This window comes from Rania fehmarnensis, assembly GCF_056494185.1.
The window spans coordinates 1,095,760-1,326,445 of the sequence record NZ_CM151398.1 but is presented as its reverse complement, the minus strand read 5'-3'; the positions used below and the strand labels follow the sequence as shown (position 1 = coordinate 1,326,445).

Below are 230,686 nucleotides of genomic sequence, written 5' to 3'. Positions count from 1 at the left end.
GACTAAGACATTGTCAACCAATACGGGTTGAGCACCCCGTACAAAGACGGCCGACGCGTCGTTGGTGCCACGGCCTCCACGATCAGAAGTGCTGCCACTGGAATTACCCGAGGCGTTCAGTTCCAAACGCGTGTTCGACAAACGCAAATCAGCTTGCTGGGCTTCCAAGGCCGAGAACTCAGCAAAACCACCTTCGATGCGAGTCGTACCGCCACCGTAAGCGACTACCGCGTGATCAAAACTAGCTGTCGAGGTTGGAGCCAGATAGATACCGCCCCAGTTGCCTTTGGCTGCTGCCTGGCTGGAGGTCGAGGTAGCAAACGTTCCACCCGCACCGTAGCGGGTATCGCTGGTCGAGGTGAAGATGACTTTGCGATCCGTTGATCCTTCTGCAATCAACTGCGCGCCGAATTGCACTTCGATGCGTGAGCCTTGCAGTTTGACAACCGTGCCACCATCAATGGCCAAACGTCCATCGAGTCGCGAACGCACGGAGACGGTCTTCTCAACCAGTGGCGAACCGAGGCTGGTACCGGTGTCCACAATGGTCGTGCTGCTGGCGTTTAGTTCTCGCACGAGCACATAGTTGCCAGTGCCCGTTGCATCGCTGCGATACAAGCGGCGAGCGACGAACGAGGTTCCCGAGCGAACTGGTGGCAGGTTCTGCAAAACGATCGAGGAACCGGCAGCGACCGTCAGCGAACTGGTGGCCATCGAGGCCACGCTCTCGTTGCCACTGGAATCGACATAAGTGATGCGGTAGTTGAATGTGCCGGCGGGCAAAGTCCCACCGGTTTGCTGGGTCAACGTGACGATGGTCGTCGGTGGTGCATTGGAGTCAGACAGATAGCCGCCAGGGGTCCCGGCGATTGTCAAGTTCTCAGGAATGATGTGCACGATATCGGCATCATCGAAGCGGCCCGCGACGGTCATCGTTTCCAGAGTGCTACCGGTGGTGCGCACCCGGACTTGTAGACCATTCAGCGAATTGCCGGTGAGCGTGTTGCCGTGAATCTCGGGACCCACGCGGCTATAGTCAGCCGCAAAGACACCGGCCCGCTGTTCATCTGGCGTATGGAAATTGGATTCCAGGAAACTGTTGGGCGTAGCACTCATCGCCGCATCAGCGCTGGAGGTGATCGTGCTGTATACAACCGACGGACGTGAGTCGACCATCTGAATCGGTGTGATCGATTGCGAAACACCATCGACGACTACTTGACCACCCCCGTAGCGAACGTCGGCATGGCTAACCCAGTTGACAAACTGACCGAGCTTCTCGAAGTTCTTGCGAGTCTCGTCTTGCGAATCGATACGATTGCGGAAATCAATGCCACCCCAATCACCGGCCAGCGGCGCATTGCCGTTGCCAGTGTTAGTACCCAACGTAGCATCGGCGATCGACGTGAAGTACACGCTGCCCGAAGAGGCCAGCCCGGTCGCATCCTTCAGGACGGCCCCGTTGGCATCGACCAACACTGGTGTACCCAGAACCATCAAGCTACCACCGCTGCGATCGACGCTAGCCGACGTGCTACCGACTCCCACACGTGCGCGGCGCATCTTCAGAATGGCACCAGCATCGATAAAGACGCTGACATTTTTGGGCACTTCGAAAGTCGTGCCGTCCGGCAGCGGTGCTCCTAAAGCTGTGAAACCGATTTCATACGCCAGGTTATCGGCCACGGTGTTTAGTTTGCCGTCGGTTCCACCGTTGCCCACGATGCGAACCACATCGCCGGCTACGGCGGCATTCAGAGCATCTTTAATGAATTTATAAGGCGCTGCCAAGGTTCCGTTACCGCCGGCAGCTGCTTGCTTGTCAACAAACTTAGTACTGGACGCATTGCTGGGGCGGAACCAGTAGTCAAATACTCCACCGGGTGCGCCATCGGCATCACCGTCAAGAGCTACACCCGGTCGATTCAGGGTGCTCACTTCATTCAACACTTTGTCAGGCTCGAGGCTCGCACGGAAGTCCATGCGCAGCTGATAACTGCCTTCCGATCTGCCGCCCAAACCAGTATCAGCGATCGTCGGATCGTATTGATTGTTGCCGCTAGCACTCACGCCTACGATGTAGATGCCAGCGCCTAACTCCAGTTCGACAAAGGAGTCGCTGCTGTAGTAGTCATCGTTGGCCGCGATCTCTTCCCACTTGCCACTATCGAGTTGTCGATACAAGCGGATCTGCGTGTCCAGCAAACTGGCCGAACTCATGCGCTCGGCAAAGGCTTCGATCGAAATGCGACCGGAGGTCGGCAAACGGAATTGATAGAGATCGATATCCTTGCTGTCCGGACGGAACAAGTACTGACCATGAACGATTTCCGCGTCACCGGGGATAACAATTTCGGTACCTACTCCGGGAGCGAGAACGCTATCGAAGGCTTGCGTCGTGAAACCTTCTAGATCATCGGTGCCTCCCAAGCCCAGTAGATTGCCAATGCCTTGAGCCACTGCGCGACTAAAGGCACCGCCAAAGCTGCTATCAGTAGAACCAGAGAAGTCCTGGGAATCCAGAACCGTCGCCAATTGACCGGTGGTGGCCAGAATCCCAGACTCCAAGTACTCCGCGCCCACAGAGTTGAGCGTAATAACGCCCGAAGAAGCGGAGAGGCTAGTCTCAGGGAAAGGTCGCACTGCCCGCGTATCGCCCACAGCGATGGTCATACCCAGGTTTTCCGTCTCGACAAAACGGACACCCAGATAGCGTTCGTACAGCGACAATACTTCGCGTGCTCGTTGCTTCTGCTGATCGGTTATCGAGTTGAGCAGCGTCGTACCACTGAAACTTCCAAGCTGAGTCTGGAAGTTGTAAAGCACGGTGGTTGTACCATCGGTCGAATCTGCCGCTGCCAAATCGCCAATCGTAAAGACTTGTCCGTTCTCAAATCCCCAGCGGCGACGGAAGTGATCCTGCATACGGTTGTAGCGACCACCCACTTCATCACTGCCGCCAGCAAAATCCAAAACGTAGGGTGTGGCGTTATTGATTTCCGAATTGATGAGCACTGACTGCGAACCGCTGGACAATGGCCACAAACTGGTCAATTTATCTGCACCCGCAAAGGTGTCAGATGCGTCGGCCCCCGGCGTGTAGCTCACCGGCGGCAATGGCTTGGGATCATTGGTGCCAATGCGCAAGCGCAGCTCACCCAACGACAGAGGATTATTGTTCGACGGATCAACCAGCTCGCTCAGGTTACGTGAGAAATTCAGCATCGCCCGATCGGCATCGGGGTAGTAGCGAATAGACGACGGCAAAATGGGTGGGGAATCGTCGGTATTGGTCAGCGTACCGGCGAGATGATACAGCTGGTAGAACTGAGGACTCAGAACGTCCGGGCTGATGGGTTCACCACTCTGCAACACGATGACGTCACTGTTTTGGAAGAACAAAGCCGGACGCTGCACCCGCAATTGATCGATGGTCAAACCGTTGACCGTTCGGATCGCGCCTGGATTAATCAAATCGTCATTATTGAAATACACATCGATACGGTTGGATGCTTGGGTCAATTGACCTTGCGCGTTACGCTCAACCGGCTGCGGCACAATCGACTGGATCTGTGCACCCAGGTCCAATTCAAAGGCCACCGACTTGTCGATGCCATCGTTGAACGCTTCGCCGTTTAGATTCAACAGAGCTCGCGAACCACGGCCGAGAATTTCGATGCGATAGCGGTCGTCCGGCAGCGCCGAAGCGAAACGCATGATGACTTCGCGGCTGGTATCGCCTAGCCCAACATAACCAGGAATAATCTCTACGTCGCTAACACCGCTGAGCACCAGTGGCGAATAGGCAGTTGAAAGGGTGCCCAAACGAGTTGCACCAATTCCACTGATCAACGTCGCTTCCACTAGCGCACCCGAAGCGGAATTACCATTGAGGGCCGCGATAAAATCATTCACTGTCGACGCATTGCGAGAATTGCTGTTCAGCTCGACCGTAATTTTCTTGCCAGCCACGGTGACGATCGGCGATCCTGGACCGCCAAAGTCACGCGACTTCACTTCGACTTCGATTCCGATCCCATCCGCACCGCTGTTCTTGGCATTGAGCCGCACTTGCAAGTTGGCGCCAGTACCAAAATCCGTGGTTACCTTGGCCGCATTGGCACCACCCAGCACCACTGGCGTGGTTGTATTGACGGTGCGCCCGATGGCGAAGGTCGTCGAACCCCGCAGACGCAGAGCATAAACCAGATTGGTAACCGAGTTGCTGGCGATCGATTGATCAAAGGCGCGCACCAAATCGTCAACGCGCGTTTCCAACAGCGGGTTGCTGTTAACTTCCACCGACACATTGCGACCATTGACACGCACGACCGGCGCACGACTGTCGCTGCGATTGACCTGCGTGAACGAAATCTGAATTCCATTGCCAACCTGACCGGGCTCGGCAGCGTAAAACTCCACCAACACCTGTCCGCCCGAGCCCAAATCGGTAGCCATGCTCGCGCGTTCGAATTCCCCGTCTTCGCCGCTACGAATAATTCGAATTCCATCGAGCGAATTCGGATCCAGACCGGCGCGGTCGTCAAAACGAAACACCAGTTCGTTGGGCGCAATCTGGCGCACTTGACCATCGACCAACAGGCTGCCCTGGTTGGGCTGAATGCCCAGTAACTGCGGACCGACAGCCATCAGCTGCCGTCCTTCAAGCGCCTCGAGCAGCATGCGCCGAGCAGCAAGCTGCTTGTGTAACCGCTTGCGGATCAACGTTTTACGGTTAGAAATAGCTACTTGAGCGGAACCGCCAATGGCCATGAATCAACCTCTCGCAGGAGCGCTGGAAGCACAGCGAACCGAATAGTCCGAATAGGAAACCACCCGCTCGCCAGTCGCCTTCAAATCGCGAACTAGGGCAAATGGGGTAAATAGGCAAAATGAGAGCCTCACGTTGGATTTTAATTGGGGGCGGGTAGTTTGCAATGAAACCCCCAGCTGCTGACGCGCTCGAGATGAGCACTGCTCGAAAAACTGCCCCTACAACCGGACCAGCCTGCCGGTCACCAGGACGGCCCACCGAGCCTCCCAAACCCTACCACCCGAAAAACCCATACGTGAAAGCTGACAGAGCCCTTGGAGTCCCCAACAGCGGGAAAAGTTCCATCTACAAACCACTCTGTGATAAGCTAGGAAAGTCGCCAAGCTGTCCTCAAATTAGCCGCCACCCAAAAGAACTACATTGAGAAGCACGAAGCCTGTCCCCGAACCCAAATCGGTCGCCAACCCCTCACGCGGGGAGCCAGACGGGCGCATTCTGGCGGTCGGCGATATCCACGGCTGCCTTAAACCATTGGAAGCGCTGCTGGAGGCCACCCATCTGACTGCCGATGACACACTGGTAGTCCTGGGAGATTTTGTGAATCGGGGGCCAGCAACTTGCGGCGTGATCACCCGACTCATTGAGTTGCGGACCGAGATCCATCTCATCACGATCCTGGGCAACCACGAAGAGCAAATGTTGGATGCCCGAAATGACCCCAGTGCTCTGACCGGCTGGCTGGCCATGGGTGGCCATGAAACGCTGCGTTCGTACGCCACGGCAGAAACTGAATCTCCCACCCTGGCTGATATCCCAAGCGAACATTGGAGCTTTCTCGAGGCGGCGTTACCCTACTGGGAATGTCGAGAATTTATTTTTGCGCACGCCGGCTATGAACCGCAATTGCCGATGGAACACCAGGCCTCGATGGCTTTGCGTTGGCTCAGCCTGCATGAGCGCACGCCGCTGCCGCACTGCTCAGGCAAGACAGCCATCGTCGGCCACACGCCCAATCTGCACGGCAGAATTGTGGACTTCGGGTTTCTGCGCTGCTTGGATACCGGTTGCGGTCTGGGCGGACTGCTCAGCCTGATGGACGTGCGTACCGGGCAACTCTGGCAATGCCCAGAGAACAGCGAAAAAGTTATCTGGGGATAGGGCGGTGAATTCTATCGAAAACCTGACGGCTTCCGCTACAGCTGCGGATCTATTCGAAAGCCTTGACGGCTTCCGCTACAGGCTACTACGTGGCGATCAACTTTTGGGCCAGCGGGCTGTCGCGGTCGCTGCCGAGCTTGAATAAATGGCTGCAGCCAGCCAGATAGGGAGCTCGCCATTTGGGGCTTAGCAGTTGGTAATCCTCTAGCGCGACTGAGCTGAACTTGTAGTCGTGTGCGTCGGTCCCTTTCAGGAAGATCAACTCTCGAGCCGACTGCACTAGTTCGCGGGCCACGCCCGGGTCCTGAGCCAAACTCAAAATGGCTTGCGCGTTCTTTTGTCGATCGCTGGATTGCGCCAGTAAACGGGCCGGGTCAGCGTCCACTTTCTCGATCGATAGCTGATCGATCTGCCCTTCGGCCAGGTTGCCGCGAGCTTCCGCTGCCGCGGTAAAGTGGGCGAGGAACGAAACGTTTTGCAGGAGCAACCACTTCTTTAATTCTTGATCACCCACGCTCGACATCAAATACGTCAGGGCATTGGTGGTGGTGACCGCGTGCAAAGGCACGATCGCCGGCTGACGCATGACCAGTTCGGCCGAAGCCAACATGACCGCATCGCTGATCGACTGCGGATGGGCACTGGTGCCGACAATCTCCAGGGCGGCTTGGGCAGCCGGCACCGGTTGGCTGGAACGGAGCGTTTTGAGCAACTCCAGGGTGGCCGTTTCGCTGGGTCGACCAGCCTCCCAGGGGGTGGTCCACTGCTTTACGAGTTGCCAGTTGGCGCGGCCAGCTTGATCGACTGCATACTCATGTTGAGACGGATTCTCGTCGCCTTGATGGTTGAGAATTGCATAGGCGAGCGAGCGGATGATCGGTTCGGCATGCTGCCAGCCAATCACATCCAGAGCGCGAAACGCGGCGGCTACGTAGATCGACTTGTGGCCAATCGAGCGAAAATCGCGGCTGGCGTAACGAGCCAGCACATCGAGCAACTGACTGCGCGACGCCGTGCGAGCGGCCGCCGCTGCGGCATGATCCGCAGCTTCGACATCCCAGTTCTCAAGGGCTTTACTCAAAGCATCAAGTGATTTCTCCGGCGCTGGCAGGTTGGCCTCATCGACTTTGGCCATGGTCCAGTTACCTTCGCGCACATCGGTCGCCTGCGCACCTTTGAAGTTATCGATGGCCCACAACAACGGTAACCAGCGATATTGATCGGCCGCAGCCAGACTGGCTTGGTGCGTCGCATAGACCACTAACACGCAATGAAATTTAAAGCCGACCGCTGGGCGCGGCTGCACATTTCGAATGCCGGCCAAGAACAGCGCAGCCAAGAGATCACTATAAGTGCGTCCGGATTTGATGTTGTCCAACACCTTGTCGATGACGCTCTCGCGCGGAGTCTCTTCGATCAAACGCACCAGCGGCTCGATCTCAGGGCGAAAGCGAACCATATCCGACTCGACGTGCAGTTGGTCGTCACCCAGAGCTGGCATAGTCGTTAAGCGCGATGAGGCCAGTGACAGACTGGCAGCCATGGCCGAACTGCCTAGCACAAATTTTCTACGATCCGCCTTAACCATGACCTTAGCTCCACAAATGAGATCCGACACTCGTTGGCAAGCTCCGAGTCGTTAGAATGAACTCGACGTGGTCCTGGTCAGTTTGTCAGAGCTTTGCCCGCCACAGCCCAATGTCCTTTGTACTACTAATTCGCCATGACTGCCACCAATTCGGATAATAATACGCGCACGACAGCCTGCGGTCCTTCGGGCGACGACTCCCGGCAGGCGCTGCCTAACGTGATCCAACTGTCACGTCGCGTGCTCACACTCAGTCTGATCGCAGTCACTTTGATACCAGTCACGTTAGCAACAACGGTGTGGCTGGCGATTCCCTCCACGCCGGAACCGCTATTGCCCGCCGAGCTAACCTTGGAACCGGTGCCTTGGCCGCCGACAGGAGATGATGTCAAACTGATGCCGGGCGTGCACGTGCACAATCCTACTGAGCAGGCCTGGACCAATGTATCGATGGCGATCAACAAGCAGTTTTATTTCTACAGTCCAGATCCCATCCCCGCTGGCGGCGACTTGCGAGTGCCCTTGGCTTTCTTCAAAACCTCAGGCAATCAACCCTATCGCCCCACCGTCGTGCCGATGCGAATCATGACCGTCTATGCCCAGCAACCCAGCGGTCAACGAGCCATCTTGGATGTCAAGTATTGATTAGTTCTGTGCCCTAAGCACGTCGACAAACTGCGCAGCCTGTTAACACCGCGGCCGCGAACTACATTCTGCTATAAGACTACACTTAGTGTGTAGTTCAGATCGCTACCCGCGATTCCTGTTTGTGCCCTGTTGCCGAATTGGAAGTGTCGACGGGCTGAGCACCGTTGGTACCACCAGCCCCACTTTTACGGCGATCATCCGAGAGAACTTGAGCGTACTCGGCGCCAAAGAAGATGATCGATACACCCCAGTAACACCACAGCAACAATGCGATGAAGGAACCGATGGCGCCATAAGCGGTCGTGTAGCGGACTCCGATCAATACTGCGCCGAGCAACTGGCGGCCAACTTCCCAAACAATAGCGGCCAGCAATCCGCCGCGGAATGCATCGGACCAGAATATGCGCCGCTTGGGCAGCCACTTGTACAGCAAGCCGAAGACGGCTGCGTTGAGCAACAACGTCAAACAAGCATCCAGGCCGCTGAGCAAACTACTGCCCGGCATATGCCACTGCGTCATCCAACCTTGAACCAAACCAACGGCCACGTTGACCAGCAGGATCATGGCGATGGCCAAGCCAACACTGCCCAACAAGCAGAAGGCAGAAAAACGCTGCTTCAAAATGCGGCCCGCAGCTGACCACCAATTGGCATCTTCCTTGGGTTTGCAGCGCCAAATGCGATCAAAGGCTCGCTCGAATTGATAGAACACTCCGATGGCAGCCAGGATCGCAGTGATCAGTCCAAACGGACCGCCGACGACCGATTGCTCGCGCAGTTGCGACAAGACTTCACGAACTTGCTGCTCAAGCGTTGCCGAACAGTGCTCGCCCACCACCGCCAGAATCTGCAGTTCGGCATCATGGCCCACGCTAGTGAAACGAAAGACTAAGCCTAATCCGGCTGTCAGCAGCAGCAGCATTGGAAAGAGCGACAGCGCGAGATAGTAGGCGACGCCCGCAGCCATCGCGCCCGCATCATCCGCTTGCCACTTTTTGGCCGCAGCGATCACACCCCAGAAGACCTGCTTGCCATAGCCGACCGAATAATCGGTTACGGCTTGCACCGGCGCGTCGGGCATGACGATTCGCAACTGCGGCAAATTGCCGAAATGAACTTTGCGCGTTCTGGCCGGTTGCGGACGCGCGGTGCTATGCGTATTGCTGTCCGCAGTGCGATGCGTAGTGCCGTCCGCCTCGGCCGACTTGCGGTCGCTTTGGGCGTTATCCCAATTGGCGAAGTAATTCTGCGGCATAAACGTCCGTGTCGGGAGTGCGACTGGTGGCATAGGTTGGCATGGCTGTGCCGAGGGTGGGCACTCCATGCTTACGCTATACCAAAATGCAACGCCGTAAGCCTATGCCAGTATGCGCCAGCCCATGTCGATATATCGATGGTAGTCATGCGGCCAAAGTCTGGCGACTTCGGCTACTGTTTGCTAGCTTTCAGCTCGGCTTTTAATTCGTCGACTTGTTTCTTGAGCTGGTCGATTTGTTCGCGGAGCAGCTTTATCTCTTCAGGGATCCCCATAAAGGCATGCTCTTTCCCCGCGCCTGCTTCGGCCCACTTCATCGCCATTTCGCCCATTTCGGGGCGAATGACAATGACGCCATTCATTTCGCCCAGTTTCTTTAGTTGCTCTGGCAGTGCGCTGACATCGATTTGCACTCCTGCGTTCCCCAAGCGTTTGATCGCCTTCTCGACCTGCTCATTAACATCCTTGAGCACTTTTTCGTTCAGGTCAGCCTGGTCAACTTCGTGTCCCTGTTCGACGTGCAAACCGGGTTTGTGCTGATGCTTGAGCGCCCGTTCGACGGCCGATCGCAACTTCTCGGGCAACTCCTTTAATTGGGACTGGTCAATCGTGCGTTGCCCTTTGTCGTCGGTGATAACAATCTGGGCCTCGCCGTCACCCGTGCGATCTATTTGAACTTGGACGTTGCCTTTTTCATCTTTCATGACGATCACCGACTTGTTGATCGTATTGACATTGGGTTCGCCGAAGTAGAAGAAACTGGCACCGTCCTTTAGTTGTCCGACTGGTTGAGCCGTCACGCTCAAAGATTGGGGTCGCGATCCAGGTGTTAGTTCGATTTCCACTTCTTTCTCGTGGCGTTTAATGGTTAACGTCACCGCTGGATATTTGGTCTCGGAGGTCGATTCTTTATCGTCTTCGTCCTGGGACTCGTTGTCTTTGGACTCTTTGTCTTCGGAATCACTGTCTGGCTTTTGCGAATCTGCTTCTTCGCCGATCTTTCGCAGTGCGCTTACCAGGTCCATCGGACCGCCCAGTTTTTCACCATTGATGGCGATGACGATATCGCCTTTTTGCAACTTGGCCGCAGCGGCGGGGCTATCTGGAAAGACCTCATCAACAAATACTCCGGCAGTACTATCGAGATAGGTGGCCAGGTCGCCTTCTACTTCTTTCAAGCCGATGCCCAACCAAATTTTCGGAGGAGCATCTACTGTAAAGCTGAGCGTAACATCTTCGGATCCTTCATCCGTCTTTTCTTCAGCCTGCGCGACCGACAGTCGCTTCCGCAACTGTAACTTCAGCGAGTTCTTTTCGCCTTTCTTGGATTCCTTCTTGGCGTCCTGTTCATTGGCTTGATCGGCGTTGGGCTCATCGGAACGTTCGGCCGTTACAGAGATTTTGATATTGGGTTCTTGAGGTCGAGCCTGCGCCTGGCTCGAGAGGGTACACAGCGCATAAACGCCGGTGAGAACGAACGAAAACCATTTCATGAGTGAGCTCCTAATTCGAACTAGTTTGTTTCTTGGTGTAGTTTCAATTGGGTGCTTAGTAAGCATTGATGTATTGCGGTGGTCGGACGTTGACTTGTTCAAAAGGCACAAAGGCGGGCCGCCCGTCGGGTAAAATGACCGGCACAAGGCCGCTCTTGGTCCGCACGTCGTAGCCTTCTCTTCGCAATTCGTTGGTGCGTCGCTCCAGTTCCGGATCGGTTCGAGCTTGAATGACATTGGCAAAATTCTGGGAATTGAGGTTTTCAATTTGGTCGCGGGCCAACAAGGTTTCATGCGGTTTAACTGCAACAAATTGCGTATCGCTTTCACGCGGCTTTCCCGTCTCGGGCGGTGCGGCCGCCACGCTGTTGTCACTATCAAACGCAGCCGCACCATCTTCGACCGCCGTCAGTCCCCAGCGCTGCGAGGCCTGCCAACCGATCATGAAGGCCACGGCCACCGAGGCCACCAGGGCCAGGCTATTTAGCCAACTGGAGTGACCATGCCGCTGGGTTATGGCTGGAGCTGGATTGTGAAATTGACCAACGGGAGGTGCGGAAGCGATTGAGCGAGAGGTTAGTGCTGGCACGCAATCGCCCGCATCACTCCCCAGTGGGCTATGTTTGAGGGTCCGCATTTCCTGCTGCAAAACTTGCTCTTCTAGTAGCGTCAATGCGCAGCGTTTCCACAACTGTGGCTCGCGCTCGCAAGCCGCCACCAGTGTGCGCAAGGTTCCAGCATCCAACTGGCCATCGGCCAGTCGTAGCCAGGTTTCATCATCATTCCAATCTTGCTTTGATTCGATCATGGTTGAGTTAACTGATTTTCTGACGGGCGATGCTTCTTTAGGGAACTGGCAGAGGCGAAAGGCCTAGGCCACATGGTCGATGACTTGGGCTTGCAGCAGGTGGTCACGCAGAATCTTGCGGGCGCGATGTAGTCGCGATTGAACCGAACTAGCCGTCACACCCAACGTCTGGCTAATCTGCTCATACGATAATCCTTCGACATACTTCAGCATCAGTAGCTGTCGGTCGCGGTCGCTCATCAACCTCATGACTTCGCGGACCCGCTGACTTCGTTCCTGGCTGAGCATCCAATCCAGTGGTGAAGGCGATTTGTTACATTCGTCGGTCACGTGCGTGCGCGTGACCACGTTGGCCATCAATCGCCTCCGCCGCCCCTGTCGACGCTTCAGCAACAGCACTTGCCGGAGCGCCACGCGATACAGCCACGGTCCCACCCGCTGGACCGGTTCCTGTCGAGCCGACTGGTTGGCGGCCGCTAGCGCGATCTCTTGCAACACTTCGTCAGCTTCTTCGCAATTTCCCAGTCGAGACAATAAGACAGTACGCAGCCACCCTTGATGGCTGGCAAACTCCTCGGCAGGGTTGCAAGCAAGTTGTGAAGCGTCGATCACTCGGACCATCATCTCATGTGGCATAGGCTTCCAGCCTGTTTTGATTGTGTGGCATGGGCTTCCAGCCTGTGTGGATTGTGTGGCATAGGCTTCCAGCCTGTGTCCTTCTCCCAAAACTCTAAGGGAGAGTCCCCAAGCTGGAAGCGTATGCCGCAGTCCAAACACAGGCTGGAAGCCTATGCCACACTCTTAGTTACCGCCTGTTCGGCTTTGTTGCTCGCTAGCACTTGCAGCCAGCACGCTTCCGAGTTAAACCAGAAGCACTACCTGCATTTGTATTAGCACCCCCTTCGAGCGGTAACGAGGGATTCATTATGTCACTGACAAAATCTCTGGGGAATTTCTATTCAGTCTTGATACTCGGCTGCCTGGCCGCTATCACTCCGAACACGTTTGCCCCTATTTTTGCCCAGGAAAAAGCTTCCATGAAGATTGAAACCAGCGATTTCGGTACAACTCCCGACGGCCAGAAGGTCTCTCTATATACTCTGACCAATTCAGCCGGCAACCTGGTCCAGCTGACCAATTACGGTGCAATCATCACCAAAGTTGAAGTTCCCGACCGATCGGGCCAGCGAGCCAATGTCATGTTGTCCTTTCCGACCTTGGAAGGCTATCTGGAACGTCACCCCTACTTCGGCGCTACTGTCGGGCGATACGCCAACCGCATCGCGGGCGGTAAGTTTCAGATCGATGGCAAGACTTATACGCTGGTGACCAACAACGGCCCCAACCATTTGCACGGCGGCACGGTTGGTTTTGACAAGAAAGTCTGGCAAGCCGAAACCAGTCAGACCGATGACGCCCTGATTGTGACCTTCAAGACCGTTAGCCCCGATGGCGAGGAAGGTTATCCGGGAACCTTGAACATCACCGCTCAGTACACCTGGAACAACGCCAACGAACTGACCTTTGCTTTCACAGCTACCACTGACAAGCCTACGGTTCTCAACTTGACCAATCACGGTTACTGGAACTTGGCAGGCGCAGGTAGCGGCAACATCTTGGGTACCGAACTTCAACTGTTTTGCGATCGTTTTTTGTCGGTCGATGACACGCTGATCCCCACCGGCCCGCTGACCAGTGTGGAAGGTACTCCGTTGGACTTCCGCACTCCGCGCCTCATCGGACAGCGCATCGAGATGTTACCTCAGACTAAAGGCTACGATCACTGTTTTGTGGTCAATGGCACTCCAGGTACGATGCGACCAGCCGCACGCGCCGTTGAAACGGTCAGTGGTCGAGTGATGGAGGTGTTCACCACGCAGCCCGGCATGCAGCTGTACACGGGCAATCACCTCAGCGGCTCAGCCAGCAACGGCGGCTTTAAACAGCACGAAGGCTTCTGCTTGGAGACGCAACACTTTCCTGATTCGCCCAACAAGCCGGAGTTTCCCACTTCGCTCCTCAAGCCTGGTGAAACGTACCACGAAGCCACCATGCACAAGTTCTCGGTCAAGTAACCGCTGTTTCTAAGCACCCTCTCACGGCGGACCGATATGGCCCTGCGCCTTTAGAGTGTCGTGCCGGGGCAGCGGGGCACAGCTTTGCTTCTATAGCCCCGCCACCATAAGCTCAGCCAATCAGCAGGTCGTCGGCAAATCACCCGTGGTCTGTCCACAATTTGATTTGCTAGCAAATCAGCGCGGGGTCTGTCCGGGCTGTCCCCTGTGTTTGCAGTCCAAAGTCTGGCGACTTCGGCTACGGAGATGGGAGACGGAGCGGGGCGGGCAACTTACAGGCGGCGGACTTCGGTGGCATCGACGACTTCTGCACGAACTGGTCCAGGGGTCCAGCCATAGTGAAACCACGGGGTCTGCTGCGCCATGGCTCGACGCCGAGCTTCGAACAGTTCGCCAGTACCGGCCAGCAGGACAAACAGGCCGACCAGCACCAGGCTGAACGAGTAGAAGATCCCCAAGATGATAAAACCGACGGCCATCCAACGCCCAACCCGAACAGCGATTTCGGTGGCCCGCAAGTGACTGGTCTTCATCGCAATCAAACTGCGCAAAACCCGACCGCCATCCATCGGAAACGCGGGTAGCAGATTGAACAGCACCAGCACCACATTGGCGACCAATAAATTTTCAAACAGATTGTCTCCCAACACCAAGATTGGATTGCTACTGAGTTCCATCAATTTGTGCAGGGGCAAGAAACACATCAGCCCAATTGCGATCACGACATTCACCGCTGGCCCGGCCAAAGCGATCACCAACTCTTGCACCGGATTCTCAGGCATACGAGCCAATCTGGCCAAGCCCCCCACCGGCAACAACGTAATGTCATGCGTCGGAATTCCATAAGCCCGCGCTGCAAACGCATGCCCAAACTCGTGAGCCAGAACGCACAAGAACACAAGGCCGAAGGTCAGTCCCACCATCAATCCCGTCAGCGGACCACTGGAGAGCGTAGTCGTCAGCACGTAAAAGAGCATCAGCACCCAAAATGTCCAGTGAATTCGGACATCGATGCCGCCAATTTTGCCGACTTCTGTACTGCGAAACATTGTCTTCTTCTCTTTAGACGTTCGGTCGATCGCCACTACCCAAGACTGCCAAAGCGACATGCTGGCCAAGTGATCTAACCGTTGGCGGTATCATTATGCAAACACCATACCGTGACCTAAATCGTCTCCTTTCGCTCCCGCGAAAGGAACTTGCCTTTCGCGGGAGCGAAAGGAGACACTCCATTAGGTGTGATGTTCGGCGGTGTCTATTTCAACTTCGTCTTCGACTTCAGAATCTTCGTTGATCTTGGGTTCAAATCCACCCAAGTCTCCAAGCGCCCGCTCAAGGGTGACTTCGGTCGCTACTACAGTTCTAGCTTTGGCCGCCCCCGAACTCGGCAGGCAGCGCGCCGCTACGACAGTAATGTTGTCTTGACCACCACGAAAGTTAGCCAACTCAATCAACGATCGACAAGCTTCGCCCAGCTCTAATTCGCGCAGCAAGATATCGCTCAGTTCGTTCTCCTTGACATGACGGTACAGCCCGTCGGTGCACAGTACGACCACATCGCCGACACTCAACTTTTCCTTGTGGACTTCAACTGTAACCTCCATGCCTCCAGCACCCAAGGCGTTGACCAGGACGTGACTCCATTTGGCATACTGCGATTCACTCACACCCTTGCCGACTTTTTCGGCCATGTGAGATGAAAGCGTGTGGTCACGTGTCAGCTGGCGAACCGATTCCTCACGAATCAAATAGCAGCGGCTATCTCCCACGTGCACCACGTACATCCACGGCCAAATGATGTAACTCATCGTCAACGTGGTTCCCATGCCTTTCAGATTGGCATGAGCATCGGCTTCGCGCACGATCAATTTGTGCGCAGTTTCAAAGAGCTGCTTCAGATCAGTTACAAACCGAGTTTCCTCTTCAGCAGTGACTTGAATTGGCCAGCGCATGCCTCCAACCAACTGGTTGATCAGCAAGTCCACGGCCAGCAAACTAGCGCGACTACCGGCTTGATGGCCACCCATGCCGTCGGCCACCATCAGCAAGCGGCCAAACGACTTTCCATACAGCCGCGCCTGGCAATCTAACCGCAAACTGCTGTCTTCAATCAACATCGATTTGTGCAAATCAGCGATCAGAAATTGATCCTGATTCGATTCACGGTGCTTGCCAACGTCGGTGCGTCCGGCGCTCAATATGCGAGCCTGCATAGCTTTTCTCTCCAGCTGGACAGGCCAGCGTTCAATCCCTTTGGTTGCTTGTGCCTTTTTAGTTGCCGGTGGAGGCTACGTTGTCGTGGCGGCTAGCCAAAACTCGCGGGCTCCCTGGTGCAAGCGAGCACCGACTTGAGTAATCACCTTCATACATAGGTAGTTCGCGCCTTTGGCGGCGACGTCTGGTTGCAAACCGTGAGTAATGCCATACAGGAACGCACCGGCAAACATATCACCAGCCCCAGTCAAATCTTTGGGCTGACAAGCGTAAGCGGGCACATGAGATTCATGACCAGCAAAGCGAATATGCGCGCCATGCGGGCCATCGGTAACCACTGCGTTGGGCACTAAGTCTTTCAAACTGGCAAAGGCCGCAACAGTATCCTGCTGACCTGTCACCGCTTGAGCTTCGACCGCGTTGCAAAACAACAAATCGCTCTGCACCAGAGCTGCCCGGAATGGCTCACCAAATACTTCGGGGATGAAGGCGTCGGAGCAAGTCAGAGCGACTTTTGTACCGTGTTCTTTGGCGATACCAATGGCCTCTCGAATCGCGTGTTGCCCCGTATCCGGATTGGCAAATACATAGCCTTCGATGAACAACCATTCTGAGTGTGCAATAGCATCCGCATTGACGTGCCGCGCTGCCAACTGACTGGACACTGCCAAACAAGTTCGCATCGTGCGCTCGGCATCCGGAGTAATGATGGCCAGGCAAGTCCCCGTCGTCTCACCCACCAAGACGTTGTTACCGAAGTCGATATTCAGTTGTTCAAACTCTTCTGCGTAGTGCAATCCGTAGCGATCATCACCGACGCAGCCAATAAACGCAGAGCGTCCGCCCAGTTGCGTCAGCCCAATTACCGAATTGGCTACCGACCCTCCGCTGACCAGTCGCAGATCGTGTTGCGAATCATGAAAGCGTGCAAACAACTGCTGCTGTTCGTCTTTTTCCACCAACCGCATCGTGCCGCGTTGAAAGCCCAAACTCTCGAATTCCTGATCACTCATCTCCAAAAAGATGTCGACCATGGCATTACCCAAACCGCAAACATGATATCGGCGCATGCGTATCTTTCTCTGATTGCTTTCGTCGCCGGACTGGACACGTACCAGCCCATAGCTCGTTTACTTCTCTAAGGAGATTTTGAGTTTATCTAAAACTGTCATCACTGGCAGCATGGCGTGGTACGGATTACCGTCATCCAAGGGCGTTTCCAAAAACTTAATGTAGCTGCAGTCGGCCAGTTGACCAGTGCTGGCATCCAGTCCTAGCCAGCGATCGCCGATCCAGGCTTCGGTCCACATATGGTAAGCAAAAAATTGTTGGGTATCGGAAGTCTGCAGCCGAATACCGCTGGCCAAACGCGAGGGAATTTCCCGGCTGCGGAGCAGGGCGGCCAGCAAGATCGCGTAGTCGCTCGTATCGCCCATGTTGGCCTGCAAGACGTCCGATGCCCGATGAACCATAACATTGAACTTCTGAGGCTTGATGCGTTGGAACAAGCCTGTATTCAATTTAATAGCCACCTTGCCCGGCACACGTTCATCGGCCGCCAGCAACTGGGCGGTCTGACTAACGTGTGAATCATCGGAGTTGATGTATTTCGACGGCTGACTGCACTCTGGGCCAGGCGCAGGCTGTTTGACGCCCAACGGCATGTTACCATCAATTTGCGAGCGTCCGACGGCCACCTTCGCTTCGTATGCAGTGGCGCTTCTGGATGTCTGATTGCCTTGCGATGAAAAGAGCAGATAGGGGTCGGGTTGACTGGAACCGATGCTGTAGACAACTTTCTCGAGTTGGGCGACTGGCCGCATATCTTCGGCTACATCTACCCGCACATTGACAAACGTCTTGGCTTCATTCTCGTCGACCATTCTTTGGCCGTCGGCTCCTGACACGCGAAAACTGCTGAAGTTCAAGCCTTCTGGCCAAATCGTCTTCTGGATCTGGCCTTGACGGTCGACCCACATGCGGACGCGAATGCCTTCCTTATCCAGCCGCATCGTAACCTCGATTGGAATGACATCTTCCAGCAATCCGTCCGGGCAGGTAGTCGATTCCGGTGCACCGGCACTGAGCGTCACCTCTGCGACTTGATGGGTTTGTGCCAGAAACACTCGAGCGGCCCGCTCATCATGAGGTTTCATAGGCTTGCGCATAAGCAATTGATGGATGCCCATCGGTCCCCAGACGCCTGCTTGCATCTCGATTTGCTTATTGACATTGCTAGCCGAATTCTTACTAACCAGTCGTAAATTGCGATTGATGACCGAGCCATACAGATGTGTTTCGCTAGGCCCGACTTTGACCGTTTCAGAAAAACTCTCAATCAAACCGTTGGGTTGTTCGACGGTCTCAACTTGGACCATCCGTTTGATCGGATTGGTGACGCCACTCATCGTCATATGTGTGGTCATAATCAAGCGAACCCGACTCTTATCCGCCATTTCAATTTTGTATTGGGTAACGCCAATACGCTGAGCATTGCCATAGATGGCTTCCCAATATTCAAACGGCAATTGCAACCGCGCAGGCAACCACGAATCCCCCCCAGTTTCATCGCGAACCAGCTCGCGTGGGCGAGAAGGCTGGTTGGTGCGGTTCGCTTCACTGGCAGTCGGGTTAGCCTGTGATGGAGCCAGCGATTTCGCTAGTGAACCGGGTGTTGAGTCCGACAGGGTCGCAGTTGGGTCTGCTGATTCGGTTGGTGAACCGCTGGCCGATAGAACGTCAGCGGTGGGTCGTTCCACAGGCGGTATCGGTTTAGCAGCAGGTTGGCAACCGCTGACAACTAACATCATTGAGGCCAGCCACGTGAACAACTGATGGCGTCTGGTCTGTCGCTGGATCATTGTCAAAAGAAACCATCCTCACACGAATACATTATTTGGGTGGAGTTGCAGGGTTGCAGTATATCATAGTCGCAACTGCTACCGTTTCTTTAGGGCAGTCCACAGCCCGCCCTATTAGGTTGACTTCTGCCCCGCAACCGACGGTTGCTGTTCCGTTGATAACGATTGCGCCTACCAGGTTCAGCACGTTACGATTCTAAAGCGTGCTAAGCCCCATTTCTCTGAGCGCCTGCGCACCGGGATGACCTAGTTTTTGTTGTCAGTTCGGCAGACGGTCTATGCCCCCGAACTTGCGTCTTCCCCCCCGAGACAGTTGAAGAGAAAAAGCAAATGGGCTCCAAGCCAAGCTCTCAATCCGGTGCCGCCCAAACTAGCGCCACCGCACGTACAGTAAATCCAAACGTCACTAAGTTCCAGCAGATAACTGAGGACCAGTTAGATGCACACATGGAAGTGTTCCGCTATGGAACGTTTGACTTAACCGAAGCCATCCGCCCCTCGATCGAGTTATCGATCCTGCCGCGCCAAGGTTTCCGCCATGACACCTATATCGATCCGACGTCCAAGAACAAAGTGCCAGTCATCATGGCCGCGGCTAGCCGCGAACGATTGTTCGACCTCTTCATCGATATGATCAGTACACTCGGACCGGTCGTCGACGTAGTGCTGGAAACCAGCCACTATCGCAATAACGGTCATGACGACTTCTACCGCGAACATATCGACATGCCCGTCCTCAAGAGCATCCTCTACGACTATGAGGCCATGCTACTGAACGATGGATGCACCGGTATCGCCGTGCTCAATCCACAACGTCAACAAGAAGTCCAGTTTGACGAACACAAGATGATCATCGCTTACGGCTCACCGCTGGAAAGCTACGAACGCGTCTTGATCAGCCATGATGTCTACTGCGAAGACGACTTGCGTTTCCTCACCGAAGCCGAACACGTCCACAGCAGCTCCGACTCGCTTTACGATCAATTCCAATCGCTCTGTGCCCGCTTGGGTATGGATAGCGAAAACGAAGAAGACGACGCCGAGTTCGCCTAATCACCTTAGCCATAGGTGTTAGCCTCACTAAACCGCAGGCGTTAGCCTCGGTTGCATCGCCTACGATCAGGAACCGGGGCTAACGCCCTCGGTTTAGTAGGAACCGGGGCTAACGCCGCTAACGCCCTCGGGTTATAGAAAACTGTCGCCGGGTTTCACTCTACGATGGCTAATCTTCAGTTGCTCGGCCAGCCAGGCAGCAACTGCTTCCGCTTCTGCAGAGCCTTCCAGCGTGCTTAGTATCTTTAGCGAAGCACCCTCTTGGCCAGTCAAGTGAATCGACCATTGCTCTTTGTTGTTGACGCGATGGTCGAGCTTGCAAACCAGCTTGGTTTGCCGATCCGCTGGCACACTCAATGACTTGCGCAACCCCAAAATGCCTGCGCTGGCGTTAATCACACCTGTGGACACAGCAGCCGTTGCCGTGGGCTGCGTGCGGAGTTCATCCACAAAGTCTATCGGCGCGGGACTACCGCTTCGCACTTCAATGCGGCATCGCCAAAAGAGCATGTAGATGATGCCATAAGCGAACATCAGCAGAAAAATCCCTGGGAACACGCTGACAAACAGAAACGTTTCAAGTTTCAAAATCCAATACCACAGGCCGACTTCGACAGCGGCCAGCATTATTGACATCACGATCAACGTCACAAATATGCTCGTATTGAATTCATGAAATTCGAAGACGCGTCGCTGTCCGGCCACGTCACGTTTCATGTTATAGCGATCGAGCACTCTCACTGGATCGATGCGCTGCAAGTACTGATCGACCAGCTGGGTATCTGGCTGATAGTTACGATCGCTTTGTGCAGTTTTAAAGACCGGCACTTCAAAGCTTGCGCCGCCCATGTTGACCTCGGCTTTCTCCGATACCGTCAACAGCCAGTGCACCGGCGCTTCGCCACCGTCCATACTTGTGGGTAGCGCATCATATGGGATCGCAAAGCTGATGGGTACACAAGTTGTACGAGGCTCGCTACCAGTGAGTGTCTTCTGAATAAACTGAGTAGTAGTCCAGCGATCTACCGACTCTGTTCGACGATTCTTACGTGTGCCGCGCGTTACTGATTGAACGCAACGCAAGTTCACATCGAAAATTGTCTTGTCATCGAAAACATGATGAATGATGGCTACACCCGAGAAAGGGCCACCAATTACGCCGGGCAAAGTTGCCAGCCGCAACTCTGCATTGCTCCACTTGCGCCCCAACCACAACAAGCGCAGAAACACCAGCAAGATCAATCCCAGCACCGCCCAAAAGATTACGAAAGGGCGTTTCTCACTGGCGATGGCCAAAGGCAACAAGACCAGGATATATAGTCCGAAGAAGATCGATAGCGTCCAAACCAGGGCGCGATTGTTGAGCCGAATGTGCTGCTGGGCCCACATCGGGTTGGCTAGCCACGGCTCAGTAGGATGCGCGGCCAGCGCTTTGGCTTTTTGAGTCTGCGAATAAATGACCCACTGGATGATTCCAACCACGTTCGCAGCCAGAAACACTGGCCCCGTTACCGCCACGATACGCAGGCACAGCGTTGGCCAAGTCCACTGGGCGCGTTGCCCAACATCGCCCAGTACTCGCACCAACTCCGGAACCTGCTGCAGTCCCAGCCAAAGGCCAAGCAATCCTACAACTTGAACAACGCGCAAAATAATTACTGCAGCTATCGGCATGCCGGCCCAACCGAATTAGAAGACGGATCGCAAACTGGCTCACACCAGAATCGCATTCTATCAAGCAGGTGAGTGTACAGGCATGCCAACGTGCTCAGGGTTATGGATCAATCATCCAAGCCGGCAGTCCGCCGGGCCGACAGCAGTCGCAACCGCGGACGCGGGGCAGAGCTGTCCCTGTTTCTTGATGACCATTCTGGAAGAAGAACTTGGGCGAGGGCGCCTCTTGGCCACCGCTTTCCTGCATGCTCATCGCCTCGAACAATCGACCATTGGCCATGACCATGGCGATCTGCTGCGAATCGCGAATATCTTGCGATGGATCGTGACCGCGATCAATAATAATCAAGTCGGCCAGCTTGCCTGGTTCGATCGATCCGAGGTCTTTGTCCAGGCCTAAATACTTCGCACCCAAGATGGTTCCGCAGCGCAGCGCATCGATGTTCTTCATGCCACCTTGCACCAGGCTCCACAATTCCCAGTGTGTATCGATACCGACCAGTTGACCGTGTCCACCGGTTTGTGCCAGTCCACCCTGTTCTACAACTTGCTTGGCAATCTCGGCTACGCGGATGTGATTGTAGTCCTCCAAGGGCGCCTTCTCGCGTCGACGTGAGCGTGGATGCAAAACGAACTTGGGCATAAAGGCATTCAACCTCGGATGTGTCCACAGGTCATCATGCTGATACCAATAACGCTCGCCCGAGATACCGCCATAGGCCACACATAGAGTTGGCGTGTAACCTACATTGGTGTTGCGCCACAGATCCATAACGTCGTCGTAGGCAGTTTGTACGCTTAGCGTGTGTTCGATTCCCGTATGGCCATCAACGATCATCGTCATGTTGTGCATGAAGGTCGAACCGCCTTCGGGCACGACCATCATGCCCAGTTCACGGGCTGCGGCAATCACTTGTTGGCGTTGATCGCGGCGCGGCTGATTGTAACTCTTGACGCTAATCGCCCCGACGGCTTTCATCCGCGACAAATGAAAACGTGCGTCCTCGAGACTGTCGATTTCAGCTTTGTAGCTGCCGGCGGCACCATACAGGATTGTGCCCGTGGAAAAGATACGCGGGCCCAGCGTAGCGCCGGCTTTGATCATCTCGCTGGCCGCGAAGATGCCTTGTGTATCATTGGACGGATCATGAATGGTAGTTACGCCAAAGGCCAGGCGCACATAGTTGATCCAGTTGGCCTGCGGCGTGATACCGTCCGACTCCATTGGACCGTGCGCATGCGCATCGATCAGCCCCGGCATGATCACCATACCAGGCACTTTAACAACGCGTGCATCCTCAGGGATCTCAACGTCCTGGCTCGCGCCAACCGCTACGATGCGATTGCCTTCGACGATGATGCGACCATTTTCGATGATACCTTGCTCACTCATGGTGAGTAACTTGGCGCCGATGAAAGCGACCTTGCCTTCAGGCTTGGCGTATGGCTCATCAAATGCCAGGCTGATCGTGGTGGGCTTGGGTTTGTCCGCTTTGCCATCGCCCTTGGTAGCGGTTGCTACTGAGTCGGCGTCGGGCTTTAGAAACGGAAAGGCTTCGTCCAAGCGCTGCGTGTAGAGCGTGGGGCCAACTGACCAATGCAGACTTTGACTATCGGCCGAGAAGTGGATGAAGTCGCCGGACTCTTGGCTCATCTTGGCGGTGGGCAGCGCACTGTTGCCGGGCCCAACTTCCAGTGTGCTACCGGTGGCCAGCAATGGCACCAGGTAAACATTAAAACGTTCGATGAAGGCCAGCCACTGACCATCGGGCGAGACGCGATAATCGGTTCCCCATCGACTATTGGCATGTTGCCGCAGATCTTTGCCATCCAGGCCGATCGAATGCAGGCCCAGATTGTCCGCGTCTTTGGATGAACTGCGATCGACGAAGAATACGCGATCGCTGCTGCTGGTGAACTGAGGATTAGAACCGCTGCTATGAATCTTGACAGCGTCACCACCTTTGGCTGGAGCGCGATACAGTCCTGGTTCGCGCGAGTAAAGTGGTGAGCGCAGGTAGCCATCGGACGATTTTCGATAAACAACGGTTTCACCATCGGGCGAAAAAGTTGGTTCCAGGTAATGACCGGGTTGGTTGGTTACCTTCCATGATTCCGCCTCGGTGGGATCAGCCGCAGCCACGCGGACCGTACCCAGCTTTTCGTCGTTCCAAGTGGTGTAAACGATGTGTTTACCATCGCGCGAGTAACTTGGATAAAATTCAAAGTGCTCAGTTTGGTTGGTCAAACGTTGAGGTGCACCATCGGGCAAATCTCGAACGTACAGATAGCCCATGCTCTGGAAGACGACTTGATTTCCCGTGGGCGATACTTGAACCCAGCGCAGCATCTTGACTGGAAAATTGTCGGGGGCGACTTCGACAGCAAAGCGAACAGACGGTCGGATTTCACGTTTGTCTTGGATGCGAAACGGAATGACCTGGGCGGCGCCATCGGCAATCGAGATCTTGCGAATCTTGCCTTTCGCATAAGCAATGATGCTTTGACCATCGGGCATCCAGGCATAAGCCGGATAGACGCCATGGATTGCCCAAGCCTCTTGCATGTCGCGTTCCAGTTCGTCATAGACTAAACGCACCGCGCCAGACTGAAGGTCGAGAATATGCAGCCCAGTCTTAGCTCCTACTCGGCGCACAAAGGCAATCGATTGGTCGTCAGGGGAGGGCACCGGTCGACAAGCGCCACCTGCACCAGTGATGTAGTTCTCCGTAGTGCCGGACTGCAGATCGAGACGTTTGACGACATAGATTTGTTTGTTGGAGTCCTTGTCGTATTCGAATGAGTCACCCGGAGTTGCGTCTTGTGAATAGTAGAGATATCGACCGTCGCGCGAAAAAATGGGCTCGTTGACATCTTTCTGATCGTTGGGACGTTTGGTCAATTGAACGCCACTAGCGGCGCCCGACTGCATGGCTGTGCGATGGTACATCCACATCTCGCCGGATCCCAACGAACGCCTACCAGTGAAGTGTTTGCGCGCGACGATGTAGTTGCCATCGGGAGACCAGGTGGGACCATTGAGCAGTTGGAAGGTCTCGTTGGTTACTTGAGTCGCTTGGGAGCCGTCGCGGCGCATGATCCAGATGTTGTCGCCGGCGCGTTCGCTCTTGCCTGTGCGATCGCTGGTGAAGGCGATCGATTGTCCATCAGGACTGAATCGCGGTTGCATGTCCCAGCTGACACCGCTGGTTAACTTGGTGGGATAATTGTTGTCAGTCCCATCGGCACCTTCGATGGGCATACTGTAAATATCACCCAGCAGGTCGAACACGATCTGGGAACCATCGGGGCTGACATCCAGGCTGATCCAGGTACCCTCATCAACGTCAATGCTCTGCTGGACCGTTTCGCCGGGTGGGTGTTCGATATCCCACTTGCCGTCGCCCCCTGGGGCTGGCTTATCATCTGCCCATCCCTGACGGGCGGAGAGAACCAGGACCAGAGCTAGCCAACCCATCCCCAAGAGAACGCTATTGAGCGCGTGTCGCATAAATAACTCACCATAATGAAAGCAGACCAATACTGCTCCCGATTATAGTTGCGACTGCGGCGCACATCGCGCCGGGCCGGCGAATTCCAAGATCCTAAGCCGAGGGCATTAGCCCCGGTTCCTTAAACCGTGGGCATTAGCCCCGGTTCCCTGCGTAAACATCGGCCGCAATTGAACGACGCAGGCGGAGCCTGCCAGGCAGTGGGTTACCTGGCAGAGCCTGGTAACCAGACCGGCCTGGTAACCTACGGCCGAACGACGGTTTACTTTAGTTCGACCAGCTCGTCGGCGGCGGCCATTTTGCGGATGTCTTCGGTGATGCGCATTGAGCAATACTTGGGTCCGCACATGCTGCAGAAGTGAGCCGACTTGAAAGTTTCCTGCGGCAGTGTCTCGTCGTGATATGCCTGCGCGGTCTCAGGGTCCAACGAGAGTCGAAATTGCTCTTTCCAATCAAAGGCAAAACGAGCTCGCGATAGAGCATCGTCGCGCTCCTGGGCTCCCGGCCGCTGGCGAGCCAGGTCGGCTGCGTGCGCCGAAATCTTGTAGGCAATCACACCTTGCTTGACATCTTCGCGATTAGGTAACCCCAAGTGCTCTTTGGGCGTTACGTAGCACAGCATGGCAGCACCACTCCAACCTGCTAGGGCCGCCCCAATGGCGCTGGTGATGTGATCGTATCCGGGAGCAATGTCTGTAACCAACGGCCCCAGAACATAGAACGGAGCTCCACCACAAATCTCGATTTGCTTCTTGATGTTCATTTCGATCTGATGCATGGGAATGTGGCCTGGCCCTTCGACCATGCACTGCGTGCCCTTTTCGAGAGAGCGTTTTACCAATCGTCCCAATACTTCCAGTTCAGCAAACTGGGCTTCGTCACTAGCATCGGCGATCGAGCCCGGGCGCAGGCCATCGCCGAGACTCCACGTAACGTCGTACTGACGCATGATGTCGCACAAGTCATCAAAGTGCTCGTACAGTGGATTCTGTTTGCGATGAGCCATCATCCATTTGGCAATCAGCGATCCGCCGCGACTGACGATACCCGTCACACGATTCACGGTCATGTGCAGGTGCTCCATCAATACGCCGCAGTGCACCGTCATATAATCTACGCCCTGCTGGGCCTGATGTTCGACCATGTCCAGGAAATGCTGTGCGCGCATGTCTTCAATGTTGCCGCCCAATTGCTCCAGCATTTGATAGATGGGCACGGTTCCAATCGGTACGGGCGATCGTTCAATGATCGTACGCCTGATGTGGTCAATGTCTTTGCCAGTAGACAAATCCATCACTGTATCGGCCCCGTAATGCACGGCCGTATGCAGTTTCTCGAGCTCTTCATCCAAATTGCTGGTGACGGCGCTGTTGCCGATGTTGGCGTTGATCTTGCAAGTGGCGGCAATTCCAATGCACATCGGTTCTAATCGTCCAGCCAAGTGGACCTTGTTAGCCGGAATGACCATTCGACCCGCAGCCACCTCTTCGCGAATTGTCTCTTCGCTCAAACGCTCCTTGTCAGCCACAATGCGCATTTCGGGAGTTACTTCGCCACGACGGGCCGCCAACAGTTGAGTGGTCATCAGCTTTCCTTGAACCCTTTTGCATTGAGTACGTTGCAAAAATCGCAACGCACGAAGAACAACAGCCTCAATTATTCAGCAAGCAAGCCGTTCGGTGAACCCGTACCAGCGAGAAGTCGGCTCGAATTTTTGCTTCGGTTACCATATTCCTAAAGTCGCCAGCTGCGCCGAAGCAGTGCCTGCCCAGTCGCGATTGGCCGCCGGCGAAGCCGGACTAGGGTGAAGTATTTTGCCAATCTGCACCCCTGTGGGCACAACGCGCCGCGCACAGCTCTCTGCCCAAGCTCCTACGCCAACGACCCATTCGGGCTCCAGTGCTTCAACTAGCGCTCGCAAATGCCGATCGCAAATTTCTTCCAGTGGAGCCCTTAAACTAGCCGGCAATTTGTCGGGCGTCACGTTCCTGGCCGACTCTTCCATAAAGACCAAGGGACAGTAATTAGCCACAAAGTGTTGTTTGAAAAAACTCTCTGGCGTCGTGAATCGAGCCTTGAACAACCCCCACAGCCTCTCGCCAGAGACCTCCGAACGCTTGCACGCCAAGCCGTCGATGGGACGCAGTCGATGCTCACGGGGCGGTTTGCCTATCGGCGCATCGATGCTCAGCCAATCGCGCACCGCCGCGACTTGTCCGAAGGGGACTCCAGTCTGGGCCATGCCCCAAGGACCGGGATTCATGCCCACAAATAACACTTCGCACGAATCGATCGCGTAACGTTCAATATACTGTCGATGCGCTTCCCAAGCATACTGCAAGGGGTTATAGACCCACGGAATGGTCGAACTGAAGTCGAGCTCTGTAGCCGCTTGGCGCAATTTCTTGGCCGCCGCCAAAACTGGCTTGACCGCCCCGGAGACTTTCGTAGTCATCAACTTTACTCCATACCAACCCAGACTGATATTGAATCTACGTCTTCGATTCCGGTTCGCTCGCTGCAGTCGTGGCCGCAGTCGCGGTGTTTGATAACACATCGCTGCGCAACCGCTTGAGCCAGTTCTTCAAATCGGGCGGCAGGGCCATTTGAAAACTCAACTTCTCACTCGTGATGGGGTGCACAAACGTTAAACGCTCCGCATGCAAGACTTGTCGCGGAGCCTGCGATTGATCGACCAACGTCAACCCACTGGGCAACCGCACATACATTTTCTCGCCGCACAGCGGGTGCCCAAGTTCCGATAAGTGAATGCGAATTTGATGCGTGCGCCCCGTTTCCAATCGGCAGCGAATAATGCTGTACTCGCCAATCGATTCAACAAACTCGACATGCGTGATAGCTTCTTGAGCTTCTTGTGTGTCTTGTATGTCTGGTGTGCCTTGGGCTTCGGGCGCAGGGGTCGATGACTGACTGGCGCTAGATGCAGTCTCCACAGGAGTGTCCGTTGACACCGCGGCTGCGGCCGGGCTGCCTCGCAATCCATCACCCCGATCGCGCACCAGCATACTTCGAATCGTTTGCGAGTCGACCTGACCGTGCGCTACGGCCCAGTATTGGCGCTCAACTAAATGATCTCGAAACATGCCGATCAGTTTTTGTTCAGCCATGCGGGTGCGAGCGAAGATCATCAGGCCACTGGTGTCGCGATCCAGCCGATGCACCGGATAGATTGGCCAGCGATTGGCTGGTGCATTGCGATGACGCAGCCCTTTGTTGACCGGCCGCTTTCCAGGACCGCGCCCGGCACTTCCGCCCGGGGCGCTTTCACGTTTGGCGCGACCGGTAAACGGCAGCCCCAGCTCTTTACCGAGGGCATCGCTGAGCAACTGTTCCAAAGTCGGTTGCAGATGCCGACGTTTGTCCGGCATCTGTCGTTCTTCCCGGTGCCACACCGAGGTGATGCCGGCCGGTTTCTCGACGACCACCAGGTGCTCATCGATGTAGGGCAGACGCAGTTGTTCGGCCGTAATTGGCTTGGCCAACGGTTCGCGCCACAGCTTTACCACATCGCGCTCGGTCACCCGTCGCGCCGGGTCGCAGCACAAGTTACCGTTGACTTGCACGTAACGTTGACGCACCCAATTCTGGACTTGCCCCCAACTGGCACCGGGCAACAGCTCCTTGATGACACCCGAGAGCGTCTGTCCCGCATGTTGTGGCGCCAGGTGATATACCGTAAATTGCTCGTTCGATGAAGAATTATTTCGCTTGGCCATAGCTGAATAGTATCGCATACCTGGCAGATCTTGTTCAGCCCCGCCTTTAGCGAATCTGCTGTCCCTCCATCCATCCCTTAAATTAGATGACTGCCGATCATGCGCCTCACCCTCACTAGAAGTCTGCGAAACTCCCTCGTTGGCCTGACCTTAATGTTGGCTGCTTGCCTAGCCAGCGGCTGCAATCAATATGATCCCACCCGGCTAAGCGAAAAAGAGATGGCCGACGAGCTCGTTCAGACGTGGAAATCTGATGGCGCCCAGTCGGCTGAGGTCAAGAAAGTCGCCGACGGCTACGAAGGCACGGTCAAGCTCAGCGGAGGCGAAACTCTGGCGGTCAAAATCACCAGCGATCCAGCCAACAAGACAGCCAAGATCGTGGGCACTGGCGACCGCGGTACCAACCTCGAATATACGCTCAAGGCTGAAACGAAGTCTCGATTCTGATCCACCGCCTTTCAGAGGCGGTGACAGATTTGTTTTGGCCTGGCCCTATCAGCGAAAGAGATCGTCCAGCTTACCTGTAGCCGAAGCCGCCAGACTTTGGATGCGTCACCGATCGATTTCCAATCTCTGGCGAGATCGGCTACCCCCACGGCGAAGAGATCGTCCAGCTATTTAGTCGTCCATTTGTATGGCGTTAAGGGGTCTGGGTGGCACTGGCAATGCTGCGCATAGCCAGTGCCACCCTAAGGCCTATGTAGTTCGATAGTTGATAGCTGGACGATCTCGAGAGCGAGAGGTGTTACGTATTGGCCGATTGATTGACCCGTCGGCTCAGCTGCGTCAGCATCTTATCTGTCTTTTCTTCCTCAGCCAGGTTTTGGCCGAGCGCGTCCTTGGCATTTTCATATCCAAGCAGCTTGGCCCATGTGCACAACGTGCCATAAGTAGCGATCTCGTAGTGCTCTACCTTCTGCGCGCATGCGATCAGCACTGCGTCCATGACTTCGGGGTCTGCATCTTCTTCCATCATCGACGAAGCCTCTTCGATCAGGCCTGCCATGGCTTCGCACTTCTTCGCCTTGGCTGTTTTGCCGGTATCTTCAAAGGCTTTCTCCACGCGCTCGATCTGAGTTTGAGTTTCTTCCAAATGCTTTTCAAAGGCAGCCTTCAGTTCTTCCGATGTGGCTTTCTTGGCCATTTTGGGAAGCGCCTTGGTAAGCTGCTTCTCCGCACTCAGCACGTCACGGAGTTCATCATAAAAGGCATCAGCTAAGGTCTTTAGAGCCACTTGGTGGATCCTTATAAACGTGGGTTCAATGAAATAAAACAACAGCCATCAGGCGATGGCTAACGTTTATGTTGCTCTTTGTCGAGCAACTCTTGAGCGCGATCCCAGGCATCGCGAATTGGGCGCTGGGCGTCTTCCCAGGTACCGGGCATTTTTTCGGCTTGATCGAGTTCCCACTGCCGACGAATATCGGCTTCGGCTTCATCCCAGGTACGATTGCGATAGCGGGCTCGCGATTGCCAACCGTGGCGATAAGCTGGCTCGATCGTTTCGTATTCGATACCAGGTTGGTAGTAATCGCGGCGTGGATATTCATCTCGCCAATAGGCGTTCTCAACGGTTGGATCGATGGCCTCGGCCATGTTGTGTCCGGCAAAGGCACCTGCGATCCCACCGACCACCGCGCCAACAGCGGCACCGACTGGGCCAGCTGCGGCGCCCATGCCAATACCGGCTACCGCTCCACCGGCAGCAGCCCCCAGGCCTGTGCCAACCGGGTGCGATCCATGTTCGCCGGTTATGGGGTCGGCGTTGTGATTACCGACCTTGGTTTCGCCATGTTCGTCAACAACCGTGTCCGGATAGATTGGGTCGTTGGCGTCTCGAAGATCGTTGACATCGGCATCGGGGGTTGGTTTGCGAGTAGTCATCGGAAGTTTCCTTGTGCGTTTGAGTTGCCAAGGAATGAAAGCAAACGCGATGCCGCTTGCAGATGCTGGGCAAAAAACGCCCGGATCGTTAAACGAAAAAAGTCCAGAGGCTGGGACCTCTGGACTCTTGTAGGTGCAGATCAACGGTGAAGTCGAGCTAAGCTTAAGCGCTCTTCTTTTCTGGGCTGCCGACTTTAAAGTGAGTCAGCTTGCCATCGGCTTCGTTTTGGTCGATGGTAAAGATTGTGCCTTCCGTTTGATCAGGCAGGTCGAACATAATGTCCAGCATGACCGATTCGATGATGCCTCGCAGACCGCGAGCGCCTACGCCCTTGTCTTGAGCGCGACGGGCAATGCTCTTCAGGGCCGCTTCGGTGAATCGCAGTTCACAATTCTCCATACCAAACAGAGCTTGATACTGCTTGACTAGCGAATTGCGAGGTTCGGTCAGCACACTGACCAGAGCTTGTTCGTCCAGCGGTGTGAGCGCCGATATGACTGGCAAACGTCCGACAAACTCAGGGATCATACCGAAGTGCAGCACATCGTCGGAAGTGATTTGCGGCAACAGCTGGGCTGGCGTCGAGTCATCTTTGGTCGAACTGGCTTGTCCGAAGCCGAGAGTTTTCTTGCCCAGCCGTTTGCGAATGATGTCTTCTACACCTACAAAGGTACCGCCGCAGATGAACAGGATGTTCGACGTATCCATTTGGATGTATTGCTGTTCTGGATGCTTGCGACCGCCTTGAGGTGGTACGTTAGCAACGGTGCCTTCGAGCATCTTGAGGAGGGCTTGCTGTACACCTTCGCCCGATACGTCACGAGTGATGGAGACGTTATGGCTCGTTTTGCCAATCTTGTCGATTTCGTCGATGTACAGAATGCCGCGTTGGGCAGCTTCGACATCGAAGTCGGCTGCGTGCAGTAGTTTCAGCAACAGGTTTTCAACGTCTTCACCCACGTAACCGGCTTCGGTCAAAGTGGTGGCATCACCGATGGCGAATGGAACGTTGAGCATCTTGGCCAACGTGCGTGCCAATAGCGTTTTGCCGCTGCCGGTTGGGCCTACGAGCAGGATGTTGCTCTTTTCGATCTCGACATCCGAGCCCGACCAATCGCTGCTGAGTCGCTTGTAGTGATTGTGGACCGCCACTGCCAGGACGCGTTTGGCGTTACCTTGACCGATGACGTATTGGTCGAGATGTTCGACGATCTCGCGAGGAGAGGGGATCTCCGAGAACAGTTTGTTGTTGGTCGGACCGCGGCGTTTTTGTTCTTGATCGAGGATCGACTGGCACAGTTCGATACACTCGCCGCAGATATAAACATCGCCTGGTCCTTCGACCAGCGGTCCAACGTCACGGTAACTTTTGCGACAGAAGGAACAGAAGGCGTTCTTCTTATTCACTCCGTTGTTACCATTGCGACGACCAGATACGACATCCTTACCGGAAGGCATACTCGACTCCTTAGCTCGTTATAAAGCTGAGTACTTTCGACTGGCACACTGAGCCGAGCTCATCGACCAATAGTCTAAGCACTGCAGCGGAAGGCTTACACGTTGTTCGCTCGAGGCCCTTGTGACTGCGGTGGGTGCGAATCGTACGCACTACCGTAATACAAGGCCGGGCTTCCGTGTCCGCGGATTCGAGCCAAAAAGGGAAACACCTACTCTAATCGGGTGTCAGTCAGACCAGCCTCCCAGACTGGTAGAAGTCGCATACGCACACGCGGGGCGAGGACCACATGGTTAGTGGCATCTCTACGTGGTGTTCGTCCCGTAATCAAACGGTCCATTAAGCTAGCTTCATTCCCAAGCACCGAGGGTAATGTTCGGAATTTTCACCGGCTTAATGTAAGCATCACGGTCGAATTCTGAAGAATTCCCCAGTGCAGGTACGGCGCAAGTGTCGTCTTTGTTGGTCGCACGGCCCACGCGAACTGGATGAGCTGCGATCAAATCGACCGCAACCGATACAGCTGTTAGACTCGCCTGCCACACACGATTGTTGCACGCCCTCATCCTACGTCATGTCCACCCTGAAAGTCCAGCGAACTTCGTGGGATTTTGTGGCAGAAGTGTAGTCTCTTGGGGCACACTTACACAAGCGGCTTGAGGAGCCGCTATTTGAACGCGGGCACTGGCGGCAAAGAACGCAGCGGCAACCTTGGCAGACTGATCGCGATGCGGGCCAGCGTTTCCAAGGTCATGCGCATGCGATAGGTGGGCGCGGCAGGTTCACGCCACAGACGAATCAGATGTTTCAGGGCGGTTCGCGGAGCATAGCCTCGAGCTGCCATCCGCGCCCATTTGCCTGGGCCACCCGGACTGCGCACCACCGTCGGAGCCAAGTGCAAATGATCGGGCATTACTTGACCGCGAGCTTTATATGCTTCAGCTAGAACATGGTTCATGTGTTGTCGCTGAGCGGAGGCTCGCTGCCAACATGCGCTGCCTGGATGCAATCGGTAGCACAAGACGACATCGCTCAGATTGGCCAGCTTGCCATACTGCGCCAATCTCAGCCAGAGGTCATGGTCCTCAACGGCCAGATGCTGCGGGCGGTAGCCACCGACGGCCTTCACGGCCGAGAGTCGATACAGCACCGTAGGATGGAACAAACCTGTGCGACGCTCTAGCAGAGCGGCTTCGATATCATCGTGCTCCCGAGGTAATCGATCGACACCCAATCGATCATTATCAGTATCGATCTTCAGAATCGCTCCGCCGACGGCGACATGTTGCGGGTTCTGCTCGAGAAACTGGAGCTGTTTGGCCAGGCGATCGGGCATGGCAATATCATCGGCGTCCATCCGCGCCACCAGCGGGCCCCGGGCCAGGGACAGACCCCGGTTCAGCGTCGGCGTTACGCCCTGATTTTCTTGGTGATACACGCGGAGGCGAGGTTCGCGGCTGGCCAAGTCGTTCAGCAGGCTGCCTGTGGAATCACGACTGCCATCGTTGATGCAAATCATTTCCCAGTCCTCAAATGACTGGGCGATCAGGCTGCCAAGGGCCGCACTCAGGTAGCGTTCAGCGTTGTAGACGGGGACAACGATCGATATCAATGGCTGAGTCATTGGGCGAACTACTTTTTAGGAGACTGGATAATCCATCAGGAGTTGGTTTCAGGCGGCGGCCGCTTGAGTTTGAGGATCATCCACGAGCGTCCAACCGGGACAGGCTAGAAATCGATCGTTGAGCGTTCCTGGGTAAAACCATTTGCGAGGCGCGTAGATGCATGGCTCGGGCCGATTCGATAACCAAGCGGCCCACCAACTGAACGTGCTGTTGGCAATCACGATGGCTTCGGCGGCAGACATGAGCACGAGTTCCTCATGAGGACCACTGCTGGTAGTAACATAATGGGTGGGGCAGGGGAGGTTCAGCTCCCGCTGGCACCATGGGATATCGTTGGAAAACACGGTGACTTCCACACCGGTTCGCTCCGTCAGACGCGCCAGCACGGCTCGGCGGTAGTAGTCGAGGCTCAAGTTGCGATAGATGGCTGAGGCCTGCGGATTACTCAGATAATCACCACGTCGAATGTGCAGTGCCAGGCTGGGCGTACTCTGCAAACGTTCCAGTGTAGCTAAGCTGTCACTGCTGAGAGCCTCGACCAATTTATACTGCTGGCGGACTGTTTCGGTGACGTCGGGAAAGAAGCGATCGCTCTGCCAATAGCCAACCAGATAAACGTGATTGCCGGTCCGCAAGTATCGCTCGGCGAAGCCAAACGGTTTCTCTTTGACGCGTTTTAGTGACTGACTGTTGAACCAATCTTGCCAGAGGGGACCAGGCTTGGACTGATAACGCCTGGGTAGAATCTGTCGTTCATCGCTGGTCAGCCGGCGCGCGGCAATATCGAACCGGTTCAGCATCAGTCCATGTGCGGGCATACCCTCGTAGGCAGCCAGATCCAGCACCAGTTCTGAGTTGTGTGTGTGGGCCAGCTGCAAACCAAACGCATACTGAAACATTTGGTTGCCCAAACCGCCATCGATTCGTACGACAATCATCTTGGCCGACTCCCTTCAGCCTTACGTTCCGTTTCCCAATCGCCGAGCGAGTATACGGAATCCCACGTCCCACGCCAACATCGCAATTTGCAAAGCTAGCAAACCCCTCTCTATCGCGCGTGAGTTTACAGAGCCCAGCACAGCCCTTCGATCAATTGCTAGCATCATCGTTCACACTGGGACATACCCCCGAATCTCTCGTGGCCGGGACAAGCCGACTCCCCCTGCAATGCAAGTAAATCCGCACTTGGTCAGCAAATCCGCGCGGGGTCAGCAAATCCGCACGTGGTCTGTCCCCAGTCGCGCGCCCGGGGACAGACACAATACCGTTCGGCCCTCGAATTGCCTTGCTGTCGAGTGTGGAAATGCTAGCGTTTTTTCAGGGTGAATCGAATTGCTAGCGTTCACAGATAGAGTGTGCAGTTGTTGCGTTTTCTGGATCGGCGCGCACCGGTAGCCCAGTTGAGTGCTAGCATTAGAGACTAGTTGGCTTGGGCTTGGGACTTAGGGAGGTCGCTCCTTCAGGCGTTCGAGATGCCGCTCCACTTCCTCCAGACTGGCCCAGCCATTGATGTAGTGGCAAAGCATCTCGAAAGTGCGTTTGGTCGGAGTGCGTCCGGTGTAAATCAGGATCAACATGCAGGCTATCAACGCACAGTAGACCTGGATCTCAACGCCCTCTTGCTTGTGGCTCAGCAAGTGACGACAGCCCAACAACTGCTTGAGCATTCTAAAAAATAGCTCAATACTCCACCTGAGCATATATAAATAAGCGATCAACTCAGCCGGCAGATCAAGCATGTCGGTGACGATTCGTAGGACGCCATCGCTGCTGGGACCAGTGCTGGAGAAGTTTCTCCCCCGAGTTCGACCGCGACTGGTGTGAGGCGAACATCCATTTGCACTTTCACTTAAAAGCAGATTTGGGTTGTATCCTAAGTGGTGCTTACTTTCAGTACTGCGAGGCTTAAATGACTTGGGTTGAATTGCACGAAGTCCCTGCATTTTCATTATCCGACGGGCTTTGCGCCGACCGCATTTCATGCCTTTCTCAGTGAGCTCAGTTGCAATTCGACGGCTACCATATCGACGACGATGATGCCTGAATGCTTCGCGCACTTTAGGCGAGAGAATACGATCCTCCTCATCGCGCTGTGTGTCGTCAGAATTAAGCCACGAGTAGTACGCACTACGGGTCAGCTCTAGCACTTCACAGATCTGGGTGATCGGTGCCACTTCCGTCTGTTCAATGGCCTGAGCGACTGCGTAAAGCTCAGCTATTCGTTCCGGCCTAAAATACCCAAAGCTTTTTTTAAAATGTCTCGCTCACGCTCCACGCGGTGAAGCTCCGCTTGCAGCTGCTTTAGCTTGGCATCCATTGCGTCAGCGACTGGGCCTGCGTCTGTCACCAATTCTTGCTTCCATTTGTACAGCAAGTTCCTTCTGGGGATCCCAAGCCGTTCACAAATCGACGAAGCTGAATGCCCATCAAGGTGCATTTGTACAGCTTCTTGCTTCAGGTCTTCCGGATAAACTCTTCGTGAATTCTTTAGCTTCTTTTGAGGCTTCATGCCGTCTCCTTAGATTGCTCATTCTAAGAGACTGGACTGTCCGGAAAAGCGGTACCACCTCAGTCTGTCCCCCAGCGTTCCAGATCAAATGCGGGGACAGACTACTGGTTGTTGTGCTAGCATGATGGTGGAAAGAACTATCAGCAAATCCGCGTGGGTCTGTCCCTAGGTGCGCGCCCGGGGCCAGACTGGGCGGACTAGCGGCGCCAACGCTCGAGCAACACTCGAGTCAGTCGAGAAATGTGCGAGTCGACGGGCAACGATGCGCAGTAGTTGATGGAACCAGCCGAAAAGACGCCGCCCCCACTGGCCGTTTCATAATAGATCATCTCCGCGCCGCCATCGGCTGGGTTCAAGCCGCGGGCTAAAACCGTCACATCGGCTGGAGTACTGGCAGATCGTTTGTCTGTCTCGTGTCCAGAAGCTCCACCCGGGCAGCGCTTATGCAAACTCTCTGTCCCAAACACGTCACCCTGGGCTAAACCCGATCCAGCAAACAACCAGTGCGAACCATCCATCACTTGATACGGCGCACCAGTCATCGCCCCACTGGGCGTAAAGACCACGCCCAGCAACGATGCCTCCGACTCAACTCGCATGGCGAATCGACTATCCCGGCCCTGCATTCCAGATGGCCATAGACTTTGGATGTTCCCGTTGTGACAAACCATCGCCCCCTGCTGGTCGATCTCCACCTCGCAGTTCAACCCGTTTCCACCTAAGTACACTAACTTGCCGCCCCGATTCAAAACCCAATCTTTCAATCGGACATACATGCCTCGCGTCCAATATTCCGGATGCACAGCGATGATCAGGACTTCGTAAGCATCCAAGTCCAGCGTTCCATCATCGAACTGCGTCTCAGCATAGTAGTCGTACTCAAAACCCTCGCGCTGCAACCAGCCGACCAGTCGCCATTCTGCCGGCGCCAAATGACACGCTTGACGACCCTCGATCGGGTCGGCTATCGATTCGGAAAAGGCAATATGATTGAAGGGCTCAGGTCGTTCAAACGACAGTTTCGCATATGCTTCGTAACCCCATGTGCCATGATCAGGGTCTTGATAGCGCGCCAACTCGTATCGCGAATTGACCGTCGGCCTGGCCGGTAACTGATTCGCATGGATATAGTTGCTGCGGCCACCGAAGGCGTTATAAGCATTCCAAGTTATGTTCGAGGCCAGCACCGCCATCTTCGACTGGGGCTCTCGCGGTGCAACAATCCACGGAAACGAGAACTGGACGCCCGACGCCGTACTGGCGCGAAAGTAATAGAGACCGCTGGGCTGCGGCGCGGTCACGTACTGGCGATGCGTTTCACTGGCATAGCCCACCTTGTTCCACTGAACTCCGCTCTGAGTGTAGTCACCATCGGGTGTGATCTGCATCATCGCGCGCGGCCCATGTTCGTCGTGCCAGCCCAAACTCCGCACCAGTTCAGGCCGCCATCCATAACGCCACAGCTCAAGCTGAAACGGCTCCACCGAGTGCACGCGAAACTCCGACTGCTCGCCACTACGTACCCACTTAGGCCACGCATACCCCAGCAGTTGATCGGCCAATAGTCGAAATTGAATAGGCTCGCTCCCAGGTAACTCGACCTGCGAGAACTTGGCTCCGAATCCCGCCTTCTGCAGTACGACTCGATACGTGCCGGCTGGCAACTCTAGATGCACCGATCCACTAGCACGCGAACGGGTGGCATACGATTGGCCATCCTGCGCAATAAACTCCAAACTGACATCCGCTAGAGCCACATAGCGTTCGTCGCTGACGTAACCAATCAATGGTGCAGGTGCTTGATTCACGAGGCTGGTATCTCACTAAAGTACTGTAACGCGTAACACATGGCTTGATCGCGACACATTGTCTCCCATGCAATCTAGCTTCGCAACGAGCAGCCACTTGTCCGCCGGCCAAAAAACAATCACCATACACACCTCAGCCTTCGCCTCCCTTCCACCAGCCATAACCGTCTACCCACCAGCCACTCCATGACGCGAACACAACGTATTACCGCTTGCCTGAGCTATCTACTGATCGCTTTCAATTTCGCCCATGCCGAGGACAGTCTGCAATGGCGAGGCACCGACGGTCAGGGACATTCCTCGGCCAAGAACTTGCCGATCACTTGGAGTGAAGATAGCAACGTCGCTTGGAAAGCAGAAATACCTGGACGCGGTTGGTCGACACCCGTCATCCAAAACAATCAAATTTGGATGACCACCGCTATCGAAACACCGGCCAAGCCCGAAGTGGCCGAAGAACGACTGAAGACCAACACGGGTGATCAACCACTCACTCTCTTAGATCAAGTCGAACTGCGCGCCATCTGCGTCGACCGAACGACCGGTAAGACCTTGCACGATATCGAGCTGATCAAGAAGCAATCGCCACAATGGGTGCACAAGCTAAATAGCTACGCTTCGCCCACTCCCGTCCTAGAAGGCGAGCGCCTGTTCTGCAGTTTCGGCGCCTACGGATCAGCCTGCGTCAACATCACTAGCGGACAAGTCGTATGGACTAACTCTGATCTGGATGTGATGCATGAAAACGGTCCAGGCGGTTCACCAATTCTGGTCGATGATGTGCTGGTCATTCACATGGATGGCAGCGATCAACAGTTCATTGCGGCCCTGGACAAGTACACGGGCAAGCTGCGTTGGAAAACGCCGCGCTCCGGCGAGATGAATGCCAATCCACAACTCCGCAAATCTTATGGCACTCCGTTAGTAATGCAAATCAACGGGCAGACGCAAATCGTTTCGCCAGCTTCCGATTGGCTGTATGGTTACGATCCACAAACCGGCAAAGAGCTGTGGAAACTTCCTTACGGTGAACTGGGATTCTCGCTAACGCCGCGGCCAGTGGTCGCGAAGGGACGTCTCTTTATGGCCACCGGTTTTGGACGTTCGCAAATGTTGGCCATCGATCTAAAAAATGGCCAACCCGAAATCGCCTGGCGTTACAAGCAAGGCATACCCACGATGCCTTCACCACTGGTTATCGATCAGGAACTCTATTTTGTCAGCGATTCAAGCGGCATCTTGACCTGCCTCGATACAGCCACCGGGAAAGAGATCTATCGCCAGCGCCTCGGTGGCAATTACAGTTCCTCACTCATGGCGGCTGAAGGCCGAATCTACTTGGGCAATCGCGAAGGCAGCCTATTCGTTATCCAGGCCGGCCGCGAGTACAAACTGCTTGCCGAAAACAAGTTGCCCGGCGCCATCTACGCCACACCGGTAGCTGTCGACAATCAGTTGTTTCTGCGCACCGATCAGGCGCTGTACTGCTTGGTCAAAAAAGACGCGGACTAAATGGCCGCGCAGTAGCGGAAGCCGTCAAGGCTTTCGAAATGCTTGACGCATGCCGCTACGTGCCCAACTAGGCGTTGGACGAGAGCACGCTAATGATTCGTTGCAACTCTGCGCGAGCGTCATGCCACCAATCTTTACCGAGAACGCGAATCACTCGCCAACCAAACTCCTCCAGCAATCGTGGTCGCATGATGTCGCGTTCCCACGGGTCGGCCGACTGATAGGCTTCAGCCGTATCCACCAAGATACCCAGGCGATAATGCGCATCGCCAGCCTGGTAAACGGCCGCATGGATGCGAAACAGAGATTGACCAACCAGGTTATCGACCAGGTAACCTTCACCTCGCAAGGCTTCGGAAATCTGCCGCGTTACAACATCCAACTCCTGGGATTCTACCAAGCTAGAAACGCGATAACGTCCAAGCTGGGCCAGCGCCAACTGGGCTCCCGCAACATCCTGCTTGTCCAAACACTCGGCGTAGCGCAAATACTGCTTAAGGCATGCCGGGCCAAAATTGTAGTCGTTGGTAATCTGTCCCCAGCGCATCGAACTAACAACTGCCATGTGTCGCTTCGCTCGGGAGAAGGCTACGTTCAATCGCTTCTCGCCACCATCGCGATTGATCGGCCCGAAGTTCATCGATAACTTGCGGGCGGCACTGGGACCATAACAAACACTCAAGATGATCAAATCGCGTTCGTCACCTTGGATGTTCTCCAGGTTCTTCACGAGCAACCCAGTAAACTGCCCGTCGTCTTCACGGGTGAGTTCCTGCTCGTACAGAATTGCAAAGTCACGGTCCTCTCGGGCTCGATCTTCTAACGCACGCTCAATTTCGGTCTGCTGTGCTTCGGAGAATGCGATCACGCCGATGGTTCGTCCGGTGCCATCCGCCAGACATTCAGCCACCAACTGTGCCACCCTCTCGGCTTCGCGACGATTGCGACGATCTTCATAAACGCCGTCGCTGATGAAGTGAAATGAAATCGGACGACCGAGCCAACTATCTGAAGTGCGAGTTGTCCGCTCACCAGGTTGAATGTCAACGTTGGAGTCTACTGAGTACGTCGGACTATGCTCATGAACGGAAGTTGTCAGCGCAATTTCATTTGTCGCAGGCGATTCCGGCGTACCCGCGCGGCGAGCTACATCAGGCACGGTCAATAACTGACCGTTGTAAAATGCCCAGTTCGAGAAACTAATCAGCGACTCGCTGCGACTGCGATAGTGCCAACCGAGCATCGTTGATGGCAAACGCTTGCCCGCATGACGGAGCAAGCTATCGGAGCTTAAGTCAACGTCGATCGCCAGGTCACCGTCCTCTTCCAGGTCGACATCACTCTCCGCAACGTCGCTTGCTTTTTGAGCAAAGAAGTTCGTGGGTGGCAACTGCATCGTATCGCCCACGATTATTGTTTGTACGCCACGAAACAATGTCGGCACCGCATCCTCTAGTCGCACCTGGCTGGCTTCGTCAAAGATGACCACATCCACAAACTGCGAGGCCAGTGGCAGAGTGTCGGACACACTCAGCGGACTCATCAGCCAGATCGGCTTCAAATCTCGAACTAGCAGTCCACTGTCTCCATCTACCAGGTCCCGTATAGGGCGATAGCGCATCGTCTTGCCAAACTCATGCTCGAGAATCTTGCGACCTTGTTGATAACGTTTCGATAACGCGGGATTGGCAGGGGCCGGCACCGAGTTCTGTACGAAGCGCTCACGTGCGTGTTGGCAGACTTCAGCTGCATTAACTCCGAGCCACTGCGGTAACAATTGGGTCACCTGCTCGACGTGAGTTGCTTGTTCGCCTGCATGAAACCGCTCGATGTCAGGTTGCGATTTCAGCCACTTGAACCAAGTGGCATGTTCTACGCAAGCTTCCATCTGCTCAAAGGTCAGATACTGACTGCGCAGAAAGTGTGATACCGATTCAGGTAACGAATCGACCAATTGAAGGACGTCGGCGATTGCGGGCAGTTGGTGTATGTTCTCTAAAACAGATACCAGCGACTGACGTAACTGGTCGGCAGAGTTACCGTCCCACAGGCAAACTAGCTGACCGCACGTTTCCGCAAGTGCCTGCATCGCGGGCGAGATTCGCAGCATGTCCGTGATGGCGTCATTAGGTACGCTGGATGTCAGCAATCGAGCGTGCGCCTCACGCAACCATTGAGGCTGCTTAGGCAAGTCGAGCTCCAAATCTTTAATGAATTGGCTAGCTTCCGGCAGCGGTAACTGCAACGACAACTCACGTTGCAGCGACTGACCTAACTGCAGCAACTTGGCCCGGACATTATGTTCTGCTTGCAAATCCTCGAGCACTTGAGTCCAAGTTGGACGAAGCTCATGCTTACTAAAATCGTAATGGCTTTTTATCAACTTGCGCAGCCGCCAGTAGGCCGGCACAAACCAGCGAAACATGCTAGCCTGAAACTGCTTGGCCAGTCCCAAGGCCGTGCGAGTCTCATCGGCCGGCAGTTTGGTTTGCCAGTTCTTGGTGCGCTGCCGGGCTACGGCGATTTCAGCTTCGATCTCCGCCAAACGCGACAAACCCATCCGCAATTCCGAGAAGCGGACCGATTTGGGGTCAAGCAATGTTAGGTTGGAGTCGTTAGCCAACACCTGCAGTCGATCGACGTGCTTCAACCACTCGAACAACTGTTTAAGCGACCATGAAGGATTTATGCTAAAGCTACACTGTTGCCAGTATGCGGCTACCTGGTCGACTTGCTCCACCGCGCGGGCCGTCAACTCGGCAATACGGTTGGCACCATTGTCCTGGCCGACCAGTTCACTTCGCAAAACATGCAGCGGATGAGCACGAAAGATTTTGGCCGCGTTCAAATGTTCCAGTCGCACTCGCAAGATATCCAGCTTGTCGCCAGCGGACCACCATTGCGCTAACGTTGGAGGATCGCTACTGGGATCTAACTTGATCGCTGCATGATCAAACTGAATCACTCGATCGAGTAAACGTCTCATGGAGATCGTGCGCGATTGATCAGCTGACGAAATGGATGTTTGCATCGCTTCTTCGTATCGCGTCAGCCCTTGAACAGCTCGATCCAGTTGGTGAATCAATTGGGAACGGCGATCCGCACTGTCCGATTCCCTTTTTGCGGTGAAAGCCTTGTACGTGGCGTGCAGGTCTTGAATGAACTCCTTCTTGTCACTCTGCGAGTCATGCACCAGCGAACACAGTTCACCCAGTCCACATTGGCTGAGCCGCGAATACACCACATCGATGGCAGCTCGTTTTTCGCAGACAAACAGGACACGTTTTCCACGCGCTACAAAGTCGGCAATCAGGTTGGTAATGGTTTGAGACTTACCGGTACCGGGTGGTCCCTGGATAATGTAACTCTGTCCCGTGCGCGATTGAGCTATAGCGCGAGATTGTGTCGGATCGCTTGTAACGACTTCGAAACGTTCGGGAAGTGGTATGGCTGTGTCCGGAGCACTTTGCAGTTTGCTGGACTCGTCATTGGCCGCCGAATATTGAAACGCAGCTTCAAAAGCCGGATTGACCAGCCCTTGATCGGCAATGGCTTCGTAGTCGCGCACCAACGACATCCGCCGGTAATGAAGATTGACTAGCGTCAAATTGCACAAATCAAACGACCAGTGGTACGGATTATCGCTAGAGGAATCGCGAATAACGGCAATGTCTCTCTCAACAGTCAGTGTTTGACTGTCGGCGCTGGCGGGCGGAGGAGTATCCTTCGGCATCGAGGTGGTAGGTGGTGAGTCCAAAGTTGGTTGACTCTCACCTACCGATTCATTGGGCACTGCATAGTGACGTGCGGGACGACCAGAATGCATCAAACGCTGAAGATGAAACTCGGGTTGCTTAACGCGTTGCGTAAACAGGCGTACGCCCAGTGGATGATAGTTAAGGGCATCGTACGAATAATCAATTTCTTCAAAACGCGAAACGCCGCGCCCAGCCACCCGGGACGAACGGCGGTACTGATCCAGACGACGTTTGGCTCTTTCATGAATGAGTTCGATGCGCGGGCGATCAATCTTGGTGAGCGAAATAGCGGGCTCGTTGGCGATGATTTGAGTTTTGAGCAATTCAAACAATTGCTCCACGGCCTGGTCTTCCAGCTCGATAGCTTCTGGCAGCGCGATGTTGTATAGATTCCGGAAAAGGTGCCGAATGACCGGGTTGATTTCTGCAACCGTCGCTTGAGCTTCAAACGTAAACGTATCGCGAATACCTTTTTGCTTGTTAATTTGTACCGGCAACAGTATTAGGGGCGAGATGTACTGCTGAATGGGCGATTCCTTCAGATTCGCCCAAGCCAGAAAGGCGATGACCAGGCGCAACTGCGAGCAGCCAAATTCATTTCGATCGCGTCGCGCGTCGGCCATCAACCGTTCGAGCACGCTGCTGGTGTAAACGGCTTCGTTAAAGTTAATACGTTGGTTCAAGCGAACTGCTTGTCCCTTTGAAAGCGTCGACTGCAATTCAGGGTTCCAGATCATCAGCTGGTCGGCGCTGAAATTCTTGATATTGATGGTGATCGGCATCGACGCCTGCGTTAGATTTAATGCCTGCGCCGTGCTGCGAAAACTCAGCAGTGGGTTGCGACGCGACAGATCGAACAGTCGGTCACGCAATTGAAATAGCAGACGCTGCGTCGGCGAACGCTGAGCAGCGGTGTTTTGGATTTGGTCTAATGCCAGTTGAGTCTCAAGGCTGACAGTTTGATCCCGATAATTTTCGAGAGTCAGCAGCATGGTGCCCAGGTCAGAGACGCGCTGGTCGCGATTGAGCTCAGTCGCCTGACGAATGACCTGCGCTAGCACCGGGTGAAGTGTGGGTTTGAGGCGAAACAGGTTGTCGCGGTGAGTGACAAACGTTTGCAGCTCGTCATACTGTGAGAAGTCCAACTGCAGGGCTAGCGATGCGAAGATCATTCCCAGGCTGAAGATATCGGTCAACGGATCATGATGACCAATTTTGTATTCCCAGCAATCGTAACCGGTGATGTACTTGATCACCGCTTCCGAGTCATCGGAACCATTCGGTCGATCGAGATCTTGGTCGGACGAAGCGAACTGATCGACAATCGCTGTGTTCTGAATAGACTGTTGGCCGGTATTCAGATCTATTTCACTGTGTAGCTGGCTCACCACGTTCCAGCCATGGTGCCGCTGAGATTCGAGCGATCGCAGTCTGCCCCCGGCATCTCGTGGCCGGTCACAGAGATGCTCTTCGAACCAGATCTTTTGCGAAGCGACTTGCAAGTGTTCGGTGCCTTGCAGCGGTGCGACTTGACCACGCTGATGAGCCGCCAGGGTCTCGCGGACCAGCGGCAAAAAGCAGCTGAGAATGTCTTCGGTCCCTAGCTCCGGCAACAAGTTCCACTGCGCAAGGAATTCAGTGAACTTCATGTGCGGCCTCTAAAATCGTCGACTTCTTTTGATCGCACAATTCGATTTGATTTTTGCGGAGCTTCATCTCTTTGCGCATCATGGGGATGAGCTTGTCCTTCAGTTTCCAGGCTTCAGCGACTGTCAAGACGCTAGCCCAAGGCGATTCTTCCAGACTTCGATCGGCCGTTGCAAAGTCCAGCAGGACATAACACAGGTAGGTGGCTACGGATTCCGTATTCCAGGTTGTGCTATGCACAAGCGATAGGAGGCTGGCCGCGGTCGGAGCGGCCTCCGATGGATCGAAGTCTTCAAAATATTGTCGAGCATGCGCGAGCATGACGTCGGAACGCAGTGAGGGTGGCAGCAGCACATGCGCGATCAGCGCGCGAGTGAAAGCGGAGAGCTGACGCTGTTGAAGTAGATCCATCGATGTGGTATCGCATGGTCCTTCTATATAGCTGGCGAGCTTGGCATGCAAAGATTCATCGTTGTCGTAAGCCAGCTTGAGTGCAACGGCGCGAATGTAGGGTTCTGGGTGAGTGACCGCTTCACTGGACAGCAAACCAGCAGATTTACTGAGTATCTCCTGGGCCTGCAACAAGAACTCTTCGGGCGAAACCGATTTTAAACCAGTTTCGAGTTTGATAAGCGTGGAGATGACCGGTTCGAGTTGACCGACGACTTTCATGGCGACTTGGTCGCAATAGGCTTCGGTATACAGAGCCAACTTACGAAACGAGTTCCGAAAGGTTGGATGAGCATGGGCATCGAGGCAAATAGAACGCAAGATGTCCCAGGAACGCAAATGATCACCATCATCGGTCTGATGCAGCAGGTGATGTCCTAGTTCGTGGCCCAACAAGGCGCGCAATTCGAGTTGGCTTAAACCGCTCTCGAGATCACCGGAGAAGACGATATGAATCTCATCACCGCCCGATGCCAGGCATGCGTTCCAGTGCGATTCGGATTGAGCCTGGTACAGAGTAATAGGAACGGTAACTCCCAGCGTATCGGCGGCGAACTGGGCAGCGTCGTATAGCACAGGATGTGCCTGCGACGTTAGACGATACGTCGACTTGAGCAGATCAAACTTGAGGGATTCGAGAGCTGCGGAAGATTGTTGTTGATTGCCGAACCAATCCCATACGGTTTTGTCCATCTGACGCAGAAGGTCGCGAAGTGCATGATGATAGGGTAGCGGGCTGACAAACTGCATGTGGCTTCGATCTATGGCTTCCATGGTACGGAGACGCAGGGCGCCTAGATTATGGTCGGCCGACGCGCCAATCGGCAAGTTGGCGTGGCGTGGCACGTTGCCAGTTGCACGTTGCCAGGTGCCAAGTGCCAAGTGAACTTACATCAGTCGCAGCCAGACTGCATTTAGATATTCGGCTTCGGGACAGTTGGATGAAACTGGATGGCATGGAGCGGCGCCGGTGCGAGCCAGAATTTGCATAGGGCGGGGCAGGGCGTGTGGTTGTTCCGCGCTGCGATTGCAACTACGAGCGGCGCTGCGCACTAGTCGCACAAATTCTGATTCAGGTAGCAAGCCTGCGCAGGTGCAACTGAGCATTAGTCCGCCTGGGCGAACCAATTGCATGGCCAGGCGATTGAGATCGAAATGTTTCTTGGTGCCTTCTTCGATTTCGGCTCGCGAACGGATCAACTTGGGAGGATCGAGCACGACCATATCGAACTGTTTGCCGCTGCGCTGCATATCGCGCATATAGGCAAACGCGTCGGCTTGAGTAAATTTGACGCGTACGCTGTTGAGGGCTGCGTTGTGTTTGGCTTGCTCCAGCGGAGCTTCATCCAGATCGACGCCGACAACTTCGGTAGCTCCGCCCAACTTGGCAGCCATAACGGCAAAGCCACCGGTGTAACAGCAAACATCCAACAAGCTTTTGCCACCGCAGAGCTTGGCAACTTGCAAACGATTATCGCGTTGGTCGCAGAAGAAGCCGGTTTTGTGGCCTGTACCGAAGTGAACTTTGTAACGCGTACCGTGTTCGGTGACGGTCACATGCGGAGGTAGATCGGGACTCTTAAGCGGTGCGAAAGTAGCGCCTTCTTGACTGGCAAGCTGTGGACTGGGTTGAATCAGCCAATGCTTGGTACCTAGCTGCTGTGCCAGTCGCTCGATAATCGCACCAGCGCGAGCGCCCATGGCCAGGCTGAAGACTTCGGCGCTCAGCACATCGCCATAACGATCGATCATCAAGCCTGGCACACCGTCGGCTTCGGCATGTAGGACTCGATAGCAGTCAGTGACGTCGTCGAGTTTGAGAATATCACGACGCAGCGTGATGGCTTGCTGGAGCGACTGATCCCAGAAATTATCGTCGGGAACATCTTGGCTCCAGCGAATGATGCGGACAGCAATTTCGGCTTTGGGATTGTAAAGTCCGTAGGCGAACAGTTCGGGGTCTGGCCGCTCGTGCACATGATAGATAGCCACCCAATCGCCACGCTTGGGCGCGCCGTCAAGGTGACGGATGCGTTTGCGGAAAACGTTAGGATGCAGGCATGGTTTATCGAGCAATACGCTCGGCAACCGCTGTCGGCTGCTGATAGCCAGCGGAGCAGGGGACAAGCCGACGACCGGAGCAGATTGCGAATGGGCTGGGCGATGGCCAGTGGGTTTGCGTTGAGACACTTGGCTTAGCTGTACAGTTGAATGGCACGGATGATCGCATCCAATTCATTGGGCACAGCAACGGCGCGATTGGCGAACGAGGCTCGAGACACGCCACGACTGCCTAGGACTTCATTGAATTTTTCTTGATCGGTGGTGTGGTAGGCCACGGTAGCGGTTGGGTCCTTGAGCTGATGACCTGTCAGAATGCAGACCACGCGATCGGAAGGCGCGATGATACCTTCTTCACGCAGGAGTTTGGCACCCGCGACGCTGGCAGCGCTGGCCGGTTCGCAGCCGATTCCACCGGCGCCAACTTGGGCCTTGGCATCCAAGATCTCTTGGTCGGTCACACGGCGTACAACTCCGTCGCACACGTCGAGTGCTCGCAGACACTTTTTGAGATTGACTGGACGATTGATTTCGATTGCGCTAGCGATTGTATCTGCCTTGGCATGCCGGCTGTCCAGATCATCATAGTACGCGCAAGTGGTTTTGGCGTCGGGTTGGCCGGCATTCCAGCGCAGCTTGCGCCGCTCGTAAAGTTGGTAGAGGGTATCAGCACCGGCGGCGTTGATGACTGCCAATCGCGGCGCGCGGTCGATCAGTCCGAGCTTTAAGAGTTCTTGAAAGGCTTTGCCGAAGGCCGACGAGTTGCCGAGGTTGCCGCCAGGGACCACGATCCAGTCAGGCACTTGCCAGCGTAAGGCTTCCAGCACGCGGAACATGATGGTCTTCTGACCTTCGAGACGAAACGGGTTGATGCTGTTGACCAGGTAGATGCCGAGATCTTTGGAAACTTCGCGAACTCGAATCATGGCGTCGTCGAAATCGCCGGCAATCTGGACAGTTAGCGCGCCGTATTCGAGTGCTTGGGAGAGCTTGCCATAGGAGATCTTGCCGCTGCCGATAAAGATAACTGCTTTCATGAGCTGCGTTACCGAACAGTACATAGCCAGCGAAGCGCTGGTGTTCCCAGTGCTGGCACAGGCCGCACGTTTGGCTCCGGTCAGGTGTGCGTGGGTGAAGGCTGCGCACATGCCATTATCTTTGAAGCTACCGGAGGGGTTCATGCCTTCGTATTGCAGGAACAGTCCGCCACTGGATTCGCCGTTTGCTAGCATGCGTCCAGGATGTAGACCAACATACTTGGCGACTGAGTCCGCTTTTTGGAGCAGAGTCTGCCCTTCGCCGACGGTTACGACTTGCTCAGGGCGGACGAATGGCAGCAGTTCGTGAAACCGCCAAACTCCGGAGTAACGCAGTGGTTCGTAGCGCCGGCTCCAGTACTGTTCGAAATCGGATAAACGTCGAGGCACCGGAACGCGTGACCACTCATAGTCCACGTCCAGCAGATCGCCACAGCGGTCGCAAGCCGTCTTGACCTGGCCGACGTCGAGCGTAGCCCCGCAGAGTGGGTTGATACAACGTTGCAGGGCAGGGCCACTAGTAAGCGGTTTGGAGGCCGCACTTGCAGCCATTTCGATATTCGCCATGCAACCGACTCGTTTCAAAAGCTTGGGGACACACTCTCTCTTTATAGCCGACCGAGCCCTAAAGGTCCATCGAGATCCACCGCTAGCATAGGCCCAATCACTCTCGCCACAATGTGAGGCCTGTCCCCAAACCGATTTTTTAAGAGGTCTGTCCCAAAACTAATGTCTGGGCTCCGGCAGTGGCTTGGCGGCGCTGTCGCGATTACTTTTCCCCGACGCAGACCAAGTGCCCCGCCGATCGGATGAACATTTCGCTATCGACAATCGCTGGGGTGGCGTCGACGCCTTCGCCCAGCTTATTGGTCGCCAATACTTTCAGCTTTTCCGAATCTTCGATGACCGTGATCGTGCCATTGCGGTCTGTTAAGTACACTTTGCCGCCCGCGGCCACGGGCGAAGCATAAGTGTTACTGATACCGGGGATTCTCTGGGCGACATAATGCGGTTTGCCCGAGGGAGCGTCGAGGCAAGTCAGCTGCCCAGATCTGCCTTTATAGAAGTAGAGTCGATTGTTGGATAGCAATGGTGTGGCCACATCGGGCGTATCGTGATCGATGGTCCAAAGCACATTTTTGGAGCCCTTGATATCGCCCATCCCTCCCAATCTAAACGCACCGAGAAAGGCACCGCGAAAACCGCTTCCGATAAATACCGTGTCACCCTGAGCGACGGCGGATGCACAGGGACGTTCCGTTTGGCCACCGCACCGCCACAGTTCCTTGCCAGTTTTGGCATCATAAGCTCGCGCAGACCGCTGCCCATTCATCACGATCTGCGCCTGTCCTTTGTAGTTGACAACTAAGGGAGTGGCCCAGCAGGTTGGCTCATCACGATCCGTCTTCCACAAAATCTCGCCCGTTAACTTGTCGAGGGCGTATAGGGCCGACGGTCCTTCGTGATCCCATGGCACGATCAACATGTTTTCAAACAATGTCGGCGAACTGCCTTCTCCGAAACTGTTGCGAGTGTTCATATCGCCCAGGTCTCGCTCCCACTTCAATTGTCCGTCCATCGTATAGCAGTAGGTCCCACGTGAACCAAAGTGTGCGTATATATGCTGACCATCCGTACATGGCGAAGCGGACGCATGGGTATTGGTGGAATGCGTTTCCTGATGCGGGCTTGCTTCAATCGCAACTTGCTTCCAAGTCCGCTCCCCGTTGTCACGATTGAAGCAGTGGACCTCGAACGCCAAGGAGCGAGCATTTTTTGGATCGGGCACCGATGTCACTACGAACACATGTGTCCCCCAAATCACCGGGGATCCCGATCCTACACCTGGGACAGGCGCCTTCCACTTGACGTTGACGCCCTCGCCAAACGCTACGGGTGGACTACCGCTCGCGGCGCCTGTCCCACTAGGCCCACGCCAGTGCGGCCAATTCTCCGCGTAAATCGCCGTCGTTATTGAGCAAACAATGATCAGCGCAAGCACATTAGCCATGGAAAAACGTCCTGCTGGGATAAAGACAACTACTGTGAGTCAAGATTATACCCCCCCGACGCCAGGTCTTGGGACAGACCTGCAAATGCTGCCCCGCGGTTAGTCTGACTTAGGACAGACCCGATAGACTTTCCCAGCAATAGGACAGACCCGAAAGAATCGCCCGGGCGAGGATTTAGGACAGACCTGCAAGACTTGGCGGAGCTGGGTACGGTTTGGGACAGGCCTGCAAGACGGTTTTGGGACAGACCCATGAGGGTTGGCTCATGAGGGTTGGCTGATGGATTCGGGCTGGCTGAAGCCGCGATTGAGGGTGCTAGCCAGGCATGGTGACGACTTGCTAGAAGCATCAGCGCAGCGTGAAGAGGCATGGTTGGCGTTCCGCAAAATTCGCGGCCATGCTATCGACCCATTGGCGGTCTTCAATTGAGGAGCGATCGATGTAGCGACTCAAACTCTGAGGGAAGCTTCAGCCGTTTCGGCTCTAGATGTCCTAGGCGGCCGAGTAGCCGTTTAGGTTGTAGCAACGTTTGCGACCGAAGTGGGCAGCCGCTTCCTGCAGCTTCTCTTGGCTGGTCGCAAAGAACGTTCCGCGCCAGCGATCCTGCGAAAGCAGTACCTGCTGCATCAACCACAGCTCCGGAGTCATCTTGAGTCGCTCAAAGATCGACGCGGTCTCAGGCGACAAACTCTGCTTGCCCTCGCGTTGCATGCGAGCGGTCTCATCTACCAACCAACAATATTGACCAAGCGTAAAACCTTCGATCAATCCCGCACGCTTGGCCCCAAAGCGGCGACGGTCCTCGATCGGCATGAGCCACAGATCGTCTTCCAAACCCTCGCTGGCCCGGCTGGCTGCGATGCTACCCGACTTGGCAGCCTGCAGGTCGTCCATCCGTCCCAACGACTCGACATGCAACAACCGCTCGTAGAGCGACGTGTAACGCCCCAACTCCGGCAACCTCGATAATCCCGCCGCATACCGGTTATTGTCGATGTACACCAACACCATCAACGCCGCTATTTCATCCAGCACCGCCACCGACTTGTAACGTCCTTCAAAGAACGCGCCATGGCATCCATCCTCAGCGTTGGCCAGGCGCGACAGCGGCTGCTTCAAGTCCTTCATGAACCAACCCAAGTCCATCAGACGCCGGCGCAGTTTCTCCACCAGTTCTAAATCCAGAGCCTTCTTGGCCAACCACTCCGGGTCCAGTTCGACCATCTTCTTGCCTTTGACGTAGGGCGGATGCAGCGTATACCAGCGGCGTAGCACTTCTTCGGCCGACCAGCCGCGAGCCGTCTCGGGATCGATCCGCAACATGAAATGCAAATGATTTCCCAGAATTGCAAAGGAGATGGGCACGATAGCGTAGTACATCGCCAGTTCAACCAGGCGATCGCACACCCACTGCCGACGATCGGTCGTACCGATGTTGAGCAGCTTGAGCTTGCGTACGCAGCGCGTAACGCAGTGATAGATCTGGCAGTAATCGAGATCGACAATTTGATTACGAGGTCTGGTCATGATGGTTTCGATGCCTCCATGGGTAAATGAGAAACAGACCGCTGCCCCAACCGCAGCCAAAAACCTATGCACCATGGGCGTATGCATGCATCATGGGCCACACAAGTCACCGCTGCCGCCGAGACCGTCACGTGAGCGAGTTCACATTTACTAGGATAGGGACGCGTCAAGGGCAAAAACGCTTTTTCAGACTCGCAATGTGCGTAAATCCCTGGAGATCGCAATTAAAATTTTCTATTATTTCGCATATTATTTTCTCGACGAGTTTATTTTCGTAATAAATGCACCCCAGACCAATGACATTCTCCAAAGTGTCCAGCTAACTTTCGAAGACATGCACCAAAAAAACGAAGCATCGGTCGCGGCATTTTTTGATAGCAAAACAGTCATCCCATAAGGGACCTGTCAAGAGCGAAAATTTCCCCCATGACTGCAAGACTCAGGCTCAATCCAATTCTGGAAAGTGGTGCGACTATCCTCTCCGTTTTCTGAGTTGAGCCGCGAATAATTTTGTCGAGTCGCTTCGACAAACACTGGCAAAGGAGGATCTATCGTGAAGTATCGGTTCAAAGATGGTTTTACCCTGGTTGAACTCCTGGTTGTTCTTGCAGTAGTTGGCCTGCTAATTGGGCTACTGTTGCCCGCGGTACAAGGGGCCCGCGAAGCCGCTCGGCGGATGCAGTGCTCGAACAATCTTAAGCAGATGATCTTGGCGACCTTAAATTACGAAACAGTACACTCGCGATTTCCGCCGGGACGATTAGCACCTGATTGGAGCGTCAATCGTGTGCCACGGGCGTCTTATACCAGCTACGAGTCTGTTGATATCGCTCCCGGTTCGGGACATTGGACGGGCTTTCGTTCGGTCCACACCTTCATTCTTCCATTCATGGAGCAGACCGCTGTCTACGAACTTATCGACTTCCGCGTACCTATCAATGTTCGTTTGACAACTGGTGGTGGCACTACACCCCTGAACCCAAACTTCGCGGCATATAGCAAGGCAATGGGACTGTTTCTTTGCCCATCCTGTCCATTCACCGGCGTAAAAATTTCTGAAAACAATTATCGATATAACTTTGGTGGATCAACTCCTTTCGGAGGCGCACTAGATACTCTGCATAACAACAATTTGAACGCTATTTCTCCACAAGGTTATGCCTGTCGTGGTAACGGGGCATTTACGATTGGTGCAGCCCTAACGACTGCTGTTTTTTTAGACGGTCTCTCGAACACTGCTTTTTTCTCTGAGCGGACGAAAGGGTCTGGGCATAATCTTGCTCAGGAACTACCCCGAGCCTCAGATGTGACCACTCTGCAAACTCGACCTCTGGGGCTCGTAGACGCAGACGAGTTGTTGCAAGGCTGCTTGACCCAAACACTCACTCTCAACAGCGGCTTCAATTTCAATTCGGCTGGTCGTTGGTTGCCAGGCAGCGACTATTCGAATGGCTGGCCATTCGGGTTTTATTCGAGCACTATGTACAACCACGTGGCTCCGCCCAACTGGAAAGCGGTTGATTGTGGCACCCGCAGCGCCATTGCAGATGCACCGGGTGAGCACGCCATAGTTAGCGCACGAAGTTCTCACTCAGGGGGTGTGAACACGGCCATGGGTGACGGTTCCGTTCATTTCATTGCCGACGGTATCGACCTTGATACTTGGCGGAGCCTTGGGACTCGCGACCGAGGTGAAGTAGCCAGCGTGAATGACTGAATGAACTCAGCGAGTAGTGAGATAGAGACTTTCATGTATCGAGTTGGTCAACAGCAGGAGGATTGAATATGCAGTTCGTCAAGTATGTGGCTCTTCTGATAAGCGCGCTCGGATGTTCGCGATCCGTGATCGAGCGCTCAATAGTCGCTTCAGCCGAAACGGCACTCGTCGAAGCAGAGCTGTTACTCTCGACCGATAAGCACGAATCTGCGATTGCGCTGTTGACCAATTCCATTGAGTCAGGAGGACTCAACGGCGATCTGCTATCTGTGGCTTTGATTGCACGAGCGCGGTGCTTGATCAAGGATGGACGTTTGGATGATGCACAGACGGACATAGATCGGGCAGAGCAGGGGGGTGCACCTCTTGAACTGCTGCACTTTGCAAAAGGCCTGCTACTTTCCAAAGCAGGCAAACCGCATCAGGCGACCGCGGAGTTCGCCAAGGCTAGGCGGCATAAAGTGACGCGACAGGGATCCAAAATGAACTTTCCGTAACAAGTCCCGGGCGAACATGCTGTGCAGGCGAACTGAGGGACTGATTTTATTTCCCTATCGTTATGTAGGCTCGAATTTGAAGCCGAGACGTTAATAGTTCGCCATCAACGTGGCTGAAACGGTCCGAGCATAAGCGGATAGCGTTTAATATCGCAGTGTTATTATGCACCCGCAGTTGTATTGCTTGAGCCGTGGCATCGATGGTTCCTATTCAAATCGAGTACCCATTTCTAGAAAAACTGCACTGGCTGTTGCTGGCGTCGCTACTGCTGTCCAGCGTACTGACAATTTCATTGCTATTTCGGTGGTTTCGAGGACCAAAGACGGCGAGCAAACTTTCTGGAAAGCCATGGACCGGAATCCAACTGTCTATGGGTCTGAGCCTGGCCGCATTCCACGCACTGCTTTGGAACTTGTATTTTTCGAGCCTGCCTAGGAATCGATTTGATTTAGCAATTTACTGGTTAACCTTTGCAGGTGGAGTATCTGCATGGCTGATCATGCGGCAATTATCTGTCCGTGTAGGCGACCAGCGATCTGCAATTGATTTCGCCTTTTCGGCGGTTCAGTCGATGGGACTGGGCGTTTGCATGCAACTGTTTGCGATTCCCGCTGAAAGACAGGATTGGGTCACCCTGCCACCTGGTACTTTATCAATTTATGCAGAACAGGTGGCGGTAACCGATCAAGGGAATCGCATACACCTGTATCAACGAGAATTGACACGTCAGGAATTCGAAGATTACGTCCGACTCTCTCGCAATCAAATCGCCGAGTTAATCAAGCATGCCATGCTGAAGGCGGAGCCGCAGCCCAACACCAATTGCCACGGTTGGATTTTCTCCAGCGGCGAATTCATCCTTCGAAACGAGGATGTCGGACTAATATTGGCCGACAATCGCTACCGGCAGGCAGATCGCCCAGTCCTCGACGACGTTGTTATTTACCGCGGCCCAAGCGGGGACATCATCCACACGGGAAAAGTATGTGGATTTTTAAATTACTATGGAGTGCTGGTCGAAAGCAAATGGGGCATTGATGGGACTTACGTACACTTGGTGGACCAGCAGCCCTATTCCCAATTCTACGAGTTCTGGCGTAGCAGCCGCCGCAGTCATACGCTGTACATCCTACCCGCTGATCAAGCACTTGCTCAATCATCAGCGGTTGCGCACTCAGAGCCGCTCGGTAGCCTGGAAGATTAGCGACGAATTTTCGTTGCTTAGCTAGCATCTTTATCATGCCCAACCTGCGCCGGGCAGTCTGTCCAAAACGCACTGAAGTAGTCTGTCCCAAAAGCGGCCGCGAGGAAAGCTGAATAGCCTGTCCCAAAATCGAGTGCGGGAACGCTGAACAAATAGTCATCCTGGCGAAAATAGGCAGACAAGGCGCGATGAGCAGTCTGAGTGGGGCTATCCCAACCTGCTAATGACTCAATGGGGTCTGTCCCAAAATCAATTTTGGCGACTCCACCCCAGAGCTGGGAAATAGAGCAACCAAGCAAACCAGTCAACTGGGACACAATGGGCAAAACAAGATGATTGACGGGGGCATTTGTGGAGGCGTGCGTGAAAGGACCGCGCCCAGTAAGGGGCGCGTCTGTCCCCAATCAAAGTGCGCCTGTCCTTAGTTGAGGTGGGGGGTGGGGCGTGTGGAAAAGTTTGTGGTCTGTCCCATGATTTTTCGTCGCAGGTGGGGTGTGGGGCGAGGTTTCTGGCTAGACGCCGGACTGGCCAGCGGAAACAATGGGGCAGCTTGTAATTTCTAGCGTGGGCCGCTGGCACTCTGACAGCTTGTGCCCCTGGACAGCGAATCGAAAGAACGTATGAACAAAAAGCAGAAGGGCAAGCGGTCGAGCATCCGCCGCTATCGTCAAGCCACTGGACCTCTGGTCCAGCCGGCCGCTGAAAGTGATGTCGCCAAATTACTAAGTGGCCATTCACCAACCGAGGCATCTTCCATATTGAAGTGGAACTCGGGTAAAGCCAATGTGGCACACGCCAATAACATCAATTGGGCCGCCGCTGTTTGGCTCGGTCTACTGCACGTCGGTGCATTAGCCGCCTTCATTCCTTGGACTTTCTCTTGGAGTGGTCTAATCCTGGTCGTCGCCTTGCACTGGCTGTGCGGCTGTGTCGGTATCACGCTGGGTTACCATCGTATGCTGACGCACGGCAGCTTTAACACCTACCCGTGGATGCGACGCATCATTGCTTCGGTCGGTTGCCTGGCCGGCGAAGGTCCGCCGATGCAGTGGGTAGCAAACCACCGCTTGCACCACGCTCGCAGCGATCAAGAAGGCGATCCGCATTCGCCTAACGACGGTGGATGGTGGAGCCACGTGTTTTGGCTAGCCTACAACGTAGGTGGCAAGGACACGAAGGAGTTCTACCGTAAGTGGGCACCCGACCTGCAACGTGAACGCTACATGCGAACGCTGAACTACGCGTTTGTTCCGCTCAACATTCTCTCTTCCGCCATTCTGGCGGGAATTGCCTACTGGATAGGCGGACCGGAAGGTGGAGTGCAACTGGCTGTGTCTTGGTTCGTGTGGGCCGTGTGCGTGCGCATGGTATTCGTTTTGCATTCGACTTGGCTGGTTAATTCGGCCAGTCACATGTGGGGCTATCGCAACTACGAAACTCGCGATGACAGCCGCAACAATTGGTGGGTCGCGCTGCTGACCTACGGCGAAGGCTGGCACAATAATCACCACGCCCATCCACGCATGGCCAAACATGGCCACCGCTGGTGGGAAATTGACTTGACGTTCCGAACGATCCGCCTGATGCAACTCTTGGGCTTGGCTTGGGATGTCGTTGATTACCGGACCAAGGGCGAGAAAGCAGTCAAAGCGGCTGGTTGATTTGCCTGATATCAATAGCCGTTTTCACCGCGGCTGACCACAAATTCAAACGCCATGGCTGAGAAGCGATGGCGTTTTTCTTTTCGCCACTCGGCCAGCGGCAAGCCGAGAATTCGCCGCAAGGTTTTTGCGATCCAAGTCCTTAATTGGTTGCCTGGCGTACGTTTCCGGAAGATAATGAACTGTAGGTCGATCTCAGCAACTCTTACGGCAAACAATCATGGCACGCTCCATTCGGCAAGCAATCCTTGTATTCATGAGCATGTTGGCCCTGCTCGGTTCCGCCTCCACAGCAAGCGCTGGTTGGGGACATCGCTGGGGACATTGGGGACATCATCACTGGGGAAACCGCCCCGTATACAGCTCATGGGGCTGGCCAGCCTATCGCAGCTATAGCTACACCTCTCTGTACGTAGGACTACCGAGGTATCGGTATTACTATCCGTCGTATTACTACCCGTCGTACAGCTCTGCTTATTACAGTGTTGGACTGTACGCGCCTACAGTTTCCTATTCAGTCGCTCTGCAAACCTATTACTATCAACCGACGTACTACGCCCCAACGTACTACGCCCCAATCAATTGCGATCCCACCTACGTCGCGCCAATCATCTACCCGACCAATTGTTGTGATCCGTGTGTGACTACCTATCCAAGTAGTTCGACCACTCTTGATCCGACCAACTATTCCACGGGCACTGCGCCTGTCGTTTGGCCTCAGCAGGTAGCCAGTTCAAGTGGTTCATTGGTCGACCGCATGTTGGCCAGTCGCAACGTTGCCTCCCGAGCCCCAGCGAACAATGCAGTTGCCCAGCGTCGTTCGCCAGTTGCCGCGGGTAACCAAGCGATCCGCACTGTATCGACAACTCAGCCGCCTATCGGGTCACTTGTATCGAACTCTACCAACTCGCTGGAACCAATTCCTGATTCGTTACTACAAACTGCAGATCAGATGTTCGCTTTGGGGGGCTATCAGCAAGCAGCCTCGGCCTACGCTCGACTGGCCGTGCGTTATGGCGATCATGATGAATTAGCCGTGCGACGTTTCATCGCACTCGTTGCCAGTGGCGATCATCACCAAGCGGCCGTAGTCTTCCAGTTGGCACAAGCCAATGATCGACCACTATTGCTGGAACGAGTCCCTGGTACTAGCCTGGCCGCGTTCTATGGTTCGCTTGCATCCAACAAACAAACCCACACCGAATTGCTCGCAGGATTTGCGATGAAATCGAGCAACGACGCAGTCGCGCTGGCGATGGTTGGCAAGTGGCTGGAACTCGACAACCAACCAGAGAGAGGCTCGCTGTTTATGAAACGTGCGGCCCAGCTGAACTCCGACTCAGGCACTCTGGACTCTGCAACGACGCCCGACACCACGCTAGCTTGGATAGGTCGCCAGTAGACGCGCTCGTTCATTATCCAACTTGTCGATACTTGCTCGCTTACCCGCGGCGCGGTAACGTGAAGTGGAACCCACGCGGTGTGTCATTACGGTAGTCCATTCCCACCTGTTACCGATAACCACACCCAACCATTCAACCAATGAGCGTTGAAGGAGTTTCGACACGGGCCATGCTTGAAGCAACGTTGCCTTAAGATGGCCATGATCCTAAATTGACGCGGGCGCGTCGACAGATTGCAACCACTGCTAGCCGGCAGGAGAGCAACTCGTGGACGAGCCAGTCAAAGCCAAGCGATGAGTATTCCGTATGTGCCGCGCCGTTGCTTTCGAAAAGTCACAATTTGTTTTGAGTGTTGTGCTGGCCTGGCTGCTGACTGGCTGGTCGCTCGACGCCTGGGCACAAGAGCCAACCACCGCTCCCGTGCCAGCACCAACATCGCCAGCACCAACATCGCCAGCACCAACATCGCCAGCACCAACATCGCCAGTCTCGACATCGCCGGGCCGGGTTATGTTCGAGCCGCACATTCGTGAAATCTTGACCAAGCACTGCTTAGAATGCCACGGCGAGAAACAAGCCAAGGGTGAAATGCGCGTTGACCAGCGCGATACGCTGCTTAGCTACATTAGCGGTGGCGATCTGATAAACAGCTCGCTGTGGACTGACTACTTGACCACGGAAGACGAAGAGATGCACATGCCGCCGGTCAAGCATGGCAATCAACTCGATGCGTTGGAGCTGGCTGCGATTCGCGTGTGGATCGAAGATGGTGGCGATTGGCCCGAGAACTTTGTGTGGCCCTCGGCTACGCCCACCGCTGCGGCTGCTGAACCCACGCCGGTACCTGCGGCAGAGATGAATCTGGCACAGAAGGGGATGACGTTTATCGGCCACTTCCATCCGGCGATCGTCCACTTTCCCATCGGTTTGCTGCTAGTGTCCAGTCTGTTTGTGGCGCTTGGCTACTTTAAGCGTGACTCATTTGAGCCGGCGGCCTTTCATTGTTTGTGGATTGGGGCTCTCGCGGCCATTGTTTCCAGCCTGGCTGGCTGGTCGTTTGCAGAACTTCGTGGTTATTCATGGGGCGATGAAGCGGTGATGCGTCATCGCATCTGCGGAATCGCCGTGGCTATCTTAAGCGTGGCTCTAACGCCCATCGCGTTAGCGGCGCGCACACGCCCCGCGCCGCGTTTAAGGCTCCTGTGGCTAGGAGGGGCTCTGATCTTGGCTTTGTTGGTAGGTATCGCTGGCCATCAAGGTGGTGAGCTAACGTACGGCGAAGACTTGTTCGATCGAGCCTACACTCGCGCGTTTGGCAAGTGAGGCATAGTTTAAGCTCTGGTTACTCAGGCGCAATCTTTTCCAGCAGCTCTCTGATCTGACGCAACTGTTCGGATGTGCCCTTCACGTATAGCTTACGGGCCTTGTTATCGACACCAATGATCGGCATCTTTCCCGGCTTGTCCGAATCATTCAGGTTAAAGAACTTCCGGATAAACGAAACAGCCTGTGGCACTTCTACAGTCAGGTCGATCACTTCAAAGGTAACGCCATCGTTGCGCTGGTCAGCGTCGATAACATTCAATAGCGAACTCACCTCCTGATGTGTGGCTGCGTTCGCCTCAACTATCAGAGCATTGGTTTGCTTGTCCACTTCCATGCGCACACGCGGACGATTGGCCAAGCGCTGCGAAAGTATGCGAAAGGCGAGCTCAACATCCGCCAACTTGAGTGGGTAGACTTTGGTTCCAACCTGTTTGTTCGCAGCGTCGGAATCGTCAATCTTCTTGGAGGGTGCGATCGTGCCATGCTGCGTATGACCATCGTCGGACTCTGCAATTTCAACTTTGCTGCTGCTGGGTAGCTTTATGATCGTCTTTGTTCCATCCGGGTTGATGATCGTGATTATGATTCCCAAGCAGATTCCGAAAGCTGCCCCCAGAAAACCTGAGGCTATTGCCACATAAGTCGGCACTGGACGATGCCAAAAAGGCTGCCGATTACGTGGTTGCGACAGAGCTGGAAGGTCTCGAGCGCTGTCGAGCTCTGGCGTTGACGTTAGCGTTCGGATTACAAGTTGCTTCAGGTTGCTGCCTCCACAGAAAGGAGTTAGTTTCTGAACGACTTCCGCGGGAGTTTGCGGTCGCGCTTCAGGTCGTTTGCTGAGCATGGCAGCCACCAGTCGATCGACTTCGATTGGTACGTCAGTACGCTTTTTGCGTAGACTCGCCGGTTCAGTCGAAACGTGAGCAGTCATTTTGGCAAAGGCCGTAGTATGTTGATCGTCGGCGAATGGTGCGCTGCCGGTTAGTAGTTTGGTAAAAGTAGCGCCTAGAGAATATATGTCGGCACGAATGTCGACACGGCGGCTGTCGACTACCTGTTCGGGTGAAATGTAATCGGCAGTACCCAATGTTTGCCCGGTACTGGTAACCTCAACCGACTCGATATCATCTAATTGCAAACGAGCCAGGCCAAGGTCGAGCAACTTCACTTCGCCTTCGCGACTGAGCATAATGTTCGATGGTTTAACGTCGCGATGCACAAAGCCCTCTGCCGATATGTAGGCGAGTGCTTCGGCAACTTGACGAACGATCTCGCATGCATCGGCGATGGCCAGGCGTCCCGAGCGGTGGATCAATTGTCGCAAGTCGAGACCATCAATATATTCAGTGACTAAGACGGCCTGGCCATCAATGTCTCGAGCGTCATGTGCGATGACGATGTTGGGATGCCGCAATCGCCCGATGGCACGCATCTCGGATTCGAAACGCTGACTGGCTCGACGGTCGCCAAGTCGGTGGCCGGCCAGGACCTTCAGAGCCACCAGTCGCTGCAGTTTACTGTGCCTGGCCAAGTAAACACGTCCCATGCCGCCGTTGCCCAACGAATGCAACACGTGATACTCGCCAACTCTCTGTGGCAACTGCGACTGATCCGCTTCATCGCCGCTATTGTGCTCCGTTGCCCACGCCAATGCCCCAAGTGCTTGGGCGATTCCCAACTCGCAGGCTGCCTCGGCATCAAAGACTTGGGAATTGTCCGTCTGGCGCAGCAGGGCAATTAGAGAATCTTGTGGGTCCTCCACCGTCTCCAGTTCCGCCTGACAGCGTCCGCAGGTTTCGAGATGTTTAAGTAGATCACTGCTCGCCTCATCGGGTAACAGTCCCAGGTAATACGCTTTGAGCCGCTCAGGCGCAGGACATAAGGTGGTCGTCATCTGCAAAGCTCCACTTACGAAGTCAGCTAATTCTCCAGTGCCATAATAGAAGAACGCTCAAGCCCTGACACTATTTTTTATGGAGCAACAACCTGTTATCCTAAAAACATGAACGAGCCGCCGAACATACCCAACTCCGTCGAGATACCCACCCTATCAACAACTTTATTGGGGAAGGTGCAAAGCATGGATTCGGCGGGATGGAGCCGACTGGTCCTTGTGTTTGCACCCATCGTTTATCGCTGGTGCCGATGCTCGGGCATACGCGAGGCGGACGCGCCGGATATTGTGCAGGATGTTTTTGTCACCGTAGCTCGGAGCATTGGAAAATTCGAGCGACGGAGCGAGCGAGGTAGCTTTCGCGCTTGGTTAGCGACCATTACCCGCAGTCGAGTCCATGATTTTCTGCGGCGCGAAGCGCGTCATCCAAAATCCGTCGGTGGATCAGATGCTTGGGATCAGTTGCAAAATGTGCCAACTGATTTGGAGTCGTCTATATCTCTAGAAGGCATCGAATCATCAGTGGCTCGACGAGTCATGCGTATTATTGAGTCGGAATTTGAAGCAGTGACCTGGCAGGCTTTCACAATGACGACCATGGAAGGCTTGTCGCCCAGTGTTGTGGCTGAGCGACTGCAGATCTCGCTGTCCAGCGTCTATCAGGCCAGAACACGTGTGCTGCGCAAGCTGAGACAGCGGCTAGGTGAACTGGAAGCTTAAGCAGTAACTACGCCGGCGGCGAGCAAGGCGGCGCTGGCGGCCTCTAAGATTCTGGCTTTGACTTCGTCTAATTCACCTTCGACAAAGGCACCGGCCGCAGCCTTGTGTCCTCCGCCGCCGAATTGGCGGGCCAGTTGATTGCAGTCCACAATACAACGACTGCGGAAGCTAACTTTAAAGCCGCCCTTAAGTTGCTCAATCATGATGAAAGCCAGCTTGGTACTGGCGATCGCCAAGGTCAAGTTGATGGCATCTTCGGTATCGCTAGGTAGCGCACCGGTCTGATCGAAATCTTCTTTGAGCACATACGTATGCACCAGAACGCCGCTGTGTTCAGATTGAACTCGCGATAGTATTCGCCCGCGCAATCGCACTCTGCCGAGTGTATCGCGTTCGTATAGATCGCCATAGATGTCTGCCGGCAGTGCGCCCGACTCGAGCAGTCGCGCGGCCACGCGATAAGTTTCGCTAGTGGTCGAAGCAAAGCGGAACCACCCCGTATCGGTGGCGATGGCGGCGAACAAAGCGGTAGCCATTGGTCTCGTAATTTTGACGCCCATCTCATCGGCCAGGCGGGTGACCAGGTGCCCAGTCGCTTCGGCACCAGTGTCTTTGAAGAACTCGGCCCCCAAATCGTCTTCACCCACATGATGATCGATGACGATCTTGGTGCTCGGAAAGCGGCGCATGACGTCGGCCATAGGACCGAGCTGAGCCCAGGCGCTCGTATCCAGGACGATCAGCGCGTCAGCCGTAATTTCGTTGGCGGAAACATGATCGCCGACAACTTCGATCGTTTGAGCTGGATCGAGGAACGCCAGGTTCGGAGGTGTGGGATGGCCATTGATGATCCGCACTCGTTTGCCGAGCTGTTGCAGGATGCCGGCCATGCCTAATTCGCTGCCCAAAGCGTCGCAGTCGGGTCGAATATGGCTGGTCAAAACAAAACTCTGATGCGCCTGAAGGCGTTGAGCGAGGCGAGGCCAATCGACCGACATACTAAGGACCAATCTAAAGGTATAAGTAAGACTAAGGAAGTGCCAGCTGAGCACATCGCGACCACCGCCGCATCGCTAAAGCCGTCAGCACCTGAACGAGTTGTACAACTAACCGGGCTCGCTCGCAATCCGCACACACTGGGCCACGTCGCTTTGCAACTGAATCTTCAGCGCATCGACGGACGAGAATTTCTGAACATCACGCACCTTGGCGAGCACCTCGACCTGCAGTGTTCGACCATATAGCGACCCCTGCCAGCCAGGCAAATGCACTTCGACCTTCGGTTCGCTTTCAGCAAACGTTGGGTTGGGACCAATATGAATTGCAGCGGGCCACGGGGTGGGTTCCACGCCCAACACTCGCCCTGCATACACCCCCAGGGCCGGCAAAAGCACAGGAGTCGAACCTAGGTTGGCAGTGGGGAAACCAATCGTTCGACCGCGAGCCGCGCCACTGACCACTTCGCCTTCGATGCGGTACGGTTCCAGCAACAGTTGGTTGGCTACGTCGATTTGACCAAGAGTAACCAACTCGCGAATGCGCGTGCTGGACACCACTCCCAGTTCCGATTCCACCAGCTGCATTACATGCAAGCGAATGCCGGCCTGTTGGCTCAGATGCCCCAGTAGGTCGATATCACCGCCACGTGCGCGGCCAAAACAAAAGTTTGGACCTTCCACGATCACCCTTGCACCCACGCGACGTACGATGATCTCGTCAAAGAATTCGCTTGCCGACAAATTCAAAAACTCACGCGTCGTGGGAAAAGCCAGTAAGCCATCGGCGCCCAATTGGCCAAACAGTTCCGCGCGGCGCGAAAGCGTCGTCAGCGGTTTAATGCGAGGGCGATCTGGAAACAGGACTGCTCCCGGTGGCGGATCGAAAGTGCACACCAGCGCCGGGCCCGATACTTGCCGAGATAGCGCCACCAGTTGTTCGACTAGCGCTACATGCCCCACGTGCACCGCATCAAAGTTACCGATGGCCAATCCGCCTCCGCAAACTTGCGGCGGCAATTGGTCAAGCGCCATATACAAACGCGACATGCTGAAATTAATCAATCTTCGGAAGGTGGGAAAGCGAGCATTTAGGGCAGGGACTAAAGGAGTGCGCAGTCATGGGTCAGACAAACATGGCCAAAAATCCTAGAACAGGGCAGAGCGCAGGGCAGGGGAGGGCAGGGGGGCTCATTTGTACCATCTTCCCGAAACAGCTTCGCCACCATTGGGTGTTATTAAACCATCGAGCATTTGCTTAGTGACATCGCCCGGCAAAAATATTGGCTCGCCATCAGCTGTGACGGCCGTCGCACCTTGTTGATGCGTACCGCCAATGCCACCGAGCATACCTACAGCCGGTCGCAACGTTGCAAAGTCTAGGTCAGCCGGTTCGGTCCAAGCGCGGATGCGATTATTGGTCTCGACCACCAGCAGAGTATTGCTGCCGCCATCGCCAATTGCGCTGGGTGCCAAAGGACCCGTTGGCGGGAACAGCGTTTGCGCACCAGTGACCAGCATATAACTTGATTCCCCAACCGCCACGTTTGTATTGCCAGGGCTAACATAGACAGCCGGAATCATCGCTTGCACGTGCGAGTTCTCAGCCGCGTTCCAGGGCTTGGTCAAATCGTAGGAGTCATATAGCTTACGTTCGCCCAAATACGGCAGAATCAAAACTCGCCAGCTATGCATGGGCGCACCCGCTGCGTCCCGAGTGATCGGTGGCGGATAGGTTCCATAATCAGCTGCATACTCGTTGAGAGCTTTGGCTATACGTTTGAGATTTTGTTTGCAGACAGTCACATTGCGCTGGGCCCGCAATTTCAAAAGAGCGGGACTGGCGAGCCAAAAAATAATAATCACTAGCGGCAGAGCGGCTGCGGAGTACAGGACACTCCGAATGGCCCAGCGTGGTATCCTCCTGGCAGGCTGCAATTGGACCACAGTTGGTTCATAGCGGTCTTGCACCGGCGCGATGTCGCTGCGGCGCGGAGGGGGCGGGGCAGGGATGGTAACTTGTTTACCACAACCGACGCACGGGCCCGCCTGGCCGCTCAGCTGTTCGCTGACCAGAGTTTTGTGCAAACAATAAGGACAAGTGAAATAGAATGGCATGGCAAACATGAGGGCGAAACTGAAGAAGCCACCGAGGGCTTGAAGTGCTCACCATTTTACCATGAAACCAACAAGGGCAGGGGAGGGCTCATGCGCGCAGTTATCCAACGCGTTCGTTCCGCAGATGTCACTATTGAAGGCCAGATTGTGGGAGCTATCGAACAGGGAATGGTCGTGCTGCTGGGAGTCGAAACTGGTGACACGGCCAAGGACCTGAAGTGGCTGGCCGAAAAGGTGGTCGGACTGCGGATCTTTAGCGACGAGCAAGACAAAATGAACCTCGCACTGGGCGATGTCTGTGGCAGCGCTTTAGTCATCAGTCAATTCACCTTGCTCGGTGATGTCCGCAAAGGCAAGCGGCCAAGCTTCATCGCCGCCGCCGAGCCTGTACTGGCCAAGCAACTGTACGAGGAGTTCTGCGTTCAAGTAGCCAGTTCGGGAATCCGCGTCGCCACCGGCGTCTTCGCCGCTGACATGCAAGTGCGCTTGATCAACGACGGACCAGTAACCCTGGTAATCGATTCCCGCTAAGCCGAGGGCGTTAGCCCCGGTTCCTTGGAGTGCTTCGGCGTTAGCCGTAGCTTTGATGTAATAACCCAACGGTACCGAAGCCTGCTCGAACTAGGTGACATCAGACTTTCAGAGCGACTCAGGCTGCGGCAAGTGACTTTACTTACATCAAAGCGGTGCCAGATGGCACCGCACTCCAAAGTCGTGGACCGTGAGCGTTAGTTAACGCAATACGCCTTCGGTGACTAACTTCCAGAGTTCCGTCGCTGTGTGCGGGACGTTGGATGTGTAAGGTGCAAAGCGACTCATGAAGGCATGATCTTGATAAACCAGGTAGGACAAACACGCGAGCTTGAAATAGGTCGAGAAGTTTGCCCAACGGTCTTTGCCCCAAAACTTCAGCGCAGTACCAAACGATGATTTGAATTTGTATTGGCCGCGTTTGAAATCGACGCTCCAGATTTCATCCAAGATTAAATGGCTCATAAAGCCGAGCACGACCGCAAAAGTTTTGAACATGCGTAACGTGACGTCTTCACAATCCATTACCAAGAAGGCAATCATGCCTACGACCAGCGCCGCGGGAATACTGTGCCACATGCCGCGATGAACTGTGAAGCGCCGGAAGATCTCGGTCAGTCCGAATCGGATCATGATGTATAACACGCCCGCAGCGAGCACCATCGTTTCGTGGCCCCAACCGAAGCGCTCAAAGCGTTCGACCATCAGCATGGGGACGACGGCTGCAGCCAAGGTCGTCGCTTCGCGCAGCGGTCGCCCCGAATCGCTGTCTAAATCGGGCAACATGCCACTAACGCTGCACAGCCCCCCTGCCACAACGCAAGTTGGAATCGGCAGTCCATAGCTGTAGCCAACTGCTCCATAGATTGCGCCAGCGATCGTGCTGGTAATCATATGTGTGCGAAAGTCAGCCATGGTGTCCCAAGTTTTTGAGTGTGCTGGAAGGTGACTCGAGAACACTACGAAAATCGACTGGCTGGCTCAAGACTGAAAATTTGGCGGGCCAGAAATGCTATTGGGCTGCGACTGGCGTTTTGCTACAACCCCCTGCACTTCGTATCGACTGCCCGTTACAGGACGTTTTGAAGGAACAGCATCCGATGCAGGCTTACGACCTGATCATGATTATTGTGTTAGCCGTGGCCACGCTGCTGGGCGCCATCAAAGGCTTTGCCTGGCAAGTTGCCTCATTGGCTTCGATTCTGGTCAGCTACCTGGTGGCGGTGAATTTTCGTTTTGACTTGGCGAAGATGATTCAAGCGGCGCCGCCGTGGAACATGTTCTTGGCCATGTTGATTCTGTACGTCGGAACGTCGTTTGTGATCTGGGTCGGATTCCGACTGCTGAGCAGCGCCATCGATGGCGTGCGTTTGAAGGAGTTCGACCGTCACTTGGGAGCGGCCTTTGGGCTGGCCAAGGGTGCGATCCTGTGTTTGTTGATCACCATGTTCGCCATGACGCTGCTGGGTCCCAAGCAACAAGAAGCCATTTGTCGATCGAAGTCGGGTTACTACATTGCCAGCGCGCTGGACAACGCTGGCGGCGTCTTACCGAAAGAGCTGCATGATGTCGTGGGCCCGTACCTGGATCGGCTCGACAAACAGCTCCACCAACAGTTCCCAGCAGGCGCTGAGCAGAATGGGTCCTGGAACTGGGCAGGCGTCGGCCAAGCTGTTCCCGGTGGCCAGGCCGTAGCAGAGCAAGCCGGCTCGGGCTTCGGATCTAGTTTAGGAGCCGGACTGGGATCGATGTTCGGGGGAGCGGCCGGTCAGACTCAGCCGGAGCAGGGGGCCAACAGCGGATCGAGTTTCTGGCCGAACCAACCATCGATGCCGGCGCTGCCGTCGATCCCGACACAGTTTCCGACTCAGCCACAGCTTCAACAGCAGTTCCAGCAACAGTTCCAGCAACAGTTCCAACAGTTGCCTCAGAACTTGCCGCCGGTGATTGCGCCGCCGCCGGGATCGTTTGGTCAGACTCCGCCAGGCAACGACGGATTGCAACAAGCGCAGCTGCCGCAACTGCTGCCACCGCTACGGTAACAACCGCAAGCGTAGCGGAAGCCGTCGTAGCGGAAGCCGTCAAGGCTTTCGAAATGCTTGACGCATTCCGCTACGAGGACGAAATGCTTGACGCATTCCGTTACGGAGTCAGGCAGGGACGAAATGCTGGACGCATTCCGCTACGGCACAGCTATGCGCATTTCCCAGGGAAAACCGGGGGCGAAACCGAACATAAGAAACATTATCGGACGTTCGTTTCTGGCGATTTCAGGCGGTAGAGTCCGTGATTAGAGACGGCCAATGGAGACTGCAAGCGACTGGTGACCACGTAGGAGACCACGTAGGAGACCACGCAGTAGACCAGCCGCACGCCACGCACAAATTGCAGCGACGCTGTTAAGCTTCCACTTCGATGAACTGGCCCATGGCGCGGAACTTGTCGTAGCGGCCAGTAATCAAGTCGTCAGGTGACTTCTGCTTGAGCTGCGCGAGCGTGCGCAACAGATAACTCTTCATGCGCGCGGCCATCTGATGATGATCGCGATGCGCGCCGCCCAGCGGCTCTTCGATCACGTCGTCGATCACGCCGAGCTGTTGCAGATGCGCCGAGGTGAACTTCAGCGCCTCGGCGGCTTGCGGCGCGAACTGGTGACTCTTCCACAAGATCCCGGCGCAGCCTTCAGGACTGATCACCGAGTAGTAGGCAAACTGCAAGACGGCGATCCGGTCGCCAACGCCAATTCCGAGAGCTCCGCCTGAGCCACCTTCGCCGATTACGATACAGATGATCGGCGTCTTCAACTGGCTCATCTGGAACATGCTCTCGGCGATGACCTGAGCCTGGCCGCGCTCCTCGGCGCCCACGCCCGGATACGCTCCCGGCGTGTCGATGAAGCAGACGATCGGCAATCCGTACTTTTCGGCCAGCCGCATCTTGCTCATCGCCTTGCGATAACCCTCGGGATGCGCGCAGCCGAAGTTGCATGCCGAACGCTCTTTGTACGTGCGACCTTTTTGATGGCCCACGATCATGACCTTGTGCTGATCGATCTTGGCCCAGCCAGTCACCACGGCGCGATCGTCACCGAAGTGCTTATCGCCGTGCAGTTCGACAAACTCGTCGAATGCCAGTTGCAAGTAGTCGCGTGTGTATGGCCGATTCTTGTGACGAGAGACCTGAACGATCTGCCATGGGTTGAGCTGCGAATAGGTCTCGCGCGTCACGGAGATCAATCGATGTCGCAGATCGATCAACTGCTTTTCAATCGGCTCGGTACGAGGTTCGATCTTCTCCAGTTCAGCGATCTGCTGCTCGAGCTGAACGATCGGTTCTTCGAACTCTAATCCGGCGTGTGCTTTGTCCATGGTCGGCGTGTATGGTCAGGTGTGTATGGTTAAGTGGTGTGTGAGCTTCAGTATTAAGCGAAGATGCTGGTGTTGGGAATGCGTGGCGGTTTCTTGAAGATGCGAACCGTGCGCACTTGCTTGAGAACTTCCCACATCGATGGCAAACGGTCTTCAGGTTTCTTGGCCAGCAAGCTCTTCAGGAAACCCGCGAACTCGTTGCTGACGTTATCGTTGAGAACTTGCGGCGACGGGATCGCACCCGAGATGTGTTTGTTGAGCAGATCACTGGGACTGCTACCTGTATACGGTGGTTTACCCGTAACCAGCTCGAACAACATGCAACCAAAACTGTAAACGTCGGCGCGTTGATCAAGCGTTTGTCCGCGGATCTGCTCGGGCGACATATAACTCATCGTACCTTGAACGTTTTTCACTTTGCCGCTGAAGAGTTTAGCCAGGCCCGTTTTCATCTTCTGCGAGATTGCAAAGTCGACCAGTTTGATGTCCCCATCTTTGTTGACCAAGAAGTTATCGGGCTTGACGTCGCAATGGACGAAGTTCTTGCTGTGCATATACGACAGACCTTCGGTCGAGCGCACGATTATCTTGTCGAGCATGAAGGCGATGGAATCAACACCTTGCCTGAGCGAAGCTTTCAGACTCATGGTGCTAAAGAGCTCCATGGCCATGTATGGCACCTTGCCATCCATGTCCAGCTTGATCACTTTAATGATATTGGGATGCGACATCTGCTCAGCCACTTCGTATTCGTTCTTGAATAGCGCTAGCTGCGTTTTGTCTTCACGAAAGTCGGGCTTGAGCAATTTAATAGCGACGCGATCGGGTCCACCGCTATCGATGGCTTCCCATATTTGCGATGTGTTGCCCTGGTGAATGATTTTGCTGAGGCGATACTGGCCAAGTACTTTTTCCATAAATAAACCTAGCGCTGACCACTGGTCGGAAATTCGTCGAAGATACTGGTTTCAGGAATTCGCGGTGGTTTCTTGAAAATGCGCAGCGTGCGCATTACTTTCAAAACTTCCCACATTGACGCCAACCTGGCTTCGGGTTTCTTAGCCAGCATGGACTTTAATAAGGCTGCGAACTCTGAAGTTACATTGTCGTTGGCAACCAGCGGTGATGGTATCGCCGCTGAAATATGTTTATTCAATAATTCATTGGGGCTAGTTCCCGTGTAAGGTGCCTTGCCCGTTACTAATTCAAATAATACGCAGCCAAAACTATAAACATCGGCGCGTTGATCTAAGGCTTCGCCCTTGATCTGCTCCGGCGCCATATAGCTGAGGGTGCCCTGCACGTTTTTAGCTTTGCCACTGAAGAATCTCGCGATGCCGGTCTTCATCTTCTGCGAGATCGTAAAGTCGATGAGCTTGACATCGCCATCGCGACTGACCAGGAAGTTATCCGGTTTGACGTCGCAGTGCACGAAGCCTTTGCTGTGCATGTAATAGAGACCCTCGGTACACTGCTCGATGATCTTGTCCAGCATGTAAGCCAGAGATTCTGGCCCGCGGCGCAGAGCTTGTTTCATGTTCAGTTCGCTGAACAATTCCAAGGCGATAAACGGCGATGGCCCGTCCATGACCAGCTTGTGTACTTTGATGACGTTGGGATGGGACAGCTGGGCGGCAATTTCGTATTCGTTTTTCAGAAATGCCAGCTCATTCTTGTCGTTCTTCATGTCGGAACGCAAGACTTTCAGCGCATATCTCGCATTGGTGGCGTTCTCGATCGCTTCCCAAACCTGGCAGGAGTTTCCGGCGCGAATCAATCGAGCCAAGCGGTAGGGACCGAGAAAGTCACGAACTTTTGTCACGGAAAGTCACTTTTTGGTTGGTTCATTTAACAAGAGGCCCAACTTGCCATAATAAGCCAAACCTGCCCCAATCGGAAGCGTGCCTATGTCGGCTTTCGCTCCGCGAAAGGCAATTTCCTCATTGTCTTCTGGCGCTCCGCGAAACGCAGTTTTCGGGTTCCCCTGTTCATCTATCTGCAACCCACGCCTCTCGCGGAGCGAGAGGAGACTATGGACTGCCTTTCGCGGAGCGAGAGGAGACATACAGCTGGCGGATCTTTTGCGTCATGACCTCGTGACGGAATTGGTCGGTGAACCGCTCGGCTCCCCCCTGCCCTAACCTGGCTCGCAACCCACTATCACCAGCCAACGCTAGCATCGCGTCAGCCAGTTCAGTTACTGCTTGCGGCTGAATAAGAAAACCAGTTTGACCGGGCAAGACAACTTCGCGCGCGCCGTCTATGTCGTAGCTGATTACTGGCAAGCCGGCAATCAACGCTTGAGGCAACGTACGCGCCAAACCTTCGCGAAGACTCGTATGCACCAGTCCATCCATCGCTCCCAGGTAATAGGGAATTCGCTCGGGCTGGACCAGCCCCGCAAAGATAAAGGCATGTTGCAGACCACGCCGCGAAATCTCTGCAGTCAAGGCAGCCCGCAAGACGCCATCGCCGACAAGCAAGATCCGCACCTTGGGATTCTGGGCTATGACACGCGCCGCTGCGTCGATCAGATACTCGTGCCCTTTTAGAGGAAAGAGACGCGCAATCTTGCCAAAGACGATTTCATCTGGGGCAATGCCTAACTCCTGGCGAGCCGCCGTGCGAAATTGCGCCGCGTTCTGAAACGGCTCGACCTTCATGCCCGAGTAGATGGTGGTGAATTTCGATCGCGGAGCCACACCGGCGGAGACCATCAATTCCGTCATCGCGTCGGCCACGCAAATCATGTGATGACAGCGCCGCGCAGCCCAACGCTCGCAGGCAATAAAGAATCGCCGAGCGGCGGCAGATTGATAGGGATGAAATGGCGCGCCGTGTACCGAATGGATCACCACTGGCACTCGACGACTCCAGGCCGCCGCGCGACCGAGCAAACCACCTTTGGCGCTGTGTGTATGAACCACATCGGGCTGATAGCGATCGATCAAGTTCTTGAGAGCTGTATACGCTTTCCAATCATGCAGCGGATGAATATTGCGACGGAGCGCGTCAAGCGTTTCAATGGCTAGCCCCCCTGCTCTGCCCTCTTGCAACAAACCGCCTTCGGGGCCCTGCTCCGGTCCTGTTACCAGCAGCACCTCATCCCCATAGATGCGAATCAAGTCGAGACAGTTATAGAGTGTGTTCTCCTGGGCACCACCGATGATCATGCGCGTGATTACGTGCATTATGCGCATGGCGGCTGATCCTCGAAGCGGATGCGCAGCAGACAGAGGCCGCTGGCCGGCGCCGTTTGTCCGGCTGCCCGACGATCACCACCCAGCAAGACGTCTTGTACCCAAGTCACAGGCTTGCGACCACGGCCAACTTGCACCAATGTCCCCACGACGTTGCGTACCATGTTGTAGAGAAAGCCATCAGCTTCGATCTCGATGGTAATTCGTTGACCATCCAAATGCGGTTGGCAGTCAATATCTATTGCACTGACGGTGCGCACCGTACTGACGCGCGGACTTCCGCTGGACTGGAAGGCCACGAAATCATATTTACCAATCAAGTAGCTGGCGCCGGCTCGCATGGTATCGATATCCAATAGCTTCTTGACCCACCAGGAGTGATGGCGATCCAAGGGACTCGATACGCGCGCTGCATACACGGTGTAGCGATAACGCTTCGATAGGCAGTCGGTCAACGGATTGAAACTCATCGGCACTTGCTCGGCCGCGCGGACGATGACATCGTCGGGCAAGTGCGAGTTAATGGCCAGTGGCAGATTGCTGGCTGGCGCCTTCCAATGAGTTGAACGAAAGGTAGCGCACTGCCCCAGCGCGTGAACGCCAGCATCGGTGCGACTAGTCGCCAAGAGCGTTACTTTGGGCGCGCCGGTAACCAGGCGGATCGCGTCTTCCAATGTCGCTTGCACGCTGCGCGCGGTAGCCTGGCGCTGCCATCCATAAAATGCAGCGCCATCGTAAGCGATGATCAACTTGAAACAACGCTGTGCTGTCAGTCCCCCGCCCTGCCCTGCAGCATCCGTAGTGGACTGGCCGCTATTGGTTATAGCTGACGAGTCCTCGTCGCTGCCAGTTTCAGTCCATGATTCAGCGTCACCAGACTCTGCATCCAGTGTCGGCTGATGCGGCGAGTTAGATGACTCAGGCTGGCACATTGGCCATCTTGTCGGCAAGGAGTTTACCGATTTGTACTGCATTGGTCGCAGCACCTTTGCGCAAGTTATCGCTTACGCACCAGAAGCTGATGCCATGCACGTTGGTCAGATCCTTGCGAATGCGACCGACGAAGACATCAGGTTTGTCGGCGCAGTCGCGAGGCATGGGATACTGCTTGCCTGGCAGATCGTCGAGCACGGTAACTCCGGGCGCACCGGCGAACAATTCACGAATGCGGTCCAGCGAGAGAGGCTCGGCAGTCTCGCAATAGATTGATTCGCTATGACCAATCATCACCGGTACGCGAATGCAAGTGGCATTGATGGCGATCGAGTCATCACCCATGATCTTGTGCGTCTCGTGGACCATCTTCATCTCTTCTGAGGTGAAGCCATCCTGTTTGTGCGAACCGATTTGCGGAATGAGATTGAAGGCAATCGGGTATGCAAACATCGATGGCTGACCGACGCCACCGGCTAGTGCCGCCTTAGCGCCATCGGCCAGTTCGGATTGGGCAGCCAGACCAGCACCGCTAACTGCCTGATAGGTGCTGACGATGACGCGACGAATCCGAGCCGCATCATGCAAGGGCTTGAGAGCGACGACCATTTGTGTCGTACTGCAGTTGGGGCTGGCGATGATGCCTTTGTGATTGTGGATGGCTTCTGGATTGACTTCGGGAATGATCAGAGGCACGTCGGCATGCATGCGAAAGTACGCGCTCTCATCAACCACGATGGCGCCGCGCTGGACGGCCCAGGGCACAAATTCAGCCGCGACTTCGTCGGGCGTGCTGGCGATTACCAAATCAACTCCTTCGAAGGCCTCGGGTTTCATCTCTTCGATGGTGATCAGCCGGCCGGCGACTTCGACTTTTTTGCCAGCCGAACGAGCAGAGGCCAGCAATTTCAGGTGTTCGTAAGGGAGACCGCGCGAGACGATTTCTTCTAGAACGATGCGTCCCACGGCGCCGGTTGCGCCCACTACTGCCAAAGTCTTGATCACCATGTCTCCTTCGTTGCCGCTAAATGCGAAAGTACAGAATCTCATAATTTTACTTGAGGCGGGCCGAAGGGCAAAGTGCAGCCTAGCCTAACTGGATCTGCCGACCGAGGCATTCCAGCAAAAATTCCCAGATCTCGATCTGCCGAGCAGCCTCTTCGAGATCCTTGCCCCAAGTGTAAATGCCATGGCCACGAATCAAATAGCCATGCCCTATCCCCTTCTGAGCGTGCATCGCGGCGACTTGTTCGGCCAGGATCGGAATTTCTTGCGTATTATCGAAGATCGGCAACCACTCGCGATGTTCATGAGTCTTGACCCCGCTGAGGCCTTTGAGCATCTCGAAACCTTCGAAAAGAATACCGCCCTGAGCGAAAAAACGCTGACTAAGCAGCGTTGACCAGATGCTGTGCGTGTGCAAAACAGCACCGACATCGGCAAACTTCTGGGCGGCTATGCAGTGCAGTAGCGTTTCAGCCGACGACTTGGGCTGGTTGGGTAGAGTCGCTGCGCCGTCAGCACCCACTAAAACAAAGTCATCGCTGCGTAACCGACCTTTGTCCTTGCCGCTGGCCGTCACGAGCAATAGCAGCGGGTCCCGCTCGACAATCACGCTGTAATTGCTGCTGGTCCCCAGCGACCAACCGCGTTGCCAGAAGATATGGCCCGCACGCCGCAGCCCTTCAACTTGTTCAGCATAGGGCAACAGATGCGACGGCACGGCCATCTCAGTTGGATTGAACATGACTAGATTCCCAGGTGATAGCAACAAAACCTGAGATAGTGTAGGCCGACTTGTTGTCGCGGAAAAGGTAGGTCGCTCGGCTTAAGTCCGTCGCCTGCGGATATCGGAATCGTCGAAGGCGTCGTTGACATCAACTCCCCGCGTGTAATCGTTGATGCGATTGACAACCAACAATGCATCCAGAGCGCTTACGATGCGATCGTCGTTCGTGTCGAGATTCAGCAATATATCGTCGGCGCCGTGGCCGACGCCATGGGCATTCAGTTGGTTGATCACCAACAAGGCATCCAGGGCAGTGATCTGTCCATCATCGCTCGAATCCAACCAGGTATCAGGTGACAACAAACCGGTAGAGTTGCTTGTTGGTCCAGACGAGGTGTCGGATGAGGAAGTGGTCGAACTTCCTAAACTCAACTTTAGCGAATATTGACTAACAGAGTTAGAAATGCCACGTGCTCGCACATAAAAGACATCGCCCGCCGAAACGTTAAATGAACCGGCCGTAACTCCATCGCGAGGCTCGGATTCAAAGAGCTTGATTCCTGTTGGCGTTTCGATGCTCACTTTAATATTCGTGGCGCCCGTGTCGATGGAGACCGTTCCGGTACTACCAGCCTCGACGCGAAAGAAGTCACGATCGCGTTTGGAAGCTGCACCTGTCAGCGTCAACTCAGCTGAGCTTGAGAGGTTGGCACCGGTCGCGGTGCTGGTGCGGTCGTTGGGTTCGACTTCGGCCCCTGAACTGCTCGAGCTCGAATTGTTGTTATTGCTATTGTTATTGCTATTGTTATTGTTCTGCGAGTTGCCGCCGATGGAAGTCCCGAGGGCTTCGAGCAACACATCGTAAGTGGCCGCCGACTTTTCAGTACTTCGCATCCGTAACAAATAGGTTTCGCCGGCCTGCGCCTGCCACTTACCTGACAGGAGACCATCGTTGGGTTCGGTCTCGAAGACTTGCGAACCCGAACGAGTTTTGATCTCCAGTTTGACGTTGGCGGCCGCACTAGCGTTAACGGACACAGCCATTTGCGCCGGCGCGGTGAAGGCAAAATAGTCTTTATCGTCTTTGCTCTGCGAGGTGCCTTGCAGTCGCACCTGTTGGTTGGCGACCAGGGCGAAGCTGGTCGGTTGGCTTTCTGAATTGTTGGGCTCGACTTCAGGAATAATGTCCGCCGCCAGCAATTGTCGGACGTCCAGACGCTCCAAGACCATTCGACGAGTCAAACTGTGGTTACCGTGACGCATGTTTATCCCCTAAACGAAGTGTTTCGCACTAAAGTCGACCGATCAGTCCCGTCGGTTCTCCCAATAAAGGATCGGAATTCAGAGCTGTTGACCGCCATCGCGGCGCGATAATCCATTTTGTTGATGAAGCCGACAAAATTTTTGCGATAATGGCGGTTTGCCCTGCCCTACTCCGCTCCAGGCCATTGAGCGTATTGCGAATCTCTCTTCAATACTGAGCTTTAACACGGGAATTGATTGGGTTGGCGTCGGAATTCGGCCGGCCCCTGCGGTGCGTGATGGTCAGACCAGGCAAGCCTAAGAAACGACGAATGCGAGTTAGATTTATGCCCAACTCCAAGCAAAGTGGCAATCAATCCGACGATTCACTGCTGCGACAATTTCGAGGCGGTCAGTCCGATGCTGCCACGCAACTGTACGCCCGATATGCAACTCGACTGCTGGATTTGGCTCAGCGGAGAACTGGTCACGACCTTACTCAACGCGTGGACCCTGAAGACATTGTTCAAAGCGTATTCAGGACTTTCTTTCGCCGAGCCGCTGAGGGAAGTTACGAAGTACCCGATGGAGACACGCTGTGGAAGTTATTGATGGTGATTGCCCTCAACAAAATTCGCTCCCTGGCAGACTTTCATCGTGCCGACAAACGCGATGTGCGCCGCACTCAGGGCATGCTGGCCAGCGAGGGCGACCTCGGTTCTGCCGACTCGTTGGACATGTTACGCCTGACGATTGAAGACTTGACCCAAGATATGCCCGACGCACACAAACAAATGATCCAACTGCGCATCGAAGGCTTTACGGTCAGTGAAATTGCAGAAAAGGTCGAACGCTCCAAACGATCGACCGAACGCGTGCTGCAGTCGTTCCGCACCTTGCTGATGAACGAGTTGCGGCAAGCTGGCGTCGAAGAAGACGAGGAAGGTCAAGATCTATCTGCGCCTATGGCGGATGACGAACCACCACCCCGCTCTGACGATTGAGAGCCATCAACTATTCCACATCAACGATTGCAGATGCTAGGGCGTCCCGACAGGATGCCAGACAACCCAGCCAGCCAAGATCCATGCGTCAACCTAACTTAGATGAAATCGTCGATCGTTATGAAGCCGCACTGGTTGAAAGCGGATGGCGATCGATTGAAGTTGCGCAGTTCTTGCCTTCACCATCCAGTTCCGAGTATTGGCCTGCCTTGGTCGAACTGCTACGAATTCGCATGGAGCACGCTTATGCTGCGGGGCAACCCATAGGCGTGTCCGACTGCGTTAACCAGTTCCCTGCCCTGCTGAAGCAATCACCTCGGATATCGGAACTCGCCTACGAAGAGTACCGTCTGCGTCACAACGCAGGCCAGCCAGTCACGCCGGCAGAGTTCCGCGAGCGTTGGCAAGTCGACGTCTCCAGTTGGCACGCGGCCGATCTCCGTGATGACGGATTACCTGCCAGTCCTGAGTCGAAAGCATGTGCGATCCAGCTATCGGCCGGTGAGCAATTTGGGCCGTTTCGCATTCTATGTTTGCTCGGTCAAGGAGCTCTTTCAAAAGTCTATCTGGCTCAACAGCTAGATCTCTCGGAGCGATCGGTGGTGCTGAAGGTGTGCTCGCAAGCCACGCTGGAGCCTCAAAAAATCGCCCTGCTGCAACATCCTCACATTGTTCAAGTCTTTTCGGTTCACGAGATCGCGGGCTATCAAGTCTTATGCATGCCGTACGCAGGAGCCACGACGCTAGCGGATCTGCTTGTAAAACTTGGGCAAGACACAGCACCCGAATCGTTCAGCCCTCAGACCATTGCCCGTCGTTCGCAACAGTTGTTTACCACGCTCAGCCATCGCCAACGTGAGGTACAGACGCTAGTCGATCTCTCGCAGCAGGCAACCCAGGCAACCCGACCAGTACATTTGAATCATGGTCTAACTTGGCCAAGTCGCTGGCAAGCCATGCAGGCTGAAGAGATCTTTTGTGAATTGTTGTTACAGTTGGCGCAAGGCTTGAATCACGCGCACCGGTTCGGAATCGTGCATAGCGATCTGAAGCCGGCCAACATCTTGATTGGGGACGATGGGCAGGCGCGACTTGTTGACTTCAACGTAGCGCAGCAAGCAGGCAGTTCGCGACAGTCGTTAATGGGTGGCACCCTACCTTACATGGCTCCCGAGCATTTGGATTCCCTGATTGCAGATCAATGGCGAGCTGGTCCGCAGAGCGACCTGTATTCGCTGGGCGTCATTGCGTTTGAACTATTTTCGGGGCAACTGCCTTTTCGCATGCCCCAGGGTTCGATGGCCACAATGCTCAAGGCCAGTTTGGCTGCCCGCAGAAACAAAGATTTTGCCTATCGCTTGAATCAACGCGATGCCTCAAGCGATATGTGCAGTGTGGTTGAGAAACTGCTCGAGCCGTCACTCGAAAGACGTTATCAATCGGCTGAACAGTTGGCTGAGGATCTACAGCGACATCTCACGCATCGGCCCCTGAAGCATGCAACCAATCGCTCATGGATCCAACGCGTTAAGAAATGGACCGTGCGCCATCCTCGATTGAGCTCCATAACCAGTGTTACCGTGTTATCCACCGTGCTCGCAGGCGCACTGATTGCTGGTCTCTTGCATTTTCGCGGCGAGTATCGTCGTGAGCGAGCAGCGACTCTCGTATCCCAATTCAACGATGAATTGCCTCAAGCGTTGGTGTTAGCGGCTTGTTACCCTCAGTTCGATCACCTGACCCTGGCCGCCGTCGATTCGGTGGAACAAGTATTGGCCGCCGTTCGCGAGCCTGACACCCGACGAATGCGCAGCGAACTAGAGTGCTTGAACGATAGTCAGCGCGCCATGGTGGCCAACGGCTTGCAAGCACTTTCGAGAACCCTAGAAACCACTAGCACCCAACAGACCGCCAACGCTGTGGAAGCGTCGCTGCTCTCCATGAAGGAGGCGGTCGCCCACTTGTCTAACGATGAGTTTACCGACAATCACATCGCGCTGGCGGTCGATCGCGACTTTGCCGAACTGCGATCGGCCACCGATGAATTTGTGAAGGGTGATAGACAACTTGCATTGGACAAACTCCTACCCTTGGTCGAGCGTTCGTCCCAGCATCCCGCTGCGTGGCTGCTCATGGCGGCTTGTTACCAAGAGCGCGGAGAACCCGAACTGGCTGATGCTGCCTATGCAAGTTGCTTAGCGTTGATTCCCAAGAATTGGCAAGCCTGGTATTTTCGCGGGCTGCTGGCTCAACGTAGCGCCTCTGTCAGTCTTCGGCAGGAACAATACCGAGCCGCTGAGGCTTACTACACGCAGGCGCTTAAGTTGCGTTCCGACTTGGACGAGGCCCGCTTCAATCGGGCTCTATGCCGCGAACGACTGGGCCAGCTCGACTCCGCTCTGACCGACGCTGCGGATCTCATCCATCGCTCGCAGTTTTTAGTGCGGGCCCATCTACTGAGTTCACGCCTTCATAAGGCGCAAGGCCAAGTTGATCTGGCGCAAGACGATGTTCGACGCGCGCTCGCCTGTCAGCCGCAGTCAGCCAGCGATTATGCCTATGTTGCGCAAATACATATGCAATCCAATCCGGAGCAAGCCGCTAAGGATTTGCAACAGGCCTATCAACTGGATCCTCATGATCACGAAGTGTTACAAGGCCTGGCGTATCTGCATATGGAAGTGCAACCTGACGCTAACGCTGAAATCTGGTTGAATCGCTGGATCGAAGCCGAACCCACAAGTGCGTTACCCGTAGCCAGCCGCGCGGTTTTCTTCGCTCGCCAGGGTAACTTGCCTGCCGCGCAGGCCGATTGCCTCCAGGCTTTAACGCTGTCTCCCAACCCGCGCGAGAAAGTCCAGATTGCCAGCACGCTTGTGATGATCGCTGACAAGAGCACGCAGACAGAACAAGTCAAAACGCTGCGCCAACAAGCTCTAGCGCTCTTGGCTGACGCAGTGCAATTAGAATGGAGGTTGGTAGGTGAGATAGCTCGCGATGCGGACATGCGATCGCTTGCCTCCGATCCCAAATTTCAACTGATAGTCAAGACCGCCGCAACCCTGGGCCAACTGCCAAAACTCATCGAGAAAACGGAATGAAGACGCCCCGACGTCCACTGCGCATTGAATTCCTCCAGCGGCGCGACATGCTGACTGTCGAATCACTGGCTTGGGATGACGCGTCGAGCTTGCGACTAAGCTTTGTGCCCGATGGCACGCTCGTCGGCGATCAGATCAGTGATTTGAATAGCGTGATGAGCCAATCTCCTGCCGGTCCATTGTGGCGCGAGAGCGTCGTAAAAGCATTTCAGATTTGGTCGCAATATGCCGCCATCAATGTAGGTGTCGTCAACGACAGTGGTGACCCAATTGGCACGCTGGGCCCTGTTCGCGGTGATGAACGTTTTGGTGAGATTCGCGTCGCGGGAATTCCAATGTCTGCCGACACCTGGGCTGCGGCTGTGGAACATCAAAAACTTTCCGCAGGCAGTTGGTCGGGCGACATGTTCTTCAATACCGCCGCCAATTGGAATCAACAGCCCGATGACTTACTGCGCGTAGCCCTACACGAAGCGGGGCATGTGCTCGGTCTACCCCATAACGATGATCCCAACTCGCCCATGCATACCCATGGCATTCCGGCTAACCTGGAACCAACTGCGGCCGACATATCTCTGTTGCAACAAATGTACGGTCCGCGCAGCGTAGACTCTAATGAAGTCGACAAAAGCAACGATAACAGAGGTGATGCAACGCGGATGCGGTTTTCCGATGTCTCGTCTCGGTTTGATGGGGCCAAACCGCTGGTGCACTTCGGTGAAATAACCAGCTCGACGGATCGCGACATCTTCTTCTTTGAACTACCGAACAACTACTCAGGCACAACCACTGTGCATGTAGTCTCGCAAGGGCTCAGCGATTTGCAGTTTCGATTAACCATTATGGATGACAAGGGTGAACTCTTGCAAAGCGGTGAAACGACCGCATCAGCAAATGGTGAAGTTCATTTGCAATTACCAGCCGGCGGCGACGGTGGACGGTATTACTTACAGATCGATGCCATCGGTGATTCGCTACATCAATTCGGTTCGTACGCAGTGATTGCGGAGCTGGATGAGCGCGTGACCGTTCCGTTTGCCGATACGCTGGCGGTGGTGCAACGTGCCCAGCGCTGGTTTGCATCCAGCGCGACGGCCTTGGGTGAATTGGATGTTGGGCAATTGGCCGTCGATCAACATGGTGGAGTAGATTCTACCTTTCTCGTCGACGATCGTGGGAGCAATGATTCATCCGCGTCGGCAACACGCATCGAACCGTTTATCGATAGCAGCTTGCGCCGCGCGGCTCGCACTATCGGTACAATTTCTTCAACGGTTGATGTCGACTATTTCCGCTTCCGCTCATCCAGACCAGCGGGCGGCCAGACCTTTGGCATGTTGCTGCAAATCGGCGCGATCGAGCGCGATGGATTACTGCCCGAGGTCAAGGTGTTCAATGAACAAGGAAACCAACTCGACTCGCAGTATCTGGTAAACGGTAACGGAGAAGTGAAACTGTGGATCGCCGCGGTCGACTCTAATTCTGATTACACGGTACGAATTCAGAGTGCCACTGGTACATCGCGCACAGGCAACTATGAACTGTCAGTTAGTTTTCAGGAGGATCAACCCACCAGGCCCGTTCTAACCGAGCAAGTGCTGACGGACAGTTCACCTGAATTCAACCTGGTTTGGTATGTCGCTCGGCCCCAGTTATTTACGTGGGCATTGGAGGCCGTTGAAACTGGCAATCCGGCTGTGCCTGTCTGGGCGACAATATTTAATGCTCAGCGCCAGGTCATCGCGAATCTGTCTAGTTTGTCAAATGAGTTCCGCACCGGCGACAGCTTGCTGCTTATGCCGGGGACTTACTACTTGCAGCTCGGGGCCCGTTTCAGTGGTTCAAATTCTACCTCGTTGACTGTCAGGTTAGTGGGCGATATCAATGGTGACCCACTGGGTCCACCGCCATTGGATCCTGCTTCGACGCCGATATTCACGTGCCCCGACACCACTGATGTATTTTGCTATCCGCCCGATGTCAGAACGAACGAGCCCTTTGTCTTGCTGCCAGAACCGCCGATCGAATTGCCTTCGACGACTGGGTTTCCCATCGAGATACCCACAGACAGTTGGTTCTACAATTCTGATTTTTTGCCTTTCAATCCAGCACTTCCCAATGACACAAGCGTCGATGGCAGCATCACGCCGCTGGATGCCCTGCTGATCATCAATTTCATCAACGTTTATGGACCAGGCCTGACGCCTCCGCCACCCGCCAATCTGGGCGGCAAGATTGATGTCAATAACGATGGCAATATCACAGCGCTGGATGCGTTGCTGGTTATCAATGCCCTCAATTCAGGACTTGGTGGCGAAGGCGAGCCATGTTTCGCGGTCGCACCCGGCGAAATCGATGATCGAGCCTGGTTAGACTGGGGCGAACAGTAAGCACATGGATACGTTTGTCTAAACGCTGCTTCTTACCTATACTCGAGGGTTACGCAAACCCATGGGAGCAGTTGAATGAATTCGACTTTGAGAATACTCGTAATCGGCAATGTGCTGGCCGTCTTTCTATGTGCTAGCGCTCAGGCGCAATTACCACGCGGCGGCGCAGCCGAACGCGAACGAGGTTTATTCAATCGCATGGGGACGCGCCGCGAGGAACGCTTCAATCGCAATGCACCTCCACCGGGCAGTCCCTTGGCCAATCCGCCGGGTAACGGGCCCGCGGCCAGTCAGCGAGCAGGAGCATTGGGCAACAATCCAGCTGCTGCAGCCCGCGGCGGCAATGCACCCGCCAGTAACGCTGTGCCCAATCAGGCTGGCAGCTCAAACGGTCGCGTTCCACAATCCGCTCCGCCGCTCAATGCCACGGTAAATTCAACCTCGGCCAACTTGGCGAGACCCAATGCTGCAGGTCAAGCTCGCAACAATCCGTACTCAGCAGGTTATGGTCTAGCGCCTAACGCTCAGTCGGAAGGAAATTTGCCGGATGGCAATCTAGCGGCTGGCGACTCAGTCAGAGCTTTGCCTCCCAACCGCTTGCCCTATGATGGGCCTGGAGTATTGATTCGTTTGCCCGAACGTTTACGAGGCGAAGTGAACTATCTGATCGATGATACGGAACACTTTATCGTCTACAGCGGTGAAGCTCGACTACTGCGATTCAAAGATCGATATGAGATCCGGTTTTCGCGCGGCGTAAAGCCTGATGGTCAGTCTTTTGGTGAAGCTCGGTACACGATTACTGAAGGCGTCTATCGGTTTGATGTGACCAGTACCGGTTGGGAACTATATCGTGAGGGCGAAGCCCGCGATGTTGAAGTTGCAGTCAAACAAGCCGAGCAACAAGCCGCTCGAATGCTACAAGCGTCAGCTGAGTTACCAGTCGCGCCCCCTGGGCCAGCTGGCCCATCCGGGCTCGATGCCCAGTTGGATCGCGAGTCAAGTGTTCGCCCATCGAACCCGCGCAATCAAGATTCGATCGAACGTGACGCGCTGGATCTTGACCTGCCCTCCCCTGCCCCGAAAGAAACGGCTAGCGAAGACACGCTGCCTGCCCCACGTTCGATACTGGAACCCACTTAGGTTGTGGATCAATACAGGGCCGATGCTAACTTGCGACGATATTCACTGGTCAGGGGTGAATCATCTGGCAATGCATGAAAGACTTCGACCATCAGGGCGCGAGCCTGTTCGCCGGTTTGTTTGCGATCTTGCATTACCAGGTTCAAACAAATCTCGAAGGCTTCTTCAAAAGCCTCGCGACCGACCAGCGCATTGGCCAGTTCTAATTGAGCTGGCCAGTTCTTGGGCTGGGTCTGGGCATTGACGCGAGCCTGATCCAGATCGATACCAGATCTAGCTTGTAAGGCGAGGGCAGCCTGGATTTTTTTCGCTTCGGGCTCCAGGGGCGCGTCCTGCTCTAACTGTTCGAGCAACTGTACACATTCATCTGCCCTGCCCAGTTGCCATAACAAATCGAGTAGGGCCAGAGTAACATCGCGATTGCGTGGATCAGCCGCCATCATCTCGCGCAGGCTTTGCTCGGCGGCCTGTGAATCATGAGTGGCAGTTTGGGTGGCTTGTTTCAGTTGCTGTTTGGCGTAGAGCCGACTGAGCCATTGACGGATGGCCGACTCGGGCAGTGCGCCTTCAAACGCGTCGATGACTTGCCCCTCGGAGATAGCCATTACCGCTGGAATGCTGGCGACACCGTAGGTGCCGGCAGCTTGCGGTGTTTGCTCGGTATTGGCTTTAACTAAGATGAACTGGCCAGCAGCTTCTTCGGCCAGTTTCTCCAGGATGGGTGAAAGTGCTCGACAGGGGCCACACCACTCGGCCCAGAAATCGAGTACCACCAGTTCATGCTGTGATCGATCGATCACGTCTTGCTGAAAGGTTTCGTCGGTCGTTGAAGTGATCCAGTTGACGTTCATATGGTAATCATCCGCTGCGAGTGGTTGGGGCAACAGATATTTTACACATCAACTGGCAAGTGCGTGAAGGCATAGCGTCAAAAGCTCTACGGCGATCACCCACTTAATATGTCAAGCGATTTTCGACTCGCTACCGATCCAGCCCTTGAGACGCAGTATGGCTCGGCGATAGCGCTTCTTGGCGGCTTCGATAGTGATATTCAGTTCTGCCGCAGCTTCGCGAATGGTGCGGGCTTCGAAGTGAACTAACGTCAATATCTCGCTCTCTAGCAAGGGCATCGACGACAGGATCTCAGCCAACTTCTCACGTGTCTCGCCCTGCTCGGCTCTGGCATCCGGCGGTGTCATCGATGCAGAGAGTTCGCAAATGTCGACCGAGGTCACGAGTTCATTGGCGTGAAACTCGCGGCGCAAGTCGCGACACTTGGTTTCCAGATGTTCGCGTTGAACTTTCGACAACACCTGGCGTACCAGTCGCCGCACCCAGGCCGAGGGCGGTATTTGTGGATCTTCCAAATAGGTAGCCAGTCGATGGCAAGATTCCATATATGCCTCTTGGATGATATCAGAATCATCCAATCGTCGCTTCAATCGTTGATCGATTCGAAACCTGAGCATTTGATGCAACTCTGTTCGCAGAGTCGCGAAGTACCGCGCCAGAGCAACTTCACCACCGTTCCTGAACTCATTCAGGATATCGTCTTCGTTCTTGGTAAGTTCCATCGAAGCTCTCGCAGGGGCGGTAACTGGATCAGGCTGTACGTGAATAGGCATTTAATTACGAACCTCATGAAATTGCGCGGGCGGTATGCCTGGCCAACCATGTTGAGTCTGTAGCCGGCGCACCATTTCCAACGTCCGTGGATCTTTCAGTGCTTCTTCGATACCTCTGGCAACATTGCCAGGCAGTTGGATCTGGGGTGCTTCGAGTGGAATGTGAGCGGCTTCGACGATGCGTCGCATCTCGGTGAAGTAAATCCGCAGATTTTCATCACTCATAATTACTGGCGGTCCACCTTGGGCTTCGATCGGGTTCTTGACTTCATTCAACTCTTCCATGAGATCCAGCAAGCGGCCCGTCGCTTCGTTGGTAAATTTGCGCATCAAAATCGCGTGCGAGGTGGCGGTCAATAACTGCCTGGCCATTTGACGCTCGGCGGGAATTAATCCTGAACGCTCTACCACAGCTGAAAGACGCTGAATCTTGATGACATTGGCGGTATTGGTATCCGCCATATTGCTGACCAGCGTCTGCGCATTGGGGCCGGTCAAGTCACCTTTCTTGTAGCTATCCAACCAGTTGTCCAAGTTCTTCTTGAGTTTCTCGCGATCCTCTTCGGCTATTTCGTATTCGTTGATGGTCTTGCCGATTGCTTGCTGCGCTACTGTGCTGATTGATTCACGGAACTCGGGTGAATCGTTAGTAACAACTTCTTTGATGATGTTTGGCAGTTCCTTGATGAACTCTGTACGCAGGCTGTCATCCTTGAGTACGCCGATGGCGGCAACGGGATCGCGAAATGGATTTTCTTTGCGCGTGTAGTAGTACACTCCGTAACACAGTGCCCCCACGCTCAAGATCCCTGCAAACGTTCCGGAGGCCAGAATTGATCGCCGATACAACTTCGAACGTTTGCCAGAGCGGCGACGTCGATCGCCTACCATATGGCCATGAGCAAATCGTGTTAGTACATAGTTGAATTCGCGGGCAGTCTGATAACGATCTTCGGGGCGTAGTTCGCAAGCCTTCATAATGATGTCGGCCAGCGGTCCGGGCACAGCTGGATTGACTTCGTGCAAGTCGGGCAATTCCAGCGTCGAGCGCTCTTTGATCAACTTGGCTTGGGAAACAGATTCCCAGACTTTTTTGCCGCACGCCAGTTCGTATAGTGTCAGTCCCAGGCCGTAGATGTCGCTGCGTGCATCGCATGCACCGCGGCATTGCTCGGGCGACATGTAGCGTGGCGTACCGATGATGTCGCCGGTCTGACTGATGTCCAAATTACCTTCGACTAGCTTGACCAGACCGAAGTCGGTGACCCACACTTTGCCGTCATCATCGATCAGCAAATTGGCAGGTTTTATGTCGCGATGAATGACGCCTTGTTCGTGGGCATAGGTTAGAGCCGAAGCGACTTGTGCGCCGATATTGGCGATGAAGCACCAGTCGAGAGTCATGGGAGCTCCATGCAAGCGCGTGCTCTCGGCTTCCAGTCCTTCAACCATTCTGCCTAGCGATATGCCTTTGACCCGGTGCATGACCAGGTAAACCAGGTTGTTGTGCGTACCGTGATCATAGACGGGTACGATGTTGGGGTGATTGAGCATCGCGCCGGCTCGAGCTTCTAAGCGAAATCGCTCGGTAGCTCGCTTCCAACCGGGACCTTTAAACGCCAAGACCTTGATCGCCACGTCGCGCTCGAGATCTGCGTGCCAGCCGGCGTAGACACAGCCCATACCACCGCGGCCGATTTCGCTGCGTATATCGTATGGACCGATTTTACTGGGAACTTCATCCTTGGGCTCCTCCGGTGGATTGCTGAGCGTTTCTGCCCAGAGTATCGCTGGGAATTCCGAGACGATGATCGTTGCCATGTCTGGATGCATAGCAGCGAACTGCTCGACGGACTTGATCCGACGGCTGCGATAGAGCCTTAGGAACTCGTCGGCAAGCGAATGATAGGAGGCGTCTTGGGAAAGCGTTGCGGTCATACGATCCTCGCGCAGCTCGGGGCAGCTTATACACGTCACGCGAAAAGGCTACGTCATAATTTCAGTCGCTGGGTACATTGCCCGGCTCTCATCAAAATCACGCCCGCCGAAACTCTAGCGATTGGCTCGACAGTAACAGTAGTCGCGGTTGTGAGGCCTCCCAGACGATCCTACGGGCTGTCGACTACAACGATTCAGTCGACTGTTCCAATCGCACGCCCGGCTAATTTCAGTCCGCGATCAAGCGGCAGCGAAATTTCGAATTTCCGTGTCCCTGAAATTTCTTCCAGTGGCGTCTTGGTTGGTGGCGGGGATTCATGACAACTTGCCACACAGTTCTCTGCAGCTCGTTCACTCACAGGACTTCAATATGAGTATCTCGTTCGAAGAAGCACAAACCAAAGCTCAAGCCCGCGCAGCAGTTCTACAGGCGATCAAGGAAGAGTTAGTGGAACGCCTGGAACTGGAGATTCGTCCCGAAGACATCGACGACGACACGTTTCTTTTCGGTGGCGGACTATCTCTCGATTCAATCGACTCGATGGAAATCATCATCGGCATGCAATCGCGATTCGATGTGATGATTCCGGAAGGTGAAGTTGCACCTCTGCGAACCATCAACACGCTCGCTGACTTCGTTCAATCGCAGCAAGCTTAGTTCAGTTTTGTCGAAGCGATTCTCTCTCAACGTTCATCACTGTCTGACTTCACTCAAAAACTGCGGAGCCTTGAAACATGAGCCATATCAACAATCTTCTCGCTGACCAATTTAACGCTGACCATACCGCCACGGACGTTTTTGGTTACAACACAGCTCTCAACTTTACCGATCCTAAGACCGAATACGAACGCGTACGTCAAGGCGTAGGTATTTCCGATCAAGGTCACTACGGCAAGTTCCGCATCAGTGGCAGCGATGCACTGGACTACTTGAACAATCTCAATCTGCCAGATGTTGCTCGTCTGCCCATCGGCCGCGCCATGACCTCGTTCTTTCTGGGCGATAACGGCGAGATCGTCTGCGAAGCTTATGTTATCGCGATCGGCGACGGTTACATGGTTCTGACCGAAGGTTGCTCGGCTGCTCAAGCGTACGCCTACCTGACTGCAAACGTGGGTAGCTTCTCAGTGGCGATTGAAGATGTAACTAACGACGTCGGCTTGATCGGACTGGATGGTCCCTTCTCGTGGGAACTGCTCAAGGACATGATCGGCGTTAAGATCCTTGGCCTCCGTTACCTGGAGATGTTGGAGAATCAAAAGCTCGGTCCGACGTCGGTTCACATCGTTCGAGCAGGCAAGACTGGTGAATTCGGGTATCTGCTGATTGTGGGCGCCGCCCAAGCGGCCCAGTGTTGGGAGACCCTGCTGACTGCCGGCAGCAAGTATGACATTCAGCCAATTGGCGTAGCGACACTCGATCTGTGCCGCCTGGAAAATCGCTTCCCGAATATGCGATTAGAAGGTACTCGAGTTGCCAATCCACTGGAACTAAATTGCCGCGTGATGTTCGACCACGAGAAAGATGATCACAAAGGTCGCTCTGCCCTGGCTTCACTTATGGAAGTTGGCCAGGCTCGTCGACTGATTGGCTTCACCGTCGAAGGCTCTGCCACCGTTCCAGCCGCTGGTGACCAGGTGATGGTCGACGGACATGTTGTGGGCGAGGTGGCTAACGCTCAGTTCTCGCATGGTCTGGATCACCCCATCGGCTTGGCCCTGATCAATGCAGAACTGGCATACGTGGGAATCGAATTCCAAATTCAGACCAGCAGCGAAGTGCTTAACGTGACCACAGTCTCGGCACCGTTCATCAGCAATCGCAGCATGACGATTCGTCCTCAAGAAGACAGCTACTTCAACTAACACTCGTCGAGGATGTAACTGGTGCCGCGATACATCTCTGCGGCACCAGTTACTCGCGAACTACTAGAGATCCTTCCTAGCGACGGCTTGCCGTCACCATCCGCAGTCAGTGTCTGTGATGAACGTAAGCAGCGCTGACGACGGCAAGCCGTCGCTGGGAAAATCTCAAACAAACCTTTGCAACTGACGTCGCATCGGCTCTCTCGAACGGCTTGCCGTCACCATCCGCAGTCAGTGTCTGTTATGAACGTAACCAGCGCTGACGACGGCAAGCCGTTCGAGAGAGCCATTTTCTTTGGCTAAGTCTAAGCCTTCTGTCACTTACTTTTGTGATACATTGGGTCATTTAAGAATGAGGATGACCCATGCACGTGGACGATGCCATTCGCATGCGCAAGACCGAGAAAGTCTTGGCTAAGCAGGACCTGCCAGCGGGCGACCTGCGGGCGACACTGGAAGAGATTCTCGAGCTGGCAGGTCAAGCACCATTCCATCGCGCGTGCGAAGATATGCACAGGACAGAAGCCTTGCCTGGCATTGAACCGTGGCGTTTTCATGTGTTGGATGCTGCGGGCTGTCGACGCCTGCATCCGCAACTGCCCAAAGAAAACGCCGGTAAGATTCCGGCCATGTTGGCAGCCGCGGATGCCTTGATCATGGCCACTTGGCTACCCAACGCAGGTTCCGCCACTGCGATGGGTGACGAACCTGGATTCGCTTTGACACTCGCCAATGTCGAACACATCGCCGCTGCGTCAGCGGCTATTCAGAATCTCTTGTTGGCAGCCACCGCCCGCTCGATCTCGAACTACTGGTCCAGTGGCGGCGTGTTACGTTCGCCTGAGGTCTTTCAGCTACTGGGCATCCCCGCCAATCAGATCTTGCTAGGCGCGATCTTTCTCTTCCCCAGTTACATAGGCGATGCCGAGCGGGCCCTCAGTAAGCTGCGATCCAAGCGCACCCCCATGCTGCAATGGACCCGGTGGATTTCGTAAACACGGCTATGGGGTGACCACAGCCACTTCCAGGGTGTAGGTCGCCCCACGCTTGTGCTTGTCGCCAGTGAACCACAAAATCTTGCCACCGAGCCTGGCTGATTTTTCATCCGGCGATCGCACATATTGAAAGTCTTCGCCGCTCAGCGGGTCTTTCGGAATAGATAGAGTCAGATCCGCGAGCGATGCCGGAAGTTGACCACTGTTTTCTGCGGACCAGTGGCGTATCGCCTCAACGGTTCGCAGCAATGCGAAACGTTGCTCGAGGTCAGCCACATAGTAAATCGGAACTATATTCAGCTCCAATAAACCTTGATGTACGAAGTCTTCACCTGCAAACTCTTGGTCAATCTTCTGCGCGTGTTCTACCACCGCCTGAAAACATGTGGGCATCTCCAGCATCGCGGCAGGCAGCAACATGTCTTGCATCTCTAGATAACGCAGCCACCAATAGCGCACACTAACTTCTGAGTCGCCCATCGACTTAACGCGATCCGCCAAATGCGGCGCCGACTTAGGCAGGCGTTCCCTCGACGAACTTAGCCACTTGTCTGTAAGAGCTTGGAGCTCTTTGGAATTGTTAGGCGGCAAGGAATGAGAATCGATGGTGATAATGGCCAACAAGATGTCATCCCACAACTTGTCCCATTCTTGTGGAGAGCCAAGTTTGTCCAGCTCTTTCAGCTTGGGATACGTCTGGGCAAAGAGTCGGGAATCCCACTGAATGGCTGGGCGCAGATCGACCATAGGTCGCGGCGGGGGACAGAGCAGGCGCGACGGGGCTGGCATGCAATGCCAGCAAAGCAGACCGGGGTCTCTCCCCGCGCGGACATTTGCTCAACCGTTTGGGGACAGGCCACGAAGATCGGTGGCCGGAAGATGCCAGCTAAGCAAGTGCCCAGCGGCGACACGCGGTCTGTCCCCAGTTGCGCGGCGGGGGACAGAGCAGGCGCGACGGGGCTGGCATGCAATGCCAGCAAATCAGCCCGGGGTCTGTCCCCGCGCGGACATTTGCTCAACCGTTTGGGGACTGACCACGAAGATCGGTGGCCGGAAGATGCCAGCTAAGCAAGTGCCCAGCGGCGACACGCGGTCTGTCCCCAGTTGCGCGACGGGGACAGAGCAGGCGCGACGGGGCTGGCATGCAATGCCAGCAAATCAGCCCGGGGTCTGTCCCCGCGCGGATACTTGCCCAACCGTTTGGGGACAGACCACGGAGATCGGTGGTCGGAAGATGCCTGCTAAGCAGGTGCCCAGCGGCTGGGGACAGCCGCTCTACGGGTGACAGAGAGAGGAGATATTCGACTTCAGGTCAGACGGCTCGCAGTGCCAAGCCCGCTGACTCTTTCAGGAAACTCTCATACGTGCGACGCAAGCCTTCTTCGAGCGAAACTTGCGGCTGCCAACCGGTGCTCTTGAGCAAGCTAATGTCGGTTAGTTTGCGCGGAGTACCGTCGGGCTTAGAGTTATCGGTGACTATCCGACCTGCGTAACCTACCACGCGACAGATCAGCTCTGCCAACTCCATGATCGTTAGATCAACACCAGTCCCAACATTGACCCAGTCCGGTGGATTGTCGAGGGAAAGAAGGTGCAACAACGCGGATGCCAGGTCGTCAACATACAAGAACTCTCGTCGCGGTTTACCACTGCCCCAAATCGTGATCTCTGAATCACCAGCTAGATGGGCCTCATGAATGCGACGCAGCAAGGCTGGCAAGACGTGGCTGTTTTCCGGATGATAATTGTCGCCAGGCCCGTACAGATTGGTCGGCATGGCGGAATGATAAAGCGCACCATATTGCTTTCGATAGTATTGGCACAACTTCAAGCCCGCGATCTTGGCCAGTGCGTAAGCTTCGTTGGTGGGTTCGAGCTGGCTATCGAGCAGAGCGCTTTCTTGTATCGGCTGCGGCGCGTGCTTGGGATAGATGCAGGTGCTTCCCAGAAACAGAAAGCGTCCCACACCGCGACGATAGGCGGCGTCGATCGTATTGACCGCCATCCGCAGGTTATCGCTCAAGAACTGCACGGGGTAAGTATTGTTCGCCAGGATACCGCCGACCTTGGCTGCAGCGAATATCACGGCATCGGGGCGCTGCTCTTCGATAAACGCGTCCACTTCATCGTCACGCGTCAAGTCAATCTGGGTGCGATCGACCGTGATGATGTCATATTCGGAGCGTTGCTGGAGCGCACGTACCACAGCGCTACCAACCATGCCGCGATGTCCAGCTACGAAAATGCGTTCGCGATTCATAATGAATGGATTACTTTCCTTGGGCGATGCGTTGATCCCACCATAGTCAGATCAATGGGCATGAAATTCAAGTAGATCGAATAAACAAATAGTCGGCTTGTACAAGCTCACTGCCGTCGTATACCGGGCTAAAGCGCCCTGACTCTTTGAAGTTCTGGCTCTCCAGGAACTTCGAAATCTCTGGCCGCAGTGCCTGACCTTCATACAGCGTCACTTCGGAACACTCTGCGTAGACATAGCGACAAGATTTTAGAGTTTCCACGGCACCTTGAAGCACCTGCAGTTCAAAGCCTTGGACGTCAAGCTTCATTAGCTGCTCATGACGGCCGGCCCAGTTATCGCGCAAGTCATCCAAACGATTCACAGGCACTTCAATCGAAGCAACTTCATGTGTACCAGGGACGAGTTCCGTTTGACGTTGTCCAATCGCCAACAGCGATGAACAGTCTGGTCGTTTGCTCAAGTGCAGCGTAGCGGAACCCGGCGTAACGCCCAGCGCAGTCTGGATCAACTTAACGCGATCATTCATGTCATGGACTGACTTGAAACGCGCTGCTTCGCTCGGTATCGGCTCAAACGAGACCACAGGGATACTAGGATGAATTAATTGACATGAGAGCGTGAATTGACCACGATTTGCGCCTACGTCCAGCACACCATCTACCTTGAGCTTGCGCAGAACCTGCAAATGCTCAATCGCCGGGAAGACGCCCTTGGAAAGAGCTTTCCAGCAGCGCGGATGCGTTAGCGATGTAATGAGCTTCTGAATTCGAGTACTGGTCCGCAAGGAGCCCATAGCTAAGCATTCGTTGTACAAGGAGTGGCAGAGGGGAAGCGATCACGAATCGGTCGAGCTGGTACGCCGCAGCAAATAGTGTTAGGAGGCAGATCCTTGGTCACAACAGCGCCAGCACCCACGATGCAGCCGCGCCCGATACGCACGTTGCCGACAACAGTGACCTTGTGACCAATAAGGTTGTCACCTTCGAGCACAACGGTCGATGGTGGCAATCGCCCAGCCCAATACACCGATTGCTGAGGATCATCAAAGCGATGATCGTTGCCGACAAACGACACATGGCTGGAGATCAGCACATCGTCACCCACGTCGAGATTGGTCTCGATGAAGGCACCGATACCGATCGCTACGTTGTTACCTACGCGCATGAACTCAGGCGGTGCCAAATAGCAATTTCTAGCAAAGAACACATTCTGGCCCAGAGTCAGTTTGCCGCGCAGTCGCAATTTGTGTTGCAACATGCGCGCCGAGCGCACCAGGTTGCGCAAAGGTTGCAGCGGTCCGCTAATGACCTTGTCGGGCCGATTGTCGGCTGAAGGCGTTTCAGTCATAAAAGAATTCCATAAAGCCTTCGGCCATTCGATCAGCCGAGTAGTTCGTACGACAGAAGTCCGCAATCTGCGTTCTTCGTCCATGCCATACATCGCGCTGGTCCCAAATCTCTTTCATCACGCGGCCGAAATCTTGCTCATCATCTGACTTGAAGAACAACGCATTTTCGCCAGCGGTAATAGCCGCGATTTCGGGTGCATGCGGCTCGTTATCAGCCACAATCATCGGGGTCCCAAATGAGAAACTCTGAATGGCCGACAAGCCTACGTAACCTGGCGAAAGGCAGGCAGCCGACTCACCAAAGAGCACCGACAAACGTTCCAAATCACTCACATGTCCCAGGAATTCTGTTTGCCCCGCGACGTTCAATTCAGCGGCCAATGCCTTTAGCGATTCGTCCAGTGGGCCGGCCCCAACCATCGATAACCGACTGCCCGGCATCTCAGATGCCACGCGCGCAAAGGCTCGAAGTACGAGTTCGGGCTTCTTGGCCGGCACCATGCGGCCGATAAACAAAAAGCGAAAAGGCCTACCTTGTGCCCGATCATAGATCTCGGCGGCTGGGTAGAGGGCGTTGGGCGCGCAGTAGACGCCAACCTGCTTTGGCAAACGCTCGCGAAAGTCAGCGGCATCGCGGGGCGTGTAAGCCAATACATTACCGGCCAGGCGAATCTGCAAGTCGCGTAGGAAGGTCCCGCCCTGCCCTTTACCTTTGCGTGGCCAGGCATGTCCCCAAACTCCCGTCTTGCGCCCTAGCAACCTGCGGCCAAGGATCAACGGCCAATTAGAGACGATGCGCGGATTCAGCTCCAACATGGCGCGCTGGGCTCGCAAGGCTTGGCGAAAGTGTCCAGTTTGAAAGCCAAGTTTGCCGCCCACCACAATGTTCTTGATCTTCTGTTGATTCTTGCCTAAGTCCACGCGCGTGAGCGTCGTGCCGTCGAGATACTTCTCGCCAACCAAAAGTAAGAAGTCGCTGCCCATGCGGGCTTGAACGATCTTCAAAAACTCGCGGCGATAGTCGCCGACAGCCATTTGTACTAAGACGAACTTCATGTCGTTACCGGCGCCTGATCGCTGCGCCAAGAATCTGAATTCCCATGAACAGCAGCAACACCGACACGGTGCCACCGGACAACGCGGCGGTGTGCAATTCACGTGTCGTGAAAAAGAACATGTTCAAAGTCAGCACACACAAGAAAGGGTGAGCTGCATAGTCATTGCGGAACGCCCATTGCAGTTTGGCAATGGCGGACACAAATATACCAACAATAATCGAACTGACACCGATGCCCACAAGCCAGAAGCTTGCATACCCTGAACCGATGAAACCCGACTGGAAGGTCGTGATAACGTCGGGCACGTAATGTTCAGGGATCGCAATCGTGGGATTGATTGGATTCTCTCCCATAGCAGCGGCAATCGGTCCAATATTTCTGAACTCCGTAAAACCCTCCACCTTGGGAAAGTAGTCAAACCACAATCGCAGGGTATCTGAACTAACCAAGCCAATTCGATAGAAGATCACCTCCACAATAGCAGTGACCGACATCGCATTCTCTTCGTACTGGAAGCTATACAGCATTCCGATGATCACAAGCGCGAAACTGCCGAAGAGCAGGAATACGATTCCCTTCTTAACTTGAGAGAGCGGACCAGATAGCTGCCGCTGCCAATAGGTGAAACCAATTACGAAGGCGAGCGCAAAAAAGTACACGAACGGAAACTTATTCATCTGCATGCCGCATAAAACGAACAGCACACTAACAGCAGGGACCAACAGTATCCGCATGGCTGGTTCGTGAATGATATAAGCGATCAAGTACGCAAATAGAATAGCTGTTGACGTTTGACGCGTTAAACTGGCCAACTGTTCGTAGGGCGTTTCCGAAAAGATCACACGCCGAATTTCAACATAGCTGTACTGTGACTTTCCCAGAAACGCGCTGATGTATTCACGCGTGGTTTCAAGACCGGGGCCTTGAATTATTGCGAACGGTATTACATAGATCACCACGGCTATCAGTAGCGGAGTGCCTTTGCCAAAGATGTTCGGGAACGGTCGGTATGCGAATTTGGTGAAGTCAAAAAAGTTGCCCAGGAGCAGGCCTACGCTGACAAGACAGTACGCGATCCCCATCCCCCATTGGAACGAGTGTTCCGATTCAGGTGAAATCACGCGAGCCAACCGATGACTTTCGGTCATTAAGATGGTATGCGGCCCATACTGCAGCATGAAGAAGAAGAAAAAACCGTCTAAAGCGGTAATCAAGGGGCGGCGCAAGTAGAGATAGGTAACTGTCATCACCCCACAAGCGAGAAAAGCAAAAACCGGAGCGAGGTCATCAAAACTCATGGCCGATCAATCGCCTTACCCGACTGGTTATTGGCTGGCGCGAAACAACTGGCCAACGCTTCCTGCAGGATTATACGTTGATCTTTGAACACCTTCTCCAATTTTTTTCGCCACATGGGTTCATCGTTCAGAATTGCATCCACATGTGCAGGCAAGCGATCCAAATCTTCCGTAAAGTGAAGCAATTCGGCCAGGCCGAGATGCTTGAACAGCTCGATAATCTTGCTGTGCGGCGTGTTATCGATGAGCGGAATGGGCAGTGAACCGCTTGTCCACCCAAATAGTAAACTGTGCAAACGATTGCTGATCACGGCACTACTGTGGGAATAGTTTTCAAAGATCCCACGCACGGATTGTTCAGATTGTTCAAATCGCACCACACTACAACCAAGACCGGCGGCCAGCTGATCAGCCAGCTCACGGTCAAAGGTAACTTGCTCAACCACCACCGGTTCGAGAGCTCTTTGGGTGGCACACCGGGCGATCGTACTGACCAGTTGCCCGCAACTGGTCGGCTCCTTCAGCCAGCCTTGTTTACGGAACGAAATCGCGAGCTTGGGGCGAGCTCGCTGGGCTGTCATGGGTTTGTGCAGATCGAGCCCCGTCGTATCGCGTGCATCAAGTAGCAAGAAAGCCATATCAGGACTGTAGTGGGCCGAGGTGGCCCCCAACTGCCTGGCATACTCCAACGATGCCTGGTCACGCACGCCGTAACTGGTATGCAGCCGACCAAGCATGGACTGCAGCCGCGTTTGTAGCGCACCGTAGCGATCGAGCGAAACGCCCGAACGAACTATCTTGGCGCCCTGAATACGACATAGCCCGCAGAAGGCAACCAGCGCTGCACTGTAGCCAATCGTTTTAACGCGATTGGGAATGATGTAGTGCCCAGGCTTGAAAGCAAAAACCACTGGCGAGCGAACGGCCAAACGCTTGAAGAGGTCCGCAAACCACCGCGACTTGGTTGCAAACAACTCAACGTTTTCTACCAACGATAGGCGATGCACTAACCAATTTGGGGCCCGCCGTTGAATGAGATTCACGCGAGCATGCTTGGCCAGCTCGCGAACAACCAACTCGTTGATGATGCAGTCACCCAAGTTCTCGAACTGAGTCTGCAATGAAAAATACACAACTGGCACGCGCGTGCTCAATTACCAGTCTCCCCGGCACCAAGCGCCTGCAACTGACTGACGTGATATCTGGTGGCCCACATTACATAAATCAGAACCGCCACATCGCAAACCAGCAATACCAGACTAATACCGTTCAGTCCCAAACTGCGTGGAAAGACAACCGTAACTACTACCGACAACAATGCCAAAGCTACCCAGATTGCCGAAGCTCTTCCGTGTACCGACATGGCATTGAGGACAGTCATTGCGTTAGTGCTGAAAGCAATCAGACCTGCGCTGATCGACAGCAGTGCAAAAGTCAGCCAGGTGAATTCAAGCTTGTTGGAAGTCCACAGGCTGTAGACCCACTGGCCACACAACAGTAATCCGACCACCGACAAGGCAGATAGAGCCAGGGACAATAGTACCGAACGTCGATGTAAACGCAGTGCGGTCGGATACTCATGCCGGGCCAGCGATTGCGACAACTCGGGCCAGGTAGTGCGCCCCACCGAGGAACAAAACTGAATTGGAAATCGAGCCAGCGTTCTCATGGCAGTAAATGCTGCCACGACTTCTGGGTTAGTAGCCGCCGCCACTGCCAACGTGCTTCCTTGCAACTGGAACGTTTGTGCTAGTGGCAACGAGGCAAAGCCTAATGCAGGCTTCAACAGCGGCCTGACATCCGACCAATTGGTCTTAGGTTTAGCAGAGAGCCACTTGGCTTGACGCAGCAAGTTGGTCCGCAGCAACAGAGCCCCGGTTAAGCGGGCAATGACATAGGCGGCGGCTACAGCCCACACCTGACCACTTAGAAACAACGCGGCAATAACCAAGACGAACTCGCCGATGCGCGTTAAGTGCGTGCCGAACGCAGCTGTGGCTTGTCGATCAATCGATCGATAGCCGGCATAGTAGAGCTGAGTCTGAAAGATGCTGACTGTGTACACTGCCATCAGCAATACGGCAGCGTTGAATTCCCAAACTGCAACCGCGTCTGCTTTGAACCACTTGGTCAGCGGCAGACTAAGCGCCACCAAAGTAATGCCCAGCATGCAGACCACTGAAATTGTATTGATCAATTTGGAAGTGGACCAATAGACCCGACTGGCCTCGTCGGTTTCATGTTGGGCCACATGCTCGGTCATCTTGTTGCCGGTGGCGCTGGCGAAGCCTAGCTCTCCCACACTCAGAACGGCCGGCACTGAGCGGATTGTCAGCCACACGCCAGTGACTGTGGGCCCCCACACATACAGCATGACGGGCAAAAGCAGAAAGCGATCGGCCAGCGTAACCAAATTGCCCAAGGTGTGGGCACCGAAAACTCGCAACATGCGAGAACGAAGTTTACTGCGACTTGGCGATTGTCGCGGTATCGCTGAGTGCTCTGCGGCAGTTGCCTCAACTGTGTCAGCTTCAGCTAATGCGTCGAGGGCCCTGGCTGGTTTTAAAGAATCACCCATCAGCGACAGTTCACTGCTGAACCATGACCTTGGGTTGGTAAGACGCAGGCGAATTACCAACAGCCGAGTTTAGGATGGTCAGAAAGCGGTCGGCAATGCGATCAAGATCAAAGTTTTGCTCGGCATAAGCTCGAGCTGCATTGCCCCAAGCTTGACACTGCTGAGGATCTGCGTTCATCATCGACAGGCCGGCAGCGGCAAATTGATCTGGTTGTGAAGGCTCTGTAACCTTGCCGGCCCCTGCTCCACGAATAATGCGAGAAGCCAGGTTAGCACCCGGAATAGCTGCCAAGATCGGCTTGCCGGCACACAAATAACTCAGCACTTTGGAGGGCACCGAAAACGCAGCCGCGTCATGTTCCAGCACGGCCAATAGCACGTCGGCGCTGCCTAGAATTGACGGGAAGTCCGCTGCGGGTTGAAAGTCCAACAAGCGAACATTGGTTAACTTCTTGTCTGCAACCTGGTCTGCCAACCAGCGTGCACCTGGACTGGACGACACGACCAAAACTTCGGCAGACGGCACTTGGTGCTCTTGCGAGTGATTCAGCAGGGACTCAGCCAGACGCACCAGCAATTCTGGATTGTGCTTCATCGCTAGCGTACCGGAGTACACAAAACGAAATGCATCACTCAAGCCTTGCGACTGCGACCAGGCATTAGGTCGAGCCACGCGCGGTATATCTTGAATCGGAGCCCAGTTCTCAATCACGTGCAATCGATCGTCCGATACACCCGCGCTGTGAGCGAACTGCTTGAAGTCATCGGTGATCAAAATCGCTTGTTGGCTCAACTGCAACGACTGCTTGTCGAGATAGATAAAGTAGCGGCCTACAGCGGAACCAATGACCGGCAAGCGCCGACTCAGCAGCTTTGTGGCGGCCACTCCGTAAAGATCTTGAATCCAAGATAATAGCGGTGTTCGCAGGCTACGAGCTTTCTTGGCCAGACGATTCTGAACCAGTGATGGACTATCAGCAGAGAGGATGACGTCAGCCCCAACCTGTTCGACTTGCGAAGCCAGTTTGGAGGCGTAAGCCACTTCCATCCGCAAGCGACTCACAAATGATTCGCTCGGCCTGCCCGCATAGTTGCTTCGGATGGGCAGCAAGTGCGCTCCGCCGGCAGTCGCAGGATCGGCCTTAGAGTTCGGGCCGTCGTACTGGGCGTTAAACGCGTACGTGACCTTCACCCCTAAAGCAACCAGCTTGGCAGCCAGCTGCTTGGTAAAGGCATAGTTCGCGTAGTCATGAAGCAACAAATGCACGGAGTGAATGTTCCTATCGCACAGTCAATTGAGAACCAGGCATTACGATCCAGTGCCTAGTGGCTTTGGCCTCAAACGCAAATTCGAGCATGATGGCGTTCATGCATATAGTCCGATCAATACGCACCTTCTTGGAATAGTGCGGTCTTGATGGTTCGCCACAGAATATAGAGGTCGAGCGTGCAGGACCAATTTTGGATGTAGAAGCGCGTATAGCGCAGGCGCTCTTCATATTCCAAATTGTTGCGCCCAGAAACTTGCCACAATCCCGTGATGCCAGGTCGAACCGTCACATACAGTTCATAAACCGGGCCGTATTTCTCATGTTCATCTTCGAGAATTGGCCGAGGACCGACGAGGCTCATGTCACCCCATATCACATTGAACAACTGCGGCAGCTCATCCAAACTTGTCTTGCGTAAAAACTTGCCGATGCGAGTTATTCGAGGATCGTTCTTCAGCTTGTGATCGCGTTTGTATAACTCGCGATCTTCTGGATGCGATTGAAAGTGCTTCTCCAACACAGCTTGACCATCGACCACCATGCTGCGGAATTTCCATGCACGGAATGGCAAGCCACCAACGCCGACTCGACGCGAGCCAAAGAAGATTGGCCCTGGCGAAGACATGCGCACGAGCACCGCCAGCACCGCAAACACGGGCACCAAGATCGGCGAGCACATCAAGACCAGGCCGATGTCTAACATACGTTTGGCCAACTGAGCACTCGGCGCGGTTACCGCGCTATAACAATGCAACTCGATAGTACCGTTGCGTTCGCTTAAACGAGTTCGCTCAGTGGGATGGAAACCCAGTTCGGTCGGTAAAGTCACATGCGGTATGCCGTGGTATGCAAAGAAGTCGACCACTTGCCCAGCCGCCGGATTTGTCAGCAATACCCGACAGGCCCGTGTCTGTTTCAACAGCGATTCGATCTGCGAAGCGGGACCGATGTATTGACCACCATCATCCTTACCCAACCAATCCTTCTCGGATTCAAAGGCGACACCAACTGGTCGCAAACCTTCACGACGATTCCGTCGCAACTGTTCAAACGCTTGCTGGCCCACCTGGCCATCACCAATGACCACTACGGGCTGGGCCCACCAGTCGCAACTGGATAGCAGCGACCGAATCACCGAACGGGTCAAAGCCAACATCAGCGGCAACACGGCAGCGAAGTATAGGAAGCTCAAGACTGGAAAACCGGTCTTGGAGACGTTCATCAGCCAGCCCAGCGCAACCGCTGAAACCACAATCAAGCTGGTACGCAGCACCCGCCGAAACTCCAGTGAGTGCGGCAGACCACAGGCAGGATAAAGGCCGTGGATGTGTTGAATTAACAAGGTGAACGCCACGGCGCCCACGGTAAAACTGGCGTGGCCAGAGACAATGTTGTCGCCGTCTAAGCGCCCCGCAACAAATTGCAGCGACACTACGCTCAAAAAAGCGGCAAGAACGTCACCGACAAAGAGCGGTGTACCGGTGACCCAGTCATACGAAGTCTGCAACCTCCCTAACTGCACTGCAGTCTTGGCGGTTACAAAGGGCTGAGACTGCGATAGGGCAACGTTACCGCGAGCAGCAATTTCAGGAATTGATTCAGTGGATGCAATCATGGTTTAGCGTCCTTGGGCGATAGTCCGCACACTCCATATCTCTCGGGCCTAGTATAGTCGGTAGATCGAAAATTTGGGTACAAAAAAGACCTTTGTCAGCGAAACTGCTAATGAGTTTCGCCTCCTCCCGCTTTCTTTAAAGGAGTACTGCTGCCCGCGCCCATCCACCACAGCAACGGGAAACCAATGTCGTGTGGCATCCAGACGGTCAGAAGCCCCGCGGTGACTGCGAGAATCGTGCCACCGGCGTAAAAGCTGACTGCGGCTGCACTACTAAAGTCACCTCTGCGATGACTCATCCAAAAACGTTGAAACCATGAGCTCAAGGCCAACAAGAGAGCAACTGTGAACGCAGCCACTCCAGCCCAACCGAATCTCAAGGTCATCAACACGTACTGATTATCGATATAAGGAACGTTACGGAGCGTTTCGGGATCCACTACACCTACCGGAACGTTCACTGGAAAGCCGCTAACTGCTTCTGTTCCAAAACCTAGCCAGGATGCTCTCTGCATCGCAGCCCAATAGATCTTGATCAAGTACAGCCGGCTCATCGTGCCGCTGACTTGTACTTCTTGGCCATCCACTTCCATGGTCTTGGCGGTGTTTACTGTTTCGCCCCAGTTGGTAATAACCTCAGCGACTTGGTCGCGTTGCCAATATCCCACACCAACCAACGCGATCGCCAACAGGGCAAAAGGAATCCTCAGGTAGGGTGTAAACGTCCACAAGCCGAGCAACACTACCAGCACGGCTCCGACAAACGGAGTTCGCGAGCCCGTACAAAAGATTCCTGCCACACCCACCAGTGGGATAATCCAGGTCCACCTCTTACCGCTGTGTTGACGCGTGCGGTGCCAGGCTCGCAGTAACCAAGGCATGAACATTAGCTGCAGGAACCCGAAATAGATCGGGTGGGCGCAACAACCCCACGCCCGCGTTACGCCCCAGCGCTCGATATCGCGAGCGATACCATCATATTGGCGCTGGCCATAGATAAGCTCCCAGGGATGCTCACCAGAAAAGCCTTCGAATATGCCGCCCAGGGCCAGCGTCAAGCCAACGACCATCCCCCACGCGGACAGGAACCGAATATCATCATTGCCTTGTAAGGCCAGTCGACCAGCAAAATAGGGTACGCACCATTCGCCATAAGCTCGAATTGCCACTGCGCCGAATCCAAGCAAGCTAAAATCTTGCTCGTGAAGATCCGAGGCAAAGTGAATCGCCAACAGACACAACATGGCCGCGTCGAGCCAACCCAGTCGCACCGGAAAGTTGGCTTTCGGATGTACACAGTAGGCGCACAGTCCGAGGATCGTGGCCGCTACGCGACAGTCTAGCCAGATATGTTCACCCAGTTCTAGCTTGGCCCAGGTGGGAACCAAACATGAAACCAGGAACAGGCAACCCAAAGCACGCTGCGGCCCGTACCGCCACGCGACAGCCAGCCATAGCGCGAAGAGCAGACCAACGGTTATAAACCAATCGAGGTTTTCAAAGATGTAACCCCAAACGATCATAGCGGCTGCCAACTATTGACTAGTAAAGCATGCATCGAAATTGCAAGCACAAAGTCGATCGCCTGTCGGCGCACTTCGTTCCCGTGGGTGACAACCCGAAACACGAATGGCTGGCTAATTGGTCTGTCTCAGTCGATTAGTAATTAACATGCGCAGTCCTCGCATCTGTGAAATGGTTTAGATTGGGGACTGCGTAGGAAGCATCGGCTCCGAGCCCAATTGCACTCCCAGGCTTTCCCTGCCTGAAGTTCGCGGACAATAAGTACAGCTGAGTAGTTAGCGCGTTGGGCGAGCGGCATAATAATTGTCAGCCGAGTTGTTGCTCTCGTATCCATAGGCTTGGTATCCATAGCGCTGAGTTGACTCGTCGCTGCGATTGACCACGATACCGATGATCTTGGCACCAACGCCTTCGAGGATGCGTTTAGCCCGCAACGTCTTAGGACGCGATTCGTTGTCTACGACCGACACGAACAGCACCCCGTCGGCCATAGGTGCCACGATCGATGGATCGGAAACCGCTAGCACAGGTGGGCAATCGAGAATCACGTAAGAATATCGCTGACGCAACGTCTCGAGCAACTCCTTGCATTCTGGTCGGCTGAGCAGTTCAGCAGGATTGGCTGGGGCTTGTCCCGAAGGCAACAACGTCAAGCCTTCAACTCCGCTGGGCACCAGTAAGTCATTGATGGACTCTGGATTCTTGATCGCATCGGCGAGACCTTTCTCGTTCGGGACTCCGAACAAACGATGGACTTGAGGCAGACGCATATCGCAGTCAACCAACAGCACGTCGGCTCCCAGGCCGGCCATCGAAACGGCCATGTTCGACGAGAGCATCGATTTGCCAGCGCCTTGATTGGAACTGGTGGTCACCAGGATCTTATGATCTCCACCGGCGCTAAACATGACTTGCGTACGCAGCGCACGGAAGGTTTCGCTAGCTCGCGAGTCTGGCGCAAAGTAGGTCAGAATGGATGGCGATATCGGGCTCTTGTTCTTGCGAGCTACGCGTTGCAGCTTGCGAATGTCGGCATCGTTTTGGAAGTTTGGCAAGTGTGCCAGCACGCGACTGCCGAGCATCTCTTCGAATTCTTCCGGCGAGTGGACACTGCGATCACGCAACTCGGCAATCAGCACGCCCGCACCACCAAACATCAACGCACACAGCATCGAGATGGCGGCTGCGATCACACCCTTGGGCTCGACCTTTTCGGCAATCGACGGTTCTTGAATCAGTTCCAGAATAAGTGGCGTCGTGTCCTTCTTCATATTGATGTCGCGCAAACGTTCAATGACTGCGTCATGCAGTTCTTCTTCACGCGCCAGGGCTCGCACCCGACTCTCGTCTTCCAGTTGGTACTGAACGAGTTTTTTGGCCTTGTCGGATGCAATCTCCATTTGCTTTTCGAGGTCCTTGGTCCGTTGATCCAAGGCGCGCAAATCATGATCGAGCATGCTGACATATGCTTGCATCACGTCGTCAGGCGTCAGCTGTACTTCTTCGCCGATGAACAAGTCCTTCTGTTTCCGAGTCAAGAACTTTTCCATTTCGGCAATTTGTTGTTTGATCGCTTTGACTTCGGGATACTCCGTACCAAAGTCCGCTGTCAACTGGCTCAACCGTGTCTTTAGAGTTAGCAATTGACTGTATTCAGCGGTGGCGCCCGCCATACGTTCGGGTTGAGTTGACTGAAAGGCAGCCGTTTCGGCTTTGCCCCGTTCAACACTCACCAAGATCCCCAGTCGTTCGGCGTTACGTTCGTCAATCAATGAAAGCTTTTGCAAGTTGTGAGCTTTGCTGGCTTCAAAATCCGCCAGGCTCTTTTGAACCATTTCCAAGCGGCCAGATGCTTCATCGCGCTGGATCGCCAGTTGCGAAATTTCCGCTGCGAGTTCTTCGTAACGCGTTGTATAGATGTCGCCACCAGTTGCCCCGCGCGTAAGCAGAGGTGCGTTCAAGCGAAAGGTCTTGTAGTCCGCTTCCAGTTCCTCAATTCGTTTTTCTATATCCTCCGTGGCTCCCGTAATCAGTCCAGCTGCTTCGGTGTTGATGTCTTTGAACTTGCTTCTTACAAACTCCTGATAGCGATCGACGATCGCGCGGGTGACAAGTTCGCAGTCTTCAGGCGACGTGTGTCGGAACGCGATATTCAAAACGCGCGCGTTTCGGGCGCGGCCACTGCCACCGGTTGTTATGTACATGTTCTTAATGACATATTCGGTAGCGTTAGTGTTTTCACTCAGGCGCTCGACAATTGACTCGAGCTCATAGAGAGGGTCTTTCGCTGGTGGCTCTTCGGTCGAAGCAGTCAACTCTGCGCCCGACTCGCTACCTGAATCGACAGCAGGTACCTCCACACCCTCGGCGCCAGCTATCATCTCCGTCGGCGACAATCCCGCGATGACCTCGCCTGTGGAACTGGGCACCGGTGGCTCAGTTGCTGGTGCATCCGATGCTGCTGGTTCAGCCGGCGTCGCTGGAGCAGGCGTTACTTCTTCGGGCTTATCGGCCGCCGGCTGACTTTGGACTTCGGCGGCTGGTTTGTCCGTAACAGGGCTGTTCGTGCCAGGATTAGGCTGGGCTGCGGAACTGTCGGGATTATCTTCGCCAGAGGCCGACTGGCCGTCGGTTGTGTTAGTTGTGGCTGGGTCAGATGCCTCACTGCCGGTCGCGGCCATAGATTTTTGAGGTTCCATCTTGGCGCACTCCTTGGCCACCTCGACATCCAACTTCAGCGCATTCTGCACGATGCGGCTGCTCTGAACCAACTTCATATGAGTCGACAGCAGTTCTTCCGAGACGTCACGCTCAACACCTCCGGTGCCAGACATCGGCTCCGAATCGTTTTGCATCAGCAGTAGTTCTGCGCGCGATTCATATTTCCGAGGCGTTAGAAAGTAGTAGGCAGCGCCAATACCCAGTCCCAAAACGCAAGAGAGAAACAGCCAAGACTTGCGACGGTTTAGAATGGCCAGCAAATCGATCGAGGGAGACGGATCGCTTGGGGCTTGTAGTTCGTTGCCGGGCTTTTCCATTGCTTGTTCAATCCGAAGAGGAGTTGTAAATACGGTACCCGCCAGTGTTGCCGGTAGCGCCGAATGCAAGTCATCCCGGGGGGAAAGGATGACGCTGGAATCGTCGGCACCCGACTCCCGCCACAGCTCAATTCTGCTTTATGGTGTTTTTTTTGTCTTTATTACTCTGAGTCTATGACGCAGAAATGTCAACAGCCAGGCACGCTTTTGGGCGGCTGGTTGAAGGTTTACCGAATCAATTGCGCAGTCTCTGGGCCACCCCTGCTGCGCTATGCCGAATAATCGTCAGCCCAAGCACAAGGTGTATTCCATTGACTTTTGGCAGTTTTGCAAAGTCAATTTCTACCAAGATTCACAAGCGTAGCTCACAATTAAGGAAAAGCACCCACCTGCGTGAATACGATTGCAGCCCTTGCCACGGATCGAAGAACGATTAAAGAACGCGACTGCAATGCCAGCAAACTAAAGGCATTGAATCGAACATTAGACCGTAGCCACGGGGCTTTGAATCGCGGCTCCGCCAAAAATCACTTGGGCTCTTCGGCCGAATCGATCTCGAGTTGGAGCTGGCCGTACTGGGCGAGTACATCGTTTAAGGCTGCTCGCAGCCGATCAAGAGTGGCCGATTGCGATGAAGACTGTTCCAGCAAAAACTTCAGTCCATCGTACAGTAGCTGATACTGCGAGCGGACTAGTTCCGTCATCGAGCGGGGTACGCTGTGCTGGACCAGCACCTTCTGCTCCGGCAATTGAGTGGAATTATGCCGCAGCGCTTCGGTCGTCTGAGCCAGTTGATTGACCAGCTGATCACCAATGCTATTGAGCCTGGTCATCGCTTGGCTGACCGGTCCGTGCTCGAGTGAGGTTTGCGACTGGGCACCAGCACTGGAGATTTCGCGACGAATGGTCTCCAAGCCATCGCGAATGGCTGCCAGCGATTTCAGAACCTGCATGACTTGATCGTCGCCGGCCATCGAACCCAAACGCACGCTTTCGACATAGGCGTAACAAATCTGTTGCCAACGCTCACGCTGAGGCTCGTTGAGCAAACCGGCCAGCTCGCGAAATTTCAACAAGTTGGATTCGCCATCACGAGTCAAAGTCTGAGCATCCTGTTCATACGCCGAGACGATCAGCGCCATCAATTCGTCGTCGTTCATGATTGGCGCTACCTTCTCCACAATGCGATTCATATTGCGGTAGCTGCCCTGTAGTTTGAAGGGTGGTTCAGTTCGATAGGCGTCAGCCTGGGCGGCACTCTGGATATATTGGCGATTGACTCGCAAGATAACGTTGCGGACCTTGACCAGCTTCTTTAATACGGCCAACATCTCGCCAAGTTGATCGGCCGAGAAGTTGGATGTGACCTCCGGTAATTCGGCTGCGCCGTTTTCGGCCGCTCGAATCATCACCTGCTGATCTGTGCGCGATGCGCGTGCCAGCGGCATGAGCACCGCATTGCTGGCCAGCGAGTTTTCCAGATAACTTTGTTCGAATGCGTCAGCGGCACCGCCGATAATCTCACCCAGGTTGTAGACATCAGCGCGATTGGCCAACATATCCGGAATCTGAAATCGCTCTCCAGTCTCAGTGTAGGGATTGCCCGACATGACCACGGCGACTTTTCTACCTCGCAGATCATACGTGCGCGGTTGGCCATCCCATACACCTTCGATGCGCCGCGTCGCATCGCACAAAGATATGAACTTCTGCAACAACTCTGTATGGCAATGTTGGATATCGTCCAGGTACAACAGCACGTTGTCCCCCATTTCCAAGGCCAAGTTGATGCGATTGACTTCCTCACGCGCCGCTGCATTGGTGGCCTCAGCCGGATCCAAAGATCGCACTTGATGCCCCAGGGCTGGGCCATTGATCTTGACCATGGCCAGTCCCAAACGATTGGCGATATACTCGACCAGCGTCGTCTTGCCGTAGCCCGGTGGGCTGACCAACAGCAGTAATCCCATGCGGTCCGTACGTTTGTTCTCTCCGGCTGCCCCCAATTGCTTGGCCAGGTTCTCGCCGATGCGTGGCAGAAAGACTTCGTCGATCAACCGATTGCGCACAAAGCTTGTCAGCACTTTGGCCTTGAGTTCACCCGTGCGCAAACGATTCTCGGCAGCATGTAATAGTTCCCGCTTCTTCGCCTGCAGGGCGATAAATCGCGGAATCACACGACGTTGATATCGAGTCAATCGCTCGATTGTTTCGTGATAGTCCAATTCGAGTACGCCCGCATGCAAACGCGGGTGGTCACCTAACAGGCCGGTCAGCCTCACTTGCGCTTGAACATGTTTGGTAGCCATCACCTCGCCAGCGATATCATCCACAAACTTGCCCACAACCAAGCTCGCCAATTCGAAAAAGTGATCGTCGCGACGATCGCTGGCTTGAACGGACTCCGAAGAATGATGGTGGCTCGACTGCTGCACGAGGCTACATGCCAACTGCCACAATCTTTCCGGCGCGCTCTGATGCGCTTGAAACGATCCTTTGATAGCGTCATGCATATGCAGCGTGCAGTCCTGGCTGAATCTGGCTAGCCATTTTGCCGCTAGCGGGCTGACGACCTGCACGCTGCCCGAATGGCCAGGGGCTGGCGCAGCACCGAAAGCAGATTCTGCGTGGACCAATAATTCGGCGATCAAATAGTCGACGGCCTGGCTGAGCGCGAGCTGCTTTCGCAAGGCTGGCGGTGTATAAGTTGTCAACAAGTGCTGTACTTGCCGCGCAATTGCGATCAATTGCAACTGCTGAGTGCTCGTCCTCTGTCCGCCCTGAGCCATCGCCTGATGGCCTCCGCCAGAATTCACAGCTTGCTGAATCGTCGCATGGCTGTTGATCCATTGGATGACTGAGTTGCGGTCCTCAGCTGGGACACAGTGTTTCCAAATAAACCAGGCGACGCCGCGAACCTTGGGCGAATACCGCAGCAGGCCCAGGTCGCGTTGCAAACGCACTAACTCGCCCAGAATCACCGCACCATCATGATCGTGAACTCCGCGCGCGTAACCGGATTGATGCTGATTTTGCATCCATTGGCGCATCCACTGCGTGCGCTCTTCCAGGGTGGCATGCACAAAGCGAGTCTGAGTCCAATCAGATACCAACTCACCTTTGCTCCATAGTTGCAAGATTTCAAAGGCCAGCGTTTCGGCACGATAGACTTCCGCTGACTCACTGGGCAAGCTCTGCGTCCATAAATCTCGCGTTTGCTCCAGTTCGGCAGGGATGAATCGCCGACCATCACTGCCGACTTCTACCAACGGCTGAAAGAACTGCGTCCCGGTGAGATGCATCATCAGCGCGCCATCGCGGGCGATGGTCGTCAATTCAATTGGTTGACGATTCACGGCAAAGACGTGCTGTCCCAAACGAATCAGGTTTTCGCCATCGACAAACAACTCCAACCGATCGCGCTGCTGCCGGATCGCATCGTCGGCCAGAGTTTTCAGTTTGCTCAGCACATCTTCGGTGCGCACCGTGTCGCCGAGCTCGCGCAACTGGTCGGCGATCTTGCGAACCTTGTCCACCATCGGATCGGACAAGAAGTAGGTGCGGAGTTCATCTGGGCCATCGATACGCTCGACACGCGAACTGATGCTGGTCAAAATGCGTCCCGCTGCATTGACCAGGCCATCAGCTCGACGAGTTTGCAGTTCGACCAGTTGGATGCGCTTAGCCTCGAACGCCGCCAGGATTGACTCACGTTTTTCGTGCAACTGACCCAGTAGACCATCATGCTCGGCGAAGCGTCCTTCCAGTTCTTCGATCTGCAGCATGATCCGCGCTAGCGCTTCATCGACTTTGTGCGGCTGGTCGGCTGCATCCAGCGATCCTGCTGTAGCCTGGTCGAGCAACTTGGACTGCGAAGCGAAATCGGCTTGCAGTTCGCTGCTGAGCAAACCGCGCAAGTGGGCTTTGAGCGTCGAACGTATCTTATTCAGTTCGGCCAGTTCGTCACCGGTCCGATCAACAATGGCCGTGCGTTGAGTGAGATCGTCAATCTTCAGCCCAGAGATGGTCTCGATCAACAGTTCCAAAGCTTGCGAAATACCCTGCAAGTCTTTCTCGAGCTCTCGGCCGGCAGCGACAGTACGCACATCGGCCACCTTGGCTGCAACACTTCCAATACGTTTTCGATAAGGGGCTAACGAATCGGGTTGAACCAGAAACAGTACACAGCGTGAACCAACTCGTTCGACCGCGGTTTGCAACTCGCTATCGAGCTGATCGACCGCTTCCATATTGATCATGCGCAGTTCGCGGAGGCCCATGACATGCCCGCGTTGGGTTCGCAGATCATGCAGCAGGCTCACAAAGGTCTCGAGTGAATCGGACCTGGCGCGCTCCGTCGCGCGAATGAGTTCACCGACGGTTTGTTGGCTCTGCGCCAGTTGTGCGGCCGTCTCGTTGCGAACTCGCACTACCTTTTCGTATTCGTCAACTGCCGCGCCGGCGGCCTCGCGAATGGTCTGTAGTGGTTCGCTGAGTTTGTAAGTCTCGTCGCGGTCCAGCCAGAAGTAACTATCGAGAATATCCGTGGTCCGTTTGACTAGATCGACATACAAATCGGCATACGATTCGTCTTTATCGATCAGTTGCAGCACTTCCTGGCATTCCGCCATGCAGCGCACCAGGTCTCGGTTGCCAATCTTGTACAGCATCGAATCGGTGACCACATCGATGCGATAGTTGGGACCGACGAAAGGAGTCCGCCACAGCTGGAGGGCATGATGTTTCTGCGCCGCCTCCTGAGTCCGCATCGTAATCATGCGCCCGTCTTCAAAGATCGCCTGGCCATGACAGACCAGCGGAGTATCAACTTCTTGTCGAATCAGGTTGTAGCGCAGTTGCAGGTAGCTGCCCGATACCGGCTGAAAGAACTGATATAAGTAATCTTCACCGTTGGGGGCTGCGACGGTTCGCTGATAGATGACATCGATCAGGCCATGATCAAACAGCTTGTGACCCCCAGTCTGTAAATAAACGCCACCTGGGAAGATGATGCCATGGTCATCGGGCAGCTGTGTGCAAGCTTCGCGCATCGCATCCAAACGCATGGCCTGACGACGCTTCACGCTGTAGACAAAGAAGCGAAACTCTTTCTCTTGATAAGGGCGAATTTTCAGCAGTACCAGGTTGCCCAACACGCAGTAATGTATCTCGGCGTCATCGAGAGTTTGATCTGCGTTGTCCACCGGTTCGCTGTAGATGCCGCTACCGGAACTCGTATTGTCTTCGATCTTGATGGTCAAATCACCGCCGATGCACTCGACGAAGACTATGTCTTCAATCGAGACGTGCGGGTGTGCCCCCGAGCGATGCTGGTCGCGTGTTGCACGAGTCCAACGGAAACCGTGCTGCTCCGGGTAACGTATCTCTTGATCGCTTCGGTTGTCGACGTAACGCAGCCGATCGCCATCGGCCAACCACTTGAATGCTTTGATATCGCTCGGGGTCTTACCAACTTGGAAGACCATGTAGTAGTGCAGGCCTTGGTGGAAAAAGCGACTGAAGAATGTCTGCTTGTAGTAGCGGTACAAATCCGAAAAATCGCGCACGAAGCGCTCGTCAGCCCACAGCGATAGCGGCTCTTCGATGGCTTGCTCGCCGTCGAGGCGATAGAGGCTGAATACGTCGCCGGGAACAACTTCGTTCTTCAAGCCGAACTGGACGTTATAGCCCAAGAGCAAATGCGAACCGATCGACAGCAAGTCACGTGGCACACAATTGTGTTCAGTCGTAACATGCACCGTGGCCAGCAACCGCGTGTCCAGATGTCCGAAAACTTCGGAACGCTCTTCGTTGAGCAACTCAAAGCGCTGCCGCAAATCCTTGGCACCTTGCAACAAACGCTTGCGCAAGACGTCGTAGGTGCTGGCCTGAAGCGATTGGTCAGTCATAAGTGTCTCTGGCATACGTTTTCCATGCCAGCGTCCGAGGGGTTGGAGACTTTGCCCAGTGTCACCTCCACAGTCGCAACTGGGGGAGGTCGCAGACAAGGGCCTTTAGCCAAAGTCTGCGGGAGGGGGCTCGCTAGCGAAGTGTAAGTGTTTTGCAACGGACTGCACCTCACAAATCGTTTCGCAGCGATGGTTGTACCGCGCTAGTGCGAGTAATGGGTGCAGGTCCAAAGTCTGGCGACTTCGGCTACGGTTGTGGAGCGTGTCCAAAGTCTGGCGACTTCGGCTACACGGTTACTTCTTGCTGGCGCGGCCGTTGATGAGCTGAGCGATAGGTTGGTCGACCACGTCCATCGAACCAGCTACGCTCAGCAGACCGATCAGTTTATTGCGCAGATCCAAGGGGCCATCGGCCAGGTGTTTGGTCACCAGGGCCGCGATGCTCAGATCGCGCAGGTCTGTAGTGCTCAGGTTCAAGTGACCGATCAAACTCTGCAGACTCTCGTGGAAGTGATCCGCATCACCATTGAAGAACGTCTCTTTGATATCGCTGACGACTTTCGAGTTGCCGACGAAGCGATCGATGGCTTTGCCGCCCTGCACTGCGGCAGAGATCTGCTGGAAGAACTGACCGTCGCCACCGACGATGTCGATCTTGGCAGACTTGAGGGCTTCGCCGATCACTGCGGCTTGCTGTGCAGCCACGCCGCGCTGCGCGTCGATGGCCGCGATTTCGATCGCCTTCTCTTTTTCCAGTCGCAGTTTGAACTCTTCGTGATCGCGACCGACTGCGTCCAGTTCTTTCATAGCGGCCGCCTTCTGCGTGATGCCCTCGGCTTCGCTAGATAACTTCTCTTTTAGCACTTTGGCTTCGGCCATACCTTGTTTTTCAAGCGACGCGGCGCGGGCAGCCAACACTTCCGCTTCGGCCAAACCTTCAGCGGCGTGTTCGCTGGTCGCGGCAGCAGCCAACATGCGTGTGGCCGCAGCTTGCTTCTCGGCTTGATCGCGTTCAGCTTCGGCTTGAATGCCGACCTTCTCGGCGATCAACTCGGCGGCTTTGCGGGCGGATTCGGCGGCTTTGACTTCGCGAATCATCGCTTGTTCGGCGACGGTTTCGGCAGCTGTGACTTCCACTTTCTTGGTACGTTCGGCTTGAGCCAGAGCCTCGGTGTCTTTGATCTTCTGTTGCTCTTCGACGACGGCACGTTCGACGATGACGCGTTCGCGGATGACCTCTTGGATGTTGCGGCGTTCTACTTCCAAGGCTTTATCTTTTTCAACCATGGCAATCCCGACGACGCGTTCGCGTTCGGTCGATTCCAGTTCGCGATCGCGTTCGATGCGTTGCAGTTCCACGGCATCGGTGCGTTCCTTGTTCCGCTGGGCGACCAGAACCTGGCGACACTTGTTTTCTTCCGCGACGCCCAGTTCTTCGTCGGTGGTGATGCGAGTGCGTTCGGCGTCCAGGCGCATCTCTTCGCGCACCTTGGATGCGGCGGCATGTTCGCGAGATTCGATCTCGGCGATTTCACGCTTCTGGCGTTCAGAAGCTTCAACGCGTTGGCGCTCCAGTTCCATTATGGCTTCTTGAGCTTCAACGTCTTGCTTCTTGAGAGTCTTCTCGCGTTCGCGTGTAAAGTGGTTCTCTTTGATCTTCTCGTTGGAGGTCAGCTCTGTAATCTTCTTGATACCTTCGGCATCCAGAATATTGTTGGGGTTGAGCAGTTCCAGGCGAGTCTGCTCCAGGAAGTCGATGGCACAGTCATCCAACTTGTAACCGTTCAGATCGGTGCCAATAACTTTCAGAATCTCTGCTTTGAACTTCTCACGTTTGTCATACAGCTCGACGAAGTCAAACTGTTTGCCGACTGTCTTTAGTGCCTCGGAGAACTTGGCATCGAACAACTCTCGCAGCGTTTCAACCTGGCTAGCGCGTTTGCAACCGATCGATTGAGCAACTTCTTTCATCTCATCGATTGTCTTGTCGATGCGCACAAAAAAAGCGACGCGGATATCGGCGCGAATATTGTCTTTGCAGATCAGCCCTTCAGCGCCTTCGCGGGCCAGTTCGAAACTCTTTAGCGTAAGGTCCATTTTTTCGGCGCGGTGAAACACTGGGACCACCATGGTGCCGCTGGCCGTAACGACTTTCAGGCCGCCATAACCGGTGCGCACAATAGCCTCATCGGGGCCGACCTTAACGTAGCACTTGCTAGTGGCCATAAAGACAGCGATGGCGAACGCCAGGAGGGCCCCCACACCGATTGCGAAGTAGATGAGCATCGATGAAGTTCCACTTAGGTCTTGTGCCAACAGCGGAAAGTACTCAAACATGACTAGTCACCCTGAGAGGTTGGGGAAACGATATAAGCTCGACGAACAGCGTCGTAATGCGTGATCCACACTCGCGCGCCTTTGGCCAAATGCGAGCCATCGGTGCGAACGTTCAACAGCAGGGGCGCGCCATCTGTCTTGAAGCGCACTTGTCCATACTCAGGCGTCGCCTCGAAAGAACAAATCTCGCACTCTTTACCAATTAGCGATTTAGAGCTCAAGTCTTCGGACACAAACCAGCCGCGGAGCGGTGAAGTAATCAATTTGGTCAGCAATGCGGCGATAACCAAATTGCGTCCTATCAACAATGTGGACCAGAAAACTCCTGGGGAGCCGAAGATGCGTGTGTCGAGAATTTGATAGAGCATTATCGATATCATCCACCACAAGAGTGAAAATGCACCCAACCAAATCATCAGGGGCATTTGACTCAGGTTCAGCCAGTTAAGTGTAAAACTGCTCAGGCTAGAAAAAGCATCGCCCACATCGCCATCGACGCTGGCATCGGTATCGACATGTACGTCATGCCCATGCAGCACCGCTCCACCTATGACCGCCAGGAAGCTCCATGCCATCAGCAATACCAACAACGCAGTTGCTGGCAAAACAGGCAGGACGAACATGGGCTCCCAAAAGCTCATCGCAAGGACTTTTAATCGATATTGAAAAGAAAAGGGGTTAGTCGCTGAAAGTTACTTCAATAGGCAGAGATTCAGGGCGAATAAGGCGCTTCGAATTTGGAATTTGAATTCCCCGAAACGGAAATCTCAAACTTCGATTCTACTTCCTCTGCCGCATGCGATCCGCAATAAAAGTATCCATTAGCAGCTGTCCAACATGAAAAGCGACCATGGGAATGATGCTGACCCCGCAGTCCAAAGCCATTTTCAGACCGATCATGAGCGTTTTTTGGCTGCCGGCAATGGCGACGGCCACTTGTTGAGGCCGCTCGACGCCCGTGCTGCCTGCTCCATACCAGCCGACAGCCATCGCCAGTAGATGGATGACCGCCGACATGCAGATCGTCCATAGGATATCGGCCAGCGTGACGCTGTTGGCTGCTGCGGCCGCTACCGAGTTGGTGGCTGCCGATTCTGCGGCTGGGTTGAGATGTTTACCCATTTCGATCGCCCCAGAGAGCACCATCGCCAGAATGCCGATTTGACAAGCGGTGGCTAGCAGTTGCTTGTTATTCTCCGACCACTTGGCGACTTTCGAGCTCTTGCGCAACAGCTGCGCAGCACATATCGGCATGAGCACAACTAAGACAAGCTCGTAAACCAGCGGACCCAATTGCAGATTCACTTGGCGTCCCAAGATCGCCACCAACCACAGCGGCGTGACGACCACGCATGTCATGTTGGTGATGAGCGTCACAAGGATCGCGACCGTGTCGTCCCCCCCTGCCCTGCGCGTCCACACGGCGGCCGAAGCCAGGGTGCAGGGAATGGCAGCCGCCACAATTAACCCGCCACCGATATACGGCGACATCGACTGCGCGGCCAACCAGGCGGCCAGCGGTATGAAGCCCATGTTGATCAGCGATGCCAAGATGGCTGGCCACGGCCGAGCTAACGATTGCCGGATCAGTTCGAAGGGAATGGGTAGCGCCATCAAGCCCATCACCACACAGACCAGAGCCGTTCGGGCTATCGGAAACTGATTGATCACCGCCAGTTGTTGCCAACCGACGACGCCGACGGGCAAGACGGTCACCAGCGCAATTAAAAACCAGTGTTGCGAGAGAAACGTGCTTTTTTTCGCGGTTGCCAATGCCGTGTGCCTTGGGTGCCTATCGGCCCAGGGGGCGGGAGTTAAAATGAACATCCTAACTGAAAACGTCGTCGGTGCGAGTGTGGATTGGACTGTACACTAACGCCCACCGACAACTTTATCCGCTGAATGACTTTTGCTCTTTTGGGTAGTACGACCGAATGCTGCGTTATTGGACGGCTGGTGAATCGCATGGAAAGGCGCTCTTGGCATTGATCGACGGGTTTCCGGCTGGCCTGGATATCGACTGCGAGTTTATCAACAATGAACTGCGCAGGCGGCAAGGTGGTTACGGACGCGGCGGTCGGCAGAAATTGGAAACCGATACAGTCGATCTGGTTACCGGTGTATGGAAGAGCCGGACTTTGGGCAGTCCGATCACATTGCAGGTGGTCAACTCCGATTACAAACTGGAACGTCTGAAAGAGCTGGAACGTCCGCGGCCTGGTCACGCTGACTTGACTGGGGCCATCAAACATTCGGGATCCATTCGCGGCGTGCTGGAGCGAGCCAGCGCACGTGAGACAGCCGTGCGCGTGGCAGCCGGTGCACTCGCGCGGCAGATGCTGCGCGTCTTTGGCATTGAAACGATTGGTTACGTGACTGAGATCGGTGGCCTGGCAGTAACGACGCCCAGTGGATCGATTGACCAGCATCGCCTCAGCCGGGATGCCAGTATCGTTTACACACTCGCTCCCGAGCGAGACGACGAGTTCCGCACTCTGATCGATCGTGTCACCGAAGATGGCGACACAGTGGGCGGGGTCATGGAGGTACGCGTCGAGGGCCTGCCCATCGGATTGGGCACACATGCCCAGTGGGATCGTAAGCTCGATGGCCGCATCGCGCAGGCAGTCATGGCAGTGCAAGCCATCAAAGGTGTAGAGATCGGCATGGGCTTTGAAGCGGCTCGGCGTCCTGGTTCGCAAGTCCACGATCCAATTCATTACGATGCCAGCTTGAAGCACACAGCCAGTTTAGGTTACACGCGACCGAGCAATAATGCTGGCGGATTGGAAGGTGGCATGACCAATGGCCAACCGCTGATCGTGCGCGCGGCCAAGAAGCCGATCAGCACGCTGCGCAAACCACTGGATTCGATTCGCTGGGATACAAAAGAATCGCAGCGTGCCAGTTATGAACGCAGCGATGTGTGCGCTGTATCGGCGGCCAGCGTCATCATCGAGCACGTAGTCGCCTTCGAAATTGCCGCCGCCTTCGTCGACAAGTTCGGTGGCGACAGCATTGAAGAGATGCAAGCTCGCTACCAACTCTATCTGCAGCAAACTTAAGCACCCGGCACCCGATTGTAGCGGAAGCCGTCAAGGCTTTCGTAAACCTGCCTCACCCCTCGCCTTCTGCACCCGATTGTAGCGGAAGCCGTCAAGGCTTTCGTGAACCTGCCCAAGCCCCCGGTTGACAACAATTACTTTACATGTAAAGTAATTGGCAAGTTTATCACCCTTTGCAGAGGAATCATCGATGGCAACCCAATCGAGCGCAGCCGGTTTGCTAGCGTCGGCTAGTACTAAAGACGTCACGGAAGTGGCTCAATACAATGTTCTCCAGGTCGGCGATTACATCGAGAACCGCCTGGGGCGAGTCTTGCGGGAGTACGGCCTGACCTTTTCGCAATACCAGGTATTGCGCGTGCTGGATCAAGCTGGCGGTCCCTTGCCGGCATTGGAAATCAGCCAACGCATGACCAAAATCGTGCCGGCCATCACGGGATTGGTCACTCGGCTAGAGGAACAAGGTCTGGTGCGGCGCAAGGCAGACAAAGACGACAAACGTGTCACACAAGTCGAGCTGGCGGTCAAGGGACGTAGTTTGATGAAAAAGTTGAACAAACCGGTGTCGGATTTGCACAAGCATCTGACTAACGAGCTGAGCGACGCCGAACTCAAACAACTGGCCAAGCTTTTAGAGAAGGCCTGGTGCGGGATGCAGATGGTTTCATAAATGACGAAAGCGAGTCACGAACGATGATCGTTCCAAGATATAGCGGTGACCGAGGCCATGCCAATCACGGATGGCTGAATACCTTTCATACATTCTCTTTTGCCAGTTACCACGATCCGCGATTTATGGGCTTTCGGGTGCTGCGTGTTATCAACGAAGATCGAGTGGCAGCGGGGCAAGGCTTTGGCATGCACCCGCACGAAGATATGGAGATCATCACGTATGTCATCAGTGGCGCGATAGAACATCGGGACTCGATGGGCAACGGCGAAGTGCTCTCTGCAGGCATGCTCCAGCGCATGTCAGCTGGTACGGGTATATTGCACAGCGAATTCAACCCGTCGGCAGCCGAGTCGTTACACCTGTATCAAATATGGTTGTTGCCTAAATCGCGCGGCATCGAACCTAGCTATGAACAGCAGAGTTTCCCGAAAGTGGAACGGTTGAACCAAATGAAGCTGGTTGCGTCGCCCGATGGTAGCGATGGCTCGCTGAAGATGCATCAAGATGCGCGGCTATATCTGGGTGCACTGGAACCGTCGGCGTCTGTACGACACGAGTTCGGCCTCGATCGCCACGGTTGGTTGCAGGTGGTCAGCGGCAAAGTCCGTATCAACGACTTCACCTTTCATGCCGGCGATGGTGCGGCTGTCAGCGACGAGCCTGCGATCGTGGTCCAAGGCGTAGAGCCATCTGAAGTAATGCTCTTCGATCTACCTTAAAATATGGCATGATGCGCCCTGTTCTGCTTGGCACATGCCGGAGTGTGCCCTGGACGCTCATCACGTCCCCTCGGCGTCTGCCCCTCTCATAGCGATCGCCTTCACACTTTCTTCACATTAGCTTCACCAGAGCTTCACTCACTAAGCCTATTTCTTTTTACAAGCTGTCGGTAGCTTTTAGATTCCGTTCACTGTAACTGTTTAGGTTCATCCAATTCAATAGTGGAGATTTAGTAGTGAAGAAGAATTTCAGAGGCGTAGGGCGTCAGGCGTTTACCTTGGTCGAATTGCTGGTGGTGATCGCCATCATCGGCATTCTGGTTGGATTGCTACTGCCAGCGGTCCAAGCCGCTCGTGAAGCTGCACGGCGCATGCAGTGTAGCAACAATCTCAAGCAGATTGGCTTGGCAGTACACAACTTTGAGTCTGCTTACAAGAAATTGCCACATAGCGGTCAGTGCGGTTCCACTGGTGGCACGACCACTCCTTACATGATCCATTCGACCGCAACTGTGTTGCTGCCCTTTATCGAGCAAGTTGCTGTCTACAATCTTCTCAACCATGATGCCAACCCAATCACCGCATACGGTGCTTCACCCAGTGGCGTGAACTTTGTAACTCCAACAGGCTGCTTGTTGCATCCCAAAGCTCGCGGTTTGGCTTACGACGATCCGGCTTGGCCCAGTGGGCAAGTTGCGGCCAAGACTCAGATTTCAAGCTACGTTTGTCCATCGACGCCGATTCAAGGTGCATCCCGCGATCCGCAAGGTTATGGCGGATGGGATTACATGTTCATCGACCTGACCGACATTATGGAAACAGTCGGCGACCCGCTATACGGTGCGCGAACTGTTCCGACCGGCGGTCCGGCATGGTTGGGTCAGGTACGCGGTGGGATGCTCGACTGCAATGGCGGTGGGATTGGCCGCGTAACTGACGGTACTTCCAATACGATTCTGTGCATTGAAGATGCTGGTCGCGCGCATCCAAGCGTCGCAATTTTTGGCGCACTTTCGGCACGAAACACCCCGGTCAGCGGCGCCGCCGATCCACTACCAATGATGACCGGTCCCAATGGTCGACGCATGTACGCCTGGGCCGATGCTGACGCCGTAACCAACGGATTCTCTGGTCCGAGCAACGCAATTGCTCCGGGAAACCGATTAGCCAAGCTGAACAACTACAAGACTCCCAACGGTGGCCCTGCTGAGTGCCGTTGGTCGGTAAACAATTGCGGCGTGAATGATGAGCCATTTTCTTGGCACACCGGTGGTGTGAACGCCGCCATGGGTGATGGTTCCGTACGTTTCATGTCCGACTCTACCGACGGCATCATCCTGAAGTGGATGAGCGGTGCAGCAGACGGCAACGTTGTACCGCAAGACTAGTTACTGGAGAGCGTGCATAATGAACAGCAGTCTGATTCGAATTTGTTTGATGGCGCTGGCTGCGTTGGCGGCTGGCTGCGGCCCTGGAGCGGTACCGCTGGATGCACCCGTTAGCGTTAACGGCAAAGTTGTCGATGCCGGAGGCAAGCCAGTTGGTAACGTTACCCTGAATCTTCAACCGCTCGAGAATGGGTACGAGAAGAAAATCGAAGTAAAACCCGACGGTACGTTTACTACAGAAACGCAGTCGGGCAAATATGCATACTACTTCACACCCAAAAGCGGAACGAAGACCGTGCCTGCACCAGCCACCAAGTTTGTTGAAGCCAGCATGGAACGAACTGTGCAGATCGCAAGTGGACAAGCGGTGGAGATCAGCTTGCAGTAGCTTTCTGCTTAAAGTGAATCGTTAACACGCGGAGCAACTGCGGTCGACATCGGCTGCAGTTGCTCTTTTCTTTTTGATCCGAGCGAACGACCTTGAGCGTGGAAAGAAAGTTTGTGCGACATCAGCCCAGCCAGGCTAAAGCACCAGTGCGGCTACGGCACCAGTTTTTTAACGCTTCCTACACCGGCGATGCTCTGCGAGACTTTCGGATCGCCCAAGTAGCTGACACTTCCACTGCCGGCCACGTTGACTTTTAAGTTCTCTAACGCATTCACCTCCGCTGACCCACTCCCGGCGATTTCGATATCAATATCGCGAGCTGCCAGCTCGGTGGCATGCAGCTTTCCACTGCCAGCTATGTCGATCGTTAACTTGTCGATTTTGCCACTACATGTAACTTCGTTGCTCCCAGCCGCCTCCAGGGAGAGCGAGCCGGCCTCTTGCAAACCAGTCACGGTCGTGGTCGTAGCGCCAGCCAACTCTAAGGCATTTAGTGTGGGTGCAGAGACAAAGATCCGAAAACCCTTGGTGGGATTCAGTCGCACATTATCTCTGAAGCGAATGATCAGTTCGCGCTCTTCGACTCGCGTTTCGATGTACTCTTGCAAATTGTCATCGCACTCGATCTCGCAGCCGGCTGTCTCGGCGTCGGCCTGAACCGCTAGCTCACCACTACCAGCGAATGAGACCTTATCGAAATCGCCTACTTCGCGCGCGACTTTAGTGATCGTACCCGAACCGGGCACCGTCGGTCCCAAGATCCCACAACCAGTTAGAGCCAAACAGCAAACAGCTAGCAAACGCATTTTGAGCTTTCCTCGAAAGAAGATGGTCGACGAACAGGATTGTATTCGAGCCGCCATCGGAAAGCTTGGCATAAGCGCCCAGCAGACCCTACAAGGTCAAAGAAGCAAGAGCAGTCAACAAACCGCTAGCCCGGGCGGTACCCACCCACGTATGAGGGGCCAAGGCGAATTGGCAGGCAGGAAGGTGATTGAACGGGTCACCACTAGCGGCTGTCGACTCTCTTTGTCTTTGGGGCTGAATGAAGCCCCCGAACTTCGGGATCGGGAGTGTTGGTCAGCTTCATGAGGGGCCTGAAGAACCTGACCGACGTCTCCCGACACCTCTATAGACGAGTACGGAACCGCCTTACACAAACAAACAAACGAGAAATTCGAAAAATTCTTTCCAAACCGCCCCAACGGCCACACCCACAGCACCTCAGGTAGCATAAACAAATCCGCCACTCACTAGCCTGTCCCATAACACACGTGAACTTAGGAAGTCCAGAGAATCCACGTCGACCAAGGTTGGGACGGTTTGTCCCGATCCCGATCTTAGAGCTATCGGCCGCCCTGAACCCCAGTGCGCAGCGGCTCACATCTACACGCCTGTCCCAATACGGCTGTGAATCTGCGCAATCGAGGAAGCCAAGGCAGCCTGCGCCATGCCGCTTGCAAAAATGCTAGGCTTAACCCCGGCAGATTTACCAAGAATTCTGAAAGCAGAAGTCGGTTCTGGCGCGACCGGGGGACAGAGCGGACAGTCCCGGTTTACGTCCGCACCCGCTGAGCATGGATCTTCAAACCGCACGTCTGTCCCCGGTCTCGGACGTCGGCTCGGGGACAGACCACGGGTTGTTTTGCTAGCATCACCAACCTTCGAGCGGGGACAGACGCACGTTCGCACACGCTAGCAAAAGGGCTCGGGCTGCAGTTGGAGTTTGGTTAGAATGGCAGGACTCGAGACGCAGAGTTGTCACAGTGGCAGCAGAATGGAGAGGTCATGAACTCGTTGATGAACACGTTGAGGTTGGTGCAAGAGATTGCCAAACTAGTGCGAGTCAATCTGCCTCTGGAACCCACCCTTCGTGAGTTGGCCGGGAAAGCTACGCCACTACGCCACGTCGCCGAAGACTTGGCGGAAAATTTGGCTCAAGGAAAAGCACTTCGCGATTGCCTGGCGACTAAAGATCTGCCAGCTTCAAAGATGTTAGCTGCGGCCATCGACATCGGCGGCGTATCAGGCAGGCTCGATACCAGTCTGGAAAGCTGGGCTCAGTTCGTCCTGTCACGCCACCGCCATCGCTGCGGGTTAGCGAACGCGTTGATTTATCCCATTGCGCTCACCTTGATAGCAGCCTGTTCGCTGGTCTTCTGCGTTTACACGCTGATTCCTCATTACGAGGAAGCGTTTCGCTTGTTAACTGATTTGCGCCCTACTTGGATTTCTTGGCTGACGTGGATCAGAGAATATCTGCCGCTTTTAACCGTGGTTGTGGTTCTGGCCATGATGCTGCCCCTCTGCACGGCCATCTTCCGTCGCTGGCAAAACAATCGTTGGGGCCTTCCCAAAGACCGCGTGGTGCGATTTTACGCCCAGGCGCATACTGCCAGATTGGCCAGCTTGGGTTTGATCTCTGGTCAGCCGGTTTCTGACTTGCTCACTGCCTTGAGCAATGGCGTTGGGAGCGACTCAGCTACACCAACCTTCGTCAGCCAACAACACACCTCAGAGTTACTGGGCGCAGAGACCTCGGCGATACTTGCTTCCGTACAAACCAATTCGTTGCCTAGCGCAGACGCCCCAGCGCTGTTGGACACCCTGGCTACCCAACTGCAGCTGACAGGCGACTTTGCGAGTCAGCGAGATGCGCGTTGGATTCCCATGCTCGTCTCGCTAACGGTAGGCGTTGTGGTCGCCATAAGTTACGTCGTACTCATCTACTTGCCCTGGGTCATTCTGTTCTGCTATATATCAGCACCGAAGCTCTCCTGAGCTTCGGAGAGAAAATGCCTCCACTGCTTTGATCCGATTTTGTTCGTCGCCCAGTTCTGACTGTCGGGGACCAAGGCAAGCTTACTCAGTTTCTGGATTGAATTCCGTATTCTTTGGCGACGAACAACTTAAACATGTCAGTTGATCCCCCTGATCCAAATGACAACCCTGCCCGCGATACGGACAGTCCATCGCTGCGTGCTAGTTCGCGAGAATTAGAACTGGCGGACTCAATCAATTCTGTTAATCGCGAACATTTACTGTCGCTGATCTGCGATTCTGCACGTGTTGGCCTGGTCGTGATTAACGATCAATACGAGTATCTATTTGCCAACAAAACTTACATGTCGTTCTTCCAACTCACGCCTGAGCAGATTATCGGTCTTAAAGTCCCTGATGTCTTGCCGCATGGCTGGTCGCAGATTCAACCCCATCTCCTGCGGGCCCTCGGTGGCGAAGCGGTAACCTACGAAGCCACTCTTGGCGTGCACACCAGCAGTACCGAACTTCGCTCCTATCGCGTGCTCTACCAGCCACCCAGCGAACATGGCATTGGCAAGTCCGTGGTCGTAGTCATCATCGACATTACGGAAGCCAAACGCAAAGAACAGGCCATGACAGAAAGCGAAAGTCGCTATCGCCGCCTGGTCGATGTCCTCCCCGACGCCATCTTCGTCAATACCAAAGATCGTATCACTTTCTGCAACACGGCCTGTTTGAAACTACTGGGCGCCGCTAGCCTGGATGACATTGTCGGTAGAAGTCCCTACGAAATCATTCATTCAAGCTACCATGAAATCATCAAGCAACGCATCGAATACATGCGTTCAACAGGCAAACCCGTTAGCGGCATTCGTCAACGAGTCATTCGTTTAGATGGCCAGCAAGTCGCAGTCAATGTCGTGGCCACACCGGTTACCACCGACGGCGAACAAAATATTCTCGTTTGTATGCATGACCTTAGCGAACAAGAACAAATTGCCGACCAGTTACAGTCTGTTCTTGGAAGCGTCAAGGACGCCATCATCTTGATCAACGAGAAGGGCATTATCTTGCTAGCCAATGAAGCTTCCCGCGAGATTCTCGACTATGCACCCGACGAACTAATCGGCCAGCCTATCGAAACTCTCATGCCCGAACCCTATCGCCACGAACACCCCAGCTACATTAGCGCCTACCTCAACACGGGGCAGGCCAAAATCATTGGCATCGGCCGCGAACTGCAAGCCATGCGCAAAGATGGCACCATCTTTCCGATTGAATTGACCATCTCGGAGTTTAACTGGAAGGATCAGCGGCATTTCACTGGCGTCATTCGCGATATTACCAAACGCAAACGTCTGGAAGCTCAATTTCAACAGTCGCAAAAAATGGAAGCGGTCGGAAGGTTGGCCGGTGGTGTCGCACACGACTTCAATAACTTACTAACCGTCATCAACGGCTACAGCGAACTAATCGCCTGCCAACTTTCCGCCGACAATCCGCTCTTGGAATCGATTCAAGCCATTCAGGAGGCCGGCCAGCGAGCCGCCAGATTGACAAAGCAACTGCTCACCTTCAGTCGCAAGGCTGAAGCAATTCCCACCACCCTCGATCTGAACTGTCTGATTGCAGAGTCGGTCAAAATGCTCAGACGTATGATTGGCGAAGACATCAAACTCATTATCCAGCCCGGTCACGATCTCGCCCCAGTTCGCGCCGACGCCGGACAGATGGAACAAGTCCTGATGAACTTGCTCGTCAATGCGCGCGATGCCATGCCCAGTGGTGGCACGCTAACGATCACCACGCAAAACGCCTACCGGTCTGATGATGCGGCAGGTCCTAATCGCCCAACCAATTTTGTGGAACTGACGATTGCCGACACCGGCCACGGCATGCCACCAGGGATGGCTAGCAAGATTTTTGAACCCTTTTTTACTACCAAAGAAGTTGGCAGTGGTACTGGACTTGGCCTGGCGGTAGTGCACGGCATCGTTGATCAAACGGGAGGGCACATCGAAGTAGACAGCCTATCCGGCCATGGCACGACCTTTCGCATCCTGCTACCTGCGGCCAAATAAAGCCGCCTGAAAGCACAGCCGGAACCTACACCCTGGCTTGTCGACCCGGGCGAGCGAATCGATAATTCAAAGGTTATCCTTCATTCGCCACGAGTAGTCGATTAAGCGCTATCAATGCCAGCCGATCAAGAATCCGATGCAGCTCGCGAGATGACTCAGTGTGCCAACTACTTGAAGGCTCTCGGCGATCCAGTCCGCTTGCAAGTTGTACGAGCATTGCGAAGTGGCCCACTGAGCGTTAGCGATATCGCCCAATTGCTCGAAGAAGACGTCGCCAAGATTTCGCATCATTTGCGAGTACTCTATCACGCTAGTTTGGTAACTACGACGCGCGACGGCAAATACATCTACTATGAACTAAACACTGAATTCCTCTCAAACCGCCCAGCCAAAAAGTTGCTCGACTTCGGTTGCTGTAAGATCGAACTGCAGCAGTAAGGAACCGCAGGTCCTCAACGATCAAAGCCAAACAACTCTTCGCCTTCGTGCCGCACCCCTCTACAAAGCGACTCGACCATCTGGGCTGCTACGGCGCCAAAGGTCATGCCGTTACCGCCGAAGCCTAAGGCGAAATAACAGCTCGGATACTCTGGCACACTACCTATATACGGAAGTCCATCTTTGGTTTTGCCAAAGGTACCAGCCCATGCAAATGCCGTTTCCCAAACCAGGTCGGGCAACAGTTGCTGGATCTTCTGCTTGATGACCTCGGCCTTCTCGTTGACGACGCGATCCCTGTGTGCTGGACTGTAAAACCGATCGTCTTCACCGCCAGCCAACAGTCGATTGTCGGAGGTAATACGCATATAGAGATAAGGATCCTTGGCTTCCCACAACATCCAGTCTTTATGCCATGGCCCCAGGTCGCGAAGTGGTTCGGAGACGAGGGCGTAAGTATTGTCCAGATCAACAATACGGCGATTCAGCAAAGTGTGAGCCTCGAAGCCCGCGGCAATAATCGCCCGTCGGGCATGAATGATCGGACCATGCTCGGTGATCAACTTCACCCCGCTCTCGCTTGCCTGGTACTGATTGACCTGCGTACGATCGTAGACTCGACCACCACCAGCCAGGGTTTGCTGGAGCAACTCGTGCGAGAACTGGTATGGGTCGCAACTTGCAGCTTGTTGGGTCGACAACGCAGCTTGACCAGGGATATGAAAACGAGCCTGTAACGCATCACGTGTGTGATATTCGACATCCAACCCAGCGCGTTTACGCGCCCGCGATTCATGAGCCAGCCGCAAGGCCGACTTGCGATCCGATGCCAGGTAAACGCTGGTTGCACGTCGATAGCCAATCTGCTCTGTTACGTTGGCGGAAATCGTTTCCAGATAATCGATCGCTTCATGGCACAGACGATACGCCCGCTCAGCTACATTCAAGCCTCGCAGCCTCGCCAGCTCAACTAAAGGTACATCTACATCGTATTGGATTAGCGCGGTACTAGCCGACGTACTACCAGTGCATGCATGTCGGCGATCGACCACAACTACGTTGCAACCCAATTGTGACAAGCGACTGGCGATCAGCGAGCCTGTGATGCCTGCTCCAACGACAACGAAATCACAATGCTCGTCGCTCTCTAGCCCTGGATAGATGTTGGTCAATCCATTGCGAATGAGCCAGAACGGTGCAGGCGATGTAAGATTCATAACAATCGAGAAGTGGCGAGACGCACTTGGTCAACTCCATCAACTCGAGATGCAAGTGGTATGCCAAAATTCTGCATGCCGTAACGCGAGCTGGGCGAACTCATGCTTCAATTGGGACCGCGTAGCCACTGCTGCCAGGCGGTGGATTGGGTCGCCACGTAAGTCCACCGTCTGGCGACGGTGGCTACCTAGCGTGAAAAGATGCGCTGTCCAACTAAGAGTCGCTATGCTTACGTCATCGTGGCCACTTGAACTGCAGTACCACTACTAACACCGTTGGATGTAATGATGGCCGTCAAACTGCCTGCATTTAACGGCTTGGTGGAGAAGGTCACCACCAACGATGTCGCCGTCGCGGATGTTACCGTTCCGAGAGCGCCATTGTTGAATACGATAGTGTTGTTGGCTGCCGTGGTACTAAAGCCAAAACCGCTTATGGTGATGGTCGAAGCCGTGCGTGCGAGACTGGAAGTGCTGGCCGTGACCACGGGTTTGACGTTGGCGACTTGAACCGCAGTGCCACTGCTTACACCATTGGTCGTGACGACTGCTGTCAGGCTGCCGGCGCTTGTCGGACGAGTGGTGAATGTAACTGTCAGCGAAGTCGCAGTCGCCGCGGTTACAGTGCCAACGGCTCCATTGTTGAAGGTAACCGTGTTGCTGCCAGGTGTTGTGCTGAAACCGGAACCGGCAATGGTAATGGTGTTAGCGTTGGCATTCAGGCTGGCTGAACTGCTGGTTACGCCCGGAACCACGGTCGCGACCTGAACTGCGGTACCGCTGCTGGTTCCGCTAACCGACACGATGGCTGTCAAGTTGCCGAGCGTCGGCTTAGTAGAGAATGTCACAACCAATTGAGTGGCTGTCGCTGATGTTACTGTGCCAACCGCTCCGTTGTTGAAGGTAACCGTGTTGTTGCCAGCTGTTGTGCTAAAGCCGGCGCCATTGATGGTTATTGTGGTCGCACCTTGAGCTGCCGTGGCTGTGCTAACGGTGACCGCAGGTATAACCGAAGCCACTTGTACAGTTGAGCCGTTGTTGACAGAGTTCGATGTAACGGTCGCAGTCAAACTACCCAGCGCGGTAGGTTTGGTGCTAAAGGTTACCGTCAAAGAGGTGGCCGTCGCGGCAGTTACCGTACCTACCGCTCCGTTGTTAAAAGTAACCAAGTTGTTGGATGGGACAGTGCTGAAACCAAGACCAGTGATGGTAATGGTGGTGGCGGCAATGGACAGGTTCGATGTGCTGCTGGTAACCACTGGAACCACGGTAGCAACCTGCGTGGCCGTGGGATTGGCTTTACCACCAGTAGTAACGATGGCAGTCAAGCTACCAGCGCTGCGAGGTTTGGTCGTGAAGGTAACGGTCAACGACGTAGCCGTGGCAGCGCTGACAGTGCCGACCGCGCCGTTGTTGAAGACGACGGTGTTACTGGCTGGCGTGGTACTGAAACCGAAACCGGCGATCGTTACGCTGGATGCACTGGCCAATAGGTTCGTGGTAGCTGAAGTCACTACCGGTCGCACGCTTGCAACTTGAACTGCTGCCCCACTACTGAAACCGCTTACTGTTACGATAGCGGTCAAGTTTCCGGCAGTTGGCTGAGCAGAGAAGGTTACCGTCAGCGAAGTAGTCGTGGCAGCGGTCACTGAGCCGACAGCTCCATTGTTGAACACCACCGTGTTATTACCGAGGGTTGTGCTAAAGCCAGAACCATTAATGACAACCGTCGTGGCATCAGCATTAATATTCGACGTGCTGACAGTGACAACGGGTGAAACAGTCGCAACTTGTACGGCTGTGCCACTACCGATCGAGTTAGTCGTTACTGTTGCCGTCAGACTGCCAATGCCGGTCGGTTTGGTCGAGAACGTTACCGTCAGCGAGGTAGCCGTGGCCGCCGTCACGCTACCGACCGCTCCATTGTTGAAAGTCACAATGTTATTGCCGGCTGTTGTACTGAAGCCGAAACCAGCAATCGTCAAGCGGTTGGCCGAAAGAGCCAGGTTGGCTGTGCTAGTGGTGATGACCGGAGCCACCGCCGCGACTTGAACTGCTGAACCGCTGGTGACACCGTTGGTGGTAATCACGGCAGTTAGACTACCAGCGTTGGTAGGTTTGGTGGTGAAGTTCACCGTCAATGAAGTGGCCGTGGCCGAAGCTACGGTACCCACGGCACCGTTGTTGAACGTGACCGAATTGTTGGCCGCGGTTGAACTGAAGCCGGAGCCATAGATTGTGATCGATGTCGAATTGGCAGGTAGATTCTCCGTACTGCCAGTGACAATCGGCGTTACGGTCGCTACCTGTACTGCCGTGCCACTGCTAACGTCGTTGGATGTCACGATTGCCGTTAGTGTTCCCGCACTGATATTTGACGAGAACGTTACTGTCATCGACGTTGAAGTAGCTGATGTTACAGTGCCTGTGACACCGTTATTGAAGGTAACAATATTGTTTTCAGCTGTCGTATCAAAACCGCGGCCAGCAATGGTCAAGGTGGTGGCACTCAAGGCCAGAGAGCTGGTGCTGGAAGTTATGATCGGTCGTCCAGTAGCAACTTGAATCGCATCACCACTGCTAACTGAATTGGACGTTACCACAGCCGTCAGATTGCCAGCAGTCGTTGGCTTCGTGCTAAAGGTCACAGTCAGCGAGATGGCAGAAGCGGCTGTTACCGTACCGACTGCACCGTTGTTGAAGACCACAGTATTGTTGCCGGCCGTGGTCGAGAATCCAAAGCCAACGATAGTTACCGTATTGGCATTAACTGCCAGGCTGGTCGTTCTAGCTGTCACCACTGGAGTGACGGTGGCTACTTGCACTGCGGCACCGGCGCTGACACCACGCGAGACCACCGTCGCCGTCAGGGAACCCGCTGATCGAGGTTTGGTGCTAAAAGTAACCGTTAGTGAAGTAGCGGTGGCAGCGGTCACCGAACCGACAGCGCCGTTGTTGAAGGTGACCGTGTTTTGGGCTGCGGTGGTGCTAAAGCCGGAACCTTGAATGGTGACGGTCGATGCATTGGCGCCTAAGTTCGCCACGCTGCTCGTAATCACAGGCTTGACATTAGCCACTTGAACCGAGGTAGCGCTAGTGGTCCCATTGGTCGTGACCGTGGCCAACAGACTGCCCGCGGTGGGTGGGGTCGTGAACGAAACTGTGAGCGTGGTGGCCGTGGCACTATCAACTGTTCCTTCCGCACCGCCGCTGAAGGTCACAGTATTGTCAGCGGCCGTAGTGCTAAAGCCCACACCGCTGATCGTCAACGTGGCTGCGTTGGCAGCCAGGCTGGCACTGTTAGCTGTTGCCACGGGTCGTACCACAGCTACCTGAACCGCGGTACCGCTGGACTTGGTACTGGTTGTAACCGTCGCGGTCAATTCGCCCATCGTCGTAGGCTTGGTTGTAAAAGTAACCGTCAACGTTGTGGATGTAGCGCTGGATACAGTACCCACGGCTCCATTGTTGAAGACGACGGAGTTATTGGCTGCCGTGGTTGAGAATCCAAAGCCAGAAATGGTCAGCGTGCTAGCGGAGGCAAGCAGCGTCGCGTTCCGGAGCGTGACAAATGGAATCACAGTTGCGACTTGTACCGCTGTGCCGCTGGATTTGGAATTGGTCGTTACGACCGCAGTCATGTTTCCGACAGAGCTGGGGCGTGTTGACAAGTTGACCGTTAGGGTCGTGGCTGTAGCGCTGGTCACTGTGCCCACAGCTCCGTTGCTGAGGGTAACTTGATTGTTGGAGGCAGTCGTGTCGAAGCCCAAACCGTTGATCGTCAGCGTAGTCAAACCGGCAGATTGATCTGTGGTACTGCTGGTAACGACTGGCTTGATCGAAGCCACTTGGACCGCGTTGCCACTGGGCATCCCCGAGGTGGTCACAATGGCCGTCAAGTTACCAGCTTTGGGCTTGGTGGAAAGCGTGACCGTTAGCGAGGTGGCAGTAGCAGCAGAGACCGTACCCACAGCACCATTGTTGAACGTAACCAAATTATTAGCGGCGGTAGTACTGAAGCCGGTACCTGCGATCGTAACCGTGGTCAGATCTGCTGCCAGAGTTGTAGTACTGGTGGTAACTCGCGGAGCAGTGGCCGCGGAAGCTGCTACCTGGGCTACTTGGACAGCAGCACCGCTGGGACGCGAATTGGAAGTCACGACTGCTGTCAAACTGCCCGTACTGGTAGGCCTGGTCGAGAACAAAACGGTCAAGGCTGTTCCGTTGGATGCAGTGACTGTTCCGACAGCACCACGATTGAATGTAACCGTGTTATTGGCAGCCACTGGATCGAAACCAAATCCATTGATGACGAGCGTTGTACCGGTCGATGCCAGGTTCGATGTACTGGTTGTCACCAGTGGATTGATCGTAGCCACTTGAACGGCAGTTGTATTGCTCTTGCCATTGGTGGTCACCGTCGCTGTCAAATTGCCGGCTTTGGGATTGGTCGTGAAGGTGACGGTTAGCGAGGTAGCGCTGGCGGAAGTGACGGTACCAGCACCACTACTGAAGGTGACCGTGTTATCACCGGCAGTCGAACTAAAGCCTTGTCCTGCGATAGTGATCGTCGTCAGGTTCGCATTTAACGAGGCAGTGCTAACGGTAATCGCAGGCTTGACACTAGCAACTTGAACGGCAGCTTCGCTGCTGGTCGAACCGTTAGTGACGATTGCCGTCAGGTTACCGGCAGTTGGTTTGGTTGAGAACGTTACCGTAATCGAGGTGGCAGTGGCACTGGTAACCGTACCTACAGCCCCGTTGTTGAGAGTGACTGTGTTGCTACCAGCCGTTGTATTAAAACCAAACCCGTTAATGACGACCGTAGTGGCTGCTGGACTGAGATCTGTAGTGCTGCTAGTCACCACAGGAATCACATTGGCGACTTGAACACCGGCGCCACTGCTCTTACTGTTGGTGGTTACACTGGCCGTTAAACTACCCATCCCAGTCGGCTTGGTCGAGAAGGTCACGGTCAGCGCCGTGCTAGTAGCGGATGTGACCGCACCCACAGCACCATTGTTGAACGTTACGGTGTTGTTGGCGGCTGTCGTATCAAAGCCCGCACCGTTGATCGTAATCGTCGTCGCGTTAGCTCCCAACGTTGATGTGCTACTGGTAACTACCGGAGTGATCGATGCCACTTGAACGGCTGAGCCATTGCTGATGCCGTTGACACTGATTTGAGCTGTCAGATTGCCAGCTTCTGGTTTGGTAGTGTAGGTGACAGTCAGAGTGGTCGATGACGCCGAACTGACTGTGCCGACCGCTCCGCTGCTGAAGGTGACCACGTTGTTGGCAGCCGTTGAATCAAAGCCAAAGCCATAGATCATCACGGTTGCTTCGTCAGCTGCGTAGCTGGTCGTACTGCTGGTGATGACGGGGATTACCGAAGCAATTTGAACTGGTGTTCCGCTGGTCTGCGAACTAGTCGTTACCACCGCAGTCAAACTGCCCGCGGTCGTTGGATTGACTGAGATCGTGACCGTCAGCTCGGTGCTGGTCGCGTTGCTGACACTGCCTACGGCACCGTTGTTAAACACAACGGTATTTTGAGAGGCGGTTGTATCAAAGCCGAATCCATTGATGGTTATGGTGCTCGCGCTAATACCCAGCGTTGCGGTACTACTGGTAACCACCGGCTTAACCGTGGCCACTTGCACTGCAATGCCGCTGGTTTCGGTATTGGTGGTAACGACGGCAGTTAGATTGCCCACGGCAGTGGGTTTGGTGGAGAAGGTAACGGTCAGCGTCGTAGCCGTGGCAGCCGTGACCGTGCCCAAGGCGCCATTGTTGAAAGCGACCGAGTTATTGGCGGCTGTTGTGCTGAAGCCAAAGCCGTTAATGGTAACAGTCGAGGAATTGATCGGCAGACTTACCGTCTTGCTGGTGACCACTGGAACGACAGTTCCGACTTGAACTGCCGAACCACTACTAACTCCATTGGTAGTTACAATCGCCGTAAGACTGCCCGCCGATGTAGGTCGCGTGGTGAGAGTTACGGTCAGTGAGGTAGCGGTGGCAGAGCTGACTGTGCCAGCTGCTCCGTTGTTGAACAGCACCGTATTGTTGGAAGCTGTCGTATCAAAGCCAGTACCGTTGATAACCAGCGTGGCAGTGTTGGCATTGACCTTCAAGCTCGAATTAGCATTGACCACGGGTACAACTTTGGCCACCTGCACCGCAGTTCCACTGCTAACACCGTTGGAGGTAACGACGGCCGTTAAGCTACCGCCACTGGTCGGCTTGGCCGTGAAGGTCACGGTGAGGCTAGTCGCGGTCGCACTGGAAACAGTACCCGCTGCTCCTTTGTTAAACGTAACCGTGTTGTTAGCATCCGTCGCATCGAACCCCACACCATCGATGGTGACGCTCGAATCCGTGGCCAAGAGATCAGCGGTGCTCAAGGTAATCGCGGGCTTGACCGACGCAACTTGGACCGCCACACCACTGGCTACCGAATTGGTAGTTACGATTGCAGTTAACTCGCCAGCCGACGTAGGTTTAGTCGAGAATACCACCGTCAACAACGTTGCCGTGGCATTGGTAACTGTACCGACCGCGCCATTGTTGAAAGTGACCAGGTTGTTACCTGGTGTCGTGCTGAATCCCAAACCACTAATCGTCAGTCCGTTGGCCGTGGCGGCTAACGCGTTGGTGCTGCTAGTGACCACTGGCACTACAGTGGCTACCTGAGTAGCGACGCCACTGGTAACGCCGCTGGTCGTAACTATGGCAGTCAGGCTGCCAGCGGAGGTTGGCTTGGTCGTTAACGTTACACTCAGCGAGGTAGAGGTGGCAGCGGAAATCGTGCCTACTGCGCCATTATTAAAGGACACAGTGTTTTGGTTGGCAGTGGAACTAAAACCTACACCGGTGATCGTCAAACTAGTGGCGCTAGCGGCCAGGTTATCTGTGATTGCAGTAACTGCCGGTGCAACGCTAGCGACTTGCACAGCAGTGCCGCTGCTGACGGCATTGGAAGAGACTGCCGCAGTCAAGCTGCCGACCGATGTCGGGCCTATCGAGAAGGTCACGGTCAAGCTGGTGGCCGATGCGCTCGTCACTAAGCCCGCAACTCCATTGTTGAACGTGACCAGGTTGTCTTCTTCGGTGCTGCTAAAGCCGAACCCATTGATGACAATCGTCGCTGCGCTGGCTGCGAGAGTGGATGTCGAAGAGGTCACAACGGGCTTGACCGTCGCAACTTGAACCTGGCTACTGGCGACACTGTTGGTGGTCACAATCGCTTTCAGTGGTCCGGCGGCAGAGGGCAACGTCGACAAGGTGACTGTCAGGGCAGTGGCTGTCGCACTGGTAACTGTACCCGCCGCACCATTATCGAAGACAACGGTGTTGTTGCCCGCTGTGGTTGAGAAGCCGGTGCCCGCGATCGTGATGGTCGTCGCATTGGCTGCCAAATCAGTTATGCTCGATGTCACTACGGGCACGACCGAAGCCACTTGCACGGCCGTTCCACTCGACTTGTTATTGCTGGTGACAACCGCGGTCAAACTGCCCGCGGTCGTTGGTTTGGTTGTAAAACTTATCGATAACGTGGTGGCAGTGGCGGCGGAAATCGTAGCCACGGCACCATTGTTGAATACTACAGAATTGTTCGCAGCAGTAGCATCGAAACCGGATCCATAAATGGTCATGGTCGAGGCATCTGCAGCCAACTGTAGACCACTATTGACATTGACCACAGGATTGACGGCAGCCACTTGAACCGCAGCACCACTGCTGTGACCATTGGTGGTAACCACCGCTGTCAAATTACCAGCGGCACTAGGTTTGTTGGCAAACGTCACAGTTAGCGCCGTGGGCGTAGCGTTAGTTACTGTACCGCTGGCACCGCCTGTGAACGTAACCGAATTGTTCTCTTCGATAGTATCAAAGCCGAAGCCATCGATCACGATGGTGGCTGCGTCGGCTGCCAGGCCAGCAGTGGATGTAGTCACCGTCGGAATCACTGTCGCCACCTGGACGGCAGCACCATTGACCACGCCGTTGGAACTGACGATAGCCTTCAGTTCGCCGGCGGTGGTAGGCTTGGTCGTTAGGCTGACTGTGAGTGAAGTGGTCGTAGCTGAAATGACAGAGCCAACTGCGCCATTGTTGAACGTGACTGCGTTATTGGCTGCGGTCGGATCGAAACCAAAACCGTCAATCGTCAGCGTCGAAGCGTTGGCTGCGAGATTATTTGTACTGCTGCTGACCACTGGTCGCACAGTGGCAACTTGAATCGCAGAACCATTATTGACGTTGTTGGTTGTTACGATAGCCTGCAAGTTACCTGAAGCAGGCATTGAGGTTAATGTCACCTCCAGCAGTGTAGGTGATGCGCTGGCCACAGTACCGACTGCGCCCGAATCAAAGACCACCGAATTGTTAGCGGCGGTGGCGTCAAATCCCATACCAACGATCAGCACACTCGCGGCGTTCGCGGCCAACTTGGCCGCGGCATTGGCGGTAACAACCGGCGCTACTGAGGCCACAACCGCTGATTGACCGACCGCTGAGTTAGTCGTAACGGTCGCGTTGAGTAAGCCGGCCGTCGTAGGCTTCGTGGTAAAGTCAACTGTTAATGAGGTATTGGTCGCTGCCGAAATGGTACCAACCGCGCCATTGTCAAACGAAATCGAGTTGCTGGCCAGCGTGGTATCAAAACCAAAACCGGCGATAATGACTGATGAATCATTGGCCGAGATAATCGAAGCCGAATTGGCCGTGATTACCGGAATGACTGTAGCGACTTGCACCGCCGTACCACCGCTGATCGTATCGGTAACCACGCTCGCACTGAGCACTCCCGCCACGGTCGGTTTCGCGGTGAATGTAACCGTCATCGAAGTATTGGTGGCCGATGTCACCAATCCTGTTGCACCATCGTCCAAGGTGACCACATTGTCGGCCGCCGTTGTATCAAAACCATAACCCGCGATGATCAGCGTCGTGGCGTTGGCCGCCAAGTCGGCTGTGCTACTGGTAATCACTGGGGTGATCGTGGCTACCTGCACCGCAGAACTGCTGCTGGCTCCATTGGTGACGACCGAAGCCGATAAGTCACCTGCGGCGGCAGGTTTGACCGAGAACGTAACGGTCAACAGTGTGGCCGTGGCGGTCGTAACCGCCCCCACTGCACCATTGTCGAAAGTGACCAGATTGTCGCCTGCGGTTGTATCAAAGCCGAAGCCCGCGATCGTGACGGTTGTTTGGTCGGCCGCCAGGTCAGCGATCGAACTGGTGATCACAGGAATGACCGTAGCCACTTGAACCAAGGAACCGCTACTAATCGAGTTGGTAGCTACGGATGCCGACAGACTGCCAGCCGTGGTGGGGTTGGCCGAAAACGTGACTAGCAAACTGGTAGGCGTAGCAGTCGTTACTGTACCGGCTGCACCGTTGTCGAAGGTGACCACATTGTTGGCAGCTGTGGTGTCAAAGCCAAAACCAAGGATGGTGACGGTGGTGGCAGACGCCGAAAGACTGGCGGTCGCGGATGTGACTTCAGGAATCACCGAAGCAACCTTAACAGCTGCAGCACTAGCTACGCCGTTAGTGGTAACGGTTGCACTCAGATCGCCTGCCAACAAAGGTTGCGTCGTAAACGTCACCGTCAAACTGGTGGCCGTTGATGCAGTGACTGTACCAACTGCTCCATTGTCAAAGGCTACCGAGTTACTTGCCGGTGAAGTACTGAAACCAAAGCCACTGATCGTTAGCGAGCTTGCACCGGCACTCAAATTGTCTGTATCGATGGTCACGACGGGTCGAACATTGGCCACCTGAACCGCCGCACCACTACTGACACCTCCCGTGCTAACACTAGCGGTCAACGCACCAGCCGCTGATGGACCAGTGCCAATGGAAACTGTAAGCGAAGTTAGCGTGGCTGCGGTTACCGTACCTACAGCGCCGTTGTTGAATGTGACCACGTTGTTACCGGGCGTAACTGCATCGAAGCCAAAGCCGTCGATCGTTAGCGTAGTAGCATCTGCATCTATTGGCGCAGTGCTAGAGGTGACTACCGGACGAACCGTGGCAATTTGAACAAAGGCACTACTGGCGTTCGTGTTGGTGGTAACAATCGCGGACAAGTTGCCGGCCGTCTCAGGCTTGGTCGAAAGCGTGATGGTCAGCAACGTCGCCGTAGCGGTATCTACCGTTCCGGCTGCGCCGTTGTCGAATACGACCGTATTGTTAGCCGCTGTGGTATCGAAGCCAAAACCGCTGATCGTCACCGTTGTGGCATCAGCAGCCAACAACGTTGTCTTGGCGGTAACTACGGGTATGACTTCAGCAACTTGGGTAGACGTGCCGACTACCGAATTGGAAGTCACCGTGGCATTCAAGTCACCTGCAGCAGTTGGTAGCGCAGTAAACGTTACTACCAACGACGTGGGTGTTGCCGAAGTAACCGTACCGGCTGCGCCATTGGTAAAGGCTACGGTATTGTTCGCTGCAGTGGGTGAAAAGCCAAAGCCATTGATGGTTATCGAAGTCGCGTTGGCATCTAAGTCGGAGGTATCGACAGTGACAACCGGCTGAATCGAAGCAACTTGCACCGCGCTGCCGTTACTGACGCTATTGGTGGTCACAACCGCCGTCAGGCTACCTGCGCTGGTAGGTGGAGTCGTTAGGTCGACAGTTAGCTGAGTGGCAGTGGCCGCGGAGATTGTGCCGACCGCACCGTTGTTAAACACAATCGAGTTGCTGGCAAGCGTGGTACTGAAACCAAATCCATCAATCGTGATCGAAGCCGCATCTGCTGCAAGGCCGGTGGTATTGGCAGTGACTACTGGCCTGACCGTGGCCACTTTAACCGGTGCGCCGCTACTGACGCTGTTGGTTTCGACCACCACTGTCAGATCGCCAGCATCGGTCGGCGGCGTGGTGATCGACACGCTGAGCGTCGTGCGAGTCGCGGTCGTCACAGTACCTTGAGCACCGTTGCTGAGCTGCAAGACGTTGTTGGCAGCGGTTGTATCAAAGCCTGAACCAATAATGGTCATCGTAGTCGCATCAGCCGCCAGCGCGGCGCTGCTGGCAGTGACCACAGGCACAATGGTAGCCACTTGCACGGCAGAACCACTATTGCCGGCGGGGGTGGTCACAATTGCCGTTAGGGGGCCGGCTTCATCAGGTGGATCGGTAAACTCCACGGTCAATTGCGTAGTAGTGGCAGCAGTGACCGTCCCGATCGCGCCGTTGTCAAACGTCACCGCCACATTGGAGACGATAGGATCAAACTCTGTGCCCGTGATGATGATCGCGGCCACATCGGGTAACAGATCACTGGTATTTTGCGTGACCGTGACCGCAAACAGATCACGTTCTTCCAGCGATTCGAAGGGAGTTCGGCGGTCCTGGCGATCGCGGCGGCGCTGGTATCGCACATCTTTGCTTGACTTGAACCAAGAAAATAGGCGCAGCTTGTCCCAGAACGACGGATTCTTTGCCACAGTAGTCTCACTCGCAATCGGTATGTACGGGTGCGGGAACAAATGCGCGACATGCGGCAATTGCACCGTGCCAGACATTACCTTCAGAGGAGGGAGGGGCACCGCCAGGTGAAGATGGAATGTTTCGTCCTACTTCGGGTGGGCGGACTTGAGGCATGAGACAGATATAGAAGAAATCCCAAATTATTTGGAATTTCACTACGCAAGCGGATTAGGCGATCACTCTGTAGCGGAAGCCGTCAAGGCTTTCGGCATTGTCATGCCAGCGGATCTAAGCATGTTGGCGCCGAGCACACAGAAAGCCCGAAATGCTTGACGCATTCCGCTACGCGTCTGGTGGTTCGCGGCGCTGGTCGCTTCGATAGTTTCGATGGTTACTTAGCGGCTTTCTCGAAAACAACGAAGTAATTCTCTTTCAAAATGTCTTTGATTTCGTCAACCTTCTTGAAGCCGCACGAGAGGACTTCGCTTTCGAAGACTTCTTGGCCGGCGCGAACGTGCTTCATCGTCCAATCCGTGCTTTCGCCTTCGACCCGCTTGAAATCAATTAAGAATAACTTGCCACCCGGTTTCAGGGCGGCGTGGATCGAGGTCATCGTCTTTTGCGGGAATTCGAAGTGATGATAGGTATCGCAGATGTACACCGCATCTACCGACTCCGATGGCAGTTTGGAATCGTCGGCTGTGCATAACACTCCTTGAATATTCTTCAGCCCCAGTTCGCGACTAGTGTTGGCGATGTGATCAATGAAATTCTGAGCAATGTCGACGGCCAGCACTTGTCCCTTCTCGCCGACTTCGGCGGCAAATAAACGCGTGAACAGGCCCGTGCCGGCCCCTACGTCAGCAATAGTCATCCCCTTACTCAAACTAAGCGCTTTGACAATCTCTTCGCGCTTGGAAAATACTTCGCGACTTTCGATCTCGAAGCGTTCCACATATTCTTTCACATTTGGATCGCGGAAGCTGTCGTTGATTCCCGGCCGGACGCTTTTCTCTTGAGCGGCCACAGGTGAAATGCAGGTGGCAGACAGCAGCATCAAGCCGATGAGTGAGTTGAGTCGCATAATCAATTCCAAAGTCAGGTGAGATGAAATGCAGGAATCTACGATGACTTAGCACCAAACTTTTCGTCCCATTTGGCGCGCAACGAAGCTTGCAGGCGATCCTGAAAACCAGGCGGCATGGCGTAGGGCTGGCCCGCTTTGTATAGCGAGATGGTCTGACGAATATTGTCCACCACGACCTGGCAAGGATTGCATCCAGCCAGATGGTCTTTGAATTCGTCGCATATCTCGTCCAATTGCTGGCCGTCGACGTAGTCGTTCAGTGCTTTGAGCAGTTCTTCGCAGGTCATGAAGCGGTACCCTTACCAGTTCCCCTAAGATTATTGATTCGCGACGGTGGAAAAGGTTACAAAAATTATCCGTGATTGTGGTCGGAAACCATCGCCTGATCGGCGTCCCCAAACTTTTTGGTCAACCTTTCCCTCAGGGCCAGCCGCGCCCTCAACAATCGGACTTTGACAGTCGACTCGGTCAGCTCGAGAGCGGCGGCTGTCTCTTTGACCGATAACCCTTCGACGTCTCGCAGAATGAATACCAAGCGATACTTTTCATCCAGGTCCAAAAGTGCGCGATCGATCTCCCGCTGCGTCTCGGCCTGCTCGGCCAATTCATCAGGCGTCAGAGTCCAAGGCGCAATGAACTCTGGATGCGGTACATCCTCGTAGCTGTCCCCTGCCCCGATGGCCGACATTTGAATCATGCTCAGGCCACGTTTCTTGCGAAGGATCTTCAAGGCATGATTGCTGGCAATCCGCAAGACCCAAGTCTTTACCGACGATTCTTCACGAAACTGCTCGATGTTCTCAATCAGTGAAAGAAAGGTCTGCTGCGTTACATCTTCGGCGTCTTGCGATTGACGCAAAATACGAAAGGCCAGCCCATAGACTTGCGGTTGCAAACCCTCGATCAACTTCTGAAAGGCAGCAAAATCTCCGGCTTTTGCTTGTCGCAATAGCTCTAGATCCTGCGCTCGCGCTGAGGTGGTCGTCTCCATCGGCACTCTTACCAGTCCTAATAGTCACAAGACACAAAACAATTCTCGACAATCGCGTAGCGGAAGCCGTCAAGGCTTTCGTTGCTTTCGCACAACCATTATACCTGTGCCGACCGGGTTTTGATGCAGTACTCGTAGCCGATCTCGCCAGTGATTGGATGAATTAAGCGTGACGTATCCAAAGTCTGGCGACTTCGGCTACTGCAGATCAAACTTGAGCGTGTGCTCGACCGGCACCAGTGCCTGAGCAATCGCCTCAACCAGGGGCTTACGTTCAGCTTCGGTTTCGGCCACTGCCTTTTCAAAATTCTCTTGGCCCGCCGAGCCGTGGAAGACTTGTTTGACTTGCTTGGTTTCATACGCTTGCTTGGCATAGACGGCAGCGTCGATTTTGGCAAAGGCATCTAGAAAGGGGCTGGTTTCAAATTCACTTGCCAGGTTGATACCCCGGGCCACTTGCTCGGCCGTGAACGTCTTGGCAGCGGAACCCCATGTAACCTTTACGGGCTTATCATCATTACCGACAATCTTCAGCGTGAAGCGATTTAGTTTTTCGGCAAAGGGCACTAACGAGAAACCGCTGCGCAGGGAATTGTCATCGTCGATCTCGCCTTGCGCACAATAAGGATATTGAGTACTGACGAGTTTCAGCTGGCCGCCAGCAAATTCCTTGACCGTGTGCTGGCCCTGGGTGGTTGCCTGGTTCGCAGCCAAATCAACTTCGATTGTGCCGATGTGGCCATCCAAGCCCATGGCAGTCAGAAATGCATAGGCCATGATCGCCTGGCCCGCCCAGCCTGGATGAATGCCATCTTTACCAGCCACTGCGTACTGCTCGGCTGTTTTGTTGAACCGCCCAGGAGCAAGAACTTGCTGTTGGTACATGGGCCAGAAGATATCAGCAAAACGCACTTGCTCGGTTTGAGCCACTTCGAGGGCAATGTCGCGGAGCGCACACAAGTTCAAGTTGTGCTCTTCCAAGGTACCGGATTTGCCTTTGACCCACGCAGCCACTTTGCCCGAACAACCCGGTGAACCGACCACAACGCGGACGCCGTTGTCCTTAAACTTGCGAACGATGGCTGTGTAGTGATCGCGATACCAGTTTCCATTGGTGACGTCAAAGGGCCGATAACGCGCGTCGTTCATGCCATAGCAGAGTGTGGCCAGCGTGGGTTTGAAGGTCAAACAGTCGCGATCCATACGCTTGAGAAAACCATCGGTCTTCTCGCCACTCCATCCATACTGCCGAACCGTAACCTGCAATTCGGGCACACAGGCGGTGAAGTAGTTTTCAATGATCCGCGAATACAACTTCTGTTCCGTGATCGAATCACCAACGACTGCCAGGCGATCGCCAGTCTTCACCAGCAACGGTCCAGGCGCAGTCGCTTTGGCAGGATTGAAAATCGCAAAGGCCTCATCCTCGGGCTTGGGTTCGTATTCATACGCTGCGCGGATGACCGAACTGGCAGCCTTGTCCTGTGCCCAACAAGAAATGGGCAGCACTAGCACTGACAAACACACAAGCCCAATCAACTGTGCACGCATGATATTTTGCTCTCTGAGAAGGAGTCTGTGAGAAGTAAGTGGGTGCCCGTTCGCCAGGCACGTGTTACGTGCTGGCCTTATTAACAAAGTTCTTCTTGACCAGCAAGAAGCACCAGGCGATCAGGCCGGTATTTATCGCGGCAAACAACAAGAACACCCAAAAGCCTTCGATCTCCATGGCACTGGCATGTTGGGGAGCCAGTTCGGCCAAACGAGTTTCACCCAGCGATGATAAACGTATGACTTCTCGACAAACGCTCATGCCCAGAATTGTGCTTACCAATCCGAGACTACTGATCACGAGAGGGCCGAGTTGAATCTGTGGTTGGTCGTGTGCACTGCGCTGGATACGATACCAGCCATAGAACTGGGCCAGCAATCCAGCGACGGCCATCGCCAAGTATAAACGGGCCATTGGTCCCAAAAATTCAGCGGCGCGCTGAGGAGCCGATGCATAATATGCGATCCCTCCGAGCATCGAAGCAATCAATCCAAAGATCGCTAACTTGGGTAGCTGGGACAGAGTTCGACTTTCCACTGCCAAGCCATGAGTGAGGCGATATCGAATCTGCCAACCCAACCACATGCACATGGTAGGAATCGCGCCTAATCCCCACACCGCTAACCGCGGTAGAATCTGCGGCTCGAAGTAAACTTGCCTGTCCTGCGTGTAAAACTCGCGCCATTTGTCGGGACTGGAAACGCTAAGCAAATGATTTTCGGTCCAGGAATAAGCCACAAACGCTACGCATAGAAACGGCAACAGGCCGGTAATGGCGCGCACTACCGGGCCTCGGCGTGTTAGCCACTGACTGCGCAGCACGTATAGCGCATAGAAGCCGATGATTAAAATCGGCAGGATGCTCATCCAGCGATTAAACAACAACAAGTTAGCTGTATAGAATTCGCGCTGATAGAGAATCTGCACAAACAGCAGTGGAGCCACACCGGCTGTGATGGCGCCGGAGAGCATGGTGGGGATCCAATCCGCCAGAATTGTCTCGGCCGTCGCGGGCTGTTGGACTGCAGTTTCGGCTGTCTTGGCCCCCAAGCGCAGACGGCCCGTAATCACGCTCCAGGCCAGCCAGGCAGTACCCGCCAGAACATAGTTCATAAACAGCACATGCACGGCCAACGTCAAGACAAACAACACCAAGTAGAAGGCTGTCGCAGTTGGTAAACCGAACGGGAAGGTTGTGTCCATCAATTAAACTCTTAGCGGCCCTGCCGACGTTTGCTAGCCAGTTCTTGCAGTGCCCGGTGACGGGCATGAACGTCTGCAGGCTCAGATCCAGCTTCATCCAAGTAAGACTGGATCCGCGCTTTAATCGTTTCGTAGTCGGCCTGGTCATTGGTCGCGATTTGATCCATTGGCGAGCCCCGATGATGCCACGCCAAAAATTGCACCAAGGCTTCAACCTCTTCTGCCGTGCCCGCAAACGGTGGCATAAAAGGCTTGGTCTGTTGCAACTGAGCAATGTTCAGTCGCATTTGTTCCATGGACCAGGAGCTAGTCAATTCGTCAACTGCGTTTACTCCGCCGATCGTATGACAAACGCTACATTGCTCCCGAAACACTAACGCCCCTTGCCTGAGCTGCGCGTTAGGCACGCGGTCGGCATGCCGCAGTGGGTACTCGTCTGGGCGCGTGCTCAATCCGCTTAACCGCAAAGCAGCTACTTCGTCTTTGTGGATGCTGTTGCTATACAGGGTCTCGCGAATAGTGAACGGCTTGCGAACTCCTTCGCGTACAAACTCGCCCCCAGCAGTAGCGCCAAAGGCCAGCAGAACCAGCAGCGCCGCTGATGCTCCGTTGATGAACAAGCGACCATACCATAATGCGACCAGGCAATAGATGCCGACCAAGGCTGAGGAGCCAACTGCAATCGTGAAGAACATAGTCATGGCAACCGAACCACCAGTTGCCCAAGCTCGACTGTCGGCAGGCATCGAACCCACGTACCAAATCCCCAGCAGTGGCATCAGGATCATCGGGACTAACAACATGGCTACCTGATGAACCAGTTGTTCGCGCTGCGGCCGATCGAGTCCGGGAATAAAGTTAACCACCACCAGGCCCACCAGCGATGCCACTGACATAGCAGCTACGGTGCGATACAGCAGCGATGGCCAGAAACCCGCGTTGAAGAAACCTACCCAGACATGCTTGGAAGTCACCCAATCGCCCGGCGTCAATTGCCAACTCAGGATGCCGTTGATCCAAAACAGGCTGAACCAGGCCGCGGTCGTATACAGTACGAGCAATGTCAATCGCGTTCGATCGTTTAAATACTTCCCGTATCGATAAAAGGCGTAACCACTGACAACTTCTAAAGAGAAGAACGTCCACTCGGTGGCCCAAACCCAATGGAATGACGTGACCATAATGCCAATCGTGCGCGGACTGACCTGAATAGAAGTGAACCACATGGCCACCCCAGTTACCGCTCCCATGACGAAGCTAACCAGGACCAGAAACTTGAAGTAACTGTCCAGGAAGGCGCGGGCTACCGTGCTGCGACCGTTCATGGCCAGCCACTGCAGATAGCACATCAGAAAGCCGCCACCGATCGCGAACTGCGCCAGAAAGACGTGAAAGATTCCCAGGCCACCAATGGCCAGCCCTTTCATCAGTGGTCCGAAATCATTGATCGGAAAGACATCATGTACCATAACGACTCGTGACTATTGCTCTCGCACAAACACAACTTCATTCGACTAAGCACGCAACCGCCACTGATTATCCTGGCTGGGCAGGCTGAACGATAGCCCACGCCCATTCTCGCCAACCCCTGTTGAGCACTTCGCCACATCCAATTGGAGATCAATTCGAAGCGGCTTTGCGTGTCAGGACGCAGGCAACTTCATGCAAGCCGGTCGGATGTTCGATGCGGTCGGTGTGTGGGTCCCAGTGCCATAGGGAACCGTCGAACAATTGTTGCATCCTCGCCATTTCACAATGAAACGGCGGCCCAGGGCAGTTGTCGGTCTGCATAAAGAGTGCAAACAGATTTCCACCTGGCCGCAGCCAGGTGCCAAGCAGTTGGGCGTAGCTCTCCCACTGACTCGGATTGAGCGCGCAGAGGCAGGTCTGCTCGTAGATCGCATCGAAACGCTGCTGCCGACAATAACTCAAGATGTCAGATTGCACCACCTGGGCTGTCAGGTTTCGATTTTGTAGTTCAGCGCTCAGCCACTGCACGGCTGCGTCGGCAAAATCCACGGCTGTGACGTCAAAGCCTCGCTGGGCCAATTCGATGACTTCATGTCCACGACCGCAACCGGGCACAAGAATCTTACACGGTTGCAGCTGCCCGGAGGTTAACCAGCCCAGGAGCATAGGACTGGGTTGTCCACGATCCCATCCGGTCTTGCCTTCGTCGTAACGAACTTGCCAGTCACGACTGGACATCGCAGAAGTCGAGGCTTCGCCTGCGGCGCACTGCAATCGCTTGTCAGTTTCAGCACTCATCGCGCAAGATCTTCCGTGGAATGAAGAATTCAAGTAACGCTGGACGGGCTCGACTTGTCGGACATGTGTTTAGCGATGTACGCTGGTTCGCCCATGCGTTGCAGCAAGTCGATCTGCAACTCCAGCCAATTCATATGCTGCTCTTCATCCAAAGCGATCTTCTCAAAGAGCTGACGAGTTCCAATGTCGCGAGCCTGGCTGGCTTGAATCGAGGCCGTCGTATAGAACTCGATGGCTTCTTTCTCGTCAGCCAAATCGGCTTCGAACATCTCTTTAAGGGTTGACGCTCGCAAAGGAGTCTTTTGAAGCTGAAGCTTGGGGTCACCTTTGAGAAACAGAATTCGCACCAAGAACTCTTCAGAATGCCCCAACTCTTCCTGCATTTCCTCGCGCATCTTGTCAGCCAACAAGCCCATGCCCCAATCGTCTAGAACGCACGCGTGCAGTTGATACTGGTGCATCGCAGATAGTTCCATAGACAGTGCCTGTTGCAGATCCGCGATCGTAGTTGTACTCGACATGTATGCTTTCCTCGTATTATGGCCAATGGCTCAAAAGGTCTGATGACACGGGCGCGGCCGTCGGATGACTGGCGTGATATCGAACTGGTAGTCCAAGCAGATAATCTCTCAGGCAACTCCGGATTGCACCAGTTCGGATTGGACGCTGGGAAATCCAGCGGATTTCCATGCAGTATACCCGCCCGTGAGGTTCACGACATTGTCGAACCCGGCCGCCTTCAAGAGACTGACGCCGATCGCAGAGCGCGCACCACTGCGACACTGAACGACGATCTTTTTGTCTCGAGGCAGTTGATTGAGTGTCTGGGGCAGACGACCGAGGAAATAATGTTCGGCACCATCGACGTGGCCTTCGTTCCATTCATCTTGAGAACGGACATCAACCAACGCAACTGCACCTGATGCAATCAACCCCTTCAGCTCGGCTGGTGTGCCGACTTCGTACGAGGCATTGGCTTGACCCGATGCCAGCAGTGCATTCTGATCGAAACCACCCTTGATTCGTTCAACACCGATCTTGTGCAATGTACGCGCAGCCTCTTCGAGTTCTTCGGGCTGACAGATGAAGTAAACTGGACGCGAATAGTCCACGATCCATCCGGCCCATGCGCTCAGCATGCTCAAGGGGATGTTTAGCGTATGCTTCACAAGCTCTTTGGCCACCACTGAGGCGGGTCGCAGGTCGATCACCGTGCCTTCTTCTATGGCCTGCGGCAGGCTGGCCAAGGGCAACATTTGGTGACGATGATTGGCACCTAAAATAGCCGGCCCTTCTTTGTTGACGCGTTTCATCAACGCAAAATATTTGGGGGCTTCAGGTTGACCGGCCAGGATATACTCAACAAACTCTTCTTCGTCAGTGAACTGCAGCCCGGGATTAAACAACCTTTCATAACCCACGGTCGATGACGGTATGGCACCCAGTCCTTTACCGCATGCGCTGCCAGCTCCATGCGCAGGCCAGACTTGCAGATAATCCGGCAAGGCTTTGAAACGTTGCAGGGAGTGAAACAAGTCGCGCGCGCCCACTTCAGCTGTCCCCACCATGCCTGCAGCTTCTTCCAACAAGTCAGGCCGCCCAATCGATCCAACAAACACGAAATCACCGGTAAAGATGCCCATCGGCTTGTCCGCACCGCCACCCTGATCAGTCAGAATAAACGAAATACTCTCGGGAGTATGTCCCGGCGTATGCAGCGTTTCGAACTGAATGTTACCGACCATGAACTTGTCGCCGTCGTGCAGCAATTGGTGACTATAGTCATGGACATATTGATATTTCCATTGTGCAGGGCCTTCATCGGAGACATACAACTTGGCACCAACGCGGTCGGCCAGTTCGCGAGCTCCCGAGACATAATCGGCATGAATGTGCGTCTCCGCCACCGCTACGATTTGTAGCCCCTCACGTTCCGCCAGCTCGATGTACTGATCAACATCGCGACCCGGATCGATAACCGCTGCTACCTTGGCTCGCTGACAACCGACTAGATACGATGCATGAGCCAACTTGGAGTCATAGAGATACTTGAGTAACATTTGCTGGTTCCCGCTATTGGAACTAAAGGCCTAGAATTACGAGCGACAATTCAGTGTCTGTTAGTGATAGAGCCACGGACCAGCCATAAGTTACAATCGATTCGACGATCCTTGGTAGCGGAAGCCGTCAAGGCTTTCGTGACTCGAGCGTAGCGGAAGCCGTCAAGGCTTTCGTGACTTACATTACGAGGCGTGAAGAAGCTGCTCGAAATGCTTGACGCATTCCGCTACTCGATGAAAGTCAGCTAGACTCGAAATGCTTGACGCATTCCGCTACTTGGCCGCGTTGTATTCGCCCAGAGACTCTTTAGCAGGCAAGTGCTCTTGGAGCACGAAGTGGGAACGTGGATGCGAGTTGACATAACTTGCGATATCCAGCGCCTCTTGCTCAGTTAGATTGGCCTCATCCAGAGGCATCGCTACTTTTAGCCATGCCGCCAGGTGGTCGATAGACGCCAGCCCAGCTCCGTCGTTGTAGGATTGCTCGCCCCACACTGGCGGATTCTCTTTATCACCTTGGCCATCAACTTGATGACACTCAGCGCAGCGTGAGGCATAAAGTTCAGCGCCGCGCGCCGGCACTGCCTGGTTAGCCTTCAGACTCAAGCCTGCGATCGCACCTGGACCAACGGGTTTGTTGGCATTCATCTTGATTGGGAGATCACGCGAGAGCCAAGTAATGTATGCTGTAACCGCCACGGACACTTCACTACCCAACGGAGGACGTGTGCCATTGCAGCTGCGCATGAAACAATTGAGCACGCGATCTTCTAGAGTGATCACTCGGCCTTCGCGAGCGGACCAGGCGGGGTATGCAGTGGCCGTGCCAATGAAGGTACCAGCCGTAGCGTGTTTACCACTCTCGAGGTGACAACTAGTGCAGTTCAACCCGTTGCCGACATAGCCCTTCGATAGAGGGTGAGTGAGCGTGCGTTTGACGATCTGCTCGCCCAAGCGAATGACCTCGCCCAGCTGGCCGCTGGGAAGCTCGTCTGCCAGAGGTGACTGCGCCACCAGCCACACTGGCGGCACCAATCTGCTAGAGGCAGCGCTCGATATCGCCAATATCATTACGAACGCAACAGCATATCGGCGAGTTGGCGAGCGAAAACTCATCTTGGGCTTTGAACCTTAGGGACAGGACACTTGGCAAGGTAACTCCGCGGCATACGAAAGCCCGCCAGAAACCTATAGATCCACCAACATCCAAAAGGTTACAGCCAATCCGGCCGCTTTTGAAAAGATTTCGCAGCGCATCGCGACAGCCTCGCCAGTTCCGGCGTTTTCCGCAGCGCTGAGTTGTAACTTTTCGTGACTTGGCGGCTCAGCACTACTGTGTGATTTGCAGTGGACGTCGGCGGTTTCGTGATGCGGCGTGCGAACTGTCGCGATGAAAGTAGAACTTACATGCCAAACATATTGACGATGCCCTCGTGGCCACCGACCATCGTCGGCGCGGCGATCGGGATGCTCAGCTGGTTTACCTTTTTGACAGCCGGTAGTGCACTGGGGATTACGACCGCGTTCGAATCGACGGTGGCAATAGCCGAGCAGCAGGTCGCGCCCCAGGCAGCTGCGGCGAATCCCTTCTTTGAGAAAAAGGCTCCCAAGATTGATTGGGGCGTCATGCTAGTCGTCGGAGTCTTTGTCGGCGCTTGGCTCAGTTCGTCACTATCAGGTGATCGCAGTCGAACAACCGTTCCGCCGATTTGGTCGCAGCGATTTGGACCGTCCATATCGGTGCGATTGCTGGCGGCCTTTGTGGGTGGAATGTTGATGATGCTGGGCGCCCGGCTCGCGGGCGGCTGTACTAGTGGCCATGGCATCAGTGGATCATTGCAACTGGCTGTATCAAGTTGGTTGTTTGTGGCCATCGTCTTTCCAACCGGCATTGTTACAACCTGGTTACTCTTTAGACGAGGCAAGCACAGCCATGTTTGATCCAGCCATGTTTGACCCCGCATGGAAACTTGCCCTGGGCTTGATTACCGGAATAGCTTTCGGATTCTTGCTTCAGAAGGGCCGAGTGGCGAAATACGAAACTATCGTCGGTCAATTCCTGGGCCGCGATTTCACCGTCTTCAAAATCATGCTCACTGCCGTCCTCGTCGGCTCGATCGGCATTTATGCTCTGCTGCCCAGTGGCCTCATTGGCTTGCATATCAAGCCGCTGATCTGGGCTGGGCTGTTAGTAGGTGGATTGATGTTTGGCGTCGGCATGGCCGTCCTGGGATATTGTCCTGGCACCGGCGTAGTGGCCTGCGGTGAAGGACACAAAGATGCGTATGTTGGCTTGATCGGCATGATCGTCGGAGCCGCAGTTTATGTTGTGTTCTACCCCACTTTTAAGAGCCTGGCAGCCGCTCTGGGTGATGGTGGCAAATTGACGTTCCCTGCCCTTACAAATACCTCTCCTTGGTTTTGGATCGTGCCGATCGCATTGTTAACCATAATATTGGTGATCGCCACAGGCAAACGCTGGACGACAGCTTGGAACCCCAAGCCGTAGCTCTGCACTTTGCATGTGACATAGGGGCGCGGTGATGCGACGATTGGTCGCTCGCTAGTAGCGGTGATTACTCGTTCGCTGGTCGCAGTTAACTTACTAAGCTTTATGAAGTACTAACACTTCATCGTTCACTGCCATTCATGTCTTAGGGCTGTGAAGTGAAGTGACATAACACGTGGGGCCGATGAAATGCGCATATTGACTTGCTGTCTGATCGTTGCACTGGCGTGTAACGCCAGCGTGGCTGCTGAGCCGATAAAGCTGGGCGAAGGCGGGCTGCTGACAGGTATCCCTGGCAAAGGCAAGTTAACCGAGAAGGATATTCAGACCTGGCTGGCCGATGATTCAAATCATGTTGAGTTGAAGCCGGTGTTACCGCTAGGGTTGTCTCAGGGAGCCGTCTATGGAGTCGATCAAAACCCGCTCACCAAGGCCAAGGTCGAACTGGGTAGACAACTATACTTTGATACTCGGCTTTCCAGTGATAACACCATTAGTTGTGCTTCATGCCACCATCCCAATGAAGCCTACGGACGTCGCACACAGTTCGGTGAAGGAGTGCGTGGACAAAAAGGCGGCCGCAATTCACCGGTCAGTTTCAATCGTATCCTATCGAGCAAACAATTCTGGGATGGACGAGCCGATTCACTCGAAGAGCAAGCCAAAGGACCAATCGCCAATCCGATTGAAATGGCCAACACTCACGAGGAAACAATCAAGTCCCTCAAAGCGATCCCCGGTTATGTTCTGCAGTTCGAGAAGATCTATGGCCCGAACTCAGTGAACATCGACAATGTTGCTAGTGCCATAGCCAGCTTCGAACGCTGCCTGGTAACTGGTCCATCACCCTACGATTACGCCGAAGCGGTACGGCCGTTCAAAACGATGAGCGAAGATGATTTAGAGACCTTACGCGAAGATGCACCTGACGCTTATCAACGCTTCGAGCAAGCGCTGCAGGCCAGCCAACAAAACCCGATGAGCAAAGCGGCGACACGCGGTCGAGAATTGTTCTTCAGCCCCAAGGTTGGTTGCTCGCTGTGTCACGTTGGCGCTAACTTAACAGATGAACTGTATCACAACTTGGGCGTTGGTATGGATAAATCCAATCCCGACTTGGGCCGCTTCGAGATTACCAAGGTCGAAAAGGACAAAGGGTGCTTCAAGACGCCTACGATTCGCAATATTGCCCAAAGCGGTCCTTACATGCACGATGGCAGCATGAACACGCTGGCCGAAGTCGTCGAGCACTATGCTAAGGGTGGAATCGCCAATCCTTGGCTGAGCGACAAGATTAAGAAGATCGAACTCAGTGCGCAAGACAAACAAGACCTGGTTGAGTTCATGGAAGCTTGTACCGGCCAATTCCCCAAGGTGGCTGAAGATCGATTACCGGAATAGATCGGCATCCGGTTTAGCGGCACCAGCGAACTAACGAAACATCGATCCAACCAGGTAAATACCCAGCGCTGCCCCCAAGCCCGAAATGGCTAGGGCAACCAGCAAACTAAACCATGTCCAGTAATGCCTGGGTCTCTGGGACAGGGTTAACGAGCGCGCGAAGGTGACTTGCTGATAGGCAGCCACGGCAATCACCAGCGCGCCCAACAACACGAATCCTGTCCCGATAAGTGTCGAACCGGTGACCGATTGCGGCTGATGATCGGGCTGACGGATTATCGCCAGGAATAATCCAAACCTGGCGACCAGGAACCCCAAGCCAATGATGGCGATGCCCGTGCGCAGCCACGCCAACAAAGTGCGTTCGGCTGCGAAGAATATGCGTGGATCATCGTCGGACATAACTATTGGTTGCTCTCGTTACTCGTGCCCAGGCTCTGCCTAGGCACCCACTCGTACCCAGGCTCTGCCTGGGCACGCACTGCCTCGGAGGCTCCTGCCTCACTGTACTAAACGCTGCCGCGCAGGCGGAGCCTGCAAGGCAGTGGGTTACCAGCCAGGATAACTTACTTTTAAATCTACTGGATCATCCAGCGATACTTGCAATCGAATTAGCTCGGCGAAGAGTGCCTTCTTTCTCGCTTCGTGCGCAGGATCGCTGGCCAAGTCATGCATTTCATCTGGGTCTGTGCTCAGATGGTATAGCCTGGCGGCTGAGGCCTGTGGATACAGAATGAGTTTCCATCCATCTTGAATGACGCTGCGCTGCAGCTTTAGGTAACCGCCGTAGATGGATTGTCGAGGCGACGCTGGAGATGTTCCACGAGCCAGGTTCACCAAGCTCTCGAACTCGCATGCACTCGGCTTGGTCGCGCCCGCTAACTCCAGCGAGGTTGCCATCGCGTCTTGCAGATAGATCTGTGACGACACTTTACTATTGGGTGGCACCTGAGGACCACTAACGAGAAAGGGCACGCGCAAGCTGTGGTCGTACATATTCTGTTTGCCAAACAAGCCATGATGCCCCACTGCCAGGCCGTGATCGGCAGTGAAGAAGACCCACGTGTTGTCCGCCTGGCCACTTTTTTCAAGTGCATCCAAGATGCGGCCGATCTGCTCGTCCAAGTGTGAGATCAACGCGTAGTATTCTCGGCGGTGCGTTTTGACTGCATACTCGGTGCGCGGAAACGGCCCAAGTTTCTCATCTCGCAGATCTTTGCCGCAACCCATCGAGTCCTTGAAGGGATACTCGCTGATGAAGTTGCGTGGAACCTGGATGCGATCCATTGGATACTTGTCCAAAAACGATGGTGGTGCTTGTCGAGGATCATGTGGTGCGTTGAAAGCGATGTACATAAAGAATGGGTTCTGCTTGTTACTTGCCAATTGGATGAAGTCAATGGCATCGTCGGCCGCTACTTCGGTCCAGTGTTTGCCTCCTTGCCAAAAGCCGCCCAAGGCGCGATCTGCAGCCGACCATGAATCAGGTTGCCCTGCGATCGGTCGGTTATAAGCCGACTCGACCGTCTCAGGCATGCCTGGACGCACATGCCGAACCACATCGAAGCTCTTCTGAGCATCCGCCTGGATGTGCCACTTGCCCGTCATGTAAGTATCGTAGCCAGCTGACTTCATCAATCCTGGCCATAACTCTCCCGCTTCGCGCAGAGCTTCCGTAGTGCTGGCAACCTTTTCAGCTCTCCAAACACTGCGGCCCGTAAGCAGCATGTTCCGACTAGCTATGCAGACTGCTCCGCTCCACGATCCCATGTTATAGGCGTGCGTAAAGGTTACGCCGCGACGAGCCAGTCGATCGAGACTGGGCGTCTCGATATCGGTCTGCCCTATACAGCCCAGCGCCTCATGGCTGAAATCATCAGCCAGCAGAAAGAGAATATTGGGCTTGTCGGCTGCGCTAAGCCACTGCCCCAGAAAACTAACAAGCACGATGATTAGCAGTGTTCGCATGATCGTTGGCTTTGCATAAAAATCTGAATGCCGGGCGTTGCCTGCTGGTTATCAGGCTCCGCCTGGTAACCGACTGCCCCGCAGGCTCCGCCTGCGCACCGCAGCAGATCCAGGCACGTAGACGTGTCCACGTGCTCTGTATACGCGGAGGCGTGTTCAATTCTATCAAAAGGAGCTTCTCAGCGCAGGCGCATTCAGCGACTTCCAAACTGCCCGTCCAAATGGAATCAACAACATCAACTGCACCATCAGGAAGGGCCACTCAAGGCTGCACAGAGCTAAGTAAGTTGCCATCGCTGACTGGTTGACGACATGCTGGCAGCCATCATTTGGTTATTGATGATTTGCACAGCGCAGTGGCAGAGCCACTGATGATGAACGCTGCAGGTGTGGCGGAGAAAGGTGGTGCGCAAGAACCTTGCGATTGCCCCACTATTTTCCAGGCGTGATTCGCAAGTTCTCAAACCAATACAAGCCCGACTTACCCGGCGCTACGATATCGATATCTCCATCAGCGTCCATATCGCGCACCGCCATTTGTAGACCTGTACCGGCGGAGCCGCGTTGAAAGTCCTTTAGTGCGTCGCGCAGTTCAGGATTGAGTGGCGCTGCCGGCGCGGGCGAGCCTTGATAGATCACGCTCTTGATCCACTTGGATGTTGAACGATCGAACTTGTAAGAGTACAAACAAGGCTCGGCGGTCGCTCCGGCTTCGCTGGCGTGCGCGTAGATGCGTTTTCCAGTCACAAATTCGAGTTGACCATCTCCATCAAAATCGGCCAGATGAAGCGTATGAACTTGAGAAAACGTAGTGTCGATATCTTCCTGGCTCCAGACGCGTTTACCTGCGGCATCTGTCGATTGCTTGAGCCAATGCAAACCGAATTCGTGGCCCATACCCCAGACCACATCGGTATCTCCGTCGCCGTCAAAGTCATGGGCCAGGATTTCGATACTGGCTGTGCCCAGCTTGAACTCGGGATGGAAGGACCATTCACTCGTTCGATCCGGCGGTTGTTGGTACCAGCCCTGGGGTGTAATTAGATCGATGCGGCCATCGCCATTGATATCGCCATGCCCTTGACCATGTCCTGCACCGGCCGGAGATAACGTGCGTTTAGTCCACGGAACCGGCGGGGACTTGCCAGTCAGTTCATAGATCAGCACTTGTCCACCCACGTTCGGCAAGAATACTGGTGTGCCATCGCGGTACAAGTCCAGCAAATAGCCAGTCTCCATCGATCCAGGTTCATCGATGGTGTGTTCGATCCAAGGCTGCGTTGCATCGGCTGGTTGTTCAATCCAGCTAATCCTCTTGCTGAAGTAGGCACAAGTAACAATGTCAACTTTACCATCGCCGTTTACATCCAGTGGCGCATCGGCAAAGTCTTCGTAGTAATGTGGATTAGTGCCGAGCGGCACGTCACGCACTTTATGTCGCGTCCAGTCCGGTGCCGCGTACCACGAATCACCGCAGAAGACATCCAAACTGCCGTTACCGTCGAAGTCAGCTACACCCACAGCTTCAAAGGGCGACTGGTCATTGATCGTATGCTTCTTCCATAATTCGGCTGCTGCGAGATCGGCTGCATGGGGTAGCACAAGACCGCCTAGTAGCAGAGCTATGTTGACAACTCTCAGTTTGAATAGCAATTTCACTGTGGTTACTCGCTTTGAAGAATCATGGACGTTATCGAGGATGAGATTGCAAGCGTTGGCTGGAAGTCTTCCTGTCTCACTTCTCCGCCATGCGATCGGCCAGGCTCGCAAAGACTTCGTTGGGGCGGCCATTTTTCTTGCCATCCGATCCGATCAAGGCGGACATAGGTGTCTGATTCAGTTGATAGCCGACTTCCGTTACGGCGATACCGTCGTCCAGCATCAGCTTGGCACCAAAAATATGATCGTTCATCGAACCGGTTGCTGAACGGCTCAAAGGCTTGGCAAATTGGGCGTCTAAAAATGTGGGCGCAATGTACTTGCTGAAGATGAACTGCTGCCCATCGTCGGCTGTGAAGCCACCAATAGTCTGCTTGGCTTGCTGCAGTAAGGTTGACGCATTGGTGATTCCCTTGCCGGGTAGCAAGCAAGAATAAAATGAAGCTGTATTCATCAAGATGATGTACTGCGTACGTGCAGCAATGAATAGGTGGCACGACCAGTCAGCATACGGATTGGCGTCTAATGGCAGTTCAACCAACTTGCCAGCCTTGACCTTGGTAAGCATTTTTTGAGAAAGTCGCAGAATCATTTGCCCCAATTCCACATCGTGATAGTCAGTTGCAGCACCGTCGCAATCGAAACCCAAATAAAGTACGGGACCTGTGCAAACGATACCCATCTGTAGTGTGGCCAAATGGCGACGGCGCACCAAATGATGGAAGTCCACACCACTAGAATATCCGCTGCCGCCAAGGGCAGGTTCCTCAAACCGAACTGAATGGGCGTGAAAATCAGATTGGCTGCCAGGTTAATGGCGAATGGCAAAGCGATGATCCAACTCACCTTGCCCCGAAAGGCTTGTACAAAAACAAAGCCGAAACTAATGAGAATAACGGGGTAGAGGATTTGCCAGATCAGCCCAATGGTCGCCGGTGGCGGCGTCCAGCTAGGCTTGGCGAGCGAATTGTACCATTCGATCCACGGCATGTTTGATGGCTATTCTTGCTGTTTTTTGTAGGGTTAGATGATCTGTCGGTAGGTCAAGTTGATTCGCTCGCCCACGTTCAGCTTGGTTTTGGGAACTTCATGTTGCCAGAACTCTTGCATCGTACCAGCCATGATTATCAGCGTGCCATGGCCGGCGGGGAAGACTTGTGTCTCTCGGGTGACGTTGTGTCGTATGCGGAACTTGCGGGTAGCACCCAGCGAAAGCGAGCCGATCACATTCCCGATTTCAGGCTCGTCGTCGGCGTGCCATCCCATGCTATCTTGTCCCGAGCGATAGCGGTTGAGCAAGCAATAGTTGTAGCGCCCGTGGACAGCCTCAATCTTGTCCTTGATTTCAAGCAACGTCTCCGTCCAGGGCAACGCCACATTATCGACGCCCGAGTAACGGTAGGAGACGCCTGGATCACCATAAGAAGCGATCAAGCGTGGTTGCATGTGGCCAAAGATCCCAGGCTTCTGCTCCCAGACACACTGATCGCGCACTTCGAGAAAATACCGATCCGCCAGCGCCGCCGTCAGAAAAGCATCGTCATAGATGAGCACGCCGCCATCTCTTAGCTCAATCTCCACGTCAGCAAAAATCCCTGGCTGTGAGCCGACAAATAAACAGTTCAAGCAGCATTGGCCGTGCAAACATTGTGTTGCTCGCCGAGTGTCCCTGCCCCAAGTTCCTAAATTGTAGTCGAGCCAGACGATGCAGGTTGGACTGCCGAGGTTGCCAAGCAGTTCAACGTGGCTCAGTATGTAAACTTGATTGCACAGGCCGCGGCACCCGACGGAATGCGAGTTGCGATACGTACGCAGGAATCACCAAACAGAGTCGCACTGGTCATTCCAGTGGCCACACAATCGCTGGCGTAATCAAGAAAGTGGCCCCCTGCATGAGCCACTGACCTATGATGGGTACAAAGGACCAAAGCCAATGAACGAATCTCAATATCTCATCAAGCAACTCGCCGACGAACTCGCCATTCCAGAATCGGGTAAGCAAAGTGTTGTTCTGCTTGAAAACTCCAAAACTAAAGTGATTTTATTCTCGTTTGCGGTTGGCGGTGGACTTGCCGAGCATGTGGCACCATTTGATGCAACGATACAGATAGTCTCCGGTATGGCGACCTTGACCGTTGGCGACGAGGCTGTAGGGGGTAAGCCTGGAACTTGGATTCAGATGATCGCAAAGACGCCACATAGCATCCAGGCGGAGACACCGGTTGTCATGTTGTTGACGTTGGCCAAGTAGCGGAAATAATAGCTGCAAACTAATATCCAGAGCCGGCCCAAGTTCCCCCGTGGGATGCTCCTTAAGACCAAGGCTATTCTTCGCTGGCTAACTCGGTTGTGTACTCGTGAAGGAGCCACTCGCTGTACAAGACGTCGAGAATTTTTTCCTCGTAGTGGTTCAGAATTTCGGCCCGCACCAGCGGGTCCGTGTAGACCCGCTTGCACGCTTGGCAACGGTGCGCGTACAGATTCTCCCACTCGATAGCTGGGTTCTTTTCGGCCGCCCATTGAAGAATGCGCTCTGGGCCCTCGTTGCGGATCCAGCGCTTGAGGAAGTCGCTCTCGGCACGCTGCCGGACGTCGGCGAGACGGTCTGTTGAAACGTGACCAATTTCGAGTTCCGGAATCGTCAACGTGCCGAGCCCACAACAGGCCATAACCCGCCCATCAGCCATTACGGTGGTGGTGTTAATGACGCTGTCGCAGCCAAGCCGCTGGCCGATGTTGTCGGCGTTCACAGCAAGCCCGAGCGGGTATTGCTGGATCTGCTTCTCATCCAACGGCATCCACGGGCTCTCGCTGAACGTGATCAGTTCGGCCTCTTCCGGTGTCATGAGCGATCGGAACGCAGGGTCGCTTAATAAACCGTCCTTCGTGATCGACCGGTCGGCAACAACTTCGATCATCACGGCTACCGCTAGAGCGGCATCGAGTGCCGCACGGATGGCAAAAAAAATGTTCGAGATGGGTACGAACCGTGCGTGCTCATCCCCGGTCGAGAAGTTGATCTCGGCAAGGCCAGCGGCAGAAAACTTGCGAATGACCTCGGTGGCCCGCTCGCGGTCTTTGGCCCAATGGGCGTTGGTGACAACACGCGTCGGCAGAAGTAACTCGTTGGCATAAGCAATCAAGTCGTAGAGCCCGCTTCCGTAAAGGGTTGGTTCGCCGCCTGTGAACACAACCGAATCGTACGCAAGTTCCTTGGCCTCCCGTATAAGTCTTCGAGCCACATCACCATCAAGCCGTCCCTTGACGCGTGGGCTGCTTAGCGTGCCGCAATGTCGGCACTCGGCCGTACATTGGAGCGTCGGCAGAATGGACAATATCTTCCGGTCTGGCAGCGGGTCGAGGATCTTCATGGGTCAACTCGTCTTGGGGCCGGTCTTTAGGAGTTCGAGTTGGTTGACGAGCAACCGCAACGTGTTGCGGGACAGAAGAGCCTCGCGCGATCTGTGTGCCGCGACCACGATGATCACAAGGAGTACCACAAACGTAAGTAGCAAAATGGCGATATCATCTTCCGCCACTATCTGCGGTTTGCTTAGCGCAGAGGGCTTGAGCTTGGACCTGACATCCTCGGGGAGGTGGGCCAATACGCCCTCGGCGAATTCGCGCTGGATGCTCTCGGCGTTCGCAACGGCGATCTTCGCCATCTCGCCAACTGACGCGGCAGTCGTCAGCGCGGGGTATCGCTTTTCTACGTCGGTTTGAAATTCCTCTGCCCATTTATTGAACTTCCGGTCACTAAGGACCTCCGCAAGCATTCGGTTCGAGGCACTGACAGCGCGGGCCGGGACCTTCAGTTGAAATTCTTTTGCGGCAATCCCGGCGGGGTCCGCGTCAAAGGCCCGGCGGAACGCTGGCAGACGCATGAGGTTCATGAAACTCACGGCGCGGCTGGTGAATAGTGGGCCGGTCAGCTCAAGTTTATCAGCCATGAGTTTTCTCCTGATTTGGCGTTGCGGTAGTGTTGCGAATGACTCAGGCACCCTCCAACTCAACCACGGTACGACTTGACCCAATGTGGAGGGAAAATCATTACAGTTCCGTTATCAGATCCGCTGTATACCCTATTTGCGATCGAATGCAACCCCCCAGGGTCGCGGAAATGTAATGTTCGGAGTTCTCTGTTGTGATTTGGCCGTCAATTTAATGAGAGCTAACCCGCCTTGGACGCCTGGCGATCGCAAGGCCCCGATCAGCCTGTTGGAAAGCTCGCAAAAGAAGGCAGGAAGGAATCTCACGCATAACTTTGAGAGATGCGTCCAAACTTTTCCGGGCCGCCACGCGCAAAGAATGCACGCCGATTCGCGTTCGCAATGCTCCAACCTGACATTGCTGGCGAGGCAAAGGTCTAAGAACTCTGCCATATTTACGGAAGAGACTAACCCGCAGTAAGCATGCGGCATTACATTCTCAAAAGCCGAGAAAAACAAGGCTGTCACTCGGCGGCACAAGTTGGCAGCCAGTGACAAAATGGAGGCGGCGGGAATCGAACCCGCGTCCCGCGACACTTCCGTGCAGGCATCTACGTGTGTAGTCGAAGGTTTGAGTCTCGTCACCCAGAGCGTCTATCGACAAGACTCTCTGGGCAACCAGCCGGGAGCATTTTTTAGCCAGCTACGTGCCCGACACGGTAGCTGACGATCCGAAATTGCGACTGACTTTTGGGCGCCTTCGGCGGGCTCCCTCAGTCAGGGTTGCCTAATTAGGCAGCCATTGCGAGATTTGCATCTGCATTTAGATTTTTAGTCAGCTTTTTACGTGGCCAACTGACCAACCACGACACGCCACCTGAACTTCCAATAATCCGGTCGAATCCAATTCGCCCCCAAAGAGTTCACACAGGCTGATGCCTGCTGGAGCTTGCAAACACAGGCTGGAAGCCTATGCCACAAATGAACACAGGCTGGAAGCCTATGCCACAGGCGAATTGTATGCAGGTGGCATGGCTGTGACTAGATGTTGTTCCGCGCGCTTTGGATCTAGATGTCTTGGCGCGGTTGCTCTTGGTCGTCTTCTTTGACGAGCAGATGGTCTTGCACCAAGACGTGGTCGGTGTCGACGTCGTGCGATTCTTCCAAGTACTTCTTGGCACCGTAGTAGCTGCTTTGGTTGCCGTAGCCCTTGTAGCCGTAGCCGTAGCGATACTGGTAGGCGTAACGATAATCGCGGTATCCGTAGTTGTATCCATAGCCGGCTTCTTGCGAGACGCCGTTGACCACGATACCAAGCAGGTTAGCATCGACCGATTCGAGAATGCGAGCCGCGCGAGTAACGAGCGGTTTGACATTGCGGCGGAGTCGCATCGTCAGCACAACGCCATCGACAATGGCGGCGACGGCGCTTGGATCGCTAACGGCCAGCAGCGGCGGGGTGTCGACGATGATGATGTCGAACTTCTCACGCAGCGCGCCCAGCAAGTCGGCGAAGCGCTGGCTGCTGAGCAATTCAGCTGGGTTGCTGGGGCGTTTGCCACCAGGCATCACGGCCAAGCCTGGCACGGAGCTGACGTGAATTGCTTCATCCAATTCGCAACCGCCGGCGACGGCCGTGGCCATGCCTTTATCCGATTCGATGTTGAACAGTTTGGCGATACGAGGACGACGGAAGTCGGCATCGATTAGAAGGACGTTGCGGCCTGACTGCGCCATGGTAACGGCGAGGTTCGACGACAATGTGGACTTACCGTCACCAGGAACTGGACTCGTTACTTGAATAACTTTCAAGTCGCCTGTGCGATTGCTAAAGAACAGACCAGTTCTTACGCTGCGGTAAGCTTCGCTGACGCGTCCACGACTGTGGTGAATCGTGCACAGCGAACTGTCGGCGATATGCTGTGGCTTCTTGATGATCTTGTCGAGTTCCATTGCAGGAATGTGACCGAGCACGGGAGCTCCGATTTCGGCGGCAATGTCTTCCGGATTGCGGAAACTCTTGTCGGCCAGATCCAAGAGCACGGCCAGGCCGGCGAGAATCAAGAATCCGATGGCTCCACCACCGATCAGGTAGGGTGCGATCTTTGGTCCATAGAAGAAGCCAACTTCGCCTGGGCGGTTGAGCTCTTTAAGCGAACGCTGGAACGCAGTAGGTCCCAGCGTCAGTTGCTTGAGCTTCTCAATAGTGACCTCATGGAGGTTTCTGACCATCTCCAATTCCGTATTGGTAGCTTCCACTTCTTGGATGGCACCGTCGAGATCTTTCGATTTCTTTTCGGCGGCCTTGATCATGTCCTCCAATCCGATGCGCTCGCTATCGAGCGCAGCTAGATTTTCAGCGATGGCATTCATGTGAATTTCAAGCCGTTCGGCGGCGGTGATCGGTTTAAAAATAGGCTGTGAACCTTCGGCTTTTTTGCGATCAGAGAGTTTCTGCGTAACTTCAGCTTCGTGGGCGCGCTCAGCTTGTCGAACGGATTCAATCTTCTGCTTGACCGCGTCGATCTGCAAACGCAACGATGCTAATCGAGGATGCCCCTCGCCCACGGCGCTAAGATACTGTTTTTCTTGAACCTGCAGTGGGAAAAGCTCACGCAGCTCCATCTGCTCTGATTCCAAGCGTTGCGAAGCAAGTGTGGTTTCCAGGGTGCTATTAGCCAGATTGTGAGAATTGTTCAGATCCACATGTTCAGTATCGGTCAGTAGCAGCAAGATCGAGCCGGGATCTTTTTTCTGTTCGATAGCTTTTTGGGCGCGGTCAAGTTTAGCCACGATGCCGTTGCGTTCAATTTCGATCGACGCAACCTTGGACTTATATTTCTGTATCAATTCGGCGTGAGGATTTATTCCGTTCCCTTCAGAGGTCCACATGATTGGTTCGTCAATGCGCTCGCGGGCCGCTCGCGTTCGCTCCGCGAGCGTCTTCATTTCTTTCGACACTCGGTCTTGAGCGGTAGTCATCAGTTTGTGGATTTCCAGACCGATCGTTTTATATTCTTCCGAGAGGTAATCTTGATAGGCAGTCACAATCGCGTTGACAACTTCGGGACTTAGCTGCGCGTCATCGCACACGAAATTGACATTGATCAGGGAGGTGTTGGAGTCTTTAGCGGCTGGCGAAACCGACAGTCGGCGGCCACCGGCGACAAAGCCGGCAATGTAGTTGGCGTCACGCCCTTTGATGGCTGGCCGATCTGAATTGACCAATTTCTCCGCCGCCAAACGCAGCACGCGTTCGCTGCTGATTACCAAGGATTCGTCCTGGCGTGTGACTTGCATCACTTCTTCAGCGTTATAGGCCTGGTTGCGATTTGGGGCAGTCATGGGAGATTGAACCTGCACCAAGGCTGTCGCGATGTATAGCGGAGGCAAGGTGGTGTAATGCAGATACCCCAAGGCCATGCCGATAATCGAACCCAGGATGGGCAAAAATTTCCATCGCCAAAGCACGCGAACGATATCAAATCCTTGCGGCTCGGCCGAGGCAACCGCGCCAGTCGTTCGCGCTGGAAGTTGAGCGTTACTGGTGTGAATGTCCATCTTCGATGCGTTCCCTTTGATCTAAAAACCACCAAAAGCTGAGGGGTAAGCTTGCGCTTTGCAGAGCGATACCTTACGACCTACTATAGTTTCCATCCGAGAGGTGAGTGGTTTCGGTTACTCAACTTCAACGGATCGTAACTTTCTCTGGCCGCACATCCGGCGCAATAGGATTTCGTTGCATCTGAAGACGAGGGCACCGCTGCTATGGAAATGTAAGAAGTGCTCCCTTAGGGGATCCCCCCAGCAATGCGTCTCAGAGCACGTTTCCCTGCGCCCGGCGGTCAATCCGCTCTCATCCAAATTGTCACCCAAGATATCGTTGGGCACCTACCGGATTTGAGCGGTTCACTCCGCAATAAGGTACTCAGGATTATAACGCATCAGATATTGGGGTCCACAACGCGGAGCCATTCTTCAATCTGAATCTCGGACTTATCCTTATCCCCAGAAGTAGGGGCATTGAGTTGGAACCGGCGGAGCTCCTCGATGGCTTTATCGTTCTCACCCAGTTCGCGCAAGAGTGTTGCATACCGCAGTCGTCGTGCATAATTATCGGGGTCCAGCCGACTGAGCTGCTCCAAGTAGCGCAACTGTAATTTGGTATCTTGCTTCTGCTTGGCAATCCAGACCAGTGCTTCGTAACCATCCAGGCCTACTGTACCCTCCAAAGGCTGGGAGAGTTTTTGATAGACGAAGTCAGTCAGTTGTTTGGCAAGGGGAAGAGCCTGTTGGACCGGATCGGTTTTGGTGCTCGCCAGATCGTTGAGCGTCTTGGCAGCGGCGGCCATGGCCACGATGTCATTGGGATCAAAGAACTTTACAAGTTGGTCAATTCTAACATCAACGGCGATCGCTTTGAGTGTGTCTCGATTTAGACGAGCCGGATCTGCGGACACAGCTTTCCCTATCATCTTCAAACCATGATCGACCCAGCCATCGCGCATAGCCAAGATGCCCACCTCGGTCATCACCGTGGTATTGTTACCGGTCAGTCGTTCCAGGTTTTCGAACAGCAAGTTCAACTCATCGGGGCTGAGCCAGCGGAGGTTGGTCGAGTAGATGCCCCAAGCCGCTCGATAGTCCATGGGGCATGCAAGTAGGGCACGCTGAAACCTGGCAAAACTGGCGGCCGCTAACTGCATGCCGTATTCGTCAGAAAGGACCGCTTCTCGCAGTGGTTGGATTTCGACGTCTGTTGAGCGCAGCACCATCGCCAAGGTCGTGGGGTTGGAATAATCCCACTTTGCCTTGGTTGAAAATTCTGTCCCCCATTCGATTGTCATAGTAGCGCTGAGTCGCCACAGCAGTTGTTCGATCTGGGCAGCAACTAACCCAACCTCAGGGTGATTGGGGAAGGCAACTAGCGCCCGCTTGGTGGTCTCGGCGAGCTCTGCTGAGTTGTTTTCGAGCTCTGAAAACTTGGCTGCGAACTCAGCGGATGACACATCGTGCAATTTCAGTAGATCAGCCAGATTTCCAGCGGTAGCATAACCAGCTAGCGGCCCTTGACCTAGAAGCATGCATATCAGGCTAACGCCGCCAATCAAACTGTGCCCCAGCAGCTTACCGCGAGTTGGCACGCGTACTCCCAGGCGAGCAACCTTACGCGCATCGAATGCATCGACTCCCAGTTCTTCCAGTCGAGCCTGGTCATGCTCGACACGTCGGCAACGTCCCAGGAACGCTCCCAGGAGAGCGCAATAAGGCAAGAAGACTCCAGGCAAAATCAAGCTGAAATCCACCAGTGATTGAATCAGGATCGCCGTGGTGGCGAACAAGACACCGGCCAGCATCAGCTGCTCTTTCTGCAATCCACTTTGAACAGACAGCTGCCGAGAGACTAACCATGCGGTAGCGATGGCCAGCACCAATCCCGGCAAACCGGTTTCCATCAGCGCCTCCATCGGCAGGCTTTCCGCGTGCTGAAACCAGACCGCGGGACCGCCTTGTTGATATGGCAAAATTGCGAAGCGGAAGGTCCCCAAGCCGCAACCTCCCAGCCAATAACTGGGCATGGCCATCAAAACGTATCGCCACACCACCAGTCGAGCGTCTTCGCCAGAATGAATAACGACGTTGAGCTGGTCCATGCGATCGACCAGGGGCTTGCCGATCTCCAAGAATGAGAGCAAGCCTAGAACACCAACCAGCGCCATGCCCGCAATCGTCGAAGCTTTAGTCAGCCCACCTCGACTTCCGAGTGTCAAACAGAAGGTGACGATGCCTGCAACGACACAGGCGATGATGCCCCCACGCGAAAACGTTGCCATTGTCGCTACGAACATAAAGACTACGACGCACATGCACGCAACAGCCGTCGAGTTAAGATCAATAAAAACGTCTTCCAGTCGATTGCGCAATCGGCCGACCCAGGAAGTACCGGGATAGGTGACGCGATACTCTTGCCGCCGTTTGCGTTTTTGCGATTTGAAGGCAGTTCCCAGCACGACGAAGGTCGCGCCGATGCAAGTAGCGTAATAACCTGGAGCCGAGTTTCTGGAAACGAACGTCGCAAAGATCGACTCAGAGTTAGGCATCGGTAACAAGGTCTTGTGAGAAACGTTGACCAACTGATACAAGCCTACAAAACCGTTCAGCACGCCACTAATGGCTATTACCCCAGCCAAGACCAGCACCCAGCGGGTACTCAGCAGAAGCGTGGCGGCTGACCACACTGCTACGGTCGCCACCGCCAGCACAGCCAACGAGGCCCGCGTTTGTAGTGGAGCTACGCTGATGGTGCGATAGTTCGATTGATCGGTCCAGGACGACCGCTCGGGCGTGGGCTGAAGATCATTAGTGTTGATGACTTCTGGTGGATGGTTCTCAACCGCAGCTTGAATTTGATTGACGTAGCGAGTCGCACTAGAAAAAGTACCGCTCAAAAAGGCCGGTTGCGGGGCCACTTGCACAGCTACCAGCAGCATAAAGGCGACCATCAGATACGACAGTCGCACGCAGCCGGCAGTGCGCCGCGGAGACAGTAAGGTCGAAAGCCACGTGAGGGCAGCCAGCCACAGGCCTGCCGTGACCAGCCAAGTCTGAGATTGCCACTGGGCACCGCCGTACCACCAAGGGGCAGCGGTGAGCATGAGCAGCAGAATCAGGCGGGCCAGCCAGCTCGATGCGTGAAATAGTGCCAGGCGAAGTTTATCCAGCACTGTGTGTTGCTCCGTATAGGAATTCTGTCGGCTCCGGATTTGCAAAACCACCCGTGGCTATCTGTCAGAGCCAAGTTATTTTGTCGAGCATGATCGCTCGCAGCGATCCATCCAAGTGGAGGCGCGTGAATGTGTGACGATTCTGCCGAAGAGTTGGTAATTTGGGTTGATTTGTCCACCTGTACGCGTTCTGACCCCATGCTGGCAAAAGCGCTCGGACCCCAATAAATGGCAGATTTGTTCAACTCGTTACTGCTTATCAGGCGATGAAAGAGCCTAGCTGATCCCTCGCCCAAACGCGGCGAGATCAATCCTGATTGCCGAACTCTACGCCCGAGAAGCGAGGTCAGTTCGGCAGGCGGATTACCAACACCAGTCACTAATCAGCACTGATACTTTGGGGGCAAAGCACGATGCGCGCGGAATCTAGGGCCCACGAAACTACACGCCAAAGCGAAGCCGTTGGGCTTAAACGCCGACATGCTCGCCGCTTACCTGGCCGCTGGCGACTGTTTGTCATCGCCAGCCTGGCCATGCTGACTGTCGGCAGTTCAAGCGGCTGCAGCTCGTTTTCAAACATCAGCCAAAATTTCAGATATAGTCCAGCATGGAACGACGCCGCCACCAAGATGCGGCATCGATCCATGTCGTCCAAGAGCTGGCATCGTCACAAGAACCGCTACTGCAACGAAGCGTGCATGAGCGACTTCTGCGATGGCTATCGCCAAGGTTTCGAAGACGTGGCCGGCGGCGGCACCGGCTGCACGCCGAACTTTCCGCCCCGCGACTATTGGGGCTGGCAACATCAATCGGCCGAGGGTCAACGCAAAGTTTCGGCATGGTTCTCTGGCTACCCGCATGGAGCTCGTGCGGCCGAAGAAGAAGGCGTGGGCAGCTGGTCCCAGATTCAAATGTCCAGCAACCTACAATCTCAATACGTGACGGCCGGCATGCTACCCAACCAAGGTCACGCCGTCTATCCGATAACCGAGCCAATGAAGACGCCGCCTATGGGTGGACCTACACCAGCTGGTGCTCCGCAGGCTGCAGCGCCAATGCCCGGAATGCAGACGCCCATGCCAATTGGCTCCAATGTAGGTCCCGTGCCCGAAACACAAGCCAGGTTTCCAGGCACGGACCAAGATGGATCGTTTGGTCAATTCGGTATGGCCACACCTTACGCACAGCAACAGTAATAGGTAAGCAGACGGCCCATCGAGTCAACTCGATGGCTCGTCGATTCCCAGGTCGACATCAACCAAGCCGTTCATTTTTCGAAACACAATCCAAAGATCCTACCCTGTTCACAGGAACAGGTTCTCTGGATTGGGCAGCAGGGATGCCACGATGATTAAACTTGCCAAACACGTTAAGACCAAGCTATTGGCAGTCATGCTGCTGGGGGCGGGTGCATCGGGATGCACCTCGATTACCCAGCCGATTAATGGCGTGCCTGCCAATCGACTGCCGCCGCAATTCTTCCAAGAAGAGAAGAACGCGCTGGTTCCAATCGATTTCTCTGTCCTGGGACAAGAACCACCACGACAATATGTGCTCGACAAAGGCGATGTAGTAGGCATTTACGTCGACCGCGTACTGCCGTTCACCGAACCGGATGCAGTCCCGGTCATGCCGCCTGTGAATTTTCCAAGCGAGAAGAGCACACTGCCACCGTCCACAGGCTTTCCCTTTACGGTACTTGAAGATGGCACGATTTCGCTGCCTTTGGTGCGTCCACTCAAGGTGAAGGGCCTGACTCTTGATCAAACACGCGACTTGATCCGCAAGTCTTATGTTGAAGCCAAGATCTTGATGGAAGACGGCAATCAAATGGTCAGCCCAGTGGTGACCATGATTCGCGAGCGATCTTATAACGTCGTCGTTATTCGCCAAGACATGGGCTCGATCGGACAAAACTTTGGTGGCGGTGGTCGTGGCGGAGTTCAGGGTGCGGACGAAAGCGCTCGCGGAAATGTAGTTAAATTACCTGCCTACCAAAATGATGTGCTCCATGCACTGATGGAAACTGGTGGTTTGCCTGGTATAAATGCGAAGAACGAAGTAAAGGTGTTGCGAGCCAGCAAAGCTGACCAAGCGGCTCGAGCAGCTTTCCTAAAGCAGTACGCAGAGATGGTGGCTGCCCACTGTGATCCATGCAGCTGCCCGCCGCCACTCCCGGATGATCCAACCGCCACTCGCATTCCGATGCGACTTCCTGCTGGAGTGCTACCAAGCGTTGCGCCAGAGGACGTGATACTTGAAGATGGCGATATCGTGTTGGTCGAAAATCGAGACAACGAGTTCTTCTACACTGGTGGATTATTGCCGGGTGGACAGTGGGCACTGCCGCGTGATTACGATCTTGATGCTTTAGGTGCCATGGCCATTGCAGGTGGCGGTATTGCTGCCAACAATCGCGGTGGTGGCGGCCTCCTCGGCGGTGCTCAGGGTATTGGGGGCGTACCGCCTGGACGCCTCTACATCCTGCGACGCACGCCGTGCAAGGGGCAGATAGCGATTGAAGTCGATTTGGCTCGGGCTATCAACAATCCCTCTGCCCGACCAATTATCCAACCCGGCGACACTTTGATCCTGCAATACCGTCCAATCGAAGAGGCCCTAAACTTCGGATTGGGAAGCTTCTTCACCTTCGGTATCCAAGAAATACTCCGTAACCGCTAGGCGATCCCTACAGCCTTAACCTAACAAAGCCCGCAGTGCTCGCCGACTGCGGGCTTTTCTTTTTGGCAGCATTGGTGGAGTTCTTTCCCATTACCCACAGACTGTTGGCCAGTTTGTTTTGTTCGATTCTACCCAAAGCGCTGCACAAATCGTCTCAATTGGATTAAACTACCTCGCAGGTCAAGTTGCCGTGGTCGAAATTGTCGTGCGCCCGTAGACGAATCGTCCCGCAGTAATGAGTATCGAAGGACCCCTGGGTTGTCCCCAAAACCCCGGTGCTGTCTTCAGAGCCCGTACGCTTTGAAGCGATGCCAGAAGAAGCCGCGAGACTCCCGGAATGCCAACATTCATAACCGCGCTGGTCGGAGCATTCATCGCTGCGTTGTTGATAACGCCGTTGGTACGATCCTTGGCGATCCGCTGCGGAATTGTCGATCGCCCGGATCCCCGTCGTAAGCTCCACGTTAGAGTCGTTGCCCGCGCAGGTGGTGTCGGTGTCCTGTTGGCGACGCTGGTCGGTTGCGGCTTGGCTCTGATTCCATACTTTCGCCCCTTGACGCTAGACAATATCTACCCCTTTGCGGGTGTAGTCCTGGCGATGCTGGGCATTTGTGGCTTGGGGCTGGCCGATGATATCTGGACGTTGCGTGGGCGGCAGAAATTATTGGGGCAAATTGTGCTGGCCGGCGGGTTGGCAATGGCCGGCTTTGTTGTGCATTCCGTACGTTTATTCGGCATGGATCTCCAGCTCGGGATTCTGGCTGTTCCATTAACGATTGTTTGGTTGCTGGCCACCACCAATGCACTTAACCTGATCGATGGTTCGGATGGATTGTGTTCCACGGTAGGAGCCGTCATCACCGGCTCGCTAGGAGTTATGGCATACTTGGGCGGCCACGAAGCCGAAGCGGCTGTCGCCTTTGCCATGTGTGGGGCGCTCATTGGATTCCTGGTATTCAACTTTCCTCCGGCCAGCATTTTTCTTGGTGATTCAGGCAGCTTGCTGGTGGGCATGATCTCCGGAGCGTTGGCACTGCGTTGTGCGCTCAAAGGCCCAACGGGTGTCGCCATGATTGCTCCGCTAGCCATCTTGATCGTCCCCCTGTTTGATTCGGCGATGGCCATTGTGCGACGGAAACTAACCGGTCGGAGCATCTACACGACTGATCGGGCTCACTTGCATCACAACATCAAGGAACGCGGTTTTTCCGATGTGGGCCTGCTGATTGTGGCTGGTCTCCTCTGCGGTTTTGCGGCCGTGGGTGCCATCGGCGGCAGCATGATTCGCAATGAAATCGTCGCCGATATCATCTCCGCTGTCGGGGCGGTCGGCGTGTTGGCGGTCTTGGTGGCTTCGCGCGTATTTGGATTCGCCGAGCTAATGCTGGTGGTTCGCAAGATGAACGAATTCGCTCACAGCATGATGCAACCAGCGACCACTGCTGGAGAAGTCGTTCGCCATCAGGCAGTGCGGTTGCAGGGCTCGCGAAACTGGGAAATTGTCTGGGCGACGCTAACCGAGTTTGCGGAACGCCAGGAACTAAGCAAAGTTCATCTTGATTTGAACGTACCCTGGCTTCATGAAGGCTTCCATGCTACTTGGCAGCGAAGTCGTATGCCTGATCGCTTGGAACGCTGGTCCACCTCCCTTCCCATTCATAGCGGCGGGCAAGTCTTCGGACGATTGGATATTACGGGACCGGTGCCCACTGGCCGCAACTTCGAAGCATTGACGCAGCTTGCAAATATTCTCGAAGATCTAGAACCTCAAATCGAAGCCCTGCTAAGCGACTCGCTCGAGCCTGCAGTGGTCTCGATTGGCACCGAATCTCTTCCTGCGGCTGGTAGTGATATCACGTTGTCGCCGAGCCGCGCCTCTTAGCATGCAGTCGGGTCGAGCAAGTTGCAGATCACGTACTTTGGCTGGCTTCGGTTGCGGCACTCGCTCGTATGCACGGGCTTTTCTGAATGTGCCGCCTCAAAACCCCCATTATCGCGGGTCCCTAGCGCACTCGCCACTTCTTACCCAGGCGTTAAAGCCTGCCCAGTTCCTAGTCTTTTAACAGGGCGACACGCCCTACTATATACCTGATCCTTCTCGCTTTCCTAATCCGCCACTAAACTCTAGCAATGTCCGATCTAATGCGATTGCCAAAGCTTTGGCTCTCTCGTCGACCGGGCCTCCGAATCATAACGCAACAGCAGCGACTGGGCAAAAACGGGATAAACGCCACCCACGGGAACGAAGTGCGCGCCCAGAGCACCAAAAAATCGCTTTTCGTTCCCTACCCTAATGCATACCATTTAGTAACGATCCTGTAATCACAGCCGATACACCGCTTCCGGACTCCCGATGCCCATTCTGTCCCAAGAACCTGACATCTACCCCGCCGATCTGCTCAACAGCCAGCAGGCTGTCGAGTCGCCATGGTGGGCTGTGTACACCTTGGCTCGTCAGGAAAAGAAGTTAATGCGTCTGCTGACTAAGTCAGCGATTGCGTTTTACGCGCCGATCATTCCGCGACGCTATCGATCGCCGGCTGGTCGTGTGCGGACCACTTACGAACCATTGTTTGCCAACTATGTTTTTTTGTGTGGCGATGAAGTTGCCCGACACAATGCCGTATGTACGGGCTGCGTCAGCCGCTGGATGCCCGTAGGCCAACCCGTTGATTTAGTCGAAGATCTTCGACAACTGCACTCACTGATTGCGATGAACGCACCGCTGTCGCCTGAACGACGGCTGGAGCCAGGCACCAAGGTTCGCATTCGTTCTGGCCCATTTGCCGGCTACGAGGGAATCGTGTTTCGACGCGACCGAGAAACTCGCCTGCAAGTCTCCGTCCGCTTCATGGATCAAGGCGTCTCGGTAGCCATTGAAGACTGTCAGCTCGAAAAAGCCTGATTGCCAGATCCCTGGCCGATGCACTATAGTCGGCATCGAGCGACTGACCACTGGGCAATTTTGATTGCCGATACCGTTGATTAAGTCAAACCAATAACTTCCCGCATGCTACCTTCGCCAATATTCATCGCTGGACACCGCGGCATGGTCGGATCGGCTGTGGTACGCCGCTTGGCAAGCGAAAGTAGTGTCGAGGTGCTATCGCAAACCCGAGACCAACTGGATTTGCGAGACCAAGCGGCAGTGACCGCTTATTTTCAGCAGGTCAAGCCAGCAGCCGTAGTCTTCGCGGCCGCCAAAGTTGGTGGTATTCAAGCCAACAACACCTATCCAGTTGAGTTCCTGACCGACAATCTTCGCTCCCAGTTGGCGACGATGACCAGCGCTTACGAAACAGGCGTCCAACGTTTTCTGTTCTTGGGCAGCACTTGCATCTATCCACGCCTGGCCGCTCAGCCGATTACGGAAGACCAGTTGCTGACCAGTCCACTGGAGAAGACAAACGAAGCCTATGCGCTAGCCAAGATTGCGGGATTGAAGCTATGTGAATACTATCGCCGCGAGTATGGCGTTTTATTTCACAGTGCAATGCCCACCAATTTATATGGACCTGGCGACAACTATCACCCCGAGCACAGTCATGTCCTGCCGGCTATGATCCGGAGATTTCACGAAGCCGCCCAAAGCCAAGCTCAGGCGGTAACAATTTGGGGGACTGGGACCCCTAGGCGCGAGTTCTTATATGTTGACGATTTAGCCGATGCGCTGGTCCACTTACTGAAACTTCCTTCGCCACCCGATTGGATCAATGTTGGATCGGGAGTCGATTTGAGTATTCTAGAGTTGGCCCGCCTGGTCGCGCAGACCGTCGGGTACACTGGCCGCATAGAAGTGGATACCTCCAAGCCAGATGGTACGCCCCGTAAGCTGACAGACATTAGTCTCCTGCGTTCTACGGGATGGATGCCACGCGTTACGCTGGAGGATGGATTGGCAAAGACTTACGCAGCCTTTTTGGCTGAGACTCAATCGCATACGAGACGAGAGCTATGAAATCAGCATTGATCACGGGCATTACCGGACAAGACGGATCGTACCTGGCCGAACTGCTGCTGCAAAAGGGCTATCAAGTTCACGGAATCGTCCGTCGCTCAAGTAGCTTCTCTACTGGTCGTATCGACCACCTCTATCGCGACGTTCACGAAAAGCCACAGTTGCTATTGCACTATGGAGACCTGACCGATGGCCAAGCCCTGACCAATCTGGTGCTCGATATCCAGCCTGACGAGATTTACAACCTGGGCGCGCAAAGCCACGTACGCGTCTCCTTCGATCAACCGGTGTATACGCTGATGAGCGATGGAGTGGGCGCGCTGAACGTCTTAGAGGCTGCCCGTCTGCTCAATAAAACCAAACCCGTGCGCGTCTACCAGGCCAGCAGTTCCGAAATGTATGGCATGGTTTTGGAAACGCCACAAACGGAAACAACTCCTTTCAACCCACAGTCGCCCTACGCCTGTGCCAAGGTCTACGCCTTCTTTCAAACGATTAACTATCGGCGCAGCTATGGTCTGTATGCCTGCAACGGGATCCTATTTAATCACGAATCGGAACGTCGTGGCGAAACCTTCGTGACCCGCAAGATCACCCGAGCCGCCACGCGCATCAAGGTCGGCCTGCAAAAGAAACTCTACCTGGGTAACTTGGATGCCAAACGCGACTGGGGTTACGCCAAAGACTACGTAGACGCTATGTGGCGCATGCTGCAACAGGACCAGCCAGAGGACTTCGTAATCGCGACCGGCGAAACTCATACGATCAAAGAGTTTCTCGACATGGTCTTTGGCCAACTGCAACTGGATTGGCATGACTACGTCGAAGTTGATCCACGTTACTTCCGGCCGGCCGAAGTCGATTTGCTACTTGGCGATGCCACGAAGGCCAAACAAAAATTAGGCTGGACTCCAGCCACCGATGTACGCGAATTGGCTCGCATCATGGTCGAACATGACCTTGAACTGGCCCAACGTGAATTGCATGCTGAGAAGTTCCAAAGCGCTTAGATTTACACTCCACATTCTTTTCGCGCCGCAACTCAAATCCCCAACCATCTCACAAGTTGATACAGACGCCCGAGCATACGCTCGGGTAGCTCTGTAGTCGTTCTTTTTTTGTTCAGTGGTGCTCATCAAAGGGGAACTCACGTCGACGCGTTGGCTTGACGTGAATCACCTTTATCGTAGCGAGCTAGACAACGTTCACGCCCTTTCGTTCTAGTCAGTGGTAGCTATATGAAGATCTGTTGTATCGGTGCCGGTTATGTCGGTGGCCCCACCATGGCCATGATCGCAAAACAATGTCCCGACATTGGCGTTCATGTCGTCGATTTGAATCAAGCGCGCATCGACGCTTGGAACTCTGACGATCTGCCCGTGTACGAACCAGGCCTGGATGAAGTCGTCAAGGAAGCGCGCGGTCGCAACCTGCATTTCTCGACGAGAGTAGATGAGGGAATCGCCGAAGCGGACATGATCTTCATCGCGGTAAATACGCCCACCAAGACTTTTGGTATTGGAGCCGGACGAGCTGCCAATCTGGAATTTATAGAGAAATGTGCGCGCCAAATCGCACGCGTATCACATGGCCACAAGATTGTCGTCGAAAAGTCAACGTTGCCCGTGCGCACCGCCGAAGCCGTGAAACGCATTCTCGAAAGCGCAGGCAACGGCGCTACCTTTGATGTGCTCAGCAACCCCGAATTTCTGGCCGAAGGCACAGCGGTCAAGGATCTGCTAAATCCAGATCGCGTGCTGATCGGTGGCGAAACCGCCCAGGCGGTAGACGCGCTGGCCAAAGTTTACGGTCGTTGGATTCCGGCCGATCGCATCTTGACGACCAATTTGTGGAGCAGCGAACTTTCGAAACTAACTGCCAATGCTTTCTTGGCCCAGCGCGTCTCCTCAATCAATGCGATCTCCGCCCTCTGCGAAGCAACCGGCGCGGATGTTGACGAAGTCGCCCGGGCTATTGGCACCGATTCACGCATCGGCCCCAAGTTCTTGAAGGCTTCGGTCGGCTTTGGTGGTTCCTGTTTTCAAAAGGACATTCTGAATCTGGTCTATCTGTGCGAACACTTTGGCCTGCGCGAAGTAGCCGCCTACTGGGAACAAGTCGTCAATATGAACGACTACCAGAAACGACGATTCGCTGAACGCATCGTCAAGACCATGTTCAATACCGTTTCCGACAAGTCGATTGCCATCTGGGGATTTGCGTTCAAGAAAGACACCAACGACACTCGCGAATCAGCCGCGATTCACGTATGCCGCGATCTGCTGCGAGAACGAGCCCGACTGAAGATTTACGATCCACGTGTCTCGGCCGAACAAGTCAAGTCCGAATTGACCTACATCATGACAGACGCCTCTGGCGTAATTTCGGAAAGCGATCGCGGCTTGATCGAGAAGAACGTCACCGTATCCAAGAGTGCTTATGCGGCGGCCGAAGGCTCACACGCAGTGGCCATTCTGACCGAATGGGATGAGTTCCGCACGGCCGACCTCAGACGCGTTGGGGCTTCGATGCAAAAGCCCGCCTTCATGTTCGATGGCCGCAACGTTATTAACAGCACAGATGCCAAAGCCGCCGGCTTTGATTTTCACTGCATCGGTCGCGCATAATGTGGCATAGGCTTCCAGCCTGTGTGAATAGCCAGAACTACCATCCAACATGAAGTTACTCATCACCGGAGTCTGTGGCTTTGTCGGTTCGACACTAGCCTCCGCTTTGCGTGCGTCCGATCCTGCCTTGCGTATCGTAGGCATCGACAACTTCTCGCGCAGCGGAAGTTGGCGAAACAAGGATCGCTTGGTGGCTGAAGGTGTCGACGTCATTCACGGTGACATTCGCAATCAGAGCGATGTAGATTCGCTGCCCCCAGTCGACTTCGTGATCGACGCCGCGGCCAATGCGAGTGTACTGGCGGGGCTAACCGGTGCCAGCAGTCGACAGTTAATCGAGAACAATCTGGCGGGCACTGTGAACCTGCTCGAATACTGCAAACGTCATCAAGCTGGCTTTGTATTACTCAGCACCAGTCGCGTGTACTCGATCATCCCGCTCTCTCAGATGAAGACGGTTGTTGAGGATGACGCTTATCGACCATTCGAAGCCGATCTGCCTGAGGGTGTGAGTCCCGAGGGAATCACTGAACGGTTCTCCACTACAGCTCCAGTATCGCTGTATGGGGCTACCAAACTGAGTAGCGAACAATTAGCGCTAGAATACAGTCATGCGTTTGGTTTCCCAGTATGGATCAATCGTTGTGGGGTCATGGCAGGCGCAGGCCAGTTTGGCAAACCAGACCAGGGTATCTTCGCGTTTTGGCTACATGCCTGGCGCGAGAAACGCAACTTAAAATATATTGGCTTTGACGGACTGGGCTATCAGGTTCGCGATTGCCTGCATCCTCGCGATCTGGCTTCGCTGGTCGCCAAGCAGATCATCACTCGCAACGATGGTCGACCTCAAGTTATCAACGTTTCAGGCGGTATTGAATCGACCCGATCTCTGGCTCAGTTGTCGGCGTGGTGCCTGGAGCGCTGGGGCGAGAATACAGTTACCTCGGATGCGACGCCGCGTGCTTACGATTTGCCGTGGGTCGTGCTCGACCACTCACTCGCAACCTCGTTGTGGGCTTGGCAGCCAATCACCAAGACCGAAGCTATTTTGACGGAGATCGCAGATTTTGCCGACTCAGATCCCAATTGGATCGCCATGTCGCGCTGAGCCCCCGCGATAGTTAACTCACGTAATGCATCAACTTTTCATCCGATTGTTTTCCGAGCGGTTGGTTCGCTTCTTGTTCTTTGGCGGCTCCGCCGCTGTAGTGAACCTGCTGCTAATGGAGTTATTGGTCAAATATCTCCACTGGGACACGACACTCCTACGCAATGCGGCCAATGTGGTTTCGGTCGAATTGTCGCTGCTCTATAGTTTCTTGGTTTACCGTATTTTCGTATGGCGTGATGTCGCTGACAATTTCCAGCGCAGCTGGTTCGAACAATTAACCCGTTATCACTTTTCAGCCGGCACCTCGGTACTCATTCGCTGGTGTCTGTTGTTCCCAGTGCTCGATGGATTCGGCGTGGACTATCGCATCAACACGATTCTGGGTGCCGCATTTAGTTGCATGATCAATTACGTACTCTCCAATCGATTCGTGTTCAATGCGCATCCAGAAACGGAATCCCAAGATTTAGGGTCTGAGGCAGTTTGATGACGCCTCTCACTGCATCCGACATACCTCGCACTGGTGCAGATCCCCTGCATCTGTTGTCGATAATCATTCCAGCTAGAGATGAAGAAGGCTGCATAGCATCCACAGTAGAGCATCTACATTTGGAACTGCGTTTGCAAAACGTGCCTCACGAGATAGTTGTGGTTGATGATGGTAGCCAGGATCGAACCTGGGAGATCCTCTGTGATCTCAAAACGCGATTGCCAGAGCTGAGTCCGCTTCAAAATCATGGTGAACATGGATTCGGTCGAGCGATCGTGTGGGGCATTGATCATTGTCAGGGAGATGCGGTCGTCATTATGATGGCTGACGAATCCGATGATTGTCGCGATGTAGTGCGTTACTGGCAGCTATTGAATCAGGGTTTTGACTGCGTGTTCGGTAGCCGTTTCATCAAGGGTGGTGGAGTGATTGACTATCCCTGGTTGAAGCTGCGACTGAATCGGCTAGCCAATCGCTTCATCAAGACGATCTTCCGAGTCAAACTCAATGACACAACCAATGCATTTAAGGCATACCGCAAGACAACTCTTGAGGGCTGCAGACCATTTCTTTCACCACATTTTAATTTGACTGTTGAATTGCCGCTAAAGGCAATCGTACGAGGATACAGTTGGACAACCATGCCGATAACTTGGCGCAATCGCCGCACCGGTGTGGCCAAGCTCAAGATTAAAGAAATGGGCAGTCGCTACTTTTTTATCGTCGCTTACATTTGGCTGGAAAAGTACTTTAGTCGTGGCGATTACGTAAAACATGAGATTGTACAACTGCCCGATGCCATATCGAGCAATGAGACTGGAGCGCAGGCGTGAGCGGTCTGGCTATGGCGCTAGGCCAGGCTCTCCTCGTGGGCGTACTGGCAGTTGTACCCGGCTTGGCATGGCGAGTATCTTTGCCATCGCACGTTCCACATAGGGCGTCGCTAAGTCTTTTGCTTGGCATGTGCTCATTGGCGTGGTTGATCCAGCTCGTTTACTTGTTTGGTGGGCAGGTCAACTTGGCCTTAACCCTGTGCGCACTGATCTTCGGCCTCACATTAGTTGCATTCAGGCGCAACCTGCCAATAGCCCTCAACGAATTTCGCTCTCAATTGCTTTTGAGCTATGTGATCTTCTTTACCGTGTGTTTGTTAGCCAGTTCGCTTGTGGTTTGGCCGGCGGCCGGGCCGTGGTCATCCGACTGGCTGGCTACGTTCCTGCAGCTTGAAGTAGTCTGGCAACGCGAACCACTGCGTGAGTGGTTACTTGCGCGTCCACCCATGTTTGCTTCTTTGGCAGTGCCGTACTTGGCTTTTATGGAACCGTTACATGCCTTCCAGTTAAGCTTGTGTGCAGCCAGCGCCGCATCGCTTTTGTGCGTACGAAGCTATGTGCAGTCGTTCTCGTCTAAGAGATTACCACTCATCGCGTTCCTCGTTCTGTTTTGCGCTTCGCCCTTCTTTTTGGTTAACCTTACGGCGTTTGTGCCTAAGTTCATACAAGCCACGCTGATAGTAGGTGCGTTCCTCTTGATGCGAGATGCGCGTGATCAACATTTGGCCAATCGCATGGCTTTGAGTAGCTTGTTGTTGGGCTTGGCCATGGAATGTCACCATTCGAGCGTGGCTTACATATTCGCCATTGGCATGGGATGGCTGTGGGTCGGATGGAAACAGCCACAGCAACTTATGCGAGGTATCGCACTCGCAGGTGCCATGGGACTAATTGTGGTGGGTCTCCCGGAATTGCGCAAAATCTCACTCTATGGACTAGACGAAATTGCCAAGTACAACCCCAGCAAAGCCATGCGTAGCCCTGAACCAACTTGGTTCGTGATGTTAATGACGCTTGAATGTAAATTTTTGGGATATCAATTTCTCGTTCCTCCGTACATTTGGCTTAAAGACCTGTCGCTAAATAATCTCAAATCTGTCGAGCATTACGTTTACTGGTTTTGGATAATTTGGCTAGGAATACTCTCCAACACTTTCGCATTCGTCATGCTGCCCTTTCTGTTTTCGTGGAAGCGATTTCAAGAGTATGGCAATTACCTTCGAGATCATGTGCCCCCCATACTCTTGGTCGGTGCGGCCATAGCGATATTGGTCAACTGCGTACTCAATCCGTATTACATTTCCAGTGGCAACGTACATTGTGGCTCTACGGCACTAGCCCTGGCGCTATTGATCTTGGCCATGGCATGGCTAGCGGAACGGCCGACGTTATTGATGCCTAGTCTATGGGCTACCCTCGTCTTGGGCGGCCTGCCTTGGGTCCTGTGGCAATCGATTCAGTTCTCCAAAGTACTGGCACTGGGCGGTTACCAAGTAAGCGGTGAAGTGCTCGATGACAATCTGGATCACCCCGCTTTGCTTAGTATTTCGCAAGAGCCTTGGGGCTATAAAGAGTGGCCTTGGCTGCCACTAGTTTTATGCCTCGCCTTGACTCTCATCGTTTGGCTTGAACGCAAATTAAGTCGCCAGGTCGCAAGTTTGCAACCAGCCGCCCTCTAGCGTTACTCTCATCTTCGCGGATCTCCTCCATGTATGACATTGCGATCGTTGGCTTGGGTTATGTTGGCTTACCTTTGTGTTTGCAGTTTGCGCGCAATGGTTGCCGAGTGTTGGGACTGGATATCGATCCATCGAAGGTCGATGCCCTTACCGCTGGTCAGTCTTACATACACCATATTTCTGCCGCTTCAGTAGCTGAACAAATCACTGCTGGTCGATTGGCAGCGAGTACTGATTTCGCACTAGTTGGTCAATCGGCGGCGGTTGTGATCTGCGTGCCGACGCCACTGAACAAGAATCGCGAACCTGACATTTCTTATATCCTGAAAACCGGCCAGGCCATTGCCCCCTATTTAAAGCCCGGTGTTTTGGTTGTTCTGGAATCGACCACGTATCCAGGCACAACCGATGAAGACCTGCGTGAAGTTCTCGAAGCAGGTTCTAAGCTCAAAGCCGGCAGCGATTTTCATTTAGCCTTCTCGCCAGAACGCGAGGATCCGGGCAATCCCGATAGCAAAGTGGCCAAGATCCCCAAAGTTGTCGGAGGTCTGACTCCTGTGTGTCTCGAAAAAGCCGTCGCCCTGTACTTGCGAGCCGTCGAGAAGGTAGTTCCTGTCAGCAGTTGTCGCGCGGCGGAAGCCACCAAACTACTCGAGAACATTTTCCGCAGCGTGAACATCGCCCTGGTTAATGAGCTAAAGGTCGTCTACGGAGCAATGGGGATCGATATCTGGGAAGTCATCGAAGCAGCCAAGACTAAACCCTTTGGCTACATGCCGTTCTATCCTGGCCCTGGCTTGGGTGGTCACTGTATTCCAATCGACCCTTTCTACTTGACCTGGAAGGCTCGTGAGTACGGACAACCCACGCGCTTTATCGAACTAGCGGGCGAAATCAACACTTCCATGCCCCAGCATGTGATTCGACGCCTGGCCGAGGCGCTCAATTGTCACCGCAAGCCACTCAACGGTAGCAAGATCTTAATCGTCGGCTTAGCCTATAAAGCCAACGTCGACGACGATCGGGAATCGCCCGCCTATACCTTGCTGGATCTTCTCAAGGCAGCCGGTGCCGAGGCGGCATACCATGATCCGTATGTCCCCGCTATCAAACACACTCGCGAACATCCACACTGGGCTGGCACCAAGAGTGTTGCCTGGGATCGAGCGACAATCGCTTCGTTCGACGCAGTGCTAATCGCCACAGCCCACGCGAACGTCAATTACGGTGAATTGGTCGATTGGTCACAACTGATCATTGATACACGCAACGCGACCCGTGCCTTTATGCCCAACAGCAAAATCGTCCAAGCCTAAAGTTTGACCTGACGACATCACGATCTTAAAGCACACTATGCATCACTTGATTACAGGCGCAGCCGGCTTCATTGGCAGTCACTTGACAAACTGTCTAGTGGCAGCTGGCAATAACGTCTCTGCCTTGGACGACTTCTCGCTGGGTCGCCGCGATTACTTGGCGCACCTCAGCGGCGACTCTACATTCCAACTATGGGAAGTAGACCTGCGCGACGGCGCGACGACCAATGCAACTTTTGCCGAAGCAGTCGCTTGGGCAGGTATACCTGACGTAGTCTGGCATTTGGCTGCCAACAGTGACATTCCTGCGGGAGTCGCTAATCGTGAAGTTGACTTTGGCCGCACGTTTTTAACCAGCAAGTGCGTACTTGATGCGATGAATCATGTCGGTGCCAAACAGCTGGCCTTTGCGTCAACTTCAGCCGTATATGGTGAACACCCTGATCTCCTGACTGAAACAACTGGTCCGCTGCTCCCGACCTCAAACTATGGCGCTGCCAAGTTGGCTGCCGAAGCCTTTATCAGCGCAGCGTCAGAAGTTTCGCTCGATCGCAGTTGGATCTTCCGTTTTCCCAACGTCGTGGGTCAGCATGCCACCCATGGTGTGATTTATGATTTGATTCACCGCTTGCGCACCAAACCAGAGAGCCTGAGGGTGCTAGGCGATGGAACGCAAGCCAAGCCGTATCTGCATGTGTCGGAACTTGTGGATGCCATCATTTTCATAGTGCAACATGCAAGTGAGCGACGCAACCTATTCAATATCGGTCCAGGAAGTCAATCGACTACCGTGCGATTCATTGCTGAAACCGTCATCCACAAAGTATGCGGCGACTCGCCGCTCCCAATCGCGTTCACTGGCGGAGATCGCGGCTGGGCTGGCGATGTACCTAAGTTTCAGTTCTCAACCGACCGCCTGGCCGCTTTGGGTTGGACTCCAAAGCTGAATTCGGATCAAGCGATCGTCAAGGCTGTCGCCGAAATCGCCGACGAAATCTTGGCCGCGTCGTGAAGATAAGAAGCTCGGTTTAGGCTACGTGCAGCTGGATTAGCGGATCATAAACGTACTGTGAAGCGACAACTAATTATCGTAGCCGGTGGCAAAGGCACTCGCTTGGGAGAGCAATTTGGTAATCTTCCAAAGTCCCTGGTTCCGCTGGCCGACAAGCCTATTCTGCTTCATCAGCTGGAATGGGCTCGCCGACAACGCTTTGAACTGATTGAAATCTTCGCCGGTCACTTAGGCGAACAGATTGTCAGTTTTGTTCAGCAACTGAACTGGACTTTACCGCAAATCACCGTGCATATCGAAGAGCAGCCACTGGGCAACGCTGGCGCAGTCATGCTGGCTCTACCACACCTGGAAGAACGCTTTACAGTTATCTACGGTGACCTGCTGCTGGATCTGAACGTGGACCGGATGGAAGCCTTTCATCTCAAGCAACAGGCTGACTTTACGACGGTTGTGCATCCCAACGATCACCCTTATGACTCTGATATTATTCAGTGCGATGCTAGTTGGCGTGTACAACAAATTCACTTGTATCCGCATCAAACGTCCAGTTCACTGCCTAACATGGTCAATGCAGCCATGTACATGATCCAGCGCCAAGCGTTGATGCAGAACTTTGTCGCCGGCGGCAAAGCAGACTTCACCAAGTCGATTGTGCCTGGCCTATTGGCCGCCGGCGCGCATGTCGCAGCGTACCTCACCAACGAATATATCAAAGACGTGGGCACACCCGATCGCCTGATCAAAGGGGCCAAGGATCTGGCTAACGGCGTGGTGCGCTCCGGCGATGATATGCATGGTCGAGCAGTGGTCTTTTTAGATCGAGATGGCACGCTCAATGAAGATGATGGCCATATTAATTCACCGCATAAAGTCCGGCTGTTGCCAGGAGTGCCCGAGGCGCTTAAGAAACTACGCTCAGCCGGTTATCAATTAGTGATCGTTACCAATCAACCCATGATTGCGAAAGGCCAAGCGACGGAAGCCGAATTGCAGTTGGTCCATCAAGAACTCGAGTGGCAACTCGGACTACAGCGAGCGTTTGTGGATCGCATATACTTCTGTCCCCATCATCCAGATAAAGGGTTTCAAGGCGAACGAGTTGACTTAAAGATCGACTGCCAGTGTCGCAAGCCAAGGTTAGGCATGTTTCAGCGGGCGTGTGAGGAACTGGATGTCGATCCTACTCGCAGTTGGATGATTGGCGACCGCACCGTGGATGTCGAATTCGCTCAACGCGCAGGCTTGCGCTCCGTCTTGGTTCGTACTGGTGACGCGGGCCAGGATGGAAAATACCAAGTCGCGGCTGACCTGACGGCAGACTCACTGCTGCAGGCGGCTGAGTTGATTTGCAGTGAACCGGCTCAATCGGAAAGCATGTCTTCCAAGTGATCATTTCGCAGACGCCATTACGCGTGAGTTTCCTGGGCGGTGGTTCCGACCTGCCAGCGTTCTATCGCGAGCATGGAGGAGCCGTGCTCTCGACGGCCATCGATCAATCGGTGTACGTGACTGTCAGCAAGAAGTTTGATAATGCAGTTCGCGTGAGCTACTCGCGGACAGAAGAAGTCCCGCACGCTGGCGAAGTCCAGCATCCACTGGTACGCGAAAGTATGCGATTGCTAGGTATTGAAGGCGGAGTCGAGATCACTTCGGTGGCGGATATCCCTGCCAAAGGCACTGGTCTAGGCTCCTCTAGTTCGTTCACAGTAGGCCTGTTGCATGCCTTGCACGCCTTTGTCAGCCGCTATGCCAGCGCTGAACGCTTAGCGAGCGAAGCGTGCCAGATTGAAATCGAAAAATGCGGCGAGCCGATCGGCAAACAAGACCAATACGCGGCGGCCTACGGCGGTTTCAATTTCATCCGCTTCAACCCGGATGATACCGTAGTCGTCAAGAAGGTAATCATCTCGCCGTCGATGCTGGCGGAGATTCAATCGCATTTGATGTTCTTTTACACAGGTATCACGCGCAGCGCCTCGCAGTTACTGGCTCGTCAATCGGAGCAGGTCAAAGGGTCCGGTAACGCAGCCCAGGCTACCCTGCGCCTGGTAAAACTGGCAGAAACCGCCTGCAGTGAACTGTCTGCCGGTCGCATCGAAGTGCTGGGAAGTATGCTGGATGAAAGCTGGCAGCTGAAGAAGACGCTCACTGAAGGCATCACCAACGAGGTCATCGAATCCGCTTACACCACGGCCATGCGAGCCGGTGCCAGTGGTGGCAAGCTGCTGGGGGCCGGCGGTGGAGGCTTTCTGATGTTCTTTGTACCGCCAGCCAACCAACCCGCCGTGCGGTCCGCCCTGGCTCCCATGCGTGAAACTCCTTTTCAACTGGTGCCTTACGGCAGCCGCATCATCTTCGTTCACTAACGGCTGAACCTATGAGAACTTCCAGAGAATATCTGAATCACTTGGCATCAACCATCGATGCCTGGGACAGCGCCCAGATCGATCGAGCTGTAGCCTTGATTGGACGGGTCTGGCATGCAGGCAAGCATACGTACTCCTTTGGCAACGGCGGCAGCGCGGTTACTGCTTCACACCTGATTACCGACCTCAACAAAACATTGTTCATTTCTGGAGGTCGGACATTTTTTGGAGCATGTCTCAACGACAATATCGGCCTGCTTACAGCGATCGCCAACGACATCGCCTATGCCGAAGTCTTCGCACAGCAAGTTAAATCTGTTGTTCGCGAGGGCGACTTGGTAATAGCGATCTCTGGTAGCGGCAACTCGCCCAATATTCTTCGCGGCATCCAAGAAGCGAAAGCCCAGGGCGCGCATACCATTGGACTGTGTGGATATGATGGCGGGGCCTTAAAGCCCATGGTTGATATCGCTGTACATGTGCCGGTTCATGACATGCAAATCGTGGAAGACTTGCATCTATCCTTTGTGCATATCGCCCTCCGAATGTTGTGCAGTTCCGCCCACTACCCAGCACCCGCAGCCAGCGAAGGGACGGTGGTATGACGGTTGTCATTGAAGCCGGACGTTCGTCAAAACAATATTGGCTGGATCTGTGGCGGTATCGAGAACTATTTCAGATCCTTGCCTGGCGAGACATATCCGTTCGCTACAAACAAACGGTCGTGGGAATTGCCTGGGCCGTTATTCGACCTGTGCTGAGCATGATCGTGCTGACGATCATCTTTGGTCGAATTGCCAAACTGCCAACCGACGGTTCCGCGCCCTATTCGCTGATGGTCTTCGCGGGCATGTTGCCTTGGTTGTTTTTTAGCTCAGCCGTTGCCGAGTCCTCCAATAGCCTGGTATCCAATGCGAACCTGGTCAGCAAAGTTTATTTCCCGCGATTGATCATTCCGGTCGCCACCATAGCGGTCGCGTTTGTTGACTTCATCGTCAGCGCGATTGTGATGGCATTGATGATGATCTGGTACCAGTTCGTACCTAGTTGGCAGATACTACTGGTTCCAGCGGCAGTCCTGTGGGCGTTCCTGGCAGCGTTAGGACCCAGTTTGTGGTTAACCGCAGTCACGGTGAAGTATCGGGATTTTCGTTACGCGATTCCATTTTTGGTGCAATTCGGCCTGTACGTATCGCCCGTAGGTTTTTCGAGTTCGGTCATACCCGAGCAGTGGCGCTTGATGTACTCGCTGAATCCTGTGGTCGGCGTGATTGATTTGTTTCGCTGGTGTGTACTGGGTGAGAGCTCGATTCACCTACAGTCGATGGCCATCAGCTTGATGGTCACGGCCGTATTTCTGATTCTTGGGATCCGTCAATTCAAGTCGATGGAACGACAGTTTGCGGACCTGATCTAGTATCTGACGCTCATCCCGACGAAACCTATGACTTCGATAATTAGCGTTGACGGTCTTTCCAAGAGCTACTTGCTGGGGCACCAGTCCCAACGAGGGCCGCAGAGTCTCCGCGAGACAATCACCGGACAGTTGCGTGGCTTGGCACGCAAGAGCCTGGACATGCTGCGCGGTCGTCCTATTTTGGCAGGCGATGAAGTCGAAACATTTTGGGCGCTGAAGGACGTGTCGTTTGAAGTCAAAGAAGGCGAAGTCTTTGGCGTCATCGGGCGCAACGGTGCGGGCAAGTCAACGCTCCTCAAGTTGCTCAGCAGGATAACCGATCCGACGGAAGGTCGTGTTGAATTACGCGGTCGCGTAGCCTCGCTCCTGGAAGTGGGTACAGGTTTTCACGCAGAGCTGACCGGCCGTGAGAACATTTTTCTCAACGGCGCAATCCTCGGCATGTCGCGCAGTGAGATCAAATCCAAGTTTGACGAGATCGTCGATTTCGCCGAAGTCGAAGCCTTTCTCGACACACCAGTGAAACGCTATTCTTCGGGTATGTACGTACGACTAGCCTTCGCCGTGGCAGCCCACTTGGAACCAGAAATCCTGATTATCGATGAAGTGCTCGCCGTCGGCGATGTGGTCTTTCAGAAGAAGTGCTTGGGACGCATGCAGAGCGTAGCTGCCTCGGGTCGGACGGTTCTTTTCGTTAGTCACAACATGCAAACCGTGGCTGGTCTGACCGACCGATCGCTGCTGCTGGAAGGCGGACGAGTTACTGCTATCGGGCCCTCGCAGGATGTCATCCAAAAGTATCTATCAAGCCAATCAGCTCGGGCGCCGGTGTATGAGAGTAAAGCAACTGGCGACAAACCACAGTTCACGTCGGTTCGTTTGAACACTAGTGATCCTGGTTCATTGCAGCGGCATGGAGCGCCGATGTCCATCGACATAGACATCTATACTCCCGAGCCTATACCCAATTCAGCTGTATCGTTTCAGATTTTCACGACGATGCATCAACCCGTGGCGCATGTTTTGAATTTAGACAGCGAATTGCCCATGCTGCGTGAACCAGGGCTACATCGACTTACTTGCACATTCCCCAAGTTGCGGCTTTACCCAGGTCATTATTATTTGAGTTTCTACTTTGGAGCCACGGATCCTAAGCGTCAATTCGCGGCACCGACAGAAATCTGTCCGTTCGAAGTGGCCGTGTTGGATCAAGTACGTGATTTCTACTGGGCTCCCAATACAGCTCTCTATGTGGACGACACATCTTGGGAACATCAACTCGCCGAAAATGTCCAGCCTGAGGGGGTAGCCTAGATGGGTCTTGATGCAAACGGAGCCGAGTTCCTGTTCTACGCCAAATCGCAAGGCGTAGACTTCACCGATACCATTACCATCGGTCGTCAGAGGGTATACATTTCGCCAGCAGAGATGGCTGCAGTCTTGTCCGCTTATGGTCGAAACGAGAGTGAACCCGTTATTCAGAAGCTCGTCGATGGCCGCGACGGATATTGTGAACCTTTGCTGGAGTATTTGGGTGCTGGAAACGCACACTCGTTGGATTTCTCTGACTACGAGCGACCGACGGTTACGCACGACATGAACGCGCCGTTGCCGGATGAACTGAAGTCACAGTATTCAGTCGTCTTGGATGGCGGTTCACTGGAGCATGTATTCAATTTTCCTGTGGCGATCAAGAACTGCATGGAGATGGTGCGAACCAATGGCCATTATCTGGCTATCACGCCTGCTAATAACTTTTTTGGCCACGGTTTTTATCAATTCAGCCCGGAACTGTATTTCACAGTGTTGAGCGAGGTCAATGGCTTCCAAATGCAGCATGTGATTGCGTTCGAAGTCACCGCAAAGCCCAAGTGGTACGAGGTTACAAGTCCAACTGCCGTTGGCGGTAGAGTTACGCTGTGCAACGATCGTCCTGTGTACTTGCTAATCATTGCCAAAAAAACATCAGAGCGCCCCATCTTTGCCACTACGCCTCAACAAAGTGACTACACCGCGATCTGGACGAACTCTACTCCCAAGCCCGTACCACAAAGTGCTCCTGCGGCACCACGTCCTTTGCCAATTCGCCTGGCCAAGTTGGTGTTGCCACAAAACTTTCGATTTTTACTTCGACGTATTTTTACTCCGCCGAAACCTGTACAACCCGTGTTTGGATTTGACGAGAAGTTCTTCAAACCTTTGACCCACCGTGGCAATTGACACTCGCAAGAGTTTTTTATTGAGAGTATCTGGCAGTCACTGAGATCCATATGAATCGACCAACCGCAGATGACGTGCGTTCCTTCTATGATGCGAGAATCGATGGGAAGTTGCGAGACTTTACCCACGCCAATCCACGCATCGAAGCCGCAGTCAAGACGCTCGAAGAATGGGCGCCACTGAATCCCAAACGCGTGCTAGAAATTGGTTGTGGCATCGGAGCGACCAGTTGGCGTATGGCTCGCGCATGGCCTGACGCGCAAATATTGGGAGCTGACATTAGCGAAGAATCGATTCGTGTAGCCCAATGCTGTTTTCAACTTCCCAACTTACAGTACCAGGCGAGCCTGGTAACTCCAGAGTCGCTACATGGTAAATTCGACTTCATCGTCCTCATGGATGTCTATGAGCACATCGCGGCGGAAGAACGCGGCCTTTTGCATGCTGCCATCAAGGCTCATGCAGAGGATCAGTGTCGAGTGTTGATAACCATTCCCACTCCGGCCACACAAGCGCGAGGATGGAAAGATTTTCCCGATGCCATGCAGCCGATAGATGAAGATGTAACGGCTACAGATATTCTCGTGCTGGCCAACGATCTGGAAATGCAGTTACTCTATTATCGCGAGGTCGGCATCTGGAGCTTTGGCGACTACGCCCATGCCGTCGTTGGACGCTTCAACCAACTTGCCGACGTTGAAGATCGATATCAACCCACCGACGGCTGGCCGGGCATGAAGCACAAGATCAAGAAACTGGTACGCGGCACCGAGCAGCCGCTAGAGAGTCTGGGCTATGATCTGCTGCGCGGCCCTAGCGGTCCCTCAAAATTCATTGTCAGTCAACGAGAACGCTTGGAACTAGCAGGCAAGTGGTCGAAAGTCGGTTCATCGAAATAAATCATGCATGAAACTCTTTGTATAATTGACGGTCAATTAGGGGCTCCCTTTGTGGATGTACACCTCCGTGGCGTATTGCCTGGGGCGACGGTCGCCATATCGCGGCTAAGCCATCATCCGCTAGCTGGCCACTTTCCGGCCCCCTGCCCTGTTATCTACTTGGACCAGGTTGCGCAGAAAATCTCGTTCCGAGCCTTGGCTAAACTAGGAAGCTCGCGAGAACGGATGCTGCTCAAGACCGTACGTGCGTTCTTGCAGAAGCATCGTGTGACCGCAGTCATGGGCGAATTCCTTGATCAGTTTGTCGAATTCGTACCGCTAATCAACGACCTTGGTATTCCCTACATTGTGCAAGGACACGGAATCGACGTCAGTGCCAGTCTGCGAAAAGATACGACTCGTGAGCAATATCAGATCTATCATACTGCCAAGGCTGTACTGACAAGATCCGAGTTTCATCGTCAGCGACTGATCTCCATTGGCTTGCCCGCTGAATTGATCCATGTCAATCCTGGTGGTATTAATGTACCTGAGCAGGTCGCTAACAAATCTCCAGAAGCGAAAAAGAGATTCTTGGCCGTTGGTCGCATGTGCCCTCAGAAAGCGCCGATCCTGTTGCTGGAAGCCTTTCGCATGGCCTTGCAACATGATCCTGAATTGACACTGGATTATGTTGGTTGGGGACCATTGTCATCGACGGTGAAACAATTTGTTCAGGCTCGCAAACTTGGTGATCATGTTCGATTGCACGGCATGGTCTCCGAGGAAACTAAGCTACGACTACTGAGCGAATGTGGAGTCTTTGTCCAGCACAGTGCAGTAGACCCTGAGGTAGGTAACGAAGAAGGACTGCCCGCCGCGATTCAAGAGGCAATGGCCTACGGTCTTGCAGTGGTCAGTACGCGACATACCGGCATCGCCGAAGCAGTATTAGAGGGTGAGACCGGTCTGCTGGTTGACGAAGGCGACATTGATGGCATGTCTGAGGCTTTTCTTGCCGTTCAAGCGCGCAGTCTATCATATGGAAACGCCGGACGTAAAAGAGCCCAGGACATGTACACCTCCGAGGCTGAATGTGCACGACTCCGCAAGTGGATTTTCAATTCGTAATAACATGCTTCGACGCGTTCTTAGAAAAGCAAAACAAATTGCAAGGCATCAGTGGAGGCGTTTGCATCCGATTTGTCATGCAGAACTCAATGCATCCCTCTCACGATTAATCCCGCGAAAGCCCGATGTACTATTTGTCCATTCCTCACTTTCGAGCTGTGGTTATTTAGCAGGTGGCCCCGCAGATTTGATCGGTGTTCTTCGATCTCTAACTTCGACTCTAGTTCTCCCCACGCATACCTACTGTTATCCCGCACACCCCGAATCACTGGCCCCAATCTTTGACCCGTCAAAAACTTCCTCCGTTATCGGCGCGGTCTCCGATTGGTATTGGAGGCAGCCAACTGTTGTGCGAAGTACTCATCCAACTCATTCAGTTGCCGCAAGTGGTATGGATGCAAGTGAAATCTGCGCTGCACATGAGAAATGTGATACTCCGTGTGGACCAGGCACACCATACGAACGACTCATCAAGCATCGAGCTTCAGTTTTGATGTTTGGCTGCACGATGAACTCTTATACACTTTTTTATACAAGCTTGCATTTCGCCAACTGCCCCTACCTTTACCATTTAGAACAAGTGCCACTGCGTTACTGCGATGCAAATGGTAATACCGTCCTCATGAAAATGTGGCGACAGAATACCCAGCATGCCCGGCGTTTTGAAGAAATGGAACAGGAACTGGCGAACGAGAAACTGCTGTCAGTTTTGAGACTTCGAGAAGGGCAGTTATTATATATCCCCGATTCAGCCGCAGTTCATAACTATCTCTTGTGTCGGCTTAATGACAATCCCTATCATCTTTTAAAAGACTTTGGATTGCAGTTTCGCAAGAAGAGCAATTGAAGTACACCGACACCATCACAGACACTTTTCTGGATTTTCAACAGAGATTGCTCAGAACAACTTGACACTACTCTTAGTTTTTTCATTCGGTAGTCAATGGGCATTCTAAGATTACTGCTGGCGATGTCCGTGGTGATTGGACATTCAACGAGTCACACATTGTACGGCTACTTTTCGGTACCTGGGCATGTGGCAGTTTTGTGTTTTTTTATGATCTCGGGCTTTTATATGTCGCTCATTCGATCGACTCGCTATCGAGGAGCCAAGGCGAACTACCTGTTTTATACCAATCGCTTTTTTCGCCTGTACCCAACTTATGTTGTCGCTCTCGGACTGACACTGGCTGCTTTCCTGTTCGTGGATTTTTATACGGCTGGTCAAACTCCATTTGCCTGGCGGACGGAGTGGGAACATGTCGATTCCTTGACGAAAATTGCGCTTGTTATCCCCAATTTGTTCCTGTTTGGTGCAGACGTCGTTCCTCAGTTCGTCTATCACATCGATCACGGCTGGAAGTACGACATGGTCTCCAATGGCGCTAGCCTGGAACCGTTTGTGAGACTGGGTCGCTACTTGATCGTGTTTCCCATCTGGTCAATCGGTTCAGAGTTGTGGTTTTACTTGCTGGTGCCGCTACTGGCCAAGTTCCGCTGGTATTGGCTGGTGATGATCGTGGCCATATCGGTTGCTCTGCGAATTACGATTGAACACTACTATCCTTGGTCGAGCTATTACTTTTTTCCAGCCTTGTTAGGATTTTTTGTAGCTGGCATGGTCGCTCAGCGTGTATCTGGTCTGGATCGAGTTCGAGCTTGGTTGACGCCGCGCAACTGCGCGATCGTTACGATCCTGTTCCTGACATCGCTGCTGGTGCGAAAGTATATCCCGGTCTACCGCTCACAGGACTACGTAACCTATCTGGCGATGTTCATCTCTTTGCCTTTCGTATTTGAATTCACCCGTCGATCGGCATGGGATCGACATATTGGCAACCTGTCCTATCCGCTCTACCTCGTGCATGGCGCAGTTCAACTGCTGTTCGTTGCACTTTTACTGAACTCTGACGGTATATTCCCACTGATTGTCTGCCTGCTGCTGGCATTGTTAGTGGCACGCTTTGTGGATGAGCCGGTCGATAGATGGCGACAACAAAGATTAGCGATGGCTGCGAGCTAAGAAGCCGTGGACTTGGCCGGCACATCATTAGGCATCGATTGATACTAACAAACATTGGTTTTCAGCTCGTTATGATCCCTGCAAAATACAGACATCAGTTCGTTCAAACGCTTAAGTCGTTTTACTACGGTTCGCGGGGTGAACCATACGAAGTGAATGGCTTCGTTTTGCGTTACACACCAGGCTCGCGACCGGTGCGACTGAAGTACAAAGACTCTCCGAACATCAACGTTCGCAATGATGCGCGGCAAGTCGAGTTGTTTGCAAATGAAATTAAGCCCGGAGACTGCGTGATCGACGTAGGCGCCCATGCCGGCGAATACTCGATCTTGATGGCTGCATGCACTGGTCCCAATGGACATGTGATCAGTTTTGAACCAGATCCGCATGCACGCGAACAACTACTGGCCAACTTGAAACTGAATCCACAACTCAAGCCGCCAGTAGTTGAGTCTTATGCGTGTAGCGACTCGCGTGGCGAAGCCATTCTGTATTCTCGCGGTGGTAATTCGAACTCGTCGTTTGTTCTATCCGGTATCGGCAACCGCGGAGCCGACCCAGAGGCCATAAAGACGCCGACCATAACCCTGGATGAATACCTTGCAGAGCAAAAGATCCCCACGCCCAATTGGGTCAAAATTGACGCTGAAGGCGCGGAGATCCGAATCCTGATGGGCGCGAAAGAACTGCTCAAGTCGAGTGCCAGATTCGTGGTTGAACTTCATCCGTACACGTGGAATGACTTTGGCAATACTTATCAAGAATTGACCGACGTGATCACCCAATCAGGACGTCGCATGGTTTTGCTGGACGGATCGTCTCCTAAACCAGAACCTGAGTATTCGACAGTTTTACTCGAGCCACAGTAATTGCTTTCAGTAGTCATCCGTCATATCCAGTAGTCACATCCACATGAGCTTTACCGGCCAGACGGCCAATGCACGTCAGGGGATTTCCATTGTTATCCCTACCAAAAATCGTCGCGAACTGCTTAGTCAGACATTGAAGTCTGTGCTGACGCAGTCGTGGGGCGATTGGGAAGCTCTCGTGGTTGATGATGGATCCAGCGACGGAACCGCCGAGTATGTCCAGACACTCATCGAAAACGACAAAAGGATTACGTTTATCGTACGCGAAGGTGAAGTACCGGGAGCCAACATCTGTCGCAATCAAGGTGCTCGCCTGGCTACTTTCAATTACCTGATGTTTCTCGACTCAGATGATCTACTCAAGCCTGATTGCCTGCAGACTCGATTCGATTGGATCAGTCGCAATCCAGACCTGGACTTTGCTGTATTCCATGCGGAAGCGTTTGTCGAAGCTCCAGGCGATTTGAATCGACCAGCTTCTTTTCATGCATTGACCGGTGATCTCGATCGTTTTTTGTATTTTGATTTACCGTGGCTGATCACCGGACCAATTTGGCGGAAAGCCGCTTTCGAGAAACTCGGCGGCTTTGACGAAACGATTCCGAGTTGGCAGGATGTTGAGTTGCACATTCGAGCCATCCTTTCAGGCTGTCGGTATCTGAATTTGCCAATCACCGATTACGATGTACGTTGGCAGAATGACCCTGCGAAAACCAGCTTGCAGCAACGACGTAGCGAACACCATATTCTTGCCGGCGAACGCATCGTAGAGAACTTCTGCAAATTGCTGCATGAGTCGGGCAATGCAAATTGGAGTCGCCTGCGCGGTATCGCCTCACTGAAGTTTCTACTCGCCGAATTCTGGTCGAGGCAACGTCGTTATCGTGATGCGCATCGTGTTTGGAACTCGCTACGAGGTTCGGCGGCCAACTCCCCTGCTCTGCTTTGGGGCGGTCATGCCTGGTTAATTGTTCTGCGCCTGGGGCTGATCGAAATGTGGCCCTTCAGCAAACTATTCAACCATTGGAAAGGTAGTGTGCGACTGCGAGAGCAGCCTCGACTGCTGTTCAAACCCATACCGTCCAAGATAAACCTTGGATAGCCGCACATGAGTAGCCGTTTGGAACTCTCCGTCATCATCTGCACTCACAACCCTCGACTAGAGAATCTGCGCCGAGCGATGGATTCGCTTTGGGCACAGTCGCTAGCGGCCAGTTGCTGGGAGCTACTGATCATCGACAACGCGTCGCAGCAAAAGCTTGAGGACGTTTTGAGTCTTCCCTCCGATCATTGCGTCAGAACCATACGCGAGGACCGTTTGGGGCTGACACCAGCTCGCCTGCGAGGCATTCGTGAGAGCCGGGGCGAACTACTGGTCTTTGTGGATGACGATAATTTTTTGCAGCCCGATTACTTGATGCACGCGCAAGCGATTGCCAACGAGTTCCCGTTTCTGGGAGCGTGGAGTGGCCAGTGCGAACCAGAGTTCGACGCGCAACCGCCAGAATGGACTCGAGCCTATTGGGGTGCACTAGCCTTGCGTGAAGTGCCGCAAGACGTTTGGTCCAACTTGCCTCGCAATCCAGTAACCATGCCCAGCGGAGCTGGTTTGTGCGTGCGCAGGGCAGTTGCCCAGCGTTACTGGGATAAACACGAGCACGAAACTGTCATACTGGACCGCATGGGAGATTCGTTAGTCTCTGGCGGCGATAACGACCTGGCCGCGACAGCCTGTGAACTTGGTCAAGGAACTGGTCTGTTTTCGCGTTTGAGATTGACCCACAAGATACCCAGTGGTCGACTGACACTTGACTATCTAGCGAGACTGTTGGAGGGCATTGAATATTCGTCGGTGATCTTGGATCAAAAGTGGGGACTGCGACCCCAGCCTCCAAGTCTCAAGAGTAAGCTCGCGAGACTGGTTCGCGGACTATTTCAAAATCATCCCGATAGAACGATTGCAGCGGCTGTGGCTCGGGGCCGCGAGCGCGCGTTGCAGTTTCTGCGTGCCCAGTCCTCTAATCACTCTGGTACTCATTGATCCAAATGCCTGGCGATGATTCACCGCCGATCAAGGTCCTCAATATCATTGAGTCATTTGGAACGGGAGCAACCGAAACCTGGCTGATGAATGTCGTCGACTGTGCGCGGGAAATCGATCCCAACGTCGATTGGCATTTCTACACCATTCTGCCTACTGCGGGCAAATATGATGATCGAGTCGTTCGAGCGGGCGGCAAGGTGCAAGCCGCTCCGTGCACAATCAGCGGCATGCACCGGTTCATGCTCGACTTGAGGAGCTTTGTCAAACGCGGGCAGTTTGATGTGGTCCACTGCCAACATGATTTTCTGAGCGCTCTGTACTTGCTCGCAATCTCGGGACTTAGAATTCGCCAACGCATCGTGCATGTCCACAACACGGATGACTGGTTACCCATGTCGCCTTGGAAGCGACGACTACTGCTGGAACCCTTTCGGCGCATCTGCTTAAGGCTGGCCGACCATATCGTCGGCGTCTCCAACTTTGCCCTGGATCATTTCCTTCGACTGCGGCCACGTGTGACCGATCGCGATCGCGTTCTTTACTGCGGCATTAGTCTGCAGACCATGCAAGACTCAGTCTACGCGCCGATCGACTTTCGACGCGAATTCGGATTTCGCGAGAATGCCAAGATCGTTCTGTTTCTGGGAAGAATGGTCCCGCTAAAGAACCCGCTTTATGCCTTCGAAGTCATGCAGCACATGTTGAAACTAGATCCAGATGTTGTCGGATTATTCGCAGGTGATGGTGGATTGACCGATGAAGTTCACTCGCGAGTTGCCGCAGCCGGATTAGCCGATCGCATCAAACTCTTGGGTTGGCGCGATGACGCGGCGCGACTGATGAGCAATTCAGATCTATTTGTTTTTCCCAGATTGGAAACACCGCGCGAAGCACTCGGCTTGGCGGTCGTTGAATCCCAAGCCTGCGGATTGCCGATGTTAACTTCACCGGGTATCACCGACGACGCCATAGTGATCCCTCAACTTGTCGAGATTCTACCACTGGCGCGAGGGCCCGAGGCTTGGGCTGTGCGGGCTCTGCAAATGCTGGACAGACCAAAGCCAAATCGTCCAGGGTGCCTCGAGCAAGTGGCTGGCTCGCCATTCAGTCTTGCAAATAGTGCGCAGAATCTGATCCATCTCTACCGCCAATAGTTTGACTCAAGCCACCGATTCATGACACAAAAATCTCTTTACGACCAGCACTTCTTCCAAGGTCGCGCCCGTCGCGTGCAAAGCTCCGCAGAAGTGATGGTGAATTTGATGCATCTCTTGTTTCAACCCACGTCGATCGTGGATGTTGGATGTGGTGACGGCGCCTGGCTAGCAGAATGGTCAACTCTCGGAGCCAAGAGGATTCAAGGCGTGGACGGTCACTGGGTCAATCAATCGATTCTCAAGATCCCAATTGATCGCTTCTGTCCGCAAGACCTAAATCAATCATTTACTTTGCCAGAACGGTTCGACCTGTGTACTTCGTTTGAAGTCGCTGAACATCTGGCACCGGAGAATGCTAGTACTTTTGTTCAGTCGTTGACCCAACTCAGTGATCTGATCGTGTTCTCCGCAGCTATTCCCGGACAAGGCGGAACGGGACACCTCAATGAGCAATGGCAAGAATACTGGATCGAACGCTTCGCAGCCTGCGGTTATGTGGCCTTCGACGCACTGGCTGGACATGTTTGGTTGTCCGATGACGTACAACCATGTTACTTGCAGAATACTCTTGTATACGTCAAATCAGAGTCGCTACCAGGCTACCCAGCTCTTCAGCAGTTGCCTGAGGCGAATCGTATCTTGTGCGGACGACGCATCCATCCACGCATGTGGACAGAAAAGGTTGTCGAAGGCGAAGACCTGACCAGATTCGGACTGATGGCTTTGCTCAAGGCCATCCCCAAAGCAATTGGCAGTTCAATCTCCAGTCGGTTGGCCAAATAACGATTCAGATCGGTCGCATGGTTCATCGCGAACTCGATAAGATGCCCCATCACGAGAAATCACGTCCGGTTAAGGTGCTGCAAGTCTTCCATAGTCTAGGAATGGGTGGCGCAGAAACCTGGCTGATCGAAATGTTACGCCGCTGGCACACCACGCATGAAGTCGTGTGTGACTTCCTCGTGACCAGCGATGAACCAGGAATTTTTGATGACGAAGCCCGTAGGCTCGGTGCCAAAATTTTCGTGATCCCATATGGACGCGGACGACTTTGGTCTTTTGGCAAACAACTACGTCAACTCCTTCGAAGCAGCCAATATGATGCCATTCACGATCATCAAGATCGTGCCAGCGGCTGGCATTTTGCTTTAGGCTGGCCACATCTGCCACGAGTCAGAGTTACGCACATTCACAATCCTAGCTATCAAATCGCTAACAACTACGAAGTCAGTTTTACTCGACGCATCACCGCCCATCTCGGCAAATTCTTCATGCGTCGATTCACAACCCATATCGCCGCAACCTCCTTTCAAGTTGTCGAGGAATATGGATTCACAGCCCCTAAGTACCGTCACATTCCCAAAGCCGCTCTGCACTGCGCGTTTAATACCGATCGATTCAAAGGCGATCCAATTCACGCGCATAAAAGTATCTGTCATGAGCTAAGCATTCCGGAAGTGTCAAAGCTGGTATTATTCGCTGGCCGTATGGACCACTCTGCGCAATACAGTCACCCGCTCAATCACAAGAACTCGGCTCTGGCGATTGACATCCTGCTGGACGCTATTGACGTTGACCGCACAATACACCTCTTGATGGTAGGAGCTACGACCGATGCCCTGCCGACCCTTCAGCAGCGGATTGCCCAGCGTGGGCACACACACAACTTTCACTTCCTGGGTGTTCGCAAAGACATTCAAGACTTGATGCTGGCCAGTCGTCTGCTGCTGTTTCCCTCGCGCGGTGAGGGGCTTGGAATGGTGGCCGTGGAAGCACAAGCATCCGGTTTGCCAGTACTGGCATCGAGTGCGGTTCCGCGGGAGTGTGTGGTCGTTCCCGAGCTCGTAACCTTTATGGATCTGACGCAATCGGCTAGCCAGTGGGCCAGCCGGATTCAAGAACTGCTAGCCTTGCCACAGTATGATGCTTTGGCAGCCAACTTGGCTGTAGCTAAATCTGCTTTCTCGGTGCCAGTGTGTTCTAATCGTTTAGTGGCGCTTTACGCGCATGGACAGCTGTGAACATCGTGGCGAAGCATCAATTGGTGGGTAACTACATCACCAACATGTCGCTGCAGCAAGCCAGTGGCGGCTGGAACGGTATGAACGCCGCTTTACATGCAGAGCTGGCCAAACACTTTCAACTTCAGTATGTAGGGCCTATTAATCCTCCGCCACTAGCTGTCGAGCAATTTTGGGCTCGCTTGCAAAAACTAATGAGGCTACCGCAGCAGTTCTACTTCTTCTCGCCTGCTCGATTGAACAAAATTGCTAAACTAGTGGTTCAGCAGTCATTCCATAGTGCCAGCTTTGACTACTTTCATGGTGTTACTCCGTGGATTGCAAGTTCGATTTTGCGGCCCACATTTGCATTTACGGACGCTTGCTTTTCGACTTACTATGACACTTACCATCGCCATGATAAGTTTAAGTCTGAGGATCGCCAACGCATCTCGTATCAAGAAAGAAATTGGCTCCAACGCTTAACCCGAGTATTTTTCAGCAGTCGGTACGCGATCGATGAGTGTTGTCAACGTTACGGGCTTGAGGGAAAGAACTTTGAATATGTCGGCGTCGGAGCGCGTATTGATACGCCCGAGAGCGATCTATTTGCGGGTGGGTACAACCTGATCTTTATCGCTGTCGATTTCGCCCGCAAAGGCGGAGAGGTATGCGTCGAAGCCTTCCGCCGCTTTCGCCAGCGATTCTCGGATGCTACCCTGACTCTGATTGGGGCTTGCCCTCCCTCGGCAGTACTTGAACTACCTGGAGTGACATGGGTAGGTTTCTTGTCCAAGGAAGTTCCTGAACAACTGCAGCAGTTGAAGCACCATCTTTCCACAGCTTTCGCCTTGGTGCTGCCCACCGTTTCCGATATGACTCCGTTGGTACTGGCAGAGGCAGCCTTGCATGGTTGTCCGACAGTCGCTCCTCGCGCCTTCGGTATTCCGGAGATGATTCAAGATGGACGAACTGGCCGCTTGTTGAATACACCGCCAGATGCCGTCGACTTTGCACTCGCTCTGGAGGAATTGGCCAATGACCCTAGCGAGTATGCCGAGATACGCAAGGCGACTAGAGCGTATGCACTAACGCATTTCACCTGGGCTATGGTGGGTCAGCGCGTGGCCAGCGCGATTGTTCGTGATTTAGAAATGATCGATTCATGAAGATTCTCTACGCCGGCCAGCTAGGTGCGGGACAAACATGTCGCATGCGCCGCGATGAGCTAATTGGTCTGGGACATCAGGTTATCGATTTTGATACTGACGCTGACTGGTTGCAAACGTCCTGGTTAAAGCGGCACCTTCAGAAGCGGTTGCATGTGGGTTCAGTCATTCGCAAGCTCAATCAGACCATCCTCGATCTGGCAGAGAAACATCAGCCAGACTGGTTCTGGGGCGACAAGCAAGAGTATTTGTGGCCCCAGACGATCCAACGCTTGCGACAAATGGGTGTGCGCAGCGTACATTTCACGCCGGACCCATACTTTACTCTGTCATGGAAACGTACCAGGCTGATGGATCAGTGTATGCCGCTGTTCGATTGTGTCATCACAGCGAAGACGTACGAGTTGGAGACCTACCGGCGAGTCTGTCGCCAGGTCATCTACATGCCACTAGGTTTCTCCGAGCAATTTCATCGGCCGCTACATTCAGTGGACACCGACATAGGGGGCAAGTACTCAACTCCAATTGGTTTCATCGGCGGTTGGGAACCGCGACGCGAAGAATTTCTTTCGAGGCTAGTGGCCGCCGGCGGCCAGTTGAAGATTTGGGGCTATGCCTGGGATCATCTGATCGACGGAAAGTGGACCATTCGACGCGCTTATCGATTAAAGATCAATGCTGGCAGAGCCAAGTTCCGCATCGCTCGCAATCCCGATTTGGCCCGATGCTGGCAAAGTGGTGAAATCTATGGTGATCAATATGCGCAAGCACTAACCGGTGCCAAGATTAGTATTGGTTTCTTGAGATTCGTATGTCCCGATCAACATACCACTCGCACTTTCGAGATACCTGCGTGCGGAAGTATGCTGTTAGCCGACAGAACGCCGGAACACCAGGAGTTCTTTCAAGAAGGTAAAGAAGCGGAATACTTCTCCAGCGCTGAAGAGCTCGTCGAAAAAGCTTGTTATTACCAGAACCACGAACCCCAACGTCATGCGATAGCAGAGGCTGGTCTTCGCCGCTGCCATGAGTCTGGTTACAGTTACCGAGCCCGACTTGAAAAGGTCTTGCAGGAACTGGTCTGATGCCCCTGTACTCTGATGCCCCTGTACTTTAGTGAAAATGACTGAGTGATACTATGCGTTCATGGATTAAATCGCTGCTTCAGTCTGGCCTGAGCCGCATGGGGTACGAACTGCGATGTACACGGTATATCGCAAATACTATGCTCGACCCCCTCTCTGTCGTGGAGTTGAACTTTCGTCATTTGGTGACGGATCTCATGCATCGGTTGGGACGCACTCAATTGGTCTTCTTGCAGGTGGGCGCGTTCGATGGAGTCAGTTGTGATCCTCTCCGCGAATTTGTGGTCGGGTACAAGTGGCAAGGTGTGTTGGTGGAACCGCAGCCCTCCGCCTTTCAAAAGTTGGTTGAAAACTACCAGGATCAGCCCGGTTTGATCTTCAAGAATTGTGCGGTAGCCCAGACCCGCGGACATCTCGAGCTGTTTACAGTTGCAGGGGAAGGATTGCCCGCTTGGTGTGGTGGCTTAGCAGGCTTCTCGCGTGAGTCGATAGAAAAACATGAACCTTTTGCTCCAGGCATCACCAAGCATATCGTAAGTCTAAAAGTTCCTACTGTCACGTTTGCTGATCTACTGGGCGAGTTGCCTGCTCCACTCGATCTGCTACAGATCGATACCGAGGGCTTTGATGCTCAACTACTGGATATGTTTCCGTTCGAACAGTGTCGACCGAGTTTGATCCATTTTGAGCGCAAGCATCTTACGGCAACTGCCCTCGATACTTGCTTGCAGCATTTGAAGAATTATCACTATCAATTCGCGTTCGATGGCCAAGAAGACATGTTAGCCTATCGTACCAATTAGCCTCCATTTCAACTCACGCTTCAATCGAACGCATTTCAATTGCCCATCGACGCAGTTTACATATCGACCTATCGCAACGACTTGCCGCTGACGCGTATCTGTGTAGCCAGTATTCGCTATTGGTACGCCGATGTGCCGATCAAGTTGATCAAGGATACCGGGGCTGGTCAGTTCGACACCCAAGAGATCGAGCATCGCTGGCACGTACAAGTTGTGGATACCGGCTCACGAAGTTTTGGCTGGGGCTTCGCCAAACTTGAACCGCTATTCTTCCAGGGACGAGAGAAGTTCCTGATGGTTGACTCCGATACGGTGTTTACAGGCCGCGTGCTTGACATGCTGAATCAACATGATGAGCAGTTCATTGTTGATGACGAGACGCAACCAGCCGAAGAGGTTAAGCGGTTGTACTATGACCCAGTGGCCCTCGCTGAGTTGGATCCGAGCTTCAAGCCAGGAGGCAAGAATTTTAATTCTGGACAGTGGGTGGGAACCAGTGGCGTGCTGACTCGTGATGATTTTGCAGGCGTGGTCCAGTGGTCGGAGCCTCCGCGACTAAAGTATCCGCAAATGTTCATGCCGGGCGATCAGGGAGTGCTTAACTATGTGCTAGAAAAGTCGTGTGCCATGTCGCGATCGAGTTTGGCGCGCGTGCCATTGATGTGGTGGGCCCCACGCGATTTGACTGACCTTGATTTGCAAGCTATGGCTCAGGACAGCCCGTATAACCGGATCATTCACTGGGCCGGTTGCAAACTGTATGCTAAACAGCCCCTGCCGCGTCGAGACATCCTGCGTTTCTTCGAGAATCATTATTATTCTCGAGTTGCTTCGGGCGCAGCCAAACGAAGGTGGCGAGCCTGGCAGCACTATGCAGAGTACCTGACCAAACGTAGCATGCGAAGTTTTGGGCGACGTTTACGCCTCACCAAGTAACGTTCATGATTTCACTTTCACAACGCCTTGCAAACTGCGTCTTTTGGCCCTTAGCGACTGCGACTCGGCCATATGGTGGCCTGCGTCCCCATCGTTTCATGCACTGGCTCGGAAAAGTAGCCGCAGGTTCAACCGCACCCTCTCTCGATCAATTTCGCTGGTGCCACGATCGTTATGGCTGCCGAATGCGGCTGCATCCCTATTACTTGATCGATCGACATATTTTGGCCTTCGGTGAATACGAAGCGGCCCTACAACGATTCTTGAACAAGCACATTGACGCTGGCATGGTTTGTTTGGACGTAGGTGCTAACATCGGCGCCGTAACCGTTCCATTGGCTCGACTGTGCGGACCACAAGGACGGGTGATTGCCTTTGAGCCCAATCCGCAAATCGCTAGTCGGTTAAGGGAACACATCGTCGGCAACCATTTATCCAACGTAACGGTGGAGTCCAGCGCGTTGGCTGACAAAGGCGGGTCGATGACGCTGGCAATTGCCAGCAGCAGCCATGAAAATCAGGGCATGTCATCCCTGGTAGAATTTAGTCATGCAGATCTGAAGTACTCCGTCGAAGTTCCGGTCGATACGTTGGACGATTATGTTGCACGCCATGCGATACCCCGGATCGACTTCATAAAGGTTGATATCCAAGGAGCGGAACCGCAGTTTTTGCAGGGGGCAGCACGAACAATTAAGGAACTTCAACCAACCGTGGCTATCGAAATTGCAGCCAGTAGTTTGGCCGAAACCGAAACAACAGCTGCAGATCTGGTATCGCAACTCAATGACTTAGGACTAGAAGGCTTTGAACTTCGCGGCGACGGACAACTCGGCCAACGCATCGATGCTGCCAGGCTGAGCGAGGACTACGCGGCAGACAACGCGATTTTTAAGAAACGACCATAACGTCTCAGCCGTCCAATCAGCCTGAACATAAACGAACACGCAAAACAACTATGTCAATAGCCATCACTCCCGTACCTCCAAAGAACACGCGTGAGCCACGCTTCTTATTCCTGAACTTCCGGGAATGGTTGTGGGCAACGATGTTCGCAACGTTAGTGGCGTTAGCCTGCTGGCCTTTGTACAGCGAAATATCAGCCTGGTTGGGGGCGGCCATTGGTCTGTTCGTATTTTCTGCCATGCACTTGGTGTACGCAGGTCGATACTGCTTGCCGCTGCCTCAGCTTGCCATCATGCTCTCGACAATCTACTTCGGCATCGCGCCGATGATTGCCATTTACTTTCCCTCTTCGGATCCGCTGTACAGTTTGCAGCGGGACCCAGCTACATATTTCGGTTTCGCGGTGCCCTGTATCGTCGCGGCGGCGCTCGGTTGGTACACGGCTATCTGGGGTGCCAAGACGCTGGTACTGAATCGCTCACCACTTAAGTTACCCAAGCGTGTCTTTGAGAGCTTCGACGCCTGTATCTTGATTGGGTCCGTGCTGCTTTTAGCCATGACCAATATCACCATACCCGCGTCTGTAGCGTTCTTGTTATTCCTAGTAACGAACCTTCGATTCGTAGGGATACTTGGTTGGGTTATTACCGCAGCACCGGGCTGGCGATGGCGCGTAATTTTGATGTTATTTGTCGAGCTCTACCTCTCGGCTGCCTCGGGATTCTTTCTCGACTTGGCACTTTGGACGCTATCTATAACGATGGTGCTGTTTTATCGCTTTGGCGTTTCGCGCGTCGTCGTGTTTTCATTGATCGTAATCGGTGTATTGTTGGCACCATGCGTTCAACGAGCCAAGTGGGACTATCGACGCGTTGCTTGGGATACCAGCAGTGGCGAAAAGCGGATCTTGATCTTTGACATGGAGATGACGCTTACACCCCTAACAAAGCCTCTGGCCATTACTGGAAAGATTTTTGAAAGTGCGTACAAGCTGGCCACCTTCGATACCGAGTCCGACTTCTGGAGCGACACAGTTCGACGTTATAACCAAGGCTGGATCGTTGAGCGCGTAATGATCAATGTCCCTGCTTACGTTCCGCATGCCGAGGGGGCGACCGTTAGAGCTGCGGTCGTCGATTCCCTAGTACCACGGTTCTTGTTTCCCGATAAAACCCAAGCCGGCGGAGCTCAAAACTTTGCCCGTTATACGGGACTAATCCTGAACTCAACCACCAGTATGAACCTTGGTTATGTCGGCGAAATGTATGCTAATTTCGGATACGGTTGGGGCATTGCCGCCTGCGGCATGTATGGATTTACACTGGGCATCATCTTTAGATGGCTGGTTGCGCGAACCTATATGAACGTCCTCTACATCGCCTTCATTCCCTACGTGATGCACTGGGCCGTGCTCGGCGAAGTAGGGCTGTTTGAAGTTTTCAATTACACAGTCAAGGCCACGATAGTTATGCTCAGCGTTCAATACGTTCTGCGTTACATGCTGGCCCACAGCGCTGTGCCATCACAATTCGGCCAGCCCGTGCCACGATGAACCGAGCGTCCCAACCACGCATCGGTTTCATCGCCAACAGTCTCGCACCCGGACTAGGTGGAATTCCGCGCGTCGCCAGACTCATCTATCGCAGTCTGGAGAGCCTGGCCGAATCAGGCCAGCTCTCGTTCCGGTGCGTCACTCTGGACAGTTTTCAGTCCAGCAAGAGTCGTCTTGGTCTCTCGCTAGCAGCTATGCGGTTATCGATCGCGCAGCGGCGGCTAGCGGTCAACTGCTCGCACTTCATCTACGATAGCTGCCAGATGGCCCAACTCCACGGACGCCCTTGGCTGCTACGCGCACCGGCGATGACCTTCATCCATGGCATCGAGGTTTGGGAACAAGCCAAGCCACGTTGGATTTCGGCTTGTCACAACTCCAGACTTCTCGCCTCAAACTCCCATTACACACGCCAACGCGCCCATCAGTTACATGGCGATTTTGAACGCACTCAAGTTAGCTGGCTGGCAACCGAAAGCGATCAACCTCCGCACGGTTCTCGCGCTGCCGAGCAGCCCACAGTGCTGATTGTCAGCCGCGTCGACCTACAAGAAGGCTACAAAGGTCATCTCGAGCTGATCCATGCCTGGCCCGAAGTCACGCAAGCTATCCCAGATGCGTGCTTGCGTATCGTCGGGCGAGGCAACGGGCTGGATAATCTCAAACAGCGCGCTGCGGCATTGCCTTGTCAAGACAAGATCATCTTTGACGGTTTCGTAGCCGAAGAAAAACTCGAAGACATCTACCGAAGCTCAACTGTTTTTGCCATGCCCAGCCGCGGGGAAGGTTTTGGTATCGTCTACATCGAAGCCATGCGGTGCGGCTTGCCAGTCATAACCTCGCGTCAAGATGCTGGACAAGAAGTGATTATCGATGGTCAAACAGGTTATGCAGTCGATCTAGACCAGCCTCACGAATTAGCTCAACGAATCATCGAACTCCTCACCAATCCTTCCTTGGCGCGACAAATGGGCACGGCAGGCCAGGCTCGCTGGCAACAACATTTTACGCCCAGCCAATTTGTAAATCGATTTTGTCCGATCATCCAGCGACTACTGGCTGAGACTCCAGGCAGGAGTAACTAACGCCATGTGTGGTATCGCCGGCATCCTAGGATTCTCTGAAGCGCACGCTCATACTCGGCTCGAGCGAATGTTGAAGGCCATGGAGCATCGTGGCCCTGACGACCGAGGTGTCTTTGCACCTGCTGACCAACCGGTTTGTTTGGGCCATCAGCGACTCGCGATCCTAGACCTCAGTCCACTCGGCCACCAACCGATGACCAGTCGATCTGGTCGTTACACAATTACCTTCAATGGCGAGATCTACAATTTTCGAATTCTGCGCGAGCAACTGCTTCGTGACGGCAGTCAATTCGTCAGCCACAGCGATACCGAAGTCATACTTGAACTCTATGCCAAGCATGGCCGAGCTTGCGTTGACTACTTGGATGGCATGTTTGCGTTTGCGATCTGGGACAATGCAGAGCGAAAGTTGTTTTGTGCCCGCGATCCTTTAGGTATCAAGCCTTTCTACTATTGGCAGGTCGCGGACCAACTGGCGTTTGCTTCGGAAATCCGTAGTTTGCTTCAATCTGACCTGGCACCACGAATTCTCGATAGGTCAGCCGCTGAAAGTTATTTACTCTATGGTTCCGTGCAGGAGCCCAGCACACTAATCGAAGGCGTCGCCAGTTTGCCGGCCGGTCATTGGCTCCAGTGGTCCAATGGCAAGTTGGAGGCAGGTGCTTACTGGGAATTGAACTTTGATATTGCTGAGCCAACAGATAGCGTCTTGAACTATGAAGATTTCAAGAGCCAAGTACGAAGTTCACTAGACGATTCGATCGCTCGACATTTTGTAAGCGACGTGCCGGTCGGTATCTTTCTCAGCGGTGGTATTGATTCGACTGCGGTCGTCGCGCTTGCCCACGCTCAGCAAGTTACTCCATTGCAAACATTCTGCATTTCGTTCGACCAACCTGAATTCGATGAAGGACACTTGGCGCAAAAGACGGCCAACCATTTCGGCACTGAGCATCATCAGTGGAAGATGACACCTGAGGAAGGCAAACAACTCTTTAGCGAGTTCCTGGCCGCAGTCGATTTGCCCAGTAACGATGGTTTCAATACTTACTGCGTCTCGCGTTTTGCTCGCGACAAAGGGTTGAAAGTTGTCTTGTCTGGCCTGGGTGGCGACGAACTGTTTGGTGGTTATCCTTCGTTTCAGTTCATTCCCAAACTCATGCAATTGCGGCGACAGACAGCCTGGTTAGGTGTACCATGGCTCGCCAGTCTGATTGCCCAGTTACCGCTTTCACTACGGCAACAGCGTCTGCTTGGCTTCTTGCAATCCAACGGCAGCGCTTCGGCCGCTCACTGGGCTGTCCGTGGTTTCTTCTTGCCTAGCGAACTACCTCAAGTCTTTAAAGGCTTAGGAATATCGCACACACCACAGCCCAGCTTTGATGAAGTGGTTCCGGGCAACCAGTTGATCGATCAAGTGGCCTGGCTGGAAACAACCCGCTACATGCGCAATCAGTTGCTGCGCGACAGCGATGTGATGAGTATGGCAGTGGGACTCGAATTGCGAACTCCGCTAGTGGATCGCAAATTGATGGACGTGGTCGCGAACATCCCGGCTAAGTTCCGATTACAGACCGGCAAACGCTTGCTGACTGACGCCATCCCCGAAATACCGGAGTGGATTCTGAACAATCCCAAGCGAGGTTTTCGGTTTCCACTAGAAGACTGGGTCTCGGGGCATTGGCGTGATATGTTTGCCTCGATACAAAGCCGGATGCCATTAGCGCTTCAAACCTGGCCGCGAAAATGGACGCTACTGCTGCTCGAAGAATTTATCCAGCGCCACCAGATAGTCATCTGCTGAGCACCTCGACATGTCCAATTGGAGAATAAGACACTCCTCGTGATCAGAACAATGCCTCAACCTGTTCATCTGGTGCACGTCGTACGTGACTTGGAATTGGCCAGTGGTGGTCCATCGCGGTCAATTCCACAACTTGTCATGGCTCTCGATCAGTTGCAGCAATCCTCGGAACCGTGGAAGCAGTCGGTAATCTTTCTTGACCGTGGCCAACCCAATGCGCAATTTCCAAATGGCAGCGAAGCCCTGAATGTTTTGCCTGCATCGATGGCCACTGGTTCCATGTCGGCTTTGGCAGGTCGCATCGAGGATCTGAATCGACTGCAACCCATCTCGCTCATGCATGTGCATGGATTGTGGAATCTGCCCGCTCATCGTGCCATCGTGTGGGCGCGAGCCAACAAGATCCCCTACATCATTTCGCCGCGCGGAATGCTCTCTGCGTGGTGTTTCAATCACAAGCGTTGGAAGAAAGAAATTGGCTGGTGGCTCTACCAACGCCAAGATCTAAATCGAGCCGCAGCCATCCATGCCACCAGCCAAGATGAATTGAATGATATTCAGCGCATGCGACTGTCGACACGCGTTGTAGTCGTTCCCAATGGCAGCGAGCAATCTACACTGGAACGCAAAGTCGAACACAAAGAAATGCGGCATGCATTGTGTTTGACGCGACTGCATCCGGTTAAAGGCATTGACATGCTGATCGAGGCGTGGGCTCGACTACGTCCTGCGAATTGGCAACTGACAGTCGCCGGCCCGTCCGAGGCCGGCATGCGACAAAAGCTCTCTGAGCTCATTGAACAAAAGCAGCTAAAAGACCAGATCGACCTGCAAGGTGAGGCCGACATCGACCAGAAGCAACTGCTGTTTCAGAGCGCCGACTTATTTATCCTGCCGTCCAAGAGCGAGAATTTCGGCATGGTGATCGCCGAAGCTCTCTCGAGCGGTTTGCCAGTGATCACTACCACAGGCACACCTTGGTCTGATATTCAGTCGTACGGCTGCGGCTGGTTCGTCGCTCCCGAACTGGAACCGCTCTCGGCCGCTATTTCGGATGCCATGACTCAACCTCCTGACAGGCTACACAGCATGGGCACAATGGGTAGACAACTGATTGCAGATCGCTTCGCCTGGACGGCCATTGCACCCAAGATGAAGAGTTTCTATAGCTCGTTACTGGTCCCGCAAAAATAGTTCGTGCCGTATAACATGGAGCGGCCCGTGCGTTCGGCAACCCGGGACTTAGCCTCTGCAACCAAGGTATTCAATCGACGCAATCGACGATGACGAACATAATTGGAATCAATGCTTATCACGGAGATGCTGCGGCAGCCTTGGTTATCGATGGCCAATTGGTGGCTGCAGTCGAAGAAGAACGTTTCAATCGCATTAAGCACTGGGCAGGTTTTCCGATCGAATCGATCAAGTACTGCCTGGAGTACGCGGGGCTAACCATAAATGATATTGATCACGTCGCTGTGTCGTTCAACCCACGAGCCAATCTCGGCCGGCGAGTTTCATTTGTAGCTACTCATTGGCCTAGCTTTAGCGCGATCATGGATCGCTTAAAGCGGCAAGGCAAGACATTGGGACTGGAAGATCAGCTCGCACAGGGGCTAGGCGTTTCTCGCGCTTCGATCAAGGCACAATTTCATCGCATCGAGCATCATCAGACGCACGTCGCCGCCGGCTTTCTGATATCGCCTTTTGAAGAGGCGGCCGTGCTGTCGGTCGACGGTATGGGCGACTTTACCAGTACACTCACTGCCCAGGCCAGCGGAACACAGTGGCGCGAACTGGATCGCGTGTTCTTTCCGCATTCGATCGGCTTTCTCTACACAGCCATTACGATGTACTTGGGGTTTCCGTACTACGGAGATGAGTACAAAGTGATGGGCCTAGCACCATATGGCCAGCCTGAATTCGCAGACTTCTTTCGCCAACTGATTCGTCCCAAGGGCGATGTGTTTGAGCTCGATCTCAGCTACTTCACGCATCACAAACGCGGCGTCAAGATGGCTTGGAACGACGGCGCGCCGGTCATCGAGCCGTTTTACAGTCAGCGTCTGGTCAACGAACTGGGCCCCGCTCGCCAAAAGAGCCAGGAGATGACCCAACGCCATGACAACATTGCCAAGAGTCTGCAGGTCGTCACTGAGGAGATCATTCTGCACTTGCTACGGCGATTGCATGACAAGACGCACGCCCGAAACTTGTGTATGACCGGTGGCGTTGCCATGAACTCAGTTGCCAATGGCAAGATCACTTCGGCGACACCCTTTGAGAACGTTTATATTCCTGCGGGAGCGGCGGACAATGGCACTTGCTTTGGTGCCGCCTTTCACGTCTGGAATAGCTTTTTGAACCAGCCACGTAGCTTCGTGCAGGACCACGCCTACTGGGGCTGTGCCAGCAGCGATGACGAATGCGAAGCAGCGCTCAAAGCTTGTGGCCTCCCTTATGAACGTTTGCAGACCGACGAACAACTGATCGATCGCGTTTCGAGTTGGTTGATTGATGGCAAAGTGGTCGGCTGGTTTCAAGGCAGAATGGAGTTCGGGGCTCGAGCCTTGGGCAATCGCTCCTTGCTGGCCGACCCACGTCGGACGGACATGCGCGACATTATCAACTTGAAGATCAAGTTTCGCGAAAAATTCCGACCCTTTGCACCCAGTATTCTGGAAGAGCACGTGGCCGATTGGTTCGAGATCGATGAAGCCACGCCCTATATGGAGAAGGTCTTCCCGATTCGGGCAGAGCAGCGTTCGAAGATTCCTGCCGTCACGCACGTTGATGGCAGTGGTCGTTTGCAGAGCGTTTCACGGCGGACCAATCCGCTGTACCACCAATTGATCTCAGCCTTCTTCGCCAAAACGGGCATTCCTATCGTTTTGAACACTTCGCTCAACGAAAATGAGCCAGTTGTCCGCATCCCGCGCGAAGCGATCGCCTGCTTCCAACGCACCTCGATGGATGCGCTAGTCTTGGGCCGCTGTTTACTTGCCCGCGATATGCGGTAGGCCCTCCCCCTATCGACTGAGATCGCATTTAGGGTTCTGGGTGGCACTGACTACGCGAATTTGTAGCATCCTCTGCGGCAGCGGCGGCAGTTTGCCGCTGGGAAAACCTACCATTCGATGGTTGTCAAATGGGACAGGGGGCAATCTAGGCGGATTTTTCCTACTGGATTGTTGACGATAACAATTTTGATAAGTAGGCTATCACTATGTTTACGGAGAGTCACTTCGAGATTTTTCAGAGGGGTCAATATGCTAAAAGCGGTTGGTTTGGCGGCTGTTGCCATGCTGTGCACGATGCAGGCGGCAATGGGAGCGGCTGTTAGTTTCAAAGGTACATTCACCAATTACACGACTGTAGTTGGTGCTTCTGACCCCTACGCACTCGGTTTGCCTGAAGCCTTTACGGTCAGTTTCCAAACTGCAGGCAACGCGATTATCGGTGGCGGTATTGTCTTCACTGGTAACTCGGGTAAGCAGTTCGATTTCACGGGTGGTACCATTAACATTGGCGCCACGACAGACTTTACCGGTCTGACGATTGATCCGTATCCTGGGGCGATTGGCGGTACAATGAGTTTCAGTTTTGCGACTGCGATTCCGGATACTACCCAAGCAAGCTTGGATCAGCTTTGGTTCCAAACTGGTAGTGGCAGCCTCTTCGGCTTCCCGTTCACCAACGGAGCTCAAGGTTTCTACCAAGGTGCAATTACCGCGGTCCCTGAACCAGGTTCGATGCTGGCTCTAGCCGGTTTAGTGGCTGGTTGTGGTGGTTATCGTTGGCGGCGTGCACGCAAGGCTAAAGCTGATCCGGCCGCCTAACGCTTGCGTTGTTTAGATACACAAAGCTCTTGAAAGAGCGGGTTTTTACCCGCTCTTTCTGCATTTATGCACCCGAAGCAACCACTCTGTTCACTGTTTTCTCGTGAGAGCTCAATTTAGAGCTACATTAGCAAGATGCTACGGTTAGCAGCGGATGATTGTGGATATACCAAGAATGCCGAACTTGATGCTTATACTGTTCTGGTCAGCCTCCGCGGCCCTGCCCCTGCCAATGTTTGTCCAATATTTGGCCAGGCTTTGGCAAATTGACCAATACCAGTACTTTCCAATTCTAATCGTTACAGTCGCTCTCCTGACGTTTGCACGTTGGGATCGACAATTGTCCTATCCCAATACGAAACTCGCCTGGGCTTTGCTTTTGATAGGCTGGTTGGTCGCTGGTGCCGGAGCAATTGTCAACTCTCCTTGGGCTGCCAGCATCGGCTTGGTTCTGATTGTGGGCAGTTGGTTTTCCTCGCATCGAGACAATCGCCCCTCGAAAGGCTCCCTGCTTCACCTTTGGTTTCCCACGTGGATGCTGATTCGCCTGCCCTTTGGGTTGGACTTACGTTTAACGAATCTGCTTCAACAGGTGACGAGTATAGTTAGCAGCGAACTGTTCAACTTGCTGGGCATTCCTCACACGCGGAATGGCAACGTCTTTGAATTGCCCCACGGCGCTATGTTGGTCGAAGAAGCCTGCAGCGGAGTGCAATCACTGTTTTCGTTGTTGTTTTGTGCCTTCATGTTGGTAGCCTGGCTGCGTCGCAGTTCTGCGCTCTTGCCAATGTACGCCATGGCGGCTGTAGTTAGCGCTTTGGTGATGAACATCTTTCGTGTCCTGGCCATTGGAGTTGCACAAGAGTGGTACCAGGTTGATTTGGCTCACGGCCTGCTGCATGAGATATTGGGATATACATGTTTGGGACTGGCTATCCTCTTGCTGGGCTCGGCCGACTGTATGTTGCGAGTTCTGTTCTTTCCTGTTCCCGAGTCGGGCGAGGAAGGCAAATGGAATCCGATTCAGTACCTATGGAATTTAAGTCTGACGACTGAAGTTGTCGAAGGCACTTCGACTCGCAGAAGACGTTTTGTCAGCCCAACTATAGAGAGACTAAAAAGCGGCAAGACTTTGGGGATTGTGCTAAGTGTGCTGTCCATTTGCCTCTGGTTACCTCAGCTTGCCCATTTACGGGCTCAACCAGCCACAGCATGGGAAGCTGGCAAAAACGCTTTCTGGACACCCGACGCCAATCTGTTCCAAGGAATCGAACAACTAGCCTTAGCCAAACACGAGTCGACTAAAGGCGGAAGCAATCCCGTGCTCGGTGAAAATGCCGATGTCTGGGATGCACAATTCAATGGCATGACCATACAAATCGTACTTAGCCAACCCTATCCAGAGTTTCACGACCTGGTCTGGTGCTACACGGGGCAAGGTTGGGAGAAGACCAATCAGTTGCTGGGAAATCAAGCTGACTGGAAGTATGTCAGCTGTGGCTTTGTAAAACCTCCACGCCAATTTGGTCTACTGATCTACGGCGGATTGGGGCGAGACGGTTTGCCAGTGGCGCCACTTGAGCTCAGTCCTCTGACGCTGGTTTCGGAATGGCTTCAGTGGCGCAATCGCAATGCTTTTGCTTCTGCGCAAGGATGCCAGATGCTGCAATTGTTTGCACACACCGAAGAGCCGCTGTCACAGCAACAAACGGACTCATTGGTTGAGCTGTATCTAAAGCTGCGTGAGGCTATGCGATCCTCGTATCTCCAATCAATTGGCAAGTAGGTCGGGGGATCGCCACATGAATCACAAAAACGAATCATCCAAACATCGTCGTAGTTTTCGACGCGCTTTGAAGCGCCAGTTCTCCAGCCGCAACTTCTTCACACTTGGTCAGCGGCTGAGACGAGCGCTTGGCATCACGACCGCTTGGTCATTGCTGAAACGCACGCTGCGTCGGTTTTTTGCGTTCGAACAACCGCAGTGGTCAGTCCTGGCTCAGCGAGTTGTCCTGCCGCCCAGATATTCATGGAATTGGAAACAACTACTCAACCCCATGTACTGGCTGACTTGGGGATTCAGATTCTTTTGGACTTGGTTCCTATCCCGTCCATACTTGAATTTGGGACCTGCGATTCCAGCCATGTTGATCTTGGTTCTCATGATTGGCTTTGCGATCAATCAGAAGTTCGGCAAGAACAAAGACCAGCGTCGCACCTATGAAATGTTCCTCGCTCAAGCTCTCGATCGCAAAGACTATGATACGGCCGTCGTAGCGGCCAGTACTTTGATCGATTTGAATCCAGATCAATTGGTTTATCGCTATCAACGTGCCCTGATAGAATCGCAGCGCGGGAAAGACGAAGTAGCCCAAGACATGATGGAACGCTTGGCCATCGGAAATCGCCATGGTATGGCGGCCCTGTGGTTAGTGTCCAAAAGTAAGCCGATTGCTGAAATCAAGACTTGGGACGCCAAAGATCATCTTCGGTTTCGCAAATTGATCGAGGTTGCTCTCGGGGATCTGACCAAGAGCGAACTGCTGGGCGCTCGCAAATTGATGGTCACTTACTTGATCGCCATCGACGCTAAAGACGATGCCATTCGCTATTTGAAGTCTGTCTGCGAGAACGACAGTTCCTTTGCCTTCACTACCGCCCTCTTGTGCCGAGAGACCGGCCGCAAAGAGGAATTGAAAACCTACGCCACTCAGGCCGCCAGACACTATGAGTCCATCTTGCTCAGCAAACCTGAAGACGTCGATGCACGACTCAAGTATGCCAATTCGCTCCTACTGCTGGATCAAGAGCAAAATGCGATCAACTCACTGCAAGACAGCTTTAAACTTACCAAGGACCTCCGTTTCCGAACGCTGATCTCGGATGCGTATACGATTTGGGCCGTGCGCCTGGCCAACGAAGGCAATCCCCAAACTCTGATTCAACGTTTCCAACTGATCACACAAGCCTTGCAGGTCACGCCCCAACATCCGCCGGCGATCGATGCTGCCGTCGAACTGATCATTGTATGCCACAAGAATGATGATGCGGAATTGGCTGCCCTCAAAAACGCCGCCTTGCAAGGCATTGATCCCGATTCGGTGCACTTTATTCAAGGCACAATCGCCCTGTTGGATAACAAGCCCGAAGAAGCGAAAGTACACTTTCTGCTGCTCACCAAAAACAAGGACAATCGAACTGCGGGCATTCTGAACAATTTGGCCATGTCGATCTCTGGGAGCAAAGATGGCGACTTGCGCCAAGCAAAGACCATTATCGATATGGCCTTGCAGCAATTGCCCGATCATCCTTACTTTTGTGAAACTCGCGGTCAAATCCTATTCAAGCTAAAGGATTATCGCAACGCGATGACCGATCTAGAAAAATCGCTTAAGGCCCCCGAGCTTCGCAAGGACGCCTATCCCACGCTTGCCAAGATCTATCGTATCATTGGGCAGACCGATAAAGCCGAAGAGTACGAACTTCTGGCTAAAGATCTGGCCGAAGCTCAAGCGGACCAGTAGACATTACCGGATGTTGATTTGATGGAACAACCTCACTTGGTTCTGCTCTACCACTTCTTTCATCCGGATGAAGTCATTAGCGCCAGGCTCTATTCTGATCTAGCCCGATCCATGGCCGAGCGCGGTTGGCACGTCACCGCCATGCCCGCAGCCCGCCTCTTCGAAAATAACCAGGCACTCGCCAAGTCGGAGGAGTGGCACAACGTTGCCATCCAGCGAGTGTGGCGACCAGCTTTCCAGCAATCTGCCAACAGCGGTCGCATACTGAACGCCCTACTCATGTTGTGGGCCTGGACTTGGCGAGCCTTGCTCTGCCGCCGGCATCGGCATGAAGTTGTTGTCATCGGTACCGATCCCATCTTATCGGTGTTAATCGCGATTCCCTGGAGACTGTTCCGTCCCCGGAGTCAGATCGTTCACTGGTGTCACGACCTTCATCCCGAAGCGTCGCTAGCCGAAGGCAGTCTGAGCCCGTCCTCGCCCGCTGTGCGTCTGCTACGCTGGATGCTGAAACATGCCTACCGACGCTGCAACGAAATTGTCGACTTGGGACCCTGCATGCGTCGCTTGCTTCAGCAGGATGTCGGTGCTCACACGGAATCGCAAATTGCCTTTAGCACGATTACACCTTGGGCATTGGTGGAACCGACGAATGTTAGTCGCCCCAGTGCAGAAGTCCGCCAAGAGTTGTTCGGCCACTGTCAGTTGGCCTGTTTGTATTCGGGTAACCTCGGCAGGGCGCATGAGTACGAATTGTTTGTCGAGTTGGCCCGGCGAACCGCTGCTGATGGGGTGAGCTTTTGCTTCGCTGGTCGTGGAGCACGCATGAACGAACTAAAAACAGCTGTGGCCAACGATGGATTAGCCATTCGCTTTGCAGATTTTGCGAGTGAGAGTCAACTCAACTTGCGACTCGAAGCCGGCGATGTGCATTTGGTCAGTCTCAAAGAAAACTGGACAGGAACGGTAGTGCCTTCCAAGTTTTTTGGTGCGTTGGCCATCGGGCGCCCCATCCTATTTTTAGGTTCAGCCGACTGTGCTTTGGCACAATGGATTGCTGAATACCGTGTGGGTTGGCATCTTACATCAGACAGTTTAGAAGATGTTGCCAATCAACTTCGTGAATTAACGTCGGAGCCTGCTCAGCTGCGTCAGCTGAACGAACATTGCCAAACCGTATATCGGCAAGAGTTTTCCAAGCAGCGCCAGCTAGAGCGTTGGCACACACTGCTCGCTGCGACTGATCCTACGTAACTTAATCGCCGAGCCATCGCGTTGTGATGTTGCCCCGGTGTGATTCATCGCGGGCACCCAGTACAATCACCAGCCTGCGTCTGGCGCTGCAGTCGCAAAAGCTCGTAGAATGTCTATGAGACAATCTGCGCGTGGCCGGCGAGTTATTATTCAGCGGTAGGGAATTGTAAGTGACGAAGATCGCATTCATCACGGGCATCACTGGCCAAGACGGAAGCTACCTGACGGAACAACTCTTGGCCGAAGACTACGTAGTTCACGGACTGGTGCGGCGCAACAGCAATACGGTGCGTTCACGTCTAGACCATCTTACATCCGATGAGAGCATCTACAATCAGAAGTTGTTTCTGCACTATGGCGACTTGGATGACACGACCACCATTCGTCGCTTGATCACGCGCACGCATCCGGATGAAGTGTATCATCTGGCTGGACAGAGCCACGTTGGAGCCAGCTTTGACATTCCTGAATCGACGTGCGAATTCACGGCGATGGGCACGCTGAAGTTGCTTGAAATACTTCGAGATTGTGATCCGCTGCCTAAGTTCGCGCACGCCAGTAGCAGCGAAATATTTGGCCAGCCGACTTCACAACCGCAGGACGAAAACACTCCGATGCGGCCCATGTCGCCATACGGCGTGGCCAAGGCGTTTGCCACGCAGATGGTTCGAGTGTACCGTGACAAGTTCAACCTCTTTGCGTGCAACTTGATCTGTTACAACCACGAGTCACCGCGACGCGGAGAATCGTTCGTGACGCGCAAGATCACCCGCTCGGCGGCTCGGATCAAGTCGGGCAAACAAGTGGGATTACCGTTAGGTAATATTGAAGGCCAGCGCGACTGGGGTTACGCCCCAGACTACGTGCGTGGCTTTCGGGCGGCGTTAGCTCATCCGGAACCCAGGGATTTCGTGCTAGCCACGGGCCAACTCCATCGCGTTTCTGACTGGCTGGAAATCGCCTTTGCGCATTTGGGACTGAACTGGCGCGAGCACGTACGCTTTGACTCCCGCTTTGCACGTTCAGTCGATCCGGTCTCTCTGGTAGGTGATGCTTCGGTCGCTCGCGAGAAGCTGGGTTGGGCTCCGCAAATTGCTTTCGAAGATATGGTGAAATCCATGGTAGAAGCTGACTGGGTCCGCGAAGGCAATTAGAATAGGGGCTGTTGAGTCCCTCGGATCTGTCCCTCAGATCTGTCGCCCGTATACCTTCAGCTTGTGCCGGCAATCGATGAAAGCCCGCTTGATCGAAATTTGCATTGCCATCTGTGTCTTGGCACTAGCTCCCTTAGTCTTCTTGCAGATGATCCATTTGTGGGAGCGTCCGCACTTTCAGTTCTTTCCGCTCGCCTGGCTGGCGTGCGCGGGACTGGTTTTCTACAGGGCCAAGCTGCAAGACACCGATAATCGTTGGCGACATCGTCTCGCTTTTGTCACGTGGGGACTGGGAGTTGCCGCGGGAGTGGTAGCTGCGCTGTTCTTTTCGCCTTGGGTGGCTCAGGCGGCAACCATACTTTGCCTTACTGGCTGGGGCCTGTTCCGTTTGGCCAGCATTTCTGCGGCGCGCTGGTTGGGCTGGACTCTGCTGCTATGGATCACCCTGCCCTTGCCCGGTGAATTGGATGCCGAAGTCGTCGGCGGGTTGCAACGTCTGTCGGCCGAGAGTGCCGGCGGTTTGCTCGACCTGATGGGCATCGCACACCTCAGGACTGGCACGTTGATCGAAATCAGGGCCGGCAAGCTATTTGTTGACGAAGCCTGTAGTGGCATCGATAGTTTGTATTCGTTGGCTGCCATCGCCCTACTGATGATGCTCGTACAAGAGCGACCTCTTATTGTTGGGCTGTTCACCATTTTGACGGTCCCTATCTGGGCATGGCTGGGAAATGTTATTCGCTTGACTGCCATCGTGTTTTTGTTGGATCGGTGGGGTATAGACTTGTCGCAAGGTTGGAAGCATACAGCGTTGGGCTTTGTCACCTTTGGTATATCGTCGCTGTTTTTGCTATCGACGCTCCATGGGTTTGCACACTTCTTTCGCAGGTTCCCGCTGAGTTCGATGCCGCGTGAACGCGAGTGGCACATGTGGTACAACACTTTGGTTTGTTATCCCGAGACTGCGCCCAATGTGGCTGACGAAACCGATCAGTACTTCGTCAGCAGTCGAGCCCAACTGAGCCCGATCGAAGAGCGCCAAGCCCAACGCGCCACAGTTCCAATTCGTCAACCGACGTGGCCGCTGGTTGCGATGGTGAGCCTTGTGTCAGTAGGAATTTTGGGTTTTAACGTGCGCAACTTATCGCGAGACTGGGTAGATGGTCGCTCGACGCAATTGCCGCATTACGAACTCAATCAAGTCACGCATGCTTTTACTGAAACCGGTTTGCCCGAAACACTCTTGCAGGCTAAACGCATCGACTTCAATCAAGAACACCGTTCGCCTGAGAGTTTTTTGGGCGAATATTCGCGGAGTTGGGTTTATCGCGATTCACGTTGTGATTTCGCTCTGGCCATCGACTTTCCATTTCGTGGCTACCATCCGTTGTGGGTATGCTACACGAATGCGGGCAACAAAATGCTGGGACAACCCAAACCTGCGGTATCCCAGACCTCGGCCAACGCCGTTCCCAATGTGATGCACGCCAAATTCAAAGATGATCTGGGTAACGCATCGTATCTGTGGTTTGTTCTTTTGGAAGCCAATGGTGAGACTGTACCGGTCAAGTCATACACACAGGAACAGAATGAAAACCCGTTTCTGGCTCGCATCAAGACGGTTCTGGCCGACACCATAGAACGTGAACCCGTGACCTATCAATTTCAGCTGTACGTGCCCAGTACACGCGAATTGAATGACGCTGAATTGGCGGAGTATCTGGCCGTATTCGAAGCCGCGTTGCCCTCGGCTCGCCAGCAAATTCAACAACTTCCAAAGCACTGAGCTGCAAGAGCTAGGTCGTAGCCGGCTTATCGGACTCCGATGCCGGCGTGAAATAGGCATGGATCGCCAGCATGATTGCCCCAGTTACCAGGAGGCTATCAGCGATGTTGAAGTTGGGCCATGTATAGGTTTTGTAACGCAACAAAATCCAGTCGCGGACACCGCTACGCCACTGGATCGGATAGTCGTCTTGCCACCAAAAACCCAGTCGGTCGTATAAGTTGCCAAAGATTCCGGCCATGACGCAAGCCAGGGCAATAATCAACCACCAACTATCAATGGCTCCATAGCGGCCCAGCCAGACCAGAATACCGATTCCGGCGACGACCGAGAGCGTAGCGAACAGGCCGCCCCAACCGGCGCCCATGCCAAACAGCGCTCCCTCATTGACGGCCGTTTCAATACCGAACCAGCCTTCTACAATCCAGAATGGTTGCAATTGCTGGCCCGGAATCCCTCGCCACGCAAATACGCTGGCCTTGCTCCACAAGTCGAGTGCTCCGCCGCCAATGGCAATAAGAGCAAAGGTTAACCAACGCGTTGCCAAGCCAGATTGTTTCACGGCTGAACTGCTATCTGCCCAGGTTAGAAGCGCACTTGACACAGTAGGGGGTATCCGGGATCACTTCCAGGCGTGCTCTCGGAATGCGACCTCCACATTCCTCGCACTCACCGTAGACTCCCTGTTCAATTCGATCAAGAGCAGCTTCGATCTGCTCCAGACGATCTCCGTCATCGCTGAGTCGATTCAGCGTAAATTCTTGCTCAAAGCTATGGGTACCGACCTCGGCCGGGTGAATGGGCGCCCGGTTATCCCCAGACTCGGCATCGGTACCTCCCAGCGCTTCGGCCGACATCATACTAACGTCGCCTTTGAGCCGTCGCTGCAACTCTAGCAGCAGGAGGCGAAACTTCTCGTAATCTCCAGCTCCAGCCTTTTTCTTCATGGCGTGCGTCACTCACTTGGCAGTCTGAACCAAAATCGACCCCGTTTGGCCGGAATCGTAGGCTACGCCCGCCCCGCTGTCAAACCTGCCTGTCGCCGATCGTCGAGCTCGGGTCTGTCCCCGGTCGTAGAGCGGCTGTCCCCAGCCGCTCAGCACCCTCTAACCCAAGCCACCGCAAACCGCATCACCGCCCCCGGCGCGCACGGGGACAGACCTTGTGCACCCCGGATCCACGTCGCAATGCCAGCAAATCAGCCCGGGGTCCAAATCACTCCGGGGTCTGTCCCCGATCGTAGGCAGCTGTCCGCAGTTGTTCAGCACCCGCTTGCCCAAGCCACTGCGGACCGCGCGTCTGTCCCCCGTCGCGCGCGGGGACAGAGCACGCGCATCTGGCACGCCGGGGGACGAAGTGCGCACGCAGGCTACGTCCCAATGCTAGCAAATCAGCCCGGTCACCCGACGGTCTGCCCGAGTCTTGATTCGCCAACGCTTTAATTACATCAAAGCCTCGCAGGCAAGGATTCAATTGTTTTATCGCCTTGTTCGCCAATAATCACGGCAGCGACACTATCACTTCCCTCGCGATATGCCTTTTGGTTCGCGATTCTTAGACAGTAACACCAACGACCAGGTCCGCCAATGACAACCAGCAACGATGGCTATAGCGATGACGATCTCTACGCCCAAGAACTGCATCTCTTTGTGGCCGAGTTCCTGGGCAACCAGATTCATGCACTTTCGATTGAAGTCTCGGACAATTGAATCGTGATCAAAGGCACCTGCAACTCGTACCATGTGAAGCAACTCGCTCAAGAGGTCGTCAGCAAGAGTACGAGCCGCCGGATTGTATCCAATCTAATCGTGGTCCGGGATTGATTCAGCTGATTGTGCCTTAGAACACCCAGGGCGATTCGTCTATATTGTGCCCAGGCGAAGAAACACCGAATCCCCTTCCACGGCCACTTCGCTTTGGCCAATTTCTTCTAGAGATCTTTGCGTATGTCAGATTCTGTCTCGGGTTTCGAATCCACGACTTTCGACCTGATCGTTATTGGCGGCGGCCCGGCTGGTGTCAACGGCGCCATCACCGCGGGACTGCTGGGCAAACGCGTATTGCTGGTGGAGAAAGAACCGGTCGTCGGTGGAGCAGGCATCAACACTGGAACGATCCCCAGCAAGACTCTCAGAGAAACCGCACTTGTGCTCTCCGGTGGGCGATCTCGACAACTTTTCGGAGTTGATCTATCGCTGCGCCGCGAGGCGACGATTGCAGACTTTATGCGTCACGAAAAGCATGTCAAAACTTTGGAACGCCGAAGATCGGAGGAACGGTTGGCATCGCGCTGCGTCACCACGATTCATGGCAGCGCAAGCTTTGTTGATGCACATGCAATCCGTGTGGTTGCCCCAAGCGGTTCAGAGACAATCGTTCGCGGTGATAAGATTCTGATCGCCACGGGATCCTCTCCCCTTCGTCCACCAGAGTTTCATTTCGAAGATGATCGCATCCACGACTCGAACGAGATCCTGGAGTTAACGGCTTTGCCCAAGAAGCTCGTGGTCATCGGGGCTGGCGTTATCGGTTGCGAGTATGCCGGGACGTTTGCCGCCTTAGGCACCGAAGTCCATTTGATAGATGGTCGCGATACCTTGCTCCCATTTCTCGACCGCGAAGTCTCGCGTGGGCTTGTGCAGGCTATGACGGAAAACGGTATTCGCTTTCATTGGCAACAAAAGGTACTGGAATGCGATACCTCACGTACCGGAAACGTGCGCATTCAACTCTCCTCAGGAGCCACGATTGAATGCGATGGGGTTTTGGTCTGTGCTGGACGAAGCAGTAATACCCAGTCACTAAACGTCACCGCAGCTGGACTGACGCTCGGTCCCCGCGGGTTGGTCCAAGTCGGTCCCAATTACCAATCGACCGAAGCAACGCACATCTATGCTGCAGGCGATGTCATCGGCGCGCCCGCGCTGGCTGCGACAGGCATCGAACAAGCTCGCGTGGCTGTTTGCCATGCCTTCCAGACATCGTGGACCGGTGGCCTGTCTCGGCTGTTGCCCACTGGCATCTACACCATTCCAGAAGCGAGTTTTGTTGGCGATACCGAGGAGACCCTGCTTGCTAAGAACATTCCCTACATCAGCGGTCGCTGCAGCTACTCAGAGATCCCTCGCGGCGACATCATCGGTGACCACCTAGGCTTTCTGAAACTCCTGTTTCATCGAGAGGATCTAAGACTGTTAGGCGTGCACGTGATGGGAGAACAAGCGACCGAAGTAGTCCACCTCGGACTGCTCGCCATGACCATGAACGCCACCGCCGATCTCTTTGTCCAAGTCTGCTTCAACTATCCCACGCTCGGCGATCTCTATAAGTATGCAGCTCACGACGCCCTGCTCAAACTCCGAAATCAATTAGCGCTACCCAACTTGGCCTAACGACACGAAGTATTCGCCCACCAGTTTCTCGAGCTGCAAGAAGTACTTACGATTCATGGCTCTCAGTACCACTCTGGATGAACTCCATAGCAGCTTCATGGCGAAATGTCCCCGTGACCACTGAAGCATTTTCGAACAACGGTGCAACTTCACAGGCTGATAAATCAGTCACCAATCCATAGCCGACTGTCCCCATTTCTGGCAAGTCGATCCAAACTCGCAAACAGATCTCATCGTCGTCTTCCAAATTCGCCGAGTAAATCGCGCAGGCAAGAGCCCGATATAGCGAACGTAGCGGACTCAATTGTCCGCTGGCTTCAGCCTCGTGGGCTTTAATGCGAAGTGTTCGGGAACATCCATCGCTTCGAGAAATAACCAATTCGAGATTTTCAATCCACCACTGCTCGGGCCGCAATAATTCGACCCACAACCATTGCCTTTTGTCACTCGCAGATGCTTTGGGAAGTTTTAGGCCTACTTTCAGCCACTGCGGCCATATTGGTTCATCGCCTTCCAAATCCGAACTGCCCACACGCTCAGGGCTCATTGTCAAAACACGCTGACCAACTTGCACAGATTGAATCGCCAGTTTATCAATCTGCTTTCGCGCTCGATGCGAAGTCTCGTCGATTCGTGTCGATTCGTGTCGATTCGATTGACGCTGAGGTCAAATTCCAAGTGTGGCTAAACAGCCATACCGCCAGCACGCATGCGGGTACTATTCGAAATGCGACTACTCGAATCAATGATGGATGCATGTCCTGTACTCTCTTTGGCGTAGTTACGTGCGCCAGGCTTAGATCAAGGGTTCATTTTTTGACTCTGCATTTTTACCCCAGCCCCAACTCCACCATGAACTCATCCACCACTTGTTCGCGGCGGCGTTTATTTGGGTCGCGTCGGCCGATGACGGGCGGAACGGATATGGGTTTCGGCGAGCGGCGCGGAGGCCAGAGCAGGATGCAAACCGCCAGACCCGCTGCGATGTCAATCACTTCGGTTGTCCAAGCCAACTGAGGCTCGTCAGCAGTTTCCTCTGGCGGCAAGACTCCTACCAAGACCGGCGTACCAGCCACAAAACAGCGTGCGAAGGCGCTGAGGGTCATCAGCCCCATATTGGCGGCAGCACATAAGAGTTGCGTGATGATCAGCTTCTTGTTGTCCGACTTGGAAAAGGCAGCCAACGCATCCTGGAACGTAGCCGATGCTCCTCGTTCATAAATATCCAAAGCCTGCATCACGTACACTTCCGCGATTTCAAGCAAGGTGAATAAGTGCTCGTTGATGTTCAGCGATGCAAGTGCCTGGGCTGTCTGAACAATCGTGATGGCCCGCATCGTCGTTTGCAGCACGGTGCTCGACCCAAAGGGCAAGACGTTGAACGCTATGCTCATGGCCGCAAAAATGTTCTGAACTTGCTTGTCGATGTCCTTGCTCATCAAGTCTTTGCTGAACGCAAGCTGCAACACCGAACAGGTAACAGCCACATAACTCTGCATCGTTCGCACAAACGCGCAATCCAGCAGCGCCAAATCGCCCGATGGATCGGTATAGTCCAGCGGATTGTTACCCACATAGCGATACAAGTTAGAATCACCAGCCGAAAAACCTAAACGGTCTTGGCTCAAAAATCGACCTGTCGTGGGATCGTAAAACCGCGAACGATAGTAGTACAGTTGCAGGACCGGATCCCATTCGCGACCTGTGTAGGTAAAGCGATCCGTAACATTCGGGTTGCTTTGATTGGCGATGCGACCAAAGCTATCGTAGTCGATCGTATTGATGACCAATCCTTGAGCGTTGGTCATATCCCGTACGCTGCCCAAATGATCAGTCAGGTACCATACAGTGCCTTCTGCCGGACGCCAACGCGCCAGAATCTGATCTGCCTGGTCACCGAACATGTATCGCGTGACCAGAGCACCGGTTGTGTTATAGTCTGCCCAAGCGTGCTCGCCATCGTAGACGGTGTGTCGTGTCGTCGCCGCGCGCGGCCCCGCGCCATCTGGATCTTCGCTACGGGAAATCAGCCTATTGAAAACATCGTACCGATTGACCACTCGACTCAGCAGTACACCCGTGCTGGTACTGCGGGTGGCTACCGTCAGACGCTGCCGATGGTCATACGTGAACAACTCAACTTCGCCGCTCGACTTATCAATCTTGCGAATCAGGTTGCCTTCGCGGTCGTAAACGAAGCGATGCGTGCCATTCTCAGTCAGTCGATTATCGGCGCCAATAACTTCGCCTTCACCCAGTCGATTACCATTGGCGTCGTACTGGAATGATTCGGTCACCACTCCGTCGAGCGCAGCCGAGGTCAACTGCCCAAACGCATCGCGCGTATAAACGCGAGTCTGTCCATGATGCGTCTCGCTGGTCAACTGATCTGCAAGATCGCGTTGATAACTGTACGAGACTAATGCCTGCCCCGTTGCACTTGCATGAGTTAGCGCATCCATTCGCCCCTTGAGGTCGTAGCTCTCGGTAGTGATGCCCATTACTGAACTTAAACCATCCAGGCTGGCCGACCTGCGCATCGTTTGTGGCAGGCCGCGTGAATCGTAAGTCCAATCAACTCGCGCAGTCGACACTCCAACACCCGACCAGGTGCGACTGGACAGCAGATTCCGCGAGTCATAGAGGCTCTGAATGCTAACTCCCGCGCTATCAGTCACGCTTGTACGATTACTGTTGGCATCGTAAGTAAAGCTCAGTAGGACTCTAGGTGCGCCGGGTGTTCCGAGATTGTCGGTCGTCAACATGCGATCCAGCACATCGTAAGTCTGCGTCAGCCGACTACTCGCATCGCTAGCCACCAACAAATTGTCGACGGCATCATAGGTGTACGAGGCCGCATTGACAGAAGCTCCAGCTGATATCCAATTTTCAGAAATCAGTCGGTTGAGTGCATCGTAACCGTAGACCGTGCGTCGACCCTCTCGGTCAACTGTGGCGGTGATGTTGCTGGCCGCGTCGTACTCACGCGTCGCACGATTCCCCAGCGGATCGACCGTCGCTATCCAGCGATACGCCTGGTCGTAAGTAAAACGCGTGGTGTTTCCGAGTGGATCGCGAACGCTAGTTAGATTGCCCATGGGGTCGTAACCAAAGCGTGTCTCTTCACCCAGCGGATCAATGCGCTGCACGCGCCGGTTCAGTACGTCGTAACGATATGTGTTGACGCGACCCAGCGCATCGCGACTCGATACGATGTTTCCCATGGCATCGTATGTCACCGAACTGCGACCACCCAGTTGATCAACTGTGGATACCACGCGACCAACTTCGTCGTACTCGTACGTGCGTTCGCCTCCGGCGGCATCAACTAACTTCTCGATCATGCCACGCTGGTCATACTCCAACCGCATGAGCGCGCCCGTGGGATCTTCCGTCTCTACCAGCCGGTTCATCGCATCATAGCGCATCAGAGTCGTCGCACCACGCATATCGACAATAGCCACTTGATTACCCACGTCGTCGTATTGCAGCGTCTCCACAGCTCCGGTGGGATCAATGGTCTGCACCAAACGATTCATGTCATCGTACTCGTACCTGGTCACGCGATTGAGCGGATCAGTCTCCGTCAGCAACCTGCCGTCCCAGGCATACGTCAACGCCATCACGCCGCCCAGAGCATCGGTAATGCGCGTGGGCCGCTGAATCGAGTTGTATTCAAAGCGGACCACATTCCCCAAGGCATCTCGGCGACTGGTGAGGTTACCCATCACGTCGTACGTCATTTCGATACGATGACCCAGCGGGTCAATCGAGGCGATCACATAGCCGAGCGGATCGTAGACCGTCTCCCATCGGTTACCGTTGGGATCAATGATGGCGGTCTGCCTACCCACCGCGTCATATTCGTAGCGTGTGACACCTCCAGCGGCATTGGTCTCGCTGGCCATCAAGCCATCGCTGCGATAGTTAAACGTACTGCGATTACCGTTGGCATCGGTCAAAGCGGTGCGGAACCCACGTGGATCGTATTCCATCGTGGTCACACCTCCGGCGATCGGAGTACCTGCAATCGATGGTTGGTTCGATGATTTGTTCTGGCTGGTTGTCTGATCAGCCGCATCGGGACGAATCAGCCTGAGCAATCGAAACTCAGCATCGTATTCATAGCGAGTGACGAATCCAGCTTCATCGATGACCTGATCGAGCGAGCGACCGTTATAGGTCACTTTGACCGTGTTACCGAGCGAGTCAATGAACTCCTTTGGTCGATTGCCAGAATCATAGGTAACCTTACTGACTCGGCCCAGTTGATCGATCGACTCGGTTATGTTGCCATAGAGATTGTAAGTGAATCGCTCAGACGTCCCATCACGATTGATAGTGCGCGTTGGTCCCAGCTGATTGTCATACTCGTAGCTCCGCACGCGACCATCGACATCGGTAAAGGTCAGCAGCCGACCTTGCGCGTCATAGGTCAGTTGCGAATTGCTGCCGCCTGGGCCGGTGGCACCGATAATATTCTGGCGAGCGTCGTATTGATACGTGTACTCGTTACCTTGAGCATCAATTTGGCGAGTTACATTGTTACCAGAATTGTATTCAAACTCCGTCGTATTACCCAGCGCATCAACGAACCGCGTCATGTTGCGACGCGCATCGTAGCCCATCTCCGTGACGAAGCCCATTTCGTCGGTGACCTTGGTGCGATTGTCGTTGGCGTCATACTCCATGGTGAACTGGGCACCGTTAGGAGATCGCTCGAAGACGACGTTGCCGCGATCATCGTAGCGATAGATCGTAGCGTTACCCAGAGCATCAAACGTGGTCTGCGTATTGGTCTCCAGATCGAACGTCTGTGTGTTGGAATAACCAAACGCATTGAGCACAACAGCCAGGCGGTCGGCAATGTCGTACTCAAACTCGCGCGTCACCATGGCTTGTTGCTCGTTGTCGCCATTGACACCCGCTAGCAAGTGATCCGCCGTGTAACGATATACATCCGACAGACCACTTGGGTAATCGACGCGTTCCAGTTGACCCTGGTCATTGTAGATATAGTTGATCTCACGGCCGGCATCGTCGATGATTTTGGTAATGTGGCCAGCGGCATCACGTTGGAATCGTACGCCTTGGCCTGATGAGCTCTGAATGCCTTCATTGGTTCGCGTTAAGCGATTACCATGGCGATCAGTGACATCCAGTAATCCATCCGTCTGGCTGTAGTGGTATCGTGTGCCATCTTTGCCGATCAGTTGATAACCTTCGGGGTTATAGCTCGCGCTGATCGCGGCCAGGATGTATTGGTCATCGGCAAAGCGAACCAGCGGCAGCGGCAAACCCTCCAGATCAAACTCACCAGAAGCGATGCCCGTTAAACGTGTGTAATCATTCTCACCATAGAGCTGCCAATCGACACCCGGATCAGGAATCCAACGCGGGTCGTAGAAGTTGCTGCCAATCTCTGACCACACGCCGGTATGGGCTGTGGGACTGAACGTGAAACCAATGCGCTGACAATCGGGAGCCGTTATATACACCTTCTGACCAGCGCGAAACGGCAAGGCACCGAATTGCCCCAGCAAATTCTCGAACTCCGATCGCGCCACGGTTTCACGAATGTTCGGCTCGGCCATGCAGAACTGCCAGCCCTGTCCAAAGTCTCCAGCGTCTTCGTCATACAACGTACTGTATTGGCGCTTGATCGAGATTGGCGGACCGCCCGCAACTGGAATGGTTACATCGCCGGTATCACACGTTTCGCATTCTTCAGTCGATGGGACTTCCAGCACGCCCAACTTGGCATTGCCATCCAGATTCAGCAAAATCGAGGTGGTCGCAGTCAGTCCGCCCAAATCCGTGGCCGTCAGTCGCACTTCGTATTGATCATTCAGCAACACCGTGGGATCGAACACGCCTAGCAGACCGTTGGTTACTGCAATTGGCCCAGCTTCGTTTAGCAATGATCGACTGGAGAGCACTCGCCAGTTGTTAGCATTTACGCGAGAATACTCAAGCGCGTAACTGACTAAATTTGTATCGGTTACCGTACCCAGAATGTCGGCTAGATAGGTCACGGTTGAATTATTAGTTGGCGACTGGATCAGCACTGTCGGTGGAGTGGCGTCGGCAGGGTTGCGAGCTTGCAAGCTGGCTCTGGCAGTCGACGCGTTGCCCGACGCATCGCGGGCAACTGCCGAAAATCGGCGAATTCCAGGCGCATTGGGCGTAACGACCACACGCCCTTGTGGATCTAAACTAATAGGGCCATTCTCATCGGACAGCTGCAGCGACGTAACCAGCACATTATCGCGGGCCGAAACCTGAATGGTCACTGGTTGCCCGGGAACAATGTTTGTTTCGCTGAGCGTGATAGAAACCAGTGGTGGCTCAGTGTCACCCGTTACATTGATCGTAAATGTTTGCTCAGCGCTCAGCCCCCGCGTATCGGTAGCTCGCACAACTACGTTCGCGCTGCCAATTTCGGCTAGTCCAGGCGCCCAGGTGATTGCGCCGCCCAGCGAATCGATCAGCATGCCCGTGGGTGATGTAACGAGCGAGTAAGTGACTTCGTCCTCGGTATCGACCGCGCGCACGTTAGTCCGGTAAGCATCGCCTGCCGTCGCACTCAGCAGCGGTTCACTGACAAAGACTGGAGGACTGTTCAGGCCACGCGTTGAAATCGTGAAGGCCTGATAGGCGACCAGGCCCTGATGATCGGTGGCGGTAATAAGGACACGTCTGTCGCCTACGTCGCTGGCGTTGGGTATCCAGGCGATGCGACCAGTCGTTTCATTGACGCGCATGCTGCTGGGTCCGCTGACCAACGCGAAAGTAAGCGGTTGCTGCTCGGGATCGATGGCTACTGATGCATAAAAGTATGTTGCCCCTACTGTCGCCACAGTCACCGGTGAGGATGTGAACAATGGAGCTGTGTTGGGCTGTGTGGCCAACACGGTTACTGAATAACTCTGGACGCTGGTCCCGCCCTGCGAATTGCGGACTTCAATCTGTACAGCCGACGAAACTCCTGCCTGTGTTTGAGTAGGTTGCCAACTTATTCGCCCCGTTCCAGCGTTGATAATCATGCCAGTAGGCGCGGAGAGCAAGGTATAGGTCAAAGTTGATTGCTGGACATCGACAGCATTGACCGAATAGATGTACTGAGCGGCGACGACTGCGGTGACTGGTGGTACTGAAGTGATCGTGGGCACCGAGACGCCCGGCGCAGTGCCTACGCTTAACGTGAAGCGTTGGGTTGCAGTTCCACCGCGCGCGTCACTGACCGTAATAGCCATCGCGTAGGTGCCCGCAACTGCCGAATCGTAACGCACCAATCCAGTCGCGCGATCGATCGTCATACCGGTTGGTGAAGCCAACAAATCAAAGGTCAACGTATCGCTATCGGCGTCGCTAGCAGAAGCAGCATAGCGGTATTTGCTGCCTGGCAGTGCACCCGTATTGGGCGCGCTCGTAAACACAGGCGGTCGGTTGACAACGGCTGCCTGCACTTGCAACGCGTACGATTGTGTGGCGGAACCACCCCGACCATCACTCGCGTGGATCGCAACTTGATGCACTCCGCTAGCGCCACTTGGTACTAACCAACTAAGCGCGCCTGTATTGGGGTTGATCGTCATACCCTCGGGGCCGCGCAGTAACGCATAGCTCAAGCGTTGGCTATCTGCATCCGTTGCCAAGGCCTGATAGCGATATGTCCGATTGGTAGCGGCCAGGTAATCGGGAGTACTGGTAAACCGTGGTGCCTGGTTGGACTGGGCGAGGACACTCGTTTCAATCGCGAAGCGCTGGCGAGTTGCGTTAGCGAAAACAATGGTTAACAGTGCACTGCTTTCGTCCACCTGCAATCCATCGGCCGATAACTCATCGTCGAAGAGCACCACCGACAAGTTGTCTTCGCTGCGCAGGTCTGGATTGACTACGGTGACACTGGCCGGTTCGATGCTTTCAAAGCGCAACGCCAGAGTTGGATCGACTGGCAAACTGCCTTGATTAACGAGACTAGCTTGAGTGATCAGTTGGTTGAGCTGGCGATTGAAGGTAGCACTGACATAATTCACAGCCACTGAGTTGGTCAGATCGCTGGCCTGGCG

170 protein-coding genes and 1 other RNA gene (2 of these 171 running past the window's edge) are annotated in these 230,686 nt (G+C 54.2%); 82 read left to right on the top strand and 89 right to left on the bottom strand.

The features are described 5' to 3' along the window. A protein-coding gene (locus SH573x_RS04185; RefSeq protein ID WP_479353076.1) for a dockerin type I domain-containing protein crosses the window boundary here: on the bottom strand, positions 1 to 4,773 show its start. The gene continues 9,981 nt to the left of window position 1, outside the view; 4,773 of the gene's 14,754 nt are visible here — the first part of the coding sequence; its start codon is at positions 4,771 to 4,773; its stop codon lies off the left edge, out of view. Between the two features lie 421 nt (positions 4,774 to 5,194). Here SH573x_RS04185 and SH573x_RS04180 point away from each other — a divergent pair, with 421 nt between their 5' ends. After that, complete coding sequence (locus SH573x_RS04180) at positions 5,195 to 5,932, top strand: metallophosphoesterase (protein ID WP_479353075.1); 738 nt, start codon at positions 5,195 to 5,197, stop codon at positions 5,930 to 5,932. A gap of 85 nt (positions 5,933 to 6,017) precedes the next feature. On the opposite strand, the gene SH573x_RS04175 is transcribed toward SH573x_RS04180, so the two are convergent. Beyond that, positions 6,018 to 7,520 (bottom strand): hypothetical protein, encoded by a 1,503-nt coding sequence (locus SH573x_RS04175; protein ID WP_479353074.1) that lies wholly within the window; start codon positions 7,518 to 7,520, stop codon positions 6,018 to 6,020. 135 nt (positions 7,521 to 7,655) lie between these two features. Between SH573x_RS04175 and SH573x_RS04170 the strand changes: the two genes are divergently transcribed. After that, positions 7,656 to 8,165 (top strand): hypothetical protein, encoded by a 510-nt coding sequence (locus tag SH573x_RS04170; RefSeq protein WP_479353073.1) that lies wholly within the window; start codon positions 7,656 to 7,658, stop codon positions 8,163 to 8,165. Between the two features lie 97 nt (positions 8,166 to 8,262). On the opposite strand, the gene SH573x_RS04165 is transcribed toward SH573x_RS04170, so the two are convergent. The 4 genes from SH573x_RS04165 to SH573x_RS04150 form a co-directional block, all read right to left on the bottom strand. Next, positions 8,263 to 9,423 carry a YihY/virulence factor BrkB family protein gene (locus tag SH573x_RS04165; protein ID WP_479353072.1) on the bottom strand — a complete coding sequence of 387 codons (1,161 nt, stop codon included), beginning with the start codon at positions 9,421 to 9,423 and terminating at the stop codon, positions 8,263 to 8,265. Between the two features lie 173 nt (positions 9,424 to 9,596). After that, entirely contained in the window at positions 9,597 to 10,916 is a 1,320-nt protein-coding gene (locus SH573x_RS04160) for a PDZ domain-containing protein (RefSeq protein WP_479353071.1), read from the bottom strand. 55 nt (positions 10,917 to 10,971) lie between these two features. Beyond that, entirely contained in the window at positions 10,972 to 11,724 is a 753-nt protein-coding gene (locus SH573x_RS04155; protein WP_479353070.1) for a hypothetical protein, read from the bottom strand. A gap of 63 nt (positions 11,725 to 11,787) precedes the next feature. Beyond that, on the bottom strand, positions 11,788 to 12,360 hold the full coding sequence (locus SH573x_RS04150; protein ID WP_479353069.1) for an RNA polymerase sigma factor: 573 nt from the start codon (positions 12,358 to 12,360) through the stop codon (positions 11,788 to 11,790). Between the two features lie 290 nt (positions 12,361 to 12,650). On the opposite strand from SH573x_RS04150, the gene SH573x_RS04145 reads away from it, so the two are divergent. Further along, the gene (locus SH573x_RS04145; RefSeq protein WP_479353068.1) at positions 12,651 to 13,799 is read left to right on the top strand and encodes an aldose epimerase family protein; all 1,149 of its coding nucleotides are present in this window, start codon (positions 12,651 to 12,653) and stop codon (positions 13,797 to 13,799) included. 272 nt (positions 13,800 to 14,071) lie between these two features. Here the strand turns inward: SH573x_RS04145 and SH573x_RS04140 are convergent, their stop codons facing one another. From SH573x_RS04140 to SH573x_RS04125, 4 genes are all read right to left on the bottom strand, one after another. Continuing rightward, positions 14,072 to 14,848 (bottom strand): site-2 protease family protein, encoded by a 777-nt coding sequence (locus SH573x_RS04140; protein WP_479353067.1) that lies wholly within the window; start codon positions 14,846 to 14,848, stop codon positions 14,072 to 14,074. A gap of 183 nt (positions 14,849 to 15,031) precedes the next feature. Next, entirely contained in the window at positions 15,032 to 16,012 is a 981-nt protein-coding gene (locus SH573x_RS04135) for a PP2C family protein-serine/threonine phosphatase (RefSeq protein ID WP_479353066.1), read from the bottom strand. Between the two features lie 75 nt (positions 16,013 to 16,087). Further along, positions 16,088 to 17,083 (bottom strand): adenosine kinase, encoded by a 996-nt coding sequence (locus tag SH573x_RS04130; protein ID WP_479353065.1) that lies wholly within the window; start codon positions 17,081 to 17,083, stop codon positions 16,088 to 16,090. Positions 17,084 to 17,143: 60 nt separating this feature from the next. Further along, positions 17,144 to 18,874: a transglutaminase-like domain-containing protein gene (locus tag SH573x_RS04125; protein ID WP_479356644.1), complete on the bottom strand. Its 1,731-nt coding sequence runs from the start codon at positions 18,872 to 18,874 to the stop codon at positions 17,144 to 17,146. 330 nt (positions 18,875 to 19,204) lie between these two features. Between SH573x_RS04125 and SH573x_RS04120 the strand changes: the two genes are divergently transcribed. Then, positions 19,205 to 19,927, top strand: coding sequence for a hypothetical protein (locus tag SH573x_RS04120; protein WP_479353064.1), 723 nt, complete (start codon positions 19,205 to 19,207; stop codon positions 19,925 to 19,927). 132 nt (positions 19,928 to 20,059) lie between these two features. Here SH573x_RS04120 and SH573x_RS04115 read toward each other — a convergent pair whose 3' ends face one another. The 5 genes from SH573x_RS04115 to SH573x_RS04095 all read right to left on the bottom strand — a co-directional run bounded on the left by SH573x_RS04115 (position 20,060) and on the right by SH573x_RS04095 (position 28,850). Then, positions 20,060 to 21,601 (bottom strand): hypothetical protein, encoded by a 1,542-nt coding sequence (locus tag SH573x_RS04115; RefSeq protein ID WP_479353063.1) that lies wholly within the window; start codon positions 21,599 to 21,601, stop codon positions 20,060 to 20,062. Positions 21,602 to 21,701: 100 nt separating this feature from the next. Further along, positions 21,702 to 25,112: an amidohydrolase family protein gene (locus tag SH573x_RS04110; RefSeq protein ID WP_479353062.1), complete on the bottom strand. Its 3,411-nt coding sequence runs from the start codon at positions 25,110 to 25,112 to the stop codon at positions 21,702 to 21,704. 263 nt (positions 25,113 to 25,375) lie between these two features. Continuing rightward, the gene (gene thiC, locus SH573x_RS04105) at positions 25,376 to 26,737 is read right to left on the bottom strand and encodes a phosphomethylpyrimidine synthase ThiC (RefSeq protein WP_479353061.1); all 1,362 of its coding nucleotides are present in this window, start codon (positions 26,735 to 26,737) and stop codon (positions 25,376 to 25,378) included. A gap of 99 nt (positions 26,738 to 26,836) precedes the next feature. After that, entirely contained in the window at positions 26,837 to 27,568 is a 732-nt protein-coding gene (locus tag SH573x_RS04100) for a uracil-DNA glycosylase family protein (protein WP_479353060.1), read from the bottom strand. 37 nt (positions 27,569 to 27,605) lie between these two features. Next, positions 27,606 to 28,850 carry an RluA family pseudouridine synthase gene (locus tag SH573x_RS04095; RefSeq protein WP_479353059.1) on the bottom strand — a complete coding sequence of 415 codons (1,245 nt, stop codon included), beginning with the start codon at positions 28,848 to 28,850 and terminating at the stop codon, positions 27,606 to 27,608. Between the two features lie 153 nt (positions 28,851 to 29,003). Here SH573x_RS04095 and SH573x_RS04090 point away from each other — a divergent pair, with 153 nt between their 5' ends. Continuing rightward, a complete protein-coding gene (locus SH573x_RS04090; RefSeq protein WP_479353058.1) occupies positions 29,004 to 29,297 on the top strand; it encodes a hypothetical protein in 294 nt (97 codons plus the stop codon). A gap of 298 nt (positions 29,298 to 29,595) precedes the next feature. On the opposite strand, the gene SH573x_RS04085 is transcribed toward SH573x_RS04090, so the two are convergent. The 8 genes from SH573x_RS04085 to SH573x_RS04050 all read right to left on the bottom strand — a co-directional run bounded on the left by SH573x_RS04085 (position 29,596) and on the right by SH573x_RS04050 (position 38,133). Further along, positions 29,596 to 30,084, bottom strand: a complete 489-nt coding sequence (locus SH573x_RS04085; protein WP_479353057.1) for a YciE/YciF ferroxidase family protein — start codon at positions 30,082 to 30,084, stop codon at positions 29,596 to 29,598. Between the two features lie 59 nt (positions 30,085 to 30,143). Next, positions 30,144 to 30,734: a hypothetical protein gene (locus SH573x_RS04080; protein ID WP_479353056.1), complete on the bottom strand. Its 591-nt coding sequence runs from the start codon at positions 30,732 to 30,734 to the stop codon at positions 30,144 to 30,146. Between the two features lie 163 nt (positions 30,735 to 30,897). Next, positions 30,898 to 32,193, bottom strand: a complete 1,296-nt coding sequence (gene clpX, locus SH573x_RS04075; protein WP_479353055.1) for an ATP-dependent Clp protease ATP-binding subunit ClpX — start codon at positions 32,191 to 32,193, stop codon at positions 30,898 to 30,900. Positions 32,194 to 32,858: 665 nt separating this feature from the next. Beyond that, positions 32,859 to 33,815 carry a glycosyltransferase gene (locus tag SH573x_RS04070; protein WP_479353054.1) on the bottom strand — a complete coding sequence of 319 codons (957 nt, stop codon included), beginning with the start codon at positions 33,813 to 33,815 and terminating at the stop codon, positions 32,859 to 32,861. 48 nt (positions 33,816 to 33,863) lie between these two features. Then, positions 33,864 to 34,754 carry an alpha-1,2-fucosyltransferase gene (locus tag SH573x_RS04065; RefSeq protein WP_479353053.1) on the bottom strand — a complete coding sequence of 297 codons (891 nt, stop codon included), beginning with the start codon at positions 34,752 to 34,754 and terminating at the stop codon, positions 33,864 to 33,866. 504 nt (positions 34,755 to 35,258) lie between these two features. Then, complete coding sequence (locus SH573x_RS04060) at positions 35,259 to 35,963, bottom strand: IS3 family transposase (RefSeq protein ID WP_479356642.1); 705 nt, start codon at positions 35,961 to 35,963, stop codon at positions 35,259 to 35,261. Positions 35,964 to 36,031: 68 nt separating this feature from the next. Further along, entirely contained in the window at positions 36,032 to 36,325 is a 294-nt protein-coding gene (locus SH573x_RS04055) for a transposase (protein WP_479352284.1), read from the bottom strand. A 197-nt stretch (positions 36,326 to 36,522) separates the two neighbouring features. Further along, positions 36,523 to 38,133: a N,N-dimethylformamidase beta subunit family domain-containing protein gene (locus tag SH573x_RS04050; RefSeq protein WP_479353052.1), complete on the bottom strand. Its 1,611-nt coding sequence runs from the start codon at positions 38,131 to 38,133 to the stop codon at positions 36,523 to 36,525. Between the two features lie 186 nt (positions 38,134 to 38,319). Between SH573x_RS04050 and SH573x_RS04045 the strand changes: the two genes are divergently transcribed. Further along, positions 38,320 to 39,645 (top strand): PQQ-binding-like beta-propeller repeat protein, encoded by a 1,326-nt coding sequence (locus SH573x_RS04045; protein ID WP_479353051.1) that lies wholly within the window; start codon positions 38,320 to 38,322, stop codon positions 39,643 to 39,645. Positions 39,646 to 39,712: 67 nt separating this feature from the next. Here the strand turns inward: SH573x_RS04045 and SH573x_RS04040 are convergent, their stop codons facing one another. The 6 genes from SH573x_RS04040 to SH573x_RS04015 form a co-directional block, all read right to left on the bottom strand. Further along, complete coding sequence (locus SH573x_RS04040) at positions 39,713 to 45,052, bottom strand: AAA domain-containing protein (protein WP_479353050.1); 5,340 nt, start codon at positions 45,050 to 45,052, stop codon at positions 39,713 to 39,715. Beyond that, complete coding sequence (locus SH573x_RS04035) at positions 45,039 to 46,346, bottom strand: M48 family metalloprotease (RefSeq protein WP_479353049.1); 1,308 nt, start codon at positions 46,344 to 46,346, stop codon at positions 45,039 to 45,041. Before SH573x_RS04035 ends, SH573x_RS04040 begins: the two co-directional genes overlap by 14 nt. 42 nt (positions 46,347 to 46,388) lie before the next feature. Beyond that, entirely contained in the window at positions 46,389 to 47,690 is a 1,302-nt protein-coding gene (locus SH573x_RS04030; protein ID WP_479353048.1) for a class I SAM-dependent rRNA methyltransferase, read from the bottom strand. A 5-nt stretch (positions 47,691 to 47,695) separates the two neighbouring features. Then, a complete protein-coding gene (thrC, locus tag SH573x_RS04025) occupies positions 47,696 to 49,165 on the bottom strand; it encodes a threonine synthase (RefSeq protein ID WP_479353047.1) in 1,470 nt (489 codons plus the stop codon). A gap of 202 nt (positions 49,166 to 49,367) precedes the next feature. Further along, positions 49,368 to 50,609 carry an outer membrane protein assembly factor BamB family protein gene (locus SH573x_RS04020; protein WP_479353046.1) on the bottom strand — a complete coding sequence of 414 codons (1,242 nt, stop codon included), beginning with the start codon at positions 50,607 to 50,609 and terminating at the stop codon, positions 49,368 to 49,370. Positions 50,610 to 51,102: 493 nt separating this feature from the next. Further along, a complete protein-coding gene (locus SH573x_RS04015; RefSeq protein ID WP_479353045.1) occupies positions 51,103 to 52,137 on the bottom strand; it encodes a transposase in 1,035 nt (344 codons plus the stop codon). Positions 52,138 to 52,690: 553 nt separating this feature from the next. Between SH573x_RS04015 and SH573x_RS04010 the strand changes: the two genes are divergently transcribed. The 7 genes from SH573x_RS04010 (at position 52,691) to SH573x_RS03980 (ending at position 59,943) form a co-directional block, all read left to right on the top strand. Beyond that, a complete protein-coding gene (locus tag SH573x_RS04010) occupies positions 52,691 to 53,854 on the top strand; it encodes a DUF1559 domain-containing protein (protein ID WP_479353044.1) in 1,164 nt (387 codons plus the stop codon). A gap of 68 nt (positions 53,855 to 53,922) precedes the next feature. Next, a complete protein-coding gene (locus tag SH573x_RS04005) occupies positions 53,923 to 54,351 on the top strand; it encodes a tetratricopeptide repeat protein (protein WP_479353043.1) in 429 nt (142 codons plus the stop codon). A 191-nt stretch (positions 54,352 to 54,542) separates the two neighbouring features. After that, positions 54,543 to 55,556 carry a hypothetical protein gene (locus SH573x_RS04000; RefSeq protein WP_479353042.1) on the top strand — a complete coding sequence of 338 codons (1,014 nt, stop codon included), beginning with the start codon at positions 54,543 to 54,545 and terminating at the stop codon, positions 55,554 to 55,556. A 620-nt stretch (positions 55,557 to 56,176) separates the two neighbouring features. Continuing rightward, complete coding sequence (locus SH573x_RS03995) at positions 56,177 to 57,217, top strand: acyl-CoA desaturase (protein ID WP_479353041.1); 1,041 nt, start codon at positions 56,177 to 56,179, stop codon at positions 57,215 to 57,217. Between the two features lie 220 nt (positions 57,218 to 57,437). Next, entirely contained in the window at positions 57,438 to 58,619 is a 1,182-nt protein-coding gene (locus tag SH573x_RS03990; RefSeq protein ID WP_479353040.1) for a hypothetical protein, read from the top strand. 294 nt (positions 58,620 to 58,913) lie between these two features. Further along, positions 58,914 to 59,153 carry a hypothetical protein gene (locus SH573x_RS03985; protein ID WP_479353039.1) on the top strand — a complete coding sequence of 80 codons (240 nt, stop codon included), beginning with the start codon at positions 58,914 to 58,916 and terminating at the stop codon, positions 59,151 to 59,153. A gap of 4 nt (positions 59,154 to 59,157) precedes the next feature. Beyond that, positions 59,158 to 59,943, top strand: coding sequence for a DUF2231 domain-containing protein (locus SH573x_RS03980; protein WP_479353038.1), 786 nt, complete (start codon positions 59,158 to 59,160; stop codon positions 59,941 to 59,943). A gap of 19 nt (positions 59,944 to 59,962) precedes the next feature. Here SH573x_RS03980 and SH573x_RS03975 read toward each other — a convergent pair whose 3' ends face one another. Continuing rightward, complete coding sequence (locus SH573x_RS03975) at positions 59,963 to 61,840, bottom strand: serine/threonine protein kinase (protein ID WP_479353037.1); 1,878 nt, start codon at positions 61,838 to 61,840, stop codon at positions 59,963 to 59,965. Between the two features lie 186 nt (positions 61,841 to 62,026). Between SH573x_RS03975 and SH573x_RS03970 the strand changes: the two genes are divergently transcribed. After that, positions 62,027 to 62,560 (top strand): RNA polymerase sigma factor, encoded by a 534-nt coding sequence (locus SH573x_RS03970; RefSeq protein WP_479353036.1) that lies wholly within the window; start codon positions 62,027 to 62,029, stop codon positions 62,558 to 62,560. On the opposite strand, the gene SH573x_RS03965 is transcribed toward SH573x_RS03970, so the two are convergent. The 3 genes from SH573x_RS03965 to SH573x_RS03955 form a co-directional block, all read right to left on the bottom strand. Continuing rightward, positions 62,557 to 63,558: a DHH family phosphoesterase gene (locus SH573x_RS03965; RefSeq protein ID WP_479353035.1), complete on the bottom strand. Its 1,002-nt coding sequence runs from the start codon at positions 63,556 to 63,558 to the stop codon at positions 62,557 to 62,559. The genes SH573x_RS03970 and SH573x_RS03965 overlap by 4 nt on opposite strands. Before the next feature lie 108 nt (positions 63,559 to 63,666). Then, entirely contained in the window at positions 63,667 to 64,605 is a 939-nt protein-coding gene (ribF, locus tag SH573x_RS03960; RefSeq protein ID WP_479353034.1) for a riboflavin biosynthesis protein RibF, read from the bottom strand. Between the two features lie 141 nt (positions 64,606 to 64,746). Beyond that, positions 64,747 to 65,673: a DUF1559 family PulG-like putative transporter gene (locus SH573x_RS03955; RefSeq protein ID WP_479353033.1), complete on the bottom strand. Its 927-nt coding sequence runs from the start codon at positions 65,671 to 65,673 to the stop codon at positions 64,747 to 64,749. A 90-nt stretch (positions 65,674 to 65,763) separates the two neighbouring features. On the opposite strand from SH573x_RS03955, the gene dtd reads away from it, so the two are divergent. Beyond that, the gene (gene dtd, locus SH573x_RS03950) at positions 65,764 to 66,204 is read left to right on the top strand and encodes a D-aminoacyl-tRNA deacylase (RefSeq protein WP_479353032.1); all 441 of its coding nucleotides are present in this window, start codon (positions 65,764 to 65,766) and stop codon (positions 66,202 to 66,204) included. A 201-nt stretch (positions 66,205 to 66,405) separates the two neighbouring features. On the opposite strand, the gene SH573x_RS03945 is transcribed toward dtd, so the two are convergent. Next, positions 66,406 to 67,119: a metal-dependent hydrolase gene (locus SH573x_RS03945; protein WP_479353031.1), complete on the bottom strand. Its 714-nt coding sequence runs from the start codon at positions 67,117 to 67,119 to the stop codon at positions 66,406 to 66,408. A gap of 185 nt (positions 67,120 to 67,304) precedes the next feature. Here SH573x_RS03945 and SH573x_RS03940 point away from each other — a divergent pair, with 185 nt between their 5' ends. Continuing rightward, positions 67,305 to 68,246, top strand: coding sequence for a CvpA family protein (locus SH573x_RS03940; protein ID WP_479353030.1), 942 nt, complete (start codon positions 67,305 to 67,307; stop codon positions 68,244 to 68,246). Between the two features lie 357 nt (positions 68,247 to 68,603). Here SH573x_RS03940 and SH573x_RS03935 read toward each other — a convergent pair whose 3' ends face one another. The 8 genes from SH573x_RS03935 to SH573x_RS03900 all read right to left on the bottom strand — a co-directional run bounded on the left by SH573x_RS03935 (position 68,604) and on the right by SH573x_RS03900 (position 76,697). Continuing rightward, positions 68,604 to 69,572 (bottom strand): acetyl-CoA carboxylase carboxyltransferase subunit alpha, encoded by a 969-nt coding sequence (locus SH573x_RS03935; protein WP_479353029.1) that lies wholly within the window; start codon positions 69,570 to 69,572, stop codon positions 68,604 to 68,606. A 53-nt stretch (positions 69,573 to 69,625) separates the two neighbouring features. Next, positions 69,626 to 70,489 carry a serine/threonine-protein kinase gene (locus SH573x_RS03930; RefSeq protein WP_479353028.1) on the bottom strand — a complete coding sequence of 288 codons (864 nt, stop codon included), beginning with the start codon at positions 70,487 to 70,489 and terminating at the stop codon, positions 69,626 to 69,628. 8 nt (positions 70,490 to 70,497) lie between these two features. Next, positions 70,498 to 71,394: a serine/threonine-protein kinase gene (locus tag SH573x_RS03925; protein WP_479353027.1), complete on the bottom strand. Its 897-nt coding sequence runs from the start codon at positions 71,392 to 71,394 to the stop codon at positions 70,498 to 70,500. A gap of 208 nt (positions 71,395 to 71,602) precedes the next feature. After that, positions 71,603 to 72,772: a glycosyltransferase family 4 protein gene (locus SH573x_RS03920; RefSeq protein WP_479353026.1), complete on the bottom strand. Its 1,170-nt coding sequence runs from the start codon at positions 72,770 to 72,772 to the stop codon at positions 71,603 to 71,605. Then, a complete protein-coding gene (gene truA, locus SH573x_RS03915) occupies positions 72,763 to 73,704 on the bottom strand; it encodes a tRNA pseudouridine(38-40) synthase TruA (RefSeq protein WP_479353025.1) in 942 nt (313 codons plus the stop codon). The genes SH573x_RS03920 and truA overlap by 10 nt, the downstream gene beginning before the upstream one ends. Next, positions 73,691 to 74,710 carry an aspartate-semialdehyde dehydrogenase gene (locus tag SH573x_RS03910; protein ID WP_479356640.1) on the bottom strand — a complete coding sequence of 340 codons (1,020 nt, stop codon included), beginning with the start codon at positions 74,708 to 74,710 and terminating at the stop codon, positions 73,691 to 73,693. The genes truA and SH573x_RS03910 overlap by 14 nt, the downstream gene beginning before the upstream one ends. An 82-nt stretch (positions 74,711 to 74,792) precedes the next feature. After that, positions 74,793 to 75,452, bottom strand: coding sequence for a methylthioribulose 1-phosphate dehydratase (gene mtnB / locus SH573x_RS03905; protein ID WP_479353024.1), 660 nt, complete (start codon positions 75,450 to 75,452; stop codon positions 74,793 to 74,795). A gap of 81 nt (positions 75,453 to 75,533) precedes the next feature. Continuing rightward, the gene (locus tag SH573x_RS03900; protein ID WP_479353023.1) at positions 75,534 to 76,697 is read right to left on the bottom strand and encodes a dockerin type I domain-containing protein; all 1,164 of its coding nucleotides are present in this window, start codon (positions 76,695 to 76,697) and stop codon (positions 75,534 to 75,536) included. Between the two features lie 311 nt (positions 76,698 to 77,008). On the opposite strand from SH573x_RS03900, the gene SH573x_RS03895 reads away from it, so the two are divergent. The 4 genes from SH573x_RS03895 (at position 77,009) to SH573x_RS03880 (ending at position 84,314) form a co-directional block, all read left to right on the top strand. Further along, positions 77,009 to 77,680 (top strand): RNA polymerase sigma factor, encoded by a 672-nt coding sequence (locus tag SH573x_RS03895; protein ID WP_479353022.1) that lies wholly within the window; start codon positions 77,009 to 77,011, stop codon positions 77,678 to 77,680. Between the two features lie 83 nt (positions 77,681 to 77,763). Next, entirely contained in the window at positions 77,764 to 80,781 is a 3,018-nt protein-coding gene (locus SH573x_RS03890; protein WP_479353021.1) for a protein kinase domain-containing protein, read from the top strand. Next, a complete protein-coding gene (locus SH573x_RS03885) occupies positions 80,778 to 83,171 on the top strand; it encodes a dockerin type I domain-containing protein (protein WP_479353020.1) in 2,394 nt (797 codons plus the stop codon). The genes SH573x_RS03890 and SH573x_RS03885 overlap by 4 nt, the downstream gene beginning before the upstream one ends. Before the next feature lie 75 nt (positions 83,172 to 83,246). After that, positions 83,247 to 84,314, top strand: a complete 1,068-nt coding sequence (locus SH573x_RS03880; protein WP_479353019.1) for a hypothetical protein — start codon at positions 83,247 to 83,249, stop codon at positions 84,312 to 84,314. A gap of 8 nt (positions 84,315 to 84,322) precedes the next feature. On the opposite strand, the gene SH573x_RS03875 is transcribed toward SH573x_RS03880, so the two are convergent. The 3 genes from SH573x_RS03875 to SH573x_RS03865 form a co-directional block, all read right to left on the bottom strand. Then, positions 84,323 to 85,165: a tetratricopeptide repeat protein gene (locus SH573x_RS03875; RefSeq protein ID WP_479353018.1), complete on the bottom strand. Its 843-nt coding sequence runs from the start codon at positions 85,163 to 85,165 to the stop codon at positions 84,323 to 84,325. Positions 85,166 to 85,276: 111 nt separating this feature from the next. Next, a complete protein-coding gene (locus SH573x_RS03870) occupies positions 85,277 to 85,939 on the bottom strand; it encodes a sigma-70 family RNA polymerase sigma factor (RefSeq protein WP_479353017.1) in 663 nt (220 codons plus the stop codon). Then, positions 85,940 to 87,877 (bottom strand): serine/threonine protein kinase, encoded by a 1,938-nt coding sequence (locus tag SH573x_RS03865; RefSeq protein WP_479353016.1) that lies wholly within the window; start codon positions 87,875 to 87,877, stop codon positions 85,940 to 85,942. Between the two features lie 370 nt (positions 87,878 to 88,247). Here SH573x_RS03865 and SH573x_RS03860 point away from each other — a divergent pair, with 370 nt between their 5' ends. From SH573x_RS03860 to SH573x_RS03850, 3 genes are all read left to right on the top strand, one after another. Continuing rightward, positions 88,248 to 88,535: an acyl carrier protein gene (locus SH573x_RS03860; protein ID WP_479353015.1), complete on the top strand. Its 288-nt coding sequence runs from the start codon at positions 88,248 to 88,250 to the stop codon at positions 88,533 to 88,535. Positions 88,536 to 88,612: 77 nt separating this feature from the next. Beyond that, on the top strand, positions 88,613 to 89,743 hold the full coding sequence (locus SH573x_RS03855; protein ID WP_479353014.1) for an aminomethyl transferase family protein: 1,131 nt from the start codon (positions 88,613 to 88,615) through the stop codon (positions 89,741 to 89,743). Positions 89,744 to 90,108: 365 nt separating this feature from the next. Continuing rightward, entirely contained in the window at positions 90,109 to 90,738 is a 630-nt protein-coding gene (locus SH573x_RS03850; RefSeq protein WP_479353013.1) for a nitroreductase family protein, read from the top strand. A 6-nt stretch (positions 90,739 to 90,744) separates the two neighbouring features. Here the strand turns inward: SH573x_RS03850 and SH573x_RS03845 are convergent, their stop codons facing one another. The 16 genes from SH573x_RS03845 to SH573x_RS03770 all read right to left on the bottom strand — a co-directional run bounded on the left by SH573x_RS03845 (position 90,745) and on the right by SH573x_RS03770 (position 116,750). Then, positions 90,745 to 91,485, bottom strand: coding sequence for a hypothetical protein (locus SH573x_RS03845; protein WP_479353012.1), 741 nt, complete (start codon positions 91,483 to 91,485; stop codon positions 90,745 to 90,747). A 565-nt stretch (positions 91,486 to 92,050) separates the two neighbouring features. Continuing rightward, positions 92,051 to 92,998, bottom strand: a complete 948-nt coding sequence (locus SH573x_RS03840; protein ID WP_479353011.1) for a GDP-L-fucose synthase family protein — start codon at positions 92,996 to 92,998, stop codon at positions 92,051 to 92,053. A gap of 67 nt (positions 92,999 to 93,065) precedes the next feature. Further along, entirely contained in the window at positions 93,066 to 93,794 is a 729-nt protein-coding gene (locus tag SH573x_RS03835) for an FkbM family methyltransferase (RefSeq protein WP_479353010.1), read from the bottom strand. 2 nt (positions 93,795 to 93,796) lie between these two features. Then, positions 93,797 to 94,348, bottom strand: a complete 552-nt coding sequence (locus tag SH573x_RS03830; protein WP_479353009.1) for an acyltransferase — start codon at positions 94,346 to 94,348, stop codon at positions 93,797 to 93,799. Further along, positions 94,341 to 95,405: a glycosyltransferase gene (locus tag SH573x_RS03825; RefSeq protein ID WP_479353008.1), complete on the bottom strand. Its 1,065-nt coding sequence runs from the start codon at positions 95,403 to 95,405 to the stop codon at positions 94,341 to 94,343. The genes SH573x_RS03830 and SH573x_RS03825 overlap by 8 nt, the downstream gene beginning before the upstream one ends. A gap of 4 nt (positions 95,406 to 95,409) precedes the next feature. Further along, positions 95,410 to 96,705, bottom strand: coding sequence for a hypothetical protein (locus SH573x_RS03820; RefSeq protein WP_479353007.1), 1,296 nt, complete (start codon positions 96,703 to 96,705; stop codon positions 95,410 to 95,412). Then, the gene (locus tag SH573x_RS03815) at positions 96,702 to 97,859 is read right to left on the bottom strand and encodes a polysaccharide pyruvyl transferase family protein (protein WP_479353006.1); all 1,158 of its coding nucleotides are present in this window, start codon (positions 97,857 to 97,859) and stop codon (positions 96,702 to 96,704) included. Before SH573x_RS03815 ends, SH573x_RS03820 begins: the two co-directional genes overlap by 4 nt. After that, positions 97,856 to 99,154: a lipopolysaccharide biosynthesis protein gene (locus tag SH573x_RS03810; RefSeq protein ID WP_479353005.1), complete on the bottom strand. Its 1,299-nt coding sequence runs from the start codon at positions 99,152 to 99,154 to the stop codon at positions 97,856 to 97,858. The genes SH573x_RS03815 and SH573x_RS03810 overlap by 4 nt, the downstream gene beginning before the upstream one ends. A 139-nt stretch (positions 99,155 to 99,293) precedes the next feature. Further along, on the bottom strand, positions 99,294 to 100,550 hold the full coding sequence (locus tag SH573x_RS03805; protein ID WP_479353004.1) for a glycosyltransferase family 4 protein: 1,257 nt from the start codon (positions 100,548 to 100,550) through the stop codon (positions 99,294 to 99,296). A gap of 116 nt (positions 100,551 to 100,666) precedes the next feature. Next, positions 100,667 to 102,169 carry an exopolysaccharide biosynthesis polyprenyl glycosylphosphotransferase gene (locus tag SH573x_RS03800; protein WP_479353003.1) on the bottom strand — a complete coding sequence of 501 codons (1,503 nt, stop codon included), beginning with the start codon at positions 102,167 to 102,169 and terminating at the stop codon, positions 100,667 to 100,669. Positions 102,170 to 102,276: 107 nt separating this feature from the next. Next, positions 102,277 to 103,692, bottom strand: coding sequence for an O-antigen ligase family protein (locus SH573x_RS03795; protein WP_479353002.1), 1,416 nt, complete (start codon positions 103,690 to 103,692; stop codon positions 102,277 to 102,279). 276 nt (positions 103,693 to 103,968) lie between these two features. Then, on the bottom strand, positions 103,969 to 106,731 hold the full coding sequence (locus tag SH573x_RS03790; RefSeq protein ID WP_479353001.1) for a polysaccharide biosynthesis tyrosine autokinase: 2,763 nt from the start codon (positions 106,729 to 106,731) through the stop codon (positions 103,969 to 103,971). Positions 106,732 to 107,258: 527 nt separating this feature from the next. Beyond that, positions 107,259 to 112,655, bottom strand: a complete 5,397-nt coding sequence (locus SH573x_RS03785) for a DNA repair ATPase (RefSeq protein ID WP_479353000.1) — start codon at positions 112,653 to 112,655, stop codon at positions 107,259 to 107,261. 279 nt (positions 112,656 to 112,934) lie between these two features. Next, positions 112,935 to 114,977 carry a flotillin family protein gene (locus SH573x_RS03780; protein ID WP_479352999.1) on the bottom strand — a complete coding sequence of 681 codons (2,043 nt, stop codon included), beginning with the start codon at positions 114,975 to 114,977 and terminating at the stop codon, positions 112,935 to 112,937. A gap of 2 nt (positions 114,978 to 114,979) precedes the next feature. Then, entirely contained in the window at positions 114,980 to 115,618 is a 639-nt protein-coding gene (locus tag SH573x_RS03775; RefSeq protein ID WP_479352998.1) for a hypothetical protein, read from the bottom strand. 139 nt (positions 115,619 to 115,757) lie between these two features. Next, positions 115,758 to 116,750: a bile acid:sodium symporter family protein gene (locus SH573x_RS03770; RefSeq protein WP_479352997.1), complete on the bottom strand. Its 993-nt coding sequence runs from the start codon at positions 116,748 to 116,750 to the stop codon at positions 115,758 to 115,760. 161 nt (positions 116,751 to 116,911) lie between these two features. Between SH573x_RS03770 and aroC the strand changes: the two genes are divergently transcribed. From aroC to SH573x_RS03745, 5 genes are all read left to right on the top strand, one after another. Then, positions 116,912 to 118,042: a chorismate synthase gene (aroC, locus tag SH573x_RS03765; protein ID WP_479352996.1), complete on the top strand. Its 1,131-nt coding sequence runs from the start codon at positions 116,912 to 116,914 to the stop codon at positions 118,040 to 118,042. A 190-nt stretch (positions 118,043 to 118,232) separates the two neighbouring features. Beyond that, a complete protein-coding gene (locus tag SH573x_RS03760; protein WP_479352995.1) occupies positions 118,233 to 118,712 on the top strand; it encodes a MarR family winged helix-turn-helix transcriptional regulator in 480 nt (159 codons plus the stop codon). A gap of 23 nt (positions 118,713 to 118,735) precedes the next feature. Beyond that, positions 118,736 to 119,434, top strand: a complete 699-nt coding sequence (locus SH573x_RS03755) for a pirin family protein (RefSeq protein ID WP_479352994.1) — start codon at positions 118,736 to 118,738, stop codon at positions 119,432 to 119,434. Between the two features lie 236 nt (positions 119,435 to 119,670). Next, complete coding sequence (locus SH573x_RS03750) at positions 119,671 to 120,822, top strand: DUF1559 family PulG-like putative transporter (protein WP_479352993.1); 1,152 nt, start codon at positions 119,671 to 119,673, stop codon at positions 120,820 to 120,822. Positions 120,823 to 120,841: 19 nt separating this feature from the next. Continuing rightward, positions 120,842 to 121,210, top strand: coding sequence for a hypothetical protein (locus SH573x_RS03745; RefSeq protein ID WP_479352992.1), 369 nt, complete (start codon positions 120,842 to 120,844; stop codon positions 121,208 to 121,210). Positions 121,211 to 121,362: 152 nt separating this feature from the next. Here SH573x_RS03745 and SH573x_RS03740 read toward each other — a convergent pair whose 3' ends face one another. Continuing rightward, entirely contained in the window at positions 121,363 to 122,016 is a 654-nt protein-coding gene (locus SH573x_RS03740) for a head GIN domain-containing protein (protein ID WP_479352991.1), read from the bottom strand. A gap of 982 nt (positions 122,017 to 122,998) precedes the next feature. Between SH573x_RS03740 and SH573x_RS03735 the strand changes: the two genes are divergently transcribed. From SH573x_RS03735 to SH573x_RS03725, 3 genes are all read left to right on the top strand, one after another. After that, positions 122,999 to 123,991 (top strand): type II secretion system F family protein, encoded by a 993-nt coding sequence (locus SH573x_RS03735; RefSeq protein WP_479352990.1) that lies wholly within the window; start codon positions 122,999 to 123,001, stop codon positions 123,989 to 123,991. A 134-nt stretch (positions 123,992 to 124,125) separates the two neighbouring features. Continuing rightward, a complete protein-coding gene (locus SH573x_RS03730) occupies positions 124,126 to 126,054 on the top strand; it encodes a PAS domain-containing sensor histidine kinase (RefSeq protein WP_479352989.1) in 1,929 nt (642 codons plus the stop codon). 114 nt (positions 126,055 to 126,168) lie between these two features. Continuing rightward, positions 126,169 to 126,492 carry an ArsR/SmtB family transcription factor gene (locus SH573x_RS03725; protein ID WP_479352988.1) on the top strand — a complete coding sequence of 108 codons (324 nt, stop codon included), beginning with the start codon at positions 126,169 to 126,171 and terminating at the stop codon, positions 126,490 to 126,492. A gap of 14 nt (positions 126,493 to 126,506) precedes the next feature. Here SH573x_RS03725 and SH573x_RS03720 read toward each other — a convergent pair whose 3' ends face one another. From SH573x_RS03720 to SH573x_RS03665, 12 genes are all read right to left on the bottom strand, one after another. After that, positions 126,507 to 127,709 (bottom strand): NAD(P)/FAD-dependent oxidoreductase, encoded by a 1,203-nt coding sequence (locus SH573x_RS03720; RefSeq protein WP_479352987.1) that lies wholly within the window; start codon positions 127,707 to 127,709, stop codon positions 126,507 to 126,509. Positions 127,710 to 127,939: 230 nt separating this feature from the next. Beyond that, entirely contained in the window at positions 127,940 to 139,174 is an 11,235-nt protein-coding gene (locus tag SH573x_RS03715) for a beta strand repeat-containing protein (RefSeq protein ID WP_479352986.1), read from the bottom strand. Positions 139,175 to 139,548: 374 nt separating this feature from the next. Beyond that, positions 139,549 to 140,241, bottom strand: coding sequence for a class I SAM-dependent methyltransferase (locus SH573x_RS03710; RefSeq protein WP_479352985.1), 693 nt, complete (start codon positions 140,239 to 140,241; stop codon positions 139,549 to 139,551). 38 nt (positions 140,242 to 140,279) lie between these two features. After that, the gene (locus tag SH573x_RS03705) at positions 140,280 to 140,531 is read right to left on the bottom strand and encodes an anti-sigma factor family protein (RefSeq protein WP_479352984.1); all 252 of its coding nucleotides are present in this window, start codon (positions 140,529 to 140,531) and stop codon (positions 140,280 to 140,282) included. 65 nt (positions 140,532 to 140,596) lie between these two features. After that, positions 140,597 to 141,235 (bottom strand): RNA polymerase sigma factor, encoded by a 639-nt coding sequence (locus SH573x_RS03700; RefSeq protein ID WP_479352983.1) that lies wholly within the window; start codon positions 141,233 to 141,235, stop codon positions 140,597 to 140,599. 198 nt (positions 141,236 to 141,433) lie between these two features. Then, positions 141,434 to 142,786, bottom strand: coding sequence for an SGNH/GDSL hydrolase family protein (locus SH573x_RS03695; protein ID WP_479352982.1), 1,353 nt, complete (start codon positions 142,784 to 142,786; stop codon positions 141,434 to 141,436). A 64-nt stretch (positions 142,787 to 142,850) separates the two neighbouring features. Continuing rightward, positions 142,851 to 143,990, bottom strand: a complete 1,140-nt coding sequence (locus tag SH573x_RS03690) for a hypothetical protein (RefSeq protein WP_479352981.1) — start codon at positions 143,988 to 143,990, stop codon at positions 142,851 to 142,853. Positions 143,991 to 144,001: 11 nt separating this feature from the next. Next, positions 144,002 to 145,459 (bottom strand): c-type cytochrome, encoded by a 1,458-nt coding sequence (locus SH573x_RS03685; protein ID WP_479352980.1) that lies wholly within the window; start codon positions 145,457 to 145,459, stop codon positions 144,002 to 144,004. Positions 145,460 to 145,610: 151 nt separating this feature from the next. Beyond that, complete coding sequence (locus tag SH573x_RS03680; protein ID WP_479352979.1) at positions 145,611 to 146,258, bottom strand: methyltransferase domain-containing protein; 648 nt, start codon at positions 146,256 to 146,258, stop codon at positions 145,611 to 145,613. Positions 146,259 to 146,287: 29 nt separating this feature from the next. Continuing rightward, positions 146,288 to 146,779 carry a bacterioferritin gene (locus tag SH573x_RS03675; protein ID WP_479352978.1) on the bottom strand — a complete coding sequence of 164 codons (492 nt, stop codon included), beginning with the start codon at positions 146,777 to 146,779 and terminating at the stop codon, positions 146,288 to 146,290. Positions 146,780 to 146,887: 108 nt separating this feature from the next. Beyond that, the gene (locus SH573x_RS03670; protein WP_479352977.1) at positions 146,888 to 148,318 is read right to left on the bottom strand and encodes an MBL fold metallo-hydrolase; all 1,431 of its coding nucleotides are present in this window, start codon (positions 148,316 to 148,318) and stop codon (positions 146,888 to 146,890) included. Positions 148,319 to 148,591: 273 nt separating this feature from the next. Next, positions 148,592 to 149,434, bottom strand: coding sequence for a c-type cytochrome (locus tag SH573x_RS03665; protein WP_479352976.1), 843 nt, complete (start codon positions 149,432 to 149,434; stop codon positions 148,592 to 148,594). 291 nt (positions 149,435 to 149,725) lie between these two features. Here SH573x_RS03665 and SH573x_RS03660 point away from each other — a divergent pair, with 291 nt between their 5' ends. The 3 genes from SH573x_RS03660 to SH573x_RS03650 all read left to right on the top strand — a co-directional run bounded on the left by SH573x_RS03660 (position 149,726) and on the right by SH573x_RS03650 (position 152,228). Further along, complete coding sequence (locus tag SH573x_RS03660) at positions 149,726 to 150,259, top strand: YeeE/YedE thiosulfate transporter family protein (RefSeq protein WP_479352975.1); 534 nt, start codon at positions 149,726 to 149,728, stop codon at positions 150,257 to 150,259. After that, complete coding sequence (locus SH573x_RS03655) at positions 150,252 to 150,827, top strand: YeeE/YedE thiosulfate transporter family protein (protein ID WP_479352974.1); 576 nt, start codon at positions 150,252 to 150,254, stop codon at positions 150,825 to 150,827. The genes SH573x_RS03660 and SH573x_RS03655 overlap by 8 nt, the downstream gene beginning before the upstream one ends. Positions 150,828 to 151,016: 189 nt before the next feature. After that, positions 151,017 to 152,228 (top strand): cytochrome-c peroxidase, encoded by a 1,212-nt coding sequence (locus SH573x_RS03650; protein ID WP_479352973.1) that lies wholly within the window; start codon positions 151,017 to 151,019, stop codon positions 152,226 to 152,228. Positions 152,229 to 152,258: 30 nt separating this feature from the next. Here the strand turns inward: SH573x_RS03650 and SH573x_RS03645 are convergent, their stop codons facing one another. The 6 genes from SH573x_RS03645 to SH573x_RS03620 all read right to left on the bottom strand — a co-directional run bounded on the left by SH573x_RS03645 (position 152,259) and on the right by SH573x_RS03620 (position 157,436). Beyond that, positions 152,259 to 152,630, bottom strand: coding sequence for a YidH family protein (locus tag SH573x_RS03645; RefSeq protein ID WP_479352972.1), 372 nt, complete (start codon positions 152,628 to 152,630; stop codon positions 152,259 to 152,261). Between the two features lie 147 nt (positions 152,631 to 152,777). Then, the gene (locus SH573x_RS03640; RefSeq protein WP_479352971.1) at positions 152,778 to 154,196 is read right to left on the bottom strand and encodes a sulfatase family protein; all 1,419 of its coding nucleotides are present in this window, start codon (positions 154,194 to 154,196) and stop codon (positions 152,778 to 152,780) included. 432 nt (positions 154,197 to 154,628) lie between these two features. Beyond that, a complete protein-coding gene (locus SH573x_RS03635; RefSeq protein ID WP_479352970.1) occupies positions 154,629 to 155,855 on the bottom strand; it encodes an FG-GAP repeat domain-containing protein in 1,227 nt (408 codons plus the stop codon). A gap of 76 nt (positions 155,856 to 155,931) precedes the next feature. Then, positions 155,932 to 156,447 (bottom strand): DUF6933 domain-containing protein, encoded by a 516-nt coding sequence (locus SH573x_RS03630; protein WP_479352969.1) that lies wholly within the window; start codon positions 156,445 to 156,447, stop codon positions 155,932 to 155,934. Next, positions 156,444 to 156,845, bottom strand: coding sequence for a TspO/MBR family protein (locus SH573x_RS03625; RefSeq protein ID WP_479352968.1), 402 nt, complete (start codon positions 156,843 to 156,845; stop codon positions 156,444 to 156,446). The genes SH573x_RS03630 and SH573x_RS03625 overlap by 4 nt, the downstream gene beginning before the upstream one ends. A gap of 33 nt (positions 156,846 to 156,878) precedes the next feature. Next, on the bottom strand, positions 156,879 to 157,436 hold the full coding sequence (locus SH573x_RS03620) for an alpha-ketoglutarate-dependent dioxygenase AlkB family protein (RefSeq protein ID WP_479352967.1): 558 nt from the start codon (positions 157,434 to 157,436) through the stop codon (positions 156,879 to 156,881). A 352-nt stretch (positions 157,437 to 157,788) separates the two neighbouring features. Between SH573x_RS03620 and SH573x_RS03615 the strand changes: the two genes are divergently transcribed. Beyond that, entirely contained in the window at positions 157,789 to 158,106 is a 318-nt protein-coding gene (locus SH573x_RS03615; protein WP_479352966.1) for a cupin domain-containing protein, read from the top strand. 73 nt (positions 158,107 to 158,179) lie between these two features. Here SH573x_RS03615 and SH573x_RS03610 read toward each other — a convergent pair whose 3' ends face one another. The 5 genes from SH573x_RS03610 to SH573x_RS03590 form a co-directional block, all read right to left on the bottom strand. After that, on the bottom strand, positions 158,180 to 159,226 hold the full coding sequence (locus SH573x_RS03610; protein WP_479352965.1) for a radical SAM/SPASM domain-containing protein: 1,047 nt from the start codon (positions 159,224 to 159,226) through the stop codon (positions 158,180 to 158,182). Positions 159,227 to 159,229: 3 nt separating this feature from the next. Next, positions 159,230 to 159,805 (bottom strand): hypothetical protein, encoded by a 576-nt coding sequence (locus SH573x_RS03605; RefSeq protein WP_479352964.1) that lies wholly within the window; start codon positions 159,803 to 159,805, stop codon positions 159,230 to 159,232. Positions 159,806 to 160,341: 536 nt separating this feature from the next. Further along, positions 160,342 to 160,700: a transfer-messenger RNA gene (ssrA, locus tag SH573x_RS03600) on the bottom strand. 152 nt (positions 160,701 to 160,852) lie between these two features. Next, positions 160,853 to 163,345, bottom strand: coding sequence for a polysaccharide biosynthesis tyrosine autokinase (locus SH573x_RS03595; RefSeq protein WP_479352963.1), 2,493 nt, complete (start codon positions 163,343 to 163,345; stop codon positions 160,853 to 160,855). Positions 163,346 to 163,728: 383 nt separating this feature from the next. Next, positions 163,729 to 166,509: an O-antigen ligase family protein gene (locus SH573x_RS03590; protein ID WP_479352962.1), complete on the bottom strand. Its 2,781-nt coding sequence runs from the start codon at positions 166,507 to 166,509 to the stop codon at positions 163,729 to 163,731. A 413-nt stretch (positions 166,510 to 166,922) separates the two neighbouring features. Between SH573x_RS03590 and SH573x_RS03585 the strand changes: the two genes are divergently transcribed. The 45 genes from SH573x_RS03585 (at position 166,923) to xrtU (SH573x_RS03365) (ending at position 219,222) form a co-directional block, all read left to right on the top strand. Beyond that, complete coding sequence (locus SH573x_RS03585) at positions 166,923 to 167,705, top strand: hypothetical protein (RefSeq protein WP_479352961.1); 783 nt, start codon at positions 166,923 to 166,925, stop codon at positions 167,703 to 167,705. Positions 167,706 to 167,856: 151 nt separating this feature from the next. Further along, entirely contained in the window at positions 167,857 to 169,191 is a 1,335-nt protein-coding gene (locus tag SH573x_RS03580) for a polysaccharide biosynthesis/export family protein (RefSeq protein ID WP_479352960.1), read from the top strand. 337 nt (positions 169,192 to 169,528) lie between these two features. Then, a complete protein-coding gene (locus SH573x_RS03575) occupies positions 169,529 to 171,073 on the top strand; it encodes a glycosyltransferase family 4 protein (protein ID WP_479352959.1) in 1,545 nt (514 codons plus the stop codon). Between the two features lie 471 nt (positions 171,074 to 171,544). Beyond that, positions 171,545 to 172,096 carry a transcription termination/antitermination protein NusG gene (gene nusG, locus SH573x_RS03570; RefSeq protein ID WP_479352958.1) on the top strand — a complete coding sequence of 184 codons (552 nt, stop codon included), beginning with the start codon at positions 171,545 to 171,547 and terminating at the stop codon, positions 172,094 to 172,096. Positions 172,097 to 172,201: 105 nt separating this feature from the next. Then, a complete protein-coding gene (locus tag SH573x_RS03565) occupies positions 172,202 to 173,149 on the top strand; it encodes a GDP-L-fucose synthase family protein (protein ID WP_479352957.1) in 948 nt (315 codons plus the stop codon). Then, the gene (gene gmd / locus SH573x_RS03560; protein WP_479352956.1) at positions 173,146 to 174,159 is read left to right on the top strand and encodes a GDP-mannose 4,6-dehydratase; all 1,014 of its coding nucleotides are present in this window, start codon (positions 173,146 to 173,148) and stop codon (positions 174,157 to 174,159) included. Before SH573x_RS03565 ends, gmd begins: the two co-directional genes overlap by 4 nt. 228 nt (positions 174,160 to 174,387) lie before the next feature. Continuing rightward, positions 174,388 to 175,776, top strand: a complete 1,389-nt coding sequence (locus SH573x_RS03555) for a UDP-glucose 6-dehydrogenase (protein ID WP_479352955.1) — start codon at positions 174,388 to 174,390, stop codon at positions 175,774 to 175,776. Between the two features lie 49 nt (positions 175,777 to 175,825). After that, positions 175,826 to 176,884: an NAD-dependent epimerase/dehydratase family protein gene (locus SH573x_RS03550; RefSeq protein WP_479352954.1), complete on the top strand. Its 1,059-nt coding sequence runs from the start codon at positions 175,826 to 175,828 to the stop codon at positions 176,882 to 176,884. Positions 176,885 to 176,909: 25 nt separating this feature from the next. Continuing rightward, entirely contained in the window at positions 176,910 to 177,374 is a 465-nt protein-coding gene (locus tag SH573x_RS03545) for a GtrA family protein (protein WP_479352953.1), read from the top strand. Next, the gene (locus SH573x_RS03540; protein ID WP_479352952.1) at positions 177,374 to 178,210 is read left to right on the top strand and encodes a glycosyltransferase family 2 protein; all 837 of its coding nucleotides are present in this window, start codon (positions 177,374 to 177,376) and stop codon (positions 178,208 to 178,210) included. The genes SH573x_RS03545 and SH573x_RS03540 overlap by 1 nt, the downstream gene beginning before the upstream one ends. A 137-nt stretch (positions 178,211 to 178,347) precedes the next feature. Beyond that, positions 178,348 to 179,889 (top strand): hypothetical protein, encoded by a 1,542-nt coding sequence (locus tag SH573x_RS03535; protein ID WP_479352951.1) that lies wholly within the window; start codon positions 178,348 to 178,350, stop codon positions 179,887 to 179,889. 29 nt (positions 179,890 to 179,918) lie between these two features. Further along, the gene (locus tag SH573x_RS03530) at positions 179,919 to 181,205 is read left to right on the top strand and encodes a nucleotide sugar dehydrogenase (RefSeq protein ID WP_479352950.1); all 1,287 of its coding nucleotides are present in this window, start codon (positions 179,919 to 179,921) and stop codon (positions 181,203 to 181,205) included. 37 nt (positions 181,206 to 181,242) lie between these two features. Beyond that, positions 181,243 to 182,217: an NAD-dependent epimerase/dehydratase family protein gene (locus SH573x_RS03525; protein WP_479352949.1), complete on the top strand. Its 975-nt coding sequence runs from the start codon at positions 181,243 to 181,245 to the stop codon at positions 182,215 to 182,217. Positions 182,218 to 182,274: 57 nt separating this feature from the next. Further along, complete coding sequence (locus SH573x_RS03520) at positions 182,275 to 183,609, top strand: HAD-IIIA family hydrolase (RefSeq protein ID WP_479352948.1); 1,335 nt, start codon at positions 182,275 to 182,277, stop codon at positions 183,607 to 183,609. Then, positions 183,606 to 184,586 carry a GHMP family kinase ATP-binding protein gene (locus SH573x_RS03515; RefSeq protein ID WP_479352947.1) on the top strand — a complete coding sequence of 327 codons (981 nt, stop codon included), beginning with the start codon at positions 183,606 to 183,608 and terminating at the stop codon, positions 184,584 to 184,586. The genes SH573x_RS03520 and SH573x_RS03515 overlap by 4 nt, the downstream gene beginning before the upstream one ends. An 11-nt stretch (positions 184,587 to 184,597) precedes the next feature. Continuing rightward, positions 184,598 to 185,191: a D-sedoheptulose-7-phosphate isomerase gene (locus SH573x_RS03510; RefSeq protein WP_479352946.1), complete on the top strand. Its 594-nt coding sequence runs from the start codon at positions 184,598 to 184,600 to the stop codon at positions 185,189 to 185,191. After that, positions 185,188 to 186,003, top strand: a complete 816-nt coding sequence (locus SH573x_RS03505) for an ABC transporter permease (RefSeq protein WP_479352945.1) — start codon at positions 185,188 to 185,190, stop codon at positions 186,001 to 186,003. Before SH573x_RS03510 ends, SH573x_RS03505 begins: the two co-directional genes overlap by 4 nt. 27 nt (positions 186,004 to 186,030) lie before the next feature. Beyond that, complete coding sequence (locus tag SH573x_RS03500) at positions 186,031 to 187,317, top strand: ABC transporter ATP-binding protein (protein ID WP_479352944.1); 1,287 nt, start codon at positions 186,031 to 186,033, stop codon at positions 187,315 to 187,317. Beyond that, entirely contained in the window at positions 187,318 to 188,223 is a 906-nt protein-coding gene (locus tag SH573x_RS03495) for a hypothetical protein (protein ID WP_479352943.1), read from the top strand. A 50-nt stretch (positions 188,224 to 188,273) separates the two neighbouring features. Beyond that, positions 188,274 to 189,122, top strand: a complete 849-nt coding sequence (locus SH573x_RS03490; RefSeq protein ID WP_479352942.1) for a class I SAM-dependent methyltransferase — start codon at positions 188,274 to 188,276, stop codon at positions 189,120 to 189,122. A 3-nt stretch (positions 189,123 to 189,125) separates the two neighbouring features. Next, a complete protein-coding gene (locus SH573x_RS03485; RefSeq protein ID WP_479352941.1) occupies positions 189,126 to 190,232 on the top strand; it encodes a glycosyltransferase family 4 protein in 1,107 nt (368 codons plus the stop codon). Positions 190,233 to 190,236: 4 nt separating this feature from the next. Further along, a complete protein-coding gene (locus tag SH573x_RS03480; protein WP_479352940.1) occupies positions 190,237 to 191,079 on the top strand; it encodes an AAC(3) family N-acetyltransferase in 843 nt (280 codons plus the stop codon). A gap of 96 nt (positions 191,080 to 191,175) precedes the next feature. Then, the gene (locus SH573x_RS03475; RefSeq protein ID WP_479352939.1) at positions 191,176 to 192,255 is read left to right on the top strand and encodes an acyltransferase family protein; all 1,080 of its coding nucleotides are present in this window, start codon (positions 191,176 to 191,178) and stop codon (positions 192,253 to 192,255) included. Positions 192,256 to 192,326: 71 nt separating this feature from the next. After that, positions 192,327 to 193,124, top strand: a complete 798-nt coding sequence (locus SH573x_RS03470) for an FkbM family methyltransferase (RefSeq protein ID WP_479352938.1) — start codon at positions 192,327 to 192,329, stop codon at positions 193,122 to 193,124. Between the two features lie 43 nt (positions 193,125 to 193,167). Then, positions 193,168 to 194,226: a glycosyltransferase family 2 protein gene (locus tag SH573x_RS03465; protein WP_479352937.1), complete on the top strand. Its 1,059-nt coding sequence runs from the start codon at positions 193,168 to 193,170 to the stop codon at positions 194,224 to 194,226. A 6-nt stretch (positions 194,227 to 194,232) separates the two neighbouring features. Further along, the gene (locus SH573x_RS03460) at positions 194,233 to 195,165 is read left to right on the top strand and encodes a glycosyltransferase (protein WP_479352936.1); all 933 of its coding nucleotides are present in this window, start codon (positions 194,233 to 194,235) and stop codon (positions 195,163 to 195,165) included. A 5-nt stretch (positions 195,166 to 195,170) separates the two neighbouring features. Next, entirely contained in the window at positions 195,171 to 196,322 is a 1,152-nt protein-coding gene (locus tag SH573x_RS03455; RefSeq protein ID WP_479352935.1) for a glycosyltransferase, read from the top strand. A gap of 21 nt (positions 196,323 to 196,343) precedes the next feature. Beyond that, on the top strand, positions 196,344 to 197,108 hold the full coding sequence (locus SH573x_RS03450; RefSeq protein WP_479352934.1) for a class I SAM-dependent methyltransferase: 765 nt from the start codon (positions 196,344 to 196,346) through the stop codon (positions 197,106 to 197,108). A gap of 17 nt (positions 197,109 to 197,125) precedes the next feature. Continuing rightward, a complete protein-coding gene (locus SH573x_RS03445) occupies positions 197,126 to 198,346 on the top strand; it encodes a glycosyltransferase (RefSeq protein ID WP_479352933.1) in 1,221 nt (406 codons plus the stop codon). Next, positions 198,343 to 199,494 (top strand): glycosyltransferase family 4 protein, encoded by a 1,152-nt coding sequence (locus SH573x_RS03440; RefSeq protein WP_479352932.1) that lies wholly within the window; start codon positions 198,343 to 198,345, stop codon positions 199,492 to 199,494. Before SH573x_RS03445 ends, SH573x_RS03440 begins: the two co-directional genes overlap by 4 nt. After that, complete coding sequence (locus SH573x_RS03435) at positions 199,491 to 200,579, top strand: CgeB family protein (protein WP_479352931.1); 1,089 nt, start codon at positions 199,491 to 199,493, stop codon at positions 200,577 to 200,579. Before SH573x_RS03440 ends, SH573x_RS03435 begins: the two co-directional genes overlap by 4 nt. Before the next feature lie 140 nt (positions 200,580 to 200,719). Further along, the gene (locus tag SH573x_RS03430) at positions 200,720 to 201,382 is read left to right on the top strand and encodes an FkbM family methyltransferase (RefSeq protein WP_479352930.1); all 663 of its coding nucleotides are present in this window, start codon (positions 200,720 to 200,722) and stop codon (positions 201,380 to 201,382) included. A gap of 39 nt (positions 201,383 to 201,421) precedes the next feature. Then, on the top strand, positions 201,422 to 202,318 hold the full coding sequence (locus SH573x_RS03425) for a hypothetical protein (protein ID WP_479352929.1): 897 nt from the start codon (positions 201,422 to 201,424) through the stop codon (positions 202,316 to 202,318). 5 nt (positions 202,319 to 202,323) lie between these two features. Continuing rightward, complete coding sequence (locus tag SH573x_RS03420; RefSeq protein WP_479352928.1) at positions 202,324 to 203,226, top strand: FkbM family methyltransferase; 903 nt, start codon at positions 202,324 to 202,326, stop codon at positions 203,224 to 203,226. Between the two features lie 50 nt (positions 203,227 to 203,276). Then, entirely contained in the window at positions 203,277 to 204,776 is a 1,500-nt protein-coding gene (locus tag SH573x_RS03415; RefSeq protein WP_479352927.1) for a hypothetical protein, read from the top strand. Continuing rightward, positions 204,773 to 205,861 carry a glycosyltransferase family 4 protein gene (locus SH573x_RS03410; RefSeq protein WP_479352926.1) on the top strand — a complete coding sequence of 363 codons (1,089 nt, stop codon included), beginning with the start codon at positions 204,773 to 204,775 and terminating at the stop codon, positions 205,859 to 205,861. Before SH573x_RS03415 ends, SH573x_RS03410 begins: the two co-directional genes overlap by 4 nt. Before the next feature lie 4 nt (positions 205,862 to 205,865). Then, positions 205,866 to 207,665 carry an asparagine synthase (glutamine-hydrolyzing) gene (gene asnB, locus SH573x_RS03405; protein WP_479352925.1) on the top strand — a complete coding sequence of 600 codons (1,800 nt, stop codon included), beginning with the start codon at positions 205,866 to 205,868 and terminating at the stop codon, positions 207,663 to 207,665. 51 nt (positions 207,666 to 207,716) lie between these two features. Continuing rightward, on the top strand, positions 207,717 to 208,859 hold the full coding sequence (locus tag SH573x_RS03400; RefSeq protein WP_479352924.1) for a glycosyltransferase: 1,143 nt from the start codon (positions 207,717 to 207,719) through the stop codon (positions 208,857 to 208,859). An 89-nt stretch (positions 208,860 to 208,948) separates the two neighbouring features. Next, entirely contained in the window at positions 208,949 to 210,685 is a 1,737-nt protein-coding gene (locus tag SH573x_RS03395) for a carbamoyltransferase family protein (protein ID WP_479352923.1), read from the top strand. A 249-nt stretch (positions 210,686 to 210,934) separates the two neighbouring features. Beyond that, positions 210,935 to 211,504 carry a PEP-CTERM sorting domain-containing protein gene (locus SH573x_RS03390; protein WP_479352922.1) on the top strand — a complete coding sequence of 190 codons (570 nt, stop codon included), beginning with the start codon at positions 210,935 to 210,937 and terminating at the stop codon, positions 211,502 to 211,504. Positions 211,505 to 211,679: 175 nt separating this feature from the next. After that, entirely contained in the window at positions 211,680 to 213,290 is a 1,611-nt protein-coding gene (xrtU, locus tag SH573x_RS03385; protein ID WP_479352921.1) for an exosortase U, read from the top strand. A gap of 16 nt (positions 213,291 to 213,306) precedes the next feature. Continuing rightward, entirely contained in the window at positions 213,307 to 215,028 is a 1,722-nt protein-coding gene (locus SH573x_RS03380; protein WP_479352920.1) for a tetratricopeptide repeat protein, read from the top strand. A 21-nt stretch (positions 215,029 to 215,049) separates the two neighbouring features. Next, on the top strand, positions 215,050 to 216,282 hold the full coding sequence (locus SH573x_RS03375) for a glycosyltransferase family 4 protein (RefSeq protein WP_479352919.1): 1,233 nt from the start codon (positions 215,050 to 215,052) through the stop codon (positions 216,280 to 216,282). 170 nt (positions 216,283 to 216,452) lie between these two features. Further along, the gene (locus tag SH573x_RS03370) at positions 216,453 to 217,436 is read left to right on the top strand and encodes a GDP-mannose 4,6-dehydratase (RefSeq protein ID WP_479352918.1); all 984 of its coding nucleotides are present in this window, start codon (positions 216,453 to 216,455) and stop codon (positions 217,434 to 217,436) included. A 76-nt stretch (positions 217,437 to 217,512) separates the two neighbouring features. Next, on the top strand, positions 217,513 to 219,222 hold the full coding sequence (gene xrtU / locus SH573x_RS03365) for an exosortase U (RefSeq protein WP_479352917.1): 1,710 nt from the start codon (positions 217,513 to 217,515) through the stop codon (positions 219,220 to 219,222). A 10-nt stretch (positions 219,223 to 219,232) separates the two neighbouring features. Here xrtU (SH573x_RS03365) and SH573x_RS03360 read toward each other — a convergent pair whose 3' ends face one another. Together SH573x_RS03360 and SH573x_RS03355 are read right to left on the bottom strand one after the other, a co-directional pair. Further along, entirely contained in the window at positions 219,233 to 219,784 is a 552-nt protein-coding gene (locus tag SH573x_RS03360; protein WP_479352916.1) for a signal peptidase II, read from the bottom strand. 10 nt (positions 219,785 to 219,794) lie between these two features. Next, complete coding sequence (locus SH573x_RS03355; RefSeq protein WP_479352915.1) at positions 219,795 to 220,169, bottom strand: TraR/DksA family transcriptional regulator; 375 nt, start codon at positions 220,167 to 220,169, stop codon at positions 219,795 to 219,797. 639 nt (positions 220,170 to 220,808) lie between these two features. Between SH573x_RS03355 and SH573x_RS03350 the strand changes: the two genes are divergently transcribed. Together SH573x_RS03350 and sthA are read left to right on the top strand one after the other, a co-directional pair. Further along, positions 220,809 to 220,931 carry a hypothetical protein gene (locus tag SH573x_RS03350; RefSeq protein ID WP_479352914.1) on the top strand — a complete coding sequence of 41 codons (123 nt, stop codon included), beginning with the start codon at positions 220,809 to 220,811 and terminating at the stop codon, positions 220,929 to 220,931. Between the two features lie 237 nt (positions 220,932 to 221,168). Further along, entirely contained in the window at positions 221,169 to 222,614 is a 1,446-nt protein-coding gene (gene sthA / locus SH573x_RS03345; RefSeq protein ID WP_479352913.1) for a Si-specific NAD(P)(+) transhydrogenase, read from the top strand. A 46-nt stretch (positions 222,615 to 222,660) separates the two neighbouring features. On the opposite strand, the gene SH573x_RS03340 is transcribed toward sthA, so the two are convergent. Continuing rightward, entirely contained in the window at positions 222,661 to 223,161 is a 501-nt protein-coding gene (locus SH573x_RS03340) for a hypothetical protein (protein ID WP_479352912.1), read from the bottom strand. 283 nt (positions 223,162 to 223,444) lie between these two features. After that, positions 223,445 to 230,686, bottom strand: partial view of a putative Ig domain-containing protein gene (locus tag SH573x_RS03335; RefSeq protein WP_479352911.1) — the 3' portion only. 7,260 nt of this gene lie beyond the right edge of the window; only the last 7,242 of its 14,502 coding nucleotides appear in the window; its start codon lies beyond the right edge, outside the window; it ends in the stop codon at positions 223,445 to 223,447.

Bases quoted from the DNA above. Each gene is read 5' to 3' on its own strand.
- SH573x_RS03580 (WP_479352960.1), top strand. From the start codon at position 167,857: ATGATTAAACTTGCCAAACACGTTAAGACCAAGCTATTGGCAGTCATG.
- SH573x_RS03975 (WP_479353037.1), bottom strand. From the start codon at position 61,840: ATGACGACCACCTTATGTCCTGCGCCTGAGCGGCTCAAAGCGTATTAC.
- SH573x_RS03395 (WP_479352923.1), top strand. From the start codon at position 208,949: ATGACGAACATAATTGGAATCAATGCTTATCACGGAGATGCTGCGGCA.
- SH573x_RS03530 (WP_479352950.1), top strand. From the start codon at position 179,919: ATGTATGACATTGCGATCGTTGGCTTGGGTTATGTTGGCTTACCTTTG.
- SH573x_RS04140 (WP_479353067.1), bottom strand. From the start codon at position 14,848: ATGTTTCGCAGTACAGAAGTCGGCAAAATTGGCGGCATCGATGTCCGA.
- SH573x_RS03675 (WP_479352978.1), bottom strand. From the start codon at position 146,779: ATGTCGAGTACAACTACGATCGCGGATCTGCAACAGGCACTGTCTATG.
- SH573x_RS03825 (WP_479353008.1), bottom strand. From the start codon at position 95,405: ATGAAGTTCGTCTTAGTACAAATGGCTGTCGGCGACTATCGCCGCGAG.
- SH573x_RS03390 (WP_479352922.1), top strand. From the start codon at position 210,935: ATGCTAAAAGCGGTTGGTTTGGCGGCTGTTGCCATGCTGTGCACGATG.
- SH573x_RS03955 (WP_479353033.1), bottom strand. From the start codon at position 65,673: ATGCCATTCTATTTCACTTGTCCTTATTGTTTGCACAAAACTCTGGTC.
- SH573x_RS03755 (WP_479352994.1), top strand. From the start codon at position 118,736: ATGATCGTTCCAAGATATAGCGGTGACCGAGGCCATGCCAATCACGGA.
- ribF (WP_479353034.1), bottom strand. From the start codon at position 64,605: ATGTCGCGTTTGTATATGGCGCTTGACCAATTGCCGCCGCAAGTTTGC.
- SH573x_RS03435 (WP_479352931.1), top strand. From the start codon at position 199,491: ATGAAGATTCTCTACGCCGGCCAGCTAGGTGCGGGACAAACATGTCGC.
- SH573x_RS03875 (WP_479353018.1), bottom strand. From the start codon at position 85,165: ATGAACGTCAACTGGATCACTTCAACGACCGACGAAACCTTTCAGCAA.
- SH573x_RS03350 (WP_479352914.1), top strand. From the start codon at position 220,809: ATGACAACCAGCAACGATGGCTATAGCGATGACGATCTCTACGCCCAA.
- SH573x_RS03705 (WP_479352984.1), bottom strand. From the start codon at position 140,531: ATGACCTGCGAAGAACTGCTCAAAGCACTGAACGACTACGTCGACGGC.
- xrtU (WP_479352921.1), top strand. From the start codon at position 211,680: ATGCCGAACTTGATGCTTATACTGTTCTGGTCAGCCTCCGCGGCCCTG.
- SH573x_RS03630 (WP_479352969.1), bottom strand. From the start codon at position 156,447: ATGATTCTGCGACTTTCTCAAAAAATGCTTACCAAGGTCAAGGCTGGC.
- SH573x_RS03545 (WP_479352953.1), top strand. From the start codon at position 176,910: ATGCATCAACTTTTCATCCGATTGTTTTCCGAGCGGTTGGTTCGCTTC.
- SH573x_RS03610 (WP_479352965.1), bottom strand. From the start codon at position 159,226: ATGAAGATCCTCGACCCGCTGCCAGACCGGAAGATATTGTCCATTCTG.
- mtnB (WP_479353024.1), bottom strand. From the start codon at position 75,452: ATGTTCAATCCAACTGAGATGGCCGTGCCGTCGCATCTGTTGCCCTAT.
- SH573x_RS03525 (WP_479352949.1), top strand. From the start codon at position 181,243: ATGCATCACTTGATTACAGGCGCAGCCGGCTTCATTGGCAGTCACTTG.
- SH573x_RS03930 (WP_479353028.1), bottom strand. From the start codon at position 70,489: ATGGAAAAAGTACTTGGCCAGTATCGCCTCAGCAAAATCATTCACCAG.
- SH573x_RS03445 (WP_479352933.1), top strand. From the start codon at position 197,126: ATGGTTCATCGCGAACTCGATAAGATGCCCCATCACGAGAAATCACGT.
- SH573x_RS03735 (WP_479352990.1), top strand. From the start codon at position 122,999: ATGAACTCGTTGATGAACACGTTGAGGTTGGTGCAAGAGATTGCCAAA.
- SH573x_RS03855 (WP_479353014.1), top strand. From the start codon at position 88,613: ATGAGCCATATCAACAATCTTCTCGCTGACCAATTTAACGCTGACCAT.
- SH573x_RS03375 (WP_479352919.1), top strand. From the start codon at position 215,050: ATGGAACAACCTCACTTGGTTCTGCTCTACCACTTCTTTCATCCGGAT.
- sthA (WP_479352913.1), top strand. From the start codon at position 221,169: ATGTCAGATTCTGTCTCGGGTTTCGAATCCACGACTTTCGACCTGATC.
- SH573x_RS03860 (WP_479353015.1), top strand. From the start codon at position 88,248: ATGAGTATCTCGTTCGAAGAAGCACAAACCAAAGCTCAAGCCCGCGCA.
- clpX (WP_479353055.1), bottom strand. From the start codon at position 32,193: ATGCCTTCCGGTAAGGATGTCGTATCTGGTCGTCGCAATGGTAACAAC.
- SH573x_RS03835 (WP_479353010.1), bottom strand. From the start codon at position 93,794: ATGGGCTCCTTGCGGACCAGTACTCGAATTCAGAAGCTCATTACATCG.
- asnB (WP_479352925.1), top strand. From the start codon at position 205,866: ATGTGTGGTATCGCCGGCATCCTAGGATTCTCTGAAGCGCACGCTCAT.
- SH573x_RS03700 (WP_479352983.1), bottom strand. From the start codon at position 141,235: ATGGAGACGACCACCTCAGCGCGAGCGCAGGATCTAGAGCTATTGCGA.
- SH573x_RS03695 (WP_479352982.1), bottom strand. From the start codon at position 142,786: ATGCGTGCACAGTTGATTGGGCTTGTGTGTTTGTCAGTGCTAGTGCTG.
- SH573x_RS04095 (WP_479353059.1), bottom strand. From the start codon at position 28,850: ATGGCCAAGCGAAATAATTCTTCATCGAACGAGCAATTTACGGTATAT.
- SH573x_RS03565 (WP_479352957.1), top strand. From the start codon at position 172,202: ATGCTACCTTCGCCAATATTCATCGCTGGACACCGCGGCATGGTCGGA.
- SH573x_RS03495 (WP_479352943.1), top strand. From the start codon at position 187,318: ATGGGTCTTGATGCAAACGGAGCCGAGTTCCTGTTCTACGCCAAATCG.
- SH573x_RS03935 (WP_479353029.1), bottom strand. From the start codon at position 69,572: ATGGACAAAGCACACGCCGGATTAGAGTTCGAAGAACCGATCGTTCAG.
- SH573x_RS03780 (WP_479352999.1), bottom strand. From the start codon at position 114,977: ATGTTTGAGTACTTTCCGCTGTTGGCACAAGACCTAAGTGGAACTTCA.
- SH573x_RS03720 (WP_479352987.1), bottom strand. From the start codon at position 127,709: ATGAATCTTACATCGCCTGCACCGTTCTGGCTCATTCGCAATGGATTG.
- SH573x_RS03655 (WP_479352974.1), top strand. From the start codon at position 150,252: ATGTTTGATCCAGCCATGTTTGACCCCGCATGGAAACTTGCCCTGGGC.
- SH573x_RS03615 (WP_479352966.1), top strand. From the start codon at position 157,789: ATGAACGAATCTCAATATCTCATCAAGCAACTCGCCGACGAACTCGCC.
- SH573x_RS03885 (WP_479353020.1), top strand. From the start codon at position 80,778: ATGAAGACGCCCCGACGTCCACTGCGCATTGAATTCCTCCAGCGGCGC.
- SH573x_RS03920 (WP_479353026.1), bottom strand. From the start codon at position 72,772: ATGCGCATAATGCACGTAATCACGCGCATGATCATCGGTGGTGCCCAG.
- SH573x_RS03500 (WP_479352944.1), top strand. From the start codon at position 186,031: ATGACTTCGATAATTAGCGTTGACGGTCTTTCCAAGAGCTACTTGCTG.
- SH573x_RS03785 (WP_479353000.1), bottom strand. From the start codon at position 112,655: ATGCCAGAGACACTTATGACTGACCAATCGCTTCAGGCCAGCACCTAC.
- SH573x_RS03550 (WP_479352954.1), top strand. From the start codon at position 175,826: ATGAAGTTACTCATCACCGGAGTCTGTGGCTTTGTCGGTTCGACACTA.
- SH573x_RS04150 (WP_479353069.1), bottom strand. From the start codon at position 12,360: ATGCCACATGAGATGATGGTCCGAGTGATCGACGCTTCACAACTTGCT.
- SH573x_RS03725 (WP_479352988.1), top strand. From the start codon at position 126,169: ATGCCAGCCGATCAAGAATCCGATGCAGCTCGCGAGATGACTCAGTGT.
- SH573x_RS03455 (WP_479352935.1), top strand. From the start codon at position 195,171: ATGCCTGGCGATGATTCACCGCCGATCAAGGTCCTCAATATCATTGAG.
- SH573x_RS03775 (WP_479352998.1), bottom strand. From the start codon at position 115,618: ATGAGCTTTTGGGAGCCCATGTTCGTCCTGCCTGTTTTGCCAGCAACT.
- SH573x_RS03890 (WP_479353021.1), top strand. From the start codon at position 77,764: ATGCGTCAACCTAACTTAGATGAAATCGTCGATCGTTATGAAGCCGCA.
- SH573x_RS03680 (WP_479352979.1), bottom strand. From the start codon at position 146,258: ATGAGTGCTGAAACTGACAAGCGATTGCAGTGCGCCGCAGGCGAAGCC.
- SH573x_RS03595 (WP_479352963.1), bottom strand. From the start codon at position 163,345: ATGGACATTCACACCAGTAACGCTCAACTTCCAGCGCGAACGACTGGC.
- xrtU (WP_479352917.1), top strand. From the start codon at position 217,513: ATGAAAGCCCGCTTGATCGAAATTTGCATTGCCATCTGTGTCTTGGCA.
- SH573x_RS04090 (WP_479353058.1), top strand. From the start codon at position 29,004: ATGTTGGCTGCTTGCCTAGCCAGCGGCTGCAATCAATATGATCCCACC.
- SH573x_RS04160 (WP_479353071.1), bottom strand. From the start codon at position 10,916: ATGAAATGGTTTTCGTTCGTTCTCACCGGCGTTTATGCGCTGTGTACC.
- SH573x_RS03475 (WP_479352939.1), top strand. From the start codon at position 191,176: ATGGGCATTCTAAGATTACTGCTGGCGATGTCCGTGGTGATTGGACAT.
- thrC (WP_479353047.1), bottom strand. From the start codon at position 49,165: ATGGCGAATATCGAAATGGCTGCAAGTGCGGCCTCCAAACCGCTTACT.
- SH573x_RS04130 (WP_479353065.1), bottom strand. From the start codon at position 17,083: ATGCGCCGATATCATGTTTGCGGTTTGGGTAATGCCATGGTCGACATC.
- SH573x_RS03850 (WP_479353013.1), top strand. From the start codon at position 90,109: ATGCACGTGGACGATGCCATTCGCATGCGCAAGACCGAGAAAGTCTTG.
- SH573x_RS03710 (WP_479352985.1), bottom strand. From the start codon at position 140,241: ATGCGACTCAACTCACTCATCGGCTTGATGCTGCTGTCTGCCACCTGC.
- SH573x_RS03510 (WP_479352946.1), top strand. From the start codon at position 184,598: ATGAGAACTTCCAGAGAATATCTGAATCACTTGGCATCAACCATCGAT.
- SH573x_RS03985 (WP_479353039.1), top strand. From the start codon at position 58,914: ATGAGTATTCCGTATGTGCCGCGCCGTTGCTTTCGAAAAGTCACAATT.
- SH573x_RS04080 (WP_479353056.1), bottom strand. From the start codon at position 30,734: ATGACTACTCGCAAACCAACCCCCGATGCCGATGTCAACGATCTTCGA.
- SH573x_RS03895 (WP_479353022.1), top strand. From the start codon at position 77,009: ATGCGAGTTAGATTTATGCCCAACTCCAAGCAAAGTGGCAATCAATCC.
- SH573x_RS03555 (WP_479352955.1), top strand. From the start codon at position 174,388: ATGAAGATCTGTTGTATCGGTGCCGGTTATGTCGGTGGCCCCACCATG.
- SH573x_RS03900 (WP_479353023.1), bottom strand. From the start codon at position 76,697: ATGCGTCACGGTAACCACAGTTTGACTCGTCGAATGGTCTTGGAGCGT.
- SH573x_RS04155 (WP_479353070.1), bottom strand. From the start codon at position 11,724: ATGATCGAATCAAAGCAAGATTGGAATGATGATGAAACCTGGCTACGA.
- SH573x_RS04100 (WP_479353060.1), bottom strand. From the start codon at position 27,568: ATGACTACGAAAGTCTCCGGGGCGGTCAAGCCAGTTTTGGCGGCGGCC.
- SH573x_RS04125 (WP_479356644.1), bottom strand. From the start codon at position 18,874: ATGATCCAGCGACAGACCAGACGCCATCAGTTGTTCACGTGGCTGGCC.
- SH573x_RS03880 (WP_479353019.1), top strand. From the start codon at position 83,247: ATGAATTCGACTTTGAGAATACTCGTAATCGGCAATGTGCTGGCCGTC.
- SH573x_RS03790 (WP_479353001.1), bottom strand. From the start codon at position 106,731: ATGGAAAAGCCCGGCAACGAACTACAAGCCCCAAGCGATCCGTCTCCC.
- SH573x_RS03800 (WP_479353003.1), bottom strand. From the start codon at position 102,169: ATGATTGCATCCACTGAATCAATTCCTGAAATTGCTGCTCGCGGTAAC.
- gmd (WP_479352956.1), top strand. From the start codon at position 173,146: ATGAAATCAGCATTGATCACGGGCATTACCGGACAAGACGGATCGTAC.
- SH573x_RS03650 (WP_479352973.1), top strand. From the start codon at position 151,017: ATGCGCATATTGACTTGCTGTCTGATCGTTGCACTGGCGTGTAACGCC.
- SH573x_RS03740 (WP_479352991.1), bottom strand. From the start codon at position 122,016: ATGCGTTTGCTAGCTGTTTGCTGTTTGGCTCTAACTGGTTGTGGGATC.
- SH573x_RS04040 (WP_479353050.1), bottom strand. From the start codon at position 45,052: ATGAAGTTCACTGAATTCCTTGCGCAGTGGAACTTGTTGCCGGAGCTA.
- SH573x_RS03540 (WP_479352952.1), top strand. From the start codon at position 177,374: ATGACGCCTCTCACTGCATCCGACATACCTCGCACTGGTGCAGATCCC.
- nusG (WP_479352958.1), top strand. From the start codon at position 171,545: ATGCCCATTCTGTCCCAAGAACCTGACATCTACCCCGCCGATCTGCTC.
- SH573x_RS04070 (WP_479353054.1), bottom strand. From the start codon at position 33,815: ATGACTCAGCCATTGATATCGATCGTTGTCCCCGTCTACAACGCTGAA.
- SH573x_RS03470 (WP_479352938.1), top strand. From the start codon at position 192,327: ATGATCCCTGCAAAATACAGACATCAGTTCGTTCAAACGCTTAAGTCG.
- SH573x_RS03450 (WP_479352934.1), top strand. From the start codon at position 196,344: ATGACACAAAAATCTCTTTACGACCAGCACTTCTTCCAAGGTCGCGCC.
- SH573x_RS03420 (WP_479352928.1), top strand. From the start codon at position 202,324: ATGATTTCACTTTCACAACGCCTTGCAAACTGCGTCTTTTGGCCCTTA.
- SH573x_RS04170 (WP_479353073.1), top strand. From the start codon at position 7,656: ATGACTGCCACCAATTCGGATAATAATACGCGCACGACAGCCTGCGGT.
- SH573x_RS03380 (WP_479352920.1), top strand. From the start codon at position 213,307: ATGAATCACAAAAACGAATCATCCAAACATCGTCGTAGTTTTCGACGC.
- SH573x_RS03995 (WP_479353041.1), top strand. From the start codon at position 56,177: ATGAACAAAAAGCAGAAGGGCAAGCGGTCGAGCATCCGCCGCTATCGT.
- SH573x_RS03685 (WP_479352980.1), bottom strand. From the start codon at position 145,459: ATGGTACATGATGTCTTTCCGATCAATGATTTCGGACCACTGATGAAA.
- SH573x_RS04115 (WP_479353063.1), bottom strand. From the start codon at position 21,601: ATGCCGATAGCTGCAGTAATTATTTTGCGCGTTGTTCAAGTTGTAGGA.
- SH573x_RS03430 (WP_479352930.1), top strand. From the start codon at position 200,720: ATGCTCGACCCCCTCTCTGTCGTGGAGTTGAACTTTCGTCATTTGGTG.
- SH573x_RS03465 (WP_479352937.1), top strand. From the start codon at position 193,168: ATGAGCTTTACCGGCCAGACGGCCAATGCACGTCAGGGGATTTCCATT.
- dtd (WP_479353032.1), top strand. From the start codon at position 65,764: ATGCGCGCAGTTATCCAACGCGTTCGTTCCGCAGATGTCACTATTGAA.
- SH573x_RS03575 (WP_479352959.1), top strand. From the start codon at position 169,529: ATGCCAACATTCATAACCGCGCTGGTCGGAGCATTCATCGCTGCGTTG.
- SH573x_RS03820 (WP_479353007.1), bottom strand. From the start codon at position 96,705: ATGAGTTTTGATGACCTCGCTCCGGTTTTTGCTTTTCTCGCTTGTGGG.
- SH573x_RS04045 (WP_479353051.1), top strand. From the start codon at position 38,320: ATGACGCGAACACAACGTATTACCGCTTGCCTGAGCTATCTACTGATC.
- SH573x_RS03840 (WP_479353011.1), bottom strand. From the start codon at position 92,998: ATGAATCGCGAACGCATTTTCGTAGCTGGACATCGCGGCATGGTTGGT.
- SH573x_RS03945 (WP_479353031.1), bottom strand. From the start codon at position 67,119: ATGGCTGACTTTCGCACACATATGATTACCAGCACGATCGCTGGCGCA.
- SH573x_RS04065 (WP_479353053.1), bottom strand. From the start codon at position 34,754: ATGATTGTCGTACGAATCGATGGCGGTTTGGGCAACCAAATGTTTCAG.
- SH573x_RS03990 (WP_479353040.1), top strand. From the start codon at position 57,438: ATGGCACGCTCCATTCGGCAAGCAATCCTTGTATTCATGAGCATGTTG.
- SH573x_RS03845 (WP_479353012.1), bottom strand. From the start codon at position 91,485: ATGGTCGATCTGCGCCCAGCCATTCAGTGGGATTCCCGACTCTTTGCC.
- SH573x_RS04165 (WP_479353072.1), bottom strand. From the start codon at position 9,423: ATGCCGCAGAATTACTTCGCCAATTGGGATAACGCCCAAAGCGACCGC.
- SH573x_RS04015 (WP_479353045.1), bottom strand. From the start codon at position 52,137: ATGACCAGACCTCGTAATCAAATTGTCGATCTCGATTACTGCCAGATC.
- SH573x_RS03970 (WP_479353036.1), top strand. From the start codon at position 62,027: ATGGATTCGGCGGGATGGAGCCGACTGGTCCTTGTGTTTGCACCCATC.
- SH573x_RS03490 (WP_479352942.1), top strand. From the start codon at position 188,274: ATGAATCGACCAACCGCAGATGACGTGCGTTCCTTCTATGATGCGAGA.
- SH573x_RS03940 (WP_479353030.1), top strand. From the start codon at position 67,305: ATGCAGGCTTACGACCTGATCATGATTATTGTGTTAGCCGTGGCCACG.
- SH573x_RS04055 (WP_479352284.1), bottom strand. From the start codon at position 36,325: ATGAAGCCTCAAAAGAAGCTAAAGAATTCACGAAGAGTTTATCCGGAA.
- aroC (WP_479352996.1), top strand. From the start codon at position 116,912: ATGCTGCGTTATTGGACGGCTGGTGAATCGCATGGAAAGGCGCTCTTG.
- SH573x_RS03605 (WP_479352964.1), bottom strand. From the start codon at position 159,805: ATGGCTGATAAACTTGAGCTGACCGGCCCACTATTCACCAGCCGCGCC.
- SH573x_RS03505 (WP_479352945.1), top strand. From the start codon at position 185,188: ATGACGGTTGTCATTGAAGCCGGACGTTCGTCAAAACAATATTGGCTG.
- SH573x_RS03415 (WP_479352927.1), top strand. From the start codon at position 203,277: ATGTCAATAGCCATCACTCCCGTACCTCCAAAGAACACGCGTGAGCCA.
- SH573x_RS04005 (WP_479353043.1), top strand. From the start codon at position 53,923: ATGCAGTTCGTCAAGTATGTGGCTCTTCTGATAAGCGCGCTCGGATGT.
- SH573x_RS03640 (WP_479352971.1), bottom strand. From the start codon at position 154,196: ATGCGAACACTGCTAATCATCGTGCTTGTTAGTTTTCTGGGGCAGTGG.
- SH573x_RS03730 (WP_479352989.1), top strand. From the start codon at position 124,126: ATGTCAGTTGATCCCCCTGATCCAAATGACAACCCTGCCCGCGATACG.
- SH573x_RS03460 (WP_479352936.1), top strand. From the start codon at position 194,233: ATGAGTAGCCGTTTGGAACTCTCCGTCATCATCTGCACTCACAACCCT.
- SH573x_RS03645 (WP_479352972.1), bottom strand. From the start codon at position 152,630: ATGTCCGACGATGATCCACGCATATTCTTCGCAGCCGAACGCACTTTG.
- SH573x_RS03690 (WP_479352981.1), bottom strand. From the start codon at position 143,990: ATGGACACAACCTTCCCGTTCGGTTTACCAACTGCGACAGCCTTCTAC.
- SH573x_RS03410 (WP_479352926.1), top strand. From the start codon at position 204,773: ATGAACCGAGCGTCCCAACCACGCATCGGTTTCATCGCCAACAGTCTC.
- SH573x_RS03665 (WP_479352976.1), bottom strand. From the start codon at position 149,434: ATGAGTTTTCGCTCGCCAACTCGCCGATATGCTGTTGCGTTCGTAATG.
- SH573x_RS04135 (WP_479353066.1), bottom strand. From the start codon at position 16,012: ATGCAGGCTCGCATATTGAGCGCCGGACGCACCGACGTTGGCAAGCAC.
- SH573x_RS03865 (WP_479353016.1), bottom strand. From the start codon at position 87,877: ATGACCGCAACGCTTTCCCAAGACGCCTCCTATCATTCGCTTGCCGAC.
- SH573x_RS04110 (WP_479353062.1), bottom strand. From the start codon at position 25,112: ATGCGACACGCGCTCAATAGCGTTCTCTTGGGGATGGGTTGGCTAGCT.
- SH573x_RS03485 (WP_479352941.1), top strand. From the start codon at position 189,126: ATGCATGAAACTCTTTGTATAATTGACGGTCAATTAGGGGCTCCCTTT.
- SH573x_RS03585 (WP_479352961.1), top strand. From the start codon at position 166,923: ATGCGCGCGGAATCTAGGGCCCACGAAACTACACGCCAAAGCGAAGCC.
- SH573x_RS03480 (WP_479352940.1), top strand. From the start codon at position 190,237: ATGCTTCGACGCGTTCTTAGAAAAGCAAAACAAATTGCAAGGCATCAG.
- SH573x_RS03965 (WP_479353035.1), bottom strand. From the start codon at position 63,558: ATGTCGGTCGATTGGCCTCGCCTCGCTCAACGCCTTCAGGCGCATCAG.
- SH573x_RS03340 (WP_479352912.1), bottom strand. From the start codon at position 223,161: ATGAGCCCTGAGCGTGTGGGCAGTTCGGATTTGGAAGGCGATGAACCA.
- SH573x_RS03830 (WP_479353009.1), bottom strand. From the start codon at position 94,348: ATGACTGAAACGCCTTCAGCCGACAATCGGCCCGACAAGGTCATTAGC.
- SH573x_RS03795 (WP_479353002.1), bottom strand. From the start codon at position 103,692: ATGATCGTTTGGGGTTACATCTTTGAAAACCTCGATTGGTTTATAACC.
- SH573x_RS04020 (WP_479353046.1), bottom strand. From the start codon at position 50,609: ATGGCTAATGTGCTTGCGCTGATCATTGTTTGCTCAATAACGACGGCG.
- SH573x_RS04175 (WP_479353074.1), bottom strand. From the start codon at position 7,520: ATGGTTAAGGCGGATCGTAGAAAATTTGTGCTAGGCAGTTCGGCCATG.
- SH573x_RS03355 (WP_479352915.1), bottom strand. From the start codon at position 220,169: ATGAAGAAAAAGGCTGGAGCTGGAGATTACGAGAAGTTTCGCCTCCTG.
- SH573x_RS03400 (WP_479352924.1), top strand. From the start codon at position 207,717: ATGCCTCAACCTGTTCATCTGGTGCACGTCGTACGTGACTTGGAATTG.
- truA (WP_479353025.1), bottom strand. From the start codon at position 73,704: ATGTGCCAGCCTGAGTCATCTAACTCGCCGCATCAGCCGACACTGGAT.
- SH573x_RS03870 (WP_479353017.1), bottom strand. From the start codon at position 85,939: ATGCCTATTCACGTACAGCCTGATCCAGTTACCGCCCCTGCGAGAGCT.
- SH573x_RS03625 (WP_479352968.1), bottom strand. From the start codon at position 156,845: ATGCCGTGGATCGAATGGTACAATTCGCTCGCCAAGCCTAGCTGGACG.
- SH573x_RS03670 (WP_479352977.1), bottom strand. From the start codon at position 148,318: ATGTTACTCAAGTATCTCTATGACTCCAAGTTGGCTCATGCATCGTAT.
- SH573x_RS04145 (WP_479353068.1), top strand. From the start codon at position 12,651: ATGTCACTGACAAAATCTCTGGGGAATTTCTATTCAGTCTTGATACTC.
- SH573x_RS03760 (WP_479352995.1), top strand. From the start codon at position 118,233: ATGGCAACCCAATCGAGCGCAGCCGGTTTGCTAGCGTCGGCTAGTACT.
- SH573x_RS03810 (WP_479353005.1), bottom strand. From the start codon at position 99,154: ATGTTGCGAGTTTTCGGTGCCCACACCTTGGGCAATTTGGTTACGCTG.
- SH573x_RS03745 (WP_479352992.1), top strand. From the start codon at position 120,842: ATGAACAGCAGTCTGATTCGAATTTGTTTGATGGCGCTGGCTGCGTTG.
- SH573x_RS04120 (WP_479353064.1), top strand. From the start codon at position 19,205: ATGGGCTCCAAGCCAAGCTCTCAATCCGGTGCCGCCCAAACTAGCGCC.
- SH573x_RS03660 (WP_479352975.1), top strand. From the start codon at position 149,726: ATGCCAAACATATTGACGATGCCCTCGTGGCCACCGACCATCGTCGGC.